193 protein-coding genes, 4 pseudogenes and 1 riboswitch (2 of these 198 running past the window's edge) are annotated in these 230,686 nt (G+C 64.7%); of the genes and pseudogenes, 116 read left to right on the top strand and 81 right to left on the bottom strand.

Translation table 11 applies throughout. The features are described from left to right. The 5 genes from HY019_RS05815 to HY019_RS05795 form a co-directional block, all read right to left on the bottom strand. Positions 1-667, bottom strand: the 5' portion of a protein-coding gene (locus HY019_RS05815; RefSeq protein WP_290689099.1) for an acetyl/propionyl/methylcrotonyl-CoA carboxylase subunit alpha. The gene continues 1,322 nt to the left of window position 1, outside the view; only the first 667 of its 1,989 coding nucleotides appear in the window; its start codon is at positions 665-667; the stop codon falls past the left edge of the window. A 21-nt stretch (positions 668-688) separates the two neighbouring features. After that, positions 689-1,525 (bottom strand): enoyl-CoA hydratase/isomerase family protein, encoded by an 837-nt coding sequence (locus HY019_RS05810; protein ID WP_290689097.1) that lies wholly within the window; start codon positions 1,523-1,525, stop codon positions 689-691. A gap of 10 nt (positions 1,526-1,535) precedes the next feature. Beyond that, entirely contained in the window at positions 1,536-3,143 is a 1,608-nt protein-coding gene (locus HY019_RS05805) for a carboxyl transferase domain-containing protein (protein ID WP_290689095.1), read from the bottom strand. An 8-nt stretch (positions 3,144-3,151) separates the two neighbouring features. Next, on the bottom strand, positions 3,152-3,844 hold the full coding sequence (locus HY019_RS05800; protein WP_290689093.1) for a TetR/AcrR family transcriptional regulator: 693 nt from the start codon (positions 3,842-3,844) through the stop codon (positions 3,152-3,154). A 132-nt stretch (positions 3,845-3,976) separates the two neighbouring features. Continuing rightward, positions 3,977-4,765 carry an SDR family NAD(P)-dependent oxidoreductase gene (locus HY019_RS05795; protein WP_290689091.1) on the bottom strand — a complete coding sequence of 263 codons (789 nt, stop codon included), beginning with the start codon at positions 4,763-4,765 and terminating at the stop codon, positions 3,977-3,979. A gap of 58 nt (positions 4,766-4,823) precedes the next feature. Between HY019_RS05795 and HY019_RS05790 the strand changes: the two genes are divergently transcribed. From HY019_RS05790 to HY019_RS05775, 4 genes are all read left to right on the top strand, one after another. Continuing rightward, a complete protein-coding gene (locus tag HY019_RS05790) occupies positions 4,824-5,270 on the top strand; it encodes a thioesterase family protein (protein WP_290689089.1) in 447 nt (148 codons plus the stop codon). Positions 5,271-5,406: 136 nt separating this feature from the next. Further along, positions 5,407-6,975 (top strand): methyl-accepting chemotaxis protein, encoded by a 1,569-nt coding sequence (locus HY019_RS05785; RefSeq protein WP_290689088.1) that lies wholly within the window; start codon positions 5,407-5,409, stop codon positions 6,973-6,975. Positions 6,976-7,138: 163 nt separating this feature from the next. After that, the gene (gene recQ / locus HY019_RS05780) at positions 7,139-9,028 is read left to right on the top strand and encodes a DNA helicase RecQ (RefSeq protein ID WP_290689087.1); all 1,890 of its coding nucleotides are present in this window, start codon (positions 7,139-7,141) and stop codon (positions 9,026-9,028) included. A gap of 349 nt (positions 9,029-9,377) precedes the next feature. Then, positions 9,378-10,460 carry a porin gene (locus HY019_RS05775; RefSeq protein ID WP_290689085.1) on the top strand — a complete coding sequence of 361 codons (1,083 nt, stop codon included), beginning with the start codon at positions 9,378-9,380 and terminating at the stop codon, positions 10,458-10,460. 114 nt (positions 10,461-10,574) lie between these two features. Here HY019_RS05775 and metW read toward each other — a convergent pair whose 3' ends face one another. Then, positions 10,575-11,162, bottom strand: coding sequence for a methionine biosynthesis protein MetW (gene metW / locus HY019_RS05770; protein ID WP_290689083.1), 588 nt, complete (start codon positions 11,160-11,162; stop codon positions 10,575-10,577). A gap of 11 nt (positions 11,163-11,173) precedes the next feature. After that, complete coding sequence (locus tag HY019_RS05765; protein WP_290689081.1) at positions 11,174-12,385, bottom strand: homoserine O-acetyltransferase; 1,212 nt, start codon at positions 12,383-12,385, stop codon at positions 11,174-11,176. A gap of 52 nt (positions 12,386-12,437) precedes the next feature. After that, positions 12,438-12,512, bottom strand: a riboswitch (SAM riboswitch). A gap of 189 nt (positions 12,513-12,701) precedes the next feature. Here HY019_RS05765 and HY019_RS05760 point away from each other — a divergent pair. Beyond that, entirely contained in the window at positions 12,702-14,366 is a 1,665-nt protein-coding gene (locus HY019_RS05760) for an FMN-binding glutamate synthase family protein (RefSeq protein ID WP_290689080.1), read from the top strand. Positions 14,367-14,375: 9 nt separating this feature from the next. Here the strand turns inward: HY019_RS05760 and HY019_RS05755 are convergent, their stop codons facing one another. After that, positions 14,376-14,996 (bottom strand): glutathione S-transferase, encoded by a 621-nt coding sequence (locus HY019_RS05755; RefSeq protein WP_290689079.1) that lies wholly within the window; start codon positions 14,994-14,996, stop codon positions 14,376-14,378. Between the two features lie 144 nt (positions 14,997-15,140). On the opposite strand from HY019_RS05755, the gene HY019_RS05750 reads away from it, so the two are divergent. The 7 genes and pseudogenes from HY019_RS05750 (at position 15,141) to HY019_RS05720 (ending at position 23,085) form a co-directional block, all read left to right on the top strand. Beyond that, positions 15,141-16,562, top strand: a complete 1,422-nt coding sequence (locus HY019_RS05750) for a DUF898 family protein (RefSeq protein WP_290689077.1) — start codon at positions 15,141-15,143, stop codon at positions 16,560-16,562. 38 nt (positions 16,563-16,600) lie between these two features. Continuing rightward, positions 16,601-17,967 (top strand): annotated as a pseudogene (gene purB, locus HY019_RS05745) (adenylosuccinate lyase). Between the two features lie 198 nt (positions 17,968-18,165). Next, positions 18,166-18,852, top strand: coding sequence for a PEP-CTERM sorting domain-containing protein (locus tag HY019_RS05740; RefSeq protein ID WP_290689076.1), 687 nt, complete (start codon positions 18,166-18,168; stop codon positions 18,850-18,852). 29 nt (positions 18,853-18,881) lie between these two features. After that, complete coding sequence (gene pyrF / locus HY019_RS05735) at positions 18,882-19,721, top strand: orotidine-5'-phosphate decarboxylase (RefSeq protein ID WP_290689075.1); 840 nt, start codon at positions 18,882-18,884, stop codon at positions 19,719-19,721. A 67-nt stretch (positions 19,722-19,788) separates the two neighbouring features. Continuing rightward, positions 19,789-20,952, top strand: a complete 1,164-nt coding sequence (locus tag HY019_RS05730; protein ID WP_290689073.1) for an FtsX-like permease family protein — start codon at positions 19,789-19,791, stop codon at positions 20,950-20,952. A 9-nt stretch (positions 20,953-20,961) separates the two neighbouring features. Then, on the top strand, positions 20,962-22,140 hold the full coding sequence (locus HY019_RS05725; protein ID WP_290689071.1) for an ABC transporter permease: 1,179 nt from the start codon (positions 20,962-20,964) through the stop codon (positions 22,138-22,140). Between the two features lie 24 nt (positions 22,141-22,164). Next, positions 22,165-23,085, top strand: a complete 921-nt coding sequence (locus HY019_RS05720) for a fumarylacetoacetate hydrolase family protein (protein WP_290689069.1) — start codon at positions 22,165-22,167, stop codon at positions 23,083-23,085. A 47-nt stretch (positions 23,086-23,132) separates the two neighbouring features. Here HY019_RS05720 and HY019_RS05715 read toward each other — a convergent pair whose 3' ends face one another. Further along, positions 23,133-23,804 (bottom strand): TetR/AcrR family transcriptional regulator, encoded by a 672-nt coding sequence (locus tag HY019_RS05715; RefSeq protein ID WP_290689067.1) that lies wholly within the window; start codon positions 23,802-23,804, stop codon positions 23,133-23,135. A 133-nt stretch (positions 23,805-23,937) separates the two neighbouring features. Between HY019_RS05715 and HY019_RS05710 the strand changes: the two genes are divergently transcribed. Beyond that, a complete protein-coding gene (locus HY019_RS05710; protein WP_290689065.1) occupies positions 23,938-24,966 on the top strand; it encodes an alpha/beta fold hydrolase in 1,029 nt (342 codons plus the stop codon). Positions 24,967-25,098: 132 nt separating this feature from the next. After that, positions 25,099-28,053 carry an excinuclease ABC subunit UvrA gene (uvrA, locus tag HY019_RS05705; RefSeq protein WP_290689063.1) on the top strand — a complete coding sequence of 985 codons (2,955 nt, stop codon included), beginning with the start codon at positions 25,099-25,101 and terminating at the stop codon, positions 28,051-28,053. An 18-nt stretch (positions 28,054-28,071) separates the two neighbouring features. On the opposite strand, the gene HY019_RS05700 is transcribed toward uvrA, so the two are convergent. From HY019_RS05700 to HY019_RS05680, 5 genes are all read right to left on the bottom strand, one after another. After that, positions 28,072-29,676 (bottom strand): DUF1501 domain-containing protein, encoded by a 1,605-nt coding sequence (locus HY019_RS05700; RefSeq protein ID WP_290689062.1) that lies wholly within the window; start codon positions 29,674-29,676, stop codon positions 28,072-28,074. 17 nt (positions 29,677-29,693) lie between these two features. Then, positions 29,694-31,490, bottom strand: a complete 1,797-nt coding sequence (locus HY019_RS05695) for a DUF1800 family protein (protein WP_290689060.1) — start codon at positions 31,488-31,490, stop codon at positions 29,694-29,696. 193 nt (positions 31,491-31,683) lie between these two features. After that, on the bottom strand, positions 31,684-34,428 hold the full coding sequence (gene metH, locus HY019_RS05690) for a methionine synthase (RefSeq protein WP_290689188.1): 2,745 nt from the start codon (positions 34,426-34,428) through the stop codon (positions 31,684-31,686). Between the two features lie 253 nt (positions 34,429-34,681). Further along, a complete protein-coding gene (locus HY019_RS05685; protein WP_290689058.1) occupies positions 34,682-34,918 on the bottom strand; it encodes a DUF465 domain-containing protein in 237 nt (78 codons plus the stop codon). Between the two features lie 87 nt (positions 34,919-35,005). After that, on the bottom strand, positions 35,006-36,367 hold the full coding sequence (locus HY019_RS05680) for a patatin-like phospholipase family protein (RefSeq protein ID WP_290689056.1): 1,362 nt from the start codon (positions 36,365-36,367) through the stop codon (positions 35,006-35,008). A gap of 177 nt (positions 36,368-36,544) precedes the next feature. Between HY019_RS05680 and recA the strand changes: the two genes are divergently transcribed. The 14 genes and pseudogenes from recA (at position 36,545) to HY019_RS05610 (ending at position 52,343) form a co-directional block, all read left to right on the top strand. Then, positions 36,545-37,603: a recombinase RecA gene (gene recA / locus HY019_RS05675; protein WP_290689054.1), complete on the top strand. Its 1,059-nt coding sequence runs from the start codon at positions 36,545-36,547 to the stop codon at positions 37,601-37,603. A 130-nt stretch (positions 37,604-37,733) separates the two neighbouring features. Beyond that, positions 37,734-38,180, top strand: a complete 447-nt coding sequence (recX, locus tag HY019_RS05670; protein WP_290689052.1) for a recombination regulator RecX — start codon at positions 37,734-37,736, stop codon at positions 38,178-38,180. A 175-nt stretch (positions 38,181-38,355) separates the two neighbouring features. After that, a complete protein-coding gene (gene sucC / locus HY019_RS05665) occupies positions 38,356-39,516 on the top strand; it encodes an ADP-forming succinate--CoA ligase subunit beta (RefSeq protein ID WP_290689050.1) in 1,161 nt (386 codons plus the stop codon). A 116-nt stretch (positions 39,517-39,632) separates the two neighbouring features. Beyond that, a complete protein-coding gene (gene sucD, locus HY019_RS05660) occupies positions 39,633-40,526 on the top strand; it encodes a succinate--CoA ligase subunit alpha (protein ID WP_290689049.1) in 894 nt (297 codons plus the stop codon). A 95-nt stretch (positions 40,527-40,621) separates the two neighbouring features. Then, complete coding sequence (locus HY019_RS05655; RefSeq protein ID WP_290689048.1) at positions 40,622-41,323, top strand: TerC family protein; 702 nt, start codon at positions 40,622-40,624, stop codon at positions 41,321-41,323. Between the two features lie 5 nt (positions 41,324-41,328). Then, positions 41,329-42,870 carry a serine/threonine-protein kinase gene (locus tag HY019_RS05650; protein WP_290689186.1) on the top strand — a complete coding sequence of 514 codons (1,542 nt, stop codon included), beginning with the start codon at positions 41,329-41,331 and terminating at the stop codon, positions 42,868-42,870. 68 nt (positions 42,871-42,938) lie between these two features. After that, entirely contained in the window at positions 42,939-43,739 is an 801-nt protein-coding gene (locus HY019_RS05645; protein ID WP_290689046.1) for a Stp1/IreP family PP2C-type Ser/Thr phosphatase, read from the top strand. Positions 43,740-43,774: 35 nt separating this feature from the next. Next, on the top strand, positions 43,775-44,503 hold the full coding sequence (locus tag HY019_RS05640; RefSeq protein WP_290689044.1) for an FHA domain-containing protein: 729 nt from the start codon (positions 43,775-43,777) through the stop codon (positions 44,501-44,503). Positions 44,504-44,533: 30 nt separating this feature from the next. Beyond that, positions 44,534-45,349, top strand: a complete 816-nt coding sequence (locus tag HY019_RS05635; protein ID WP_290689042.1) for a 3',5'-cyclic-nucleotide phosphodiesterase — start codon at positions 44,534-44,536, stop codon at positions 45,347-45,349. A gap of 234 nt (positions 45,350-45,583) precedes the next feature. Then, complete coding sequence (locus HY019_RS05630; protein ID WP_290689040.1) at positions 45,584-46,123, top strand: pilin; 540 nt, start codon at positions 45,584-45,586, stop codon at positions 46,121-46,123. An 89-nt stretch (positions 46,124-46,212) separates the two neighbouring features. Further along, entirely contained in the window at positions 46,213-46,965 is a 753-nt protein-coding gene (locus tag HY019_RS05625; RefSeq protein WP_290689038.1) for a pilus assembly protein, read from the top strand. Positions 46,966-47,069: 104 nt separating this feature from the next. Then, positions 47,070-49,116, top strand: a pseudogene (gene tkt, locus HY019_RS05620) (transketolase). Between the two features lie 68 nt (positions 49,117-49,184). Continuing rightward, on the top strand, positions 49,185-50,183 hold the full coding sequence (gene gap, locus HY019_RS05615; RefSeq protein ID WP_290689036.1) for a type I glyceraldehyde-3-phosphate dehydrogenase: 999 nt from the start codon (positions 49,185-49,187) through the stop codon (positions 50,181-50,183). A gap of 369 nt (positions 50,184-50,552) precedes the next feature. Next, positions 50,553-52,343 (top strand): S8 family serine peptidase, encoded by a 1,791-nt coding sequence (locus HY019_RS05610; protein ID WP_290689035.1) that lies wholly within the window; start codon positions 50,553-50,555, stop codon positions 52,341-52,343. On the opposite strand, the gene HY019_RS05605 is transcribed toward HY019_RS05610, so the two are convergent. The 3 genes from HY019_RS05605 to HY019_RS05595 are packed head-to-tail and all read right to left on the bottom strand — an operon-like array spanning position 52,324 to position 54,638. After that, positions 52,324-53,145: an SPOR domain-containing protein gene (locus tag HY019_RS05605; RefSeq protein ID WP_290689033.1), complete on the bottom strand. Its 822-nt coding sequence runs from the start codon at positions 53,143-53,145 to the stop codon at positions 52,324-52,326. The genes HY019_RS05610 and HY019_RS05605 overlap by 20 nt on opposite strands. Before the next feature lie 39 nt (positions 53,146-53,184). Continuing rightward, a complete protein-coding gene (locus HY019_RS05600; protein WP_290689032.1) occupies positions 53,185-54,069 on the bottom strand; it encodes a biotin--[acetyl-CoA-carboxylase] ligase in 885 nt (294 codons plus the stop codon). 50 nt (positions 54,070-54,119) lie between these two features. Next, a complete protein-coding gene (locus tag HY019_RS05595) occupies positions 54,120-54,638 on the bottom strand; it encodes an SET domain-containing protein-lysine N-methyltransferase (protein ID WP_290689030.1) in 519 nt (172 codons plus the stop codon). Positions 54,639-54,752: 114 nt separating this feature from the next. On the opposite strand from HY019_RS05595, the gene HY019_RS05590 reads away from it, so the two are divergent. From HY019_RS05590 to HY019_RS05565, 6 genes are all read left to right on the top strand, one after another. Continuing rightward, positions 54,753-57,392 (top strand): DNA topoisomerase III, encoded by a 2,640-nt coding sequence (locus HY019_RS05590; protein WP_290689028.1) that lies wholly within the window; start codon positions 54,753-54,755, stop codon positions 57,390-57,392. Between the two features lie 139 nt (positions 57,393-57,531). After that, positions 57,532-58,605, top strand: coding sequence for a phosphate ABC transporter substrate-binding protein PstS (pstS, locus tag HY019_RS05585; protein ID WP_290689026.1), 1,074 nt, complete (start codon positions 57,532-57,534; stop codon positions 58,603-58,605). 141 nt (positions 58,606-58,746) lie between these two features. Then, positions 58,747-59,748 carry a protein-methionine-sulfoxide reductase catalytic subunit MsrP gene (msrP, locus tag HY019_RS05580; RefSeq protein WP_290689184.1) on the top strand — a complete coding sequence of 334 codons (1,002 nt, stop codon included), beginning with the start codon at positions 58,747-58,749 and terminating at the stop codon, positions 59,746-59,748. Continuing rightward, the gene (locus tag HY019_RS05575; protein ID WP_290689024.1) at positions 59,748-60,380 is read left to right on the top strand and encodes a protein-methionine-sulfoxide reductase heme-binding subunit MsrQ; all 633 of its coding nucleotides are present in this window, start codon (positions 59,748-59,750) and stop codon (positions 60,378-60,380) included. Before msrP ends, HY019_RS05575 begins: the two co-directional genes overlap by 1 nt. Before the next feature lie 10 nt (positions 60,381-60,390). Then, complete coding sequence (locus tag HY019_RS05570) at positions 60,391-61,446, top strand: nitronate monooxygenase (RefSeq protein WP_290689022.1); 1,056 nt, start codon at positions 60,391-60,393, stop codon at positions 61,444-61,446. 44 nt (positions 61,447-61,490) lie between these two features. Further along, positions 61,491-62,489 (top strand): AEC family transporter, encoded by a 999-nt coding sequence (locus HY019_RS05565; RefSeq protein ID WP_290689020.1) that lies wholly within the window; start codon positions 61,491-61,493, stop codon positions 62,487-62,489. Here the strand turns inward: HY019_RS05565 and HY019_RS05560 are convergent. The 3 genes from HY019_RS05560 to HY019_RS05550 form a co-directional block, all read right to left on the bottom strand. Then, a complete protein-coding gene (locus HY019_RS05560; RefSeq protein WP_290689019.1) occupies positions 62,465-63,511 on the bottom strand; it encodes a GGDEF domain-containing protein in 1,047 nt (348 codons plus the stop codon). The genes HY019_RS05565 and HY019_RS05560 overlap by 25 nt on opposite strands. A gap of 65 nt (positions 63,512-63,576) precedes the next feature. After that, positions 63,577-64,515 (bottom strand): intradiol ring-cleavage dioxygenase, encoded by a 939-nt coding sequence (locus tag HY019_RS05555; protein WP_290689017.1) that lies wholly within the window; start codon positions 64,513-64,515, stop codon positions 63,577-63,579. 47 nt (positions 64,516-64,562) lie between these two features. Then, on the bottom strand, positions 64,563-70,616 hold the full coding sequence (locus HY019_RS05550; RefSeq protein WP_290689015.1) for an excinuclease ABC subunit UvrA: 6,054 nt from the start codon (positions 70,614-70,616) through the stop codon (positions 64,563-64,565). A gap of 328 nt (positions 70,617-70,944) precedes the next feature. On the opposite strand from HY019_RS05550, the gene HY019_RS05545 reads away from it, so the two are divergent. Together HY019_RS05545 and HY019_RS05540 are read left to right on the top strand one after the other, a co-directional pair. Continuing rightward, positions 70,945-72,873 carry a methyl-accepting chemotaxis protein gene (locus tag HY019_RS05545; RefSeq protein ID WP_290689013.1) on the top strand — a complete coding sequence of 643 codons (1,929 nt, stop codon included), beginning with the start codon at positions 70,945-70,947 and terminating at the stop codon, positions 72,871-72,873. 60 nt (positions 72,874-72,933) lie between these two features. After that, the gene (locus HY019_RS05540; protein ID WP_290689011.1) at positions 72,934-73,377 is read left to right on the top strand and encodes a hypothetical protein; all 444 of its coding nucleotides are present in this window, start codon (positions 72,934-72,936) and stop codon (positions 73,375-73,377) included. 91 nt (positions 73,378-73,468) lie between these two features. Here HY019_RS05540 and HY019_RS05535 read toward each other — a convergent pair whose 3' ends face one another. The 3 genes from HY019_RS05535 to HY019_RS05525 are packed head-to-tail and all read right to left on the bottom strand — an operon-like array spanning position 73,469 to position 75,522. Next, positions 73,469-73,891, bottom strand: a complete 423-nt coding sequence (locus HY019_RS05535; RefSeq protein WP_290689010.1) for a universal stress protein — start codon at positions 73,889-73,891, stop codon at positions 73,469-73,471. Then, the gene (locus HY019_RS05530) at positions 73,888-74,766 is read right to left on the bottom strand and encodes a metallophosphoesterase (protein ID WP_290689009.1); all 879 of its coding nucleotides are present in this window, start codon (positions 74,764-74,766) and stop codon (positions 73,888-73,890) included. The genes HY019_RS05535 and HY019_RS05530 overlap by 4 nt, the downstream gene beginning before the upstream one ends. Before the next feature lie 36 nt (positions 74,767-74,802). Next, entirely contained in the window at positions 74,803-75,522 is a 720-nt protein-coding gene (locus HY019_RS05525; RefSeq protein ID WP_290689008.1) for a UPF0149 family protein, read from the bottom strand. A gap of 97 nt (positions 75,523-75,619) precedes the next feature. Here HY019_RS05525 and HY019_RS05520 point away from each other — a divergent pair, with 97 nt between their 5' ends. Next, positions 75,620-76,054 carry a cupin domain-containing protein gene (locus HY019_RS05520; RefSeq protein ID WP_290689006.1) on the top strand — a complete coding sequence of 145 codons (435 nt, stop codon included), beginning with the start codon at positions 75,620-75,622 and terminating at the stop codon, positions 76,052-76,054. 12 nt (positions 76,055-76,066) lie between these two features. On the opposite strand, the gene HY019_RS05515 is transcribed toward HY019_RS05520, so the two are convergent. After that, positions 76,067-76,840, bottom strand: coding sequence for a glutathione S-transferase family protein (locus tag HY019_RS05515; protein WP_290689004.1), 774 nt, complete (start codon positions 76,838-76,840; stop codon positions 76,067-76,069). Positions 76,841-76,994: 154 nt separating this feature from the next. Here HY019_RS05515 and phaZ point away from each other — a divergent pair, with 154 nt between their 5' ends. Then, positions 76,995-78,245, top strand: coding sequence for a polyhydroxyalkanoate depolymerase (gene phaZ / locus HY019_RS05510; RefSeq protein ID WP_290689002.1), 1,251 nt, complete (start codon positions 76,995-76,997; stop codon positions 78,243-78,245). A gap of 11 nt (positions 78,246-78,256) precedes the next feature. Here the strand turns inward: phaZ and HY019_RS05505 are convergent, their stop codons facing one another. The 3 genes and pseudogenes from HY019_RS05505 to lpxC form a co-directional block, all read right to left on the bottom strand. Then, on the bottom strand, positions 78,257-80,152 hold the full coding sequence (locus HY019_RS05505; RefSeq protein WP_290689000.1) for a propionate--CoA ligase: 1,896 nt from the start codon (positions 80,150-80,152) through the stop codon (positions 78,257-78,259). A gap of 150 nt (positions 80,153-80,302) precedes the next feature. After that, complete coding sequence (locus HY019_RS05500; RefSeq protein ID WP_290688998.1) at positions 80,303-80,491, bottom strand: hypothetical protein; 189 nt, start codon at positions 80,489-80,491, stop codon at positions 80,303-80,305. Positions 80,492-80,503: 12 nt separating this feature from the next. Further along, a pseudogene (gene lpxC, locus HY019_RS05495) lies at positions 80,504-81,440 on the bottom strand (UDP-3-O-acyl-N-acetylglucosamine deacetylase). A 260-nt stretch (positions 81,441-81,700) separates the two neighbouring features. On the opposite strand from lpxC, the gene HY019_RS05490 reads away from it, so the two are divergent. Then, positions 81,701-82,687 carry a DUF535 family protein gene (locus HY019_RS05490; RefSeq protein ID WP_290688996.1) on the top strand — a complete coding sequence of 329 codons (987 nt, stop codon included), beginning with the start codon at positions 81,701-81,703 and terminating at the stop codon, positions 82,685-82,687. 35 nt (positions 82,688-82,722) lie between these two features. On the opposite strand, the gene HY019_RS05485 is transcribed toward HY019_RS05490, so the two are convergent. Then, positions 82,723-83,802, bottom strand: coding sequence for an SAM-dependent methyltransferase (locus HY019_RS05485; RefSeq protein ID WP_290689182.1), 1,080 nt, complete (start codon positions 83,800-83,802; stop codon positions 82,723-82,725). Between the two features lie 124 nt (positions 83,803-83,926). Between HY019_RS05485 and HY019_RS05480 the strand changes: the two genes are divergently transcribed. From HY019_RS05480 to HY019_RS05455, 6 genes are all read left to right on the top strand, one after another. Further along, a complete protein-coding gene (locus HY019_RS05480) occupies positions 83,927-84,742 on the top strand; it encodes an SDR family oxidoreductase (protein WP_290688995.1) in 816 nt (271 codons plus the stop codon). After that, positions 84,733-85,104 (top strand): dihydroneopterin aldolase, encoded by a 372-nt coding sequence (locus HY019_RS05475; RefSeq protein WP_290688993.1) that lies wholly within the window; start codon positions 84,733-84,735, stop codon positions 85,102-85,104. The genes HY019_RS05480 and HY019_RS05475 overlap by 10 nt, the downstream gene beginning before the upstream one ends. 68 nt (positions 85,105-85,172) lie before the next feature. Next, complete coding sequence (gene ttcA, locus HY019_RS05470; RefSeq protein WP_290688991.1) at positions 85,173-86,255, top strand: tRNA 2-thiocytidine(32) synthetase TtcA; 1,083 nt, start codon at positions 85,173-85,175, stop codon at positions 86,253-86,255. A 10-nt stretch (positions 86,256-86,265) separates the two neighbouring features. Beyond that, positions 86,266-86,895 carry a DUF4136 domain-containing protein gene (locus HY019_RS05465; RefSeq protein ID WP_290688989.1) on the top strand — a complete coding sequence of 210 codons (630 nt, stop codon included), beginning with the start codon at positions 86,266-86,268 and terminating at the stop codon, positions 86,893-86,895. Positions 86,896-86,915: 20 nt separating this feature from the next. Then, entirely contained in the window at positions 86,916-88,310 is a 1,395-nt protein-coding gene (gene glmU / locus HY019_RS05460; RefSeq protein ID WP_290688987.1) for a bifunctional UDP-N-acetylglucosamine diphosphorylase/glucosamine-1-phosphate N-acetyltransferase GlmU, read from the top strand. A gap of 77 nt (positions 88,311-88,387) precedes the next feature. Next, positions 88,388-89,302 (top strand): J domain-containing protein, encoded by a 915-nt coding sequence (locus HY019_RS05455; RefSeq protein ID WP_290688985.1) that lies wholly within the window; start codon positions 88,388-88,390, stop codon positions 89,300-89,302. Between the two features lie 43 nt (positions 89,303-89,345). Here the strand turns inward: HY019_RS05455 and HY019_RS05450 are convergent, their stop codons facing one another. After that, on the bottom strand, positions 89,346-89,861 hold the full coding sequence (locus HY019_RS05450; RefSeq protein WP_290688983.1) for an Lrp/AsnC family transcriptional regulator: 516 nt from the start codon (positions 89,859-89,861) through the stop codon (positions 89,346-89,348). A gap of 165 nt (positions 89,862-90,026) precedes the next feature. Here HY019_RS05450 and glmS point away from each other — a divergent pair, with 165 nt between their 5' ends. Together glmS and HY019_RS05440 are read left to right on the top strand one after the other, a co-directional pair. Then, a complete protein-coding gene (glmS, locus tag HY019_RS05445; RefSeq protein ID WP_290688981.1) occupies positions 90,027-91,910 on the top strand; it encodes a glutamine--fructose-6-phosphate transaminase (isomerizing) in 1,884 nt (627 codons plus the stop codon). Between the two features lie 110 nt (positions 91,911-92,020). After that, positions 92,021-92,722: a rhomboid family intramembrane serine protease gene (locus HY019_RS05440; protein WP_290688979.1), complete on the top strand. Its 702-nt coding sequence runs from the start codon at positions 92,021-92,023 to the stop codon at positions 92,720-92,722. A 159-nt stretch (positions 92,723-92,881) separates the two neighbouring features. Here HY019_RS05440 and HY019_RS05435 read toward each other — a convergent pair whose 3' ends face one another. Next, positions 92,882-93,916 (bottom strand): AraC family transcriptional regulator, encoded by a 1,035-nt coding sequence (locus HY019_RS05435; protein ID WP_290688977.1) that lies wholly within the window; start codon positions 93,914-93,916, stop codon positions 92,882-92,884. Positions 93,917-94,050: 134 nt separating this feature from the next. Between HY019_RS05435 and HY019_RS05430 the strand changes: the two genes are divergently transcribed. Continuing rightward, a complete protein-coding gene (locus HY019_RS05430; RefSeq protein WP_290688975.1) occupies positions 94,051-96,528 on the top strand; it encodes an alpha/beta hydrolase fold domain-containing protein in 2,478 nt (825 codons plus the stop codon). Between the two features lie 76 nt (positions 96,529-96,604). Further along, positions 96,605-97,522, top strand: a complete 918-nt coding sequence (locus HY019_RS05425; protein ID WP_290688973.1) for an alpha/beta hydrolase — start codon at positions 96,605-96,607, stop codon at positions 97,520-97,522. Between the two features lie 257 nt (positions 97,523-97,779). Here the strand turns inward: HY019_RS05425 and HY019_RS05420 are convergent, their stop codons facing one another. Both HY019_RS05420 and HY019_RS05415 read right to left on the bottom strand, forming a co-directional pair. After that, positions 97,780-98,148, bottom strand: a complete 369-nt coding sequence (locus HY019_RS05420) for a DUF1428 domain-containing protein (protein WP_290688972.1) — start codon at positions 98,146-98,148, stop codon at positions 97,780-97,782. 301 nt (positions 98,149-98,449) lie between these two features. Next, complete coding sequence (locus tag HY019_RS05415; RefSeq protein ID WP_290688971.1) at positions 98,450-99,253, bottom strand: TetR/AcrR family transcriptional regulator; 804 nt, start codon at positions 99,251-99,253, stop codon at positions 98,450-98,452. A gap of 133 nt (positions 99,254-99,386) precedes the next feature. Between HY019_RS05415 and HY019_RS05410 the strand changes: the two genes are divergently transcribed. Beyond that, entirely contained in the window at positions 99,387-100,394 is a 1,008-nt protein-coding gene (locus tag HY019_RS05410; protein ID WP_290688969.1) for a phytanoyl-CoA dioxygenase family protein, read from the top strand. A 15-nt stretch (positions 100,395-100,409) separates the two neighbouring features. Beyond that, positions 100,410-101,465: an SMP-30/gluconolactonase/LRE family protein gene (locus HY019_RS05405; RefSeq protein WP_290688967.1), complete on the top strand. Its 1,056-nt coding sequence runs from the start codon at positions 100,410-100,412 to the stop codon at positions 101,463-101,465. Positions 101,466-101,742: 277 nt separating this feature from the next. Here the strand turns inward: HY019_RS05405 and HY019_RS05400 are convergent, their stop codons facing one another. After that, positions 101,743-102,225, bottom strand: a complete 483-nt coding sequence (locus HY019_RS05400) for a GreA/GreB family elongation factor (RefSeq protein ID WP_290688965.1) — start codon at positions 102,223-102,225, stop codon at positions 101,743-101,745. Between the two features lie 205 nt (positions 102,226-102,430). On the opposite strand from HY019_RS05400, the gene HY019_RS05395 reads away from it, so the two are divergent. Beyond that, positions 102,431-103,483: an amidohydrolase family protein gene (locus tag HY019_RS05395; RefSeq protein ID WP_290688963.1), complete on the top strand. Its 1,053-nt coding sequence runs from the start codon at positions 102,431-102,433 to the stop codon at positions 103,481-103,483. Here HY019_RS05395 and HY019_RS05390 read toward each other — a convergent pair. Beyond that, positions 103,460-104,161 (bottom strand): TetR family transcriptional regulator, encoded by a 702-nt coding sequence (locus HY019_RS05390; protein WP_290688961.1) that lies wholly within the window; start codon positions 104,159-104,161, stop codon positions 103,460-103,462. The two genes, HY019_RS05395 and HY019_RS05390, sit on opposite strands and share 24 nt — an antisense overlap. Positions 104,162-104,225: 64 nt before the next feature. Continuing rightward, positions 104,226-105,131: a LysR family transcriptional regulator gene (locus HY019_RS05385; RefSeq protein WP_290688959.1), complete on the bottom strand. Its 906-nt coding sequence runs from the start codon at positions 105,129-105,131 to the stop codon at positions 104,226-104,228. A 118-nt stretch (positions 105,132-105,249) separates the two neighbouring features. Here HY019_RS05385 and HY019_RS05380 point away from each other — a divergent pair, with 118 nt between their 5' ends. From HY019_RS05380 to HY019_RS05365, 4 genes are all read left to right on the top strand, one after another. Beyond that, positions 105,250-106,068, top strand: coding sequence for an alpha/beta hydrolase (locus HY019_RS05380; protein WP_290688957.1), 819 nt, complete (start codon positions 105,250-105,252; stop codon positions 106,066-106,068). Positions 106,069-106,160: 92 nt separating this feature from the next. After that, positions 106,161-107,396, top strand: a complete 1,236-nt coding sequence (locus HY019_RS05375; RefSeq protein WP_290688956.1) for an efflux RND transporter periplasmic adaptor subunit — start codon at positions 106,161-106,163, stop codon at positions 107,394-107,396. 18 nt (positions 107,397-107,414) lie between these two features. After that, on the top strand, positions 107,415-110,600 hold the full coding sequence (locus tag HY019_RS05370; RefSeq protein ID WP_290688954.1) for an efflux RND transporter permease subunit: 3,186 nt from the start codon (positions 107,415-107,417) through the stop codon (positions 110,598-110,600). Between the two features lie 2 nt (positions 110,601-110,602). Further along, a complete protein-coding gene (locus HY019_RS05365; protein WP_290688953.1) occupies positions 110,603-112,108 on the top strand; it encodes an efflux transporter outer membrane subunit in 1,506 nt (501 codons plus the stop codon). A 97-nt stretch (positions 112,109-112,205) separates the two neighbouring features. Here HY019_RS05365 and HY019_RS05360 read toward each other — a convergent pair whose 3' ends face one another. From HY019_RS05360 to HY019_RS05345, 4 genes are all read right to left on the bottom strand, one after another. Further along, the gene (locus tag HY019_RS05360; protein ID WP_290688951.1) at positions 112,206-112,817 is read right to left on the bottom strand and encodes a YdeI/OmpD-associated family protein; all 612 of its coding nucleotides are present in this window, start codon (positions 112,815-112,817) and stop codon (positions 112,206-112,208) included. Between the two features lie 127 nt (positions 112,818-112,944). After that, positions 112,945-114,096 (bottom strand): alpha/beta hydrolase, encoded by a 1,152-nt coding sequence (locus tag HY019_RS05355; protein ID WP_290688949.1) that lies wholly within the window; start codon positions 114,094-114,096, stop codon positions 112,945-112,947. Between the two features lie 7 nt (positions 114,097-114,103). After that, entirely contained in the window at positions 114,104-114,670 is a 567-nt protein-coding gene (locus HY019_RS05350) for a YceI family protein (protein WP_290688947.1), read from the bottom strand. 61 nt (positions 114,671-114,731) lie between these two features. Next, a complete protein-coding gene (locus HY019_RS05345; RefSeq protein WP_290688945.1) occupies positions 114,732-115,661 on the bottom strand; it encodes a LysR family transcriptional regulator in 930 nt (309 codons plus the stop codon). A gap of 114 nt (positions 115,662-115,775) precedes the next feature. Between HY019_RS05345 and HY019_RS05340 the strand changes: the two genes are divergently transcribed. The 5 genes from HY019_RS05340 (at position 115,776) to HY019_RS05320 (ending at position 121,045) form a co-directional block, all read left to right on the top strand. Further along, positions 115,776-116,552, top strand: coding sequence for an SDR family oxidoreductase (locus HY019_RS05340; protein WP_290688944.1), 777 nt, complete (start codon positions 115,776-115,778; stop codon positions 116,550-116,552). 338 nt (positions 116,553-116,890) lie between these two features. Continuing rightward, positions 116,891-117,073, top strand: a complete 183-nt coding sequence (locus HY019_RS05335) for a hypothetical protein (RefSeq protein ID WP_290688942.1) — start codon at positions 116,891-116,893, stop codon at positions 117,071-117,073. Next, complete coding sequence (locus tag HY019_RS05330) at positions 117,066-118,961, top strand: AAA family ATPase (protein ID WP_290688940.1); 1,896 nt, start codon at positions 117,066-117,068, stop codon at positions 118,959-118,961. Before HY019_RS05335 ends, HY019_RS05330 begins: the two co-directional genes overlap by 8 nt. A gap of 46 nt (positions 118,962-119,007) precedes the next feature. Further along, on the top strand, positions 119,008-120,009 hold the full coding sequence (locus HY019_RS05325) for an MBL fold metallo-hydrolase (RefSeq protein WP_290688939.1): 1,002 nt from the start codon (positions 119,008-119,010) through the stop codon (positions 120,007-120,009). A 154-nt stretch (positions 120,010-120,163) separates the two neighbouring features. After that, complete coding sequence (locus tag HY019_RS05320; RefSeq protein ID WP_290688937.1) at positions 120,164-121,045, top strand: metal-dependent hydrolase; 882 nt, start codon at positions 120,164-120,166, stop codon at positions 121,043-121,045. Positions 121,046-121,109: 64 nt separating this feature from the next. On the opposite strand, the gene HY019_RS05315 is transcribed toward HY019_RS05320, so the two are convergent. Further along, on the bottom strand, positions 121,110-121,547 hold the full coding sequence (locus tag HY019_RS05315; RefSeq protein WP_290688936.1) for a hypothetical protein: 438 nt from the start codon (positions 121,545-121,547) through the stop codon (positions 121,110-121,112). A 171-nt stretch (positions 121,548-121,718) separates the two neighbouring features. After that, positions 121,719-122,663, bottom strand: coding sequence for an NAD(P)H-dependent oxidoreductase (locus HY019_RS21520; protein WP_363302311.1), 945 nt, complete (start codon positions 122,661-122,663; stop codon positions 121,719-121,721). Positions 122,664-122,984: 321 nt separating this feature from the next. On the opposite strand from HY019_RS21520, the gene HY019_RS05300 reads away from it, so the two are divergent. Next, positions 122,985-123,704 (top strand): hypothetical protein, encoded by a 720-nt coding sequence (locus tag HY019_RS05300; protein ID WP_290688934.1) that lies wholly within the window; start codon positions 122,985-122,987, stop codon positions 123,702-123,704. A gap of 212 nt (positions 123,705-123,916) precedes the next feature. On the opposite strand, the gene HY019_RS05295 is transcribed toward HY019_RS05300, so the two are convergent. Beyond that, the gene (locus HY019_RS05295; RefSeq protein ID WP_290688933.1) at positions 123,917-124,801 is read right to left on the bottom strand and encodes a hypothetical protein; all 885 of its coding nucleotides are present in this window, start codon (positions 124,799-124,801) and stop codon (positions 123,917-123,919) included. A gap of 261 nt (positions 124,802-125,062) precedes the next feature. Between HY019_RS05295 and HY019_RS05290 the strand changes: the two genes are divergently transcribed. Next, the gene (locus tag HY019_RS05290; protein ID WP_290688931.1) at positions 125,063-125,350 is read left to right on the top strand and encodes a hypothetical protein; all 288 of its coding nucleotides are present in this window, start codon (positions 125,063-125,065) and stop codon (positions 125,348-125,350) included. A gap of 248 nt (positions 125,351-125,598) precedes the next feature. Here HY019_RS05290 and HY019_RS05285 read toward each other — a convergent pair whose 3' ends face one another. From HY019_RS05285 to fusA, 7 genes are all read right to left on the bottom strand, one after another. Next, positions 125,599-126,411, bottom strand: coding sequence for an NYN domain-containing protein (locus tag HY019_RS05285; protein WP_290688929.1), 813 nt, complete (start codon positions 126,409-126,411; stop codon positions 125,599-125,601). 72 nt (positions 126,412-126,483) lie between these two features. Further along, on the bottom strand, positions 126,484-127,545 hold the full coding sequence (locus tag HY019_RS05280) for a hypothetical protein (protein WP_290688927.1): 1,062 nt from the start codon (positions 127,543-127,545) through the stop codon (positions 126,484-126,486). Positions 127,546-127,666: 121 nt separating this feature from the next. Beyond that, positions 127,667-128,479: a methyltransferase domain-containing protein gene (locus tag HY019_RS05275; protein WP_290688925.1), complete on the bottom strand. Its 813-nt coding sequence runs from the start codon at positions 128,477-128,479 to the stop codon at positions 127,667-127,669. Continuing rightward, a complete protein-coding gene (locus HY019_RS05270) occupies positions 128,472-129,176 on the bottom strand; it encodes a transporter substrate-binding domain-containing protein (protein WP_290688923.1) in 705 nt (234 codons plus the stop codon). Before HY019_RS05270 ends, HY019_RS05275 begins: the two co-directional genes overlap by 8 nt. Positions 129,177-129,291: 115 nt before the next feature. Then, entirely contained in the window at positions 129,292-130,368 is a 1,077-nt protein-coding gene (locus tag HY019_RS05265; protein WP_290689178.1) for an MBL fold metallo-hydrolase, read from the bottom strand. Between the two features lie 108 nt (positions 130,369-130,476). Then, entirely contained in the window at positions 130,477-130,899 is a 423-nt protein-coding gene (locus HY019_RS05260) for a hypothetical protein (protein WP_290688921.1), read from the bottom strand. A gap of 28 nt (positions 130,900-130,927) precedes the next feature. Beyond that, complete coding sequence (fusA, locus tag HY019_RS05255; RefSeq protein ID WP_290688919.1) at positions 130,928-132,964, bottom strand: elongation factor G; 2,037 nt, start codon at positions 132,962-132,964, stop codon at positions 130,928-130,930. A gap of 633 nt (positions 132,965-133,597) precedes the next feature. On the opposite strand from fusA, the gene HY019_RS05250 reads away from it, so the two are divergent. Genes HY019_RS05250 through HY019_RS05235 form a run of 4 tightly spaced genes read left to right on the top strand, consistent with a single transcriptional unit; the run spans position 133,598 to position 138,370 of the window. Beyond that, complete coding sequence (locus tag HY019_RS05250) at positions 133,598-136,087, top strand: PAS domain S-box protein (protein WP_290688917.1); 2,490 nt, start codon at positions 133,598-133,600, stop codon at positions 136,085-136,087. Positions 136,088-136,111: 24 nt separating this feature from the next. Next, positions 136,112-136,924, top strand: coding sequence for a protein-glutamate O-methyltransferase CheR (locus HY019_RS05245; protein ID WP_290688915.1), 813 nt, complete (start codon positions 136,112-136,114; stop codon positions 136,922-136,924). Then, a complete protein-coding gene (locus HY019_RS05240) occupies positions 136,921-137,388 on the top strand; it encodes a chemotaxis protein CheD (protein WP_290688913.1) in 468 nt (155 codons plus the stop codon). The genes HY019_RS05245 and HY019_RS05240 overlap by 4 nt, the downstream gene beginning before the upstream one ends. A 49-nt stretch (positions 137,389-137,437) precedes the next feature. Then, positions 137,438-138,370, top strand: a complete 933-nt coding sequence (locus tag HY019_RS05235) for a class I SAM-dependent methyltransferase (RefSeq protein WP_290688912.1) — start codon at positions 137,438-137,440, stop codon at positions 138,368-138,370. A 13-nt stretch (positions 138,371-138,383) separates the two neighbouring features. Here the strand turns inward: HY019_RS05235 and HY019_RS05230 are convergent, their stop codons facing one another. Then, positions 138,384-138,848, bottom strand: a complete 465-nt coding sequence (locus HY019_RS05230; RefSeq protein WP_290688910.1) for a hypothetical protein — start codon at positions 138,846-138,848, stop codon at positions 138,384-138,386. 326 nt (positions 138,849-139,174) lie between these two features. Here HY019_RS05230 and HY019_RS05225 point away from each other — a divergent pair, with 326 nt between their 5' ends. Both HY019_RS05225 and HY019_RS05220 read left to right on the top strand, forming a co-directional pair. Further along, a complete protein-coding gene (locus tag HY019_RS05225) occupies positions 139,175-140,755 on the top strand; it encodes a PAS domain-containing methyl-accepting chemotaxis protein (protein ID WP_290688908.1) in 1,581 nt (526 codons plus the stop codon). A gap of 81 nt (positions 140,756-140,836) precedes the next feature. Next, entirely contained in the window at positions 140,837-141,061 is a 225-nt protein-coding gene (locus tag HY019_RS05220; RefSeq protein WP_290688902.1) for a VF530 family protein, read from the top strand. A 1-nt stretch (position 141,062) separates the two neighbouring features. Here HY019_RS05220 and HY019_RS05215 read toward each other — a convergent pair whose 3' ends face one another. Further along, entirely contained in the window at positions 141,063-141,902 is an 840-nt protein-coding gene (locus tag HY019_RS05215; RefSeq protein ID WP_290688900.1) for an alpha/beta hydrolase, read from the bottom strand. Positions 141,903-141,987: 85 nt separating this feature from the next. Here HY019_RS05215 and HY019_RS05210 point away from each other — a divergent pair, with 85 nt between their 5' ends. Continuing rightward, a complete protein-coding gene (locus tag HY019_RS05210) occupies positions 141,988-142,488 on the top strand; it encodes a GNAT family N-acetyltransferase (protein WP_290688898.1) in 501 nt (166 codons plus the stop codon). Positions 142,489-142,522: 34 nt separating this feature from the next. Here HY019_RS05210 and HY019_RS05205 read toward each other — a convergent pair whose 3' ends face one another. Next, positions 142,523-143,452: a LysR family transcriptional regulator gene (locus HY019_RS05205; RefSeq protein WP_290688896.1), complete on the bottom strand. Its 930-nt coding sequence runs from the start codon at positions 143,450-143,452 to the stop codon at positions 142,523-142,525. A gap of 105 nt (positions 143,453-143,557) precedes the next feature. On the opposite strand from HY019_RS05205, the gene HY019_RS05200 reads away from it, so the two are divergent. Further along, entirely contained in the window at positions 143,558-144,571 is a 1,014-nt protein-coding gene (locus tag HY019_RS05200) for an isochorismatase family protein (RefSeq protein ID WP_290688894.1), read from the top strand. A gap of 90 nt (positions 144,572-144,661) precedes the next feature. Continuing rightward, on the top strand, positions 144,662-145,873 hold the full coding sequence (locus HY019_RS05195) for an MFS transporter (RefSeq protein ID WP_290688893.1): 1,212 nt from the start codon (positions 144,662-144,664) through the stop codon (positions 145,871-145,873). Positions 145,874-145,884: 11 nt separating this feature from the next. Here the strand turns inward: HY019_RS05195 and HY019_RS05190 are convergent, their stop codons facing one another. Continuing rightward, on the bottom strand, positions 145,885-147,528 hold the full coding sequence (locus HY019_RS05190) for an isovaleryl-CoA dehydrogenase (RefSeq protein ID WP_290688892.1): 1,644 nt from the start codon (positions 147,526-147,528) through the stop codon (positions 145,885-145,887). Positions 147,529-147,584: 56 nt separating this feature from the next. Here HY019_RS05190 and HY019_RS05185 point away from each other — a divergent pair, with 56 nt between their 5' ends. Beyond that, positions 147,585-148,214, top strand: coding sequence for a TetR/AcrR family transcriptional regulator (locus HY019_RS05185; protein WP_290688891.1), 630 nt, complete (start codon positions 147,585-147,587; stop codon positions 148,212-148,214). 26 nt (positions 148,215-148,240) lie between these two features. Here the strand turns inward: HY019_RS05185 and HY019_RS05180 are convergent, their stop codons facing one another. The 3 genes from HY019_RS05180 to HY019_RS05170 all read right to left on the bottom strand — a co-directional run bounded on the left by HY019_RS05180 (position 148,241) and on the right by HY019_RS05170 (position 150,585). Then, positions 148,241-148,915 carry a hypothetical protein gene (locus HY019_RS05180; RefSeq protein ID WP_290688890.1) on the bottom strand — a complete coding sequence of 225 codons (675 nt, stop codon included), beginning with the start codon at positions 148,913-148,915 and terminating at the stop codon, positions 148,241-148,243. Between the two features lie 141 nt (positions 148,916-149,056). Continuing rightward, positions 149,057-149,962, bottom strand: a complete 906-nt coding sequence (locus HY019_RS05175) for a hypothetical protein (RefSeq protein ID WP_290688889.1) — start codon at positions 149,960-149,962, stop codon at positions 149,057-149,059. A 35-nt stretch (positions 149,963-149,997) separates the two neighbouring features. Beyond that, positions 149,998-150,585, bottom strand: coding sequence for an NnrU family protein (locus HY019_RS05170; RefSeq protein WP_290688888.1), 588 nt, complete (start codon positions 150,583-150,585; stop codon positions 149,998-150,000). Positions 150,586-150,675: 90 nt separating this feature from the next. Between HY019_RS05170 and HY019_RS05165 the strand changes: the two genes are divergently transcribed. From HY019_RS05165 to HY019_RS05155, 3 genes are read left to right on the top strand one after another with little or no spacing between them, the layout of a single operon-like run. Beyond that, positions 150,676-152,094, top strand: a complete 1,419-nt coding sequence (locus HY019_RS05165) for a serine protease (protein WP_290688887.1) — start codon at positions 150,676-150,678, stop codon at positions 152,092-152,094. Next, positions 152,043-153,086 (top strand): FHA domain-containing protein, encoded by a 1,044-nt coding sequence (locus HY019_RS05160; protein WP_290688886.1) that lies wholly within the window; start codon positions 152,043-152,045, stop codon positions 153,084-153,086. The genes HY019_RS05165 and HY019_RS05160 overlap by 52 nt, the downstream gene beginning before the upstream one ends. A gap of 23 nt (positions 153,087-153,109) precedes the next feature. Next, on the top strand, positions 153,110-153,931 hold the full coding sequence (locus HY019_RS05155; protein ID WP_290688885.1) for a phytochelatin synthase family protein: 822 nt from the start codon (positions 153,110-153,112) through the stop codon (positions 153,929-153,931). Between the two features lie 16 nt (positions 153,932-153,947). On the opposite strand, the gene HY019_RS05150 is transcribed toward HY019_RS05155, so the two are convergent. The 5 genes from HY019_RS05150 to HY019_RS05130 are packed head-to-tail and all read right to left on the bottom strand — an operon-like array spanning position 153,948 to position 157,535. Beyond that, entirely contained in the window at positions 153,948-155,297 is a 1,350-nt protein-coding gene (locus tag HY019_RS05150) for an ATP-binding protein (protein ID WP_290688884.1), read from the bottom strand. After that, a complete protein-coding gene (locus tag HY019_RS05145) occupies positions 155,294-155,968 on the bottom strand; it encodes a winged helix-turn-helix domain-containing protein (protein WP_290688883.1) in 675 nt (224 codons plus the stop codon). Before HY019_RS05145 ends, HY019_RS05150 begins: the two co-directional genes overlap by 4 nt. A gap of 23 nt (positions 155,969-155,991) precedes the next feature. Further along, entirely contained in the window at positions 155,992-156,696 is a 705-nt protein-coding gene (locus HY019_RS05140; protein ID WP_290688882.1) for a cytochrome b/b6 domain-containing protein, read from the bottom strand. Next, complete coding sequence (locus tag HY019_RS05135; RefSeq protein ID WP_290689177.1) at positions 156,668-157,138, bottom strand: diheme cytochrome c; 471 nt, start codon at positions 157,136-157,138, stop codon at positions 156,668-156,670. The genes HY019_RS05140 and HY019_RS05135 overlap by 29 nt, the downstream gene beginning before the upstream one ends. A gap of 40 nt (positions 157,139-157,178) precedes the next feature. Then, entirely contained in the window at positions 157,179-157,535 is a 357-nt protein-coding gene (locus tag HY019_RS05130) for a DUF1924 domain-containing protein (RefSeq protein ID WP_290689175.1), read from the bottom strand. Positions 157,536-157,801: 266 nt separating this feature from the next. Here HY019_RS05130 and HY019_RS05125 point away from each other — a divergent pair, with 266 nt between their 5' ends. Then, entirely contained in the window at positions 157,802-158,872 is a 1,071-nt protein-coding gene (locus HY019_RS05125; protein ID WP_290688880.1) for a PEP-CTERM sorting domain-containing protein, read from the top strand. Between the two features lie 116 nt (positions 158,873-158,988). Then, positions 158,989-160,440 (top strand): catalase, encoded by a 1,452-nt coding sequence (locus HY019_RS05120; protein WP_290688878.1) that lies wholly within the window; start codon positions 158,989-158,991, stop codon positions 160,438-160,440. 7 nt (positions 160,441-160,447) lie between these two features. Here the strand turns inward: HY019_RS05120 and HY019_RS05115 are convergent, their stop codons facing one another. From HY019_RS05115 to HY019_RS05105, 3 genes are all read right to left on the bottom strand, one after another. Next, on the bottom strand, positions 160,448-161,674 hold the full coding sequence (locus HY019_RS05115; protein WP_290688876.1) for a voltage-gated chloride channel family protein: 1,227 nt from the start codon (positions 161,672-161,674) through the stop codon (positions 160,448-160,450). A gap of 116 nt (positions 161,675-161,790) precedes the next feature. Further along, positions 161,791-163,584, bottom strand: coding sequence for a hypothetical protein (locus HY019_RS05110; RefSeq protein ID WP_290688874.1), 1,794 nt, complete (start codon positions 163,582-163,584; stop codon positions 161,791-161,793). 134 nt (positions 163,585-163,718) lie between these two features. Then, positions 163,719-165,422 (bottom strand): CocE/NonD family hydrolase, encoded by a 1,704-nt coding sequence (locus HY019_RS05105; RefSeq protein WP_290688873.1) that lies wholly within the window; start codon positions 165,420-165,422, stop codon positions 163,719-163,721. 329 nt (positions 165,423-165,751) lie between these two features. Here HY019_RS05105 and HY019_RS05100 point away from each other — a divergent pair, with 329 nt between their 5' ends. The 8 genes from HY019_RS05100 (at position 165,752) to HY019_RS05065 (ending at position 172,568) form a co-directional block, all read left to right on the top strand. Further along, complete coding sequence (locus tag HY019_RS05100) at positions 165,752-166,948, top strand: acetyl-CoA C-acyltransferase (protein ID WP_290688871.1); 1,197 nt, start codon at positions 165,752-165,754, stop codon at positions 166,946-166,948. A 40-nt stretch (positions 166,949-166,988) separates the two neighbouring features. Then, positions 166,989-167,759, top strand: a complete 771-nt coding sequence (locus tag HY019_RS05095; RefSeq protein ID WP_290688869.1) for an enoyl-CoA hydratase — start codon at positions 166,989-166,991, stop codon at positions 167,757-167,759. Between the two features lie 114 nt (positions 167,760-167,873). After that, the gene (locus HY019_RS05090; RefSeq protein WP_290688867.1) at positions 167,874-168,275 is read left to right on the top strand and encodes a PA2779 family protein; all 402 of its coding nucleotides are present in this window, start codon (positions 167,874-167,876) and stop codon (positions 168,273-168,275) included. 4 nt (positions 168,276-168,279) lie between these two features. Next, the gene (locus HY019_RS05085) at positions 168,280-169,263 is read left to right on the top strand and encodes a PA2778 family cysteine peptidase (protein WP_290688865.1); all 984 of its coding nucleotides are present in this window, start codon (positions 168,280-168,282) and stop codon (positions 169,261-169,263) included. A gap of 156 nt (positions 169,264-169,419) precedes the next feature. Beyond that, positions 169,420-169,845 (top strand): hypothetical protein, encoded by a 426-nt coding sequence (locus HY019_RS05080; protein WP_290688863.1) that lies wholly within the window; start codon positions 169,420-169,422, stop codon positions 169,843-169,845. Positions 169,846-170,290: 445 nt separating this feature from the next. Continuing rightward, the gene (locus HY019_RS05075; RefSeq protein ID WP_290688861.1) at positions 170,291-171,100 is read left to right on the top strand and encodes a fumarylacetoacetate hydrolase family protein; all 810 of its coding nucleotides are present in this window, start codon (positions 170,291-170,293) and stop codon (positions 171,098-171,100) included. A 56-nt stretch (positions 171,101-171,156) separates the two neighbouring features. Further along, positions 171,157-171,741 carry a TetR/AcrR family transcriptional regulator gene (locus HY019_RS05070; RefSeq protein ID WP_290688859.1) on the top strand — a complete coding sequence of 195 codons (585 nt, stop codon included), beginning with the start codon at positions 171,157-171,159 and terminating at the stop codon, positions 171,739-171,741. Between the two features lie 74 nt (positions 171,742-171,815). Continuing rightward, positions 171,816-172,568: an SDR family oxidoreductase gene (locus tag HY019_RS05065; RefSeq protein ID WP_290688857.1), complete on the top strand. Its 753-nt coding sequence runs from the start codon at positions 171,816-171,818 to the stop codon at positions 172,566-172,568. 1 nt (position 172,569) lies between these two features. Here the strand turns inward: HY019_RS05065 and putA are convergent, their stop codons facing one another. The 5 genes from putA to HY019_RS05040 form a co-directional block, all read right to left on the bottom strand. Next, on the bottom strand, positions 172,570-176,334 hold the full coding sequence (putA, locus tag HY019_RS05060; protein WP_290688855.1) for a trifunctional transcriptional regulator/proline dehydrogenase/L-glutamate gamma-semialdehyde dehydrogenase: 3,765 nt from the start codon (positions 176,332-176,334) through the stop codon (positions 172,570-172,572). 30 nt (positions 176,335-176,364) lie between these two features. Further along, positions 176,365-178,800: a serine hydrolase gene (locus tag HY019_RS05055; RefSeq protein ID WP_290688853.1), complete on the bottom strand. Its 2,436-nt coding sequence runs from the start codon at positions 178,798-178,800 to the stop codon at positions 176,365-176,367. A gap of 4 nt (positions 178,801-178,804) precedes the next feature. Continuing rightward, positions 178,805-180,232: a putative glycoside hydrolase gene (locus tag HY019_RS05050; protein WP_290688851.1), complete on the bottom strand. Its 1,428-nt coding sequence runs from the start codon at positions 180,230-180,232 to the stop codon at positions 178,805-178,807. Then, positions 180,229-181,158 (bottom strand): polysaccharide deacetylase family protein, encoded by a 930-nt coding sequence (locus HY019_RS05045; RefSeq protein WP_290688849.1) that lies wholly within the window; start codon positions 181,156-181,158, stop codon positions 180,229-180,231. The genes HY019_RS05050 and HY019_RS05045 overlap by 4 nt, the downstream gene beginning before the upstream one ends. Before the next feature lie 133 nt (positions 181,159-181,291). Next, positions 181,292-181,861: a TetR/AcrR family transcriptional regulator gene (locus HY019_RS05040; RefSeq protein ID WP_290688847.1), complete on the bottom strand. Its 570-nt coding sequence runs from the start codon at positions 181,859-181,861 to the stop codon at positions 181,292-181,294. Positions 181,862-181,916: 55 nt separating this feature from the next. Here HY019_RS05040 and HY019_RS05035 point away from each other — a divergent pair, with 55 nt between their 5' ends. The 7 genes from HY019_RS05035 to HY019_RS05005 all read left to right on the top strand — a co-directional run bounded on the left by HY019_RS05035 (position 181,917) and on the right by HY019_RS05005 (position 196,461). After that, positions 181,917-182,396 (top strand): (2Fe-2S)-binding protein, encoded by a 480-nt coding sequence (locus HY019_RS05035; RefSeq protein WP_290688845.1) that lies wholly within the window; start codon positions 181,917-181,919, stop codon positions 182,394-182,396. After that, positions 182,393-184,648 (top strand): xanthine dehydrogenase family protein molybdopterin-binding subunit, encoded by a 2,256-nt coding sequence (locus tag HY019_RS05030; protein WP_290688843.1) that lies wholly within the window; start codon positions 182,393-182,395, stop codon positions 184,646-184,648. Before HY019_RS05035 ends, HY019_RS05030 begins: the two co-directional genes overlap by 4 nt. Then, complete coding sequence (locus HY019_RS05025; protein WP_290688841.1) at positions 184,641-185,729, top strand: XdhC family protein; 1,089 nt, start codon at positions 184,641-184,643, stop codon at positions 185,727-185,729. Before HY019_RS05030 ends, HY019_RS05025 begins: the two co-directional genes overlap by 8 nt. Further along, positions 185,726-186,322, top strand: a complete 597-nt coding sequence (locus HY019_RS05020; RefSeq protein WP_290688839.1) for a nucleotidyltransferase family protein — start codon at positions 185,726-185,728, stop codon at positions 186,320-186,322. Before HY019_RS05025 ends, HY019_RS05020 begins: the two co-directional genes overlap by 4 nt. Positions 186,323-186,475: 153 nt before the next feature. Continuing rightward, complete coding sequence (locus tag HY019_RS05015) at positions 186,476-190,195, top strand: DUF748 domain-containing protein (protein WP_290688837.1); 3,720 nt, start codon at positions 186,476-186,478, stop codon at positions 190,193-190,195. A 465-nt stretch (positions 190,196-190,660) separates the two neighbouring features. Next, the gene (locus HY019_RS05010) at positions 190,661-193,189 is read left to right on the top strand and encodes a winged helix-turn-helix domain-containing protein (protein WP_290688836.1); all 2,529 of its coding nucleotides are present in this window, start codon (positions 190,661-190,663) and stop codon (positions 193,187-193,189) included. 11 nt (positions 193,190-193,200) lie between these two features. Then, positions 193,201-196,461, top strand: a complete 3,261-nt coding sequence (locus HY019_RS05005) for an adenylate/guanylate cyclase domain-containing protein (protein WP_290688834.1) — start codon at positions 193,201-193,203, stop codon at positions 196,459-196,461. A 36-nt stretch (positions 196,462-196,497) separates the two neighbouring features. Here HY019_RS05005 and HY019_RS05000 read toward each other — a convergent pair whose 3' ends face one another. Continuing rightward, a complete protein-coding gene (locus HY019_RS05000) occupies positions 196,498-197,700 on the bottom strand; it encodes an NAD(P)/FAD-dependent oxidoreductase (RefSeq protein ID WP_290688832.1) in 1,203 nt (400 codons plus the stop codon). A 219-nt stretch (positions 197,701-197,919) separates the two neighbouring features. On the opposite strand from HY019_RS05000, the gene HY019_RS04995 reads away from it, so the two are divergent. From HY019_RS04995 to HY019_RS04985, 3 genes are all read left to right on the top strand, one after another. After that, the gene (locus HY019_RS04995; protein ID WP_290688831.1) at positions 197,920-198,219 is read left to right on the top strand and encodes a flagellar basal body protein; all 300 of its coding nucleotides are present in this window, start codon (positions 197,920-197,922) and stop codon (positions 198,217-198,219) included. A gap of 71 nt (positions 198,220-198,290) precedes the next feature. Then, positions 198,291-199,499 (top strand): DNA polymerase IV, encoded by a 1,209-nt coding sequence (gene dinB, locus HY019_RS04990; protein WP_290688829.1) that lies wholly within the window; start codon positions 198,291-198,293, stop codon positions 199,497-199,499. A gap of 5 nt (positions 199,500-199,504) precedes the next feature. Beyond that, positions 199,505-199,822 carry a 2Fe-2S iron-sulfur cluster-binding protein gene (locus HY019_RS04985; RefSeq protein ID WP_290688827.1) on the top strand — a complete coding sequence of 106 codons (318 nt, stop codon included), beginning with the start codon at positions 199,505-199,507 and terminating at the stop codon, positions 199,820-199,822. Here HY019_RS04985 and HY019_RS04980 read toward each other — a convergent pair. The 4 genes from HY019_RS04980 to HY019_RS04965 form a co-directional block, all read right to left on the bottom strand. After that, positions 199,787-200,704, bottom strand: a complete 918-nt coding sequence (locus HY019_RS04980; RefSeq protein WP_290688825.1) for a hypothetical protein — start codon at positions 200,702-200,704, stop codon at positions 199,787-199,789. The genes HY019_RS04985 and HY019_RS04980 overlap by 36 nt on opposite strands. Positions 200,705-200,722: 18 nt before the next feature. Beyond that, on the bottom strand, positions 200,723-201,652 hold the full coding sequence (locus HY019_RS04975) for a response regulator (protein ID WP_290688824.1): 930 nt from the start codon (positions 201,650-201,652) through the stop codon (positions 200,723-200,725). A 1-nt stretch (position 201,653) separates the two neighbouring features. After that, positions 201,654-202,154, bottom strand: a complete 501-nt coding sequence (locus HY019_RS04970) for a hypothetical protein (RefSeq protein ID WP_290688823.1) — start codon at positions 202,152-202,154, stop codon at positions 201,654-201,656. 64 nt (positions 202,155-202,218) lie between these two features. Continuing rightward, positions 202,219-202,458, bottom strand: a complete 240-nt coding sequence (locus HY019_RS04965) for a DUF1653 domain-containing protein (RefSeq protein WP_290688821.1) — start codon at positions 202,456-202,458, stop codon at positions 202,219-202,221. Between the two features lie 182 nt (positions 202,459-202,640). On the opposite strand from HY019_RS04965, the gene HY019_RS04960 reads away from it, so the two are divergent. The 6 genes from HY019_RS04960 to HY019_RS04935 all read left to right on the top strand — a co-directional run bounded on the left by HY019_RS04960 (position 202,641) and on the right by HY019_RS04935 (position 209,331). Next, positions 202,641-203,081 carry a hypothetical protein gene (locus HY019_RS04960; protein WP_290688819.1) on the top strand — a complete coding sequence of 147 codons (441 nt, stop codon included), beginning with the start codon at positions 202,641-202,643 and terminating at the stop codon, positions 203,079-203,081. Positions 203,082-203,211: 130 nt separating this feature from the next. Continuing rightward, a complete protein-coding gene (locus tag HY019_RS04955) occupies positions 203,212-204,216 on the top strand; it encodes a glycosyltransferase family 2 protein (protein ID WP_290688818.1) in 1,005 nt (334 codons plus the stop codon). Positions 204,217-204,241: 25 nt separating this feature from the next. After that, positions 204,242-205,144: a ChbG/HpnK family deacetylase gene (locus tag HY019_RS04950; RefSeq protein ID WP_290688817.1), complete on the top strand. Its 903-nt coding sequence runs from the start codon at positions 204,242-204,244 to the stop codon at positions 205,142-205,144. An 84-nt stretch (positions 205,145-205,228) separates the two neighbouring features. After that, positions 205,229-206,797: a glycosyltransferase family 39 protein gene (locus HY019_RS04945; protein WP_290688815.1), complete on the top strand. Its 1,569-nt coding sequence runs from the start codon at positions 205,229-205,231 to the stop codon at positions 206,795-206,797. A 264-nt stretch (positions 206,798-207,061) separates the two neighbouring features. Continuing rightward, positions 207,062-207,409, top strand: coding sequence for a chorismate mutase (locus HY019_RS04940; RefSeq protein ID WP_290688813.1), 348 nt, complete (start codon positions 207,062-207,064; stop codon positions 207,407-207,409). A 59-nt stretch (positions 207,410-207,468) separates the two neighbouring features. Then, positions 207,469-209,331 (top strand): nucleoside-diphosphate sugar epimerase/dehydratase, encoded by a 1,863-nt coding sequence (locus HY019_RS04935; RefSeq protein WP_290688811.1) that lies wholly within the window; start codon positions 207,469-207,471, stop codon positions 209,329-209,331. Between the two features lie 183 nt (positions 209,332-209,514). Here the strand turns inward: HY019_RS04935 and HY019_RS04930 are convergent, their stop codons facing one another. Further along, positions 209,515-212,289 (bottom strand): CHASE domain-containing protein, encoded by a 2,775-nt coding sequence (locus HY019_RS04930; RefSeq protein ID WP_290688809.1) that lies wholly within the window; start codon positions 212,287-212,289, stop codon positions 209,515-209,517. A gap of 174 nt (positions 212,290-212,463) precedes the next feature. Between HY019_RS04930 and HY019_RS04925 the strand changes: the two genes are divergently transcribed. The 12 genes and pseudogenes from HY019_RS04925 to HY019_RS04870 all read left to right on the top strand — a co-directional run bounded on the left by HY019_RS04925 (position 212,464) and on the right by HY019_RS04870 (position 224,579). Further along, positions 212,464-213,444: an MBL fold metallo-hydrolase gene (locus tag HY019_RS04925; protein ID WP_290688807.1), complete on the top strand. Its 981-nt coding sequence runs from the start codon at positions 212,464-212,466 to the stop codon at positions 213,442-213,444. A gap of 238 nt (positions 213,445-213,682) precedes the next feature. Then, positions 213,683-215,125: a S41 family peptidase gene (locus tag HY019_RS04920; RefSeq protein WP_290688805.1), complete on the top strand. Its 1,443-nt coding sequence runs from the start codon at positions 213,683-213,685 to the stop codon at positions 215,123-215,125. A 46-nt stretch (positions 215,126-215,171) separates the two neighbouring features. Then, positions 215,172-215,945 (top strand): HesA/MoeB/ThiF family protein, encoded by a 774-nt coding sequence (locus HY019_RS04915; RefSeq protein WP_290688804.1) that lies wholly within the window; start codon positions 215,172-215,174, stop codon positions 215,943-215,945. Between the two features lie 137 nt (positions 215,946-216,082). Continuing rightward, complete coding sequence (locus tag HY019_RS04910; protein ID WP_290688802.1) at positions 216,083-216,988, top strand: TIGR00730 family Rossman fold protein; 906 nt, start codon at positions 216,083-216,085, stop codon at positions 216,986-216,988. An 18-nt stretch (positions 216,989-217,006) separates the two neighbouring features. Then, positions 217,007-217,969: an arginase gene (gene rocF, locus HY019_RS04905; RefSeq protein WP_290688800.1), complete on the top strand. Its 963-nt coding sequence runs from the start codon at positions 217,007-217,009 to the stop codon at positions 217,967-217,969. Between the two features lie 67 nt (positions 217,970-218,036). Next, positions 218,037-219,446, top strand: a complete 1,410-nt coding sequence (locus tag HY019_RS04900; protein ID WP_290688798.1) for a patatin-like phospholipase family protein — start codon at positions 218,037-218,039, stop codon at positions 219,444-219,446. Positions 219,447-219,509: 63 nt separating this feature from the next. Then, positions 219,510-219,821, top strand: a complete 312-nt coding sequence (gene rplU / locus HY019_RS04895) for a 50S ribosomal protein L21 (RefSeq protein ID WP_035043084.1) — start codon at positions 219,510-219,512, stop codon at positions 219,819-219,821. Positions 219,822-219,878: 57 nt separating this feature from the next. Then, positions 219,879-220,136, top strand: a complete 258-nt coding sequence (gene rpmA, locus HY019_RS04890) for a 50S ribosomal protein L27 (protein ID WP_035038670.1) — start codon at positions 219,879-219,881, stop codon at positions 220,134-220,136. 200 nt (positions 220,137-220,336) lie between these two features. Then, a pseudogene (cgtA, locus tag HY019_RS04885) lies at positions 220,337-221,374 on the top strand (Obg family GTPase CgtA); the annotation flags it as partial. A gap of 3 nt (positions 221,375-221,377) precedes the next feature. Continuing rightward, positions 221,378-222,100: a histone H1-like repetitive region-containing protein gene (locus tag HY019_RS04880; protein ID WP_363302371.1), complete on the top strand. Its 723-nt coding sequence runs from the start codon at positions 221,378-221,380 to the stop codon at positions 222,098-222,100. Between the two features lie 41 nt (positions 222,101-222,141). Continuing rightward, a complete protein-coding gene (gene proB / locus HY019_RS04875) occupies positions 222,142-223,260 on the top strand; it encodes a glutamate 5-kinase (protein ID WP_290688795.1) in 1,119 nt (372 codons plus the stop codon). A 248-nt stretch (positions 223,261-223,508) separates the two neighbouring features. Beyond that, positions 223,509-224,579, top strand: coding sequence for a putative solute-binding protein (locus HY019_RS04870; protein ID WP_290688793.1), 1,071 nt, complete (start codon positions 223,509-223,511; stop codon positions 224,577-224,579). 94 nt (positions 224,580-224,673) lie between these two features. Here HY019_RS04870 and HY019_RS04865 read toward each other — a convergent pair whose 3' ends face one another. Continuing rightward, complete coding sequence (locus tag HY019_RS04865) at positions 224,674-225,285, bottom strand: RNA pyrophosphohydrolase (protein ID WP_290688792.1); 612 nt, start codon at positions 225,283-225,285, stop codon at positions 224,674-224,676. Positions 225,286-225,389: 104 nt separating this feature from the next. On the opposite strand from HY019_RS04865, the gene HY019_RS04860 reads away from it, so the two are divergent. Both HY019_RS04860 and HY019_RS04855 read left to right on the top strand, forming a co-directional pair. Then, on the top strand, positions 225,390-227,138 hold the full coding sequence (locus HY019_RS04860; RefSeq protein ID WP_290688791.1) for a proline--tRNA ligase: 1,749 nt from the start codon (positions 225,390-225,392) through the stop codon (positions 227,136-227,138). Positions 227,139-227,167: 29 nt separating this feature from the next. Continuing rightward, positions 227,168-227,848 carry a lytic transglycosylase domain-containing protein gene (locus tag HY019_RS04855; protein WP_290688790.1) on the top strand — a complete coding sequence of 227 codons (681 nt, stop codon included), beginning with the start codon at positions 227,168-227,170 and terminating at the stop codon, positions 227,846-227,848. On the opposite strand, the gene HY019_RS04850 is transcribed toward HY019_RS04855, so the two are convergent. The 5 genes from HY019_RS04850 to prmC all read right to left on the bottom strand — a co-directional run. Next, positions 227,849-228,235 carry a c-type cytochrome gene (locus HY019_RS04850; RefSeq protein WP_290688788.1) on the bottom strand — a complete coding sequence of 129 codons (387 nt, stop codon included), beginning with the start codon at positions 228,233-228,235 and terminating at the stop codon, positions 227,849-227,851. It lies immediately after the preceding gene. Between the two features lie 116 nt (positions 228,236-228,351). Continuing rightward, the gene (locus tag HY019_RS04845) at positions 228,352-228,930 is read right to left on the bottom strand and encodes a UbiX family flavin prenyltransferase (RefSeq protein WP_290688786.1); all 579 of its coding nucleotides are present in this window, start codon (positions 228,928-228,930) and stop codon (positions 228,352-228,354) included. A 7-nt stretch (positions 228,931-228,937) separates the two neighbouring features. Beyond that, positions 228,938-229,255, bottom strand: coding sequence for a Grx4 family monothiol glutaredoxin (grxD, locus tag HY019_RS04840; protein WP_035036140.1), 318 nt, complete (start codon positions 229,253-229,255; stop codon positions 228,938-228,940). A gap of 65 nt (positions 229,256-229,320) precedes the next feature. Next, positions 229,321-230,118, bottom strand: a complete 798-nt coding sequence (locus HY019_RS04835) for a hypothetical protein (RefSeq protein WP_290688784.1) — start codon at positions 230,116-230,118, stop codon at positions 229,321-229,323. Between the two features lie 136 nt (positions 230,119-230,254). After that, on the bottom strand, positions 230,255-230,686 hold the 3' portion of the coding sequence (gene prmC / locus HY019_RS04830; protein ID WP_290688782.1) for a peptide chain release factor N(5)-glutamine methyltransferase. 423 nt of this gene lie beyond the right edge of the window; only the last 432 of its 855 coding nucleotides appear in the window; its start codon lies beyond the right edge, outside the window; the stop codon is at positions 230,255-230,257.

Raw genomic sequence — 230,686 nt, 5'->3', positions numbered from 1 at the left:
AGACGTAGTGGCCCTGCTGGTCGCCAAAGACCTGGATCTCGATGTGGCGCGGCTGGCTCACATAGCGCTCGACCAGCACGTGCGCGCTGCCAAAGCTGGCCTGGGCTTCGCGCTGGCAGGATGCCAGGGCGGCTTCAAAGTCTGCGGCCTGCTGAACGGCGCGCATGCCCTTGCCGCCACCACCCGCGCTGGCCTTGATCAGCACGGGGTAGCCCATGATGTCGGCCTGCTCCTTGAGGAAGGCGGGGTCTTGCTGGTCGCCGTGGTAGCCGGGCACCAGGGGCACGCCTGCTTTGTCCATCAAGGCTTTGGCGGCGGACTTGCTGCCCATGGCCGCAATGGCCGAGGCGGGCGGGCCGATGAAGGCGATGCCCGCGGCCTCGCACGCTTGTGCAAAGTCTTCGTTCTCGCTCAGGAAGCCGTAGCCAGGGTGCACCGCCTGGGCGCCGGTGGCCTTGGCGGCTTCGAGGATGCGGTCGGCGCGCAGGTAGCTGTCGCGCGGGCTGGCCGGGCCGATGTGCACGGCCTCGTCGCAGGCCTGCACGTGCAGGGCGTGGGCGTCGGCATCCGAGTACACGGCCACGGTGCGGATGCCCATGCGGCGCGCGGTGGCGGCGATGCGGCAGGCGATTTCACCGCGGTTGGCGATGAGGATCTTGTTGAACATGGTGAAGGGATTCCGTCGTGTTCAGTCGTTGGGCTCGGCGCGGTCGCGCGGGCCCGCTTGGATGGCCGTGGGCTTGACGTCAAGCTGCCAGGCCGGTGTGCGTTTGTTCAGGAAGGCCTGCAGGCCTTCGCGGCCTTCGTCGCTGGCGCGGATGTCGGCAATGCGGCGCGCGGTCAGGTCACGCAGATCGGTGGTCAAGGGCATCTTGCCGATGTCCTTGACCAATTGCTTGCAGGCCCGCACGGCCACCGGGCCGTTGTGCACGATGCTGTGCACCACCTGCTGCGTGGTCTCGTGCAGCTCGTCTGCGGCGCACACCTCGTGCACCAGGCCGATCAGTTGGGCGCGCTCGGCAGTGAAGCGTTCGGCTGTCACGAAGTAGCGGCGGGCGGCGCGCTCACCAATCGCATCGATCACATAAGGGCTGATGGTGGCCGGGATCAGGCCCAGCTTGGCTTCGGACAGGCAAAAGCCCGCTTGCCTGGACGCCACCACCACATCGCAGCAGGCCACCAGGCCCACGCCGCCGCCATAACAGTCGCCTTGCACCTTGGCGATCACCGGCACCGGGCTGCTGGCAATCGTCCACAGCATGTTGGCCAGGCGGGCGCCATCGGTGTGGTTCTCGGCCCAAGAGAAATCGGCCATGGCGCGCATCCAGTTCAGGTCGGCGCCGGCGCAGAAGGCCTTGCCATGCGCACCCAGCACGATGGCGCGCAAGGCGGTGTCGGTGGCCAGTTCGGTGAAGGTGTGCGTCAGCTCGGCAATGGTGTCGGCATCAAAGGCGTTGCGCAGCTCGGGCCGGTTCAGGTAGACGTGGGCCACATGTCCCTCGTGCTGGATATCAAGCGTAGGCATGGTGGCCTCCTTACATGCGGAAGACGCCGTAGCGCGTCTCGGCAATGGGTGCGTTCAGGCTGGCGCTCATGGCCAGGGCCAGCACGCGGCGGGTGTCGGTGGGGCGGATCACGCCGTCGTCCCACAGGCGGGCAGAGGCGTAATACGGGTGCCCCTGGGCTTCGTACTGATCACGGATCGGGGCCTTGAACGCGGCCTCTTCATCGGCGCTCCAGGTGCCGCCCTTGCCCTCGATGCCATCGCGCTTGACGGTGGCCAGCACGCTGGCGGCCTGCTCGCCGCCCATCACGCTGATGCGCGCGTTGGGCCACATCCACAGGAAGCGCGGGTTGTAGGCCCGGCCGCACATGCCGTAGTTGCCGGCACCAAACGAGCCCCCGATGATCACGGTGAACTTGGGCACCTGCGCGCAGGACACGGCTGTGACCATCTTGGCGCCAGCGCGTGCAATGCCTTCGTTCTCGTACTTGCGGCCCACCATGAAGCCGGTGATGTTCTGCAAAAAGAGCAGGGGGATCTTGCGCTGGCAGCACAGCTCGATGAAGTGCGCGCCCTTGTTGGCGCTCTCCGAGAACAGGATGCCGTTGTTGGCCACGATGCCCACCGGCATGCCTTCAATGTGGGCAAAGCCGCAGACCAGGGTGCTGCCGTAGCGGGACTTGAATTCATCGAACTCGGATGCGTCCACCAGGCGGGCGATCACCTCGCGCACATCAAAGGGCTTGCGCGTGTCGGTGGGGATGACGCCTTTGAGCTCATCCTGGTCGTAGAGGGGCGCACGCGGCTCGATCAGGGCGATGTCGGGTGTCTTGCGCCAGTTCAGGCGGGCCACGCATTGGCGGGCCAGGGCCAGGGCATGGGCGTCGTCGCGGGCCAGGTGGTCGGCCACGCCGGACAGGCGGGTGTGCACGTCACCGCCGCCCAGGTCTTCTACGCTCACCACTTCACCAGTGGCAGCCTTCACCAAAGGCGGGCCGCCCAGGAAGATGGTGCCCTGGTTCTGCACGATGATGGTCTCGTCGCTCATGGCGGGTACATAGGCGCCACCGGCCGTGCACGAGCCCATGACCACGGCGATCTGCGGGATGCCGACCGCGCTCATATTGGCCTGGTTGTAGAAGATGCGGCCGAAGTGATCGCGGTCCGGGAAGACCTCGTCCTGATTGGGCAGGTTGGCGCCACCCGAGTCCACCAGGTAGATGCAGGGCAGGCGGTTCTGCGCGGCGATCTCCTGCGCACGCAGGTGTTTCTTGACCGACACCGGGTAGTAGGTGCCGCCTTTGACGGTCGCGTCATTGCACACGATCATGCATTCCACGCCCGCCACGCGGCCCACGCCCGCGATCACGCCGGCACTGGGCGCGGCGTTGTCATACATATTGAGCGCGGCCAGCGGGGCCACTTCGAGGAAGGGCGAGCCCGCATCCAGCAGTTGCTCCACACGGTCGCGCGGCAGCAGCTTGCCGCGGGCCAGGTGCTTGGCGCGAGGGGCTTCGCCACCACCCAGCGCAATGCGGCCGAGCTGGGCTTGCAGGTCGTCCACCAGCGCCTGCATGGCCTGGGCGTTGGCCTTGAAGGCGTCCGAGCGTGGGTTGAGTTGGGTCTCGATGACGGGCATGGCGGGGTTCAGTCTTGGGGGTGAATGTGGCGCAGGGCTTCGCTGACTTCGTCCTTGAAGCGGCTCAGCGCCGCCAGGGAGGCGTCACGTGGCATCAGCGCGCTCCAGATCAACTCGGTCAGCTGCTCGGCCGTGGTGTCGATGCGGGGGCGCTTCATCGTGGTGATGGCGTCCCACAGCACGTGCTCCATCGAGCCGTAAACCAGGTCGCGCAGCAGGCGCAAGGGCATGTCCTGGCGGACCTGGCCTTCGGCCTGGGCTTGGGCCAGGCAGTCCATCAGCGGCGCGGTGTAGCGGCGTTTGCAGTCGGCGATGACCTGGGCCAGTTCCGGCTCGGCAGCGCGGCCTTCGCCGAGCACCAGGGCGCACATGCCCGAGCCATCGGCCAGCAAGGTCACCAGGTGGGCGCGCACCACGTGGCTGAGCTTGGCGTGCACGCCATGCAGGCGGGGCACGTCGCGCTCGAGCTCGCTGCTGATCTCGTCATACCAGTCCTTGATGACCTGGATGCACAGCTCGCGCTTGCCGGGGAAGTAGGTGAACACCGTGGCCTCGGACACACCCGCCGCTTCGGCGATCTGGGCCGTGGTGGCGCGCTGGTAGCCGTGCTGCGAAAACACCTGCCGAGCCGCACTCAGCAAAGTCAGAATGCGCTCCAGTGATTTGGCGCGGCGGGGTGTGGTGCGTTGCAGACTGGGCACGGCGAAAGTTGAGTGGCACTCAAGAATGACGCGATCATGCCATGGGTGGCGCCACTCATGTCCGGCTCTTTATCAGGGTTGATACTGATGTGTGACGCAATGCCCGCGCAGCGAGCTGTGTTTGAGTGCCGCTCAGCCGGCCGCCAGGCGCAAGCCGCCATCCAGCCGGATCACCTCACCATTGAGGTATTCGTTTTCCACAATGTGGCGCACCAGGGCGGCGTATTCGGTGGCCTGGCCCAGGCGTGCGGGGCAGGGCACGCTGGCGGCCAGCGCCGCCCGGGCTTCTGGCGGCAAACCGGCTGTCAACGGCGTGTTGAAGGCACCGGGCGCAATGGTCATGACGCGGATGCGGTCGTGCGCCAAGTCGCGTGCGGCGGGCAAGGTCATGGCGGCCACACCGCCTTTGGAGGCGGCCAGCGCGACCTGGCCCATCTGCCCGTCAAAAGCCTCTACAGACGCCGTGTTGATGATCACGCCCCGACAGGCGCCCGCGGCTTCCCCGGGGCGAGGCGGCGACGCCATCATCACCGACACCGCCAACCGCATCATGTTGAAGCTGCCTAGCAGGTTGACCTCCATCACCTTCTGGAAGGTGGACAACTGGTGCGGGCCCTCGCGGCCATGCAGGCATTCAGCAAAGGCCACGCCCGCGGCATTGACCAGCACGTCCACGCGCCCGAAACGGTCCTGCGCCATGTAGACGGCGGCCGAGCCCTGGGTGTCGTCGCTGACATCGGTGTCCTGCCAGCACCAGCGTTCCTGATGCGGGTCAAGCTGGTGCAAAGGGTGGTTCGAGGGGGGCGCACAGCGGTCCGCCAGCAGCACACGGGCGCCGGCCTCCCAGGCCATCTGGCTGGTCGCGGCGCCAAGGCCCGAACAGCCGCCGGTGATGATGAACACGCACTTGGACAGGTTCATGGCAGTACTCCCAGGGCCGAAATGGCATCATTGCGCCAATCCGGACCAAACGCAAGCCATGACAGCCATCCAATGGGATCACCCCGATCCCCACCTCTTGAATGTGACCGTGCAGGCCCCGCACATCGACCTGATGCGCCACACGAACAACGTCGTGTACCTGCAGTGGCTGGAAGATGTGGCCTGGGCGCATTCCATCGCGCTGGGCCTGGGCCCTGCTCAATACGAGGCCCTGGGCCATGGCATGGTGGTGCGCCAGCATGAGCTGACCTACATCCAGGCCACGCGCCTGGGCGATGAACTGGTGCTGGCCACCTGGTTGACCCACGCCGACAAGCTCACCCTGCAGCGCCACTACCAGTTCGTCCGCCAAGCCGACGGTTTGACCGTTTTTCGGGGGCGCACACACTTTGTGTGCGTGGACATTGCCCAAGGCAAAGTCAGGCGCATGCCAGAGGCGTTTTTCTCCGCTTATTCGGCGGCCGTGGTCCCTCAAGTCAGCTGAGTTTCACCCGATAAAGCCGGTTACTTCAGCCGGAGAAGTATCACGCTGGGTCGCATTGCATCAGCGAGCGAACCTGCCCCGGCTATTCGCCATTGGGCTGGCGACCTCAAACAGCCCGGACGACCAGGGATGGGTGATGAACTTCGCGCAATTGAAGATCGGTACGCGTGTGGCCGTACTGGGTGGGGTCATGAGTGTGGCCTTGCTGGCGGTGGGGGGCACGGGTTTGTGGGCGCTCAGGGCCGACGAAGCCCAGTTCGAGGCCTGCGCGCAAAAAGCCCAGCACTTCGAGAACGCCATCGACCTGGCGCGTGGCGCGCAGGTGGCCTTCAAGATCCAGATCCAAGAGTGGAAAAACACCCTGCTGCGCGGCGGTGACGAGGCCTCGTTCGAGAAATACAGCAAGGCCTTTGCCAAAGAGGGCGACGCTTCGGTAGGCAAGCTCCAGGAGTTGAAGGCCGTGATGGCCAAGCTGGATCTGCCCACGTCCGACATCGACGAGGCGCAGGCGGCCCTCAACGAACTCAAGACCAAGTACCAGGACGCCCTGACGCACTACGACCGGGCCGATGTCGACAAGAGCGCGCACACGGTCGACAAGCTGGTCAAGGGCATGGACCGCCCACCCACCAAGAAGATCGATGACATCGTCGCCGGGGTGTTGAAGTCGGCCAAGACCATGCAGGCCCAGGCCGTGGATGTGGCCAAGGCCCGCATGCAGTCGGCCATCTGGGGCATGCTGGGCCTGATCGTGCTCGCGCTGGGGGCTGGTGCCGCCGCAGCCTGGATGATCTTGCGCAGCATCACCACCCCGCTGCATCAGGCCATGACGGCCGCCGCCGAGGTGGCCAGCGGCAACCTGCGTGTGGCCATCCACGCCGATGGCGCAGACGAAGTCAGCCAGTTGCGTGCCGCGATGGGCCAGATGAACGACAGCCTGGTGCGCGTTGTTGGCCAGGTGCGCGAAGCGGCCGACATGGTCTCGCATGCCTCCAGCGAAATCGCCTCGGGCAACATGGACCTCTCCGCCCGCACGGAAGCCCAGGCCTCCAACCTGCAAGAGACCGTGGCCACCATTGGCCAGCTGAGCACCGGCGTGCAGCACAGTGCCGACCACGCCGCCCAGGCGCAGGATCTGGCCACCCGTGCCAGCGAAGTGGCCGAACGCGGCGGTGCCGTCGTCAATGACGTGGTGCAGACCATGAACGACATCAATTCAAGCTCGCGCAAGATCTCCGAGATCATCGGTGTGATCGACGGCATCGCCTTCCAGACCAACATCCTGGCCTTGAACGCCGCGGTGGAAGCGGCCCGTGCCGGCGAGCAAGGCCGTGGTTTTGCCGTGGTGGCTTCTGAAGTGCGGGCCCTGGCGCAACGCAGTGCCAACGCCGCCCGCGAAATCAAGACGCTCATCAACGCCAGCGTCGAGTGCGTGGACCGCGGCAGCAACCTGGTAGGCGAGGCGGGTGACACCATCGCCTCGGCCGTGCAGGCGGTGCGCCAGGTGCGCGAGGTGATTTCCGAGATCACGGTGGCTGCGCGCGAGCAGGCGTCCGGCATCAGCCAGGTCAGCCAGGCCATCGGTGCCATCGACAACACCATGCAGCAAAACGCCGCGCTGGTGGAGCAGGCTGCCGCTGCAGCATCCTCGCTGCAGCAACAGGCGCAGGCGCTGCAGGGTTCTGTCAGCTTCTTCCGCACCTGAGGTCAAGCATCCAGAAGGGGTGGGGCCCACCGAAAGGGGAGTGGGCGCCACCACGCGGCCTGAACGGGGTTACTGCGGCGACAATACGCTTTGTGCGCCCCCGGTCTTTTCGCGTTGTGTTTCATGATGTGGGCGCTGACCAAGCCGTTAACCCACGCCACCTGTGTCTGCCCTGCCTGCCGCCGATGCCCTTGAGGCATTGCCCACCCAGCCCTTGACCATCCTGCAGGAGGTCTTTGGCTACACCGCTTTCAGAGGGCAGCAGCAGGCCATCGTCGACCACGTCACAGCTGGCCACGATGCCCTGGTGCTCATGCCCACGGGCGGCGGCAAAAGCCTGTGCTACCAGATTCCGGCCATTGCGCGCCACCGTGCCGGCAAGGGCGTGACCGTGGTGGTCTCGCCCCTGATTGCCCTGATGCACGACCAGGTGGGCGCGCTGGAAGAAGTGGGCGTGCACGCGGCCTTCCTCAACAGTACGCTCAGCCTGGAAGACACCCAGCGCATCGAGCGCGAGATGATGGCTGGCCGCATGGTGATGCTGTATGCCGCACCCGAGCGCGTCACCAACCTGCGTTTCCAGGCGCAACTGGCCAGCTTGCACGAACGTGGCTTGCTCAGCCTGTTTGCCATCGACGAGGCGCACTGCGTCAGCCAGTGGGGCCATGACTTCCGCGAAGACTATCTGCAGCTCAACCTGCTGCACGAACGCTTCCCCGATGTGCCCCGCCTGGCCCTGACCGCCACCGCCGACGACCAGACCCGCGCCGACATGATCGAGCGCCTGCAACTGCAGGACGCGCGCGTTTTCATCAGCAGCTTCGACCGGCCCAATATCCGCTACGCCCTGGTCGAAAAAGACGAGCCACGCAAACAGCTTTTGCGCTTCATCCAGGACGAGCACGACGGCGATGCCGGCATCGTCTACTGCCAAAGCCGCAAGAAAGTTGAAGAAACCGCCGCCTGGCTCAACGAGCAGGGCATCAGCGCCTTGCCCTACCACGCCGGGCTGGATGCGGCCGTGCGAAAGAAGCACCAGGACCGCTTCCTGCGCGAAGATGGCCTGGTCATGGTGGCCACCATTGCGTTCGGCATGGGCATCGACAAGCCCGATGTGCGCTTCGTGGCCCACCTGGACCTGCCTAAAAACATCGAGGCCTATTACCAGGAGACGGGCCGTGCCGGGCGCGATGGCGCCTCGGCGGACGCCTGGCTCACCTACGGCCTGGCCGACGTGGTCAACCAGCGCCGCATGATCGACGAGAGCCCTGCCAACGACGACTTCAAGCGCGTGCAGCGTGGCAAGCTCGACGCGCTCCTGGCCATGGCCGAAGCCCACGACTGCCGCCGCGTGCGCCTGCTGGCTTACTTCGGCGAGCCCAGCGAACCCTGCGGCAATTGCGACAACTGCCTGAACCCGCCCGCCACCTGGGATGGCACCGAGGCCGCACGCAAGATGCTCAGCTGCATCTACCGTTTCTGGCAGCACGGCCAGCAGCGTTTTGGCGCAGGGCACCTGATCGACGTGCTGCGTGGCAAACAGACCGACAAGGTGCAGCAATACGGCCATCAGTCCTTGAGCACCTTCGGTGTCGGGGCCGAGCTGTCAGAAAACCAGTGGCGTGCCGTCTTGCGCCAACTGGTGGCCCTGGGCCATGTGGTCGCCGAAGGGGAGTACAACACCCTGGCGCTCACCGACAGCGCCCGCGCGGTGCTCAAGGGCGAGGTCAACTTGACCCTGCGTGAGGCGGCCGAAACGCCCCGCCGCGGGCGCGCCAGCAAAACAGGCAAACCCGGCGCCGGCAAGGCGGCCTCGGCACCGGCCGACCTCACCGGAGACGCCTTGGCCCGCTTTGCCGAGTTGCGAACCTGGCGTGCGGGCGTGGCGCGTGAGCACAACCTGCCGGCCTACATCGTCTTCAATGACGCCACCCTGGCTGACATGGCCCGCATCGCGCCTCAAAGCCTGGGGGAACTGGCGGGCATCAGCGGCGTGGGGGCCAAGAAGCTGCAAGCCTACGGTGACCAGATCCTGGCGGTTCTGAACCCCTGAAACGGCGCGGTGCATGCCCCATCTCGGGGAAAAATGTCCGAATAGAAATGACGCGCAAAGACCGCGCGCACCACGGTTGTGCGTCCATTCAATTGATTGCCTGGGCAATTGTTTTTTGGTTTAAATCACGTGATTTGCCTGCAAAATGTCCCATAAACGCATGGGTAAATCACTTTTTGTGGTGGTGTGGCAACGAAAACAGGCAAAAACTGGGGGCCAAGGCTGTCACGATTCTTGCTTATCGAATCTCCGGCGGACTTTCCGTCCCACAATGAACCGCGTGGTTGGGAGCCTTGTTGGGCACCCTCCTTGTTCAAATTTCTGTTCATCTCATTGCTAGGAGAACTCAATGTTTGCAAAGAAGAACCTGGTGGCCGTGGCTGCCCTGCTGGCTGTCGCTGGCGCTGCCCAAGCCCAGTCGAGCGTCAAGCTGTACGGCTATCTTGAAATGGACGCTGGTTCCTACGAAGGCGCTCACGCCAAGGGCACTTCCTCCCGCGTGACCAAGGTTCAAAGCGGCGACATGATGACCAGCTTCATCGGCTTTGCCGGTGTGGAAGACCTGGGTGGCGGCCTGAAGGCTGAATTCACCCTGGAATCCTTCCTGGCTGCTGATACGGGTGAAGCCGGTGGTCCCAATACCCGCAACAAGGCTGGTGGCTTCTGGAGCCGTGGTTCCAATGTCGCTCTGAGCGGTGGTTTCGGTAAGGTGGCGCTGGGTCAGTATGACAACCCGCTGTTCACCTCAGCCTACACCTACAACCCGTTCGGTAGCTCGATGAGCTTCTCGCCCGCGATGCGTCACCTGAATTACGTGGGCCAAACTGGCGGCATCGCTGGTGCGGGTGTTGGTTTCGATACCGGCTGGGTCAATTCCGTGACCTATGAATCCCCTGTCCTGTCGGGCTTCCAGGGTATCGCGCAATACGGTGCCAAGGAAAGCACAGCTTCCGGTGCGAAGAACAGCTACGCTGTTGCCGCCAGCTACAACGCTGGCCCCTTCAGCGCGATGCTGACTTATGTGAAGGCAGGCAAGGTGCCTGCAGTCAGTGCAACCAACGACCCCTACACGGCTGAAGAGAAGGTCACAAACCTGGGTGCCAGCTACGACTTCGGTGTGTTGAAGGCTTTTGGTCAGTACACGTACATCAAAGACACCACCAACACCAACAAGGACAAGATCTGGCAACTCGGCGTGAGCGTGCCCGTGACGGAGAAGGCGTCCGTGATGGCCTCGTTCGGTCAATTGAAGGACACGGTTACAGGTGCAAGCGCTTCCCAGAAGGATGAAGTGTTCAGCCTGGGTTACAACTATGACCTGTCCAAGCGCACGGCCGTGTTTGCTGCCTTCATGAACAACCGCCAAAGCGCCAGCACAGGCAACGACTCTGCTGGTCAGTCTTACGCAGTCGGCATCAAGCACAACTTCTGATCGAACCCCTTCGATTTGAAGCACCCATGAAAAACGCCCCGCGAGGGGCGTTTTTCTTTTGGCGAGGCCAATCTGCTGTCGATACGTCGCGCCTTGAGCCGACGTGGGCGAGGCTCAACCCCGCTCGAACTTGAACACCGCCGTGCTGGCCAGCAAATTGGGCCAGCGGGTCACGACCTCGCCGCCATTGAGGCCGAAAGATTCCAGGATCCGCAGGCCGTTCTTGCGCGCCAGCACCTCGAAGTCGGCCAGGGTGGACACGCGGATATTGGGCGTGTCGTACCACTGGTAGGGCAGGGTCTTGGTGACCGGCATGCGCCCGCGCAGCACGCTCAGGCGGTGCGCCCAGTGCGCGAAGTTGGGGAAGCTCACCAGCCCGGTGCGGCCGATGCGGGCGGTCTCACGCAGCATGTCCTCGGTATTGCGCAGGTGTTGCAGCGTGTCCAGCTGCAGCACCACGTCAAAGCTGTTGTCTTCGAACAGGCTCAGGCCTTCTTCCAGGTTGCGCTGGATGACGTTGACGCCGCGGCGCACGCACGCGATGACCTTGGTGTCGTCCAGCTCGACCCCATAGCCCGTGCACTGGCGGTGGTCCCGCAGGTAGGCCAGCAGGGCGCCGTCGCCGCAACCCAGGTCCAGCACACGGGAGCCAGGCGGGATGAGGTCGGCGATGATCTGGTGGATGGGGCGATCGTTGCTCATGCTTGTTTCCATCACACGGCCATCCTCACCGCTTGCCCGTTGAGGGTGCTCAGCGGGGCCACCTGCTCATGGAGGCTCAGGGCGATGCGCTCGAAGTAGGCGCGCACCACCTCGTGGTAGCGCGGGTCGTCCAGCAGGAAGGCGTCGTGCCCGTGCGGCGCGTCGATTTCGGCATAGCTCACGTCATGGCGGTTGTCGACCAGGGCCTTGACGATCTCGCGCGAGCGGGCCGGCGAGAAGCGCCAGTCCGTCGTGAAGCTGATGACCAGGAACTTGGCCAGGGCTTTGGCCAGGGCGCTGGCCAGCTTGCCGCCATGGGCGCGGGCCGGGTCGAAGTAGTCCAGTGCGCGGGTGATCAGCAAGTAGGTGTTGGCGTCGAAGTAGTCGCTGAACTTGTCACCCTGATAGCGCAGGTAGCTCTCGACCTGGAACTCGATGTTCTGGGTGCTGTAGGACGGCTCTTCACCGGCTTCGCGGCCCACCATGGCACGGCCGAATTTTTCGTCCATCACGTCGTCGGACAGGTAGGTGATGTGGCCGATCATGCGCGCCACACGCAGGCCGCGGCGCGGGATCACGCCGTGCTCATAGAAGTGGCCGTGGTGGAAGTCGGGGTCGGTCACGATGGCGCGGCGGGCCACTTCGTTGAAGGCGATGTTCTGGGCCGACAGGTTCGGCGCGGTGGCCACGGCCACGCAATGGCGCACACGCTCGGGGTACTGCAGCGTCCAGCTCAAGGCCTGCATGCCACCCAGGCTGCCGCCCAGCACGGCGGCCAGTTTGTCGATGCCCAGGCGGTCCAGCACGCGGGCCTGGGCGTTGACCCAGTCTTCCACCGTCACCACGGGGAAGTCCGCGCCGTAGATCTTGCCGGTGTCCGGGTTGGTGTGCATGGGGCCCGTCGAGCCAAAGCACGAGCCCGGGTTGTTGATGCCGATGACGAAGAATTTGTCGGTGTCCAGCGGTTTGCCGGGGCCGATCATGTTGTCCCACCAGCCCTGGCTCTTGGGCAGCGGCTGGCCGTTTTCGTCGGCGTGCAGGCCGGCCACGTGGTGCGAGGCGTTCAGCGCGTGGCACACGAGCACGGCGTTGCTGCGGTCGGCGTTCAGGCGGCCGTAGGTCTCGTAGACCAGGGTGTAGTCGCGCAGCACCGCGCCGCTTTGCAGCGACAACGGCGTGCCGAAGTGCATGGAAGCAGGGGTGACGACCCCGAGTGTGGACATGACGCTAGCAGATCAGATGGACAACAAAAAACCGGCCTCGCATGAAAGCAGGGGCCGGTGTGCAGCGCCCTCTTTAGCGGAATTTCTTGAGCGCCCGCAATCCGGACAAATCGGCGCTATAGGTATCAGTGTAGCGCCATTTCCCAGCACTTGGCGATCGGCCATATTTCACAATCTGCGGCTGTTTTGCCTTGCTGTGCCACAGACCGCCGTCCGCCAGTGGGCCTTAGCATGGTGTCAGGGTGCCCGAAGTGCGCGCGCATTGCGCCAGCAGTGTGCGGCCGACAGGCACCCCGGCATCTATAAGGAGACATGCATGCCCAGGTGGTTACTCCGGCTCAATGAGTACGTGCCCGTTCGTTACGGCGCCTGGGCCTTGTCTGTGTTGCTGGCGCTGGTGGGGGGCGTGGTGTGGGGCGTCACGCGCCATGAGTCCGGTTTGTGGATGCTTGGCCTGGGGGTCGGGCTCACCGTGCTGGGCATCAACGACATGCGCCAGACCAGCCGCTCGGTGCTGCGCAACTATCCGGTCATGGGTCACCTGCGCTATCTGCTGGAGTTCATCCGCCCGGAGATGCGCCAGTATTTCATCGAGAGCGACAACGAGGCCGCACCGTTTTCGCGCCAGCAACGCTCCCTGGTCTACCAGCGCGCCAAGGGCGAATCCGACAAACGCCCCTTTGGCACGCAGCGGGACGTCGGGGCGACGGGCTATGAGTGGATCAGCCATTCGATCGCGCCCAGCGAGGTGCCATCCCAGGATTTCCGGGTGACGATCGGCGCGGGCGGCTCTTCCTGCACGCAGCCCTACAGCGCCAGCGTGTTCAACATCTCTGCCATGAGCTTCGGGGCCTTGAGCGCCAATGCCGTGCTGGCCCTCAACGCCGGGGCGAAGAAGGGCCGTTTTGCGCACGACACCGGCGAGGGGTCGATCAGCCAGTACCACCGCGAACCCGGTGGCGACCTGATCTGGGAGATCGGCTCGGGCTATTTCGGCTGCCGTACGGACGATGGCCAATTCGACGCCGACAAGTTCGCCGCCAATGCGCGCGAGCCCCAGGTCAAGATGATCGAGCTCAAGCTGAGCCAGGGCGCCAAGCCCGGGCATGGCGGCGTCCTGCCTGGCCCCAAGGTGACGATTGAAATCGCGGCCACGCGCGGTGTGCCGGTTGGCAAGGACTGCGTGTCGCCCGCCAAGCATTCGGCGTTTTCAACCCCGATCGAAATGATGCAGTTCATCGAGCGGCTGCGCCAGTTGTCGGGCGGCAAACCGGTGGGCTTCAAGTTCTGCGTGGGCCACGTGTGGGAGTGGTTTGCCATGGCCAAGGCCATGCGTGAAACCGGCATCTGGCCCGACTTCATCGTGGTGGACGGGGCCGAGGGCGGCACGGGCGCCGCGCCGCTGGAGTTCACGGACCACGTTGGCGCGCCTTTGCAGGAGGGACTGCTGCTGGTCCACAACACCCTGGTCGGCCTGGGGGAGCGCCACCGCGTCAAGATCGGCTGTGCCGGCAAGGTGATCAGCGCCTTCGACATCGCCCGCATGATGGCGCTGGGGGCCGACTGGTGCAATTCAGGGCGCGGCTTCATGTTCGCGCTGGGCTGCATCCAGGCGCAGAGCTGCCACACGGGTGAGTGCCCCACCGGCGTCACCTCGCAGGACCCCTGGCGCCAGCGGGCGCTGGTGGTGCCAGACAAGGCCGAGCGGGTGTACCGCTTCCATCACAACACCCTGTATGCGCTGAAGGAGTTGGTCCAGGCGGCCGGCTTGCAACACCCCAACGACATCACCGCCGATCACATCCTGCGGCGGGTGTCGGGCTTTGAAGTGGGGCGTCTGGCGAACCTGCTGACCTACCTGCGCCCGGGCGAGTTGCTGGCGGCAGAGCTGGGTGAGGTGGCCTGGCGTACACCAGGCTTCGAGCAGTACTGGCGCCGTGCGCGCGCCGACTCGTTCGAGCCGGCGGACGGCGTGCACTGATCGGGTTGATCAGGCGCTGGGCGGCGCCGTGTCGATGAAACTGGGGCGCTGCATGAGCTTTTCGTGCAGCTTGCCCAGGTTGGGGTAGTCGTCCCGCCAGTCGATCTGCGGGAAGCGGAAATCCAGGTAACCCAGGGCGCAACCCACGGCGATGTCGGCCAGGCTGTGGTGGTTGCCGTTGCACCAGGGGCGGTCGCCCAGGCCCTGGCTCATGGCCTTGAGGCTGCCTTTGACCTTGTCCAGCTGGCGGTCAACCCAGGCCTGGCTGCGCTGGGCCTCGGTGCGGCCCGCCCAGGTTTGTTCCATGCGCGCCAGGACGGCGGCGTCCAGCAGGCCGTCGGCCAGGGCTTCCCAGGTGCGCACTTCCACGCGCTCGCGGCCGCTCAGGGGGATGAGCTTGCCCACAGGGGAGAGCGTGTCCACATATTCCACGATCACGCGCGAGTCAAAAATGGCTTCGCCACCTTCCATCACCAGGCAAGGCACCTTGCCCAGCGGGTTGGACTCCGAGATGGTGGAATCGGCCGACCAGACGTCTTCGATGTCGAATTTGTAGTCGAGTTTTTTCTCGGCCAGCACGACGCGTACCTTGCGGACGAAAGGGCTGGTCAGGGAGCCGATCAGTTTCATTCTGTGTGGTGATGTGTGTTTGGGCTGATTTTAGCCACCGCAAGGCGTCTGGCGGGCAATGCAGGGTTATCTGTTTGGTACCCACCCAATCAGGGGGAGCAGGGGCGTGCATTTCTGTTCGATGTCGTTACATTTGAAGCTGAAATGAACAATTCCGGTGCCCGATCAGCAGTACGAGTCATCCGGCTGGACGAGTTCGCGCCCAGGCAGGCCCCCAGGCCCGCCGCCCCCGAGGCCGCCGAGCTTGAAACCGAATGGTCGAGCCTGCCCCCTGTTTCCTGGCCCGATCCGATCGGGTCGGTGCGTTCGCGCGCGCCTTTTTCTGAGTTGGATGGCGGCGTCCATGCGGCGGACGAAGAGGGCAACGAACAGGCTGAGGACGACGGGATCGACCTGGTGCCGGGCCCCGCGTTGTCCGTGCAGGCTCAGCCGGTGGTGGCTGGCGGCAAGATCCCGCGCCTGCCCAACGGCGCGGTCACGTCCTGGCCCTTGCGCTTCCAAGGTTTGGAAAACGAGTACGCGCGCTTGTGGGCGATCAATCTTTTGTGGACCTTGCTCACCTTGGGGCTGTACCTGCCCTGGGCCCGGGTGCGCAGCCAGCGCTACCTGATGCGTCATACCAAGGTGGCTGGCCACGTGCTGGACTACCACGAGCCACCCGCCAACTTGCTGCCGCGTTACCTGATGGGGCTGGGCCTGTTGCTGGGGGTGTCGGGGGCCTGGGCTGGTGGGTCCATGCTGGCGGGCATGCTGGCGTTGTCTCTGGCGCTGGCCGTGTGGCCCCTGTTTGTGTTCATGAGCCTGACGCACCGCATGGCGCACATCAGCTGGGCGCACCGGCGCCTGGCTTTTGATGCCAGTTGCCAGGCGGTTTACCGCGCCATGTGGCGCCCCCTGGTGGGTGGTGCCGCCGTGGCCTGGGTGTGCATGGCGGCGGCCATCTTGCGCCATCCCGGCAGCTGGCTGGCCTGGGGCGTGGCGGTCAGCCTGTGGCTGCTGGCCATGCCGGCCTTTGTCTGGACCTGGTACCTGTTTCGCCAGCGGCATCTGCGCCTGGGGCCCATGCACCTGTTGTGGAAGGCCTCCCGCGCGGCGGTGGCCATGATGTTCCTGCGCATCACCGTGTGGGCCATGCTGACCACCATCTTCAGCCTGGGCGTGACCGCGATGGTACTGGCCGGCGTGCTGGTGATGCGGGGCCGGTTGAACCTGAGCATCCAGTCCGAGTTGCTGCTGGTGGCCGCGCTGGCCGTGTGCGCGACGGTGCAGCCCTACGCCCAGGCGCGTCTGCAGAATCTGGTGTGGAACAAGTCCGGCAACCGCTACCTGCGCTTTCGCAGCAAGCTGTCCATTGCCGACTTCGTGATGCTGCAGGGCAAGCACGCCTTGTTGCTGTTGTTGACGCTGGGCCTGTACTGGCCCTGGGCCGTGATCGCCACGCGCCGCATGCGCACCCAGGCGCTCACGGTGTGGTCGCGGGTGGATGCCGACGTCCTGAAAGCGCATTGGCCCGCCCACGAGCTCGCTGCGCCCGGTAAAATGGCGGGTTCGCCTGTGCGTCTGTAGTCATCCGACCCGGACCAATTTGCCTTGGATCCATGCCCATGAACCTGTCTGCCCTTTCCGCTTTGTCGCCGCTTGACGGCCGTTACGCCGCCAAGGTCGCTGCACTGCGCCCGCTGCTGTCCGAGTTCGGCCTGATGCACCGCCGCGTGCAGGTCGAGGTTGAATGGTTCATCGCCTTGTCCGATGCTGGCCTGCCCGAGTTCCCCTCGCTGACCGAGGCTTCGCGCGGTTACCTGCGCGGCCTGGTGGCGCGTTTTTCCGAGGCTGACGCCCAGTCCATCAAGGACATCGAGAAGACCACCAACCACGATGTGAAAGCCGTGGAGTACTGGATCAAGCAGCGTTTTGCCAACCACCCCGAGCTGGAAAAGACCGGTGAGTTCGTGCACTTTGCCTGCACCAGCGAAGACATCAACAACACCAGCCACGGCCTGATGCTCAAGGCCGCACGCGAGCAGGTGCTGCTGCCCACCATTGACGGCCTGATCGGCACGCTCAGTGGCCTGGCCCACAACCTGGCTGATCTGCCCATGCTCAGCCGCACCCACGGCCAGACGGCATCCCCCACCACCGTGGGCAAGGAAATCGCCAACGTGGTGGCCCGCCTGGCCAACGCCCGCGCCCGCATCGCCGATGTCAAGCTGCTGGCCAAGATGAACGGCGCCGTGGGCAACTACAACGCCCACCTGTCGGCCTACCCGGACAAGGACTGGGAAGCCTTCAGCCAGTCGGTCATCGAAAACCAGCTGGGCCTCACCTTCAACCCCTACACCATCCAGATCGAGCCGCATGACTACATGGCCGAGCTGTTTGACGCCGTCACGCGCACCAACACCATCCTGATCGACTGGTCGCGCGATGTGTGGGGCTACATCAGCCTGGGTTACTTCAAGCAAAAGACCAAGGCTGGCGAAATCGGTTCGTCGACCATGCCGCACAAGGTCAACCCGATCGACTTCGAGAATGCCGAAGGCAACCTGGGCCTGGCCAATGCCGTGCTGACGCACCTGAGCCAGAAGCTGCCCATCAGCCGCTGGCAGCGTGACCTGACCGACTCCACCGTGCTGCGCAACATGGGCGTGGCCCTGGGTTACGCCCTGCTGGCTTACGACAGCCTGGCTCGTGGCCTGGGCAAGCTGGAAGTCAACCCGCAAGCCCTGGCCGATGACCTGGACAGCTCGTGGGAAGTGCTGGCCGAGCCCATCCAGACCGTGATGCGTCGTTATGCCTTGCCCAACCCGTACGAGCGCCTCAAGGAACTGACACGCGGCAAGGCCATCACCCGCGAATCGATCCAGGCTTTCATCGAGACTCTGGAGCTCCCGACGACGAAAAGGCCCGCCTGATGGCCATGACGCCGGGCAACTACATCGGCAAGGCGGTTGAGCTGGCCAAGCGCGTTTAAGAGTTTGAGCGTTTGAGCGTGCTGGCGGTGTGTGGTGGCGGCCTGGCCGCGCCACACACGTGATGAATGGGCTGATTCCGCCATGGGTCAGCCCCCTAGGGTGAAGACGGCCGTGCCCCTATCGCTAGGGATGCGCGATTTGCCGGGCCTTCCTACAGTGGTGACTCCCGTTTTACGCATTTGACCAGGAGTCCCAACATGCAATTCATCCCACGCTTCGCCCTGTCCGCCGTCACGCTGGGCATCGGCTTGCTCGCTCAGACCGCCGCCCAGGCCGTGTCCCTGACCGAGCCGGTCTCGCCCGCACCGTTTGCCGATACGGCATTGGGCGGCACCACCGTGGCAGCCCGCCCCGAGCTGGCCGGCACCGTGCTGGAAGACGTGATCACCCCCTTCAGCTTCAGCGGCGTGAGCGGCACGGTGCAGAACCGCGTGGTGCGTGAAACCGGCACCGGCACACTGGATTTCTACTGGAAGGTCAACGTCGACCCCTCCACCTCTGGCGTGGGCGTGAGCGCCTTCCGCCTGGCTGATTTCGGCTACACCCACCTCAAGGATGCCGACTGGCGCATTGATGGCCTGGGCACGCCCGCACCCGACACCGCCCGCCTGTTCAACCAGGCCAGCTACCCCACGGGTGACCTCAACTTCCTGTTCGCCAATGGCGTCAACCCGGGCAGCGAGTCGCGCTTTTTCTTCCTGCACACCAATGCGCTCAGCTATGACCGGATCGCCAAGTACGACCTGCTGACCACGGGCGCGCAGAACCTGTCGGGTACCTTCACCACCTTTGCACCCGCTGTGCCCGAGCCCGCCAGCTACGCCCTGATGGGCGCCGGGCTGCTGACGATGGGCGCCATGCTGCGCCGCCGCCGCCCGAGCTGAACTGGTGCGCAAGCCGGTAAAATTCAGGGATGAACTTCACCGACCAGCTTGCGCAAGCTCAGCGCCAGAACGATTCCCTGCTTTGCGTGGGGCTGGACCCTGAACCCTCGCGCTTCCCGGGCGCCTGGAAGGGCCAGAGCGACCGCATCTATGACTTCTGCGCGGCCATCGTGGACGCCACGAAAGACCTGGTCTGTGCCTTCAAGCCGCAGATCGCGTATTTCGCCGCCCACCGCGCAGAAGACCAGCTGGAGCGCCTGATGGTGCACATGCGCCGTGTGGCGCCGTACGTCCCCGTGATCCTGGACGCCAAGCGCGGAGACATCGGCAGCACGGCCGAGCAATATGCCCACGAGGCTTTTGACCGCTACCAGGCCGATGCGGTCACCCTGTCGCCCTTCATGGGTTTTGACACCATGCAACCCTTCCTGAAGTACCCGGGCAAGGGCGTCATCCTGCTGTGCCGCACCTCCAACCCGGGCGGCTCGGATCTGCAGAACCTGCGCTTGGCCGACATCCCCGGCCAGCCCCGCGTGTACGAACACATTGCTGCCCAGGCGCAAGGCCCCTGGAACACCAATGGCCACATGGGCCTGGTGGTGGGCGCCACCTTCCCTGAAGAAATCGCCCGCGTGCGCGAACTGGCCCCCACGCTGCCCTTGCTGATCCCCGGTGTGGGCGCGCAAGGCGGTGATGCCGTGGCCACCGTCAAGGCGGGCCTCAAGACCGATGCCTCGGGCGCCATCACCGGCACCATCATCGTCAACAGCTCGCGCGCGGTGCTGTACGCCAGCAGCGGCGAAGACTACGCCAGTGCGGCGCGCAAGGCTGCTCAAGAGACGCGCCTGGCGCTGAACGCGGCCCGCTGATCAAACTGGACTGCTCAAGTTGGCCTGATCGGGGCGAGGCGCACCGGCCCATGTAAGACTAGGGCCCATGTTCCTGCTCAGGCTCTTGCTCAAGAACGCGTTCAGGCACCGCCTGCGCGCCTTGCTGACCATGATCGGTCTGGTCGTGGCCATTGCGGCATTCGGCCTGCTGCGTACCATCGTGGATGCCTGGTATGCCGGGGTGGACGCCACCTCCAGCACGCGCCTGATCACGCGCAGCTCGATCTCGCTGACCTTTCCCTTGCCCTTGAACTACGCTGAGCGCATCAAGTCGGTGGACGGGGTGAGCGGTATCTCGTGGGCCAACTGGTTCGGTGGCATCTACATCACCGAGCGCAACTTCTTTGCGCAGTTCGCCATCGACCCGCCCACCTACCTGGCGCTGTACCCCGAGTTCATCCTCAGCGAGCAGGAGAAGCAGGACTTCTTCCATGACCGCCAGGGCTGTGTGGTGGGCCGCAAGCTGGCGGACAAGTTCGGCTGGAAGGTGGGCGACACGATTGCCTTGCGCGGCACCATCTACCCTGGCACCTGGAGCTTCACCATCCGCGGCATCTACCGCGGCAAGGACGCCAAGACTGACGCGCAGCAGATGTTCATCCACTGGAAGCTGCTGGCGGAGACCATCCGCGCGCGCATGGGCGGCGGGCCGCAGGCCGATCACGTGGGCGTGTACGTGGTGGGCATCAAGAACCCCGACGACGCGCCCTTGATCTCGCAGCGCATCGACGCGCAGTTCAAGAACTCGCTGGCCGAGACCCTCACCGAAACCGAGAAGGCCTTCCAGCTGGGCTTCGTGTCCATGAGCGAGGCCATCTTGCTGGCCGTGCAGGCCGTGAGCTTCATCATCATCCTGATCATCATGGCGGTGATGACCAACACGATGACGATGACCGCGCGCGAACGCCTGGCCGAGTACGCCACGCTCAAGGCGCTGGGCTTCGGGCCCAACTTCGTGGTCAAGCTGCTGTTTGGCGAGAGCCTGTTGATCGCCTTGATCGGCGGGCTCATCGGCATGGCCGTGACCTTTCCGCTGGCCCGTGCTTTTGTGAATGCAGCGGGCACGCTGTTCCCGATCTTCAATGTGTCCATGCTGACGATCAGCCTGCAACTGGGGGCCAGCGTCGTGGTGGGTGTGGTGGCGGCGGCCTGGCCGGCATGGAAGATGTCGCGCATCGACATTGTTCAGGGGTTGCGCCATGTGGCCTGAGTGCACGCCATGATGGGCCGACGCAGCCTGCCCTGGAGCTACATCGCCCGCAACCTGTGGGTGAGGCGCGTGACCACCTTGCTGACCGCCAGCGGCATGGGCCTGGTCGTGTATGTGTTTGCCACCGTGCTGATGATGAGCGAGGGCATCCGCGCCACGCTGGTGGCCACGGGCCAACCCGACAACGTGATGGTGTTGCGCAAAGGGGCCGGGGCCGAGATCAACTCGGGCATCACGCGTGACCAGGCCGGGGTGATCGAAAGCCTGCCGCAGATTGCCGTGGATGGCAGCGGCAACCGCCTGGTCAGCACCGAGCCGGTGGTGCTCAACACCTTGCCCAAGCGGTCCAATGGCAAGCCCAGCAACGTGACGGTACGCGGCACCTCGGCCATCGGCATGGCGCTGCGCCCGCAGGTGCAGTTGTTTGCCGGGCGCATGTTCCGGCCCGGTACCAGCGAGATCATCACGGGCAAGGCCGTGGCGCGGGGCTTTGCGGGTGCCGGCCTGGGCGAAACCATGCGCTTTGCCGGGCGGGACTGGCTGGTGGTGGGCGTGTTCGATGCCGGGCGCAGCGGTTTTGACTCCGAGGTCTGGGGCGACAGCGAGCAGATGATGCAGGCCTTCCGGCGCCGGGCGTTTTCGAGCGTGGTGTTCAAGCTGACCGACCCGGCCGCCTTCGAGCCTGTTCGCCAGAGCCTGGACGAAGACCCGCGCCTCACGCTGGAGGCCAAGCGCGAGGCCATCTTCTATGCCGAACAGTCCGAGGCCCTGGCCACCTTCATCCGCCTGCTGGGGCTGGCCCTGTCCATCATCTTTTCGATCGGGGCGGTGGTGGGCGCCATGATCACGATGTTCGCGGCCGTGGCCTCGCGCATCGGTGAGATCGGCACCTTGCGGGCACTGGGTTACCGGCGCTCGGCGGTGCTGTCGGCCTTTCTGGGTGAGTCATTGTTGCTGTCGCTGGTGGGCGGCATCATGGGCCTGGCGGCAGCCGCGCTGATGCAGACCGTCAACATCTCGACGGTCAACTTCCAGACCTTTTCCGAACTGGCATTCCAGTTCACACTCACACCGCGTATTGCCGCTCAGTCCATCGGCTTTGCGCTGGCCATGGGCCTGGTCGGCGGTTTTGTGCCGGCCTGGCGGGCCGCGCGCATGAAGATCATCGATTGCCTGCGTCAGGCCTGATCGCCCAGCTTTTGGAGACACCCCATGCATTTGTGCAGCTATGAGTTCGAAGGCCAGACCCAGGTGGGACTGGTGCACGGTTCGGGCATCGTCAACCTCAGCCGTGCATTGGCCGGCGAGTTGGCGGCTCACCAACCCATGATCGACCTGATCACCCGCTGGGCCGACTTGAAAGACCGTGTGGCCCCACTGGCCGAGGCCCCGGCCGACGTGACCGTGGACGAGGTGCACCTGCTGGCACCGGTGCCGCGCCCCGGCAAGACCCTGGCCATTGGCCTGAACTACGTCGAGCACGTCAACGAGGCCATCATCGGCGAGACGCGCACAGTGCCCGAGCACCCCATCTGGTTCACCAAGCTGGGCAATGCCATCAACGGGCCGTTCGACCCCATCGTGCTGCCGCGCATCTCGGCCATGACCGATTACGAGGCCGAGATGGTGGCCATCATCGGCCAGCGCTGCCGGCATGTATCGCCCGAGCAGGCACGCAAGGTGGTGTTCGGCTACTGCGTGGGCAACGATGTGTCCGTGCGCGACATCCAGAAACGCACCTCGCAGTGGATGTTGGGCAAATCGTTTGACACGCACGCCCCCTTCGGCCCCTGGATCACCACGGCCGACGAAGTGGGGGACCCGCATGGGCTGGAGATGCAGTGCCTGGTCAATGGCGAGGTGCGCCAGCACAGCAACACGCGCCTGATGATCCACAAGGTGTGGGACCAGATCGCCCAGCTCACCCAGGTGATGACGCTGGAGCCGGGCGACGTGATCTTCACGGGCACCTGCAGTGGTGTGGGCGCGGCCTTCAACCCGCCCAGGTTCCTCAAGGCGGGGGATACGGTGCGCGTCGAGATCGCCTCGCTGGGGGCGATCGTGGCGCGGTGTGTGGATGAGGCGCCGGACGATGTGCCGGACGAGCTCACAGACGACGGCGCCAAGGCCTGAAGCGGCAGGCCGGCTGCGTCAGGTGGTGCCGGTCAGGTGGCGCGCCCTCAGGGCTTGCCATTGCCCGCTTCGAGCGGCACTTCCAGTGACTGGATCACCGCCTGCACGAATTCGGTGACGGTGGGTGTGAGGCTGCTGAGCTGATGCGCCTCGCCGCGCTCGATGGCTTGCAGGATCAACTCGTTGATGCCCCCGATCACGGCGGTGGCCAGGGCGGGCGTCAACGGGCGTTTGCTGGGCTCGACCGCGCGGAAGGCCTCCACCTGCATGATCAGGAACTGGCCGAAACGCTCGCCCATGCGGCGCCGCAGCGCCAGGCCTTCAGGGCCGATGGTCATCATCTCGATGTACGCGGCCCGCATCACGGCGGTCTGGCTTTCCAGGCTGCTCAGGTAGGCGTGCGTCACCTTGCGCAACTGGGTCACCCAGTCTTCGTCGAACTGGTAGTTGGCCGCGATCAGCGCCAGGGTCTGGTCGCACAGCCGCTCGCCCAGGCCCAGAAGGCAGGCTTCCTTGCTGGCGAACTGCTCGTAGAAGGTGCGTTTGGACACCCGCGCCCGCGCCACGATGTCGGCAATCGTGATGTCGGCAAAGGCCTGGGCCCCCAATGCCTCTGCCAGCCCGTCCAGCAGGCGCTGGCGGTGCTCGGTTGCGGCGGCGCTCAGGGTCGTTTTGAGGGCGGCCTGCGGCGGGTGACTGGGGGCGTTGACCTTGTCCATGAATGGGGGGCATTAGGCCATATCTTGCGTTTGGTACTTGACGGTACCAATCAACTTGGGTATCTTGCGCGGTCTGGTACCAAACAGTACCAATTCTGATTTCACCTGTCCACCCTCCCGAGGAGAGTTTTTCATGCGTTTTGAGATGTCCAAGGCGGGCCGTGCCGCCGCTGCGCTGTTGATGACGGGGCTGAGCGCCCTGGCTGGACAGGCTCATGCCCAGGCCGATGCGGCCAAGCCCTACACCGTGGTCAACGCCAGCTTTGCCTGCCAGCAGACCACCTGTGATGCCGAGCTGTGGCTGCCCGTTCAGGCCGCCGGGGCCGCCAAGCCGCCGGTGATCGTCATGGCGCATGGTTTTGGCGGGCTCAAGGACTGGGGCCTGGGGCCGTTTGCCGAGCGTTTCGTGAAGGCGGGTTTTGCGGTGGTGCGTTTTGACTACCGCGGTTTTGGCAAGAGCGGTGGCCAGCCTCGCCGCGTGGTGGACGGCAAGGAGCACGTCAAGGACTGGCTGTCCGCCATTGACACCATCAGCCAGCGTGCCGATGTGGACGGCAAGCGCCTGGGCATCTGGGGCACCTCGTACAGCGGTGGCCAGGTATTGATGGCTGGGGCCGAGCGCCCGGCCGTCGTCAAGGCGGTGAGCGCCCAGGTGCCGTTTGTCAGCGGCTTGTCCAGCAGCCTGAACTACCCGATCAAGTACCAGGCGGTGGCGGGCTGGTATGCCCTGCGTGACCTGCTGCGCAGCGACAAGGACGAGCCGCTGTACGTGCCGGTGATCTCGCCCGACGGTTTTGCCGCCCTGATCTGCCCCGAGTGCGCCGACGGCTACAAAAAGCTGGTGCCGCCTGGCGTCGAGCAGACCGAAAACAAGGTGGCGGCCCGCGTGTTCATGAGCTTGCCCTTCTTCTCGCCCGGCAGCCATGCCAAGGACATCCAGGCCCCCACGCTGATCGTGGCCGCTGAAAACGATGGCCTGATCCCTGTGGCCAAGGTGCGTGAGGTGGCCAAGGAACTCAAGCATGGCGAGTACGTGGAGCTCAAGGGGGCTGATCACTTCTCACCCTACACCGGCCCCCTGTTCGAGCAGGTGGTGGCCCGGCAGACGGCGTTCTTCCAGAAGAACCTGATGGCCCCACAGAGCGTCGCCAGCAAGCCCTGAGCTTTCTGTCTGGTGTCAGCCGGGCGGCTGGCGCCAGTCACGCAAGCCGACGTATCATGATCGGTTGCTTTTTTGCCGAGGGAGCCGGCGCGTGTCGGGCCCTTTTGGCTTTCTTCTTGCTCCGATCCGCCGATGTCCCGCCCCGACTCCCCTGAAGCTGCCGCCCAGCCCCCCGCGCTCCGCCAACCCGGCGAGCCCGCCCGGCCATCGTCCCCCAAGCCACGGGGTGAGAACCCCCTGATCCAGATTCGCGGGGCGCGCACCCACAATCTGAAGAACATCGACCTGGACCTGCCTCGCCACCAACTGGTGGTGATCACGGGCTTGTCGGGGTCGGGCAAATCCAGCCTGGCGTTTGACACCTTGTACGCCGAGGGCCAGCGCCGTTATGTGGAGAGCCTGAGCGCCTACGCGCGCCAGTTCCTGCAGCTGATGGACAAGCCCGATGTGGACGTGATCGAGGGCCTGTCGCCGGCGATCTCCATCGAGCAGAAGGCCACCAGCCACAACCCGCGCTCCACCGTGGGCACGGTCACCGAGATCCATGACTACCTGCGCCTGCTCTACGCCCGCGCCGGCACGCCGTTCTGCCCCGATCACCACCTGCCGCTGCAAGCGCAAAGCGTCAGCCAGATGGTGGACATGGTGCTGGCCCTGCCCGAAGACACCAAGCTGATGATCCTGGCGCCCGTGGTGCGCGACCGCAAAGGCGAGCACGCCGAGCTGTTCGCCGACATGCAGGCGCAAGGTTATGTGCGCTTTCGCATCAATGGCCAGATCGTCGAGGCGGCGGACCTCAAGCCCCTGGTCAAGAACGAAAAGCACGACATCGACGTGGTGGTGGACCGCCTGAAGGTGCGCTCGGACATGACCCAGCGCCTGGCCGAGAGCTTTGAAGCCGCCCTGCGCCTGGCCGATGGCCGCGCGCTGGCTTACGAGATGGACGCCGGCGTCGAGCACCTGTGTTCGGCCAAGTTCGCCTGCCCCGTGTGCAGCTACTCGCTGGCCGAGCTGGAGCCGCGCCTGTTCTCGTTCAATTCGCCGGTGGGCGCCTGCCCGACCTGTGATGGCCTGGGCCATGTGATCGCCTTTGATCCCTTGCGCGTGGTGGGCTTCCCCTCGCTGAGCCTGGCCAGTGGCGCCATCAAGGGCTGGGACCGCCGCAACCCCTATACCTACAGCCTCATCGAGTGCCTGGGCAAGCACTATGGCGTGGACATGGAGCAGCCTTTTGAGGAACTGCCCCAGCACGTCCAGCAAGTGGTGCTGTACGGCTCTGGCGAGGACGAGATCGAGTTCGTCTACGAAGCCGAAGGCGCCAATGGCAAGAAGCGCAAGGTCAAGCGCTCGCATCCCTTTGAAGGCATCCTCCACAACTTCGAGCGCCGCTTCAAGGAAACCGACTCGGCCGCCGTGCGCGAAGAACTGGCCCGCTACCAGCAGCCCAAGGCCTGCCCCGATTGCCATGGCACCCGCCTGCGCACCGAGGCCCGCCACGTCAAGCTGCTGGACGCCAACACGGGTGACACCCGGGCCATCTACGAGATCGGCCATTCGACGCTGGCCGAGGCACACCACTATTTCGAGCACCTGCATCTGCAGGGTGCCAAGGCCGAGATCGCGGCCAAGGTGGTCAGCGAGATCCGATCGCGGCTGCGTTTCCTCAATGATGTGGGCCTGAACTACCTCAGCCTGGACCGCAGCGCCGACACGCTCTCGGGCGGCGAGGCCCAGCGCATCCGCCTGGCGTCGCAGATCGGCTCGGGGCTCACGGGCGTGATGTACGTGCTCGACGAACCCAGCATCGGCCTGCACCAGCGTGACAACGACCGCCTCATCGGCACACTGCAGCACCTGCGCGACCTGGGCAACAGCGTCATCGTGGTCGAGCATGATGAAGACATGATCCGCGCCGCCGACCACGTGGTCGACATGGGCCCGGGGGCCGGTGTGCATGGCGGCAAGGTGTTGGCCCAAGGCTGCCCCGCGGACATCATGTCCAATGCCAACAGCCTGACCGGCCAATACCTCGCACGTGCCTTGCGCATCGAGATCCCTGCCAAGCGCCACGCCTTCAAGGAGGACACGCCGCGCCTGCAGGTGGTCAACGCCCGCGGCCACAACCTCAAGGGCGTGACGGTGGAGGTGCCGGTGGGCCTGTTCACCTGCGTGACGGGCGTGTCTGGCTCGGGCAAGTCCACGCTGGTCAATGACACGCTGTACGCGGCCGTGGCCAAGAAGCTCTACCAAAGCCACACCGAGCCCGAACCGCACGACGAGATCGATGGCCTGGAGCTGTTCGACAAGGTCATCAACGTAGACCAGTCGCCCATTGGCCGCACACCGCGCAGCAACCCGGCCACCTACACTGGCCTGTTCACGCCGATCCGCGAGCTGATGGCCGACGTGCCCACCGCCCGCGAGCGCGGCTACAACGCCGGGCGCTTCTCCTTCAACGTGGCCGGTGGCCGCTGCGAGGCCTGCCAGGGCGATGGCGTGCTCAAGGTCGAGATGCACTTCCTGCCCGATGTCTACGTGCCTTGCGACGTCTGCCATGGCAAGCGCTACAACCGCGAGACGCTGGAGGTGCAATACAAGGGCAAGAACATCCACGAGATCCTGGACCTCACGGTCGAGGCTGCGCTGGAGTTCTTCAGTGCCGTGCCCTCCATCGCCCGCAAGTTGCAGACGCTGATGGACGTGGGCCTGGGCTATATCCGCCTGGGCCAGGCCGCGACGACGCTGTCAGGCGGTGAAGCCCAGCGTGTGAAGCTGGCGCTCGAGTTGTCCAAGCGGGACACGGGCCGCACGCTCTACATCCTCGACGAGCCGACCACGGGCCTGCACTTCCACGACATCGCCTTGCTGCTCAAGGTGCTGCACCAACTGCGCGATGCGGGCAACACCATCGTTGTAATCGAACACAACCTGGATGTCATCAAGACCGCCGACTGGCTGATCGACATGGGGCCCGAAGGGGGCTCTGGTGGTGGCACCTTGTTGATTGCGGGCACACCGGAGGACATCGCGGCGCACCCGGCCAGCCACACGGGGCGTTACCTCAAGCCACTGCTGGCCGAAGTCTGATGAAGGCGGGGGCCTCGATCAGGCCCGCATGAAGCCCAGGTCGTAAGTCGAGCTGTTGAACTGGCTCAGGTTGGGCAGGATGCTGCGCAGGTTGCTGTCCGACACACCCATCCATTTGCCCAGCGTGTAGGCGTACTGGTCCACCGAGGTGGTGGGGATCAGCACGCCGTTCTGGATCTGGTCCGGGCTGCTGAACACGCCGCTGGTATTGGCCGTGCTGTAGGTGGGGAAGGTGCCATACACCTCGGTGCCGACGACCGCACCGCCCATGATCAGGTGGTGTCCGCCCCAACCATGGTCGGTGCCGTCGCCGTTGCTCGTGAACGTGCGCCCGAACTCGGACGCCGTGAACGTCGTGACTTGCGAACGCATGTCGCCTGCCGGCATGGCGCCCAGTACGCGGTCAAAGTAGGCCATGGCGTGGTTGACCTGCGCGAGCTTCTCGGCGTGGTCGCCGATCTGGTTGCTGTGCGTGTCGAAGGTGCCCAGGCTGACCATGAAGAACTGGCGGTTGATGCCCAGGTTTGCACCGCGGTTGGTGTCGATGATGCGGGCCACCATCTGCAACTGCAGGGCCAGCTGGTTGAACTTGCTGGTGCCGTCAACCGGGCTGGTGTACATCAGCAAGGGGTCCACATAGGCGTTGGTGGTGCCGCTGGTGCTCCAAGGCGTCTGCCCCAGAGGCGACAACTGGCTGCCCATCAGCGCGCCAGCCTGCAAGGCGCGCTGCGTCACCGCTTGACGGTCGGCCGCAAACAAATTGCGTGGGGTTACCGTTGTTTGCCCACTGCCATTCAGTTTGCCCATGATGGCGGCGACACCGGCTTGCAAGCGCGCGTTGCCGTAAATGGTGCCACTGCTGCCGCCCAACTGGGCGATCTGCGTGCTGGCAGTTTGATACGGCGCCACGGCGCGCCCGGCCAGCCACACAGACATGGCCCCAGGCGTGATGCTGGTGAAGAGACGCTGGATCAACTGGGTGTCTGATGCGTTGTGGCCTGCGCCATTCATCGACATCAAGGTGTCACCCATCAGGCCCCCCCATCCTTGTCCGGCGCCTTCGGGTTTGAACGACAGCCACACGGATTGCTGGTCGTTGTGGGAGAACAGCTTGGGTGGCTTGCTCGCCGTGGCACTGCTCCAGTCGGCCTTGGTGGTCGGCCTGGTCAAGGGGCCGACGTTGGCCAGCACGGCCACGCGCCCGGCCTGGTGCATTTGCTGAACCTGCGTCAGGGCCGGGTGCATGGCAAAGGTGCGGCCTGCATGCACGGTGCGTCCGGCATGGTTGATGGGCAGCACACCACCCAGTCGCTCCGGCGTCGTGCCGCTGGCCGCGCTGTCGGGTGCGGTGCCCGCAGGCATCAGCGCAATGGAGGTGCCGCTGGCTGGTTTGCGTTGTGCAGTGTAGGCACCCCACGAAGGCGTGTCCGTGGCCAGTACCGTGTTGAAGGCATCATTGCCCCCGCTGAGATGGATGCACACCAGGGCCTTGTACCCGCTTGTGGACACGGACTGAGCCGCAGCCTGGGTAATGGTGCTGAAATGGAGGCCGAGGGCGCTGGCCGCGGGTGTCAGTGCCGCTGCCTGACGAAGAAATGTGCGACGGTCGTGATGGTGGCTCATGCCTTGAAACCTGTTGCTTACTGTTGAACGATGAAGCTGGGCGACACGGCTGTCATCAGGATCGCGGCTTTGATGCGGTTGGTCCTGTCTCGTGCTGTGGTGCTGGGCATGGCTGTGAGGGTCGCGATGGCTTCGTTGTTCACGTCATCAGGCAAGGGCTGGCCCAATATGGTCGAGGACACGGCGCTCATCAGTGCACTGGGGGAGGTCGCCAGGCTGTACATGGGGTTGACATCGAAGTGAACGTCAAAGCCGGCGCTGCCACCGATCCACTCGCCGCCACCCTGATCCAGGAACTGCGCCAAAGCATTGGCGTATTGAAGGACGGTGGTCTCACTGGTGATCTGCATTTCAGGTGCGACCAGCCCGGCGGCCTCGATCTGTGTCTGTGGGGGGCGATAGCCGGGCCGGAAAAAGTTGAACACCGACGGCGCACGCATGGGGTTCTGGCCTATGCCGGTAGAAGGGTCGCTGGTGTCGGCAATGCGGTAGAAGGCCGTCGTGCCATTGGCCTGGCCCGCGGCGTAGGTGGCGCTGCTCTGCGGCAGGGTGCGCAGCAAATGGCTCAGCAGCAGCACCGGCTCGCGCAACTTGCCATATGTCGACATGCTGGCCGATGCAGGGTGACGGGCTTCGTCATGCAACAAGATGGCCTTGACCACCGAGCGCAGGTTGCCGTTCGTGGCGCGGAACACCTGCGTGATGTCGCTGACATAGGTGTTGCTGGGGTTGCTGGTCACCAGGCGTTGAATCAGCTGGCGGCTGATGAAGGGAGCGGTGTTGTGGTGGCTGGCCAGGCGGTCAAGGGCGGCCTTCAGACTGGCCTGTGGGTCTGCCGTGCTCTGCGCCGGCACCGTCACCCCCAGGAACTGCTTGATCGAGGTCGAGTGTTCTTGCGCATAGGCCGTCATGCTGGTGGAGTCCTGTCTGGGGTCTGCGCAGTCGTTGCTGTGCCAGAAGCAGTACCACCAGGGCAGCGATGTCTTGCTCGGAGGCAGGTACCAGCTGAAGCCTGTGAACACCTTGGCCAGCCCCTTGATGTCGTCGGCGGTGTAGGTCTCGACCGGGTTGCCATTGACCAGCGCAGGGTTGCCGCTGTCGTCCAGCTCGTACAAACCAATCGAGAACAGCTGCATGACCTCGCGCGCAAAGTTCTCATCGGGTACACGCCCCGTGGTGGGGTCTTCCTTGCGGTTGGCCAGGTGCGACAGGTATTGCCCCATGGCCGGATGCAGCGCGACCGCTTCCAGCAGATCGCGGTAGTTGCCGTCGGCCTTGTCGGTGAGCATGTCCAGGTAGCTGGCGGCCATCTGGCCACGGTCCACCGACGAGGTCGAGATCACGAAGATCTCGGACAAGGCAAAGGCCACGCGCTGGCGCAACTGGGCCGGGTCTTTCAGGGCATGCGTCCACCAGCTGTAGTTGACATCCAGCGGGTTCGGCGATGTGGCCGCACGCGCAATCGCCGTGGCGGTCACCGTCTGCAGATGCGTGCTCTGCAGGTGCATGCGGAACTGCTCGTCGATCCAGTTGTCATAGCCGATGGTCTTGACGCGGGCCACGTCATCGGCGCTCGGGCCGAAGGAGGCTTGCGTCAGAAAGCGGAAGGCGTCGGCATCGCTGGTGGGCATCATGCCCGCGCTCAGTGTCATGCTTTGACGTGGTGCCGAGGTGCCGTCCGAAGCCGCCCCACCATCGCCACCGCCACCGCCACCGCATGCAGCGAGGCAGCAACTGAGCGTCAGCACCGTGGCGCGAAGCAACTGCTGCCAGGCCACAGCCGCGTTTGAACCCGAAGAAAAAGAAGAGAGCATGAGCACAGTACCGCAATGACAAACCATGGTCATTGCGCTGCGACGTGATCTCAATCAGGTCTGATCGAGCGAGAGCGTTGACCCACTGGCGATGAATTTGCCTGTGGGTTATCGGATGATGTGAAGCGATCTTGCGTCGTTTGTAAGTGAACGAAAGCCAGGCTTCAAGAAGTCGATGAAGCCGTGAATTCGATCACAGCAGTGGCGCCAGGGCCTTTGCCGCTTGCTCGTGCGACAGGCCCATGCGCAGCGCCCAGTCTTCCACCTGGTCGCCGGCGATCTTGCCCACATTGAAGTAGGCCGCTTCGGGGTGCGCCATGTAGAAGCCGCTCACGCTGGCGGCCGGCATCATGGCCAGGCTCTCGGTCAGGTGCATGTGGATGTCGTGGGCGTCCAGCACCTTGAACATCTCGCGCTTGACGGTGTGGTCCGGGCAGGCAGGGTAGCCAGGGGCCGGGCGGATGCCGCGGTACTGTTCCTTGATCAGCGCGACGTTGTCGAGTTGCTCGCCTGCGGCATAGCCCCAGAACTCCTTGCGCACACGCTCGTGCATGCGCTCGGCAAAGGCTTCGGCCAGGCGGTCGGCCAGGGCCTTGAGCATGATGGCCGAGTAGTCGTCTTCATGGCCCAGGAACTCCGCTTCCTTTTTCTCGATGTTCAGGCCGGCGGTGACCGCGAACATGCCGATGTAATCGGGCTTAGCTTCGCGCGGCGCGATGAAGTCGGCCAGCGAACGGTTGGGGCGTTTGACCCCATCGACCACGGGACGCTCGGTCTGCATGCGCAGCGGGCACCAGCTCATCAGCACCTCGCTGCGCGATTCGTCGCGGTAGATCTCGATGTGGTCGTCCTGCACCGTGTTGGCGGGGTACAGCGCGATCACGCCATTGGCCGTGAGCCAGCGGCCATCAACGATCTTCTTGAGCATGGCCTGCGCATCGGCGTAGACCTTCTTGGCTTCCTCGCCCACGATCTTGTCTTCCAGGATGGCGGGGAAGGGGCCAGCCAGGTCCCAGGTCTGGAAGAAGGGGCCCCAGTCGATATAAGGCGCGAGCTCGCCCAGGTCGTAGTTCTTGAACACGCGGCGGCCGATGAACTTGGGCGCGTCGGGCGTGTAGGTGGCAAAGTCCGCCTGGTGCTTGTTGGCGCGAGCTTCGGCCAGCGTCACCATGGGCGTAGCCTTCTTGTTGGCATGCTGCACGCGCACGCGCTCGTAGTCGGCATTCAGCTCGGTGATGTAGGCCTCCTGGCGCTCCGGGCTGAGCAGCTCCGAGCAAACACCCACGGCGCGCGAGGCATCGGGCACATACACCACGGGGCCGCTGTAGTTGGGTGCGATCTTCACGGCGGTGTGCACGCGCGAGCAGGTCGCGCCGCCGATCAGCAGCGGCGTCTTGCGATCGCGGAAATACGGGTCGCGCTCCATCTCGGCTGCCACGTACTGCATCTCTTCCAGCGAAGGCGTGATCAGGCCCGACAGGCCGATGATGTCCGCGCCCACTTCCTTGGCCTTGTCGAGGATGTCCTTGCACGGGACCATCACGCCCATGTTGACCACCTCGAAGTTGTTGCACTGCAGGACCACGGTCACGATGTTCTTGCCGATGTCGTGCACATCGCCCTTCACGGTCGCGATCACGATCTTGCCCTTGGCCTTGGCATCACCGCCGCCTTCGATCAGCAGCTTCTTTTCTTCTTCGATGTAGGGCAGCAGATGGGCCACGGCCTGCTTCATCACGCGGGCGGATTTCACCACCTGCGGCAGGAACATCTTGCCTGCACCGAACAGGTCACCCACCGTGTTCATGCCGGCCATCAGCGGGCCTTCGATCACGTGCAGCGGGCGCCCGCCACCGGCCTTGATCTGCTGATAACACTCTTCGGTGTCAACGGTGATGAAGTCGGTGATGCCATGCACCAGGGCGTGGCTCAGGCGCGCCTCCACGGTGGCAGGGTGTTCGGGGGTGCCACGCCAGGCCAGCTTGGCACTGTCGTCCTTGGCCGAGCCCTTGACCTGCTCGGCAATGGCCAGCAGGCGCTCGGTTGGCGTCAGGCTGGTGTCCTCACCTTCCTTGAACACGGGCTGGCGGTTGAGCACGATGTCTTCGACCAGCTCGCGCAGGTTCGCGTCCAGGTCGTCGTACACGCCCACCATGCCGGCGTTGACGATGCCCATGTCCATGCCCGCCTGGATGGCGTGGTACAGGAACACGGTGTGGATGGCTTCGCGCACGGGCTCATTGCCGCGGAAGCTGAAGGACACGTTGGACACACCACCCGACACCTTGGCGCCCGGCAGGTTCTGCTTGATCCAGCGCGTGGCGTTGATGAAGTCCACGGCGTAGTTGTCGTGCTCTTCAATGCCGGTGGCGATGGCAAAGATGTTGGGGTCGAAGACGATGTCCTCGGGCGGGAAACCCACCTCATCCACGAGGATGCGGTAGGCGCGCTCGCAGATCTCCTTCTTGCGCGCGAAGGTGTCGGCCTGCCCTTGTTCGTCAAAGGCCATGACCACGGCGGCCGCGCCATAACGCTTGACCAGCTTGGCCTGTTCCTTGAAGTTGGCTTCGCCTTCTTTCAGCGAGATCGAGTTGACGATGCCCTTGCCCTGCACGCACTTGAGGCCCGCCTCGATCACGTCCCACTTGGACGAGTCGATCATGATGGGCACGCGGGCGATCTCGGGCTCGCCGGCAATCAGGTTCAGGAAGCGCACCATGGCGGCCTTGCTGTCCAGCATGGCCTCGTCCATGTTGATGTCGATGACCTGGGCACCGTTCTCGACCTGCTGGCGTGCCACGGACAGTGCGTCCTCGAAGCGGCCTTCCAGGATCATCCGGGCAAACGCCTTCGAGCCCGTCACGTTGGTGCGTTCACCCACGTTCACGAACAGCGTGCCCTGGCCGATGTGCACGGGCTCCAGGCCGGACAGGCGCATGGGGGCCACGGCAGAGGCGGAGGGCAGGGCGCCGGTGGGCGCAGCGGAGGTGGGGCCGGATGGGGCGGAGGTGGGCTCGGTCATGCCCCGCATTTTACGAGGCACTGGCCCTGTTCCGGCGGTGCGGCACGCCCTGAATGCGTGGCCCGCAAAAAGGAAAGGGCGCGGTGCTTGTGGCACCGTGCCCCGAGGCGCTGTCGGCCTACCCGATCAGGTAGCGAGCAGCAATTGCCTTAAACGTTGCCGCCCGAGATCAGGCCTTCAGCAGGGTGTAGAGCTCGTCCTTGAGGGAAACGCGCTGCTGCTTCTTTTGTTCCAGTTCGGTGCTGGAGCCGTGCTCCACACCGGTTTCGAGCCGGACGATGGCCTTGTCCAGGTCTTCGTATTCACGTTCCAGCTTGGCGAAATGCGTATTCGAGGTCTTCAGCGCGTGGATCTTGTCCTTGAACTCAGGAAAGTCCTTGGCCAGCGGGTGGTGCTCTTGAATCATTCGTGTGTCCTCAGTTTGTCGGTCAGTCAGCGTTGATCGCGACAACCTCATCTTGGGGTTTGCACGGGGTTGGCGCCTTGCGGTAGATCAAGCCTTGTGCCCCGGTGCCAGGAAGATCGCGTCGATGTCGAAGGTGCTGTGGCGACCGACCTCCCCGCGGTGGGCGGTCAGCCAGTGGCTGGCGGCCTTGTGCCCCAGGTGATGCAGCTCCTGCAGGAAGGCCCAGTCGGTGTTGAATTTGCTCGATGCGTTGTAAGGCAGCATGCCCGGGTCGTCGGCCACCATGTGCATGTGCAGGTTCTTGTAGCGCTCGGGGTCGAGTTTTTCGTCCTTGAGCAGCTTCTTGACGAAGGAGATGGCCCGCATCTCGCTGATCAGGCTGGCATTGAAGGTGATCTCGCTGAGCCGGTCGATGATGTCGATGCTGCGCGTGGGGTTGTCGTCGCGGCGCAGCGGGTTGATGCGCACCAGCATGATGTCGCTCAGCTCCGTGTTGTAGATCAGCGGATAGAGCGCGGGGTTACCGGTGTAGCCGCCGTCCCAATAGGGCTCGCCATCGATTTCGACCGCCTGAAAGACAAAGGGCAGGCAGGCCGAAGCCATCAAGGCGTCCAGCGTCAGCTCTTCGGCCGTGAACACGCGGGCCTGGCCGGTGTGCACCGACGTGGCCGTCACGAACAGCGGGATGCCGCAGTGCTGGCAGCCGGTGTGAAGTGCGTTGACGTCCACATGCCTGTTCAGCACGTCCTTCAAAGGGTTGAGATTGAGGGGGTTGAACTCGTAGGGGCTGAACGAGCGCATGAACAGGTTCAGCCATTGGTAGGCCGGAAACTGGTCAAAGTTGAACTGGTTCTTGATCAGGCCGTTGGATTGGATGGTCAGGGGCGAGAACAGCGGGCCGTGCTGGCTGACATCGCGCCAGAAATCGTGCAGGGCCTTTTGCGCATGCTTGCGGGCCGCCGACTCGTTGCCATCCTTGAAGCCTTTCACATAGCCGCTGAGCAGCACTGCGCCATTGAGTGCGCCCGCGCTGGTGCCTGACAGGCCCGCGAAGTCCAGGCCGTCTTCATCCAGCAGGCGGTCGATCACGCCCCAGGTGAAGGCGCCGTGCGAGCCGCCGCCTTGCAGCGCCAGGTTGATGCGGGGTCGCCCCAGCGGCGCGGCGGGGGCCTTCTGGCGGGTGGGCTTGCCAACGGGCTTGGTGCTGGGCTTGGTAGTGGACTTGGTGGGGGCGGGCGGTGTCTTGGCCTTGATGAGGGCTTTGCCTGCTGGCTTGACGGGTGTTTTGACAGGTGCTTTGGCAAGCTTTTTGGCAGGGGCTTTGGCCGCCGTCTTCGCTGCTGCCTTCCCTCCAGCTTGGGTGGCGGGCTTGCTGGCCGGGCGCGCGAGAGGCTTGCTGGCGCTGGCCGAAGGCGCTTTTTTTCTGCTGGCGGGGGGGGAACGCTTCATGCAGGCAGTCTAGTCCTAATTGCTGCGCTGCAGCAAAACTGTATGAAATCCTGGTGCACATCCCCCGTAGGGGCGATCAAAAATTTTTCTACAGGTACTGTACAAACATCCAGGCTTTGCCATAATGGCGCTCACATTCAACAACCCGCATCCACGGAAACCAACGGAGTCACACGCATGGAAGCCACCACCAAGTCCGCCCTCAGCGCCGAAAAAGCCAAGGCCTTGCAAGCCGCACTGGCCCAGATCGAAAAGCAGTTCGGCAAGGGTTCCATCATGCGCCTGGGTGAAGGCGAAGTCGTGGAGGACATCCAGGTGGTGTCCACCGGCTCCCTGGGCCTGGACATCGCCCTGGGCGTGGGTGGCCTGCCCCGTGGTCGCGTGGTCGAGATCTACGGTCCGGAATCGTCCGGCAAGACCACGCTGACGCTGCAGGTCATCTCCGAAATGCAGAAACAGGCTGGTGTGTGCGCCTTCATCGACGCCGAGCACGCCCTGGATGCCCAATACGCGCAAAAGCTGGGCGTCAACCTGCAGGATCTGCTGATCTCCCAGCCCGACACCGGCGAGCAGGCCCTGGAAATCGTCGACGCGCTGGTGCGCTCCGGTTCGGTGGACCTGATCGTGGTCGACTCGGTCGCTGCCCTGACGCCCAAGGCCGAACTCGAAGGCGAAATGGGTGACGCCTTGCCCGGCCTGCAGGCCCGTCTGATGAGCCAGGCCCTGCGCAAGCTGACCGCCACCATCAAGAAGACCAACTGCATGGTCATCTTCATCAACCAGATCCGCATGAAGATCGGCGTGATGTTCGGCAGCCCCGAGACCACCACCGGCGGTAACGCCCTGAAGTTCTACGCCTCCGTGCGCCTGGACATCCGTCGCATCGGCTCCATCAAGAAGGGCGACGACATCATCGGCAACGAGACCAAGGTCAAAGTGGTCAAGAACAAGGTTGCACCGCCCTTCAAGACGGCCGAGTTCGACATCCTCTATGGCGAAGGCATCAGCCGCGAGGGCGAAATCATCGACTTGGGCGTGACCGCCAAGATCGTTGACAAGGCCGGCGCCTGGTACGCCTACAACGGCGAGAAAATTGGCCAGGGCAAGGACAATGCCCGTGAATTCCTGCGCGAGAACCCCGAGCTGGCCCGCGAGATCGAAAACAAGATCCGCGAGTCCCTGGACATCGCGCTGCTGCCGCCCGCCGCTGCCGCAGCCGATGCTGGCCAGGCGTAATCCCAGGCGAGGGGATGCTGAAGTGGCGTGCCGCCCTTCAGCCTCAACCGAGTCCGGCGTCGGCGCTGATTTCGCCGATGGCGCCGCCGCCGCCTCAGCGCCAGAGCCCGCACGTGCCACGAGGCGCGGCATGCAACTGTCCTTGAAGGGGCGGGCGCTCAAGTACCTGGCCGCACGCGAGCACTCCCGCGTGGAGTTGATGCGCAAACTGGCCGCGCACGCCGAATCGCCCGAGCAAATTGAGGCTGTGCTGGACGAACTGGAGGCCAAGGGCTTGCTGTCAGCCCAGCGCTTTGCGGAATCCATGCTCCATCGCAAGGCAGCCCGTTATGGCGCGGCCCGCATCCAGGCCGAGCTGGCCCAGCACCAACTGCCCCCCGACATCGCCCGAGAGGCCACCCAGGCCCTGCGCGACACCGAATTCGAGCGCGCCCACGCGCTTTGGGCGCGTCGCTACGGTGAAATCCCTGAAACGCCTGAAGAAAAAGCACGCCAGATGCGGTTTCTCGCAGGGCGGGGGTTCTCTGGCGAGGTGATCCGCCGCGTCGTTCGTGGCGAAGGTTTCACACAATCCTGATCTGCGCACCCGCCTTGCCGTCAGGCCTTTTTTGTTCTCAAGGCCTGCGGTGCTATGCTGGTTGCTGCACTGCAAACAAGTAACCCTGTGAGCAGCGCGTCCGCCCAAACCCGATCGGTTTGGGCGGCTTTTGTCATGTTCGGTAAGAACGCAACACCATCCTGCGAGTTCCCCCATGAAGATTCATGAGTACCAAGGCAAAGAGATCCTGAGCCGATTCGGTGTGCCGGTCCCAAGAGGTATCCCGGCATTTTCTGTAGACGAGGCAGTGGCTGCTGCGCAAAAGCTGGGCGGCCCGGTCTGGGTGGTCAAGGCCCAGATCCACGCAGGTGGTCGCGGCAAGGGCGGCGGCGTGAAGGTCGCCAAGTCACTGGATGACGTCAAGCGTCTGGCCAGCGAGATCCTGGGCATGCAGCTCAAGACCCACCAGACCGGCCCCGAGGGCCAGAAGGTCAACCGTCTGTACATCGAAGACGGCGCTGACATCCAAAAGGAATACTACGTTTCAGTCGTGACCGACCGTGGCACGCAGAAAGTCGCTTTCATCGCTTCGAGCGAAGGCGGCATGGACATCGAAGAAGTCGCGCACAGCACGCCTGAGAAGATCATCACGGTCTTCATCGACCCGCTGGCCGGCCTGACCGACGCGCAGGCTCAGCAGATCGCCGATGGCATCGGCATGCCAGTCGATTCGCAGGCCCAGGCCAAGGACATCTTCAAGAAGCTGTACCAGTGCTACATGGAGACCGACGCGTCGCTGGTGGAAATCAACCCGCTGAACCGTGATGGCAAGGGCAATGTGATCGCCCTGGACGCCAAGTTCAACTTTGACGCCAACGCGCTGTTCCGCCACCCCGAAATCGTGGCCCTGCGCGACCTGGACGAAGAAGACCCCGCCGAAATCGAAGCCTCCAAGTTCGACCTGGCCTACATCCAGCTCGACGGCAACATCGGCTGCCTGGTCAACGGCGCCGGTCTGGCCATGGCCACCATGGACACCATCAAGCTGTTCGGCGGCGAGCCTGCCAACTTCCTGGACGTCGGCGGTGGCGCCACGGCCGAGAAGGTCACCGAAGCCTTCAAGATCATGCTCAAGAACCCTGACGTCAAGGGCATCCTGGTCAACATCTTCGGCGGCATCATGAAGTGCGACACGATCGCTGACGGCGTCATCACGGCCTGTAAGGCTGTGAACTTGAATGTGCCTCTGGTTGTCCGCATGAAGGGCACCAACGAAGACCTGGGCAAGAAGATGCTGGCCGATTCCGGCCTGCCCATCATTGCCGCCGACTCCATGGCCGAAGCAGCGACCAAGATCGTTGCCGCCGTGGCCTGACGACCCACCCCCGAAGCGCCTGCGGCGCTCCCCCTCAAGGGGGCGTCGCCAGCAGCCCGGCAAAGCCGGTTCTGCGGCGCCCGCTGGGTTTCATATCTTCGAGCTAGGTACCAATCATGAGCATTTACATCAACAAAGACACCAAGGTCATCACCCAAGGCATCACGGGCAAGACCGGTCAGTTCCACACCCTCGGCTGTCAGGCCTACGCCAATGGCAAGAACGCCTTCGTCGCCGGTGTGAACCCCAAAAAAGCGGGCGAGAAGTTCGCTGACATCCCCATCTTCGCCAGCGTGAAAGACGCGGCCAAGGAAACCGGCGCCACCGTGTCGGTGATCTATGTGCCGCCCGCTGGTGCCGCCGACGCCATCTGGGAAGCCGTCGAGGCTGACCTGGATCTGGTCATCGCCATCACCGAAGGCATTCCTGTGCGCGACATGCTGATGGTGCGCAACAAGATGAAGGCCAAGGAAGCCGCCGGTGGCAAGAAGACCTTGCTGCTGGGCCCCAACTGCCCTGGCCTGATCACGCCCGACGAAATCAAGATCGGCATCATGCCCGGCCACATCCATCGCAAGGGCCGCATCGGCGTGGTGTCCCGCTCGGGCACCCTGACCTATGAAGCCGTGGCGCAGCTGACCGAACTCGGCCTGGGGCAATCCAGCGCCGTGGGCATCGGTGGCGACCCCATCAACGGTCTGAAGCACATCGACGTGATGCGCGCCTTCAATGACGACCCCGATACCGACGCCGTCATCATGATTGGCGAAATCGGCGGCCCGGACGAAGCCGAAGCGGCCCAGTGGTGCAAGGCCAATATGAAGAAGCCCATCGTCGGCTTCATCGCCGGTGTCACGGCCCCTCCGGGCAAACGCATGGGCCACGCCGGTGCGCTGATCTCGGGTGGTGCCGACACGGCCGACGCCAAGCTGGCCATCATGGAAGAGTGCGGCTTCAAGGTCACGCGCAACCCGTCCGAAATGGGCCGCATCCTGAAGTCGCTCATCTGACAATGTTGCAGAGTCTGTGTATTCCTGGGTGACACGTCCGGGAAACCAATCCAATCAGCCCCTACACTCAGGGGCTGATTCTTTTTTGTAGCGACATGGAAGCATTGATGACCCCGGAGTTCTGGCTCGCCGTTGGCCAGATCGTGATGATCGACATCCTGCTGGGGGGAGATAACGCGGTGGTCATTGCACTGGCCTGCCGCAATCTGCCGCCGGAGCTGCGCACCAAGGGCATCATCTGGGGCACCGCGGGCGCGATCGCGCTGCGCGTCGTGCTGATCTTCTTTGCCATGTCCCTGCTCAAGCTGCCCTACCTGAAGCTGGTGGGCGCCTTGCTGCTGCTGTGGATCGGCATCAAGCTGCTGGTGCCTGAAGACGATGACCACGGCAAGCTGCAAGCCAGTGACCGCCTGCTGGGCGCCATCAAGACCATCATCGTGGCCGACTTCGTGATGAGCGTGGACAACGTCATCGGCATCGCCGGTGCAGCGCAGGGCGCGGGCCACGAGGGCCATCAGATGCCCCTGGTGATCTTCGGCCTGCTGGTGAGCATCCCCATCATCGTGTGGGGCTCCACCATGGTGCTCAAGCTGATGGACCGTTTCCCCATCATCATCACGGCTGGCGGCATGCTGCTGGGCTGGATCGCCGGCACGCTGGCTGTCAGCGACCCCGTGGCCTTGCCCTATGTGCCGGATGCGGCCTCCACCCGTTATTTCGCGGGTGTGCTGGGGGCCTTGCTGGTGCTGGTGGTGGGTACCGTGCTGGCCAAACGATCTGACTCAACGGAGGCGTGACCCTGATGCAGTCGGCCCTGCTCGCGATCATTCTGGCGCTGCTGGTGCTGATCGGCGTCGGGCTGCTGCTGTGGCTCTTGCGCCAGCGTCGCCAGGCCCCCCTGGCCCACAACGGTTTCGTGCACACACGTCCGGTGTTCGCCGATACCGATCCCGTCACGGGGGCGAGCCCGCAGGCGAAAGCATCGCTGCACCAAGGCGCCGACCCCGATGAAGACGCCGGCCCCGAGACCGTGTTGTCCTACCTCGATACGCCCAGCAACTCGGCCTTCCAGTCTCAGTTCTCCAACAGCATGCCTTCGCTGTTCCACGAGGATTTTGCCTCCAGCACGATGCCGCAAGCCTTGATGAACCTCGGCCCCCACACGCCCACCGAGCAGATGGGTGTGCAGCGCATCCAGCGCGCCATGCAGGCGCTGGGCGACGGGCCGGTGGACCAGGCCTGGCAGACCATGCAGGGCTTCTTTCCGGATGCCAGCAACCGGCACGCCGCGCTGGAGACGCTCGAGCGCATTGCCATCGCCTTCGAAAGCGAGGCCCGCTACGACTGTGCGCGCGATGTCTACGAGCACATCGCCGACATCGACCCGCAATGGCACCAGGTCAAGGTGCGCCTGATGCGCGTCCGTGGCCTGGCCCAGGTGGCCACGGCCAATACCTGGGGCACCGTGCCGGCCCGTCCCATGCCGCAAGTGGCCCAGGGCCAGATGGGCAAATACCTGGTCGAAAAGCAGATTGGCAAGGGCGCCATGGGAGCGGTGTTTCTGGGTTACGACCCGGCCACGGACCGCAAGGTGGCGCTCAAGACCATGGCGCTGGCCCAGGAGTTCAGTGGCGCCGAGCTGGCCGATGCCCGTAACCGCTTCCTGCGTGAGGCCGAGATGGCGGGGCGCCTTCAGCACCCGGACATCGTCAGCATCCTCGATGCCGGCGAGCAGGACGGCGTGGCCTACATCGCCATGGAACTGGTCGATGGGGTGGACATGAGCCACTACGCCCATCCCGATCGCCTGCTGCCGCTCAACCAGTTGCTGCCCATCATGGCGCGGGTGGCGGATGCCCTGGCCTACGCCCACACCCGTGGCGTGACCCACCGCGATATCAAGCCGGCCAACATCATGGTCGACCTGGGCCGCGGCACCGTCAAGGTCATGGATTTTGGCGTGGCGCGCGTGGCCGATGCCACCCGGACCCGCACGGGCGTGGTGTTGGGCACGCCCACCTTCATGTCGCCCGAGCAGTTGTCCGGCCAGACCATCGATGGGCGCAGCGACCTGTACTCGCTGGGGGTGGCCCTGTTCCAGTTGCTCACCGGGCAGTTGCCTTACCGCAACGATTCCATGGCCGCCCTGATGCGGGCCATTGGCCGCGAAACAGCACCCAATGTGTGCAGCATCAGGCCCGATCTGCCGCCCGCCCTGGGTGATATCGTGGCCCTGGCCCTGGAGAAACACCCCAACACGCGCTATGCCACCGGCCAGCAGATGGCCGAAGACTTGCGTGCCGTGGCGCAATCACTGCAAGGTGTGGATCTGGACCTGGGTTGACACCCTCCATTCATGCCTAGCCGACATCCCTGATCCCCTCACCATGAAAACCCAGCGACAATCCCGCCATGGACTTTGAGTTCTTTAGCCAGACCGACACCGGGCGGGTGCGATCCAATAATGAAGACTCCATCGCCGTGGACGAAAGTTGCGGCGTGGCGGTGCTTGCCGACGGCATGGGCGGTTACGCGGCAGGTGAGGTCGCCAGCGGCATGGCCTGCGATTTCATCAAGAGCGAGCTGGGCCGCTGGCTGCACGAGGCCTCCAGCAATGCCAGCGATGGCGATGTCAAGCGCGCGATGGATATCTGCGTCGACAACGCCAACCGGGCGATTTTCGGGGCGGCCAATTCCAACCCGACCTATGCCGGCATGGGCACCACCCTGGTTCTGGCGGTTTTCCGGTCGGGTCGCCTGTTATTGGGACATATTGGTGATTCGCGCGCCTACCGCTGGCGAGATGGCCAGTTGCAGCAGATCACAAAAGACCATTCGTTACTGCAAGAGCAGATCGATGCTGGCATCCTTACGCCGGAGCAGGCTCAGTACGCCGCCAACAAGAACCTGGTGACGCGGGCCTTGGGGGTCGAGGATCTGGTCCTGATGGAAACGCATCTGCACGATATCCAGTCTGGCGACATCTATTTGATGTGCTCGGACGGGCTGTCCGATATGCTGCGAGATCAGCAGATCGCCGAGGTAATGGCCGCCCACACCAGCTTGTCCGATATGGGCGCCGCGCTCGTGGCCGCGGCCAACGACGCGGGTGGTCGGGATAATATTGCCGTCGTGCTGGTGCGTGCACAGGGAGTGGCCGATCCGGCGCCGAGGTCCTGGTGGCCTTTCAAGCGTCTGAGCGGTTCAAATTAAACGCCAAATAGAGATCAATACCCGAGAGGTTCCGAATGGGAAAACTGGTCGTCTCGCTAGACGGGGTCGTCATCAAAGAAGTCCAAATCACCAAGGACAAAACCTCGCTTGGGCGCCGCCCATATAACGACATCGTGATCGACAACCTGGCGGTCAGCGGCGAGCACGCCGTGCTGCAACTCGTTGGCAACGATGTCTTCATCGAAGACCTCAACAGCACCAACGGCACCTATATCAATGGGAAAGCCGTCAAGAAACAGCTGCTGCAGCACAACGACACGGTCGAGATCGGCAAGTACAAGATCAAGTACCTGGTCGAAGAGGGTTCTGATTACGAAAAGACCATGATCATGCGGCCGGGTACGCCCCTGCCCACGGCCATGTCATCCGCCCAGGGCGGTTTGAGCGTGGGCGGCGCATCGTCGTCCGTGCCCCAGGCGGCATTTGGCAGCACCATGGGTGCGGCCACGCTGGGCTCCGGCTTCGGCGGCCTGGCGGCGCAGTCGCCCGCGTCCATCAAGGTGCTCAATGGCGCGGCTGCTGGTCGCGAAGTGGCCTTGACCAAGGTCGTGACCACCGTGGGCAAGCCCGGTGTGCAGGTGGCCTCGATCACCAAGCGCCCAGGCGGTTATGTGTTTGCCCACGTGGAGGGCGGCGCGCGCCCCACCGTGAACGGCAACCCCGTGGCGGGCGACCCCGTGCACCTCAAGAATGGTGACGTGATCGAGTTGGCCGGCACGCAGATGCAATTCGTGCAGGCCTGATCAGGTGGGCTGCCAGCCAGGAGCCCCTTCATGATCCGCGTATTGGGTTGTTCCGGGTCGATCGCAGCGCGCTGCCACACCACGGCCTTCCTGCTGGATGACGACATCCTGCTGGATGCGGGCAGTGGCGTGGGCGAGTTGCGCCTGGATGAGCTGGCGCGCATCGACCACATCCTGCTGAGCCACAGCCACCTGGATCACATCCTCAGCATCCCCTTGCTGGCCGACAGCGTCATGAAGCTGCGCGCCGGCCCCCAGGGCAGCATGAGTGATTTGCGCCCGATCCATGTCTACGCCCTGCCGGAGACGCTGGAGGCCATGCGCCGCCACATCTTCAACGGCGTGATCTGGCCGGACTTCACGCGTTTGCCCAGCGCCGCACACCCCATCCTGGTCTTCCACGAATTCACCGTGGGCCAGGTGCTGACCTTCCCTGCGCGCGGTGGCATGGCCGACCGCCAGATCCACGTGCTGCCCGCGGCCCACACCGTGCCGGGCGTGGGGTTTGGGGTGGACACGCCTCAAGGCTGGTGGGTTTTCTCGGGTGATACCGGGCCCAACCCCGCTTTGTGGAAGGCCTTGAACGGCCAGCGCATCGCGCAGCTCGTCATCGAAACCGCTTTCGGCGATGAAGAGGCGCACCTGGCCAAGATCAGCGGGCACCTGTCGCCCCAGAGCCTGGCCCAGGAGCTGGCGCAACTCGATGGCGAGGTCAGCGTCTACATCACCCACCCCAAGCCGGGCGAGGTGCCCTCGGTGCTGGCGCAGATCCGCGCGCTGGACACCCGGCACCGCATCGAGCCGCTGCGCGAAGGCCAGCGCTTCAATGTGCCGGTTGAGGACTGACAAATTTTGTCAGTCCTTTGGGGGGGGTTGACAGTTTCTGGCGTTGCAGTTGACACAAGGTCGACCAAAGCTGTCTTGCCTGACTTTGGCACTAGGGGAAAGTGCCAACAAAATCACGATTTTTCGGCCACTGAAAGCTGGCACGCTGTCTGCGTTGTATTGAGCGTGGCCCCCGGCAGTGTGGGGTCGGTCTAAAGGCAAGTTCTTAGCGGGTCGCGGCCCAAGGAGTTAATCATGCAAGTGATGAAGCAAGTACAAAAGGGTTTCACCCTGATCGAACTGATGATCGTGGTGGCCATCATTGGTATTCTGGCTGCCGTGGCGCTGCCTGCTTATCAAGACTACACGATCCGTGCCAAGATCACAGAAGGTCTGAACCTGGCTTCGGCACTGAAGCAGGACATGGGTAGCATGTATGCGGCTGATGGCATGAACGGTGTGGCCGCTTTTGCGGTTCAAGTTAAGGCTAACCCCCCTCAGTCCAAATATGTCAAAAGCCTTGATGTTGACGGCACTTCCGGTCTGATCACGATTGCCTACGCACAAGCCAACGTGGGTAAGTCAATCAAGGACGGTGACACGCTGACCCTGACGCCTTATCTGAATGCCAACGGCTCAATCACTACGCTGCAAGGCGCTCCAGCCGGTGCAACGGGCGCTGTGGACTGGGCTTGTGCCTCGTTGACCGCTGTTACCGCCACCAACCGCAAGCTGCCTGACCCGGCCGTCAAGGGCACTCTGGATCCCCGCTTCGCTCCCGCCGAGTGCAAGTAATCGTCTGACTCGCTCAAGCGAACAACAAACAGGGCCTTCGGGCCCTGTTTGCATTGGCCGATCATTTTTTTGCAAAATCACCTTCCATCATGACCTTGTCCAGACGACTGAAAGCCAGCCTGATGCATCTGGGGGGCTGCGCCTTGGTGGCTGCGCTGGCAGTGGCCTTGGTTCTAGGGGTCTGGTACCCCATGCCCTATTGGTACGTGGCAGGCGGCCAGGACCTGCTGGTCCTGATGCTGTCCGTGGACCTGATCCTGGGGCCGGTGTTGACAGCCGTGGCCGCCAGCCCCGGCAAGACCAGTCGTCACCTGGCTGCGGACGTAGCCGTGATCGTGGTGCTGCAACTGGTCGGCTTGGTTTATGGCCTGTATAACGTGTGGCAGGTCCGCCCGGTGGCCATGGTGGCCGAATACAAGATGATGCGGGTGGTGATCGCCGCTGACATCCTGGATGAGGATTGGCCGAAGATGCCCGAAGGCATGGGGCGCTGGTCCATGCACCGACCGGTCTTGATGGGCATCAGGCCGCCCCGCGACCATGAAGAGCGTCAGCAGATGAGCATGCTGTTGCTGAGCGGCAAGATGCCGGGCTCTCGCCCTCAATACTGGCAGCCTTATGCCCAGTCTCGTGAGCAGGTGCTGGCCTGGGGGCGGCCTGTTGAGCAGTTGCAGTTGGGCACTGATGCCCAGCGGCAGAGCCTGCAAGCGGCGGTGGCCGCAACCGGGCAAGCCGCCGCGGCACTGAAAGTGCTGCCGCTTGTGGCTCGGGACAAGGGGTGGGTGGCCTTGCTGGACGCCGAGACGGCCGAGGTAAGGGGCTACGCGCGTTTGCCGGAATGAGGTGAGCCGGGGCGGCGCGGGGTGGATCTGACGCCGGGCGCCAAGAGAGTGCCCGGACCCCATTTAGAATGCTGGATTCGATTCAGCCCACACGCCCACCAACCATGCCCAACTCCACCAAGAACATCACTGCCATGGCCAACGCCATCCGTGCCCTTGCCATGGATGCCGTCCAGCAGGCTAACTCCGGTCACCCTGGCGCCCCGATGGGCATGGCCGATATGGCAGTGGCGTTGTGGAGCCGCCATCTGCGCCACCATCCGGCGCAGCCGCAATGGGCCGACCGTGACCGCTTCGTGCTGTCCAACGGCCACGCGTCGATGCTGATCTACTCGCTGCTGCACCTGACGGGCTACGAGCTGTCGATCGACGACATCAAGGCTTTCCGCCAGATGCACAGCAAGACGCCGGGTCACCCCGAAGTGGGCGTCACCCCCCGGTATCGAGACCACCACGGGCCCGCTGGGTCAGGGCATCACCAATGCCGTGGGCTTTGCGCTGGCTGAAAAAATGCTGGCCGCCGAGTTCAACCGCGAAGGCCACAGCATCGTCAACCACCACACCTATGTGTTCATGGGCGATGGTTGCCTGATGGAAGGCATCAGCCACGAAGCCGCCGCACTGGCCGGCGCCTGGAAGCTGGGCAAGCTGATCGCGCTGTACGACGACAACGGCATCTCCATTGACGGCCAGGTCGCCCCCTGGTTCGTGGACGACACCCCCAAGCGTTTCGAAGCTTATGGCTGGAACGTGATTGGTCCGGTGGACGGCCATGATGTGGACGCCGTTGACGGCGCCATCGAGAAGGCCAAGATGAGCACCGACAAGCCCACGCTGATCGTGTGCAAGACGGCCATCGGCCACGGCTCGCCCAACCGCGCCAACACCGCCAAGGCCCACGGCGAACCCCTGGGTGGCGACGAGATCAAGCTGACGCGCGAAGCCCTGGGCTGGCCGCACGACGCTTTCGTGATCCCCGAAGACGTCTATGGCGACTGGAACGCCAAGGCGGACGGTGAGCTGCTGGTGAACGACTGGAACCAGCGTTTTGACGCCTACAAGGCCGCCTTCCCCGAACTGGCTGCCGAGTTCACCCGCCGCATGGCCGGCGAGCTGCCCGCCAATTTCGCCGAGATCGCGGTGCAGGCCGTGGCCTCTGCCCATGACAAGGCCGAGACGGTGGCCAGCCGCAAGGCCAGCCAGATCGCGTTGGAGTTCTTCACCGCCGCCGTGCCGGAAATGCTGGGTGGCTCGGCCGACCTGACCGGCTCGAACCTGACCAACACCAAGAGCACGCCCGCCTTCCGCGTGGACGACGAGGGCGCCGTGGTCAAGACGGACGGCAAGCCTGGCCGCCACATCAACTACGGTGTGCGCGAGTTCGGCATGGCCGCCATCATGAACGGCATCGCGCTGCACGGTGGCTACATCCCTTACGCCGGCACCTTCCTGACCTTCAGCGACTACAGCCGCAACGCCATCCGCATGGCCGCGCTGATGAAGCAGCGCGTGATCCACGTGTTCACGCACGACTCCATCGGCCTGGGTGAAGACGGCCCGACCCACCAGTCGGTCGAGCACGCTGCCAGCCTGCGCCTGATCCCTGGTCTGGATGTGTGGCGTCCTGCCGATACGACCGAAACGGCCGTGGCCTGGACCATCGCCCTGGCCAACAAGAACCGCCCCTCGGCCCTGCTGCTGTCGCGTCAGAACCTGCCCTACGCCCCCAAGCAGGATGCGGATGTCATCACGCAAGGCGCGTATGTTTTGGCTGAACCCTCAGAAGTGGGGTTGAAGAAAAAGGCCGTCGCCGTGATCATCGCGACCGGCTCCGAAGTGCAACTGGCACTGCATGCACAGGCTGACCTGGCCAAGCTGGGTATCCCCGTGCGCGTGGTGTCCATGCCCTCGACCACCGTGTTCGACCGCCAGCCGGTCGAGTACAAAAAGGCCGTGCTGCCCGCCAACCTGCCGCGTATCGCGGTCGAGGCCGGCGTGACGGACGGCTGGTGGAAGTACGGCTGCGCAGCCGTGGTCGGGATCGACACCTATGGTGAATCGGCCCCGGCAGGCGTGCTGTTCAAGCACTTCGGCTTCACCACCGAGAACGTGGTGGCCACGGTCCGCAAGGTGTTGTCGCTCAAGAAGTAAGTCAAGGCACTTCTTCTCCCGCTCAGGCAAAGTTTCAGTTTCAGTTCAACTTTCAAGGTAAAGCAATCATGGCTATCAAGATTGGTATCAACGGCTTCGGTCGCATTGGCCGCATGGTTTTCCGCGCTGCCATCCAGAACTTCAACGACATCGAAGTCGTGGGCATCAACGATTTGCTGGAGCCCGACTACCTGGCCTACATGCTGAAGTACGACTCGGTGCATGGCCGCTTCAAGGGCGACGTGGCCGTGGACGGCAACACCCTGATCGTCAACGGCAAGCGCATCCGCCTGACCGCCGTGAAGAACCCGGCTGAACTGAAGTGGGACGAAGTTGGCGCCGACGTGGTGGTCGAGTCCACCGGCCTGTTCCTGACCAAGGAAACCGCTGAAGCCCACCTGAAGGCAGGCGCCAAGAAGGTGATCATGTCGGCCCCGTCCAAGGACGACACCCCGATGTTCGTCTACGGCGTGAACGACAAGACCTACGCCGGCCAGGCCATCATCTCCAACGCTTCGTGCACCACCAACTGCCTGGCCCCCGTGGCCAAGGTGCTGAACGACACCTTCGGCATCAAGCGCGGCCTGATGACCACCGTGCACGCTGCCACTGCCACGCAAAAGACCGTGGACGGCCCGTCCAACAAGGACTGGCGCGGCGGCCGCGGCATCCTGGAAAACATCATCCCCTCGTCGACTGGCGCTGCCAAGGCCGTGGGCGTGGTGATCCCCGAGCTGAACAAGAAGCTGACCGGCATGGCCTTCCGCGTGCCCACCTCTGACGTGTCGGTCGTTGACCTGACCGTCGAGTTGAACAAGGAAGCGTCGTACGAAGACATCTGCAAGGCCATGAAGGCCGCTTCGCAAGGCGCCATGAAGGGCGTGCTGGGCTACACCGAAGACAAGGTGGTGGCTACCGATTTCCGTGGCGAAGTCTGCACCTCGGTGTTCGACGCTGAAGCCGGCCTGGCGCTGGACAGCACCTTCGTGAAGGTCGTGTCCTGGTACGACAACGAGTGGGGCTACTCGAACAAGGTGCTGGAAATGGCACGCGTGATCGCCAAGTAAGGCCAAAGCAGAGGCGGTTGTTGCAGCCGCGATCCGCTGAACAAACAGGGCCCGTCGAGGCCCTGTTTTCATTTCTGGCGCTGGTGCGCAACCCGGGATTTCACGATGAGGCAGGCATCTGGCCTGCTCGGTGGTTTTTTGTGCGCAATTGTCACCATGGGCCATGTGGGCCATGGGAAGTCGACACGCAGCGACATAATCCGGGCTCTTTGGCCTTATTTGGCACCATGGCTGTGCATGGTGCGGATCAAAAAACTCTGTAGTTGGATTGCATCTTTGATGAGAGCGGCGTTGCGTGCGGCTTGGGCGGCCTGCCTTGGCCTGACTCTGGTTCTGGCTTGCGGTGCCGCGTTGGCGTCAGCCACGGCCTTGGCGTCGCCCAGAATGGCCAAGGGGCTGATTGTCAAACTCAAGCGCCAGGACCGGCGCGTTGATCCGGTCACCTCGGTGGTGCGCCTGCAGGCGGCTGCCGCATCGACCGAGTCCATGCAAAGCGCGCGCATGCGCATGGCGTCTTTGGCCAGGCGGCACGGGGTGAGCTACCTGGTGCAGCGTCCCACGGCCTTTGCGGCCCAGGTGATTCATTCGGGCAAGCTGGAGCCTTACGCGCAGGTGCAGGCCCAGGCCGAGCGCCTGCGTGCCGATCCCGATGTGGAATGGGTGGTCGTCAACGAGGTGGCGCATCCGGCGGGTGTGATTTCGCAGGCCTTCAATGACCCGGCCTACCCGCAGCAGACCTGGTTGCATGAGCGCGAGAGCACGCTGGGTGGGCGCCAGGGCGTGGCCCATATCGCGGCGGCCTGGGATGCCATGATCGGCAAGACCGTGTCCCCGGTGGTGGTGGCCGTGCTGGACACGGGCATCTTGTCTGCGCCTGATCTGGACGGGCGCATCGCGCAGGGCCATGACTTTGTCTCCGAGGTCGACTACGCGGGGGACGGTGATGGGGTGGACAGCGATCCGTCCGACCCGGGCATCTCACCGGACAAGATCCCCAACCCCTCCTTGCGCACGGGCTGCAGTCCGGCACCCTTGCAGTGGCATGGCTTGCGCATCGCGTCCATGCTGGGCGCCCAGGCTGGCAACGCGCTCAATGGCGTGGGCATGCTGGCGCCGGTTCCTGGTCTGGTGGTGCTGCCGGTTCGGGTGGCGGGCATGTGCGGCGCCGAGCTCAGCGACATTGTGGAAGGCATGCTGTGGGCGGCCGGGATCGATTACCAGGGCTCTCCCCCTCGCAACCTGCATCCGGCCCGCGTGATCAACCTCAGCTTTGGCGGGGATGGCTCGTGTGGCGACTCGGGCACGCACGATGCGGCCTGGTTGTACCGCGATACGATCAAGACGCTGGAGAGCAAGGGCGCATTGGTGGTGGCATCGGCAGGCAATGGCAACCCGGACAACTGGCTGGGCCTGGCGACACCAACCCGCCCCGCCAGTTGCCCAGGGGTACTGGCGGTGACGGCACTCAACCAGCAGGGCTACAAGGCCAACTACGCCAACCTGGTCGATGGCACGCAGCAAAGTGGGCTGGCCGTGGCGGGGGGCGACATGGTCATGACACGGGGCATCGACAACAGCCAGATCTTCACCCTGGTAGACGATGGCATCGTGGCCTTGGCCGACAAAGGGGTCGACGAAGGGATCAATACCAGGCCTCTTGGCGACTACGAGATGCAGGCCGCTGTCGGGACCAGTTTTGCCGCGCCCACCGCCGCTGGGGTGGCCGCCTTGATGCTGGCGCTGGACCCCCATCTCACGGTGGCGGAGCTGCGCAACGCTTTGCTGGCGCAGATCGAGCCTTTTCCGACGGTGTTTCCCACGGCCTTGCCCGTGTGTCAGCCTGGGGTGAATGGCCAGGGCAATTGTGTCTGCACCACGCAGACCTGTGGCACAGGCGTGCTGGATGCCTACCGCGCGGTGACCTGGGCCATGGGCCAGGCCAGTAGCGCAGCGCCAGGCGCTGCCACCGTGGCCTCATCTGACAGCAGCTGCTTCAAGCCCAACCGGCTGGGCGGTGGCAGTTCCTGTGACAGCGGGGATGGCGGTGGAGGCGGCGGCGGCAGCAGCGACGTGCCGAGCTTGCTGGCGCTGTTGGCGGCCTGTCTGGCCCGTTTCTGGATGGCCGGCGGCGCTGGGCTTGTCAGGGCCGGCAGGGGCTGAAACCCTTGCCCTGAGGCAGCTTCATGCCGGCCAGGGCGACCTGCATGTTGACCGTGGCGTGGGGCACCTTCAGAACCTGCACCTCCATGCTGGGGCGCAGGTTGACAATGCGTGCCGTGCGGATGCCCCGGTTGCGCAGGACATTGAGGCCGGCCTCGGCTTCTTCCAGCCGGGTGTAGCGGCCCAGCGAGATGCCCTGGGCCAGGTTGGCGGGTGTGCGCACTTCTTCAAAGTTCAGACCCTTGATGCGGCGCAGCTCGGCTTGCTTGCGCTCCAGCATGTCGGCATCGGCGTAGGGGCCCATGTAAACCAGCCACAGGCCCTGGATGGCCACGGTGCGGCTGTTCCAGCTGCCTGAAGGCAAGGCGGCGCGCACATTGGCTTCCACGCCGGCGTATTCCGCGGCACTGAAGGGCCCGGCTTCGACGCACTTCATGTCCTTGTTGCTGGCAGCCGTTGCCAAGGCCGGGCCCGCAGCCGAAGCAGCGGCGGTGGCTGAAGGCAGGGTGGCAGCCGAAGCGGCATCCACCGAAGCCGACGCGGCGCTGGCAGCGGCCATCGCACTGGCCGCGGCACTGGCGGCATCGGGCGCGCCAACCGGGCCGCCGTGACGGGCTTTGTCACCCGTTGACGAGGCCGCCGGCAGCACCACGATCTTGTCCGCGTGAATCTGCTGGCTCAGGCGCTGGGGTTCATGTTGTGCATCGGGCTGGACGCCCACCAACTGGTTGAGCCAACCCTGGCTCCACGCGAAGAACGCGGCGTTGACGATCAGCAGGATCAGCACCAGGGAGCGCAGCATGGGTGGATAGAGGCAGGCGTGATGGGGCGTTGAGGCTGGTCAGTGCGAGGCGCCTTGCAAGCGCACGCTGACCTCGCCGGTGGTCCAGGACTGGAGGCCGTTGTCAGTATGCACGAGCAAAGCGCCGGTTTCGCTGACGCCCTGCGCCATGCCGGTGTCAGAGGGGGGGTGGCCGCTGGCGGCACCCTGGCCTGGCGCGGCCCACAGCCCGATGACCTGGCCGGCCAGCACATCGCGCTGGCTGTAGGCCGCCTGCAACGGTGCGAAGCCTTGTTGCTCGAACAGGCGGACATGTGCCAGCAGCGAGGGTGCAATCCACGACCAGGCCAGGCCCGGTGTGAGGCCCGCGTTGGCGAAAGGGCCCGATTGCAGTGCCGCCGAGCCCTCAGGGGCCTGCCCCAGGCGGACATTGAGCCCGATGCCGATGACCACCCACCGCTGGCCATCGTCCAGGCCGGGGGCCGGGCTGGCCTCGATCAGGATGCCGCCCAGCTTGCGGCCATGCAGCCACAGGTCATTGGGCCATTTCAGGCCGATGGCAGGGGTGATGGGCGTGGTGCCGAGCTTCTGCAGGCCCGCCTCCAGTGCCTGGGCCACCGCCAGGCCCACCGCCAGCGACAGGGCGCTGCCGCCCCCAGGGACCTCGTCCAGCCGCATGGGCAGGCCCAGCGAGAAGGTCAGGCTGTCGCCCACCGAGGCCAGCCAGGAGCGGCCCTGGCGGCCTCGTCCGGCCGTCTGGCTGCAGGCGGCCAGCAGGGTCGGGCTGAGCTCGCCCCGGCGGCCACGGGCCATCAGCTCGGTGTTGGTCGAGCCGATCTCGGGCAGCACCTCCAGGCTGAGCGTCGGGCAGGCGGGTGAGGCCGCCTCCCAGATGCGCTCGGCAAAGGCGTTCAGGTCGGCCAGGGCGGCGTTCAGCTCGGGCATGGTGAGCGGCGGGGCTATCGCAATGGGTCAGCGAAGGAGGTTGCGAGGGCTCAGCGCCGGCGCGATGCCAGCATCGTGCCGCGGCACTTGGGCGAGCCGCACCAGCAGGCGTATTCCTTCTTGAGCTTGGCCGTCATGCGGGCGTCGATCACCAGGCCGTAGTCGAAGAACAACTCTTCGCCCACGTTGATGTCGCGCAGCGCCTTGAGGAAGACGCGGTCGCCGTCCTGCTCGGCTTCCAGATTGGGGTCGCAGGAGTGGTTGATCCACTTGGCCGAATTGCCCTTGTACTTGCCGTCGATGACGTGGCCGTCGTCGAGATGGAAGTAAAAGGTGTGGTTCGGTTGTGACGGATCGTGCGGGTGGCGGTCCAGCGCTTCCTGCCAGGTGATGATCTCGCCCTTGTACTCCAGCACGGTGTCGCCGGCCTTGATCGGGCGGATGGCATAGACGCCTTTGCCATGAATACCCGACTCGCGAACCTGGGTGCGGCGGCCTGAAGTGGGCTCGTCAAGAGGGGGGAGGGCCGGTTGGGCGGCGCTTTGAGGTTTTTTTGCGGCTTGCGTCATCGGCCAGATTGGGTACATTGAATTGGTGGGCGCGCGTGCCCGCGTGTGTGCACACGTATGTGTGCGTGCGCGTGCGCGAGAAGCCCGATTGTAAGAAGAGATATAAAGACGCCCATGAGCAAAGCCCTGGTCATTGCAGAAAAACCGTCGGTTGCCCAAGACATCGTGCGCGCATTGACGCCGGTGGACGGCAAATTCGACAAACACGATGAATACTTCGAGAGCGAACACTATGTGGTCAGCTCCGCCGTCGGCCATCTGGTCGAAATCAAGGCGCCCGACGAATTCGATGTCAAGCGGGGCAAGTGGAGCTTCGCCAACCTGCCGGTCATCCCGCCGCATTTCGATCTCAACCCGATCGACAAGAGCAAGGGGCGGCTCAATGCCCTGGTCAAGCTGATCAAGCGCAAGGACGTCACCACGCTGATCAACGCATGTGACGCGGGGCGCGAAGGTGAGTTGATCTTCCGCCTGATCGCGCAGTACGCGGCCGACAGCACGGCCACCACGCGCGCCAAGGGCCTGGGCAAGGACGTCAAGCGCCTGTGGCTGCAGAGCATGACGCCGGCGGCCATCCGCGATGGCTTCGATGCCTTGCGCTCTGACGAGCAGATGATGCCGCTGGCCAGCGCCGCGCGTTGCCGCTCCGAGGCCGACTGGCTGGTGGGCATCAATGGCACGCGTGCCATGACGGCTTTCAACTCGCGTGACGGTGGTTTCTTCCTGACCACCGTGGGCCGGGTGCAGACCCCGACGCTGTCCATCGTGGTGGAGCGCGAAGAAAAGATCCGCAAGCACGTCTTCCGTGATTACTGGGAGATCAAGGGCACCTTTGGTGCTGAGGCTGGTGCCTATGACGGCAAGTGGTTCGACCCCGCCTTCAAGAAGGACAAGGCCGCCGCGGAAGGTTCTGCCGAGGCCGAGTTCAAGGCCGACCGCGTCTGGTCTGCTGCCGAAGCGCAGGCCATTGCCGATGCGGTGCGTGGCAAGCAGGGCACGGTCACCGAAGAGGCCAAGCCCAGCAACCAGTCCAGCCCGCTGTTGTATGACCTGACCACGTTGCAGCGTGAGGCCAACTCGCGTTTCGGCTTCAGTGCCAAGACCACGCTGGGCCTGGCGCAGGCCCTGTATGAAAAGCACAAGGCCCTGACCTACCCACGTACCGATTCGCGCGCACTGCCCGAGGACTACGTCAACGTGGTCAAGGACACCATGGGCATGATTGCCAGCGAAGACCTGCCCGGGCCGCTGCGTGAGCTGGCCCAGCACGCCGGCAAGGCCATCAAGGAAGGCTACGTCAAGCCCAACAAGCGCGTGTTCGACAACGCAAAGGTGTCGGATCACTTTGCCATCATCCCCACGATGCAGGCGCCCAAGAGCCTGACCGAGGCCGAAGCCAAGCTGTACGACATGGTCGTCAAGCGCTTCATCGCCGTGTTCTACCCGGCGGCCGAGTTCATGGTCACCACCCGCATCACCAAGGTGCCCGCGGCCGGCAAGGAGCATTGCTTCCAGACCAACGGCAAGGTGCTGGTCAAGCCGGGCTGGATGGCCGTCTATGGCAAGGAAGCCTCGGAAGAGGGCGACGAGCGCACGCTGGTGGCCGTCAAGCCGGGCGAGGCCGTGCTCAATGAAGACGTGGCCGTCAACGCCTTGAAGACCAAGCCGCCCGCACGTTACTCTGAAGCGACGCTGCTGAGCGCCATGGAAGGCGCCGGCAAGCTGATCGACGACGAGGAGCTGAAGGCCGCGATGACCGAGAAGGGCCTGGGCACACCAGCCACCCGTGCGGCCATCATTGAAGGCCTGATCACTGAAAAGTACATGTACCGCGAAGGCCGTGAGCTGATCCCCACGGCCAAGGCCTTCCAGCTGATGACGCTGCTGCGTGGCCTGGGCGTGGAAGACCTGACCAAGCCCGAGCTGACCGGCAACTGGGAGTTCAAGCTCTCGGAGATGGAAAAGGGCCGCCTGAGCCGCGAGGCCTTCATGGCCGAGATCGCGGACATGACCCAGCGCGTGGTGCAAAAGGCCAAGGAATACGACCGCGACACCATCCCCGGTGACTACGCCACCCTGAGCGCGCCCTGCCCGAACTGCGGCGGCGTGGTCAAGGAAAACTACCGCCGCTTCACCTGCACGGGCAAGGGCGGTGGTGACGATGCCGCGGGTTGTGGCTTCAGCATGACCAAGATCCCGGCAGGCCGCAGCTTCGAGTTGCACGAGGTCGAGCAACTGATGCGCGAGCACAAGATCGGCCCGCTGGAAGGCTTCCGCTCCAAGGCGGGTTGGCCCTTCACGGCCGAGCTCAAGCTGGTGCGTGACGAAGAGTCCGCCAACTGGAAGATGGAGTTCGACTTTGGCGAAGACGCCAAGAAAGACGACGAATCCGGCGAGGCAGTGGACTTCAGTGACCAGACCAGCCTGGGGCTTTGCCCCAAGTGCGGGGGCCAGGTCTACGAGTACGGCAGCAACTACGTGTGCGAGAACACGCAGGGCGCCACCAAGGCCAAGTGCGACTTCAAGAGCGGCAAGGTCATCCTGCAGCAACCCATCATGCCCGACCAGGTCAGCAAGCTGCTGGAAACCGGCAAGACCGACCTGCTGGACGGCTTCGTGTCCAACAAGACGCGCCGCAAGTTCAAGGCCTTCCTGAGCTGGGACGCCAAGGCGGGCAAGGTGGGCTTCGAGTTCGAGCCGCGTGCGCCGCGTGTGCCGGCGGCCAAGAAGGCGGCAGCCAAGAAGGCCGCCTGATCTTGATCCTGTTGTAACGATGTTGTAAGGGGCCGGGCAACCGGCCCTTTTTCCGTTTTGACATGAGCCGACAGGACCAAGGGTTGCCCCGGTGGTGTATCTTCGCCACCTCGTTAACCGGACCTTGAAGTTGTTGGTGATGTTGTTGCGTTCTACCTGGGTGAAAAAGTGCGTGTCGGTGGCCATGGCAGTGAGCCTGGGCGCGATCAGTGTGCAGGCCTGGGCCCAGGTGCAGATCAAGGGCGCAGGGGCCAGCTTCCCCTCGCATGTCTACGAGCGCTGGACGCACCGGTTTGCCGAGCTGAACCCTGGTGTGGCGGTGCGCTATAGCCCCTCGGGCTCTGGTGACGGCGTCAAACAGATCAAGGCGCGTGCCGTGCACCTGGGTGGCACGGACAGCCCCTTGACGCCGCAGCAGCTCAGCGAGAACAAGCTGATCCAGATCCCCATGGTCGTGGGTGGCCTGGTGCCGGTGATCAATTTGCCGGGTGTCGGGGCCAACCAAATGGTGCTCAGCGGCGAGGTGCTGGCCGACATCATGCGGGGTGACATCCAGCGTTGGGACGACCCTCGCATTGCTGCCCTGAACCCCGGTTTGCGTCTGCCGGGCTTGCCCGTGAGCCGCATCGTTCGTGAAGATGCCTCCGGCTCGACCGAGGTCTGGACGCGCTACCTGGGCCTGTCCTCGGCGCGTTTTGCGTCCGCCGTGCCGGTGTCGCAGAAGCCCGCCTGGCCGGGCAGCACGATGGCCGCCAAGGGCAATGACGGCGTGGCCACCTTGCTCAAGGACACGCCAGGTGGCATCAGCTATGTGTCGTTTGACCGGGTGCTCAAGGACCGCCTGGTGGGCGTGAAACTGCGCAACCCGGCGGGCAATGTCGTGGTGGCCTCTGAAGAGGCCTTCCGTGCCGCGATCCTGGCGTCGGACGTCTACCGCAAGGGCGAAGACATGGCCAGCCTGGTGGGCGTGGCCCGCGCGGACGCCTGGCCGCTGACCGCCACCAGCTACGTGCTGCTGGATGCCGAGCCCAAGGACATGGCCTCGGCCGAATGGGTGGCCCGTTTTGTCTACTGGTGCTTCATGCATGGCGACGAGCTGACCCGTGGCACGGGCTTTGCCCCCTTGCCCGAGCGCGTGCAGGCCAAATTGTCCGGCCGCCTGCTTCAGATCCATGGCCCTGGTGGCCAGGTGCCCAAATTCATCAGCCCCTGATCCTGATGCGCCAGGCGGTGTAAGGTTTGGGGCTGCTGACACGACTGAATCGATGCGGCCCGTTTTGGGCCCCGATCCAGCAGGAGTTTGAGCATGGCCTTGATCCGAACCTCACGTCATTTTTCGCACCCTGACAGCGGGATGACCCATGGGGTGCCCAGCGAGATCACGCCGCGCGCGGTCTACGAGGGCCGTCGTGCCTGGCTGAAAGAGGCGGCGGCCCTGGGTGGCGCTGCGGTGGGTCTGCAAGCCGCCTCCGGCTTGTGGCTGAGCGGCGAGGCCGAGGCGGCCACGGCGGCGGCTCCGCTCGTGGCGCGACCGGGCGTGCTGGCACCCTTGCCGGGTGTGCGCAGCACGGTGGCAGGGGCCTACGCCATGGACAAAGTCACGCCCTACGAGAAGGTCACCCGCTACAACAACTTCTACGAGTTCGGCACCGACAAGGAAGCGCCCTGGCACAACGCCGGCACGCTCAAGCCTCGTCCCTGGACCTTGAGCATCGAAGGCGAGGTGGGCAAGCCCCTGAAGCTCGGCCTGGATGACTTGCTCAAGCTGGGCGCCATGGAAGAGCGCATCTACCGCCTGCGTTGTGTGGAGGGGTGGTCCATGGTGATCCCGTGGGTGGGTTATTCGCTGTCGACGCTGATACAGCGCGCGGCACCCACCAGTCGCGCCAAGTACGTCGAGTTCATCAGCCTGGCTGATGAAAAGCAGATGCCCGGCGTGCGGTCTGGCGTGCTGGACTGGCCTTATGTGGAAGGCCTGCGCATCGACGAGGCCATGCACCCGCTGACCATGATGGCCTTTGGCCTGTATGGCGAGGTGCTGCCCAACCAGAACGGTGCCCCGCTGCGCCTGGTTGTGCCCTGGAAATACGGTTTCAAGAGCGCCAAGTCGATCGTCAAGATCCGCCTGGTCGACAAGGAGCCCGTGTCATCGTGGACCAAGGCCAATGCCCGTGAATACGGCTTTTATTCGAACGTGAACCCGACGGTGGACCATCCGCGCTGGAGCCAGGCCACCGAGCGGCGCCTGGGTGAGGGCGGTTTCTTTGCGCCCCGCAAGACAACCCTGATGTTCAATGGCTACGAGGCCCAGGTGGGGCAACTCTATGCCGGCATGGATTTGAAGAAGTACTACTGATGCAACTGTCTCTTGTGAACCAGTGGCTGCTCAAGCCCTGGGTGAAGCCCCTGCTGTGGCTGCTGTGTGCCGTGCCCTTTGCCGGCCTGATGGTGGGCCTGGCCACCGACCAGTTGGGCGCCAACCCTGCCGAGAAACTGATCCGCGAAACCGGTGAGTGGACGCTGCGCTGGTTGTGGCTGACGCTGGCCGTCTCGCCCCTGCGTGAGGCGGCGTCCCTGCCGGCCTTGTTGCGCTACCGCCGCTCGCTGGGCGTGACGGTATTCGTGTACGCGGTGCTGCACTTCCTGGCCTATGCCTGGCTGGACAAGGGCCTGGTGCTCGACGACATCATCAAGGATGTCTACAAGCGCAACTTCATCCTGGTGGGGGTGGCGGCGCTGGTGCTGATGACCCCGCTGGCCTTGACCTCGTTCAACGCGGCCATCCGCAAGCTGGGCGGCAAGCGCTGGCAGGCGCTGCACAAGCTGGTCTACGCCGTGGCCTTGCTCGGCCTGCTGCACTTCTACTGGAAGAAGGCGGCCAAGAATGATGTGAGCGAGGTCATGGTCTATGCCGTGATCCTGGCGGTGCTGCTGGGCTGGCGCGCGATGCGCAAGGGCGGGGTGATGGGCATGCTGCGGACACGTTGAAAGGCCACCCATGAGCATCAGCCTGCGCGAACTGCTGTCCATCGACCTGCCCATCCTGCAGGCGCCCATGGCGGGCGTGCAGGGCAGCGCCTTGGCCATGGCGGTCAGTGGTGCGGGCGGGCTGGGTGCCTTGCCCTGTGCGATGTTGTCGCTGGACGCCATGCGTCACGAACTGGCCGCCATTCAGTCTGCATTGGCTGGGCGCCCCTTCAACGTCAATTTTTTCTGCCATGTGCCGCCGGCTTTCGATGCGGTTGCCGAGCAGCGTTGGCGTGAAGCCTTGGCGCCCTATTACGCAGAGTTCGGCATTGACCCGACGCAGATCCCGGCCGGGCCGGGGCGCCAGCCCTTCAGCCATGAAGTGGCCGATGTATTGGAGGCGTTCAGGCCAGCCGTGGTGAGCTTCCATTTTGGTTTGCCCGAGCCGGCTTTGCTCGAGCGCGTGCGGGGCTGGGGCGCCAAGGTGCTGTCTTCTGCCACCACGGTGGACGAGGCACGCTGGCTGGTGGCCAGAGGCGTGGATGCCGTCATCGCGCAAGGCGTGGAGGCGGGTGGGCACCGGGGCATGTTCCTGACGAACGACCTCAGCACCCAGATGGGCACGATGGCCCTGCTGCCGCAGATCGTTCACGCCGTGGACGTGCCGGTGATTGCGGCAGGTGGCATCGCCGATGCGCAGGGCGTGGCGGCCGCCATGCGTCTGGGTGCAGCCGGTGTCCAGGTCGGAACGGCCTACCTGCTGTGTCCGGAGGCGACCACCTCTGCCATTCACCGGGCTGCCTTGCAACGCGAATCGGCCCGGCACACGGCCTTGACCAATCTGTTCACTGGCCGCCCAGCCAGGGGCATCGTCAACCGCTTCTTGCGCGAACTGGGGCCAGTCAACCCCGTGGCGCCCGCGTTTCCGCTGGCGACGGGTGCCGTCGCCCCCTTGCGTGCTGCAGCAGAAAAACGGGGGCTAGGTGACTTCTCGCCTTTGTGGGCAGGGCAGAACGTCAGCGGTTGCCGCGAGGTGTCTGCAGCCGAGCTGACCCGCGATCTGGCGCGCCTTCTGGACAAGCCTTGATCCCCCTGGTCCCGTAACGTGGGCCCAGGGTGACAATGTCGCCCATGATCGATCTGCTGCTTCTTTTCATCCCCTTCTTCGCCCTGGTGCTGCTGGGCTGGGTCGCAGCACGCCGGGGCGTGGTGCCCATTGATGGCATCGGTTCGCTCAACAGCTTCGTGCTGTACTTCGGCCTGTCGGCCATGGTGTTCCGGCTCAGTGCCAGCGGCGCGTTGATGCAAGAGGGTTTGCTGGGCCTGCTGCTGGCTTATGGCTTGGCGGGTTCGGTGGTGACGGCGCTGGCCTTGATCTGGGCTGTGCGCGCTGGCCTGGTCCGTCGCGATGGCGGGCTGGTGGCCTTGGTCACGGCCTTTCCCAATACGGGCTTTCTGGGGTTGCCCTTGTTGACCGGTTTGCTGGGGCCGCAGGCCGCAGGGCCGGTGGCCGCAACCCTGATCGTGGACGTGCTGTTGCTCAGCTCACTCTGCCTGGCCTGGGCGCATTCGCATGCGGCGCAGGATGCGCCCGGTGACGATCCGCAGGAGGTGTGGCACGCGGTGCAGGCCTCGCTCAAAGGGGCGTTGCGCAACCCGCTGTTGTGGTCCATGGCCGTGGGCATGGCGTTCGCGGCGCTGCATTGGCATCTGCCCAAGCCGGTGGACGAGACCGTGCGCCTGTTGGGCCTGTCGGCCACGCCCACGGCCTTGTTCACACTGGGGGCCATCCTGGCGCGTGCGCAGATGCAGCCTTTGCATGTGGAGGTGGCCATGCCGGGCATCCAGGTGCCGGCTGTGCTCAAACTGGCGGTTCACCCGATGCTGGTCTGCGCACTGGGCTGGGGGCTGCATCGTGCGGGTGTGACCCTGACCGACGCAGGCCTGCTGACGGTGACCATGGCCGCGGCCTTGCCTTCGGCCAGCAATGTGTCGATGCTGGCCGAGCGTGAAGGGGCCAACACCACGCTGGTGGCACGCGTCATCTTGTGGACCACGGCTTGCGCGCTGGTCACGGTGGCCTTGTGGGCGCACCTGCTGGGTGTTCAGGCCGCGCTGGCCACCACCTGATTGCGGCCGGCCACCTTGCCCTGATAGAGGGCGGTGTCGGCGCGGTTGATGGGCGCATCCACGACTTCGTCGTTCTGGTGGGTGCTCACCCCAAAGGTCATGCTGACCTTGATCTGTTTGCCGTTGAAGGGCACCTCGATGGCTTCGACCTGCTGCCTCAGCCGTTCGGCCACGCTTTTGGCCAGATCCAGTGTGGCGTCAGGCATCAGGAAGAGGAACTCTTCACCGCCCCAACGCGCGACGCTGTCCTGCTCGCGCAGGGCTTGTCGCAAGGTCTGGCTCACGGCCTTGAGCACCTTGTCGCCTGCCGCATGGCCGTGCTGGTCATTGATGGACTTGAAGTGATCGATGTCGGCCAGGACAAAGGCCAGCGGGGCCTGGTGGCGCTTGCGTTGCACGAGCTCGTACTCGGCGATCTCCAGCAGGCTGCGCCGGTTGAGCAGTTGCGTCAGCGGGTCGGTCGTGGCCAGGATGCGCAGCTCTCTTTCGGCCTTGGTGACCAGCTTGAGGTAGATGCCCGACAGGTAGGTCAGCAGCAGGAAGGTGACGGCGATGTTGAAGTAGCGCAGGCCTGAAAGCGTTTGCGCACTGATCACGTCCAGCGGCGTGAGGTCACGCATGGCATGGTCCAGGCCGATGTACAGCAGCAGCATGGAGGTGATGAGCACGGGCTTGAAGGCCTTGATCTTCATCTGACTGATCACCACGACGGGCACGACCACCAGCAGGTAGTAGTGAAAGCCGCTGTCCCAGCCGATGGCACGTACGGCCAGGATGGCGTGGGCCAGGATCTCGAAGACGATCAGGGAGACGGCCAGCAGGTTGAGCCGCTTCTTGAGGCACAGGTAGCTGGCCGCAAACAGGAGCACGCTGCCCAGGTTGATCCACGCCAGCGTGTGGGCGCCCAGGCCGTAGAACAGGCCCATGAACATCACATGGGTCGCGCCGGCCACGACGGCGATCTTGTACATCAGCCCCCAGAAGGCGAAAGCCGTATTGCGGTTGCCGAAAGTCTTGTCCATGTAGGGCTGTGCACGCTCCATCGTCTACGGTTATCGGCGTGCACCGTCGGGACTTGAGCACTTCTCTACGCGGCGATCGACAAGGTGATGTGGCCGGTGTAGCCCGCGGCCACGCTGCCGCTGAGGGTGGTCATCTCCAGGGTGACGCCGTCGCTGAACACGTTGTCGGTGGCGAAGCTGATCTTGCCCAGGTTGGTGAGGCTGGCGCTGTAGCCGCTGGCGTTGGTGTAGACCTCGGTGCAGGTGCTGACCGGAAATGCCAGTTGCGTGGTCTTGAGCTTGTTGGAAAAGCTCGTGGCCGTGGTCAGGCTGCGGTAGATCTCCAGGTGCATGTGCGGCATGCGGCCGTCATAACAGCCAGGGAAGACCGTGGTGAAGGTGACGTTGCCGCTGGCATCGGTGGCCTGTACGCCGCGCAGGTAGTTCTGGTCGGTGACACCGCTGGAGTACAGCGAGTACTTGCCGTCGCGGTTGCAATGCCACAGGTAGATGGCATAGCCCTCCAGCGAGGCGCAGGCCGCATTGGTATTGGTGAGCTGGATGGTCAGAACCAGCGGCACACCGGCGGCCGTGCCGCTGGCGCCATCGATGCTGCTGCGGATGTCGCTGCGCACGATGCTGGCCAGGGCCAGGACGTTGCTGGTGGCGCCGTTGCTGGTGTTGGAGCCGTCGCCGGGGTAGGGCCCGGCGGTTTCCTCCGGGGCCACCGAGCAGGTGTTGACCGACGTGCCGCCGGTGCTGGTGCTGGACGTGGTGTCAGTGCTGGAGCCGCTGCTCGTGGTGGCGCCCGTCGTGGTGCCTGTGCTGCCCGCGTCACCGCCGCCGCCACAGCCAACCAGAGGCAGGGCTGCGGTGGCCGTCAAGGTGCCTACGCTGCCCAGCCAGCGCAGCATCTGGCGACGCTCCTGTTGCTGGGCCAGTGCGCGCAGATCGTGTTCAAGTCCGTGTGGGTGCATGGTCGGGCGGGGCATGGTGTGGTGGTGGTGCCATGCTGCCTGCCGCATGCTGCTGCTTCGTGTGCGCTTTTTGTCGGCGCTGACACATTGGTGTGTCAGCGGCGGTGCAGCACCCCCTTGAGCGCCACACCGGTGTGCGTCTTCTTCGCGACGATGTGATCGGGCGTGCCTTCGCCCGCGACCTTGCCACCACCGGTGCCGCCTTCAGGGCCCATGTCGATGATCCAGTCGGCTTCGGCGATCACGTCCAGATCGTGCTCGATCACGACCACGCTGTGGCCGCCATCCACCAGCCTGTGCAGCACGCGGATGAGTTTTTCCACGTCGGCCAGGTGCAGGCCCACCGTGGGTTCATCCAGCACATACAGGGTGTGCGGCGCCTTGTTGCCGCGGCGGGTGATGTCGTCGCGCACCTTGCTGAGCTCGGTCACCAGCTTGATGCGCTGGGCTTCACCGCCCGACAAGGTGGGTGAGGGCTGGCCCAGTGTCAGGTAGCCCAGGCCCACGTCCTGCAGCAGCTTGAGTGGGTGTGCGATGGAGGGCATGGTGGCGAAGAACTCGACGGCCTCGTCCACCTCCATCTTGAGCACGTCACCGATGTGCTTGCCGCGCCAGGTGGCGGCCAGCGTCTCGGGGTTGAAGCGCATGCCGTTGCAGGTGTCGCAGTGCACCTTCACATCGGGCAGGAAGGCCATCTCGATGGTGCGGATGCCCTGGCCTTCGCAAGCCGGGCAGCGGCCCTCACCGGTGTTGAAGCTGAAGCGGCCTGCGCCCCAGCCGCGCGCGCGGGCTTCGAGCGTGTCGGCAAACAGCTTGCGGATGGTGTCCCAGAAGCCGATGTAGGTGGCCGGGCAGGAGCGCGGTGTCTTGCCGATCGGGGTCTGGTCGACTTCGAGCACGCGGTCCACCACGCCCCAGCCTTCGACGCCATCGCAACCGACCCAATGTGGCGCGGTGTTGGCGCGCTCCTTCGGCGGGATGCTGACGGCCGCCTGCACATTGGCCAGCAGCACGTCACGCGCGATGGTGGACTTGCCCGAGCCGGATACGCCGGTCACGGCCACCAGGCGTTGCAGCGGCACCTTGACGTTGACCTTGTCCAGGTTGTGCAGGCGCGCCTTCTTGATGCTCAGTTGAGGTGTTTCTGCGGTGATGGCGCGGCGTTCACCAATGGGGTGGGCCATGGGCGTGCGCAGGCAGCGGCCGGTGACGGAGTGCTCGGCGGCCATGATGTCGGCCACCGTGCCTTCGGCCACCACGGTGCCGCCCCGCACACCGGCACCGGGGCCGATGTCGATGATGTGCTCGGCGCGCCGGATCGTGTCTTCATCGTGTTCGACCACCACGAGCGTGTTGCCCTCTTTGCCCAGCGTGTGCAGGGCTTCGAGCAGCAACTGGTTGTCGCGCGGGTGCAGGCCGATGGTGGGCTCGTCCAGCACGTAGCACACGCCCTGCAGGTTCGACCCCAGCTGGGCGGCCAGGCGGATGCGCTGGGCCTCGCCACCGGACAAGGTGGGCGCGGCGCGGTCCAGGCTGAGGTAGCCCAGGCCGACCTGTTCCATGAAGCTCAGGCGGCTCTTGATCTCGCTGACGATGTCGCGGGCGATGGTGGCTTCGCGGCCATCCAGCTTGAGCTTCTCGCCCCACTTGCGCGCGTCCTTGACGGACAGGGCCGACAGATCGGCGATGGACTGGCCTCGCAGTTGTACGGCGCGTGCCACCGGATTCAACCGGGCGCCATGGCAGCTTTCGCATTCGGCATCGGTCACGTCTTCCACATCGGGCTCGGCAAAGGTCTGCTCGCGGCCCTTGTTGTCATCGGTCTGCGAGTCGTCCATGACCTTGCGCTGCTCGCGGGTCAGGGCCAGGCCCGTGCCCACGCAATCGGGGCACCAGCCGTGCTTGCTGTTGTACGAGAACAGGCGCGGGTCCAGCTCGGGGTAGCTGGTGCCGCAGCTCGGGCAGGCGCGCTCGGTCGAGAAGACCTTGACGCGGCCCATGTGCAAGGTGGACTTGCCCGAGGCCAGCGCCTCTGACAGGCCCTCCAGCCCGGTGATCAGGTGGACCACGCCCTTGCCATGTTCCAGCGCGCTGGCCAGCAGTTCACGCAGGCGGGCTTCGTTCTCGGGCTTGACCACCACGTCGCCCACGGGCAGCTCGATGGTGTGCTCGCGGTAGCGGTCGATCTTGGGGCCGCCCGCGGTGCCCCAGCCCGCGCTGGGCAGGAACTCGCCGTCCACGCGCAGGTGCGTGAAGCCGCGTGAGGCTGCCCACTTGGCCAGCTCGGTGTAGATGCCCTTGCGGTTGACCACCAGCGGTGCCATCAGGCCGATGTGCTGGCCACGGTAGTCGCGCACCCATTGGGCCGCGATGGCCTCGGGGGTTTGCGGCAGCACGGCCATGGGGTGGCCGTCGGCATCACAGCAGGCGGGGTTGGTGCAGTGCTGCACGCCCAGCTTGACGAACAGCAGGCGCAGGAAGTGGTGCACTTCGGTGGTGGTGCCCACGGTGCTCTTGCGGCCGCCGCGTGACAGGCGCTGCTCGATGGCCACGGTGGGCGGGATGCCATACACCGCATCGACTTCAGGACGGCCTGCAGGCTGCACGAGCGAACGTGCATAGGCGTTGAGCGATTCCAGATAACGGCGCTGGCCTTCGTTGAAGAGGATGTCGAACGCGAGCGTGGATTTGCCCGACCCCGACACGCCCGTGATCACGTTGAACTTGCCGCGCGGGATGTGCACGCTCAGGCCCTTGAGGTTGTTCTCATGGGCATTGACCACTTCGATGCTGTCGTGGCCGGGGGCCTTGGCCGCGGCTTCACGGCGGCGTTCTCGGCGAGCCTTGATGATGGCTTGCAGGGATGTGCCGGCGTCTTCGCGCAGCTTGTCGCTCAAGCCCAGTTCATAGGCCGCTTCACGCTCCATCGCGACCACCGCTGCGCTGGACTCGGCCTCATCCAAGGCGGCCTTGCTGGCTTTGCCCTTGCCTTTGCCTGCTGTGCCTTTGGTGGCCTTGGCTGGCTGTTCTTCGCTGCCAGGCGCACTCAGGCCCAGCGCATCTTCGTATTCACGCAAGGCCACGCCGGTGGCCGTGTGCTTCAGGCGCACTTCTTCCGGCGGGCCATAGGCCACCAGTTGGCCACCGGCATCACCGCCTTCAGGGCCAAGCTCGATCAGCCAGTCGCAGGCACGGATCACATCGAGGTTGTGCTCGATGAGGATGATGGAGTTGCCTGCATCCAGCAGCTTGACAAAGGCCCGCATCAGCTTGGCGATGTCGTCGAAGTGCAGGCCGGTGGTGGGCTCGTCGAACATGAAGAGCGTGCCCTTGCGCGCCGTGCGCTGGCCCGACTTGCTGGCTTGCTGCGCGGTCTCGACCAGGTGGCCGGCGAGCTTGAGGCGTTGCGCCTCGCCGCCCGACAAGGTCGGCACAGGCTGGCCCAGCTTGACGTAGTCCAGGCCCACGTCGTGCAAGGGCTGCAGGGCGCGCACCACGTCCACATCCTGGCCGAACAGGCGCACGGCTTCGGCCACGGTCAGCTCCAGCACATCCGAGATGGACAGCTGCTTGCCCAGGCGCTCGATCTTGACCTCGCGCACCTCGGCGCGGAAGCGTGTGCCATCGCAATCCGGGCAGCGCAGGTAGACGTCGCTGAGGAACTGCATCTCCACGTGCTCGAAGCCCGAACCACCGCAGGTGGCACAACGGCCCGTGCCCGCATTGAAGCTGAAGGTGCCGGCGGTGTACTGGCGTTCGCGTGCCAGCGGCGTCACGGCAAAGATCGTGCGCACCGCATCGAAGGCGCCCACATAGCTGGCCGGGTTCGAGCGGGCCGTCTTGCCGATGGGGGACTGGTCGACAAAGTTGACAGCGCTCAGCCAGTCGGCACCGAGCAGCTCATCGTGCTCGCCGGGGGAGTCGGTGGCCTGGCCGAAGTGGCGCAGCAGCGCGGGGTGCAGGATGTCCTGGATCAGCGTGGACTTGCCCGAGCCACTGACACCCGTCACGCCCACCAGGCGCTGCAGCGGGAATTCAATGTTCAGGTTCTGCAGGTTGTGCTGGCGCGCGCCCTGCAGGATCAGCTTGGGCGTGTTCTCTTGCACGACGCGGCGCAGGCCCATGCCGATGGTGCGGCGTGCGCCCAGGTAGGCGCCGGTCAGCGTCTCGGCCTTCTTGAGGTCTTCGGGCGTGCCATCGAACACGATGCGGCCACCTTGGTGGCCCGGGCCTGGCCCTAAGTCGATCACGCGGTCGGCGGCCAGCATCACGGCGGGGTCATGCTCGACCACCACCAGCGTGTTGCCGGCATCGACCAGGCGCTGCATGGCCACGTTGATGCGGTCCATGTCGCGCGGGTGCAGGCCGATGCTGGGCTCGTCCAGCACGAACAGGGTGTTGACCAGCGAGGTGCCCAGGGCCGTGGTCAGGTTGATGCGTTGCACTTCACCGCCCGACAGGGTGCGGCTCTGGCGGTCCAGCGTCAGGTAGCCCAGGCCGACATCGACCAGGTACTTCAGCCGCGTGCGGATCTCATCAAGCAGCAGGGCCAGGGCGTCGTTGTCACCGCGGTTGGCCAGCGTCACGAAAGAGAAGAAGCGCTGCAGTTGCGAGATGGGCATGAGCATGACGTCATGCAGGCTCAGGCCGGGCAGGGCGTCGAACACCGCGCGGGACATGCCCGTGCCATGCGGCTTGAAGCGCTTGGCCGGGGCCAGCACGGCATCGGCGTCTTCGCGTGAGCCCAGGCGCCACAGCAGCGATTCAGGCTGCAGGCGTGCGCCATCGCAGGTGGGGCAGGTGGTGTAGCTGCGGTACTTGGACAAGAGCACGCGGATGTGCATCTTGTAGGCCTTGCTTTCGAGGTACTCGAAGAAGCGCTTGATGCCGTACCACTGCTTGTTCCAGTTGCCCTTCCAGGTGGGATCGCCGTCGAGCACCCAGGCCTTGTGCTCGGCTGTCATCTGCGCCCAGGTGGTGTCGCGCGGGATGCCGGCGTCACCGGCGTACTTGATCAGGTCGGCCTGGCAGTCGGCCCAGGCGGGGGTCTGCAGCGGCTTGATGGCGCCGCCACGCAGCGTCTTCTTGCCATCGGGGATGACCAGGCCCCAGTCCACGCCGATGACGCGGCCAAAGCCACGGCAGGCCGGGCAGGCGCCCGCGGCGGAGTTGAAGGAGAACATGCCCGGTGTGGGCGCGCTGTAGCGGCGATGGCTGTCCGGGCAGTGCAGGCCGGCGGAGAAGCGCCACAACTCAGGATCACCATCATCTTCAGGCAAGGCATACACGGTGATGTGGCCGCTGCCACGTTTGAAGGCCACTTCCAGGGCCTCCATGACGCGGGGGCGGTCCAGATCGGCGCCGGTGGGATCGGCACCGATGCGGAAGCGGTCGGCCACCACGTCCAGCACCAGGCGTTCGTCCGAGGCGATGTCGGCGCTGGCTTCATCCTTGGCTTTCTTGCCGGCTGCCTTGCTGGCTTTCTTGGCCGCGGCCTTCTTCTTGGCGGGCTGGGCATCGCCTTCGGCCTCGACCGCCGCCGCTGCCTGCGATGCCGTCAGCGCGGCGGAGGGCAGCAGGCTGGCCTTGACCACACGCTGCGCCTGGATGCGCGAAAAGCCGCTGGCCGACAGCCATTCCTGCATCTGCTCGGGCGTGGTGTTGGCGGGCAGTTCTGCACCAAAGGTGATCACCACGCGGCGCCCACCGGGTGTGGCCGCGCAACGTCCGAGCAGTTCTTCAAACACCGATTGCGGCGTGTCTTCGCGCACCAGCAGGCCGGTGTCCTGGTCGAACAACTGTGCGGCGCGGGCAAACAGCAGCTTGAGGTGGTCGTTGAGCTCCGTCATCGTGCCGACCGTCGAGCGCGAGGTGCGCACGGGGTTGGTCTGGTCGATGGCGATGGCCGGGGGCACGCCTTCCACTCGGTCCACGGCGGGGCGGTCCATGCGGTCGAGGAACTGGCGCGCGTAGGCGCTGAAGGTCTCGACGTAGCGACGCTGACCCTCTGCATACAAGGTATCGAATACCAGCGAGGATTTGCCCGAACCGCTGGGGCCGGTCACCACGGTCAGCTCACCCGTGCGGATGTCCAGATCGAGGTTTTTGAGGTTGTGCTGGCGGGCACCGCGTATGCGGATATCGGACATGGGACACCTTGCGCTGGAGAACCGCTGCAGAAGGATGCCCGCAGCAGACGGAGCGCAAACATTCTAGAGACGGATTCATGACGGCGCGGGCGAAAGGGCATCAATACCTTGTCCGAATGCCTGGGTTGAGCCGGGTTTGTTACGTCTTATCGCTCAAGTCTCCGTCTCAAGCGACGTAAAGCCCTTTGTAGCGGGGCATGACAAATGCCCGGGTGCCAGCAGGCACCCCGCCTTGCGTCAAGCGCGCTGCTGTCGACGCACCGCATGAGCCGGAGGTGTCGTCCAGCCGGCTTCTGCATTTTTTGAAGAGCAACCCGAGGAGCCTGACGTGATATCGACCTGGATCGCCAATCTGCCACTGCGCCACAAGTTCATCTTGTTGAGCATCGTGGCTTTGCTGATGGCGGGCGCGCCTTCGGCACTTGTGCTGAGCGAATCGGTCGCCAACCTTCAAGCACTGAAGGACGAGGACAAGGGGCTGGCGCCTTCCAAGGCCATGCTCAAGTTGATCAAGCTGACGCAAGAGCATCGGGGCCTGTCCGCCGCCGTGCTCAGCGGGGACAGCAGCAAGCAGGCTGTCCGCCAGGAGCGTCAGGCTCAGGTGGATCAGGCTTTCGAGCAGGTGGCCCAGACCCTGGGGCAGCTCTCCGATACCGGTTTGAAAGACAGCATCAAGGCGCTGCAGGGTGAATGGCAAACGCTGGCCCACGATGTGGGGGGCGCAGGCCTGACCATGCCCGTGAGCGTCAAGCGCCATACGCAGTTGGTCAAGAGTGAGCTCATGCTGCTGGAGGATGTGGTGGGCGTGTCTGGCCTGGCGCTGGATGCCGATGCCCAGTGCTACTACCTGATCACCGCCGCCTTCCGCGATCTGCCCCGCTTGAGCGAGAAGCTCGGGCTGTCGCGAGCCAAGGGTGCGACCATGCTGGTCAAGAAGGACCCCAATTCCACCGAGACCCAGGCGCTGGCCAGCCTGCTCGATGGCATCCAGATGCATGCGCTGGACGTGGCGCGCGATGTCGACAAATCCGGCGTTCTCAAGGAGGGCGATGCGGCCGACTTGCTGCACGCCGTGCAGGAGGCCAAAGCAGCCCTGGTGCGCGGCCAGGATCTGATCAACACCGTGGTGCAGACGGAAGACCTGTCGGGCATGGACTCGACGGCCTATTTCCGTGACCTGACCAGCGTGATCCAGGCCCAGTTTGCCGCCAGCGAGCAGATCGTTGGCCACCTGGATGGCCGCCTGCAGGCGCGCATCGACGGCGAGACCCGCCAGGTCGTCCTGACCGCGCTGGTGATGCTGATCATGTCGGCCCTGGGGGCTGCGGTGGCCATGGTCATCACCCGCATGACGACCCGCACCGTCCATGGCGCCGTGAAGGCCGCCCAGGCCATGGCCGATGGCGACCTGAGCCAGTCCATGCATTCCGAGCAGCGCGACGAGATCGGGCAACTGGTGCGCGCCATGGGGGCGGCCGTGGCCCAGTTCAAGCACGTGATCTCCGGCATCAAGGACGCGAGCGAGTCGGTTGCCACGGCGTCCACCCAGATCGCACAAGGCAATCTGGACCTGAGCGCCCGCACCGAGAACCAGGCTTCATCCCTGCAGCAGACGGCGTCCTCCATGGAGGAAATGTCGGCCACGGTCAGCCACAACGCCAGCACGGCGCAGCGTGCCAATGAACTGGCCTTGCAGGCGGCCTCCGAGGCCGCACGCAGCGGCGAGACCTTCTCGCAAGTGGTGCAGAAGATGTCGGCCATCCAGCAGTCCAGCCACCGCATCGCCGAGATCAACGCCGTGATCGATGGCATCGCCTTCCAGACCAATATCCTGGCCTTGAACGCTGCCGTGGAAGCGGCCCGTGCAGGCGAGCAGGGCAGGGGCTTTGCCGTGGTGGCCGCCGAAGTGCGCAGCCTGGCCCAACGTTCGACCCAGGCCGCGCGCGAGATCAAGAGCCTGATCAGCGCCAGCTCCGAAAGCGTGGACGAGGGTTGTGCCCTGGCCTCCGACACCGGCGATTCCATCGAACGCCTGGTGTCGCAGGTTCAGCAGGTCAGTCAGCTGATGACCGAGATCGCCTCGGGCAGCGAGCAGCAGCACCTGGGCATCGTGCAGGTCAACCAGGCGGTCAACCAGCTGGATCAGACCACGCAGCAGAATGCCGCGCTGGTCGAGGAGTCCAGCGCCGCCGCCGACAGCCTGCGTGACCAGGCCCAACAACTGCTGCATGCAGTGGGGCAGTTCCGGCTGGCCTGATGCGTCGAGGTTTCATGTCAACATAGCGCCTGATATTTCAATTCAGGCGCTGTGTCCCACATGACCCTCAAACGCATCCTCATCGCCCTCGTGATCCTGATCGGCTTGCCCACGCTGTACATGGTGGGTGTGCTCAAGTGGAGTTATTCCACTGGCGAGCGTGCCGGCTGGGTTCAAAAGCTTTCCAAAAAGGGTTGGGTCTGCAAGACTTGGGAAGGCGAGCAGGTGCTGGTGACGCAGCCCGGCGCCATCTCTGAAAAATTCTTGTTCACCGTCCATGACGATGCCGTGGCCGATGAGATCAACCGCATGATGGGCCAGCGTGTGGCCCTGCACTACGAAGAGAAGGTGGGGCTGCCCACCAGCTGCTTTGGCGACACACGCTACTTTGTGACCAAGGTGGTGTCGGTGGAAGACGCACCCATGTCGCCTGGTTCGGCGGTGCATGCCACGCCGGCACCTGCTGCTGCAGCCTCCGTGGCATCCGCGGCATCGGCACCCTGATCGTTCGCTGCGCCAGCAAAGCAAAGGCCCGCTTGATGCGGGCCTTGTTTTTGGATGGCGATCAAAGCGCCGGGCGCCGGACCAGCGGGTGTCAGCGCACCAGCAGCACGGGCACCTTGCTGCGCGCCAGCACCTGGGTGGTCACCGAGCCGGTCACCAGGTTCATCAGGTTGCTGTGGCCGTGCGAGCCCATGATGACCAGGTCGAACTTGCCCTTGTCGGCCATCTTGGCGATGACTTCAGGCGCGTGGCCGGTCTTGGACACATAGGCCGTGGCCAGGTTGTGCTTGGCCGTGAACTTGCGGATGGGCTTGAAGATGGCGTCGGCCGTGTCGTCGTAATAGGTCTTGAGCTGGTCGGCCGGGAACATCGAAGCGGCGTGCGGCGGGATCATGGGCACCACCGTCAGCACCGTGTACTCGTGCTGGCCGCTGAGCCACTCTTCGTGCGTCGTCAACCAGGCCAGCATGCGCTTGGTGTAGGGGCTGCCGTCCACGGGGAGCAAGATCTTCATGAGGGTCCTCTTTCTGTTGCGGTGTCAGGGCGTTGGCGTAAGTCTAGGTCAATCACGAACTGCTCGACGAAGGTGTCCTGCTCGCCTTTGCTGACATAACCACGCGGGTTGGCGGCCACGCGGCATTGCCAGGCCTGGCCTTCGTGCTGACCCCGCTTGAGGTAGTCGACAGGGCAGTGCAGGTGGCCGTGCACCCACAACTGGGCATGCCGCAGCAGCGCGTCCAGGCCGTTGCAGAAGCCGGCGGTGCCGGGTGTCAGGCCGTAGCGGGGGTCTGCGCTCAGCAGGCTGGGGGCGAAGTGGGTGACCACCACGGTGTGGCCGTCAAACGGTTCGGCCAGGGCTTGCCGCAGCCAGTCCTGGCAACGCAGGGCCAGCTCGCGCATGGCCTCGGCCAGCATGGGCTCGCCGTTGAGCAAGGTGGTGTTCTTGCGCAGGTAGAAGTTGGCCGCGCGGTAGGCTTTCTCGCGCTGCTGCAGCTGGCGCGTCAGGTTGGATTCCTCGGCCGCAAAGGCGTCGAAGTCGCTCCACAAGGTCGTGCCCACAAAGCGCACAGCGCCGATGGTGTACACGGCCTGCTCCAGCCAGATGATGCCCAGCTGTGCGCAGATCGCCTTCAGGCGCTCGCGCGTGGGCGCGAACTCCAGCCCGTCGTACTCGTGGTTGCCGGGCACATACAGCACCGTGCGCCAGGGCGAATCAGGGCGCAGGGGCGAGAACTGGCCCAGGCCGAAATCGTCGGTTTCCAGGCGGCTGCCGGGCTGGTAGGAGCCAATGTCGCCCGCCAGGATCAGCACATCGACGTCAGGCGCAGCCTGGGCCTTGAACTGCGGGTAGCGCTCGAGGTGGAGGTCGGAAAGCAGTTGAAGACGCATCGGCGCAGAGCCAGCCTGTCGGCCGGCTGCATCAGGTCAGTTGGCGCCGTGGCAGTTCTTGTACTTCTTGCCGCTGCCGCAATGGCAGGGGTCGTTGCGGCCGATCTTGGGGCCGTCACGCACCACGGTCTCGACCTTGACGCGCTCGGCGATGCCGATCTGGGCCAGGTCCACCACGTCGAACACCAGGGCCTCGATGGCGTCATCCATGCCCTGCAGCGGGTGCTCTTCGTCCAGGGCCTTGGTCATGGCCTGCTGGGTTTCGTCCTGCTCGGGCAGGTGGCGCCAGATGGAGTCCAGCAGATCGGGCACGCCGGGCAGGGCGGCTTCTTCCAGTTGCGGGAAGTTGGCCAGGGCCCACTCGAAGCCGGCGGCCCAGTAGCCGATGCCTTCCATGGCGTCCTTGCCTTCCAGCACCTTGCCGTCGTCGTCCTCGATCAGCGGGATGATGGGGTCGAACCAGCCGTCTTCCAGGATGCCGCGCAGGATCTCGTCCTTGCGGCGGGTGATCAGGCTGATCAGCTTGTCGTGCTGCTTTTCGGTCCAGCCTTCGATGCCGCCCTCGGGCATGCCTTCGGTGCCGAAGATCGGCGGCAGCCACTGCTCGGGCTCCAGCAGCACGGGCTGCACCAGCACGCCGGCGAGGTAGCCGTCCAGGATCACGGCGTCAACGGTTTCAAACGGGGCCGGCACGGCGGCCAGCAGCAGGTCGATTTCGTTGATGTCGGCGTCGGTCAGCGCGGGCGTGTTTTTCATATGGGGGGCAATTTCGGTGCGTTGAAGCCTGCATTGTGCCGGGAATGTTTTATGCGTGGCGTCCTGGCGTCAGGTTTGCACGGAAAGGAGCTGCACCATGCTGGATACCACGGCGACCAAGTTCTCTCATGTCCGACCCGAAGACACCGAGTGGCATGGCGAGGGATTGCGCGATTTTTTCCTCTACAAGGACCTCGGGATCAAGGATGCGACCAATGGCCGCGTCATCGCGCACCTCGTCAAGGCGAACAGTGCGCCAGAAACGGGCACGGGCTGGCACCGACATGAGGCTGATTTCCAGATCGTCATCATGACCAAGGGCTGGGCGCGCTTCATGTACGAGGATCAGGAGACCCTGGTGAAGGCCGGCGACTGCGTGCACCAGCGCCCGGGCGTGCGCCACTACCTGTTCGACTACTCGCCAGACATGGAGTACCTGGAGATCGTCAGCCCGGCTGATTTCCGGACCGTGGACGTGGCACCGGTGTGCGCCATCCCCGAGTCCACACCCTGGGATGGCCCGGAGGCCTGAGGTGTTGCCGGCTCAGAACTCCACGTCCAGCTCGTCGATGTCGGCGGGTTCGGCCTTGGCGCCCTTGAGCCATTCCTTCATCTCGGGCTGGCCCAGCATCAGCGCGCAATAGGCCTGGCAGACGGCGTCGAGCTGGACGTCGTAGGTGGCAAAGCGCGTGCACACCGGTGCGTACATCGCATCGGCGACCGTGCGTTGCGCACCAAACAGGTAGGGGCCGCCATAGGTGGTGAGGCAGTCACGCCAGATCGCGGTGATGCGGTCGATGTCCGCCTGGGCGCGTGACCAGATCTTGAACTTGGGAAAGTGGTTGCGCAGGTTCATCGGCAGCGATGAGCGCAGCGCAGAGAAGCCCGAGTGCATCTCGCCGCTGATGGCGCGGCAGTGCGCGCGGGCCTTGGCGTCTGCGGGCAGCAGGTGCGCTTCGGGGCAGACCTCGTTGAGGTACTCGGCAATGGCCAGGGTGTCCCACACGCGGATGCCCTGGTGCTCCAGGCAAGGCACGAGGATGGAGGACGACAGCAGCAGGATCTCGGCGCGCGTGGAGGGATCGTCGGGCGGCAGGGCGTGCTCCACGAAGGGCAGGCCGGCGAAGCGTGTCAGCAGCCAGCCGCGCAGTGACCACGAAGAGTAGTTCTTGCTCGTGATCGTCAGCGTGGTCGTGGTGTCGGGCAGGGCTTTGAGGGGTGGGGGGGAAGACGCTTTCACGGCCGCCGGAGCCACCGCCTGGGCGGTGGGTTTTTTCGCCGCTGCCTTCTTGGCAGGTGCTTTGGCAAGGGTGGCCATGGGGTCTCCTTCTCTGTGGGTGCCGAGGGTGTACCTGCAAGAGACAGCAAGCGGTGTGCCATGCGGGCGCCAGGTGTGTGCCGGTGTGCGTTCAACAAAGTGTGGCTCGCAACTTGCAGCAGGCCTTGCAACGCCCCAACTGCGAAAGACCCGCATGCTGTACTCGACCTATCAGGCACAACACACCATGCTGGAGCCCTGGCGCGTCATGGCGCAGGGGCTGGCCGACTGGCTGCATCAGACCTTGCCACCAGGCCCGGCCGAGTCATCCATGGAGGAGCTGCTGGCCGGCGGCGTGTTCGCGCGCAGCATGGCCGCCGCCCACGAGGTGTTCGCCCGCCTGAAGCTGACCCACAGCCGCCCCTCGTTCGACATCGCTTCCGTGGTCTGCCAGGGCCGCGAATACGCCATCACCGAAGAGAAGGTGATGAGCACCCCGTTTGGTACCTTGCTGCGCTTTCGCAAGGAGGGCGGCCCCGAGTTGCCGCGCGTGCTGCTGGTGGCGCCCATGTCGGGCCACTTCGCCACCTTGCTGCGCGACACCGTGCGCACCCTGCTGCAAGACCACGATGTCTACATCACCGATTGGCACAACGCCCGAGACGTGCCTTTGCGCCACGGCCCCTTCGGCCTGGACGACTACACCGAGCACCTGATCCGTTTCCTGGACCGCATGGGGCCGGGCTCGCACCTGATGGCCATCTGCCAGCCTTGTGTCGCTGCCTTGGCGGCTACCTCGTTGATGGCGCAGGATGCCCACCCCGCGCAGCCACGCAGCCTGACGCTGATGGCCGGGCCGATCGATTGCCGCGTCAACCCCACCGGGGTGAACGAGCTGGCCACCAGCAAACCCATGAGCTGGTTTGAAGAGAACATGATCCACAAGGTGCCCTGGACGCAGCGTGGCTCGGGCCGCAAGGTCTACCCAGGCTTCGTGCAGTTGTCGGCCTTCATGGCGATGAACCACGAGCGGCACAAGAAGGCCTTCGAGGACATGTACGCGCACATTGCGGCCGGCGAGCACGAGAAGGCCGCGCCCACCAAGGCCTTCTATGAAGAGTACTTCGCCGTGGCCGATCTGCCTGGCGAGTTCTACCTGGAAACCGTGGGCAAGGTCTTCCAGACCTACGACCTGCCGCGCGGCGTCTTGAGCTGGCGCGACAACATCGTGGACCCCAGGGCCATCCGCCGCACCGCCTTGTTCACGGTGGAAGGCGAGCGCGACGACATTTGCTCGGTGGGCCAGACCGTGGCCGCACAGGACCTGTGCACCTCGGTGCGGCCTTATTGGCGCACCCACCACGTGCAGACAGGGGTCGGCCACTACGGGGTGTTCAGCGGCCGCCGCTGGCAAAACGAGATCTACCCCCGCGTGCGGGATGTGATCCACCAGACGGCGGCTTGACGCAGGCCTGATCAGCGCTTCACGGCTTCCTGCAACTGCGCCAGCGCCGTCGGGTCTTCGATGGTGGTGAGGTCCCCCGTGTCGCGGCCTTCGCACACGGCCTGGATGGCACGGCGCAGCAGCTTGCCCGAGCGGGTCTTGGGCAGCACATTGACGAAGTGCACGCGGGCGGGGCGGCCCACGGCGCCGATCTGCTGGTCCACCGTGGCCATGATCTCGGCTTCCAGGGCCTTGCGGCCGGCCTCATCGGCCACACGGCTGGCATCGCGTGGCACCACGAAGGCGCGCGCCACCTGGCCCTTGAGCTCATCGGCCACGCCCACCACCGCCACTTCGGCCACGGCCGGGTGGCTGCTCACAGCCTCTTCGATCTCGCGTGTGCCCAGGCGGTGGCCGGCAACATTGATCACGTCGTCGGTGCGGCCCAGGATGAAGTAGTAGCCGTCCTCGTCGCGGATGCCCCAGTCGAAGGTGTTGTAGACCTGCTTGTTCTTGAAGGTACTCCAGTAGGTTTTGACGAAGCGTTCGTCGTCACCCCAGATGGTCTGCATGCAGCCCGGTGGCAGCGGGCCTTCGATGGTCAGCACGCCCTTCTGATTGGGCTGGGTCAACTCTTCGCCCGTGAGGTCGTCCAGCAGCTTGACCTGGTAGCCGGGCATGGGTACGCCCGGTGAGCCCAGGCGCGGCTTGGCATCCGGGTCCACGCCGCGCGCCAGGCTCAGGATGGGCCAGCCGGTTTCGGTCTGCCAGTAGTTGTCGATGATGGGTTTGCCAATGGCCTCGCCGATCCAGCGGGCGGTGGGCTCGTCCAGCGGCTCACCTGCCAGGAACAGGTGCTTGAGGCTGGACAGGTCGTGGCGCTTGAGGCAATCGGGGTCCTGCTTCTTGAGCACGCGGATGGCCGTGGGCGCCGAGAACATCACGCTGACCTGGTACTTCTCGACCAGGGACCACCAGATGGCGGCGTCAGGCCGAATCGGCAGGCCTTCGTAGATGATGGTGCTCATGCCGGCCAGCAGGGGGCCATAGACGATGTAGCTGTGGCCCACGACCCAGCCGATGTCGCTGGTGCAAAAAAAAGTCTCGCCCGGTTTGCCACAGTAGATCTGGTCCATCGAGGTGGCCAGGGCCACGGCGTAGCCGCCGGTGTCGCGCTGCACGCCCTTGGGTTTGCCGGTGGTGCCGCTGGTGTAGAGCGTGTAGCTGGGGTGGTTGGACTCGACCCATTCACAGGGCACTTTGGCGTCCATCACTTCCTTGCGGGCGCTGGCGTAGTCCACGTCGCGCGGGGACACCATGTCGGCCGGGGCCAGGCCGCGGTTGACCAGCAGCACGTGCTTGACCGGGTGCTGGCACAGGCTCAGGGCCTCGTCCAGCAGCGGCTTGTAGGCAATGACCTTGCCGCCGCGCGAGCCCGCATCGGCCGTGACGACCACGGTGGGCTTGGCGTCGTCAATGCGGGTGGCCAGGGAGTGGCTGGCAAAACCGCCGAACACCACGGAGTGGATGGCGCCCAGCCGCACCGTGGCCAGCATGGCGATCACGGCTTCGGGGATCATGGGCATGTAGATCAGGACACGGTCACCTTTGCCCACGCCCATGTTGACCAGCAGCGCCGCCATGCGCTGCACTTCCACGAACAGCTGGCCGTAGCTGATGGTGCGTTCTTGGCCGGTTTCGGTGGAGACGTGGATCAGCGCGGGCTGATCAGGGCGGTGGGGCACATGGCGGTCTACCGCGTTGTGGCACAAGTTGGTCTTGCCGCCCCCAAACCATCTGGCAAAGGGCGGTTGGCTGTGGTCGCACACCTGATCGAATGGGTGCGCCCATTCAATGCGTTCGGCTTGTTCTCGCCAGAAGGCATCGCGGTCGGTGACCGACCGCTTGTACACAGCTTCATATGTCATGTCGAATCCCTAGAGCGTGCGTGCTGCACGTCATTTGTTATTTCGACATACTAGATTTTCCACTCCCCCCTCAAATGAGTGGTATCCCCATGAAAATGGGAATGACGCGGATTTTCGTCCTGATATCCGAGGGGGATGGCTGAAAAATGCCTAAATGAAGACAGCCGCGCGGCGCAAGATGAAGAAGCCGAAAAAGACCAGCGCCAGCACCACGCCCCATTTGAGCAATTGCATGGCGCGTTGGCGCCAGATGGCATCACCCGTCAAGGTGTGCAGGACCATGCTCACCACGAAGCCGCCGACCAGCAGCAGGGTCATCAGCCGGAAGACGGCACCCATGTCTGGCCGCGCTTACCAGGCGGGGGCCAGTTCGGCCATGCCGCGTGGGGCCTTGGCCTCGTCCTCGAAGGTGACGATGTCCCAGGCGTCCTGCTGGGACAGCAGGGCATGCAGCAGCTTGTTGTTGAGCGCATGGCCGGACTTGTAGGCCGTGTAGGCGGCCAGCAGCGGGTGGCCCACCACGTACAGGTCGCCAATGGCGTCCAGGATCTTGTGTTTGACGAACTCGTCGTCGTAGCGCAGGCCATCGCTGTTGAGCACGCGGTAGTCGTCCACCACGATGGCGTTGTCCATGCTGGCACCCAGACCCAGGCCGCGGGCACGCATCATCTCCACGTCCTTGGTGAAGCCGAAGGTGCGGGCGCGGGCGATGTCGCGCTTGTACTGGCCGGAGGCGAAGTCGAACTCCACGCGCTGGCCGGTCTGGTCCACGGCGGGGGTGGTCGAAGTCGATCTCGAAAGCCAGCTTGTAGCTGTTGTAGGGCTCCAGGCGCGCCCATTTGAGCGTGCGGCCTTCGCCTTCGCGCACTTCCACCATCTTGTTGATGCGCAGGAACTTCTTGGGCGCCTTCTGCAGCTCGATGCCGGCGCTTTGCAGCAGGTACACGAAAGCCGCCGACGAGCCGTCCAGGATGGGGACTTCCTCGGCCGTGATGTCCACGTACACATTGTCCAGCCCCAGGCCGGCGCAGGCCGACATCAGGTGCTCGATCGTGTTGACCTTGGGGGCGCCCGGATCACCATTCGGCGAGATGGTGGTGGCCATGCGCGTATCGCACACCGACTTGGGTGTCACGGGGATGTCGACCGGCTGGGCCAGGTCCACACGCCGGAACACGATGCCGGTGTTGGGCGGCGCAGGGCGCAGTGTCAATTCGACACGCTGGCCGCTGTGCAGGCCCACGCCCACGGCTCGGGTCAGGGATTTGAGGGTGCGTTGTTGCAGCATGGGCGCCATTATCGCTGCGGCGCAGCATGCTTGCCAGCGCATGGGCTATCCCAGGAGGCGCGGCCTACGCGAGCGTGGCCTGCATGGGGGCTCAAGGGCGAATGCGTGGACTATTCACCATATTCGTCGGGAAAGGCACCCGATTCGGGGGGCGGCGCCCTGATCGGCCGATAACTGAGCGTGAACCCGAATCTTGTATCGCGGCCCCCTCACGTATGCTTCAGTTGTAAATTAATGTTTCGCAATTGTTTCAAGAACCCATGTCAGTTGTCTTGCCCGCTGCCCGTCAAGTCCCTGCCTCTTTGAAGGCAGTGGGTGCCGTCCGTCCGGCGGGTGGACTGGGCCATTTGCGGGACAAGCTGACTGAGCAGGGGTTGGCGGGGCTGGTGTCGGGTGCGATGCGCATGTGTGGCGTCTTGTTGACCTGGCGTCAGCATCAGAGCCTGGTGAGCGTCATTGACCAGCCTCGGACCAGGATGGTGCGTGCTGCCTTCCCACGTGTGCAGTACCGCTACACCTTGCCCTATCTGTCCACCAGCCTGGACTGGGAAGAACGCTGGGCCGCGTTGAAGTCGCATTACGACTTTGTCAACAAGGTGTTTGCCGCTGATTTTTCCAGGCGGGTGATGGACGACAGCCTGGAAATCTGGTGCAACGAAGCGGGTGGCGAGCCCATGTCGGTCAGCCTGCAGGGCCTGTGCCCGGTGACGCGCCACCGCGAGGGTGAACTGACGCTGTGCTTCAAGCTGGCCGGTGTGCCCATCTACAAAATGTCTTTTTCCATCGTGCGCCTCGCCGGATTGAATCTGGCCGGTGTGGGCACGGCCGGGCGTGCGGCTCACGCCTTGTACATCGGTCGCGTCCAGGGTGTGTCTGGGGCCATGGATGCCATACGGCAGGCCACCACGCTGCTGGGTGACATCGCACCACAGGACTTGCTCATGTCGGTGCTGACGGGGCTGGCGGGCGCACTGGGCATCGATACGGTGCTCGGCGTCAGCGATGGCACCTGCGTGTCGCGTGACACCATTGCCCAATCCGGCAGCAGCTTTTGCTACGGGCAGTTCTGGGCGCGTTATGCCGGGCAGGTGCTCGAAGGTGGGCACCACCTCATGAGCCTGCCGGTGGCCGAGAAGCCCTTGAGCGAGATCGCCGCCAAGCACCGCAAGCGCACGCAGCGCAAGCGCGATTTCAAGCGGCAGGTGGCCATGGCTTGCGAGCAGGCCTTCCGGGCCGTGATGGCCTGAATCCCAGCGCCCGCGGCCGGCTTGGCTGCGGTGGCCTACAGCGTGTGGGTGCGGTCGCCCTGGGCAAAGCCGATGGCATCAAACCACGGGCCTTTCACGAAACCGATCACCTTGAACAGCTCGCCCATTTCGTGCTCGGCCACCAGCATCTGCATGGCCGCGCGCGATTTGAGCTCGGCGGCCGTGCTGGCCTGGCCGGTGCTGGCCAGGGCTTCGGCCAGGCCGCAGTTGGTCAGGAAGCGGCCTTGCGAGGTGTAGCCCAACACTTCCCAGCCGGCCTCCTGGCCCGCCAGGGCAATGCCCGTGAAGTTCACGTGGGTGGTGATGTCCTTGTCTCCCACCATGGCCAGCGGGTCGGGGTCTGCCGTGTGGGCGTGGTGGCACATGAGGGTGCCGCCTGTGCGCTGGGGCAGGTAGTACTCGGCCTCCGGGAAGCCGTAGTCGATGAAGAAGGCCGCGCCGCGTGTCATGCGCTGGGCCAACGTGGCCACGAAGGCTTCGGCCTGGCCGTGCGTTTCGGTGACGGTGCCCGGCAGGTAGACATCGTCGATGTGCTCGGTGGGGGGGCGCACGCCCTCGGGGGCCGGGCGGTCGGCCCAGACAAAGCGTTGGGCGGTTTCCGGCTCGGGTGACAAGGCCACGCCGCGCTCCAGCCAGGCCTTGCCGTTCCAGGTCAGCAGGTGCACGGGGATGGCGTCGAGCACCTCGTTGCCGATGACCACGCCGGTGAGCTCGTCGGGCAGGCTGTCTGCCCAGATCACCTTGTGGGCCATCTGCGGGTGGGCCTTGACGATGGCCTGGTGCTGTCGGTCACGCAGGCTGCCGGACAGGTCCACGATGGTGTAGCGCTTGATGCGGTCGCCCAGCTCGCCCAGCAGTTGCACGGCCAGCGCACCGGTGCCGGCGCCAAACTCCCAGATCTCGTCGGTGCCGGTGGCCTCCAGGGCCTGGACCAGCTGGCGCGCCAGGGTTTCGCCAAACAGCGGCGTCAGCTCGGGGGCGGTGACAAAGTCGGAGCCATCCTGCGGGCGGTGGCCCAGCACGCGCCGGCCGCCACTGTAGTAACCCAGGCCGGGGGTGTACAGGGCCAGCTCCATGAAACGCTCGAAGCGCATCCAGCCGCCACGTTCGCGGATTTCATGGGCAATCAGGTCGCCCAGCGGGTGGCTGGACACGGGGGCGGCCACTACACTGTGGTCCGAGTTCGTCGGGCGTCGCATGCCCTATTGTAGAAAGCTCATGTCCGCTTCGCCTGATTCTTCTGCCTCTTTGCCTGAAAGCCCCGTTCGCCGGGTCGCCCTGGTGACCGGTGCGGCCAAGCGCCTGGGCCGCGAGATCGCGCTCAAGCTGGCCCGAGAGGGCTGGGATGTGGCCGTGCATTGCCGCGCCTCGCGCGACGAGGCCGACCTCACGGCCGATGCCATCCGTGCGCTGGGACGCGAGGCTTGTGTGCTCAGCGCCGACCTGTCCGACGAGGCGGCTGCGCGTGGCCTTGTGCCACAGGCTGTGGCCGTGCTGGGCCAGCTGGACGCCGTGGTCAACAGCGCCTCCACCTTCGAGTACGACAACGCCGCCTCCTTCAGCTACGCCATGTTGGAGCGCCACCTGCGCGCCAACACGGCGCCGGCCATCGTGCTGGCCCAGGCCCTGGCTGAGCACGTGTCGACGCGGCAAGCGCAGGGCGCCGTGGTCAACATGCTGGATCAGAAGTTGTGGAACCCGAACCCTGACTTCCTGAGCTACACCCTGTCCAAAGCCGCGCTCGAAGCGGCCACCACCTTGCTGGCCCTGACCCTGGCGCCGCGTGTGCGCGTGGTGGGCGTGGCCCCTGGACTGACGCTGACCAGCGAATGGCTGCAAGGGGAGCAGTTCGAGCAGGCGCACAAACTGTCCCCCTTGGGGCGGTCATCCACGCCGCAAGACGTGGCCGTAACCGTGGCCTTTGCCCTGGCCAATCAGTCCATGACGGGCACCACGCTGCTGGTTGATGGTGGCCAGCACCTCCAGCGCTTCGAGCGCGATTTTTCCATGATGCGAGACGCCCCATGTCCCTGACCAAAGGCAACCAGATCCTCAAGCTCACCGGCCTGCGCTTTGACGCCAACCTCGGTGTGCTGGACCACGAGATCGGCACCCCTCAGCCCATCCAGGTTGACGCCGAGCTCAATATGGGCAGCCAGCCCTTGCTGCCGCACGACGACGAGATCCTCAACGTGCTGGACTACCGCAAGGTGCGCGCCATCATCATCGAGGACTGCACCGCGGTGCACGTCAACCTGCTGGAGACCTTGATCGGCAAGCTGTGCAAGCGCCTGATGGAGCTGCCCGGCGTGCTGGGTGTGCGTGTGAAGATCGCCAAGCTGGAGATTTTCGAGGACTGCGAGGTCGCCATCCGCATGGAATCCGGCCAGTGGTGATGAGGCTCGGCCCCGTCTGAGGGGGTAAGGCTTTCCCAATCGGGCCAGATCGGCGAAAATGAAAGGTTATGACCCAAGCTGCAAACCTGGCCGCACCGGCCCTCCATGAATCCCATCTGAGTGCTGTGACCCCTGAAAAGGAAGTCCGCATGGTGGACGATGCCCTGTTGTTCGCCCAGGCTGCGCTGGTGGTCGAATCCGGCTCACCCACGGCCATTGCCGATGCGGCCGAAGAAGCGCGTGCCAAGAAGCACGCCTTCGAGATGAACAAGCTCAGCAAGCGCCTGCACCGCGAAGTGGGCCAGGCCATCACCGACTTCAACATGATCGAAGACGGTGACAAGGTCATGGTGTGCATGTCCGGTGGCAAGGACAGCTACGGCATGCTCGACATCCTGATGAACCTGCAAAAGCGGGCCCCCATCCAGTTCGAGATCATCGCCGTCAACCTCGACCAGAAGCAGCCCGGCTTCCCCGAGCACGTGCTGCCCGAGTACCTCACCAAGGTCGGTGTGCCCTTCCGTATTGAAGAGCAGGATACCTACAGCGTGGTCAAGAAGGTGATCCCTGAAGGCAAGACCACCTGCAGCCTGTGTTCCCGCCTGCGCCGCGGCATCCTCTACCGGGTGGCCACCGAAGTGGGCGCCACCAAGATCGCCCTGGGCCACCACCGCGACGACATCCTGCAGACCATGTTCATGAACATGTTCTTCGGCTCCACGCTCAAGGGCATGCCGCCCAAGCTGGTGACCGACAACGGCGAGCACGTGGTGATCCGCCCCATGGCCTATTGCCGCGAGAAGGACCTGGCCACCTACGCCGAGCACCGCGCCTTCCCCATCATCCCCTGCAACCTGTGTGGCAGCCAGGAAGGCCTGCAGCGCCAGCAGATGCGGGAGATGATCAACGAGTGGGACAAGAAATTCCCCGGCCGCGTGGACAACATGTTCACGGCCCTGTCCAACATCGTGCCCTCGCACCTGATGGACCGCAAGCTCTACCCCTTCGAGACCATCAAGGCCACCGGCACGCCCGTCAAGGGTGGCGACATCGCCTTTGACGAAGACGAAGGCTGTGGCGACCCGAGCGATGGCCTGCCGGCCGAGACCAAGGTCTCGCTGTCGACCATCAGCATCCGCAAGGCCACTTGAGGAGGCGCGCATGGCCAGGCTGACCACGCACCTCTGCAAGCCCCTGGCCTGTGTGATGCTGGCGAGCCTGGCGGCGTGTGCCGGGCCGCAGTCGCTCACCAGCCAGGTGTCCAGTTTTGGCAGCTGGCCCGAAGGCCGCAAGCCCGGGCGTTATGTGTTCGAGCGCCTGCCTTCGCAACAAGCCCAGCCCGAGGCGCAGGACAAGCTTGAAGCCGCGGCGCAACCTGCGTTGATGGCTGCCGGCTTCGAGCAGGTACCTGAGGCCGACAAGGCCGACGTCACCGTGCAGGTGGGCGCGCGGGTACGCATTGATCAACGCGCACATTACTACGACCCGTTCTGGGGCCCTTACGGCCCCTGGCACCCCGGGGTGGGTGGCTGGTGGGGCGGTGGTGGGCGTGGCGGCCTGTCGTTCAGCATGGCCATGGAGCCATCCTATGTGCAGATGACGGTGGACCTGCTCATCCGCGATCGCAAGGGCAACCAGGTGCTGTACGAAACCCACGCCCGGTACGACCGCCTCGGCGCGGCCGACGATCGCCTGCTGCCCTATATGTTCGAAGCCGCCATGAAAGACTTCCCGTATCAGGCCGTGAGCCCGCGTGAAGTCACGGTCCTCATCCCGGCGGACAATCGCTGATCCAACAAACAGGTTTTTGAATGTCGCTTTCCATTGTCATCATGGCCGCGGGCAAGGGTACCCGCATGAAGTCGGCGCGCCCCAAGGTGCTGCACAAGTTGGCCGGCCGCCCCATGCTGTCGCATGTGATCAGCACCACCTCGTCGCTCAAGGCGGCGCAGCAAGTGGTGATCACGGGCCATGGTGCTGAGCAGGTCGAGTCCGCCATGAAGGCGGCCTTCGCCGAGGCGCCCTTGAAGTTCGTGCGCCAGGAGCCGCAACTGGGCACGGGCCACGCCGTGCAGCAGGCCGTGCCCGTGCTGCCTGATGACGGCATCACCCTCATCCTCAATGGCGACACGCCCCTGATCGAAGCGGCCACCGCGCAAGCCCTGGTGGACGCGTGTGCCGGCGAGAAGCTGGCCCTGCTGACCATCAACCTGGACGACCCCACCGGCTACGGCCGCATCGTGCGCGATGGCTGGGGCGAGCAGGTGCTGGCCATCGTCGAGCACAAGGATGCGACCGAGACACAGCGCGCCCTCAAAGAGGTCTACACCGGCATGATGGCCGCGCCGACCCGCCTGCTCAAAGGCTGGCTGAGCCGCCTGAACAACAACAACGCCCAAGGCGAGTATTACCTGACCGACGTGGTGGCCATGGCCCGCGAAGATGGCGTGGGCGTGGTGGCCGCGCAGCCGCGTGACGAGGTCGAGGTGCTGGGCGTCAACAGCCCGGCGCAACTGGCTGATCTGGAGCGGCGTTACCAGGCCGTCCAGGCCGCCAAGCTGATGGAGCAGGGCGTGCGCCTGGCCGACCCGGCTCGCTTTGATCTGCGTGGCACGCTGCAATGCGGCAGCGACGTGGACATCGATGTCAACTGCGTCTTCGAAGGCCGCGTGATCCTGGACGACGAAGTCCAGATCGGCGCCAACTGCGTGATCCGCAATGCCGTGATTGGCAAGGGCGTGGTGATCCACCCCTTCACGCACATCGACGGCGACAAGGACGGGGTCAGCGTGGGCGAGGGCTCGCTCATCGGCCCCTTTGCCCGCCTGCGCCCCGGCGCCGTGTTGGGCAAAGAGGTGCACATCGGCAACTTCGTCGAGGTCAAGAACAGCACCATGGCCAACGGCGCCAAGGCCAACCACCTGGCCTACCTGGGCGACGCCGAAGTGGGGGAGCGCGTCAACTATGGCGCCGGCAGCATCACCGCCAATTACGACGGGGCCAACAAGCACCGCACGGTGATCGGCAACGACGTGCACGTGGGCTCCAACTGCGTGCTGATCGCGCCCATCAAACTGGGTGACGGCGCCACCATTGGCGGGGGCACCACCCTAAGCAAAGATGCGCCCGAAGGTCAACTGACAGTGGCGCGCGCCAAACAGGTTTCGCTGTCTGGGTGGCAGAGGCCGCAAAAAATCAAGCGCTGAGGTGATACCGGTGTAACGCAGCGTGTTGAGCCGCTAATATCGTGCCCACACGATCTAGATTGCAGGACCCTCACGCCGTGAACCACTACGAACGCCTGAAAGTCTCCCAGGATGCGCCGCCGGAAGTGATCCGTGCGGCCTACCGGGCCTTGGCGGCCAAGTTGCATCCGGATCGCCAGCAGCAGGGGGGCACCGACACCGGCCCGGACGACGCCATGCACACGCAGATGGCGGCCCTGAACCAGGCCTACGAGGTCTTGATCGACCCCAAGCTGCGCCTTGAATACGACGCCACATTGGCCCCCTCCCGCCCGACCGTGGCGGAGCCCTCCGGGCTGGATGCCGCGGGGCCGGACCTGTCCAGAGAGCCCGCCGCCACCCGTGTGGACATGGATTGGCTCACACCCAAGGCAGCCGCATCCCCCGTGTACTGGCCACCCACCCAGCGCACGATGATGCTGGGTGGCGTGCTGGTGGCGGCCGTGGCCTTGCTCGGCGGGAGCTGGCTCTACAAGATGGAAGGGCAGCACCGCATGGAGCGCGCCCTGTCTGATCAATATACCCAGCCCACCACGCCGGATGCCGGCACGCCTGAAGTGACGGCCGTGGCCGCATCGGCATCGCCTGCCGACATCAGCGCGGCAGAACGCATCATCGAGCAGGAAGTGGCGGCGGCTGAGAAACGCAGCAAGTCTGCGGGCGGCCGCCGGCCTTCGGTCGAAGAGTTGTCGCGCATGTCCGACGAGGAGTTGCTCAAGGTCTTGCCCACGCTGGATGGCAAGGGCACCGCCGGGGCCGAATCGGTGGCGGTGGCCACGGCAGGCAGCAAGCGCGCCACGGCTGCGGTACCGGCGCCAGCACCCACACCGACACCACGTTCGGCCTTACCCTCGGTGCACCACCCGCTGGATGGCAAGCCCCTGGGCCTGCGAGCAGACATGCAGTTGCCCGAGGTGGCGCCGGCCCAGTCTGGCGGCAAGGCTGGCCGCTGACCTTCTGTTGACCCCCTCGCTGCCCCTATCGCGGGCAGCCTGATCAATCCTGGCGCCGGGTGGCCGGCAGGGGTGGCAGTGGCCATTGCGTGCCGAACTTGGCCCGCTTGACGGCAAAGAAGGCGCGCACATTGCGCACCTGGCTGTCCTGCGTGAACAGCCGCCTGGCCAGGTCCTGGTAGGCCGGCATGTCCTTGACCTGCACCACCAGAATGAAGTCCGGCCCCGGTGACACCCGCCAGCATTGCTGCACTTCGTCCTCTGCCAGTGCGCGTTGCTCGAACGCGTCCAGCGCCTCTTGCGTCTGCATGTCCAGGCTGATCTCGACCAGCGCACTCAGGCCCCAGCCCAGCGCATCGGCCATCTTCTGCGGCGACAGGATGGCCACCTGGCCTTCGATGTAGCCCTCGTCCTTCAAGTGCTTGATGCGCCGGTGGCAGGTGGCCGGTGACAGGCCGAGCCGCTCCGCCAACGCCTGGTTGGACTGGCTGGCATCGTGCTGCAGCAGGTTCAGCAACTGGATGTCGGTGTCATCCAGTGGAGACGATGGGGTGTTCATGTGGAAATATTATTTCAAATAATCGCCAAAGTTGATTGAATTTGTATTCGCGTTAGGTGGCGTGAATGATGATTCCAAAAATCGCCATAAAAAAGAACAACATTTCACGCCAACGCCGATAGGATCACACCTCATTGCACTGCACAAGCAGGAGTTGAGACATCTATGTGTGGCATCGTCGGCGCCGTTGGTTCGCGCAACATCGTTCCCGTTCTGGTTGAGGGCCTCAAGCGCCTCGAATACCGGGGTTATGACTCCTGCGGCGTGGCCGTGCTGCAAGATGGCCAGTTGCGCCGCTCACGCAGCACCCAGCGCGTGGCCGAGCTGGACGCGCAAGCCACCTCGGAAGGCATCCACAGCACCCTGGGCATTGCCCACACCCGCTGGGCCACCCATGGTGTGCCCGCTGTGCGCAACGCCCACCCGCACTTCTCGCACGGCCCTGGCGCCGATGCGGCCACCACCAAACCGGGCCGCGTGGCCCTGGTGCACAACGGCATCATCGAGAACCACGAAGAACTGCGCCGCGAACTGCAGGCCAAGGGCTACGTCTTCTTGAGCCAGACGGACACCGAGGTCATCTGCCACCTGGTGGACCACCTGTACGACGGCGACCTGTTCACCGCCGTGAAGGCCGCCACGCTGCGCCTGACCGGTGCCTACGCCATTGCCGTGTTCCACCGCGACGAACCCCAGCGCGTGATCGGCGCGCGCTATGGCTCGCCCCTGATCATGGGCGTGGGTGGGGTGGATGCCACCGAGCGCTTCCTGGCCTCTGACGCCATGGCCCTGGCCGGCGTGACCGACCAGATCGTCTACCTCGAAGAAGGTGACGTGGTGGACCTGCAACCCGGCCGCCACTGGATCGAGCACCGCAAGGCCGGTGACACCCAGCACACCCGCGTCGAGCCCGAGCAGCGCCCCGTGCGCACCGTCACCGCGCACAGCGGCGCCGTCGAGCTGGGCCCCTATCGCCACTACATGCAAAAGGAAATCTTCGAGCAGCCGCGCGCCATTGCCGACACGCTTGAAGGTGTCGAGGCCATCGTGCCCACCTTGTTCGGCCAAGGTGCCGAAGCCGTGTTCAAACAGATCGACCGCGTGCTGATTCTGGCCTGCGGCACCAGCTACTACTCGGGCTCTGCGGCCAAGTACTGGCTGGAGTCCATCGCCAAGATCCCCACGCAGGTGGAGATCGCCAGCGAGTACCGCTACCGCGACAGCGTGCCTGACCCGCGCACCCTGGTTGTCACCATCAGCCAGTCTGGCGAAACGGCCGACACCATTGCCGCGCTCAAGCACGCGCGCAGCCTGGGCATGGAGCAAACGCTGACCATCTGCAACGTGAGCACCAGTGCCATGGTGCGCGAGTGCAAGCTGCACTATGTGACGCGTGCTGGTGCCGAGATCGGTGTGGCCTCGACCAAGGCCTTCACCACCCAGCTGGCCGCCTTGTTCCTGCTCACGCTGACCCTGGCCAAGCTGCGCGGCCACCTGAGCCCTGAAGAAGAAGCCAAGCACCTGGCCGCCATGCGCCACCTGCCCGCTGCGCTGCAAGCCGTGCTGGCGCTGGAGCCGCAAGTGGTGGCCTGGGCCGAAGCCTTTGCCCGCAAAGAGAACGCGCTGTTCCTGGGCCGTGGGCTGCATTACCCCATTGCCCTGGAAGGTGCCTTGAAGCTCAAGGAGATCAGCTACATCCACGCCGAGGCCTACCCGGCCGGTGAGCTCAAGCACGGCCCGCTGGCCCTGGTGACATCGGAGATGCCGGTGGTCACCGTGGCCCCCAACGACGCCCTGCTGGAAAAGCTCAAGAGCAATATGCAGGAAGTGCGTGCACGCGGCGGCGAGCTGTATGTGTGCGCCGACAGCGACACGCACATCCAGGCCGAGCCTGGCTTGCATGTGATCAGGTTGCCTGAGCACTATGGCGCGCTGTCAGCCATCTTGCATGTGGTGCCGCTGCAGCTGCTGGCGTATCACACGGCTTGTGCGAAGGGGACCGACGTTGATAAGCCGCGTAACCTGGCGAAGAGCGTGACGGTGGAGTGAGGTTCTGTGTTTTGACGCAAGCGTTTTGTGCGCCAATCTGACTTGCATCGACTACCTTTCCAGTGCGCCAGACAGCCCACGCGGTGTACCGCGAGCCTTAGGCCGAACCCATGCTCATTCTTCCCCTTGGTACCCACCGTGAGGCCAGATCAAGCCCGCCGCTCTTGACGCTGCTGGTGTGTCTGGTCTGCATCGTTCTGTACTTTGTCATGAGCCCTGCCACGAAAATGGCATTTGCCTATGATCCGCGCACGCTGCATGTGGGGCACATGATTTCGGCGGCCTTCCTGCATGCGGATCTGTCGCACCTGCTGGGCAATCTCTTTTTCTTTTACTGCTTCTCCAGCACGATCGAAAAAGAGATCACCGCCAAAGGCTACGTGGCCATCTTCCTGATGTTCGCGGTCATCACACACGTGGCCTATTCATTGATGACCAAGACCATCCTTCCCTCCCTGGGCCTGTCAGGCGTGGTGTGGGGCTTCATGGGGCTCTTCCTCGCTCGCTTCCCGTTTCAGAGGGTCGACTGCTTTATCTGGTTCCTGTGGATCTTCCGGACGATCGCCGTCCCCGCCATCGTTTTTGTCCTCGGCTTTCTGATGATGGACATTGTGGGCTTGCGGCGCAATGAGCCGGGCATCAACCATGTCGCCCATCTTTCGGGCTTCATGGGCGGCTTGATTCTGGTCGGGTTCTGGGGTGTGCTGGAGCGTGATGGAGGATCGCTTGCCGCGCAGGCGCGGGCGCGGGTGAGGCCTTCGCGAGTGACCACGACCTTGCGAGAGCCTCGGCGGGGGCATGATTGGAATTGATGCGCGGCAGGAATGATCACTGGGCACCCATGAATGCCTTGTCGACAATCGGAAACTGGACGGCATACCGCCAATTCCAGGTCAGCACCAATTTGCAGCCAGTGACGCCTTAGAAGTCGCAGAGCAGATTGGTATGTGCCAAGCAAGGGCGCATGTCGATCATGATGCGCTGTCAAGAGCGCTGTATCGCCCCATACTCGGCGCAACACCGAACCACCTTTTGTAAGCCTGAGAGAAGCTGGACAGGTCACTGAAGCCCATGCGCTCGGCGATCTGGGTCAGCGACAACGTTTCATCCGCCAGCAACTCATTGGCCTGGCGGCCGCGCACTTCGGCCAGCAGCATCCTGTACGAAACGCCTTCATCTTGTAGCCGCCGTTTCAGTGTCCTGTCGCTGAGGCCCAGCGTGCGCGCAGCCTGGGGCAGGTCCGGCGTCATGTTGAGGGGGGCGGCAGCCAGATACTGGCGGACGCATTCGCCCGTACCCAAGCGGGCACGGCGGCGTTCCATCAATTCCTCGCAGGCTCGCTCGCACATGGCCACCGTGACTGGATTGGCTTGAGGCAGCCGCAGATCCAAGAGCTTGCGGTCAAATGACAAGCTGTTGCTGGCCGCACCGAACTCGGGGCGGACGCCTCCCATGCGCGGAAGGTCGGCCAACAAGGCTGAACCGGGCTGGATGGTGTGCTTGAGGGTGAACCGAGACAAGGTGAAGTCTGGTCCCAGCGTCTCTTTCATCAGCCGTGAAGCCGCTGCCACATCCCGCTCGACCAAAAAGCGCTGGACCGCAGGCTCGACGTCCGGCGCCTCGAACGTCACCGTGCACATCTCACCATCCAGCCCGCCCGAGATGCGGCAGAAGGCGAAGGTCAAAGGAATGAACCGCAAGGCAAGCGCCAAGGCATCGCCCGCCGTGGCGCTGCTGATCAAGCCCAGGCCCCACAGCCCGTATGACGCGAAGTTGTAGCGCATGCCGACTTCCAACCCCAGCCCCGGCTGCCTGCACGCGCGGATGAGGTTGCCCACCACACACAGTTCCTGACTGGCATCGAGTTCCATGGCCGGATCGGTCAGATCGATTTCGTTCAGGCGGGAGCGAACCAGGATCTTGGAGATGTCCAGCCCCTGCTCTTGGCCGAACTCAACCAAAAGCCGAACGCTCGCCGAACTGCGCTTGAAATCCCAAAAGCTCATGAAGGGTGAATACCAATGTGCGTGGCCCAAATCATAAAGCCTTTGTCCTTAGTCAACATTCTCAATGGCGGTGGTTTTGCGCATGATTCGCCCTCACAGAGCAGACCTTTCGTCGCATTTTTGGGCTTCATAACATGCAAAGCATCGGCTCGGACGCCAGCGCCACCTTTCACACCATCATCATCGGATCCGGCTTTGCGGGAATCGGGATGGCGGTCGCATTGAAGAAGGCCGGCCTTGGCGACTTCCTCATTCTTGAAAAGCAAAACGATGTCGGCGGCGTCTGGCGAGACAACACCTATCCAGGTGCCGCGTGCGACGTGCCGTCGCACTTGTATTCGTTCTCGTTCGAACCCAATCCAAATTGGTCCAGGGTCTTTGCACCGCAGGCCGAGATCCACCAATACCTGAAACACTGTGCCGAGAAATACGGCCTGCTGCCATCCATCCGCTTTGGCTGCGAGGTGGCTCAAGCCCACTACCACGAGGAACTCGCGCTGTGGACCGTGATCCTGGCCAACGGCCAGGTCCTGCAAGCCCGTTTTGTTGTCACGGCCACGGGGCAACTCAGCCGCCCCGTCTATCCCAAGCTGGAAGGCATGGAAAGCTTCCAGGGGCATGTCTGCCACTCCGCCCACTGGGACCACGGCCATGACCTGAAGGGCAAGCGCGTCGCGGTGGTCGGCACAGGGGCGTCGGCCATCCAGTTCGTGCCCGCCATTGTTGGCCAGGTGAGCAAGCTGACCGTGTTCCAACGCTCGGCCGCCTACATCCTGCCTCGCCCAGATGGGCCGTATGCGGGATGGCGCAAGGCCTTGTTCAAGATGGCGCCTTGGACCATGAAACTGCACAGAGCCCGTATCTATTCCCAATACGAAGGTCGGGCGGTCGGATTCACGCGCGTCAAGGCCTTGATGGATCTGGCGGTGGGCCTGCCGTTCAAGGCACTGCTGCATCGACAAGTGAAGGACGCCAGCCTGCGCGCCAAGCTGACGCCGGACTACCCCATCGGTTGCAAGCGCATCCTGCTGTCCAACGACTATCTGGCCACCATGGCCAAGCCCAACGTGAACGTGGTCACGCAGGGCATACGCCGCATCACGTCCGATGGCATCGAGACGGCAGATGGACAGCATCACACCGTGGACGCGATTGTCTACGGCACCGGCTTCGCGGCCACCGAATTCCTGGCACCCATGACGATCACCGGCCGGGATGGCATGGAGCTCAATGATGCGTGGCGCAAGGGCGCTCAAGCCTATCTGGGCATGACGGTTCCAGGCTTCCCCAATTTCTTCATGCTCTATGGCCCCAACACGAACCTGGGCCACAGCTCGATCATCTACATGCTCGAAAGCCAGATCGCACATGTGCTGAGGTGCATGAAAGCTGCTCACAAGGCCTGCGCGAACGCGGTTGAAGTCGATGCGCAACGCTACGCCAGCTTCAATGGCAAGGTGCAGGAACGCCTGGCCGCCACAGTATGGCAAGGCTGCAAGAGCTGGTACGTTGATGCGAACGGGCATAACAGCACCAACTGGCCGGGCTTCACCTTTGGATACCGTTGGCTCACGCGGTACTCGTCGCTCAACGCCTACAACTTCATCGAGCCTCGCCGCGGCGCTGGCAATGTGGTGCGGCATGCTGAACCGCCTGGCTTGCTGGAGTCTTTCAGGGCCAGCATGCTGAGGTCGCTCCTGCGCATGACGTTCAAGGCCTTCATTCGACCGCCCGTTGGGGTCGGTGCACAACGTCTCATCGTGAGCACCTTGTCGTACCTCATGCCCAGCGATCGACGCGTGCATATCGCGCGCCATGAGGTTGATGGCATGACCACGGAAGTGATCACCCCAAGACAAGCCCAAAAGAAGGGGGCAACGATTCTCTATTTGCATGGCGGGGGCTTTTGCGTGGGCAGCGCCCGAACGCATCGCAGCTTGACGACGCGCCTTGCCGCCACCGGCATGACGGTCTGGGTTCCGCAATACCGCCTCGCACCGGAACATCCTCAGCCTGCCGCTGTCGAGGACGCGCTGGCCTGCTATCGCACCTTGCTCAAGCGCGGTGTTGCGCCCCATCAGATCGTGGTGTGTGGTGATTCCGCTGGCGGCGGCCTGGCCCTGACATTGGCGCTGAGGCTGCGTGACACGGGCGAGCCCTTGCCCGCAGGACTGATGCTGCTGTCGCCCTTCCTGGACCCGACCTTGTCAGGGGGGACGATTCAATCCGCATCGGCGCTTGACCCCATGCTCAATGTGGCCTGGCTCAAACAAGCCGTGCGCTGGTATGAACCGGTCAAAGGATCGCACTTGCTGGAAGCGGATCTGCACGGCCTTCCCCCCATGCTGATTCAGGTGGGTGACGAGGAGGTGCTTGAGTCCGATTCGACCAGGTTGAATGCACGCGCGGCGCATTGCGGGGTACCTTGCAGGCTGGAGGTGTATGCAGGCCGTTGGCATGTGTTCCAGCTGCAAGCCGCATACCTTGCCTCTGCCACAAATGCGGTGAGCCGCCTGGCCACTTTCGCCGCTCAAAGAACGCAGTCGCAAGCACCTCGATATGCCTGGCACGAGGTCGAGGGCTGTCCCATCTCCAAGGCCATGGCGCTTTAACCGCACGCTCGCTTGCGTCACACGATGTGTGTGATGCAAGCGCCCATCTCACATCGCATTAATTTCGGAATCCCAAGTGAAGTCTCGCCGTTACCCCGATACCTCGCATGTGCGCCTGCGCGCAATCAAGTCCACTTTCACGGCGGAGGGCGCACTGTGCGGCGCCACACTATATGTGCCGCAAGATGCCGACCCCGATCAAGAGCTGGCCACCATCCTCATGCTGGGTGGCTGGGGCAGCATTCAGCGGGCGCTGACCTCGTCGTTCACTCACAGCTTTGTTGAGGCGGGCTTCGCCGTGATGGAGTTTGATTACCCAGGATGGGGAGACAGCGGCGGCTTCCCCAGACAGGGCATCAATCCGTGGCGTCGCACTCGCGTCGCTGATACCGCGCTTGCTCACCTGAAGTCCCACCCCATGGTGGCGGCGCACCAGATCACGCTGTGGGGCACATCCTTTGGCGGCGGGCATGTGGTGGATCTGGCATCTCAGCATCCTGAACTGAAGGGCGCCATCATCCAGGTGCCAATGCTCGATGGCCTGGCCGCGACGCTCGCCACGCCGCCTGTCAGGCTCATGAAGCTGATCGCTCTTGGCATGTGGGACCAGATCAAGCCTGGCGCGCAGATCTACGTTCCGACCTTGGCTCGCGAAGGCGAGTTCGCCACCATGGACCGCGATGGCGCCTGGGATGCCATGGAGATCGCACTGGCCGCCTGGAAGGACCGCAGCTACGACAACCGCGTTGCCGCGCAGTCTGTGCTCACCATGCCTTTCTATCGCCCGTGGCTGCGCCTGAAGGACGTCAAGATCCCCATGCTGATGATTGGCGCCATGGGGGACACCGTCGCGCCTTTCGTGTCCGACAAAGTCCGCCGCGTCGGAAACCCCAATGTGCAGGTGATCGAGATCGATGCCAATCATTTCGACCCCTACTTCGATCCGCTGTTTCCTGAAGTGCTGGCGCACCAGTTGAAGTTTCTTCACCGCTGACGTTTCACGGTGACCAGGAGGGAAAACCGATTCCCTCGTGAAAAATCGCCTTGACTGCGCCTGGCCGGGAGTGTGAAGCCACGCAGGGATTCGAGCGCCGACATACGGGGATGGCACGGAAAGGTCAACGGCGCTTGCGGGTCCCGGGGTGAGCGCCTTGCACGATGTCCCAGAGCCACCGGCCTGCGGGCATACCGTTTGCGCCAGATGCCCACCGTGACGCATGAAGCGTCTAGAGGCGTCGTCGCCCCCGTCGCTCAGGCCTTCACTTCGACCACCTGTTCGAAGCCGCCGAAGATCATGCGTTTGCCGTCGAAGGGCATGGGCGGGTTGCCAGGTGTGGACGGATCCATGCGCGGGTCTTCCATCATCTGCTTCATGCCCGCGTCGCGCGTGGCCTTGTCAGGCCATTCGACCCACGAAAAAGCCACCGTCTCCTCGGCCGTGGCCTGGACTGCCCGGCGGAAATCGGTGACTTTGCCGTCGGGGACATCGTCGCCCCAACCTTCGATCACACGGATCGCGCCCAGCTCGATGAACATCGAGTCGAAATGGCGCGCGTGGTCGATGAACTTCTGCTTGTTGGCGGTGGGGACCGCGATCACAAAACCATCGATGTATGACATGTCTTCGCTCCTGTTAAGTTGAACGGTGGGCGCGCCCGCCTGAGGGCACCTCGTATCCCTTCGACGAACGACGGGAAGCCAAATCGACATAGCGTGCCTGGCAGGTGGACGTGTGCCCTGCAGCGCCGCTGCAGAATGCCCGCCGGGTTAGCCGCCGCCAGCTCCCGCAGCATAGACGCCTTGGCCTCATCGTTCGCGCTGGAGCAGACCATCAATGTCAGCGTCAGGCTGATCTGCGGCATTCTCACGCTGTGCCTGTATGGCTCCTACGGTCAACAGCGGACATTCACCGCCGCAGAGATCACGAGTCAGGCCGCATGCCGACTGAGAGTGGATTGGCCGGCAAATCGACCACAGGCAGTGGGCGACTGGCAATCGTCCAAGCTTCTGCCCAAGGCAGGCCTAGCGTCACCAACAAGGTGGCTGAAATCTTTTCAGGCAGATCGTCGGGCGAACCAAAAGGGTCGTCTGCATGCTCGGACACGGTGACCTCAGCCATGAGTCCACCCAGTATGGTGCTCCCCACAGCGACCACCAGGCTCGCAAGGTCGTGGCAGACAAAGCGCTTGGCCTCAATGCCTGTCATCACGTCTCTGAGCAGATAGCGCCCGAGGCCTGCATGCAGGCTATCGCGATTGAAATTGGTGGCCAGCACAAACTTGCCCCACACGGGATCGGCCCTTCCGTGCCGCATCGTGTAGCGCGCGGATGCCGCGATCTTCTCGGCCGGGTCCGCTACCTGTTCGCCCAGCTTGTCGAGCGCCGCGGCATAGTGCTCGATCAACTCCTCCTTCAAGTTCTGGAAGATCGCTTCTTTGGACGGGAAGTAGTTATAGAACGAGCCAAAACCGACATCCGCCGCATTGGTGATGTCTTGAATGGCCACCCCGTCCAGCCCCTTGGCCGACATGAGCTGCAAAGCGGCACGCATCAGTTTGAAGCGCGTCTCCTGTCGCCGCTTGTCCTGGCGCGTTGTTGCAGCGCCGACCGACTCACGACCGGCTTCGTCGGTCTGCTTCGCTTTCCCGACTTTCAGCGCGTCCCTCGTCCGTTTGGAAGGGGCGTTGGCAATTCCTGAAGGCATTGATTTCTTGAGAGGAGGCATGACCGGAGTGAGGTGAAAGCGGCGACTACTGCCCAAGACTAACAGCAGCCCACAACCTGGCGCAAACCCTATATTGCGATAAAACTGATGAATATATCATTAACGATGATGCAATCAACTTATCGAGGTTTTCATGGGTTTTCCTGCTTTTCCCTCACGTCAACTCACAGCCGAAGAACTCCGGTGCTACGACGAGGATGGGGTCATCATGCTCAAAGGTGCGCTGGACAAGAACTGGGTGGAGATGGTGGAGCGAGGTGTTGAAGAGGCCCGCAACGCCCAATCTGTGACAGGCAAGTTCATGTCCCGCAAGACAGAGGGCTACAAGATGGACATCTTCTTGTGGAAGCGTATCGACGTGCTGCGCGACCTGATCTACTACGGCCCCTTTGCCCGGTGGGCCAAGGACTTGATGAGGTCCGAAGAGGTCCGCTTCTTTTATGACCAGATGTTCATCAAGGAACCGGGCACGGATGCGCCTACCCCTTGGCACCAGGACTTGACCTTCTGGCCCATTCGCGGCGAACAGATCACCTCGTTCTGGATCCCCTTGAATCCGGTGACGACCGAAAACAGCGGGCTGTTGTATGTGAAGGGTTCACACAAGTGGCCGCAACGCTTCAAGGCCTTGTCACCCGACTATGTGGCCGCGCTGATCGATGAAAAGGCAGACGACATTCCCGACATCAACGCCAACCCGGACCAGTACGACCTGCTCCACTGGGACATGGAACCGGGCGACATCCTGATGTTTCACCCCCTCACGCTGCACGGCTCGTTTGGCAACAAGTCCCGCACGACACCGAGGCGCGCGCTGGCGCTGCGCTGGACTGGCGATGACGTGACCTACGAGCCTGGCGCCAAGCGCATGCCTATTCACTTCCGACATGACGCCCAGCCTGGTGGTCCATTGAAAGGCGCGGCATTCCCGATCATCCTGCCGCACCATGATCCCGCAGAGCGTGCAGCGCGCGTGCAGATCGAACATGAGCAACCGCACAAGATGATTGGCTCGGCGATCCACAACGCCGTCTCCGCCGTCAAGCTGGAACTGAGCGGCAACAAGTCGACCATTGCGCCGCGCCAGACCTGGGGCGATCCCTCGAAGATCGGGCCGGCAGCGAATCAACAGACGAAGTAACCAGGGGCCTCTCAGATGCGAAAGATCTTTGTCGCCGCAGCGGCAGGCACAGCGCTGCTGGCGTACTTCAGCCTTTGGCCCGTGGACATCGCGCCCGTTGGCTGGGAACCGCCTGCCCAGGCACCATCCACTGCCGTTACCAAAGGCAGTCTGGCCTCAATCGAACGCATGGCCGCGAATCAGGGCACAGGACCGGAGGGCATATCACTGGATGCCAGCGGTCGGGTCTATGCTGGCTACCTGGATGGGCGTGTGGTGCGCTTCTCAAGTGATGGCCAACATGTCGATGTTCTGGCCAACACAAGGGGCCGCCCATGGGGAACATACGCTTCTGCAGATGGTCAGAGCGTGCTGGTGGCAGACGCCATCAAAGGGCTTCTGAACATCGAGGGAGGCCGTGTCAGCACGCTGGCAACGCAAGCGGAAGGTATTCCCTTTCGCTTGACCGATGATGTTGTTCAAGGCCCCTCACGCAAGATCTACTTCTCCGATGCATCGTCCAAATTCGGCATCGACAAGATGATGTCGGACGTGTTCGAGCACGGCGCGAACGGGCGCTTGCTGCAATACGATCCTGTCAGCAGGAAAGTCACCGTTCTGATGAAGGGACTGCATGTCGCCAACGGTGTCGCGTTGGCGCCTGATGAGAGCTACATCCTCGTGTCGGAAACCTTGTCCTACCGCGTCTGGCGCTATTGGTTGAAGGGCGCCAAAGCCGGCCAGAAAGAGGTCTTCATCGACAACCTGCCCGGCTTTCCTGACAACATCAGCTTCAATGGTCGAGACGGATACTGGCTAGCTTTGTATGCGCCCAGAGATGCCTTGCTGGATGCGTTGCTCCCGTATCCTGCACTGCTCAAGGCGGCCTATCGCATCCCTCAGGCGCTTCAGCCGAAGGCGAAAAAAGTGGCGCATGTGCTGAGGCTCGACATGAATGGCAAGGTGCAGGTCGATCTGCAAGACGATCAACCCACCGCTTACGCGCCCATCACCAGCGTGCGGGAATTCGACGGCACGCTCTATTTCGGCAGCATCGAGTATCCGGCTGCAGGCCGCATGCGTTTGCCATAGAGCCGCATGTGCTAAACCGCGGGTGGTCGAGCAGTATGAATACCACCTGTGAAGTCGTACGGCTGCAGCACCAAGTACAGCGACCATTCTTGCGCTCCTGTGGCCAGGCTCCAGGTCAGCTTCATGGCTCTAAGCGGACATACGCAGCCGAGTGCCACTGACGACAATCGCTACAAAGTGGCCATCTGCAAGGTCGGCTTAGCTTCAGTTTGGGTGCCGCCCCAGGTGATTCGACACAAAATGTCGACCCCGCCTCAAAGCTGAACTTGCTGGCCGCTCAATCAACCCGCAGCACTTCGAACTGTTGTCGGACTGGCGCGACTTGTATCGACACGTCATCACCCTCGCATTTACCCAGCAGGGCCATGCCAAAAGGTGATGCGCAGCTGATGACCTGCACGATCTGTGCGCCACTGACCAGCTTCATGCTGCCCCCATCCGGGCCGAGAAAGAGCTGTTGCTGCTTGTCGTCGGCGTCTATCAGGCAGACCAGCGCGCCGATCTGTATGCCTTTGCTGGCGTCGTAGGGGCTCGGGCGGAACTGGCGCCAGGTGGCCATCGCCTGGCGGATGGCTTCGGCGCGACGAGCCTGGCCGGTGGCCAGGTAGGCGGCTTCGAGTCCCAAGGTGTCGTATTTGTTTTCGGCGATGTTCTCTTCGTGAGTCGCCGTTTCATGGGCCATCCGAGCTGCCTGTTCGATCTGCTGCAGGTCTTCGGCGAGCCGTTCCAGCACCTGCTGTTGCAGCAAGAGTTTATCCATGATGACAGGCGAGTATCTCGAACAAGCGGGAGGAGGCCTTGATTATGAAGGGCGTGTACGGCAGCCTGGGCTTGGACATGGTGAAAGCCCGAGGTGCCATTCTGGCCAAGATGTGTACATTTGGTCGCATCTTGTCAGCGCGCTAGTCAGCGTCACCACCATGGCCTCCGACCGACACATCAACGCAACAGATCGCCGCAGTCTCGTGAAATCCGCCCTGGGGCTGGGTGTCATGGCCGTCGGCGGTTTGACGCCCCTCATGGGCAGGGCTGCCGCGGCGCCATCGCGCATTGACGTGCATGCCCACCTCATTCCTGACTTCTACAGGCAGGCGATGACGGACTACAACGTGGCAGGTGATGGCGGCATCCCTGTCCCTTCCTGGTCGCCTGGTGCCGCCGTGAATTTCATGGACAAGTTCGGCATCCAGGCGCAGGTGGTGTCGCTGTCGGAGCCGGGCTTCGCATTCCTGCCCGATCTCGCTTCGCGCACGCAAATGGCGCGGCAAATCAACGACTACATCCGTGACGGTCTCATCAACGTGTCGTCCGCCTCGCAGCTCTATCGACGCTTTGGCGGCTTTGCGTCCTTGCCTCTGGGTGACCCCGACAACCCCAGTGAAGTGGCCGCAGCCTGTGCTGAAGCCGTACGGGCCATCACCACGCTGGGGCTGGACGGCATTGGCCTGTACTCCAGCTACAAAGGGATCTACCTGGGGGACCCGAGGCTGGACCCGTTGATGAGGACCTTGAACGAGCTGTGCGCCTATGTGTTCATTCATCCTGTGGCACCGCCTGTGCGCCCGGATTTGTCCATGCCGAACTTCGTCCTGGACTTCCCCTTCGAAACCACACGCGCGGTGACCAACCTGCTCTACAAGGGCATCTTCCTGAGGTATCCCTTCATTCGCTGGCAGGCTGCGCATGCGGGCGGCACCATCCCGTTCCTGTCGTACCGCAGTGCTTTGCTGGCCCTCAACTTGAACCCCAGGAACAGCGCCTATTCCCGGCTCTTCTATGACACGGCCTTGTCGGCTGCACCGCCTGCGATGGCAGCGGTCCGCAAAGTGACCGAGGTCAGCCACATCTTGCTGGGCACGGACTATCCCTACGCGGGCATGGTTTACGCGCTCAAATTGCCTGGCGATCCCAATTCGGAGTTGAACGATACGTTCACGCCATCGGAGCGCCAGCAGGTTGACCGAGCCAATGCGCTGGCGCAACTGCCGCGCCTGTCAAAGCGACTTGGCCTGGGCTAGCGGCAGCGTCGTCTTGTCGCCGGACAGCATCGCCGCTCCCGCCAGGCACCAGGCGAAGATCAATTCGGCCTCGGCCAGAAGGGCTTCTCGGCGTTCAGGGGCCTCGATGTATGACAGACACAACTCGAAGGTTTGCTGGACGATGATCCTCAGCGCCAGATCCAGTTTGTCTGGCGGCAACGGGGGCAGACGCCCTGCGGCGCCCAGATCGCTGCGCATATCTGCCAGGATCTGATGCGTCCCTTGTTCGATGGCGGCTCTGGCGGGGCCCAAGGGGCCATGTCGTTCACGCATGGCCACCACAAAACAATCTTTGTTGGCCAAGGCAAAGTCCAGCAGCCAGCTGACCACCGTGCGCGATGACAGTTCATCGGGGGGCACCTGGCTGCGTGCCTGGCGCAAGCCGTTGCGAAGCGCCAGGTTGAACTCCCCGATGAGCGTGGGCATCATGTCACCCACACTCGGGAAATGCCGGTAGATCGAGTTGTGGCTCATGCCCGCCTCTTTCGCCAGCTCGCGCAGCGTCAAGCGCGCGCTCCCCTCTCTGGCCACCAGGCGTGCGACTGCATCCAGCAGCTTGCGTCGACCTTGACCGTACTCCGTTTTGAAAGACGGATTGGCAGCGCCTGCCGGCGGTTTCGATGGTGGCTTGCTGATGGACTGCCCGTTCTTTGACATGCCAGGGATTCTAGGATTGTTCACAAAGGCGGCGTCTGCTGCAGGTTGACGGTCTGTTCTTCCGTCAAATGCGCCGCAGGCCCGGCGTGTTCTCGAACACTTCAGCGGCCCACTCCACGAAGACCTGCACCTTGGTAGACAGGTGGCGGTTCGAGGGATAGAGCACGTGCACAGGCAGGGCATCGGTGCCCCAGTCCGCCAGGACCTGCACGAGCTTGCCGTAGCGCTCGTAGAGCTGAAAGGCGTAGCTGGGAATCTGGCCGATGCCGACCCCGGCCACGCAGGCGTCGCGGTAGACATTGGAATCGTTGATGGCCAGACCGCCTACCAGTGCCAGCTCGAGCCGCTCCTCGCCCTTGACGAACTCCCAATGGTGGATGCGGCCCTGCACGAAGTAGTTGATCCAGCGGTGCTGGAAAAGATCGTTGGGATGCAGCGGCAAGCCGTGCTCGGCCAGATAGCGTGGCGACGCACAGGTCACGAAGTGCATCGAGCCGATACGGCGCGCCACCAGCGACGGGTCGCTGACCTCGCCGACGCGCACGACGCAGTCGACGCCTTCACTGATCATGTTGATGGGGCGGTCGGTGCAGCCCAGTTGCAGCGCGATGCCCGGGTAGCGCTTGAGGAAGTCGGGCAGGTGGTCCTGCATGAGCATGCTGGCCATGCTGGTGGTCATGTCGACCTTGAGCGTGCCTTCGGGCTCGCGGTGGCGTGAGGACAGCGATTCGTCGGCCTCGCGCAGGTCGTCGAGGATGCGCACGCAGCGCTCGTAATAGGCCGCGCCGTCGGCCGTGACCGTGACCCGCCGCGTCGTGCGGTGCAGCAGGCGCACGCCGAGCTGGCCCTCCAGGTCCTGGATCAGGGTCGAGACGGTGGCCTTGGGCGTCAGCAAGGACTCGGCCGCCTTGGAGAAGCCGCCCGTGTCGACCACCCGCACAAAGGCTTCCATGGCTTTGATTTTGTCCATTGTTCAAGAATCTGAACAGTCATTTCGATTTATCGGAGTTTATGAAGAAATGGCAAATCAATACAGTAGAGCTTCGTAAAGCCCTTTCCATGTGACGACATGACTGTCTGACCAGGCCATGAACCCGACCGACACCTCTCCCGGGCCCGACGACCTGCTTGAATGGCAGGGGCACAGCGGTCCGCTGCAACTGCGCCTCTACCGGGGAGGCGTGACGCAGGCTGAGGCATTGGTGGTGTTCTTTGCCCCAGGTGGTTTTGTGGTCGACGAGCTCGATGAAGCCGATGGCTGTCTGCGCGTGCTGGCCAATGCCTGTGCCGTGAACATCCTGGCGCCCCGCTATGCCCTGGCACCTGAACGTCCTTTCCCGGCCGCCGTGGAGGACGCACACAGCGTGCTGATGCAGGTGGGCAAGCAGCGTCGCCAGCTCGGATGGTCGGGGCGACGCCTCTATGTGGGCGGTGTGGAAGCGGGTGGCAATCTGGCGGCGGTATCGGCGCTGGTGAGCCGGGATCGGCGCGGGCCTGGACTGGCCGGGCAGATCCTGATCATGCCCATGCTGGACGCGAACTTGCGGTGTCCGTCGATGCAGTGTGCGATGGGCGATCCCAGCAAGCGGGATATGGTGGAGGCCGTGACCCAGGCCTACCGCCGTTACCTGCCGCACCCCGCCGACCGTCTGCATCCCTACGCCAGTCCATTGAATGCCAGTCGGCTGTCAGGTCTTCCGCCTTCGCTCATCATGCACACGGAGGGAGATCCGCTGTCCGACGAGGCTTTGGCCTATGCCGCGAAGTTGCGGCAGGCCGGTAATGAAGTCCATGAGGTGGCTTTGCCGCCACCGCCCGAGCTGCACGACAACAAAGACCGCTGCGAACTCACGTCCGACGACCCTTGTGTCCTGGCGATGAAACGCTTCCTGGTCCCCGCTGCTTGATCTTTTGCTCCCCAGGCTGATCGCGCCCCACCGTGTCCGGGGCGCGACGGTGCCGTTTCGTCTGCATTTTTTCCGCGTCCGAGGTAACTGTCATGAACCTGAACAACCTGTCATCCCTGTTACGCCCGCTTGCCGCGGGATTCCGTCTGTCGCATGCGTCCCGTTCGGCCTGGTTGCTGGGCTCCCTGGTGTCGCTGGCTGTGATCGGTTCATTGGCCGGTTGTGGGCAGGGACAAGATGCGCATGCCGCCCCGGCCCCCGGTGGTGCGCCGCCCGCCATGCCTGTGAGCGTGGCCGAGGTCATCGCGCGCCCCGTGGCCGAGCTGCGCGAGTTCTCCGGGCTCGTCGAGGCCATCGACAAGGCCCAGGTGCGCCCGCGTGTGGCGGGCACGCTCGACAGCGTGCGCTTTCAGCCAGGCAGCCTCGTCAAGAAGGGCGAGGTGCTCTTCGTGATCGACCCGCGTCCGTATCAGGCCGAGATGGCGCGGCTGGAGGCCGCGGTGGCGAGCTCCAAGGTCAAGCTGGCGCTGGCGCAGACCGAGCTGGCACGCTCCAAGCGCCTGCTCGATGACAACGCGATCGCCCAGCGCGACTACGACGAGCGCTCGGCCAATGCGCGCCAGCTCGAGACGGCCGTGCTGGCCGATCAGGCTGCGCTGCAGACCGCACGGCTCAATCTGGAATGGACCAGCGTGCGTGCGCCCTTTGACGGCCGCGTGGGCAAGGCCGAGGTCACCGCGGGCAACCTGGTGGACGGCAACACCGTGCTGACCACGGTCGTGTCGGCCAACCCCATGTATGTGAGCTTCAATGGCGACGAGTCCATGTACCTGCAGGTGGGCAAGCTCGTGCGCAGCACGCCGGGTGCGCTCAAGCTGCATGTGGGCCTGGCCAATGAGCAGGGCTTCCCGCATGAGGGGCGCCTTGAGTTCGTCGACAACCAGATTGACCCGCAGGCCGGTAGCGTGCGCATGCGCGCCGTGGTCGACAACAAGGATGGCTTGCTGACGCCGGGCCTGTTCGCCAAGGTCCAGCTGGGTGCGGATACGCACAACGGTGCGGCGTCGCCGCTGGTGCTGGAGCGGGCCGTCGGCACGGACCAGAACCGCAAGTTCGTCTATGTGGTGTCGGCTGCCAACCAGACCGAGTACCGCCCGGTGCAGCTGGGGACGAGCGTGGGCGAGTTGCGCGTGGTGCTGTCGGGCCTGAAGCCGGGTGAGCGCGTGGTCGTCGATGGCCTGCAGCGCGTGCGCCCGGGGGTGCCGGTGGCGCCGCAGGTGGTGCCCATGGATGCGCCCGCAGCGTCGGCTTCGGCCGCCAAGCCCTAATCCCCACGGAGTGAGGACATGAACATATCCAGAACCTTTGTGGACAGGCCGATCTTCGCGGCCGTGCTGTCCATCTTCATCTTCATCGCGGGGTTGATCGCGATCTTTCGTCTGCCGGTCTCCGAGTATCCGGAGGTGGTGCCACCCTCGGTCGTGGTGCGCGCGCAGTTTCCGGGCGCGAACCCCAAGGTGATCGCCGAGACCGTGGCCGCGCCACTGGAGGAGCAGATCAACGGCGTCGAGAACATGCTCTACATGTCCTCGCAAGCGACCACCGATGGTTCGCTGACGCTGACGGTCACCTTCAAGATCGGCACGAACGTCGAGCAGGCCGAGACGCAGGTGCAGAACCGTGTGCAGCGCGCTTTGCCGCGACTGCCCGAAGAAGTGCGCCAGATCGGCGTGACGACGGTCAAAAGCTCGCCCAATCTGACGCTGGTCGTGCACTTGCTCTCGCCCAAGGGCACGTATGACGATGTCTATCTGCGCAACTACGCGACGCTCAATGTGAAGGACCGCCTGGCGCGTCTGCCCGGCATGGGCGACGTGCAGATCTTCGGTGCCGGCGACTACGCCATGCGCGTGTGGCTGGACCCCCAGAAGGTGGCGCAGCGCGGGTTGACAGCCGGCGATGTGGTGGCGGCGATCCGCGAGCAGAACGTGCAGGTGGCCGCCGGCGTGGTGGGGGCACCGCCCGACACCAAGGCTCCGTTCCAGCTGTCCGTGAATGCATCCGGTCGCCTGAGCACGGAAGAGGAGTTCGGCAACATCATCGTCAAGACGAGTGCCGACGGTGGCGTGACGCACCTGCGTGACGTGGCCCGCATCGAGCTGGGTTCGAACCAGTACGCACTGCGCTCGCTGCTCAACAACAAGCCGGCCATCGGCATGGGCATCTTCGAGGCGCCCAATTCGAACGCGCTGCAGTTGTCCGCCGATGTGCGCAAGGCCATGGACGAACTCAAGAAGGACTTCCCGGCCGACGTCGACTACACGATCGTGTACGACCCGACGCAGTTCGTGGGCGACTCCATCAAGGCCGTGATCAAGACGCTGACCGAGGCCGTGGCCCTGGTCGTGCTGGTCGTGATCGTGTTCCTGCAGACCTGGCGCGCTTCGCTGATCCCGCTGCTGGCCGTGCCTGTGTCCATCGTGGGGACGTTTGCCGTGCTGCTGGGCTTTGGCTTCTCGATCAACACGCTGTCGCTGTTCGGCCTCGTGCTGGCCATCGGCATCGTGGTGGACGATGCCATCGTGGTGGTCGAGAACGTCGAGCGCAACATCGCCAATGGCTTGAGTCCGCGCGACGCGACCATCCAGGCGATGAAGGAAGTGTCCGGGCCCATCATCGCGATCGCGCTGGTGCTGTGCGCGGTGTTCGTGCCCATCGCCTACGTGTCGGGCCTCACAGGCCAGTTCTATCGCCAGTTCGCGCTGACGATCGCGATCTCGACCGTGATCTCGGCCTTCAACTCGCTGACGCTGTCGCCGGCTTTGGCCGCCACGCTGCTCAAGCCGCATGACGCGCCCAAGGACGCCTTGTCGCGCCTGATGGACAAGGTGCTCGGCGGTTTCTTCAAGCGCTTCAACCGCGTGTTCGACCGGGCTTCGCACAACTACCAGGGCGGTGTCCGTGGCACGCTGAGCCACAAGGCCGCGACCATGGGCGTCTACCTGCTGCTGTGCGTGGCGGCGTTCTTCGTGTTCAGGCAGGTGCCTTCGGGCTTCGTGCCGGCACAGGACAAGCAGTACCTGGTGGGCTTCGCGCAGCTGCCTGATGCCGCCTCGCTGGAGCGCACGGACGCCGTGATCCGTCGCATGTCGGACATCGTGAAGTCGGTGCCGGGCGTGAAGGAATCGGTGGCCTTCCCGGGTCTGTCGATCAACGGCTTCACGAATGCGCCCAACGCCGGCATCGTGTTCTACACGCTCGATGACTTCAAGAACCGCAAGGACCCGTCGCTGTCGGGCGGTGCCATTGCGGCCGAGGTCAACAAGCGCCTGGGCGCGATCCAGGACGCCTTCATCATGGTCTTCCCGCCGCCTTCCGTGAATGGCCTGGGCACCATCGGCGGCTTCAAGCTTTTCGTCGAGGACCGCGGCAACGTGGGCTACGACGAGCTCTACAAGGGCGTGCAGGCCTTGCAGATGAAGGCCTGGCAGACCCCGCAGCTCGCTGGTGTGTTCAGCAGCTACCAGATCAATGTGCCGCAACTCTTTGCCGACGTGGACCGCACGAAGGCCAAGCAGATGGGCGTGCCGCTGGGCAGCATCTTCGACACGCTGCAGATCAACCTGGGCTCGCTCTATACGAACGACTTCAACAAGTTCGGTCGGACCTTCCAGGTCGTCGTGCAGGCCGATGCGCCTTTCCGCAGCAACGCGGAAGCCATCTCGCAACTCAAGGTGCGCAGCAACTCGGGTGAGATGGTGCCGCTGGGCAGCCTGATGAAGGTGTCGGATTCGTATGGCCCGGACCGCGTGCAGCGTTACAACGCCTATGTGGCGGCTGACATCAACGGTGGTCCTGCGCCGGGGGTCTCCTCGGGCCAGGCCCAGGCCATCATGGAGAAGATCGCCGCGGAGACCTTGCCCAAGGGCGTGAACTTCGAGTGGACCGACCTGACTTATCAGGAGATCCTGGCCGGCAACACGATGATCTATGTGTTCCCGCTGTGCGTGCTGCTGGTCTTCCTCGTGCTGGCCGCGCAGTATGAAAGCTGGACACTGCCGCTGGCCGTGATCCTGATCGTGCCGATGTCCATCCTGTGTGCCCTGATCGGTGTGTGGCTCACGCATGGTGACAACAACATCTTCACGCAGATCGCGCTGTTCGTGCTGGTGGGCCTGTCGGCGAAAAATGCAATCCTGATCGTGGAGTTCGCCCGCGAGCTGGAGCTCCATGGCCGCTCGACCGTCGATGCCGCACTGGAGGCCTGCAAGTTGCGTCTGCGTCCGATCCTGATGACCTCGATCGCCTTCATCATGGGGGTGGTGCCGCTTGTCTTCTCGACGGGTGCGGGCGCTGAGATGCGCCATGCCATGGGCGTGGCCGTGTTCTCGGGAATGCTGGGCGTGACACTGTTCGGCCTCTTCCTGACGCCTGTGTTCTATGTGCTGCTGCGCAAACTGGCCATTCGCCTCGAAGGTGATCGCCACAAGGCGCCCGCAACGATCGCAACCGAACTCACTGGTGAGGTGTGAACATGTCGACACCCCGTATCAAACGAACAAGCCTGATCCTCGCGCCATTGATGGCTGCGCTGGTGATGGCCGGCTGCTCGACGGCGCCTGCCACGCCCGAGGCGCACATCACGGTGCCTGAGCAGTTCAAGGAAGCCGCTGTGGCGCAAGGCAGCTGGAAGTCGGCACAGCCCGCCGAGAGCCAGCCGCGCGGTCAATGGTGGCTGGCTTTCAATGACCCGACGCTCAATCAGCTGCAGCAGCAAGCGCAAGAAGCCAGCCCCACGCTGGCAGCCGCCGCAGCCCGGCTGAAGGCCGCACGCGCTTCGCTGGATGTGAGCCGCGCCGACCGCTGGCCGCAGCTCAACCTCCAGGCCGGCGCGACCCGGGCCAAGTACAGCCCGGCACAACAAGGCCAGGCGTCGGGGACCAATCTGCCGCCAGCCACCGTCTGGAACGCCGGCCTGGGTGCCAGCTATGAGGTCGACCTGTTCCAGCGCGTGGCCAACAGCGTCAACGCTGCCCAGGCCGATGCGCAGGCCAGCGAAGCCACCTATCGCTCGGTGCTGCTGGCCTTGCAGGGCGATGTCGCACAGGCCTATTACCAGCTGCGCATGCGAGATGCCGAAGTGGCCTTGTTGCAAAACACGCTGGCCTCGCGTGAGCAGACCTTGCACCTGATCGAGCGTCGGCAGGCCGCAGGTGATGTCTCCGAGCTGGACGTGACGCGCGCCCGCACCGATACGTCGACCACGCGTGCCGAGCTGCAAGGCCTGCAGGGCCAGCGTGCCGCGGCCGAGCATGCGCTGGCCTTGCTGCTGGGCCGGGTACCCTCGACCTTCCACTTCGCGTCATCACCCTTGATGCCCGATGTGCAGATGCCGCAGGTGCCTGCCGGCCTGCCATCGGCCTTGTTGGAGCGCCGCCCCGACGTGGCTGCCGCACAGGCCAGCATGATGGCTTCGACGGCTCGCGTAGGACAGGCCCGTTCCGCGCGCTTCCCGGCGCTGACGCTCACGGCGCAAGGCGGTTATGCCTCGTATGAACTCAAGGACCTGTTCGACTGGAGTGCACGTTCGTGGCTGAGCAGCCTGGTGATGTCATTGCCCTTGTTCGACGGTGGCCGCAACGCCGCCCATGTCGCCCGCGCTGAAAGCCTGCTGGACGAGTCGGTCGCCGACTACCGGATGGCTGTACTGAACGCATTTGGCGATGTCGAAGACAAGCTCTCCAGCCTGGGGGCTGTGCGTGCGCAGTCGGAGTCGCTGGATGTGGCTTTGGTGGCGGCGCGACGTTCGGCCGACCTTGCAGACAAGCGCTACAAGGCTGGCGAGGACAGCTTCCTCACCTTGCTCGACACCCAGCGCAGTCTGCTGGCCATCGAGCGCCAGGCCGTGCAACTGCGCGGCGCATGGGCGGCCTCGACCGTTGGCCTGATCCGGGCGCTCGGTGGCGGCTGGTCCGATTCGCCACGCGACAAGGACGAGCCCAAGGTGGCGGCATCGGCGCAGGTGGCCGCCGCTCACTGATCGCTGGATGGCACCATGTCCAACGAGCCGATCGAGCCCCTCCATGAAGGGGCTCTCTGGAGCCCGCCGTGCTGGATACAACCAACATCCGGGCGGTTCACGCCTTGGCCTTCACCTTGGGCTTGAACAGATGTACGGTCTCGCCGCGTGCGAGCATCTCCACGAGTTGGGCTATCCGCTTCGCTCGTGTCTCGGCTTTCACGGCCGTTTGAATGCGCCACAAAACCGCATAGCGATTTGATGCGTTGAGCGTGGCGAAGAAAGACTTCGCCGTCGGTGCTGCATCGAGTGCCGCAATCAGGTCATCGGGCACCACGGATGTACGCGCGCCGTCGTACGCCCGCGCCCAGCGGCCATCGGACTGGGCGGCCTCGACCTGCGCGAGGCCTGGTGCCTGCATGCGGCCCTCCTGAGTGAGCGCCGCGACCTTGTCGACATTGACCTTCGACCAGACGCTGCGTGCACGCCTGGGCGTGAACCGCTGGAGGAAATATTGCTCGTCCAGGCCCTTCTTCTGGCCGTCGATCCAGCCCCAGCAGAGTGCGATCTCCACCGATTCAGGGTAGGTGACGCTGGCTTCGTTGGCACCGCGCTTGGCGATCTTGAGCCACAAGCCAGCGGACGTGGCATGGTGCCGTTTCAACCAGCTCTCGAACGCCTTGGCGTTCTTGAACAAGGTCGGGGTGTCGGCAGACTGGTCAACGGGCATGCGCGAAGTGTATGTGGCAAGGGCGGCGAGTTTGGCCCATGACCGCCATGTTGCCGATATCGCGAGTTGGGCGTGTGGCCGCCATCGCCGGCGTCCGCTGCCAACACCCCCGCAACAAGTGCCGAACTCAGCGACTGACCAAGGCCGCTCGTCGCGGTGATGGCGTGTCCGATGTGGCCGGCGTGTGCGGCGAAATCAGATGCCTTTGGAAGAATGCGACGATTTTTTGATTCACCTCGGGAACCACGCGGGCCCGATCGAAACCGGGTGGGTCGTCGATGAGGTCGGCAATGAGCCCAGATCGATTGGGGGGCAAGGGAGACAGCAGTGCCCCATGCCCGCCGCTGTCGATATCCTCCAACCGTTCGCAGCTAGCGCACGCCTGAAGAACCCGATCGCTATGAAATTTCGGGATCAACCACTTGTCCTGTCTGGCCGTCACGAAGCCCAACGGAACGAGAGGCGTGGTGAGCGATGCCATCTCAAAATCAGCTGCCAGTGGAACGCCGGCAACGATGGCGGCAATCCTGGGGTCAGTGTGGCTTTGCCATTCCGTGTCGGTGAATTTGGCCGCGATGATCCATAGCGCAATGCGCTTCTTCAAGCCGTCAAGAATGCCGCCGGTGAGCCGGGTCGCTAACCCGACGCAGGTCTGGAAGTCCTCCGCAATATGCGCTTCGCAGTGCTGCCTGAATTGCACCGGGGACCAACGGCCTCCGGCCAGTGTGAGCGCCGTATGCCCACCTGCCGACATGCCATACATCCCCACCTTTTCCAGATTCAACAAGGGCGCAAAGCGAGCGTCCTGTCCCACTGCGTCGATGGCTTTCGACACTTCGGTCGGGCGTCGCTTCCAGCTGTCGGGCCCAGGAGCATGGCCATCTTTGTCGTTGTCGCCAACATGTTCGGGCATGGCGACAATGAATCCGGCCTCGACCAAGGCGCGGGCCAGATCGGCATAAATCCAGGGCGATCCGCCAGACCCGGGCGAGATCACAACCAATCTGCCGTTGCCAGGCACGGGGTCGCCCTGCCAGGCCACATCAAGCAGGAACGGCCCGCGCTCGACTTGGCGGCTTGTCGCGCTGGAGGCATAGAAGACCGTCACGATGCCGTGGTCCGCGGTATGGGCGATCTCCACCAAACCCGTGGAGGCTTGACCAGACACCGCAGTCAGCGCCAGAACGGCAAGCGTCGCAAGGCGCCCAATAGTCGGATGGGCTGCGCTCAACCAGTTTCGGCCCTGCACAAACCAGCCCCGTGCGCGCTGTCCTTTCATGGCGACTTCACTCCTTCGCGACCGCTTCCACCTGGATGCGCAGGTTCACATCCATCTTGAAGCCCCATTCCTTGCCTGCCCCCAGGCCGAACTCGTCGCGGTTGAAGCTGCCCGAGGCGTCTGCACCGCAGAAGTCGCGCTTGTACATCGGGTGCGGCATGCACTTGAGTTGGTGGATGGCCAGGGTCATGGGCCTGGTCTTGCCGTTCAGCGTCAGCTCGCCCACCACCTGAGTCGGCACGCCGGCCTTGGCGCCCTCGAAGTGGCCCTTGAACGTGGCGCTCGGGTTCTGCGCGACGTTGAAGAACTCTTTGCCGGTGGCCCAGCTGTTCATCGCGTCCAGGCCAAAGTCGATGCTGGCCAGATCCATCTTCACGTCGACGCTGCCGGCGCCGGTGGCCTTGTCGTAGACGATGGTGCCGGCGTTCTTGTTCAGCTTGCCGCGCCAGTAGGACATGCCCATGTGGTCGGCCTCGAAGCTGGGGTAGGTGTGTGCGGGATCGATCTCATAGGTCACGGGCGCGGCCTGAGCGGCGAAGGCGAGCAGGGCAGTAATGAGCAGCAGTGACTTCATGGGCGATCCTTGCGGCGAGCGGGATGGTGAAAGGGGTTGCGTTGCATTATCCCCGGCCGCGCTACTTCTGTCCGAATCGGGCCGCCTGCCCGCTGGCGGGGAATGCCTGGAGGATGTAGTCCACGAACACCCGTACCTTGGCCGGCACGAGCTTGCGGCTGGTGTAGTAGATGGACAGTGGCCGTGACTCGGCATGCCAATCACGCAGCACGCGCACCAGCTCGCCGCTTTCCAGCAGCGGCAGCGCATGCGGCAATGGCAGCATGGCAATGCCCATGCCGGTGGCCGCCGCGCGTGCCATGGCCTCAGGGTCGTCCAGCACCATCACCGGGCGCACGCTGGCAACCAGTTCCTGGCCCTCGCTGTTCTTCAAGGCCCAGGGCACCAGCCGACCGGTGGCCAGCGAGCGACGCAGCAAGCCCTGGTGGCGTGTGAGGTCTTGGGGGTGCTTGGGCGTGCGGTTGGCCTTCAGGTAAGCGGGCGAGGCCACCAGCACGATGCGCACTCGCGCGAGTTCGCGCGCGATCAGCGCATCGGTCAGCTCGATGCCGCCGCCGATGGCGACGTCGAAGCCTTCAGCCACGAGGTCGACCTGGCGGTTGTCGAAATGCAGGTCGGGCACGACGTCCGGGTAGCGGCGCACGAACTCGCCCAACAGCGGCAGCACATACTCGCGGCCCACCGTGTGCGCGAGCGCCACCTTCAAGGTGCCTGCTGGCTTGCCCGCGCCCTGGCGCAGATCGGTCAGCGCATCGCTGATCTCGCGCCAGGGCAGCCGCACCTGGCCATACAGCCGCTCGCCATCGGTGGTGAGCGCGAGCTTGCGGGTGCTGCGCTGGAAAAGCCGCACGCCCAGCCGCGCCTCCAGTTGCCCCACGCTCTTGCTGATGGCTGCCGGTGTGAGCCCCAGGTGGCGCGCGGCGGCAGAGAAGCTGCCTTCGTCTGCAGAGGCGACGAAGGCGTCGAGGTAGCTGCGCAGCTCGGTCAACATGGTTTTATCTTATACCAATGGTTGAAGCTGAATGATCAATTTAACGACTACCGGAAACAAGCAGAGGTACTCAAACTGATGCTCATCAACCCCGCCACACCGAAAGGAAACGCCATGAGCACCACCATCAACACCACCCCCGCCATCACCGGCAAGCCCCTCGCCGGCAAGGTCGCCTTCATCCATGGCGGCTCGCGCGGCATTGGCGCCGCCACCGCACGCCGCCTGGCCCGCGATGGCGCCACCGTCGCGATCGGCTATGCCGCTTCGGCCATCGCGGCCGAAGCGCTGGTCGAGGACATCAAGGCCAGCGGCGGCAACGCCATCGCTCTCAAGGCCGATGCCACCGACGCTGCGGCGCTGACCCGCGCCATCGACGGCGTGGCCGACCGCTTCGGCCGCCTGGACATCCTGGTCAACAGCGCCGGCGTGCTGGCCTTGGCCCCGCTGGACCAGTTCACGCTGGAAGACTTCGACCGCACCGTGGCCGTCAACATCCGTTCCGTGTTCGTTGCCACGCAAGCCGCCGCCAGGCACATGAAGGAAGGCGGCCGGATCATCAACATTGGCAGCACCAACGCGCAGCGCATGCCGTTTGCCGGTGGTGCCCCCTATGCGATGAGCAAGTCCGCGCTCGTGGGCCTGGTCAAGGGCCTGGCGCGTGATCTTGGCCCGCGGGGCATCACCGTCAACAACGTGGCGCCTGGCCCGGTGGACACCGACATGAACCCCGAGGCTGGAGACTTTGCCGCCGTGATGCACGGCCTGATGGCCATCCCACGTCACGGCAAGGCCGATGAGATTGCGGGTATGGTGGCCTACCTGGCTGGCCCGGACGCGGCGTTCGTCACCGGCGCCGACCTGTTGATCGACGGCGGTTTCGCAGCCTGACCAACCATCGGTGCGGCAGCCGTCGCGCGCCCGCTTGCGATTTTGCGGCGATGGCGATATCATCGCGCCCACCTTGCCGAAGGCGCCTACGACAGCGCCCGCAAAACCTCCTACCTGACGGAGATCCTCATATGTCCTCCTTGTTCATTTCGACCAACGACTGACACGGTTCCCGAGCCCCGGCTGATCCGCGTCTGTTCACAGATACGGCCTCAGACCGCGCGGCAGCCAAAGCCCCGCAGCCATTGAGCCGGGGCTTTTGCTTTTCGGAAACCGCAATGAGTGCACAACTCCGTTCCCGCTCCCTTCAAGAGGGGCGGCTCAAGGCCCTGCGCCGCATGAAACAGCCGATGACACTGGTGCTCGAGACGAGCCCAGGTGCGCGCGACCCCGTGGCGCGTGCGCTCGGCCAGCGTGGCATGCGTGGCGCAGGTCAGCATATTCAAAGCCGCGGCGCCCAGCGCCGGGCCGACCGCATGGCGCTGCAAGCGCTGGTGCGACGAAAGGATTGGGATGAATGACACCCCAACGTTGCGCGTGCAGCTCGCGCAGAGAAATCAACAGCTGCAGGAGATCGCTGCCTTGCTCAAGGCCGAGCTGTTCGGCATCGACGCCGTCATCGATCGCGTTGTCGATGCCGTGCGCGCCTGGTATGTGCTGCCCGATCTCGTCACGCGCCCCGTGATCGTCTGCCTTTGGGGCCTCACCGGCACCGGCAAGACCCAACTGGTGCGCCGTCTGGCGCAATTGCTCGGCTTCTACGACCGCTTTGTCGAAGTACAGATGGACGGCTTCTCCAACGGCGCGAGCTGGCGCGGTGCACAAAGCATCTCGGGCATGCTGGCGCAATCCGGCGTGCGCGAGGGCGAGCCTGGCATCCTGGCGCTCGATGAGTTTCAGCGCTTTCGCACCATCGACAACAAGCGTGGCGAGCTGCGTGTGGAGCGCTATCAGGACGTCTGGGCTTTGCTCTCTGACGGGCGCATGCCACCTGCGCTCTCGCTCCTGGGCGACATCGAATCGTCTATCGCAGAGGCTGCCTACGACGCCGAACGCGCCGATGCGGACGATGCCAAGCGACGCTTCAAGCTGAGCAGCTGGGAGGCGCAGGAGCTGAGGCGCAACCTCAAGCTCGACGAGCCGCTGATGGAGATCATGGGTTGGACGCCCGAGCAGATTCAGGAGCGCCTGCGCGCCTTCCGGGAAAGCGGCCAGAAACAGTGGGAGACCGACTACAGCCGCCTGCTCATCTTTGTCTGCGGCAATCTCGACGAGATGTACGAGGACATCGCCACCAGCGTGGACGACTGTGACAGCGATGCCAACATCTTCCACGCGTTGACCAGCAAGCTCAGCGTCATCGACGTCAAGCAGGCGCTCAACAAGCGCTTCAAGCCTGAGCAGGTGGCGCGCCTGGGCAACGAGCATGTGATCTACCCCTCGCTCAGCCGACATGCCTATGAGCAGTTGATTGAACAAGGCTGTGTCCGCTATGCCCGTGAGACGACGACGGGCTGCGGCCTGCACTTTGAGGTGGACGCCAGCGTGCGCGAGCAGATCTACGCCAACGCCGTCTTCCCAGCCCAGGGGACCCGGCCACTGTTTTCATCGTTGCATGCCATCCTCGGCACTGGCCTGGCGAAGGCGGCGCTGTGGGCGCTGGAGCGCGGCGCAGCGGCGGGCGAAACCGTGGGCCTGACGGCCGATGGTCGCAGCTTGATCGTGCATTGGCGAGGCCAGTCTCAGGCCATTGCAGCTCCCTTCGAGATCAACCACCTGCGTCAGCGCAGCAACCCGGACTTTCGTGCCTTGCTGGCCGTTCATGAGGCGGGTCATGGTCTGGTTCACGCCTTGCTCTTTGGCCGTGCGCCACAGGAGATCAAGATCCACGTGGCCAGCTTCGAAGGCGGCTACAACGCCTATGCAGCTCGCAAGGTCTGGTCGCGTCGCAACCTGCTTGATTCGATCTGTACCAGCCTGGCCGGCCGCGCCGCCGAGTTGCTCGTCTTCGGGCCCGAGTTGAGTTCCAGCGGCGCCGAGAGCGATCTGCGCAAGGCCACAGAAGCGGCAGCCCGCATGCTGCGCCACCTTGGACACGGCGCTCGCATCGGGCGCAGCGACGTGTCCGTCAACAGCGAAGACAACCTTTGCACGGACGTGGACGCCAGCAACGCGCCGATGGAAGCGCTGCTGCAGGCCGAACACGCACGCGCGACGAAGATGTTGGAGACGCATCGAGGCGCCTTGCTGGCGTTGGTCGATGAGTTGATGGAGCAGGGGCAGGTCACGCCAGCGCGGTTCGCCGCGGTGACAGGGCTGCCCTTGGAGGCGCCTGAGGACGCGTTGGACCCCTATGCGGAAAGGTTGGCGGCGTTTCGAGGCGATAGACTGACACGGTTGAGGGCGTAGGTGGTCAGGCGATCCTTCCGAACGCACATACATCTTGCAGGTCAGCATGAAGAAAATCTACGCCTTTGTTCCCCTTGCTTTGGCCGCGGTCGCCCTGATGGGATGCTCGGGCCTTCTCAGGCCGGCGGTGGACCTATCTGCGCCGGGCCTGGCATACCGACAGGAGGAGGTCAGGACGCCGGGCTTGTCCCTGACCTTTTTCGGAACAAGCACGGTGCTCCTGTCCGATGGGGGCAACGCCATCATGACCGATGGCTTCTTCTCTCGCCCCTCCTGGTTGCCACTGCTCCTCACCAGGTTCGAGTCCAACGAGGAAGAGATAGGCTTTGCGCTCCGCCAGGCCAAGGTCAGGAAGGTGGATGCGATCCTGGTTGCGCACGCCCACCACGACCACGCGATGGATTCGGGGCTTGTCGCACAGAAGACAGGCGCAACGGTGTATGGCTCGGCGTCGACGCTCAACATTGCGAGGGGTCAGAACACGCCAGAAAGCCAATTGCATCTGCTGAGGGCAGGGCAGCCGCTGGTGGCAGGCCAGTTCAAGGTCACCGCTTACGAAACGCCGCATTCGCCGGAGCCCATCAACGTCGGGTTCATCGACCACCCCCTGCATGTTCCTGCGAAACTGGGGGATTACAAGCTGGGAGAAAACTATTCCTTCCTGGTCGAGCATCGACTCGGCAATGTGCTGATTGTGCCCAGCGCCAACTACAAACCCAATGCCTTCGACGGCGTCCATGCACCGGTCGTTGTGCTGGGCATTGGCGTGCTGGGGAAGCAGTCCGAGGCTTTCACGGAACGCTACTGGGACGAAGTGGTTCGCAAAACGGGCGCCAGGCTGGTGTTGCCGGTTCATTGGGATGACTTCGCGCGCTCACTGCGGGAGCCGCTTGTGCCCTTGCCGCGCTTTGCGGACAACATGGCCGTGACGCTGGAGAGGCTTCAGGCATTGGCGAAACGGGATGGCGTGGCGATCCGGTTCTTGCCTGCTTTGCGGGAAGTCAGCTTGCCCGTGCTGGACGATCCGAAGGCGGATGAGCGCCACTGACCACTCAAATCGTGTTCAATGCCGATGCAGCGGCGGCTTATGACGCGCAGCCTGCCTTCTTGTCGCCACCGCTGCCTTGCAGTCGCGGGTCATGCTCCTAAGATTGATTCAAATCAATTCACGTGCCCCAAGAGGCAAACGAACGGAGACAGACATGAGCCAACAAGCCCTGCACAACGCCAAGGAACTGGTCGCCCGCGAAAAGCTGGACTTCGGCCTGGACGGTGACCTGCCCCGCTGGTGGTACGAGAACAACCCGTACAAGTCACGCTTGATCGACGCCTTGCAAGCCGCCTTTCCAGACGGCGAGCGCTACTTCATCTCGTGCGTGCGCGCCTACCGCGAGCAGACCACGGACCCCAAGTTGCTGGCAGAGATCAAGACTTTCATCCGTCAGGAAGGGCAGCACGGCATCGTTCACTCCAAGTACAACCAGCGGCTGCGTGAGCAGGGTCTGGATGTGGACGCCATCGTTGACTTCATCAACTGGAACAATGAGGCCCACACCAAGCACTTCTCCAAGGAGTACAACCTGGCTTTGACCGCTGCCTTCGAGCACTTCACGGCGATGCTGGCCGAGATCTTCTTCGTCGAAAAGAAGACCATGTCCGATGCCGACCCCAAGCTGCGCGCCATGATGGCCTGGCATGCCGTCGAAGAAATGGAGCACAAGGCCGTTGCTTATGACGTGATGCAGAAGGTGGCCAAGGTCGGCTACCTCAAGCGCTGCCTGGCCATGGCCCATGTCACCTTGTTCCTGAGCTACCTGACGCTTCGCTTCACCAACCGCCTGCTCAAGAACGACGGGTTCTCTTTCGGCCAGCGCATGTGGATGATGGCCAAGTGCCGCTGGTGGCTGTTCGGCTACAAGGGCATCATCTCCAGCCACCTGGGCAACTTGCTGGCCTACTTCAAGCCCGGCTTCCACCCCTGGCAACAAGAGGCCATCCACAACTACGAAGCCTGGGTGGAGGCCTACGAGCGCACGGGTGACCCGATGCTGGCTGGTGCGGCGCTCTACCAGGCCGCTCACTGAGCGCGAGGCTATGGGGAAGGCATGCATTGATGCACACCTTCCCGTGGTTATCAGCCTTGGTGCCTCAACCCCGCATCAACACCACCGCTTGCGTGCCCACAGGTAGCACACGCCCGCCATGCGACAGGGCGTAGGTCTGCGCTTGTTCTCGGTTTGAGAACCACAGATTGGGGTACCCCGCGGTGGCCTGCAGCACGTCCAGATGGGGCAACTGCTCAACCGTCATGCCTGACAAGGCTCGGCTGTAGTGTTCCCAACTGGGTTGGCCTGCCTCAATGGCCAAGGTGCGCAAGAGGTGCTTGCGCCGGACCATGGCCCGTTGCTGGTGCAATTGAGGCAGCGAGAGATCGCGCAGTGTGTGGGTGGCCAGGATGCGCCGCAACACAGGCAGCGACACCCTCAGGGAGTCGGAAGTCGCTGCGCGGTGAAGCTGCCTGGCCAAGGCGCGAACAAGGTCTGCCGCCTGGGTGCTTGAGGGCTGAGAGGAAAGGGATGGTTGCATACCAACTCCTGGATCGCGGCCTGCTCGCTGTCGGCCTGTGGAGGGTATGCAAGCGCGTGGCTTGCGGATGAGCGGTGCGTCAGCTTTCGCGAGGTGGGCGCCCGGTGAGCCCGCCGTGATTGTACGGCGGCGCGCCCGGCCGTGCTCAGCTGAGCGCCATGCCGCTGTCAATCACTTGCTGGGCACCTGCCGCAGCCCCTCGAGGATCTTGGCCGCAGCATGGATGACCAGCTTGTGGCGAGGCATCTCATCGACGGGGATGTTGGCGCCCAGCAGCGGGACGGTGATGGACGCGGCCTCAACCAGTTGGGCATTCATCGTGACCAAGGTTTCGCGAAGCGCATCGTCGGCATGGTGCGCCCGGTCGGAGGTGTTGATGACCGCGACGGCCTTGTTGACGAAGGGTTCATGACTCACCAGCCAATCGAGGGCGTTTTTCATGGCGCCTGTGACGCCATGGGCGTACTCCGGGCTGGCGATCAGCAGCGCGTCGGCTTCGGCAACAAGGGCGCGCCACTGCGCGGCTCGCTCGGGGGGCGCATCATCGAGGTCAGGGTTGAAGATGGGCAGCGCATCCAGGCCCTGGTACAGCGTGACCTGGACGTCGTCGGGTATCACCTGCGCCACGGCGCGCAAGAACGCCGCATTGATGGACGATGCGCGCACGCTGCCGGAGACCGCCAGGATGCGTAAGACAGGGGCAGGCTGGCGTGCCGTGGATGGTGGGGGCGCCTGGTGGCAGGCGATGCAGATCTTGTTGCCATCCGGGTCTCGGAAGTAGGCGCCGTAGTAATGCGGGTGGTAATGGGGCCGCAAGCCGGGCGGGCCTTCACAGCGTCCACCGAGGGCCAGGGCAGTCTGATAGGCAGCTTCGACGCCTTCGCGGTTGGTGGCACTGAACGCCACCATCTGGCCATTGCCGGGATCGTGGGCCTCACCATTGAAGGGTTTGCAGATCACAAAGTAGGGGCGGGTGCCGCCTGCGCTGTGCCAGCCAGCCCACGGCTTGTCTGGCTCGACAAAGCGCTGTTCGATGTTGAGCTTGCCCAGGACCTGGGTGTAGAAATTCAGGGCGCGATCGAAATCGCTGACGGCCACAAAGACGTGCGAGAACACTGACAGACCTCCTGGATTGATGGGTATGAACAAGAATCATGCCCTTGTCAGGTGAGGCTTTCCCGCTCTTCATTCAACTAGCCAGCAGGTTTGCCACAGTGTTGCTCGATCTGCCTGAGAGCGTAAGTAAACGGTGCCATGGCCATGTGGATGTCCGCTTCGTGCATTTGTTCCAATGCCACCAGGGACGGCTCGTGTCTCATGGTTCATTTCGGCCGGGAGCGGGCGGTCACGGGGGGCGGATTTCTGTGATTACCAGATGAGCTCAAGGTGACACGGTACTATCAAAAATCAACGTCTTGAATTGCTCTGGGAGGCATCATGAAAGCGCGCGGACGCACAACGTCATTGCTGATCAGTCTGTCCATTTTCGGCGTCGCGAACGGGGCGGAGCCAGTGCGTGATCCATTGACTGTCCTGAGTTCCCTTGCCGATCGCATGTATACATTTGGTGAAACTACCGGCAAGGCTGCCGACATGATTGATGCCGAAGTGAAGGCCGCTGATGAAATTCGCCGATACGTGGCAAGTGGGGCGACTGATGGACTTCTTGCGAAGGAAACCGGCGGTCAATCCCCTCTGGCTGCGGCAGCGTACATGGGTTACCCGAATGTCGTTGAGGCCTTGCTGGCATCAAAGCTTGTCAAAAGCCATATCAATGACTCGGATCGGATGGGCATGACACCTTGGATTGCCGCGAATTTCTCGATGAAGCAGAGTCTGTGGACCTGCAATCCAGCGGTGTTTGATGACCCCTACAAGTTTTTGCCGATGATTGTCACTCAGCCATATTACCTATCGAACCCGACGTCACCCTATAGGAAGGCACGTGAATTGCTCGAAGCGGCGGGCGCAGTCTCAGACCTTGCTGCGGCAAAGGAATTGTGGCTTTCGAACTGTACGAATGGATCGGAGGACGCCAAGGCCAAGGTGAGAGCCAGCTCTGACCTGCAGATGACTTTGCAGGGGTTAGGAGCCGCCGACCTGGTTGGTCAGGCGATAAAGATGCGGAAGAAGGCTGCGGAGGCACAACGGAAGTGATTCAGGTTCGGCGAGTACACCCGTTTCGGCGGGGGCGTAGAGCGGCCGGGAGCGGCTATAGCTGAAAGACTGCCACATGAGCATCCGATCAATACGTGTCAATTTCTGGTTCAGCGCACATGTGATAGTTTTGCAATGAAACGATCCAAGAGGCGATGATCGATCGGTATTCCCCCCGCGATTTGCTGCGACGTCGTTCGGCCCCTGTCCGCTCAGGCGCCGACCGGCACGGAAGGCGTACCCCCTCCAAACTCGCCGTCGCGCTTCGTACGCTTGGTTGATGGCGGGCCAGGGTCATCCTCATCGTCGGAGTCGTCGTCCTCGGGGAAGAGATCGTTCACCCGTCCAACCTGATCGTGAAACGCGATGTAGATGGGCAGGTGGTCGCTGCGGCACTCGCTCCACTTCGGGTCGACGACGTCCTTGACCCGATCCGAGCCCTTGGGCGACGCAGATACCCGCGTTTTGCCGGGCACGATGCGACCGGCCTGGAAGGAGGGGCCGACGCTGTCGGACACGAAAACCTTGTCGAGCGGGGAACCGCGGCCGCGGGCGCTGGTAGCACCAAGGGAGGGCGCCTGAAATCCGCCGCCGCGCGACCGTGTCGCTCCAGGCACAGCGGTGCCGTACGTATTCATGTCGCCCAGCAAGCAGTCGGCTTTGCGCTTCTTGCAGTTTTCCACGGCCTTTCCCGCAAAACTGGCTCGAGCGGATTCATCGAATGGCGCGTGGCATGTCCCGATCTTCATGCGCTCGCCCCCCTCTTGAGCATCGAACAGCACAAGCGGGTTGGTGGCTGTGATCTGACGTGTACCCTGACCCACGCCGAGGTCCACTGAACTCACATTGCTGATCTTCACTCCATCTCGGGCCACAATCACAATTGACCCTTGCGAGCCGCCCTTTTGCAGCGTACCGCGCCAGGTCGATTTGCACCCGCGCGGTTGCGATTCATTGCGACGCGAGCCGAAGTCGAGAAGTGAGCCTGTGGGCTCTTGAATGACGAGAACGCTTGCACCCCAGCGCTCGCACATCGCAAGGACATGTTCAATCGGGATGCCTTTTGACTTGGCCATGTTCCAACTCACGACGACCATGGATGGTTCTCCTAGAAGGCTGCTCGCCTTTGGACTCCTTGGAGTCGCCTTGGTTACACCTAGCGTTTGGTCTCGTCAGCGCCGTACAGTATTCCCACCTGAGTTTGATAGCGCTGGAGCAAACAACGAAGCCGGGGGCCGAATCCATCCCATCATGGTCCATGACCATTTGGACGTTTCAGTTCAAGTCCGCACTTGAATTTGATAGATCTTATGCTGCTGGGAGAGATATCGAAATCCTATGTATTAGGGAGCGACTGCATGGCCTTGAACGAAGAACACCGCTATGAGCTAGCTCGTTTTCGTTTCGGGCTTTGCCCACAAGTCTTGACCAGATCCCACATGCTCTTTATACCGTCATGGATTTTGCGTACGCAGCAATATGCGTCTGTCGTGTCGTGCGGCAAGCTGGGCAACAAGTTGCCGTCTTTCTTGAAGGAGATCCCCATGGATACCACGGCCAAAAACACGCGTAGTCAACCCTGGAACAAAGGAAAGCTGATTGGCCAGAAAGCACCGTTGAAGCCGAAGGATATGTGGGCCATTTGAATTTGGCTGCAGACGCAGCAACGCATAAAGAGACTTGCCCTATTAAATCTGGCTCAATCCGGCGTTTGACGTTGCCAACTGTGGCACAGGGGCGGGTTCCTGGATAAACAGCAACAATGAACACGCAGTGGACGAACTAGAACGAACGCATGTCTCCCGCCTAACCTTGCTGTGCTACGTCGGAAATGGGTGGCTACTCGTCGCCAGGGCCGAGTTGCCCCAACCGATCAGCAAGGACCGATTCCAAATCAAGCCGCCCCCTTGACACGCAGTTGGTGATCCACCTCACCCTTGCGTACCTCCACCACCTCAGGCAAGGCCTTGATCATGTCACTGAAGCTGCCATACCCGTGGTCCTTGAAGTCAAACGTGGGATCAAGCCGCTTGATCATCGGCAGCACGCTCGCCTTGTTCACCCAGGCATCACCTGTTGACTCTGCCAGCAGCCGCACCGCGCGGCGCAGCAATTCTGCGGCCGGGTGCACGGTGTGCGAGGGTGCCACGGGGATTGCGTTCGGCTCGGCGTTCGCACTCTCGGCCTCCACCAGGCTTTCATAAAACCGAAACTCGTGGCAGCTGTTCGCCCAGTGCCTGTTCGTGTTCCTGCGCGTTCCGATGCCGATCAAGGTGCGGCCTGCCGCCTTGATCTTCTGCGCCACGGGCATGAAGTCGCTGTCGCCACCGACGATGATCACCGTGCCGATGTGCCCGAAGCGGCCAATGTCTTCAGTGGCATCCAGGCACAGCTTGATGTCTGCCCCGTTCTTCGCCGAGGCGCCCGGTGGGAACAGCTGGATCAGCTCGACAGAGGTCTGGAGCAAGGCATCGCGGTAGCGCGAGAAGAACTGCCAGTTGCCGTAGGCCCGGTTGATGGCAATGGGGCCGTACGATGCGCCCAGCTCGACGAGCGCCTGGATGTCCACCAGCGGCTCTTGCGGCTTGAAGCGGATCTCCTGCTTGGTGTAGGCGCCTTCGCCATATTTGGCTTCCAGCAGGCCGGCGTGCAGGTTTTCAAAGTCCCAGTAAATCGCCACCGAACGGGTGTTGTTAACGTTGTCCAAGCCATGCCCTCACGCAGCAAAATCGTGAGGGCAATATACATGGGCGAATCACCGTCGCGACAGTCGCTGCGTTCAGTCTCCAGTCACGATGGCCACCCCGTTGGTGGTCTTGCTGTCGAGTGTCGCCATGCCGCGCAGCGTGAAGTTGCCGTCCTGATCGACGTTGAACACAGAGACGCGCGATTGCGCACCTGCTGCGTCGATGACCGCTGCCAAGGTGCCTCGCACGGCGATGTCGGTCGGGCCCCCGGTGAACTGCGCCACGACGGCGGCGTCCTGCACGATGTGCTGACCGTAGACGGCATAGCGTGACACGCTCTTGCTGGGCGAGTTGGCCGAGTAGAGGAAGGGCCCTTGCAGCGCCAGCCAGCACGGCGCGTGCTGGGTGCCCGAGCCGGTTGTCGTCAGCACGGTGTTGTGGCGCACCAGGCTGGTCTCGTCGGCATGGGCGATGGTGACGTAGGCCTCGTTGCCGCGCGTGGCCAGGCCCAGCGGTGTGTCGATGTTGGCCGGGAGGTTGGTGACCGAGCTGGCGGCACCGGAGACGGCGCCACGGGCATCAAGTTTCACGGTCTCGATGGCATTGCTCTTCTCGGTGATGATGAGCTCACCTTGGATCACGCCCACCTGCGCTGCGGTGCCATCGGCATGCAGCAAGGGCGCCGAGCCATCAGCCGTGGTGGCGATGCCACCGTGGTTCATGGCATGCGACTCGACCTGCGTGGTGGTGAGCACGTACAAATGGTCTTCTCCGAAGGCGACGCTGACCGGGCTGCCGAGCGTGGGGATGACCTTCTCAAGCCGGAAGCCACCAGGCCATCCGTTGCGCACGAACACGGAGACGTTGTTGGAGCCAAAGTTGACGACCGCCACACGGCCATGGCTGGCCACCACACCCCCTGCATTGCCGCCAACGCCGCCCTGGCCTTGTGTGGGCAGGGCCTGCAGCAGTGTGCCCGCGGGGCTGTAGACAAGCAACTGGTTGGTGGCCAGGTTGGAGGCGGTGACGATCACCGTCTCACTGGCTTGAGAGGCGCTGGCCAGGGCCGGCGTGCCCAGCAGCAAGCTGGCCGCCGCTGCGATGGCGCCAAGGGTGCCACCCACTAGGCGGGTGGGGATGGATATGGTGTGCATGAGTCTCTCCTGTGGAAGCGGATGGCAGGCCAGCACAAGCTGGCCCGATCGCGGCGCAAGATGCGCTCACGACTTCTACTTGGTCGGACTCGTCCCGGGAACCTTACACCCTTGCCTGCCCCTATCGCACCGCCACGATCACATGCGCCTGAATCTTGCCAGCCACCGGGCCTTGGCCATGATGGCGGGCGATCGCCTCGGTGGCGCGGTCTGTCGCGAGCTGCAGCAAGCTGGCGTCGCGCGCCTCGATTTCGTTGCGCAGTGGTGTCCCCTGGCAATAAGCGGTGGCCGCATCGCGTGCCGAGGGCGCACGGCTCACCGCTTCGCGTGTCTCGATCTGGATGTCGGTGAACCCCGCCTGGCGCACGTCCTCGCGGATCAGGGCCACATCGTGATAGCCGTGGGGCGTGCGGGCGAGGAAGCGCGGCGGGTCGTGCGGGAACACCGTGGCGACGGCGTGGGTGACCTCATCGGCAAAGGCGTTCTCTTCGATGCGGTCCCAGACGCTGAAGACAAAGCGCCCGCCTGGCTTGAGCACGCGGCGCGCCTCGGCGTATCCGGCCACCCGGCTGGGGAAGAACATGGCGCCGAACTGGCAGCACACGGTGTCGAACGAGGCATCCTCGAACGGCAGCTTGAGCGCATCCGCCTGTTGCCATGCGATGCGGGCATCGGGGCCCTGCCGGGCGGCGGCGTAGTCGAGCATGGGCTGGTTGAGGTCGGTCACCACGTAGCGTGCGTTGGTGCCGAGTTGGGGTGCGAGTGCCCGCGTGACCACACCGCTACCCGCCGCCGTTTCCAGCACCGAGCCGGGTGAGGAGGCCGCGACCAGCTGGGCCATGTGGCTGGCATAGGCCTCGAAGATCAGCGGGACCATCAGCGTGTCGTAGAACTGCGGGATCGAGCCCGAGAAAACCTGGTCGCTTTCAGCCATGAGGTCTCCTTGCCACCTTGATGGCATTCCAGATTTGCTCGACCAGGTCAGGGTGGGCCGCCTGGAAGGGCTTGGACAGCATGAGGTAGATGTCGAGCTCGGCATACTGCAGTGGCAGTTGCTCGATCATGCCCGCCAGCTTGGGCTCCTGCAAGGCCAGATCACCGTATGCTTTTTGCACGATGACCAGGTCGTTGCGGCCATGCGCGAGCTTGTCCAGGAGCTGCGATGCCGAGGTGGAGTGAGCGTCGATCGGCACACCGTTGGCTTTCAAGGTCTCGCCAAATGAAAACCCACGTTGAACACCCACGGTGGCGCCAGCGGGGAGGCGAAACTGTTTGCCATCCCAGTCCGCCATGCTGCCCTTGCGCCGGTAAACGGCAAAGCGTATGGCGCCCACATAACGCTGGGGGTCGATGACACCGTTCTTCATCGGGAAGACCGCAAAGGCGGTTCTCTCGGCCGTCCATCCGCCAATGGCGCCATCAAACTGGCCGTCTTGCAGCCGGCGAAGGCACCGTGGCCAGGGGACCTCGGCGATGCTCAACTGGACGGGCAATTGAGCAACAGCCTGAGTCGTCAGACGTTGAAAGCTGCCTTTCCCTCCGGGCAGGATGTAGGGGTAGAAGGGTTGATCCTGAACGCACAGCTTCAACGGAGTAGCAGACGCGTCTGCAGCGTGCGCCGGCCATGCCATGGCGGCCATCCAGATAAGGGCCAGCAACCATGAGATCCGGGGGCCTTCGCGCATGCTTGATCTTTCTCTTCAATGAGGTGGTTATGCAGCGCATGGTGCGCTGTGAGGGATCAGCTCAAGGGGTGGCTGGGTGCTCAACGGGCAAGCCGAGTTGATGCCACATCAGCATGCCGCCGCGCATATTGGCCAGGCGTGTGAAGCCGCCCTGACGCAGGATCACCGTGGCCTGGCCCGAGCGCATGCCGGCGTGGCACACCGTGATCACAGGGCGGTCCTGGGGGATCTCGCTCAGGTGGGCCTTCAACTCGCTCAAGGGCAGGATCCTGGCACCCTTGATGCGGCCCAGGCGCTCGTCCATTTCTTCGTGCTGGCGCACGTCAAGCAGCAGCACCTCGTCCAGGTGCTCAGACACCCACTCGGGCTCAATCTCCAGCAGGCCGGCGTAGGTCTGGCGCACCGGCCCCCAGTCGGCCAGGCGCGGCATCTTGCCGTCGGCGGGTTGCCCCGAACGAAGGTTGGCAGGCAGCGCCACCGCGAGCTGTTTCGGGTGAGGCAGGTTCAGGTTCTCCATGAAACCGACGAAGTCGCGCTCGTCCGCGTGGCCGCCGATGCGCGGGTTGTGCGCGCGCTCCTCGCCCACGGACGACATGGTCCGGCCGCTGTAGTCGTGCCCCGGGAAGATCAGGCAGTCATCAGGCAAGCTGAAGATCTGCTCGGTGATCGAGTGGTAGAGCGTGCCGGCGTGCCCTTGCTGGAAATCACAACGGCCAGCACCGCGTATCAGCAGGCAATCGCCGGTGAAGGCCATGTGGTGGTCGTCGCTCACATAGGTGATGCAGCCATCGGTGTGGCCCGGCGTGGCGCGCACTTCCAGGTGGTGTTGGCCGAAGGTGACGCGGTCGCCATGGTCGAGCAGCAGGTCGGCTCCCTGCAAGGCGGCGCCATAGCGCCTGGAGACGCCGATGCGGCAAGCGGTGGCCTGCTGCATCAGCCACGCGCCGGTGACATGGTCCGCGTGGCAATGGGTGTCGAGCGAGGTGGTGAGCCGGAGCCCGAGTTCTTCGATCAGGGCGTGATCGCGCAGGTGCTGCTCGAACACCGGGTCAATGATCACGGCCTGCCGCGTGGCCGGGCAACCCAGCAGATAGGTGTAGGTGGACGACGCGGCATCGAACAACTGGCGGAAGATCAGGTTGCCGAACATGGGCCCCTCCGTTTGCATCTCGTCATTATGCGGACGAAGCGGGCTTGTTCGGGCGCAGCCCCTGCGACCCAGGGCGTGATCGCAGGGGCTGGCTGATCAGTAGGTGGAGGCCGGTGCCTTGCCTGCAGGTGAGGTGCCGCTGGCGGCGGCCATCGGTTGAACGATGTGCCACACGCCGTTGCGGCCATCGCCGTTGCGGTCACCGGGCTTGGTGTCGCCGCCGAAGTAGTACAGCGGCTTGCCCATCCAGGCCCATTGTTGCGCGCCTTCACGTTCGAAACGGCTCGCTTCCGGGGCAGGCTTTGCACCGGCAGCGGGCTCGGCTGTGTAGGCGGGCCAGTTTTGAGCGCAGGGCCCCTGGCAGCTGCTCTTGCCGGGCTGGTCCTTGTCAAAGACGTAGAGCGTGCGGCCAGCGGCATCGGTCAGGATGCCGCCTTGCATCACGGGTTGAGCCTGGACGGTTGCGGCAGCGATCAGGCCACACAGGGCCAGCAGGGTGCGGGAGCGGATGGTCATCATGATGTTCTCCTAGGGTTGAGGTGTTGTGTCAGCCATGGGCATGCATGGCGGCTTGCAGCTGCGGAGGCAGCGCATCGTAGTGATCGAACTGCATCGAATACTGTGCGCGCCCTGATGTCAAGGCCCGCAGGTGACCGATGTAACCGAACATCTCTTTCAGAGGCACCTCCGCACTGATGACCGTGGCGTTGCCGCGCACGTCCTGCGCACGGATGTGCCCACGCCGCCGCATCAGGTCGCCGATGCAGTCACCCACGTGGTCGGCCGGGGTGATCACCTCGACCGCCATCACGGGCTCCAGCACGAGCGGCCCCGCCTTGAGCGCCGCTTCACGGAAGGCGGCACCCGCGGCGATCTCGAAGGCCATGGCCGACGAGTCCCGTTCATGGAAGCTGCCGTCCAGCAAGGTCGCCTTGAAGTCCACGCAGGCATGGCCCGCGAACACCCCCACCAGCGCCGCGCGGCGCACGCCGGCCTCGATGGCCGGGATGAACTCGCGCGGGATGGCGCCGCCCGATATCTGGCTCTCGAACTGCAGGCCTTCACCCCTTGGCAAGGGGGTCAGCTTCAGCGTGAGTTCGGCAAACTGCCCAGGGCCGCCGGTCTGCTTCTTGTGTACATGGTGCACCGTCACTTCCTGTGAAAGGGTTTCGCGGTAAGCGACCTGAGGCCGCCCCACCGCCACCTCCACACCAAAACGGGTGCGGAGCTTTTCAAGCGAGACCTCCAGTTGCAACTCGCCCATGCCGGACAGGATGACCTGGCCGGACTCTTCGTCCATGTGCACGCGCAGGCTCGGGTCCTCTCTGGACAGCAGGTGCAAGGCCTTGCTCAGGTTCTGCTGGTCGACATGGGCCTTGGGCTCGATCGCCACGTCCATCACGGCCTCGGGCACCACGATGTGTTCCAGCACCACGGGGTGGGCAGGGTCACTCAGGGTGTGGCCGGTCAGGGTGTCTTTCAAGCCCACGACCGCGGCAATGTCGCCTGCAGCGATGTCGGTGCGTTCGCGCCGCTGGTCCGCGTGGACTTCATAGATGCGGGCAATGCGTTCCTTCTTGCCGGTGTTGGCATTGAGGACCACATCGCCTGCACGCAGACGCCCTTCATAGACGCGCAGGAACACCATCGAGCCATGCTCGTCGGCCACCAGCTTGAAGGCCAGCGCAGACAAGGGGCGGTCGGCGATGTCCTTGCCGTCTTCGGCGGGCAGGGCCCTGTCTTCCGGTGAAGGCAGGTAGGCCACGACCGCGTCCAGCAAAGGCTCCACACCCTTGTTCTTGAAGGCCGCACCAGCCAGAACCGGCACCAGGGCCCCACTCAAGGTGCCCTTGCGGATGCAGGCACGCAGCGTGTCCACGTCAATGGGCTCGCCTTGCACATAGGCATCCAGTGCACGTTCGTCCTGCTCGACCACGGTTTCGATCAGGCGGGCACGCTGGGCCTGGGCTTGCGCCAGCATGTCCGCCGGAATCGGCATGGTCTCGTACAGGCTGCCGGCACGCTCATCCAGCCAGATCAGGGCCTTCATGGTCAACAAGTCCACGACACCCTTGAAGTCGCCTTCGATGCCGATGGGCAACTGCAACACGGCCGTCTTCACACCCAGGCGTTCTTCGATCATGTCGTTGACACGTGCGAAGTCCGCCCCGATGCGATCGAGCTTGTTGATGAAGCCGATCCTGGGGACGTGGTATTTGTCGGCCAGACGCCAGTTGGTCTCGGTCTGGGGCTCCACGCCCGCGACACCGTCGAACACGACCACGGCACCATCAAGCACACGCAGCGAGCGGTTGACCTCGATGTTGAAGTCGATGTGGCCGGGGGTGTCGATCAGGTTGATCTGCACGCCTTGCCAGAACACCGTGGTGGCCGCGCTGTTGATGGTGATGCCACGTTGGCGCTCTTGCGGGTCGAAGTCCATGGTCGTGGTGCCATCGTGCACTTCGCCCATGCGGTGGCTCTCGCCCGTGTAGAAGAGAACGCGTTCGGTCGTGGTGGTCTTGCCTGCGTCGACGTGGGCAATGATGCCGATGTTGCGACGGGTGATGTGTTTGTGAGTCATACGGATCTTTCAATGCGGGAAGACTGGGCCAGCCTTCGAGCGGGATCCGCATCGCAAGGCTAGCGCGGCACTTGCATGAAGGGACCAAAGCACGCGCGCAAGCCTCTGCATGCTTTGGCAGACCAAATCGTGGCGATGAGCTTGTCGTAGGTACGCATGATGAAAATCTCAGGCAAGAAAAAACCCCGGGGGGTGTGAACCAACCGGGGTTGTTGCCGGAAGGCCCACAGCCTTCCGAACCAGCTTCGAAAGGCTAATGCAGCAAGGTGGTGATCAAGAGATCACGCATGTCGGTGGCAGAAAACACTTTGAAAGTCATGGTCTGGTTTGAATGAATACAGCGCGCTTTGCGTGCGTCGAACGACATTGTGATCCCAAGGCGCATCAATGGGCAATAACCACGTTGGGCTCAGGTATTACTGGGGATTGGCCCAACCCGGCTTATTTGTTTGCCACACCTCACTTGCGTGAAAAGTGCGCCCCTTTCAGAGAAATTAAAGTCAATAGGCAGTGGGTTTTGACGAAACTCACCCCAGAGGTGGAGCGGGCTTGCCTGGATTTGCCTCACGCCATTTATTGGCGATCAGGTGTCATCAATCACACGTCCAGTATCTCAAAGGGATCGGAACCACCATGAGCCCATCCAAGCCTTCCATGCTCGCCCGCCTTTTTGCAGGCACCCCATTGCAACAGGCCGCCGAGGCCTTGCAGCAGCAGGCGCAGGCACGGGCCGAGGCCGAGGCCATGCTACAGGCCGTGAACAAATCTCAGGCGGTGATCGAGTTCAAGCTGGATGGCACCGTCCTGCACGCCAACGAGAACTTCCTGCAGACGCTGGGTTACAAGCTGGACGACATCAAGGGCCGGCACCACAGCATGTTTGTCGATCCGGCCTATGCGGCGTCCAGTGAGTACCGTGCTTTCTGGGACCGGCTCAACCGAGGCGAGTTCGACGCAGGCGAGTACAAGCGCCTGGGCAAGGATGGCAAGGAGGTCTGGATACAGGCCTCGTACAACCCCGTCTTGGACGCGCAAGGCAAACCCTTCAAGGTGGTCAAGTACGCCACCGATGTCACGCAGGCCAAGTTGCGCGCGGCCGATTTCGAAGGGCAGCTCAACGCGGTCAGCAAGGCGCAGGCCGTGATCGAGTTCAGCCTGGACGGCAAGATCCTGCACGCCAACGACAACTTCCTGAACACGCTGGGCTACTCGCTCAGCGAGATCAAGGGCCAGCACCATTCGATGTTCGTTGATCCGGACTTTCGCAACAGCGTGGACTACCGCCTGTTCTGGGAAAAGCTCGGGCGCGGCGAGTATGACAGCGGGCAATACCGACGCGTGGGCCGAGGTGGCAAGGAGATCTGGATCCAGGCCTCGTACAACCCCATCCTGGACATGAGCGGCAAGCCCTTCAAGGTGGTCAAGTACGCCACCGACATCACGCAAGCCAAGATGCAGGCGGCTGATTTCGAAGGCCAGCTCAATGCCATCAGCAAGGCGCAGGCGGTGATCGAGTTCGGCCTGGATGGCAAGATCCTGAACGCCAATGACAACTTCCTGAGCACGCTGGGTTATTCGCTCAGCGAGATCAAGGGCCAGCACCATTCGATGTTCGTCGACCCGGATTTTCGCAACAGCGTGGACTACCGCCTGTTCTGGGAAAAGCTGGGGCGTGGCGAGTACGACGCGGGCCAGTACAAGCGCCTGGGCAAGGGCGGCCGGGAGATCTGGATCCAGGCTTCGTACAACCCCATCATGGACATGAACGGCAAGCCCTTCAAGGTGGTCAAGTACGCCACCGATGTGACGGCCGAGGTCCACGCCAACAAGATGCTGCGCCAGGCTGTGGAGCAGGCCCAGCACGTGACGAGCGCCGCCAAGGACGGCGACTTGAGCCAGCGCATCCCGCTGGAGGGCAAGAGTGGCCCGATCGAAGTGCTGTGCTCGGGCGTGAACGTGTTGATGGAAACCACGGCCGTGATCTTTGACGACGTGGGTCGTGTGTTTGGGGCCCTGGCAGAGGGCGACCTGACTCAGCGCATCACGCGTGACTACAACGGCACGTTTGACCAGGTCAAGCGCGACGCCAATGCCACCAGCGAAAAGCTGGCCGCCATCATCGCCGACGTGGGGCGCGTGTTCTCGGGCATTGCCGCCGGTGACCTGACGCAGCGCATCACCCGCGAAGCACAAGGCACCTTCGAGCAGGTGAAGAACGACGCCAACACCAGTTGCGACACGCTGGCCGGCATCATCCAGGAAGTGCGCGCGGCAGCCGATGCGCTGACGGGCGCGGCCACCCAGGTCAGCAGCACCGCGCAGGCGCTGTCGCAATCGGCCACGGAGCAAGCCTCGTCGGTGGAGGAGACCACCGCGTCCATCGACCAGATGTCGGCCTCGATCACGCAGAACAGCGAAAACGCCAAGGTGACCGACAGCATGGCCTCCAAGGCCAGCACGGAAGCCGGCGAGGGCGGGCAGGCGGTGACCCAGACCGTGGACGCCATGAAGCAGATCGCGCAGAAGATATCGATCGTCGATGACATTGCCTACCAGACCAACTTGCTGGCGCTGAACGCGGCCATTGAAGCGGCCCGTGCCGGCGAGCATGGCAAGGGCTTTGCCGTGGTGGCCGACGAGGTGCGCAAGCTGGCCGAGCGCAGCCAGGAGGCCGCACAGGAGATCGGTGACCTCGCCGGCAACAGCGTGTCGACCGCCGAGCGCGCCGGCAAGTTGCTGGGCGAGATCGTGCCCTCGATCCAGAAGACCAGTGACCTGGTGCAGGAGATCGCCGCGGCCTCGCAAGAGCAGAGCCAGTCGGTCGCCCAGATCGGTGGGGCGATGGGGCAATTGAGCAAGGCCACGCAGCAGAACGCATCGGCCTCGGAAGAGCTGGCCGCGACATCGGAAGAGTTGTCCGGCCAGGCCGAGCAACTGCAGCAGGCGGTGGCCTTCTTCAACCTGGGCAACGGCAACGCGTCAGGCACGAAGGGCAGGGGCGATCACGTTGCTGGCGTGGAGCGCCGCGCCCCCAACTCGCCGATGCGCGGCACGGCCAGGCCCGAGGCCGCCTCACCCAAGATGGCGGCCACCGGCACGCACGGCAACTTCCGCCCCTATTGAGCGGATGGCCAGGAGGGCAGGCGTATGCAGGCGCTGCGTGACGACACCTTTCACCGCATCACGGGCCTGATGCACACAGAGATCGGGCTGTCTTTTGCCGACAGCAAGAAGCCGCTGGTGACGTCCAGGTTGTCGGCCCGCATCCAGCGGCTGGGCCTGGGCGGCTTCGATGAGTATTTCGAGCTGATATCGGGGCATGACGACGGTGGCGAGTTTCAGATGGCCGTGGACCTTCTGACGACCAACGAGACCTACTTCTTTCGCGAACCCGCGCATTTCGACCTGCTGGCGCGCGAGCTCACGCGCACCAAGCCCCGTAATCTGTCTGTCTGGAGTGCGGCTTCCTCCTTTGGCGACGAGGCCTACAGCATCGCGATGCTGCTGGCGGACTTGCAACTGCAAGGGCGCATCGGCGCGGACTGGTCGGTGCTGGGCACCGACATCAGCGACCGCGTGCTGCGCAGCGCCAGCACGGGGATCTTCCCGGCAGAGCGCCTGCGCCATGTGTCCACCGAGCGGCTCAAGCGCTACTGCCTGCGTGGCGAGGACGAATCCGAGGGCCTGGTGCAGATTCAGGATCGGCTGCGTGAGCACGTGCGCTTCGGGCAGCTCAACCTGTGTCAGGACGCCAGCTGTGTCGGGCCTTTCGATGTGGTCTTCCTGCGCAATGTGCTGATCTACTTTGACGCGGCCACCAAACGGGATGTGGTCGACCGCGTGCTGGGCCGCTTGCGGCCGGGTGGCCTGTTCTTCATCGGCACGGCTGAAGGGCGCGCGCCCTGCACCACGCCTTTGCAGGCACTGGCACCCGGTGTCTTTCGCAAGGTGGCCAAGTGAAACGCTGTGGGTCGGCCTGCACGCTGCATCCGGGCGATGTGGTGTTTGGCCAGCGCGGTGACTGCCTGGACACCTTGCTGGGCTCGTGCATTGCCGTCGTGCTGACCGATCCGCGCCGCACGGTGGGGGTGATGTGCCACATCGTGCACACGGGCCAGGCGAGTCGCGGTGCGTGTGCGTCCGGGACTTATGGCGAGGTCGCCCTGGACATGATGTTCGAGCGGCTGCGCGCACGCTGCATCGATCCACGGCAATGTGATGCCTATGTGTATGGCGGTGGGAACATGTTCCCGAACCAGCCCTGCGAGTGCCATGTTGGCGAACGCAATGCCAACTGGGTGCTGGACGAGTTGGCTCACCAAGGCATCAAGGTGGTGCTTCAGGACCTGGGTGGTAGTGCCTATCGGCGTCTGTCGTGGACGGTTGGGCCCGATGTGCCGAAGGTGGTGGCCGTGCGTGTCTGAGGGCAAGGCATGATGTGCACGGTTCACATCCCTTCAGATCCCTTACCCCATGCAAGCCCTGCTGCAAGCCATCGCGACGATGGACATGCCCCTCGACGCCCAGCGCATCTTCCACGGACGGGGAGGGCTGCACCCCGGCTGCGAGCAATGGGCGCTGGACGCCTTCCCGCCCGTCCTGCTGCTGACCAGTTTCGAGCCAGTGACGGACGATACCCTGTCTCTCGTCCACGAGGCACTGAATGCGCGCTGGCAGCAACTGGCCCCCGATCAACCCTTGAACTGGGTCTTCCAGTGCCGGCATGAAGGCCGCGCCGAGACCCGCCTGATGGTCGGCAGCGTGCCCGAGCCGCATGTGGTGACCGAACAAGGGGCCCGCTTTCGGGTTCATGTGCTCAAGGGCCAGAACCACGGCCTGTTCCTGGACATGGCCGAGGGCCGGCGCTGGGTGCGCGAGCATGTGGCGGCCCACCCAGGGGGCAAGGTGCTCAACCTGTTTGCCTACACCTGCGCCTTTTCAGTGGTGGCGCTCCAGGCGGGCGCACGCCATGTGCTCAATCTGGACATGAGTGATGGTGCTTTGGCCATCGGCAAACAGAACCACCCGCTCAACGGGCTCTTGGCCGGGGCCAGCTTCATGCCCCATGACATCTTCAAGACCTGGGGCAAGATCACGCGCATGGGCCCTTATCACCTGGTCATCGTGGACCCGCCCAGCTACCAAAAGGGCAGCTTCGTGGCCACCAAGGACTACGCGCGCCTCATGCGTCGCCTGCCTGATCTGCTGATGCCGGGTGGCTACGCCCTGCTGTGCTTGAACGCACCCGAGCTGGACCTGGCCTTCTTGCAGGACCAGATGCAGGAGCTGGCCCCGCAGCTGACGTTTGAGCAACGGGTGGCGAACCCCGCCGTGTTCGCCGATGTGTCACCGGAGCGTGCGCTCAAGGTGCTGGTCTACAAGGCGTCGGACTGGACACCGGACTGAGGCGTGCGGTGCCTCATGGCGTGGCGTGAGCCTCTTTCTCTTTTTCCAGCAGGCGGTCCACCCGCGCTTCCGCACGGTTCTTGACGATGAAGCGCTCCAGCCCGCTCACGTCTTCCATGAGCTGCTCGGCCTGGGTGGTGCATGACGTCAGGCGCTTGGCTTGATCGTGCTTGCTCATCTGGCTCCAGCGCTTTTCAGCCGCCTTGAGCATCTCGTCGGCCTCGGGGTTGCGCAGGCCACGCCTGTAGGCCACACCGATGTAGACGAAGCCCAGTTCGGTGTCGTGCAGGATGGCCTGGTTGCGGGCATCCGACCTCGGTTGGGTCTTGCGCTCGATCACGCGGGCCTCGAAGGCCGCCGTGCAGTCCGCCGCCTCCAGGAAGAAGGGGTTGGGTGGGGCCGAGGCTGCATCGCTCTGCGCCAAGGCCGTGCGAGCCAGCAGGGCCATGCAGGCCGCGATGACGAAGTATCTGGACATGGTTTGACTATGTCACAAGCCTGAATACAGGCGCCAGAGGGCGGGGATTTTGCCCCGACATTTACAACATTTTGCGATCATAAATAATTCTCCAAATCATTTATCCATATTCATGACTGGATTCATATCCGGGATGAATGGGTAAATCGGGCTGATGCGGTAAATAGTGGCTATTTCAGTCAGTAATCGCGGCAGATGCGGGCAGTCACCCCACCTAGACTTTGCCTGGATCAAGATCCCCGTCATCCCATCCATCCATCCATTCCATCTGGGCACCACCTCAGGCTTCATGCCGCTTGCCCGTCAGGCAGTCCATGCGCAGTAATTTGCCTATCCTTGATGAAGCGTTTCCGTTCCCGGCAGGTGCGTCGCTCGTTTCCACCACCGATCTCAAGGGCCGGATCACCTATTGCAACCCCGCCTTCATCCAGGTCAGTGGGTATGCGCGCGAGGAGTTGCTGGGGCAACCCCACAACCTGATCCGCCACCCCGATATGCCTGCCGAGGCTTTCCGGGATATGTGGGCCACGATCGCGTCCGGGCAACCATGGACGGCCTTGGTCAAGAACCGCCGCAAGGATGGCCGTTACTACTGGGTGCGGGCCAATGTGACGCCCCTGGTCGTGGATGGCAAGCCGGTGGGCTACATGTCGGTCCGCACGGCACCGTCGGCAGAAGAGGTGGCGCAGGCCGGGCAGCTGTATGCCTGTTTGAACGCGGATGCGCACAGCGCCAGCCAGCGGCTTGGGCTGCGCAGCGGGCAAGTCGTCCGCTTCAATTGGATGGGGCGCCTGCGATCGGCCGTCAACCTGGACCTGGCGGGGCAGCTGACGCTGGCGGCCGTGATCCTGGCCTCCTTGTCCTTCCTGATGGGGGCGGTGGCGGCAGGTGGGGTGTCGCTCTTGCAAGGCTGGGCCACCCTGCTTGCCAGCGTGATGCTGATCGGGCTGGTGTCGCTGGGCCGTGGTGTCTTTGTGCACCTGGCGGTCCGTCCGATCAAGGAGCTGCTGAACTACGCCAATGTGCTGGCGGCCGGGGACCTGTCCGTGGCCTGCCATTCCGATCGCACGGACGTCATCGGGCAGTTCACCCGCTCGCTCAACCAGTTGCAGGTCAATCTGCGCGCCATCGTGCGTGACGCGCGCACCGAGGTCGACCACATGCTGGTGTCGACCCAGGAGATCGCACAGGGCAACCAGGACCTGTCGGCCCGCACCGAGTCGCAGGCCAGCAGCCTGGAGCAAACCACCGCGTCCATGGCGCAGATCACCGGCACGGTTCGCCTGAGTGCCGACACCGCCGAGCAGGCCGCCAGCCTGGCCGTGCAGACCACCTCGATGACGCAGCAGTGCGACGAGGCCGTGGGTGACCTGACGCAAACCGTGGTGGACATGGAGGCGTCGTCCAGGCGCATCAACGACATCATCCAGGTGATCGACAGCATTGCCTTCCAGACCAACATCCTGGCCTTGAACGCGGCTGTGGAAGCCGCACGCGCCGGTGAGCAGGGCCGCGGTTTTGCGGTGGTGGCGGCCGAGGTGCGCGCCTTGTCGCAGCGCACTGGCAGCGCGGCCAAGGAGGTGCGCCAGCTCATCACCGCGTCTGGCGAAAAGGTGCTGGCGTGCAGCGAGCTCAGTGGCTCGGCGCGGGGCGCCATGCAGCATGCACTGCAATCGGTGGACAGCGTCGGCACCCTGGTGGCAGAGATCAGCCATGGTGCAAGAGAGCAGCTCACCGCGATCTCTCAGGTGAACACGGCCGTGACCCAGCTGGAAGGCATCACGCAGCAGAACGCGGCAGCGGTCAATCAGATCGCGTCGTCGTCATCGACGCTGGCCGAGCGGGCACGCGTGCTGGCCGATGCGGTCAAGGTGTTCCGCCTGGATGCGCAGGGCAGCGCGCATTGAGACCGCCGGTGAAGTGGCGGTGTTTTGTGGCATGGTGTGGGCCTGCCCAGCCCCTTCACTTCAAACAGGCCCTTGCCCAGCATGACCGACCAGCCCCACAACCCCCTGCACGGCATCACCCTGGCGCGCATGGTTGAAGACCTGTCCGACTATTACGGCTGGGAGGAGCTGGGCCGGCTGATCCCGGTGCGCTGCTTCACGTTCGAGCCCAGTGTGTCGTCCAGCCTCAAGTTCCTGCGCAAGACGCCGTGGGCGCGTGAGAAGGTCGAGGCGCTTTACGTGCACACCTTGAGGTTGACGCGCTAGATCACAGGCCTTGAAGCTGGGCCATCAGCGCATCGGTGTAGGCCGGCAGCTGATGGATGTCCCCATGGCCCGCCTGCGGGATGCGAATCAGCAGGGCTTGCGGCTTGAGTGCCTGCAGCCGCTCGGCGTTGTCGATGGGGATCAAGGTGTCGCGCTCACCGTGGAAGATCACGACCTTGGCCTTCACATTGGGCAGCCAGCGATCGGTGTGCAGGGGGTAGCGCAGCACGGCGCCGGGCACCCAGGGGTAATGCGCCTGGGCCATGGCCTCGATGCTTGTGTAGGGCGAGACCAGCAGCAGGAGATCGGTCGGCACCTGGGTGGCCAGGTAGGTGGCCAGGCCCGTGCCCAGCGAGCGCCCGAAGATCACGTGCTTGAGGCCTTCGTACTCGGGCGCCACCTGTTGCCAGGCACGCAGCACGTCGTCATGCATCTGGGCTTCATCCTCCATGTGGCCTGAGCTCTTGCCATAGCCGCGGTAGTCCAGCATGAACAGGTCGTAGCCGCTGCGCCGCCAGAAGTCGGCGTTGGTGAACCAGGTGGCCACATTGCCGGCGTTGCCGTGCAGGTAGAACACGATGCCGCGTGTGTGCCGCTGGCCATTGACCATTGGCTGGCGCAGGTGCAGGGCATGCAGCCTGGCGCCGGGCACGTTCACCCATTCCTCTTGCGTGTCGGCTTCCTGGAAGGCGTGGTTCTGCGCCAGGGGCTCAGGAAAGAACAAGATCTTGTCCTGCCTGGTCCAGATGTAGGCCACGGCGGCAGCCCAGCACAGCAGGGGCAATAGCACGAGGACCAGGGCCAGGCGCCGAAACCGGCGAGAAGAAAAAATGGAGGTCACGTGTGAGGTCTCTGATCGATTGAGGGCTCTTTATGCCACAGTGCTTCCAGGGCGCGAGGCCCCATGATCAAACACACGGGATGGTATGAACCTTCGGATTCGGGATTTTCAGGCGGGTGACAAGGAGGCCGTGGACGCGCTGGTGCGCGAGGCCTGGCTGGAGCTGGCGCCCGTCATGCCGGGCTGGCATGAGCTGGCACCGCGCCTGACGGCCTTGACCCAGCATGCGGCCGACAGCGAGGTGCTGGTAGCCGAGCGGGGTGGCCGCCTGATCGGGGCGGTGGGCTATGTGGGCGCGCATCAACCACGCCCTGATTTTTTCGCGCCGGTGTGGCCCATCGTGCGCCTGTTGTCGGTGACACCCTTTGGCCGTGGTGCCGGTGTGGGCCAGCGCCTGCTCGACGAGTGCATCGCCCGTGCGCAACGCGACCATGCGCCTGCGCTGGCCTTGCACACCACACCGCTCATGGCCAGCGCGCAGCGGCTGTATGCGCGGGCCGGGTTCGAGCTGGAACGCACATTGCCCGATATGTATGGCGTGCCCTATGTGTTGCTGCTCAAGAAGCTGAACGAGCCGGCTGCGTGAGGGTGGAATCGGGTGGGGCCTGGCTCAACCTGGTTCAACCAGGCTCGGCCAATGCTTGCGCCAGGTAGTCGATCATCACCCTGATCTTGGGCGGCATGTGGCGCTGGCCTTGCCACAGCGCCCAGGCCGTCGGCCCAAAGGCACCTTCTGGCTGCCAGCCGGGCAGGAGGGGGCGCAGGGTGCCTGCATCCAGGTCGGCCTGCACCGCGAAGCGGGGCAAGAGGCCAATGCCCATGCCCGCCAAGACCAGCTCGCGGACCACATCGCTGCTGTTGACGGCCACGGGGCCACGCACGGCCACGCTGTTGGTGTGCCCTTGCGCATCCTTGAAATGCCAAGGGTGCGAGGCCGTGTGCATGCCCACTGAAAAGGACAAGCATGGCTGGGTGCCCAGATCCTGAGGGTGGCGGATGCGTTTGCCACGCAGGAAGGTGGGGCTGGCGCAGACGACAAAGTCACAGCGGTGCAGGGGGCGGCCGGTGAGGCCATCGGGCGGCTGTGCCGTCAGGCGAATGGCCAGGTCAAAGCCTTCTTCGGTCAGGTCGACAAAGCGGTCCACCAGGGTGAGGGCCACGCGCACATCGGGGTAGCGCTGGCAGAAGGCCGGCAGCAAAGGGGCCAGCACATGTTTGCCATAGGTCACCGAGCTCGTCATGCGCAGCACACCGGCTGGCTGGCTGCTCAACTGGGCCAGCGCATCCTGTGCGGCCGAGCCCAGTCGGGCCACCTGCTCTGCGTGCTCGTACAGCACGCGGCCGGCTTCGGTCAGCGACAGCTTGCGCGTGGTGCGGTTCAAGAGCCTGGTGGCGTAGCTGCTTTCCAGGCGCTGGATCTGTTTGCTGACCGCTGACTTGGTCAAGCCCAGGGCGCGTGCCGCCGCCGAGAAGCTGCCTTCGTCGACAACCTTGGTCAGCATCACCATGTCGGCCAGCTGCTGGGTTTGCTGTGCAAATGTCGAATCCATTGTTTCCTCCTTGGAAACAGTCATGTGCCTTGATGATGGATTGTCTTATCGAATGGCTTTGGCCACCATGGGCTCGTGTTCAACATGCTTTTCAGGAGCGCGACCATGCCCTTGCTTCAACTTGACATCGCCAGCCTGGCCTTCACGCCCGGGCAAGGCCAAGCCTTGAGGCAGGGCCTCACCCGCCTGATGGCGGACCTGCTGCACAAGCGCGCAGAGCTGACTGTGGTGAATGTGGCGCAACGCCGGCCGGATACATGGGCCGTGGGTGGGCAGGCCTTGCCCGATGCAGGCTGGAGTGCCAGCCTGCAGGTGTTCATCACGGCGGGCACCAATGAGGCAGGCGAGCGCGCACGCTTCATCTCGGCGGCCCATGCGCTCATCCAGGAGGTGATGCAGGGCCCGGCTGCCACGCCGCTGTACATCGTCCTGCATGAAGTGCCGGCCGACAGCTGGGGCTACGATGGTTTGACGCAGGCCGCACGCAAGCTGGGGCGGCCTGTGTCACCCGTGAAGACGCTCAGGCAGATGGCGGGCATGCCGGCCGCGCAGGTGCCGCCCCCGTTGCACACGGCCTTGTTGCTGATCGATTTCCAGCGCGAGTACGTGGAGGGGGGGCTGCCCTTGCCCGATGTGGCACACGCTGCCCGTCAGGCCAGCCAGTTGGTGGCGGCAGCTGAACGCGTGGGTGTGCCCGTGATCCATGTGCACCACGAGGCGGCATCGGCGCTGGCCCCGGCATTCGCACCAGGTTCCCCCGGCGCGCAGCCCATGCAGGAGTTGCCAGTGGCCAGCGGACATCACCGCATCGTCAAGCAGTGGCCTTCGTCGTTCAAGGGCACACCCTTGCAGGCGCACTTGCAGGAGCTGAAGGTGCAGCACCTGGTGGTGGCCGGCTTGATGACCCACAACTGCGTGGACAGCACCGTCCGCGAGGCCCTGCACCTGGGTTACGCCGTGACCGTGATCGGGGACGCCTGTGCCACGCGTGATCTGCCCGATGGCCAAGGCGGGGTGATCCCGGCCAGCCAGGTGCACCAGGTGAGCCTGGCTGCACTGGCCGATCGGCATGCCGATGTGCTGAGCGCGTCCGAAGTTGTGGGTGCCTGGCGCGCTTGAACACGGCCGGCCAACAGGGTTGATCCGAAGCACGTATGCTGGCCGGCTTGGTTGGCCATTCGTCGATGGCTGCAAGCACGTTGGTGAACCATGTTGATGTCTCATTTGCGCGAGCTGTTCGCGCAAACGCAGTTCGTGCGTTTCTGGGTGTCTCGTCTGGCCGGGATCATGGCCAACCAGATGTTGATGGTGGCGGTGGGTTGGCACATGTACGACCTCACCGCCAGCGCCTGGGACCTGGGCATGGTGGGCCTGTTCCAGTTCGTGCCGGCGCTGGTGATGACCTTGCCCGCCGGGCAGGTGGCCGATCGCTTCAACCGGGCGCGCATCTTTGCCGCGTGCATGCTGACGCAGGCCGGGGTGGCTTCGCTGCTCTTGTGGGCGACCCTGTCAGGCCATGCTTCGCGTGAGTTGATCTTGGGGCTGTCGGTGGCGCTGGGCCTGGCACGGGCCTTCCAGATGCCAGCGCAGCAGGCGCTCACGCCCTTGCTGGTGCCCCGCGCGCTGCTGCAAAGGGCCATTGCCGTGAGCTCCAGCGGCATGGAGGTGGCGGTGATCTCGGGGCCGGCCCTGGGTGGCTTGCTCTACACCACAGGGGCCAGCACGGTGTACATCACCTGCACGGCCTTGTTGCTGGTGGCCTTCATGCTGGCCATCGTGATCCGCTACGACTTCGTGCCTGCACGCAAAGCCAGTTCATGGGGCGATGTGTTTGCCGGCTTGCACTTCGTGTGGCAGCGCAAGGTGCTGCTGGGGGCCACCTCGCTCGACCTGTTTGCCGTCTTGCTGGGCGGTGCCACGGCCTTGTTGCCCATCTATGCCAAGGACATCCTGCACACGGGCCCGGTGGGGTTGGGGCTCTTGCGGGCAGCGCCCGCGGTGGGCGCCTTGACCATGTCCCTGGTGCTGACGCGCTGGCCGCTGGACCGCAAGGTGGGCCCCAGGCTGTTGATGGCGGTGGGCGTTTTTGGCCTGGCCACGCTGGTGTTTGGCCTGTCGTCGAGCTTCTGGTTGTCCATGTTCGCGCTGGCCGTGACCGGCGCGGCCGACAACGTGAGCGTGGTCACGCGCTTGACGCTCACGCAGCTGGAAACGCCGGACGAGATGCGCGGCCGCGTGGCTGCCGTCAACTCGATCTTCATCGGGGCGTCCAACCAACTGGGTGAATTCGAGTCGGGTGTGACGGCGGCGGCCTTTGGGGCGGTGGGCTCCGTGGTGTTGGGTGGCGTCGGCTCCATGCTGATCGCGGCAGCCTGGACCCGGTTGTTCCCGGATCTGGCCAAGCGCGATCGCATGAGCTGACCCAAGGTGCTTCAGCCCGGGTAGGCGCGTTGCAGGATGGCGTCCACCGCCAGTGAGCGCGTGTCGATGCTGCCCACCACGCGGCCCCATTGCGGATCCAGGCGGGTCTGGATGAAGGCATCGGCCACGGGCGTGGGGGCGTGGCGTTGCAGCAGGCAGGCCTGGGCCAGCAGCACCAGGCGCTCGGCAAAGCGGCGGCCCAGGGCTTCGAGCTGCTCGGGCGGCTCCTGGAGCATGGCCAGCAGGCCTTGTTGTGCGGCCTTCAGGCGTGCATCCTTGCCGATGTCCTGGGCCAGGTCATCCAGCAAAGCCATGGCCGCAGCCGGCGCCTTGCCGATGGCGCGCATCACATCCAGGCACATCACATTGCCCGAGCCTTCCCAGATCGAGTTGACGGGTGCTTCGCGGAACAGGCGCCCCATCACGCCTTCGTCCACATAACCATTGCCACCAAAGATCTCCATGGTTTCGCCGGTGAGTTCCACCGCGCGCTTGCAGATCCAGAACTTGGCGGCCGGTGTCATCACGCGCTTCCAGGCCTTTTCAAGGGTGCTGTCATCGCGTTCGTAGGCCTGGGCCAGTCGCATCATCAGGACCACATTGGCTTCGTTTTCCAGGGCCAGGTCGGTGAGCACGGCACGCATCAGGGGCTGGTCCACCAGCAGGCGGCCAAAGGCCTTGCGCTGGCGTGCATAGGCCAGGCCCTGCACCAGCCCTTGCCGGATCATGCCCGCGCTGCCCACGACGCAGTTGAGCCGGGTGTAGGTGGCCATCTCGATGATGGTGGGGATGCCGCGCCCGGGTTCGCCCATCAGGATGCCGTGGGCGTCCTTGAACTCGACCTCGCTGCTTGAGTTGCTGCGGTTGCCGACCTTGCCCTTGAGGCGCTGCACCTCGACCGGGTTCTTGCTGCCATCGGGGCGCCAGCGCGGCACGAAGAAGCAACTGGGGCCGCCATCCGCGGTGCGGGCCACCACCAGGTGGGCATCGCACATGGGGGCAGAGAAGAACCACTTGTGGCCGCGCAGGGTGAACTCGCGCTCGCCCTGGCCTGTGGGCGTGGCCATCGTGGTGTTGGCGCGGACATCGGATCCACCTTGTTTTTCCGTCATGCCCATGCCGATCCAGATGGACCGCTTGCTGGCCAGGGGCAGGTCGCGCTCATCGTAGGCGGGGCTGAGCAACTGGTCCTTCATGGCGGACCACAGGGCCGGTTCGCGCTGGATCAGGGGGATGGCGGCTTGCGTCATCGTGGCGGGGCACAGCGTGCCGGCTTCGACCTGGCTGTGCAGGTAAAAGCCTGCCGCCCAGGCCGACCAGCGTCCGGGGCGTTCGTCGGCAAAGGGCCGAGAGATGAGCCCTTGCCCGCGGTACAGCGCCATCAGGCTGTGCCAGCTGGGGTGGAAGTTCACCTGGTCCACGCGGCGCCCACGTGCGTCGAACGATTTGAGCTCAGGCGTATAGCGGTTGGCCTGGTCGGCCAAGGCATAGGTCTCGGCCTGGCCCAGGGTGGCACCGTAGGTGTCGAGCTGTGGCACAAAATCTGCCGCGCCCGCACGCCCCAGCGCTTCACGCAAGGGCGCATCGGTGGCGAACAGGTTGTAGTCTTGCAGTTCGTCGAACTGGTTCGTGATCTCGTGGGTTTGCCAGGTCATGGGTCGTCTCCATCCAGCCCTCGGGCTTGTCTTGCTTGCCTGCTAGTCTAGGAAAAATGCCAGCTCAAGGTGTTCGGGTTTCATCGGCCACACGGCGCAAGCCGCGGCAGTCGCGTGCGCGCGTGAGTTCCGAGGCCTTGCAGGAGGCCTTTGTTCGGGTTTTGATGGAGCGTGGTTACGCCGGCGTGACCATCCGCGAGGTGGCGGCGGTGGCCGGGGTGGGGGTGGGCACGTTCTACGAATACGTGGCCAACAAACAGGCGCTGGCGGCCTTGACCATCCACATGCGTGTCAAACGGCTGGCGCAGGCCATGAGCGACCACGTGTCAGCGCACCGGGGCGAGCCCATGCTGGTGCTGGTCCAGGGCCTGATCGACGAGCAGCTTGACCGCGTGATGGACGAGGCCGCGGTGTGGGCGGCGCTGTTCATGCTGGAGCGCCAGGTGTCCAGCCCCGATGCCTACCGCAAGCACTATGACCAGTTTGTGGCCTTGTGGTGTGAGGCCTTGTTGGCGTCGGGCCAGACGCTGGAGCCCGCACGCGTGCCCGTGGTGGCGCGCATGGTGCACACCCTGGTGTATGGCTGGGTCACCCAGTGCTTGCTGACGCAAGGGCCCGAGCTGGACCGGACGGCCTTGCATGCCGAAGTGAAGCGGGCCGCCCAGGCCTACCTGGCCGCCCTGTGATCAGGGTGACCCAGTACTGAGCCCGATCAGGCGCGGGCTGCGCGCAGCTTGCGGGTTGCCAACAGGCCGCCCATGGCCAGGCTGCCTTGCAGCAACAGGGCCAGGGAGGTGGGCTCGGGCACAACGGACACATTGGTCATGGTCGCGTTGAACTCGTAGGCATCCTGGGTCGAGCCCAGTTCGCTGCTGGTGCCTTTGGTCAGGTAGACGTGGCCGTTGCCGCCCGTGGCCGCTTGTTGTGCCGCGAACAGCGCAAAGGCGCTGGGCGAGTCCAGCAGTGGGGTGGCGTCGGTGGTGGCGTCAAACGAGAAGGTGAAGGCATCGGTGTGGCTGACACCCTCTTGCGACCAGGTGTTGGTCAGGTCCAGCGAGAGGCCGTACAGGCCGCCAAACTGGTAGAACGAGCCGATCTGCTGTGCCTCTGTGTCACTGGGGTGGGCGCCGTCCAGGTGCAGCTCGGCTGTGTAGGTGGGGGCGATGGTGGTGGTGGCGCCGTCGGTCAGCAGCGGTGTGGTGTCGTCGAAGCTCAGCAGCAGGTAGCCGGTTTCGGCCAGGCTGGGCGAGAGGGCCGGGCCAGACGCTTGCTGCATCGTGAAGTCGATGCGCAGGGCGTTTTGTGCCTGGGCCTGGCCAGCGGCACACAGCAGGGACAGGGCGGCGATGCAGCCCGATTTGACGACGTGTTGGGTGAGGGCGTGCATGCTTGTCTCTTGGTGTGTTGTTTAGCGTTCGCCGTTGGATTGTGGCATCGGGCACCCTGAAGCAGCTTCCCCTCAAGTCGGTGTAGATGGGGGTGATTTCCTGAGTGCCACTTCAGCACGAAGGGCTGGACGTGAGGCGCATCAAGCCTTGGGCTGATCGGGTTGGCTCGGCGCGTCGGTTTGTGGGCCTGGGCCGGTGGCGCCGGGCTCACCCAGGTGAGCTTGCGCTTCGGCCAGCTCATCCGGCCGCCAGGGCGTGGACTTGGCCAGCGCCATCCAGACCGGGAAGGGCAAGGGGCGGCTCACGTGCCGGGCGGGGCGAACCTGCTCCAGCTGGCCACTGTCGATGTCACCATGCACGAGCCAGATGCCGAACTCTTCGGGGATCTCGTTGGGTTTGGCGATGCCAGCCGGGAACACGTAATAGCAGGCGCTGCACAGCCATTGGTAGGACTCGCGCTTGACGGCATGGCGCAGGTCGGACAAGAGATCAGCACGGCTGACCTTGATCTCGTGCACGACGGGCTGCAGATAGGCTTCGACCGAGGTGTGGCGGACCGAGAACACATCGGGGCGGGCCATGCGCCAGGCGCCTTTGGGTTCGGGTGATGGCGCGCTGGCTGAAGCCTCGGCAGGCCACAAGCCCAGATCGGGCAGGGGCTCGGCGGCCGTCAAGGCGGGATCAGCGGTGGCTTGCACAGGGGCGCTTGCATGCGCGCTGACATGGGCACGCAAAGCCAGTTCCAGCCAGACCAGCCGGCCGGCGTCGGCCAGTTGCCGGGCCACGCGCTGCGCCAGCCGTTCATGCCGGCTCATGGCGCGCAGATTGCGCTGGCGGCTGGCGATCAAGGCCGCCAAGCCCGAGGTGCTCAGGCGCAGGGTGTCGCGGCCATCCGGGTCGGTGTGCGCCGCGATCAGGCCGGCGGCCAGCAGGTCCAGCTCGATCGGGTCACGACAAGGCCAGCCCGCCGAGCGCCAGATCTTCATCAGGCGCGAGAGGTGCGCGCGGCTTGGCGCCCAGGATGAGGCGTGGGAGGCGGGATCCATAACTGTATAAGTATACAGTTATGTGCCCGGTGGCATCAGCCCCCGCGGGTCATCGGCGCCACGCCGATCAGGGCCTGGTGCCCCCAGAAGGCAAAGGCCGCCCAGGCCGCCACGCCCACCACGACCGTGAGCACGGTGCCCACCGTGTTGCCGGCCGGGTAGGTGGTGCCCTCGGCACGGTCACGCTGGCGCGAGCTGCGGAAATCCAGAATGGCCCAGACCAGGAAGGCGGCGAACAACACCACATCGGCCAGCTTGCCATTGGCCAGCAAGTGGGCCAGCGCCCAGACCTTGACGGCCAGGATCATGGGGTGATGCAGGCGGGCCTTGATGGCGTTGCCCGGCACATAGGCGGCGGCCAGCAACACAAACGAGATCAGCACCAGCAAGGCCGCGATGTGACGCATGGCCACCGGCGGTGTCCACAGCACCTCAGGCTGGAGACGGGCCTGTCCGAAACCCCAGACCATCAGCACGAAGCCGGCAATCGACACCAGCGAGTACAGCCCCTTCCAGGGCATCTCGCCGATGCGCGCGCGGGTTTGCGTGCGCCAGTCGTCGGCCACGATGCGCACCGAATGCACGCCCAGAAACAGCACCAGTCCCAGAATCATCCACGTCATCGTCAGGCCTCGAGCAAAGATCAGTGAAGGGGCCCATTATGGTTGTTTCGTGTCCACCATGAGCGGCAGCGGGCTGGCTAGAATGGGCCAATGACCATCCGCTTCATGCCTGCAGGGAGGCTGCGTGCGGTGTTGTGTGGGGTAGCCGGCGCCTGGTGCGTGGCCACCCATGCGGCATCGCCCCTGCCGTCGGTTCCATCAGACTCGTCGGATGCCGTTGCAGCGCCGGCGCCGGTCGCGGCTTCCGCGCCGGAGGTCGTGTCCTCATCGGCCCACAAGCTCTACGAACAGGCCCGCCACCAGCTGGTGCAGGTGCGCACCTTGCTGAGCGGGCAGGGCAGCCAGTCGTCGGTGGGATCGGGCTTTTTTGTGGGTGACGGTGGCCTCATCATCACCAACTACCACGTGGTCAGCCAGGTGGCCTTGCAGCCCCAGCGCTATCGCCTGACGTATGCGGGTGTGGATGGCCGCCAGGGCGCACTGGAGCTGCTGGCCTTCGATGTGGCGCATGACCTGGCCGTGGTGCGGCCCAGCGAAGCGGGCGCTGCCGCGATCAAGGGCCTGGCGTTTCGGCCGCGCACCACGCCGCTGGACAAGGGCGAGCGTATCTACTCATTGGGCAACCCGCTGGACGTGGGCTTTGCCGTGGTGGAGGGCACCTACAACGGCCTGGTTGACCGGGGCTTTTACCCCACGGTGTTCTTCAGCGGCTCGCTCAACCCCGGCATGAGCGGTGGGCCCACATTGGATGAGCAGGGGCGTGTCATGGGCGTGAACGTGGCCACGCGCCTGGACGGGCAGCAGGTGAGCTTCCTGGTGCCCTCTGATTTTGCCGAAGACCTGTTGCTGCGCGCGCGCAAGGCCACGCCCATCAAGCAGGCCGTCTACCCCGAGTTGACCCGCCAGTTGGTGGTGCACCAGGACTTGCTGACCAAGCGCTTCATGGCCCAGCCCTGGCGCTCGGCGGGGCACGAGCACTACCGCATCCCCGTGCCGCCAGAGACCTTCATGCGCTGCTGGGGCAACAGCACGCAGCCCGACAACAAGGGCCTGGAGTTCGAGCGCTCGGACTGCTCCATGAACCAGTCGGTGTTCATCAACAGCAGCCTGTACACGGGCAACCTGGCCACGCGCCACGAGATCTACGACGGCAGCAAGCTGGGCGCCTGGCGCTTTGCGCGGCAGTATTCAAAGAGCTTTCGCAACGAGTATTTCGGCGGCGCCGGCGCGCGCACCGCGGCGCAATGCAGCGAGCGTTTCGTCACCAACGATGGCCTGCCCATGCGCGCCGTCATCTGCCTCAATGCCTACAAGAAGCTGCCCGGCCTGTATGACATGGGCGTACTGGTGGCCACGCTCAACGATGACACCGCCGGCGCGCAAGGCCGGTTCGACGCCAAGGGCGTGAGCTTTGACAACGCCATGAAGCTGGCTGATTTCTACCTCAAGGGTTACGGATGGATCCCAACGAAGAAGGCCGAAGCCGAATCGAAGCGCCCCTCGCGCTGATCGAGCGCCTGGACCGCGATGGCCACGTGCTGCAAAGCACGCTGGTCTACCGCTGGCCCATGAAGATCGGCCGCTCTTTCGAGGCCGACCTGGTGCTGGACGACCCCCACCTGGCACCGCTGCACGCCGAGCTGGACGAGGTCAACGGGCAGGTGCACCTGCGTGTGGGCGAGACCATCAACGGTGCGGTGGTGGGCAACAAGCACCTGCAGGCCGGCGAGGCCATGGCGCTGGATGTGGCGCGTGCGCTGAGGCTGGGCAATACGCGGCTGCGCGTGCGCCTGGCCAGCGAGCCCATGGCACCCGAGCGCCCGCTGGACCGCCATCTGGTGCAGGCCGCGCTGGCCCCGGTGGGGGCGCCTTTGTGGCGCGTGGTGCTGCCCTTGCTGCTGGTGTCCCTGCTGGCCATGCTGTTTGACGAATGGCTGGACAACGACCCCGGCACACCGCTCAACAACTACCTCAGCTCCAGCCTGATCTTGCTGGGCGTGACGATGGGCTGGGCGCTCTTCTGGTCCTTGGGCAGCAAGCTGTTCCAGGGCAAGCTGGACTACCTGGCGCACCTGCGGCTGACCTTGATTTACGGCCTGGTGTGGACGGTGCTGGACGCGGTGCTGCCCCTGCTGGCCTTTGCGACGGACTGGTCCTTCCTGTCTCATGTCTCAGGTGTGGTGGGGGCTGGCGTCTTGTGCGCGCTGATCTGGGCCCACCTGGGCTTGATCCTGCCGGGGCACCGGGCCGGGGTGACGGTGGGTGTGGCCACCATGTACCTGGTGGGCCTGGGGCTGCACATCTGGCTCAACGAGCAGCGCACCGGCCAGGCTTTCACCGAGCGCTATGTGGCGGCCTTGCCGCCGCCCGCCTGGCGGTTGGCACCGGCCAAGCCCACGTCGGTGCTGATCCAGGATGCGCGCGAGCTGAAAGACAAGCTGGACCGCCAGGCCAAGGAAGACCGGGCTGATGACGCGGCCGACCCCAGCAGCGAAGAGTGAGCCTTTGCCATGGTGGCCCTGATATGAAGCAGCTGGATCACGGTGAGGGGCGTGCATGGCTGCGGCGCGCTGCGCTGAGCGGGGCGCTCGTTGGGGCCTTGCTTGCTGCGGTGGGTGGCGCATGGCCCTCATTGGGCTGGGCCGAGGTGCCGTTGGCCAGGGCGCCGGAGCCTGTATTGGCGGCATCGGCATCGGCGTCGGTACTAACAGCTGCATCTGCCCCTGCATCCGCTCCGGCGCCTGCCTCGACACCCGCATCGACACCCGCGCAAGGGTCGATCAAGGCCCTGCCGGTTTATCAGGATGCCGCCTTGCTCGCCCGTGCCTGGGCTTTGCCCGCCGCGTCGCGCTATAAGCCGCACATTGAGTACCAGCGCAACTTCACGTTTTGCGGCCCCACCAGCCTGGCCAATGTGCTGCACTCCTGGGGGCAGGCTGCCGATCAGGGCAGCATCCTGGATGGCACCGATGTCAGCACGGTGCTGGGCTACCTGCCCAAGGGCTTGACGCTGGATGAACTCGCCAATGTTGCCCGGCAGAAACTGGGCAAGCAGGTCACGGTGATGCGGGGGCTGGACCTGGTGGCGTTTCGCCAGCATATGAAGCTGAGTAACGACCCCACGCGGCGCTATGTGATCAACTTCTCGCGGCGTCCGCTGTTCGGATCAGGTGGTGGGCACCATTCACCCATCGCAGGTTATCTGGCCGATGAGGACCTGGTGCTGGTGCTCGATGTCAACAGCGACTTCGGCCCGTGGTTGGTCAAGGTGGACCGGCTGTGGGCGGCGATGAACACGGTGGACAGCAGCTCGAACAAGCTGCGTGGGCTCTTGCTGATCGAGTAGCGCTCCGGCCCCGTGCTCACGGCTTGGTCGGCCAGCGCACCCGCACCGCCAGGCCACCGAGTTGCGCCGAGCGTTGGGTGTCGATCTCGGCATGGTGCACGGCCGCGATCCGGCGCACGATGGACCACCCCAGGCCGCTGCCGCTTTGCCCGCTGCCCAGCACCCTGAAGAAGCGCTCACCCAGCCTGGGTAGATCGGCGTCGCTCAGGCCCGGGCCACTGTCTTCCACGCTCAGTTGCGGCGCTTGCCGGCCCTCACCCAAGGTGACCAGGATGCGCGCGCCATCGGGGCTGTAGCGGGCCGCGTTGTCGATGAGGTTGCGCACCAGCACGGCCAGCAAGGCGGCGTCACCTTGAACAGGGCTGTGCTCGGCGCCTTGCAATTCAATCGTTTGCCCACGCGCCAGGGCCTGGGGCGTGATGTCGGCCATGATCTGGCGCGTCAGCGGGGCCAGGTCCACGGTGCCCATGGGCAGGGGCTGGCCGGCCTCCAGCCTGGACAAGGTCAGCAACTGCTCGACCAGCCTGGTGGCGCGGTCACAGCCCGCCAGCGTGGCCTGCAGGGCATGCCGGCGCGGAGCCTCGTCGGTTTCGGCCAGCGCCACTTGGGCCTGTGTGCGGATGGCCGCAATCGGGGTGCGCAGTTCATGGGCCGCGTCGGCCGTGAAGCGCCGCTCGGCACTCAGCAGGGTCGAGATGCGGCCGAACAAGGCATTGAGCGCGTCCAGCATCGGCGCCAGGTCGGCAGGCAGCGCGGGCAGATGCACGGGGTCCAGTGCATCGGCCTGGCGACTTTGCAGCACACCCTGGATCTGGCGCAAAGGCAGCAGGCCGCGCCGGATGGCCAGCCACACGGCCAGCATCAACACCGGCAGGGCGAAGGCGATGGGCCACAACACACTGCGCAAGATGGCCTTGAGGATGTCGCCGCGCGAGTCGATCTGCTCGCCCACATAGACTTGCACATCACGCTCGGCGCCATGCGTGGCAAAGATGCGCCAGCGCACGCCCTCGATTTCGACGGTGCGAAAGCCTTCGCGCCAATGCTCGGCCATGTCCACCATGGGTCTGGCGGGTGCGTTGGCCGTGCGCATGGACAGCCGCCCCTCATGGAAGACCTGAAAGGCCACCTTGGGCGCATAGCGGTGCAGCACCGGGGCATCCAGCCCGTGTTCATCATCGTCGTGCTCGAAGCCCTGCTGGGCCACCAGCAGGGCGGCGGCCTGGGTCAGGTGGCTGTCCAGCAGTTCATCGAGTTCGTGGCGGGCATCGCCCCAGGTCAGGCCGGCGGCCACCAGCCACACGGTGAGCACACTGCCGATCACCAGCAGCAGCAAGCGGGTCTGGATGGATGTTGTGGCGGTCATGCTTGCGACGCTGCGGTCTTGGGCAGGATGTAGCCCACGCCGCGCACGGTCTGGATCAGGCCATTGCCCAGCTTGCGACGCAGGTGATGCACATGCACCTCGACGGCGTTGCTCTCGACCTCCTGGCCCCAGCTGTAGAGGTGCTGCTCCAGCTGCTCGCGCGACAGCACGCGGCCTGCATTGAGCATGAGCGCGTGCAGCAGGTCGAACTCGCGGCCGGACAGGTTGACCACTTCGCCGGCCTGCAGCACGGTGCGTGAGGCCGGGTCCAGCGCCACATCCTGCGCCCGCAGGTGTTCTACCGGTTGGCCATGCGAGCGCCGGATCAGGGCACGCAAGCGGGCCGCCAGTTCATCCAGGTCCACGGGCTTGATGACGTAATCATCGGCGCCCTGGTTCAGGCCCTTGATGCGGTCGGGCACGGCGTCGCGGGCGGTCAGCACCAGGATGGGCAAGGTCAGGCCGGCACGGCGCGCCATGGCCAATACGTCCATGCCATCGCGCTTGGGCAGGCCCAGGTCCAGCACGGCTGCGCCGTAGTCTTGCGCACGCAGCTCGCGCTCGGCCGCCTCGCCATCTTGCACCCAGTCCACCTGGAAGCCATGCAGGCGCAAGCCGGCTTGCAGGCCGTCGCCCAGCAGGGGGTCGTCTTCAGCAAGCAGGATGCGCATGGTGTCGTGTGGATGGGCTTGGCTCAGTCGTCATCGTCGTCATCGGTGGCGCCACCGGTGTGGACCTGGCCCATGCTGTGCTGGGCGGTTTGTTGTGGTGCAGTTTGCCACTGCTGCCACCAGAAACCCAGCACGGCCACCAGCATGAGCGCCGCCACGCTGAGCCATGCACGGCGGATGCCGTCCTGCGCTTGCCCCGGCTTGCGGCCCGTGACCATGGCGCGCACCAGGTTCTCTTTGTGCAGCCAGCTGCTGAGCACGACGCCGGCCACGTGCACGCCCACGATGAGCAGCATCAGGTTGGCCAGCACCTCGTGGGTCTCTTCCAGCCATTCGCCGCCCAACTCGTTGTAGTTGGCCCAGCCGGTGCTGGTGACCATGGCGGTCAGGCCCAGGATGAGCACGATGGCCAGCGCACCGGCGGGGTTGTGCCCCACATGGTGCTCAGGCCGGCCGCCAGGCAGAGAGCGCAGGTAGCGCCACACCGCGCCGGGCCCGCGCACAAAGCTGCTGAAGCGGGCGTAGCGTGTGCCCATCAGGCCCCAGATCAGGCGGAAGGCCACCAGGCCAGCCATGGTGTAGCCCAGGGTCACGTGGACCAGGCGAAAGCGTTCGGTCTCGGCCGTGAGGTAGGCGCCGGCAAAGCACAGCACCATCAGCCAGTGGAACAGCCGCACGGGCATGTCCCAGACCAGGACCTTAGCGGGGGATGCGGATGAATCGTTCATTGAAATCTCCTTGATCAGCACGCGTGTGGCAGGCCGCGCAATTGGCGGGGCTCTTGATGCTGACGCGTTGCCATGTGCGGGTGGGCACCTCGTCGTGTTCATGCAGGAACCACGAGGACTGGGTGATGCGGTCTTGCGGCGGTGCACTGCGTGAGCCTGCATTGGCGGTGAGCCAGGTGCTCAAGGCCTTGGTGGTGGCCGCATCCAGTGAGGCATCGGTGCCGAAGTGTTTGGGCAGGCCGTTCATCAGGCGCTGCCAGGAGGCGGCGGGCAGCATGCCGGGCGGGTAGGCCACGTGGCAGGCCGAGCACTCTTGCTGGTACTTGGGCAGCAAGGGGATGCGGGCACGGCCTTCGTGCTCGTCATCGTCGGCATGGACCGTGAAGCTCGTGAAAGCCAGCAGGAGGCTGGCAGTGAGCAGACTCGGCATTCGTCGCTTGATCATCATGGTGTGGCTCCTTGTGTGGGCGCTGGGTGCGGGCTCAAGGCTTGAGCGTCAGCAGCCAGGCCAGCACGTCGGCCTTCTCGGCTGCGGTGCACTCACGCCCGGCCACGTCATTGCAATTGCGGCGAAACCATTTCTCGGTCTTGGCTGCATCGGTGAAACGCTCGGGGTTGAAGCCCGGCGCCAAGGGGCGGATGGGCCGGCCGGTGGCCGCGTGTTGGCCCGTTCCCGTCGGGGTTGCCCCGTGGCAGCTGGCACAGGCCCATTCACGGCCATGTTTGCTGGTGAAAAACTGCTGGCCCTTGCTGGCGTCCGGGCGGGTGCCGGCTTGCTGGCTGTATTGCGACAGCAGTTGCGCGGGTGTGCTGGTCTGGGCCTGGGCAGACAGGGCCATGAGCAGGCCAGTCACGAGCCCGGCGACGCGTCCGGTGCGGAGCGCCGGTTGGCGCCAGCTACGGTGGAAGTTGTTCATCATGTGGCTCCTTGCTTGTTGCCCATGATGGTTGGCCTGTCTTACGGTTGCCTTAAGGCCGATGCCGCCCAAGCCCGCATCGTTTGATCCTGATCAGACTTCGATGGCAGAAAGGCGCGCAACCCCTCTTGGCATGGCCCGCACTTGTTGATCAAATGTGAAAAATTCACATTATTGGAGTCCAGGCCATGGATCGTTTTGCCCTTCGTGCCACGGCGGCGGCTTGTCTGCTGGCCGCCCTGTCTTCTTCCGCCTCGGCCGGTGTCTTCGGCACCCTGGGCAATTTCGACGTGGTCAATGACACGGGTTCTACCGCTTATGGCTTCGAGATCGACCTGGAAGGCCTGCACAGCTCCGACATCACGGACACCTTCGGCGGGGCCGGGCGCGGCTTTCCCACCTCGGTGGAGCGCTATGGCGCGCCCAGCATCACCGAGTACAGCAATGGCAGCCTCTTTGGCGTCAAGGTCACCTACCAGGCCATCTACAGCGGCGGGGCCTGGAGCGTGGGCACGCCCAGCGGCGTGTTCAACACCCCGGGTGAGAGTTGCTGGACCGGCGGCAACATCGGCTATGGCCCGTCCACCCCTTGTGACCACTTTGGCGTGGGCACCATCGGCAACCCCACCAACACCACCTATGCCTGGCTGCTGGAGTCCTCACCGGGTGTGTTGAGCAACGCCAAGGTCAACCTGCCCGCACCGGTCTGGGCGGTGACACCTTCGCCCAACCCCGCCGTGGCGCAACCCGTGGTGGTGGCGCAGATCCAGGCGCCCAAGCCCGAAGTGGAGTCGCAGTTCGGCACGGCCATCTGGGTCAAGGTCTACACCACCGAGCTGGACAACAAGGTCGAGCTGGAAGAGCTGATGGGCGGCAACCCCAAGGTCAAGGAAGCCGAGAACCACACCGAGATCGAATGGCAGCTGTTGCAGACCGACCCGGGTAACCCGCTGGCCGGGCAACTGGAAAACGGGGGCGCTGCGGCTGTGGGTGAGAAGGCCGAGTCCGTGCTGCGTCGCTACGAGTTCTACAACTACAGCGGCATGTACGACGGAGAGACCCATGAGGCCTTGCCCGTGCTGGGTGACAGCCACCCAGGCGAGGGCGAGTTGGGCTCCTTCATTGGCGCGCAGAACGTGGCGGTGAACCTCAATGGCAACCCCGTGGCGGTGCCCGAGCCCGAGTCGTATGCGCTGGCCCTCAGTGGTCTGGCCATGGTGATGCTGGCGGTGAAGCGGCGCCGGGCCAAGGGTGCCTGAACCCGCGTTGGCGGTGGGGAAATCTCCTCAATGAGGCTCTTAGGCAAAATCGACTGGCCGTTTTGCCCGGCCAGATTCAACATGGCAGCCCCAACTCCAAAAAGAGGACTGCTGCCATGGCCAAGCTCACCACCGCCTCCGGTATCCCCGTCGTCGACAACCAGAACGCCCTGACGGCAGGCCCGCGCGGCCCCATCCTGCTGCAGGATTTCCACCTCATCGAGAAGCTCCAGCACTTCAACCGTGAGCGCATTCCCGAGCGGGTGGTGCACGCCAAGGGCTCTGGCGCTTACGGCACCTTCACTGTCACGCACGACATCTCGCGCTACACCAAGGCCAAATTGTTCGAGGCCGTGGGCAAGCAGACCGAGGTCTTCGTGCGTTTCTCGACCGTGGGCGGTGAGCGCGGCAGCGCCGACACCGAGCGCGACCCACGCGGTTTTGCCATGCGCTTCTACACAGAAGAGGGCAACTGGGACCTGACGGGCAACAACACGCCCATGTTCTTCATCAAGGACCCGATCAAGTTCCCCGATTTCGTGCACACCCAGAAGCGCGACCCGCAGACCAACCTCAAGTCACCCACGATGATGTGGGACTTCTGGTCCAGGGCACCCGAGTCCCTGCACCAGGTGACGATGCTGTTCTCCGATCGCGGCACACCGGATGGCTACCGCCACATGGACGGCTTTGGCAGCCACACCTTCAGCCTGATCAACGCGGCCGGTGAACGCGTGTGGGTGAAGTGGCACCTCAAGACCAGGCAGGGCATCAAGAACCTGAGTGCCGCCGAAGCCGGGCGCCTGGCCGGGGCCGACCCCGACTACGCGCAGCGTGACCTGTACAACGCGATCGACCGGGGCGACTTCCCGCGCTGGCAGGTCTACCTCCAGGTGATGACCGAGAGCGAGCGCCTGAGCTGGGAGAAGAAGACCGGCTGGAACGCGTTCGACCTCACCAAGGTCTGGCCCCATGGCGACTTCCCACGCATTCCCGTGGGCGTGATGGAGCTCAACCGCAACCCCGTGAACTACCACGCCGAGGTGGAGCAGGCCGCGTTCAGCCCCGCCAATGTGGTGCCCGGCCTGGGCTACAGCCCCGACAAGATGCTGCAAGGCCGCTTGTTCGCCTACCACGACGCCCAGCTCTACCGCGTGGGCACCAACCACCAGCACCTGCCGGTCAACCGGCCACGTTGCCCCTTCCACAACCAGCAGCGCGACGGCGCCATGGCCATCGACAACGGCGGTGTGGAGGCCAACTACATGCCGGTGGAGGCGCAAGGCACGGCGCCTCAGGGCATGGGCCACGGTGATCCGGGCTGGCCGCTCGAAGGCGTGGCGGGGCGTTACGACGCACGGGGCCAGGAAGACGACTACACCCAGGCCGGCAACTTGTTCCGCCTGATGAGCGTGCAAGAGCGCCACAACCTGTTCAACAACATCGCGGGCCCGCTCTCGCAAGTGAGCAACGAGATCCAGGCGCGGCAACTCGCGCATTTCGACAAGGCCGATCCGGCCTATGGCGCGGGCGTCAGGGCCGCCTTGGCCGCAAGGAGCACATCATGAGCCAAGGTCAGCCCATGGACTGATGCTTGGCCTGTTCGCTGCGCTGCGATTTGTAGATGCCGGTGTGGCCTGAGAACAGGTAACTCACCACACAGGCCACGGCCGCGAAGATGCCGATGGGCGCGCCGAACAACTCCATGGCCATCAAGGTGCAGGCCAGGGGGGTGTTGGCCGCGCCGGCAAACACCGCCACAAAACCCAGCGCGGCCATGAAGCCGATGGGCTGGTGCAAGAGCGGCGCCAGGGCATTGCCCAGCGTCGAGCCAATGAAGAACAGCGGTGTGACCTCACCCCCCTTGAATCCACAACCCAGCGCCCAGACGGTGCTGAGCAGCTTGCCGGCAAAGTCCCAGGCCGGCACCGCCTGCTGAAAGGACTCGACCATGGGCGGCAGGCCCAGCCCGACATAACGCCAGCCATCGCCAAACCACACCGCCGCCGCGAACACCACGCCACCGAACAGCGGGCGCAGCGGGGCGTAGCTGATCCAGGCCTTCATGCGGGCAGACAAGGCGTGCGCCGCTTCAGCGAACAGCATGCCGATCAAGCCGAAGATCATGCCGGCCAGCACGACCGAGATCAAGGTCCACACGGACAGGGCGGGGACCAGGCCGGCCGCGTAATGCGTGTGCTGCACACCCCACAGGCGGGTCACCTGATCGGCCACGATGGCCGACACAAAGCAGGGCCACAAGGCGTCATAGCGCATGCGCCCGACCATCAGCACCTCCAGGCCGAAGACCGCACCGGCCAGCGGCGTGCCGAACACCGAGGCAAAGCCCGCGCTGATGCCCGCCATCAGCAGCAGGCGACGATCGTGTGGCGAGAGCTTGAACAGCTGGGTGAGCTGATCGGCCAGCGCCCCGCCCATCTGCACGGCCGTGCCTTCGCGGCCCACCGAGGCACCGAACAGATGCGAGATGACCGTGCTCACCAGGATCAGCGGCGCCATCCGCAAGGGGATGGTCTTCTTCGGGTCATGGATCTCGTCGAGCAGCAGGTTGTTGCCGCCCTCCACGCTCTGCCCGAACTTCAGGTAGACCCAGCCCACCACCAACCCGGCTACCGGCAGCAGCCAGATCAGCCAGCGATGGGCCTCACGCGTGGCCGTGGCCCAATCCAGCGAGACCAGGAACAGGGCGGATGCCGAGCCGGCCAGGATGGCCACCAGGGTGGCCAGGATCAGCCACTTGCCCACCTGGGGCAGCAAGTCGATGGGCTCGGTCAGTTTCATGCGGCGGGAACACTTCCATGGCTGAGATGCACACCTCATGCAAATCACAGGCCATGTGGATGGCTTGAAGCAGCAATTCTAAGTGTCGCGCCTGATGCGTCTGGGTCGGGGCTGGATCAGGGTTTGCGGCGCACGCTGTTCCACATGGCCTTCTTCATGTCCATGGCGGGCAGGTACAACGTGTGGCCGATGGCCGGCAGGGTCAGCGGCGCGTAGCCCGTTTCCTGCCAGACGTAGAAGGTCCAGGTGCGGTCATGCAGCGGCTGATCGAAGCGAAAACGCGCGCTCAGGGGCGCACCTTGCTCGTTGATGGTCTCGACCACCACCTGCACCTGCCCCATGCGCACGGTGTCGCCCGGTTTGAAGGGCAGGGTGATGAGGTCGCGCATCAAGGGCTCCTGGAAGGCCTTGCCACTGCGCAACCTGATCGTGTGCGCGTCCAGCACGGTCAGGCTCAGGTCCTGGTTCAGCCCTGTGGCCAGTGCCTGGATGGACGCCGGGTTGTGCATGCCGGCATAGCTTCTGATCGTCGGGTAGTAGTACAGCAGGCCGGGCAAGGGTGGGTTCACCACGATCATGTGGATGTCGGGCGTGGCGGCGGCATCGGGCAGGGACAAGGGTTGCCTGTAGCTGACGGGTGTCAGTGCCTTGGTGACCCAGGCCCCGGTGGTGCAGGCAATCGGGAACAGCAAAGCATGGATGCCGACGATGAGCAGGGCACCGGCCCGAACCAGGCGTGGTCTGAAGCCCGATGCCTGACGGCCTTTTGTCGCCAGGTGGTAGACCAGCAGGGCCAGCATGCCGTTCATGCCGATCTCGGCGTTGATCAGCACGCGGTCGTTGGACTCGATGGCGCAGATGGGCACCAGGGCCAGCAAGGTGCCCATGCCATAAAAACGCATCAAGGCGTGCCGCCACAAGCCCATGCCGTGCAGCACCCAGGCCACCAGCAAGGTGGCGGCGGTGGCACCCATGGCATAGGCCACCTTGCCACTGAGCGAGAAGAACTGCGGGATGGCGGCCGAGGCGCCGGTCAACTCGGCCAGCAGCAAGGCCGGCAGCCGCAGGATCACGGCCAGCCCGAAGCGGCCCGGGCTGCTGCCTGGGTCGATGTAGCTGCCCGAGCCCATGGCGCCATAGCCCGCATGGTTGTAGAACAGGCGCCAGGCCACGACGATCAGCACATAAGGCAGCAAGGCCAGCGCGCGGTTGCGCCAGGGCCGGTCGGCCCGCAGGGCCCATTCATAAGCAGCCAGGTAGGCCAGGGTGGCCACGGCGGCTTCGGCCGAGGCCAGGCCCAGCATTGTCAGGACCAGGGCCAGGGCGGCAAAGCGCCGCCCCTTGCCGGTGCGCCACAGGTGGTGGCAACTCAGCGCCGCCACGGTGAAGCAGGTCGAGATCAGCTGGTTGCGCGCAGCCAGCCAGGCAATCGCATAAAAGTGCAGGCCGCTGATGGCATACAGCCCCACGGCCACGCTGCTTCGGGTGCGGTTGTGGTCCAGCAGCCGGTAGAAGTTGCCCAGCATCAGCACCAGCGCGGCATACCAGAGCAGGCTGTGCGCGTGCATGAGGGCTGGGGAGTCAGGCCAGAGTTGGTAGTCCAGCCAGTGCGAGAACTCCGAGACGGGCCGCCAGAAGCTCATGTGCAGGGTGTCGGCGGCCGTCCACAGCAGGCGGCCCGAGTCCTTCATGCTTTGCACGTAGTCGGCGCCGCCACTCACCAGATCGAACAGGCCGAAGAGCGACCCCCGAGGCGGGGACACGGGGCTGTTGGCCTTGAGCAGCGACCATTGGAGAAAGTCGTCCCCCATCAGCCGGGTGCCCAGGTCAGGCATGTTCAGGGCCACGCCCAGCAAAGCGATCAGAGGGACGCTCCATCGTCCCTGCAGCCATCTCTGGAGTGTCAACATGGTCGTTGTCTTGTCAGGTTCAAAGCATCAGCCCCCGATGTGTGCGGCACGATCGGGGGCTGGCGTTCAATGCGCAGAGGCAGTTTGGGCTCAGTGCCGCATCACCTTGTAAGCAGGTGAACAGGCGACAGGCATCAGTTGATGTAGGGAATGGTCAAGGAGGCCGGCGTGGTCGCACCGAACACCAGATCGAACTTGAAGTCGGTCTTGTTGGCCGGCGCGTAGTGCAGGTCCTTGGTGTCGATGATCAGGCTCAGGTGGTGCCCCTTGGCCACGTTGTACGACATCATGTGGAAGTCCAGCGGGAAGCTGATGGTCTTGCCGGGCGTGGCCCAGTGCACCGAACGGGCGCTGTGCGTGATCAGCTTGCCGATGCCGAACTCGTCGACGTCATACAGGTAGGCCAGCACCTGCGCTTGCGATTGCGCCGGGCGCATGTTGAGCTGCACCTTGGGGATGCCGCGCAGCTTGAGCGTGCTGCCCAGCTTGGGGCCGTTGTAGACGACGCCATTGGCGCGGTTGACCAGGGCCGGAGCGGTCATCGGGAAGATCTCGATGCCACTGAGCAGCTCGCTCACCAGCGGGATGCCGGTGGTGGCCACCGTGTCAGCCGAGCTGCTGAGCGTGTCGGTGCCGCTTTGCGTGCTGGTCGCCGTCTGCAGGCCGCCGTTGATGCCCTTGGTGCACAGGCAGCTCAGGTCGAAGCGCACATTGCCACGCGGTGTGATCGTGTACTTGAGGCTCTGCACCGTGCTGTCAGGCCAGGTGGCCAGGCGCTCGCGGCCGATGCCGTTGCCGATCTCCATGTCGACCTGGGTTTCGGCCATGATGCCGTTGTCCTTGCCCTTGAGCCAGTAGTCGAACCAGCGGTGCGCCTGGTCATACACATAGTTGTCCGTGCCCAGCAGGGCACCCAGTGCCTCGGCCGTGGCGTGCCAGCCGCGGTTGAGCAGGATCTTCTTGGGGCCTTGCAGCTGGCTGAACAAATCCAGCGTCGAGTTGGGCGTGAACATCTCGTCCGAGTAGTTCTTGCTCAGGAAGACGGGTGCGCGGCGCGCATTGAGCTTGTCGATCTCGTACAGCGGCGAGCGGGGGCGGGCCCAGGCGCGGATCTCGTCGGCGCGTTGCTGCGTGGTGTCGGGGTTGAGCAGGTCGGCCTGCAGCACCTTGACCTCCGGGTCCAGCTTGCCGGCCACCGGGGCCACGCCCACCAGCAGGTTCAGGTTGGACTTGTTGGTCGTCTCCTGGAAGTAGAGCTGCTCTTCCAGGCTGGACCAGCCCGACAACGCAGCGGCCGTCTTGATGCGGGACTCGCGGGCCAGGCCCAGCAGTGAGATGCCAGCGCCATAAGAGATGCCGCTGATGGCGATGTTGTCGGGGTCCACGGGCGTGTTGGCGCCCAGCCAGTCAACGATGTCGCTCACGTCCTTGATGTCGTCGGGCGAGGCCACGCTGGTGATGCCTTCGGACTTCCACCAGCCGCGCGAGGCGTACTCGATGACCATGTAGCCATCCTTGGCGAGGCGGTAGGCCTGGCCGATGTACTCCCAGTCAGGGCAGACCCAGCTGTTGACCATGATGATGGTCGGCACCTTCTGGTCCGGGCTGCTGATCTTGGGCAGGAAGACATTGGCGGTGAGCTTGACCCCGTCGTGCGTGGTGATCGACAGCTTGTTGACCCAGCACGTGCCGTTGTCGGGGTTGATCTTGCCTGGGCTGGCCAGGTAGCCCTTGTAGGTTTCGCCGGCCGCCAAAGGCTCGCAGGTGATGGCCGCAGACGCGCTGACGGCGCACAAAGACAGTCCCGCACCCAGCAGGGCGCTCAATCGCTTGCTCATGTCTTCTCCTAGGTCTCGTTCGCGGGGGGTGTGAGGCCCCGCTGGCCGGATGGCTCGTTGTGGGAATAACCTGCTCGGGTGGTGTGCCCGGGCGGCCAGGAAAGTCTAGGAGTGCGGCCTTTTATAAGTGATGCGGATATCACCTGTTAGGGGATACCCGTTGAATGTCAAGCGCCCGTCAGTCTTCGTGGCGCGAAGCGCTGCTTTTTGCTCTAACCATTTCGTTGTAGTTTGTTTTTAGGACGACAAGCCTGTCCGCTGCGGCTTTGGTCAGGCCCTGGTTCATGGCATCCTCGTGCCCTGAGCAAGCCATCGCCGAGAGAGACAACATGAGCGAACACCAAACAGACTCCATCGTCATCGTGGGTGCCAAGCGCACGCCGATCGGTGCCTTCCAGGGCCAGTTCCAGGCCATGAGCGCCACCGCGCTGGGCGGCGCGGCCGTGGCCGGTGCGCTGGCGCAAGCCGGCCTGTCGGGCAGCGCCGAGATCGGCGAGGTGCTGATGGGCTGCTGCCTCATGGCTGGCCTGGGGCAGGCGCCCGCGCGGCAGGCCGCCATTGCCGCTGGGCTGCCCGCCTCGGTGGGGGCGACCACGCTGAGCAAGATGTGCGGCTCGGGCATGAAGACCGCCATGCTTGCCCACGACCAGTTGCGCGCGGGCGTGGCCGACTTCTTCGTCGCTGGTGGCATGGAGTCCATGAGCAATGCGCCTTACCTGTTGCCGGCCGAGCGCGCCGGCCAGCGCCTGGGCCATGGCCGCACCATCGACCACATGTTCTTTGATGGCCTGCAAGACGCCTATGGTGGCGAGCTGATGGGCCATTACGCCGACCTCGTGGCCGAGCAGCAGGGCTATACCCGCGTCCAGCAGGACGCCTATGCCACCGACTCGGTGCTGCGCGCCCGCGCCGCCGTGGAGGCCGGCCTGTTTGCCGACGAGATCGTGCCCGTCACGCTCAAAGGGCGCGGTGAGCCGGTGCTGATCAGCCAGGACGAGACCCCCTCCAAGTGCCAGCCTGACAAGATCACGCGGCTCAAGCCCGCCTTCCGCTCCGATGGCACCGTGACACCGGCCAGCTCGGCCTCCATCTCGGATGGCGCGGCGGCCTTGGTGCTCACGCGCGGCAGCGTGGCCCAGCAACGCGGCATGACCGTGCTGGCCCGCATCGTGGCGCACAGCACCTATGCCGGCGAGCCCGGCCTGTTTGCCACTGCACCGGTGCCCGCCATCCAGCGCGTGCTGGACAAGGCCGGCTGGCGTGCTGACGAGGTGGACCTGTTCGAAATCAACGAAGCCTTTGCCGTCGTGGCCCTGCACGCCATGCGCGAACTCGGCCTGCGGCACGACCGCATCAATGTGGCCGGTGGCGCCTGTGCAATGGGTCACCCCATCGGCGCCACGGGCGCGCGCATCATCGTCACCCTGATCCACGCCTTGCGCCGCACCGGTGGCCGCCGCGGCGTGGCTTCACTGTGCATTGGCGGTGGTGAGGCCACGGCCATCGCCATCGAGCTCCCTGCCTGATCCCTTCCATCCCTTTTACCCACCTCACTTCATCGTCACCATGATCGAACTCGACATCGACGCCAGCGGCAGCATCGCCACCATCACCCTCAACCGCCCACCCGCCAATGCCTGGTCGCTCGACGGCCTGCGCCAGCTCAAGGCCACGGTTGAAAAGCTCAATGCCGACCAGCGCGTGCGCGCCATCATCGTCACCGGGCAGGGCCCCAAGTTCTTCAGCGCCGGGGCCGACCTCAATGTGATGGCCGGTGGCGACAAAGCCGTGGCCCGTGATGTGGCCCAGCGCTTCGGCGAAGCCTTTGCCACGCTGCAGGAAGCCCGCGCCGTGGTGATCGCCGCGATCAACGGTTTCGCCATGGGTGGCGGCCTGGAGTGCGCCTTGTCTTGCGACATCCGCATTGCCGAAAAGCACGCCCAGATGGCCCTGCCCGAAGCCTCGGTGGGCTTGTTGCCTGCTGGTTGCGGCACCCAGACCTTGCCCTGGCTGGTGGGTGAGGGCTGGGCCAAGCGCATGATCCTGACCAACGAGCGCGTGGACGCCGACACGGCCTTGCGCATCGGCCTGGTGGAAGAGGTGGTGGACACCGGCGCATCGCTGGCCAAGGCACAGGAGATGGCCCAACGCGTGACCACGCTCAGCCCCGAAGGCGTGGCCTACAGCAAGCAGCTGATCCACGCCGCTCGCCAGGGTGTGCCCCGTCATGCGGCCTTGTCGCAGGAGCGCGAAAAGTTCGTGGACCTGTTCGACGGCCCCAACCAGCGCGAAGGTGTCAACGCCTTCCTGGAAAAGCGCAAGCCGCAATGGACTTGATCGGACCTGAATGGGTCTGAATGGACGATGCACGGGCGGTGAGCGGTTCTTTACCGTTTTTCACATGCCCCGTGTATCCTTGATTGGTTTCATCACAACTCGCAGGACAACACCATGAAACTCAACCGCAAAGCCATTGCCCTGACCGTGGCCATCGCCCTGAGCCACACCGCCGGCCTGCAGGCTGCGCAAGCCGCCATGATCGCCACCGACGCCGTGGCCGTGACCGCCGCCGATGCCCAAATGGCTGCCCGCCGCGCCCAGGTGCTCGAAACCCTGAACCGTGCTGATGTGGCCCAGGCCCTGATCGAAAAGGGTGTGGACATGGACGCCGCGCGTGCCCGTGTGGCCTCGCTGTCCGACGCTGAAGTCACGCAACTGGCTGACCAGCTGGACAAAGCCCCTGCCGGCGCGTCCGACATCCTGGGCGTCATCGTGTTCATCTTCGTGCTGCTGCTGATCACCGACATCCTGGGCTTCACGAAGGTCTTCCCGTTCACACGCTCACTGCGCTGATCGCGTGCGTCGTGCACCGCGCCTGATTGGCGCGCTGACGCTGTCGTGCGGCCTCCTCGTGATGACGGGGCTGCAGGGCTGCGCCTCGCTGCAGGCGCACCAGACTCGGGCCTTGCTGGCCCAACCACCTGCCGACATCCCCGCGCAGGTGGCCTTGTCTGCGACCCCCTTCTTCCCTCAATCCGAACTGCAATGCGGGCCGGCGGCTTTGGCCACGGTCATGAGCGCTGCCGGGGTGCCTACCACGCCGGATGCCCTGACCTCGTCGGTCTTTGTGCCGGGCCGAGGTGGCAGCTTGCAGATCGAGATGCTGGCCGCGCCCCGCAGCCATGGCCTGGTCAGCACCCGCATCCAGCCTGACATGCAGGCCTTGCTGCATGAGGTGGCGGCGGGCCACCCCGTGGTCGTGCTGCTCAACCTGGGCTTGAGCCTGTACCCGGTGTGGCATTACGCCGTGGTGATCGGTTATGACCTGCCTGCCGGTGATGTGCTCATGCGCTCGGGCACGACCGAGTTGCAGCGCCTGCCGTTGACCACCCTCGAACACACCTGGGTGCGATCGGGGCAATGGGCTTTTGTGGTCTTGCCGCCTGATCAGTTGCCCGTGTCGGCCAATGAGGCCGATGTCACCGATGGCCGCGTCACCTTCGAGCGTCTGGCCAAGCCCGCCCAGGCGGCCCAGGCCTACCGCGTGGCGCTGCAGCGCTGGCCTGACAGCCTGGTGTTGGGGCTGGGCCTGGGCAACGCCTTGTTTGCATCTGGGGATGTGCGCGGGGCCGCCGAGGTGCTGGTGCGTGTGGCCCGTCAACATGACAGCGCTGCTGCCTGGAACAACCTGGCGATGGCGCGGTTGAAACTGGGTGAGCATGAAGCGGCATTGCAGGCCGCGCAAGCCGCGCTGAAGAGGGCCCAGGCCAGTGAGCCGCGTTGGGTGAGCGCCGCGCAGGCGACGCTGGACGAAGTGCGGCAAACCCTCTCAGGGAAATGACGCGGAGGTGAGGGCGTTTGGCGTCACCCTAGGGATAGCCTCCCCCTAAATCTGGAGGGTGGCCCCCCTTAGGCGGGTTTTGTGTGGTCGCCCCTTTGTCTACGATGTATTCAATGACGAACGTGGTGTCAACCGCGTAAACAAAGGGGGCGCGTCATGGGCATCGATACACAAACTGTCGCCTGGGTGGCCATTGCAGTCGGCTTTGTCGGCATCGCCTGGGCCATCTTCTGGCCGGTTGAGCCGCATCCCGGCGTCAACCCCATCTCCACGCACTGGGATCTGGTTTACGTGGATGACGAGGGCGTCATGCAGTTCACCATGGTGCGTGTGCTCAAGATCAACCCGACCACGCGCCGCATGACGGCCTGGTGTGCCAGCAGTGGTTGCGAGCGGGTGTTCAAGCTCAGCAAGGTGGTCAAGGCCACGGATGTGCGCAGTGGTGCGCGCATTAACATTGCGCGTTTGATCGACAAGCCGCGTGTGTTGAGCGACAAGCTGGAGTCGGGTGCGGCGCCTGACAGCACGCAAGGGGATTCGGCGGGGAGCTGGTGGAGTACCTCTCGGCTGGGTTTGCATTGAGCTTTCTGGTCTCTTTGTCGGTGGAGCGCGGGGCGCGGCCGAGGTAGCATGCGTCCGGGCTTCAATGTTGACGGTCCCACTGCGTGGGACTGCTCTCCAGTGCTCGCTCAACTCAGGTGGCTGCGCAACTCGCGCTGCGCGCTCAAACATGCTCGCCATCCCCTTGCCCCGGCAAGGGGCAAACCTGAGCCTCGCTGCGCGCCTCCGACGCCAACAAGGCGCCCAGCCGCACGCTACCTCAGCCTCTGATCGCCCCGCTTGAGTACTGCCACGGTTGTGAACATCGCGGAGTGCAAAGCAAAAGGACAGAGACGGTCGCGGCAGCAGCAAAAATATTGCTGCGCGAAGCCTGCATTGTGTCTTTCACAAAGCCTTGTGCCTTTGCATGTAGCGAGCGATGTGGAAAAGGGCTGAGCCCCCACCTCGCGCTCTACCGATCAAGCGCATGCGTGAGGCGACAATGCAGCACATGACCGCCACCACACCTCAAGCACAAGCCGCTGCCGCCATCCTGGCCCAGCGGCGTCTTCATGGTCAGCAAGGGCCTTGTCTGCCTGACCCGCTTCGCCCGCAAACCCTGGATGAGGCCATGCGCATCCAGCTGGCCACCATGCCCCTGATGGGCGACACCGTGGCGGGCTGGAAGTGCGGCACGCCCGGGCCGGACAAGCTGGTGGTGGCGCCCATCTACACCCGCACCGTGCACCGTGCCAGTGAGCGGCCTTGCCCCGTCTGGGCCCATGGCGGTGCGGTGCGCGTCGAACCTGAACTGGCCTTCGTGCTGGGCCGGGACCTGCCCGCACGCGTGCAGCCCTATGCCCCCGACGAGGTGGACGACGCCATCGCCGCCACCCACCTGGCGCTGGAGCTGATCGACAGCCGCTACAGCGACGCAAGCGCCCTCAGCTTTGCCGACAAGCTCGCCGATGGCCTGGTGAACCAGGGCCTGTTCATCGGCCCGGCCGTGGATGGCGAGCAAGCCAGCCTCACCAATGTCATGCCCATCGCGATCAAGGTCGAGGGCTCGCCCGAGCAGGTGCGCGCCGGCCAGCATCCTGACCCGCTGCCTCGTCTGCCGCTGTACTGGCTGGTTGAATACCTGCGCGAGCAAGGCATCGGGCTCCAGGCCGGGCAGGCCGTGATCACAGGCTCTTACGCCGGCACGTTTCCTTTGCCCGTGGGCCAGGACATCACGCTGCGTTACGGCGAGCTGGGCGAGTTGCGTGTGCGGTTTGACGCCAAGGCGCGCCGTTGAGGTCTTTGAAATCTCATTGTTGACTGGTCATTCAAAAATGGCCTATGATGGCCTGCATGAGCGGCAGACCACGCAGTTTCGATCCCGAAGAAGTCCTGAGCAAAGCCATGCTGACCTTCTGGCGGCATGGCTATGACGCCACAGGCTTGAGCCAGCTGGAGGCCGAAACGGGGCTGGGGCGCCAGAGCCTGTATGCCGCCTTTGGGGACAAGCGCGCCTTGTTCCTGGCGGCGGTGGACCATTACTTCAAGACGGTGATCGAGCCGGGCTTCGTGGCGGTGCTGGACGCGCCCGGTTCGGGCTTGCACAACGTGCTGAGCGTCTTGCAAGGCTGGGAGACGGTGGCCCTGGCGCCTGACTTCTCCGGCTGCCTGATCGGCAACAGCGTGGCGGAGATGGGCCGTCGTGACGAGCTCATGGCGCAAGTGCTGCAGCGCAAGTTCGAGTTGATGGAGGCCGCGCTGGAGCGGGCGCTCAAGCGGGCCCGGCAGGCGGGTGAAGTCCCCCGTGGCCTGAACCCCAAGGTGACGGCGCAGTCTCTGTTGGCCATGGCCCAAGGCCTGGCCGTGCTGGCCCGTGTGCGGTCTGACCCTGCCGTGGTCCGCAATGTGGTGACGTCGGCCAAAGCGCTGTTGAAGTGAGGTAGCGAGGTGATCGCCAGCAGGCGGTCTTTTTTTACTTTAATTTTGACTGATCAGTCAATAAAGGATGAATCATGAGTGGGAAACTGTCTGGCAAGGTCGCATTGGTCACGGGTGGCACCAGCGGCATCGGCCTGGCCACCGCGCGGCTGTTCATGGAAGAGGGCGCGCGCGTGGTGGTGACGGGCAGCAGCGAAGCGTCGGTGGCGCAGGCACGGGCGGCCTTGCCCGGCCTGGTGTGGGCCAGGGTGTCTGATGCCCGATCCGATGCCGATATCAAGGCCTTGGTGCAGGTTATGCGGTCAGAGCTGGGCCCGATCGATGTCGCGTTCCTCAATGCCGGTGTGTTGCGTGGTGGCAGCCTGGCGCAGGCCAGCGAGGCAGATTTCGACGAGGTGCTGGACGTGGACCTCAAAGGGCCCTGGCTGGCGATGCGGGCCTTGATCCCGCATCTGGCGCCGGGAGCGTCCATCGTGCTCAACACCTCGGTGGCCAATGAACGGGGCTGGCCCGGCCTGGGGGCGTACTCGGCTGCCAAGGCCGGTTTGCGGGCGCTGGTGCGCACGGCCACGGCCGAGCTGGCGCCACAGGGCATCCGCGTCAATGCCGTGAGCCCCGGCCCCACGCTCACGCCCATCTTCGGGCGCAATGGGGTGCCGGCCGAGCAGGCCGAGGCAGCGGCCAACAGCTTGATCCCGCGCATCCCGCTGGGCCGCCTGGGGCAGCCCGAGGACATCGCCAAGGCCGTGCTCTTTCTGGCATCCGGTGACGCGGCCTTCGTGGTGGGGGCCGAGCTGGTGGTGGACGGTGGCCTGAGCCAGGTCTGATTCAGCCCAGTGTCATCAAGCTGGCGTTGCCGCCCGCCGCCGCCGTGTTGATGGACACGCTCTGCTCGCGCAGCAAGCGCCAGAGGCTCAGGCCACCGGCTTGATGCCAGCCCGGTGGCAAGGCCAGCAAAGGCAGGATGGCGCCGGGCCGTTCGCTGAGGTACTCGGCCATCTCGATGATGTCGGTGCGCTCGGCGTGCATCAGCACAGCATCCCAATCGGCATCGCCCATGTCGCGGACCAGGGTGATGCGCTCGCGCACCTCGGGGGGCAGTTGCAGCAGCAGCGGCCGCCTGGAGGGGTGGTCCATCCACACGGCCTGCGCACCCGCAGCCAGCACGGTGCACAGTTGGTAGAGCAGGTCCGACGCGGCGTTGGCCAGGCACAGCACGGGGCCCTTGGGCAGCAGGCGGTAGCGGTTGCGCTCGCCGGTGGGGCCGGGCAGCTCGCCGTCGAACCCGAGCGGGCTGACCTGCATCAGGTGCGCCGCTTCCAGCTGGAGCGCGTGGGCATGGGGCACGGTTTGGGTGCCAAGCCAGTCGCTCAGGCTTTGCAAGGGGATCAGGGCCTCGTCTGAGGGGCGCTGGCAGGCCATGCTCAGCAGGCTGTGGGCGCGCAAGCTGGTGTCGGCTTGCGTGTGCAGCAGCCTGTGCAGGTAGAGCGGCCCGCCCGCTTTGGGTCCGGTGCCCGACAGGCCCTCGCCACCAAAGGGCTGTACCCCCACTGTGGCGCCGATCATGTTGCGGTTCACATAGATGTTGCCGATGCGTGCCCGCTCGGTGATGAAGTCGATGGTTTCGTCGATGCGGCTGTGCACGCCCATGGTCAGGCCGTAGCCCGTGGCATGCAGTTGGTCGAGCAAGGTGCCGAGTGCATCGCGCTGGTAGCGCAGCACATGCAGCACCGGGCCGAACACCTCCTGGACCAGCTCCTGGAGGCTCGTGATCTCGATCAGGGTGGGGGCCGCGAAGCAACCCGATCCGTTGTCACGTACCGCAGCCAGGGCCGTGTCCGGCTGGAAGACGTCGCGGTCGCAGGCCCGCATGGCCGCCACATGCAGCTCGAGCGACTCCAGTGCGTCCTGGTCGATCACCGGCCCCACGTCGGTATGCAGGCGATCAGTCAGGCCCAGTTGCAACTCGCTCATCGCGCCGCGCAGCATGTGCAGCACGCGGTCGGCGATGTCTTCTTGCAGGCACAGCACGCGCAAGGCCGAGCAGCGCTGGCCGGCGCTGTCAAAGGCCGAGGCAAGCACGTCACTCACCACCTGCTCGGGCAAGGCCGATGAATCCACGATCATCGCGTTCTGGCCACCGGTCTCGGCGACCAGGGGCAAGGGCTGCCCTCGCTCGTTGACGCGCGTGGCCAGTTGCGCTTGCAGCCACCTGGCCACCTTGGTGGAGCCGGTGAACATCACGCCACGGATCGCTGCATGGGTCACGAGGGCGGCGCCGATGGTTTCACCGGCACCGGGCAGCATCTGCAGCGCGGCAGGCGGGATGCCGGCTTCATGCAGGATGCGCACGGCCTGTGCGGCAATCAGCGGTGTCTGCTCGGCGGGCTTGGCCAGCACGGTGTTGCCAGCTGCCAGGGCGGCCGCGATCTGGCCGGTGAAGATGGCCAGCGGGAAGTTCCAGGGGCTGATGCACACCACCGGGCCCAGGGGCTGGTGATGGCCATCGTGCAGGTCCTGGCGAGCCTGGGCCGCGTTGTAGCGCAGGAAGTCCAGGGCCTCGCGGACCTCGCTCACGGCATTGGGCAAGGTCTTGCCTGCTTCACGCACCAGCAGGTTGAGCAGCATGGGCACACGCTGGGCCATCAGGTCGGCGGCCTGATCAAGCACGTCGGCGCGTTCGGCCACCGGGCGGCGCTGCCAGGCCGGCGCACAGGCTGCGCTGGCCATCACGGCCTGGTCCACATCGTTCAGGTTGGCCCAGCGCACACGGCCCATGGTGTCGCGGCGCTCTGCCGGGTTGCGCACCGTGTGCCACACGGCATCGTGCGTCGACAAGGGGTGGGCTACGATGGGCTGCACCTCGATGTGCGGCAAGGCCTCACGCGTCACGTCCGCATGCAGCTGGATCAAGGTGGCTTCATGGTTCAGGTCCAGCCCCAGGCTGTTGGGGCGCGCCTGCCCATACAGGTCTTCGGGGAGAGGGATGGCGGGGTGTGGTGCGCCGATCACCCCTTCGGCTTCTGCGTTGCGCAGCACGCTGGTGGCAGGGGCTTCAAGCAGCGCCTCCAGATCGATGCGCTCGTCGGCCACGCGGTTGACGAAGGAGCTGTTCGCGCCGTTCTCAAGCAGGCGCCGCACGAGGTAGGCCAGCAGCGTTTCATGGGTGCCCACGGGGGCGTAGATGCGGCAAGGGCGTCCCAACCCGCCCTGACCAGGCGGGTTCACCACCATCTCGTACAAAGGCTCGCCCATGCCATGCAGGCACTGGAACTCGTACTGGCCTGGTTGAAACGCCGGGCCCGCCAGCTCGTGCACGGCAGCGAGTGTGTGGGCGTTGTGGGTGGCGAACTGCGGATAGACCTCGGCCGGTGCGGCCAGCAGCTTGCGTGCGCAGGCCAGGTAGGCCAGATCGGTGTGGGCCTTGCGCGTGTAGACAGGGTAGTCCACCTGCCCTTCGACCTGGGCCCGTTTGATCTCGCTGTCCCAGTAGGCGCCCTTGACCAGCCTGACCATCAGGCGATGGCCGCTGCGGTGCGCCAGGTCGATGAGGAAGTCGACGACGAAGGGCGCGCGCTTCTGGTAGGCCTGCACCACGAAGCCGATGCCATCCCAGCCTTGCAGGGCCGGCTCGTGGCACAGGCGCTCGATCAGGTCCAGGGACAAGGACAGGCGCTCGGACTCTTCGGCGTCGATGTTGAGGCCGATGTGGTAGTGGCAGGCCAGGGTGCTCAACTGCAGCAGGCGCGGGTAGAGCTCGTCCATCACCCGTGCATATTGCGAACGGCTGTAGCGTGGGTGCAGGGCGGACAACTTGATCGAGATGCCCGGGTTCTCATAGAGGTGGCGGCCTTGGGTGTCTTGCGCCATGGCATGGATGGCCGCCTCGTAGGCTTGCATGTAGCGTTGGGCGTCCTCCTCGGTGAGGGCCGCTTCGCCCAGCATGTCGTAGGAGTGGCGAAAGCCTTTGGCCTCTTGCTTGCGGACGTTGCGCAGGGCTTGCTCGATGGTCTCGCCGATCACGAACTGCTCGCCCATCAGGCGCATGGCCACGTCCACGCTTTTGCGGATCAGGGGCTCGCCGCCCTTGATGGCCACGCGCTTGAGTGCGGCACGCAAGCCGGTCTCGCCATGGGTGCTCACCAGCTTGCCGGTCAGCATCAGCCCCCAGGTGGTGGCGTTGACGAACAGGGACGGGCTGTTCCCCAGGTGGGCTGCCCAGTTGGTGCCCTGCACCTTGTCGCGGATGAGGGCGTCGCGTGTGGCCTGATCCGGGATGCGCAGCAGGGCTTCGGCCAGGCACATCAGGGCCACGCCTTCATGCGAGGACAGCGAGAACTCCTGCATGAGCGCCTGCACCAGGCCTTCCCGGCCTGCGCCTGCCTGGCGTTGCCGCAGGCGCGTGGCCAGGTCCAGGGCGAGGGTGCGGGCGGCGCTGGCCTGTTCAGGTGTCAGCGAGGCGTCTGCCAGCAAGGCTTGCACACAGACGGACTCATCGCTGCGTGTGGCGCGGTCAATGGCGTCACGCAGCGGGCTGTGTGGGGCGCGCAAGGCTTGCCCGAGCATCTGGAAGGGGCGAGGGTCTGGCGTCATCTCCTCCTCACCTTAAGCGAAGCGGCGGGATCAGTAAAGCAGGTAGCCCGCGCGGCGCGTCATGAAATCACGCAATCGGTCTTGCCAGCTCTGTTCGATCGCTTCGGCAGGCTGCCCTTGGCGCAAACGGGCCAGGGTATCGCGAGACCCGATCATGCCCAGGGTCTTGTCCAGCTGAAAGCCGGGTGACAGCTGGGTGAAGGCGCGGGTGAGGCTCAGGCCCAGCTTTTGCGCGTCAAAGGCCTCACGCTGGGTGATCTTGAATTGCACGCCATGGCAAAGCTGGCCCTGGTAGGGGCCGCTCGTGGGCGTGAATTCGGCGGGGCTGATGGCCAGGCCGGGCAGGGCATCGGCTTGCAAGACCTGGGTGAGCTTGTCAGCGTCCAGCCAGGGCGCGCCGACCCACTCGAAAGGCCGGTCGGTGCCGCGGCCTACGCTGATGTTGGCGCCTTCCACCCAGGCGACGCCGGGGTAGAGCAGGGCGGTGGTCGGGGTGCGCAGATTGGGGGAGGGCGGTATCCAGTCCAGGCCGGTTTGATCGAAGCGCATGTCGCGCTTGTAGCCTTGCATGGTGATGACCCGGAGCTTGACCTCCAGCCCGGTGCGGCTGCGGATGTCATCGCGCAGCCAGCCGGCCAGCTCGCCCAGGGTCATGCCGTGTTGCACAGGCCATTCAGCAAAGGCCGTGAACGAGCGCAGGTTGGCGTCCAGCACGGGGCCGGCCACGCGTTGGGCACCCAGCGGGTTGGGGCGGTCCAGCACCACGAAGTTCAGGCCCGCTTGCGCTGCGGCCTGCATGGCCTCGCCCATGGTGGAGACATAGGTGTAGAAGCGCACACCGGCATCCTGCATGTCGAACACCAGGGTGTCGAGGTCCTTGAGCATGTCGGGTGTGGGGCGCAGCTGCTTGCCATACAGGCTGATCAGCGGCAGGCCGGTGGCGGTGTCCGTGCTGGTGGCGATCTGGCCTTCCTGATCGCGGTTCAGGCCGTGTTCGGGCGTGAACACCTTGCGCAACTGCAGGCCCGGTGCGGTGTGCAGGCGGTCCAGGGTGCGCCAGCCTTTGGCGTCCATGGCCGAGAGGTTGGTGATCAGGCCCAGGCGCTGGCCCATCAGGGGCTGGTAGGCCTGCTGCCGCAACACGTCGATGCCAGTCTGCACGGCGGGGCCAGGGTTGCTCAGGGCTTGTGTGGCCCAGCTTTGAAGGGGCTCGCTCAGTTGAGGCCACCGATCGCCGAGTTGCGCGCTGGTGATGGCGGGGCGCTGGCTGGCCAGCAAGGCCTGGATCTCGCGGCGCAAGGGGCGGGCATCACCCAGGCCACGCGGGTGCACGCGGTTGCTGAGGATGATGAGGTACTGCCGGTTGTACAGATCGATCCACAGGCCCGTGCCGGTGTAGCCGGTGTGGTCGATCATGCCCAGTGGCGCCAGGGCCTCGCGTTGGGCGTTCAAGGGGGCGTCCAGCGCCCAACCCAGGCCGCGCCAATCGGGCTGCGTCGTCGGGGCCTGGGGCTGCATCATGCGCCGCACTGTGTCGGCCCGCAGCAGGGGGTAGGCGCGCGCCGGCTGTTTGCGCTGGGTGTCGGCCTGTGCGTCACCGGCGGCCACATGCAGCATGGCGTGGGCAAAGCGGGCCAGGTCGTCTGCGGTGCCAAACAGGCCCGCGTGGCCGGCCCAGCCACCCATGCGGCGCGCAAAGGGGTCGTGCACGGTGCCGCGCAGCATGCGGCCATCACCCAGCATCTCGGTGGGGGCGATGCGGGGGCGCCAGTCGGTGGGGGGCTCGAAGGTCGTGTCCTTCATGCTCAGGGGCTGGAAGATGTGGCGCTGTGCGTAGTCCGGCAGGCTGTGGCCGCTGACGCGCTGCACCAGCTCACCCAGCACGATGAAGTTGATGTCGCTGTAGACCATGCGCGTGCCGGGCGGGGCCTTGGGCTTTTCGGCGATGACCTTTTGCAGGCCGGCCTGGTAGCCCGACCACGGCGGTGTCTCATCCAGGTCCGGGCGCAGGCCGGAGCTGTGCGCCAGCAGGTCCGCCACGGTGATCTTGTCCTTGCCGTTGGCGGCAAACGCCGGCCAGTAGCGGGCCACCGGGGCATCGAGCTTGAGCTTGCCGCGCTCGACCAGTTGCATCACGGCGGTGGTGGTGGCCACGGCCTTGGTCAGTGAGGCGAGGTCGAACACGGTGTCGGTGCTCATGGCTTCGCGCTCGGGCTGCAGGGCACGCCAGCCATAGGCCTGCCTGAACTGCACGCCGTCTTCGTTGCCGATGATCACCACGGCGCCGGGCAGCTTGCCCGCGTCCATCTGGGCCCGCACGGCGGCGCCAATGGCCGGGCCCAGTCGCGCAGCCAGGGGCTGCTTGAGTGGCGCGGCGAGGGCGGCGGGTGTGGGCTCGGGCCCTTGGGCCCAAGCAGGTGCGGTCACACAGGCCGCACTCAGCAACAGGGCAAGGCGAACGTGCATGAGGTCAGGGTACGCTGGCCACCGCCGTGGCTGGTTTGGCAGCCGGGCTCATGGGCAGCTTCTTCACGTTCAGGCCGGCCGTGCTGTAGTGGTTGCTGGCGTTCCACAGCAACCAGCCTTGGGCGTGCACGTCTTCAGCGGCCTGGATCTGGGCGCGGATTTCCTTTTCGCCAAACACGCGGCGGTCAAAGGCGTAGTCCTTGAACGATTGCAGCCAGGGGCGGAAACGCACACCGCTCATGCCCGAGCGCTCGATGGCCGCTTGCAGCGAGTGGTGCACGATCTCGTAAGGCGAGCCCACGGCCATCACGTGGCCCGGGATGCCCCAGGTGAAGCCCGAGGGGTAGAGCATGGGCGAGAGGTAGTCCAGCCGGTCAGACAGCATCTCCAGCTGTTGGCCGATCAGGGTGTCGTTGAGGTTCCAGCATACATAGCCAAAGATGTCGGCCGACATGTAGACGTTGTACTTGGCCAGGCGTTGCCGCGCCTTGTCCAGGAAGGCCGAGATCATGAAGGGGCGCACCTCCCAGGTGTTGGGCTGCGAGAACTGCAGGCCGGGCGTGTCGGGGAAGCGGACGTAATCGAACTGGATCTCGTCAAAGCCCAGCTTGGCGGCTTCTTCGGCCATGGCCACGGCGGGCTCCCAGGTGGCGGGGATGGAAGGGTCCAGCCAGGACAGGCCTTCGCGGTCCTTCCAGATGGCGCCGCCGCTGGTCTTGATGGCCCACTGCGGCTTGGCGTTGGCCATCTTGTCATCCTTGAAGGTGACCACGCGGGCGATCAGGTAGATGCCCTTGTCGTGCAGGTCCTTGATCAGGGCGGGCATGTCGTGCACGGTGACCACGGTCTGCTTGGGGTAGCCCAGGGCCTCCCAGACTTCACTGCGGTAGGGCACGATGCCGGCATCGCCCTTGACGTCGATGACCAGGGTGTTGAGGTCGGTCTGGGCCATCAGGGCGAGGGCGTCGCCGCGCAGCTTGCTGCTGCCAATGCCCCAGGCCGACAGGTACAGGCCGCGTGATTCGAACTTGCGCAGCGTCAGCGTGGTGGGGCCGGCGGCAGCTGCCTGCAGCTTGCCTTGTTGCTGGCGGTAGCCTGGCATACGGGCGCCCACGGCCTGGCCAGCCATGGATGCGGGCAGGGTGAAGCGGCCGTCATGGTCGGTGCGCACGGTGGTGTCGCCGCTGACCACATAGGCCAGGGGAATGCCCTGTTTGGTGTCGGCGTCGATGACCATGCCGCGCAAGGGTGTCACCGCCACCGGTGGTGTGGCGGGCATCGAGGCCACCGAGGCCGCCGATGCCACGGATGCCACCGACGCTGGCGTGTTGGCCGCACTGGGTTGGGCGCGTAGCGAGACGCTGAGTGTCAGGCTGGCCAGCAGCATGGCCCCGATGGCCAATGCGATGCCTTGATGGCGTGAGACGTTCATGTCGAAGCTCCTGCGGGGAAGGCCGAGGTGATGAGCTGGTGCAGGCGTTTGCCGCTGACCTCGTCCACCATGAGGTAACGAGGCAAGGCCTGCAGGGGGTCGCTGGCGGTACAAGGTTTGTTGCCCAGGGCAAGTGAAGCCTGGTAGCCCACGGCCGTGGCCATGTCCATCAGGCCCTCGTCGAACATGCCGAAGGGCCAGGCCAGGAAGTTCACCGGTTGCCCGAAACGATCTTGCAGCACCGCTTTGGACCGTTGCAGCTGGTTGCGGGCAAAGCGCTCGAAGTCTTCAGGGGATTGCTGCTTGCGTTCCCTGACCAGATTGGGGTGCCAGTAGGTGTGCGACTGGATGCTGTAGTGCCCTGTGGCCTGCAACTGCTTGAGGTGCTCCCAGCGCATGGCATAGCTGGCGTTGGAGATGGCCGAGGGGTAGATGAACAGGGTGATGGGCCAGTTGGTGTGGGCCACCATGGGCGCAAAGACTTCAGAGACTGTGCGGTGGCCGTCGTCCACCGTGATGACGACCGCACGTGGTGGCAGCTTGGCCAGCTTGCCTTGGCGGAAGGCCACCAGATCGGCCAGCGGGATGACGTGCGCGCCCGTGTCCTGGATGGCTTGCAGGTGGTCCGTGAAGGTGCTCTTGCGCACCGTCATGCTGTCGGCCACGGTGTCGGCAAAGCGGTGGTAGCACAGGATCAGGGCCTGGCTGGGCGGTGTGGCCGAGGCCGGGGCCGATGTGGTGTTGGAGGCGCTGCTTGGTGCAGCAGATGCCGCATGCAGCAGCGGGCTGCCCAGGCCCAGGGCCATGGTGCTGGCGGCGCGTCGCAACCAGGTTCGGCGGCTCAGGCGGCTCAGATCAGGGGTGTCCAGATCGGGGCCATCCGTCAGGCCCTCTGTCGGGGCGATGGTGTCAGGCGCAAGCAGCATCAGCGGTGTGTTTGACGCCCCTTGATGAAGGCTGTCAACTTGAGTATTACTTGCTTATCGGCTGCTGCGCCCATCTTTATCACCCTGTTGCACAAGTGTTGTGGTGACGCAATTCACACTCGATACAGTCGTTTCACGTTGAAGACCTCATCGTGGCCATCAAGCCCGCCAGCATCACATCCAGCCCGACCTCGATGGCCGCTTCGGGTTGCTGGCCTTCCAGCAAGTTGGCGCGGTCCAGCTCCACCATGCCATGCAGGAAGGCCCACAGGGACATGGCCAGGTCCTTGGGGTCCCACGGCGTGGGCAGGCTGCTGGCCAACTGGATGACAAAGCCCCATATATCGTCGTGGCTACCGGACTTGGCCTGGTCGCCCGAGTTGTATTTCATCTTGATGGCATAGAGCTGCGGGTAGCTGCGCGCAAAGCGGATGTAGGCGCGCGCCACGGCCCGCATCGCGTCCGGTGGCGCAAGCCCCTTGGCGGCGTCTTCCAGTGCAGCCAGCAGCAGCTTGCAGCCCTCGTCGGCCATGGCGAATTCCAGCTCGGCCTTGCTGGGGAAATAGCGATACAGTGCGTTGGGCGTGACCCCCAGGCTGCTGGCCAGCGTCCGCATCGACAACTCGGCCAGCCCCTGGCTTTCGATGAAGGCCAGAGCCGTCTCCAGAACGGTCTCTCGGCTGATCTTCTTGGGGTAAGACATGCGCCCACTGTACCCTGCTTGACGGCACCGGTCAGAAAGATGTACGCTGTACACCATGCACACATTCAAGCTCAACGGTCAGTCCGTTTCCGTGGATGTCGAAGACGACATGCCTTTGCTGTGGGTCCTGCGTGACGAGCTGGGCCACACGGGAACGAAATTCGGCTGCGGCGTCGCCGCTTGCGGCGCCTGCACGGTGCACATCGATGGCACGGCCATGCGTTCGTGTTCGATCCCGGTGTCGTTTGCCGGTGGCAAGGCGGTGCAGACCATCGAGGCCAAGGACGACCCTGTCCTTAAGCGCCTGCAGGCCGCGTGGATCACGCACCAGGTGCCGCAGTGCGGCTACTGCCAGTCCGGCATGCTGATGGCAGCGTCCGCCTTGTTGCGTGACAAACCTCAGCCCACCGATGCCGACATCGACGCGGCCATGACCAACATCTGCCGTTGCGGCACCTACCAGCGCGTGCGTGCGGCCATCCACACGGCGGCCTCTGCCACATCTGCAGCATCGGCACAGGAGAAGCAGGCATGAAGACGACTGTTTCTCGCCGCCAGTTCCTGATCACCGGTGCGGCCTTGTCAGGTGGCTTGCTGGTGGGCTGTGGCAAGCCTTCTGCATCCGACCGCCTGGGCTCGGGCTCGATCCTGTCGGTCGAAGGGGGCGAGGTGGCCCTCAATGGCTGGGTCAAGATCGCGCCGGACGGCAAGGTGACCGTGGCCGTGCCGCGCTCCGAGATGGGGCAGGGCGTGCTGACCTCGCTGCCCATGCTGCTGGTGGAAGAGCTGGATGCGCGTTGGGAAGACGTGCAGGTCGAGCAGGCACCTGTGGCGCAGATCTACGCCAACGCCACCATGATGCTCAACGTCGTGCCTTTCACGTCGGACGACGATGGCGCCTTGGCCCGCATGGTGCGCGCCAGCGTGCAGCGCCTGGGTTATGCCTTGTCGCTGCAGGTCACCGGCGGCTCGGCCAGCATCCGCGATGCCTGGGAGCCCTTGCGCCTGGCCGGTGCCACGGCCCGCGCCATGCTGGTGGAGTCGGCGGCCAAGCGGTGGTCGATTGCGGCAGACCAATGCCGTGTCGAGGCCGGCCAGGTCATCAACACGAAGAGCGGTGCCAAGCTGGGCTTTGGCGAGCTGGCCAAGGAGGCTTCGGCCCTGACGCCACCCCAGAACGTGCGCTTCAAGGACCCCAGCCAGTACAAGCTGATCGGCAAGCCCGTCGCCCGCAACGACATCCCCGCCAAGACCGATGGCTCGGCCGTGTTCGGCATCGACGTCAAGGTGGATGGCATGGTCTATGCCGCCATTGCCCAGCCGCCGGTGTTTGGCGCCAAGGTGGCCAGCGTGGACGACAAGGCCGTGCTGCAACGCAAGGGTGTGCTCAAGGTGCTGCGCCTTCCGCAAGGCGTGGTGGTGGTGGCCAACAACTGGTGGCGCGCCAAGCAGGCGCTGGCCGAGCTCAAGATCACGTACGAGCCATCGCCCAACGACACGTACTCGTCGGCCGACATGCTCAAGCACTACCAGGCCGAGCTCGCCGCCAACAAGGGCTTTGCCTACGGCACCAAGGGCAACACGGACGAGGCCGTCAAGCAGGCCGCCAAGGTGATCGAGTCCAGCTACTGGGCGCCCCTGTTGGCCCATGCCGCCATGGAGCCCATCAACTGCGTGGCCCAGGTCAAGGACGGCCATGCCGAGGTCTGGTGCTCGACCCAGGCGCCCTCACTGGCCAAGTGGAAGGCCGGGCAGGTGGCCGGTATCGACTCGGACAAGGTCAAGCTGCACGTGCCTTATCTGGGTGGGGGCTTTGGCCGCCGGCTGGAGGTGGACATGGTCGAGCAGGCCGTGGCCATTGCCAAGGCGCTGGACGGCAAGCCCGTCAAGCTGCTGTGGACCCGTGAAGAAGACATGCAGCATGACGTGTACCGGCCGGCCGCCCTGTCCGAGTTCCGTGCCGCGGTGGACGCCAAGGGCCGTGTGACCGCCTGGTCCAACCGCGTGGCCGCTCAGTCGGTGAGCTATGACACGGTGCGCCGCCTGATGCCGGCCATGGCCTCCAACACGCCCGACAAGAACCAGATCGAAGGCGCCTTCGACATCCCTTACGACTTCGACAGCATCGCGGTTCGCCAGATCCGGCCTGAGACGCCCGTGCCCGTGGGCTCCTGGCGCAGCGTGGGCCACTCGTACAACGCCTTCTTCACTGAAAGCTTCGTGGACGAACTGGCCTGGGCCGTGGGGCAAGACCCGGTGGCCTACCGCCGCAGCCTGCTGGGCAAGCACCCGCGCCACCAGGCTGTGCTGGACCTGGCGGCATCCAAGGCCGGCTGGGGCTCGCCTTTGCCGGCAGGCCGTGCGCGTGGCGTGGCCCTGCATGAATCCTTTGGTTCGATCTGCGCCGAAGTGGCCGAGGTGTCGGTGGAGGGCGGGCAGGTCAGGGTGCACCGCGTGGTCTGCGCGATCGACTGCGGTGTGGTGGTCAACCCCGACACCGTCGAGGCGCAGATGCAAAGCTCGATCGTCTATGGCTTGAGTGCCGCCTTGTATGGCGAGATCACCCTGGCCAACGGCCGCGTCGAGCAAGGCAACTTCCCCAGTTACGACGCGCTGCACATGGCGCAGATGCCTGTGGTCGAGACCCATATCGTGCCCAGCACGGCCGCGCCTGGTGGCGTGGGCGAGCCCGGCACACCGCCGATTGCCCCGGCCGTGACAAACGCCGTGTACGCGCTCACGAAAAAGCGCGTGCGTGCCCTGCCCATCAGGCTGGACCATGCATAGCAACGACCACGAGGTGCTGGCGCAGGCCCTGCGCTGGCAGGCGGCCGGGCAACGCTGCGTGCTGGTCACCGTGCTGGGCACCTTTGGCGCCAGCCCGCGTCCGCCCGGTGCCATGGCCGTCATCAGCGAGCAGGGCCTGATCACCGGCTCGGTCTCCGGTGGTTGTGTGGAAGACGACCTGGTGCATGAGGTCATGGGCGGCGCATTGTGGCAAGCGCCCGAACCCGGCCAGCCCCGCGTGCTGACGCGTGTCTATGGGCGTGATGCGGCCGAGCGTGAGCGCTACCGCCTGCCCTGCGGCAACGCCCTGCGCCTGGCGGTCGAGCCCTTCTGGCCTCTTGCGCCAACCCAGCAAGCCTTGCGCGCGATCCAGGCTCGGCAATTGATCGTCAAGCGCCTGGATTACCTCAGCGGCCGCGTGACCCTGTCGCCTGCCGGGCAGGCCCTTGATTTCCATGATGACGAGGCCGGCTTCACCACCGTGCTGGGGCCGCTTTACCGATTGCTGCTCATTGGCGCCACCGAGGTCAGCCGCTACCTGCTGCCCATCGCGCAGTCGCTGGGTTATGCCGTCAGCCTGTGCGACCCGCGCACCGAGTACACCGGCACCTGGCAAGAGCCCGGTGCCACGCTGGTGGCCGGCATGCCCGATGACGTCGTGCTGGCCTTTGCCTGCGATGAACGCACCGCCGTGGTCACCGTGACCCATGACCCCAAGCTGGATGACCTGGCCCTCATGGAGGCCTTGAAGACCCCGGCCTTCTACGTGGGGGCCTTGGGCTCCAGCATGACCACGGCGCGCCGCAAGGACCGCCTGCAGCAGTTTGACTTGACGGCCACCCAGGTGGCCCGTTTGCGGGGGCCGGTGGGCCTGCCCATTGGCTCGCGCTCGCCCGCCGAGATCGCGGTGTCGATCGCTGCCGAGCTGATCCAGGTGCGCCGCCTGCTGGAGACGGGCGGAGACCCCTGGGCACCCAGGCTGTCCCGCCCCGCATGGATGTCGGATCTGGTTGATGTGGCGGGCGGTGTTTGCGCCTTGGCGGCGGCATCAAGCGCGTCGCCGCACAGACCGGCGCCATGAGCATCGCCGGCCTCATCCTCGCCGCCGGGCGGGGCACACGTTTTGGTGCCGACAAGCGCCTGGCACGCCTGCCCGACGGGCGCACCTTGCTGGAGGCCACGCTGGCACGCCACGCCGGCATGAGCCAGCCCTTGCTGATCGTGCTGCGTCCGGATGACGAGGCCGCATCGGCGCTGGCCAGGCAGCATGGTGCCCAGGTCCTGATCTGCGATCCGGTCGATCAGGCCGACCCTGGCATGGGCCATTCGCTGGCCTGCGGGGCCCGTGCCCTGCTGGCCATGCCACAGGTCGAGGGTGTGGTCGTTGATCTGGTGGACATGCCATCCGTGTCTGCCGAAACCCTGCGCCGGGTCCACCAGGCCTTGCGTGACCAAGGGCGGGCCGTGGTGCCGCGCTACCAGGGCCAGATGGGGCAACCCCGTGGCCTGCCACGCGCCTGCTTTGAGGCGCTGAGCCAGTTGCGCGGCGACCAGGGTGCGCGCCACCTGCTGGACTGGCAGCAGGCCGTGCACATCGAGGTCGACGACGCCGGCATCTTGCTGGACATCGACCGGCCGGCCGACCTGGCCAGGCTAGGGGCATCGACCACCTGAAATCGGCCCGCCCGGATCGGCCCCGTGAGGCTTGATCCAGGGCGCGCGACCGGCGCATGATGTCAGCGTCATGGACCTGCTGCCTGTAACATCGTCCAATGGGCTTTGCCGCCCGCCCAGGCCGGCGTGTGCATGGCCTTTTGGACACCTTTGATGACTGCTGCTCCTTCTTCTGATTCTGTCGCCGGCCCCCTGATGCGCTGGCGCCGCCCCCTGGCCGTGGTGGCAGGCCTGGCTGTGTTGTGGACCGTGGTGCCCGGCATGTGGTTGCCAGGCTGGATCCGGCCCCACATTGAAAAGGCCGCGACCGAAGCACTGGGCACACCGGTGGCCGTGCAGGGCGTGCAGATCCATCCCTGGACGGGCGTAGTGGCACTCGACGGCCTGGCCATCGGCCCGGCATCGGCGCCCATGCTGCGAATTCAGCATGTGGAAGCCCAGCTGTCGCTGGAGTCGGTCTGGCGCCTGGCGCCGGTGCTGCGCCGCGTCAGCGTGGTCAAACCCGATGTGTGGGTTGAGCGCCAGTCGGCTGACCGGTTCAACTTCTCGGCCGTGCTCGACAAACTCACCGCCGAGCCCAAGACCCCCAAGCCCGAATCCGAGCCCGCGCACTTCGCGGTGTTCAACATCGAGTTGCACGACGGCGTCATCCGCTACACCGACCGGGTGTTGAGCCAGGAGCACCGCATCGACCAGTTGCACATCGGCGTGCCCTTTGTGTCCAACCTGCCCAGCTTCGTCAATGTGGATGTGCAGCCGCAGTTGAGCGCCCGCGTGGACGGCAGCCCCTTGTCCGTCAAGGGCGATACCTTGCCTTTCACCGAGGGCCTGCGCTCTGCCGTGCATGTGAAATGGGACAGCGTGGATGTGCCGCACTGGCTGGCCGCCGCGCGGCCTTTTGTGCCCAAGCCCTGGCAGATGCAGGCCAGTGATGGCCGCCTGGATGCCGACCTGACGGTGAAGTTCGAAGAGCGCAAGCCGCCCGCCGTGCCCAGGCTGAGCATCGAAGGCGGCATCAAGCTCAACAAGCTGGCTTTGAACCTGCCCCACGCACCGGCCCTGGGCCTGGTGGACGCAGGCTGGCAGAGCCTGGAGGTGCAAGGCCTGGATGCCCAGCCACTGGAGCGCCAGGTCAAAGTCGGTGCCGTGCTGCTGGATGGGGTGAACTGGCGCAGCCGGCCCGTGGCCTCCGCCTCTCGTGCGGCATCTGGCGCGGCATCGACTCCCGCATCCTCGTCAACCAAGCCCGCGCCCAGCGACAAGGCCGCGCCCTGGGCCTGGCAAGTGGGCCAGGTCCGTGTGGGGGTGGCCCGCCTGGATATCCAGACCGAGGCCAAGCAAGCCTGGCCCGCCATCGAGCAGGTGCGCCTACAGCTTGATGGCCTGAGCAGCCAGGCCTCGGCCAAGCCTGCCAACTGGCAACTGGAACTGCGCGACGAGCACGACGCCAGCTTGCTGGCTCAAGGCCATGTGCAAGCCGCCAAGCAGCTGCTGGATGCCCAGGTGAACCTGAGCAAGGTACAGATCGCCCCCTGGCTGGCCCCCGTGGCCGATGCGCTTTCCTTGCCGCTGCACATCGAGCAGGGGCAACTGGGTGTGCAGGCGCAACTCAATGCGCGGCTGTTGGCCGGCTCCGCCCTGGAGCCCGCTGAGGTGCGCCTTTTGTCTGGGCATGTCTCGCTCAGCCAGCTCGATGCCCGCGCCGCGAAAAAGACCGACAAGGGCCAGGGTGACCACGTGAAGCTGGACGACCTGGCACTGGACGGCATCCAGGCCCAACTGGACCTGTCCGCTGCGCCCACCCTGCGCACGCTGTCCATGGACAAGCTGAGCATCAACAAGCTCGACGCCGCCGTCACCCGCGGCCCGCGCGGTGAGTGGATGGGCATGGCCGTGCCGGCTGGCGACAAGCCGAGCCCCGCAAACCAGAGCCGTTCGTCCGCCAAGTCGCCCACCGCACCCGATCCGCAACTCGTGCTCAAGGAACTGCATTGCAGCGCCTGCCAGGTCCAGTTCAAGGACCAGACGGTCACCCCCGCGGCCCAGTTTGAAGTCCACCAGACCGATCTGCAGCTGGCCGAGCTGGGCAATGACCTGAGCCATCCCATCCGCCTGGAGCTCGACACCCTGGCGCAAGGCAAGGGGCGCGTGCAGCTCAAGGGCAGCGTCAAGCCGCAGCCTCTGGTGGTAGATGCCAAGCTCAAGGTGGCAGGGCTGGACCTGCGTGCAGTGCAGCCTTACATCGACCCGCTGGTCAACATCACGCTGGCGGGCGCCAAGGCCCAGGCCGATGGCCAGCTGAACCTGCAGATGCCGTCCAAAGGCAGCATGCAGGCCCGCTACAAAGGCCGTGTGGGCCTGTCCGATGTGCGGGTGCTGGACCGTGTCAACGATGCCGACTTCCTGAGTTGGCAGAGCCTGTCGCTGGACGGTACCGACCTGGCCATCAATGGCGATGCGGTCGATGCCAACCTGGGCCGCATTGCGCTCAAGGACTTCTATGGCCGCTTGATCATCAACCCCAGCGGCCAACTCAATGTGGCCGGCATCATGCGCCACGAGGCCGGTGCCCAGGCTCGTTCGCTGACCACACCTGAAACGGCGGCGTCCGCATCTGCGGCCAAATCGGTCCCCACATCAGCCCCCGCACCAGCCCCGGCCGCATCCCAGGCACCGCCTGTTGCCACGGCCAGTGCCAAGCCCGTGCCCAAGCTGCGCTGGCAGCAGATCCTGCTCAGCAAGGGCCGTGTCGACTTCACTGACAACTTCATCAAGCCCAATTACTCTGCCCGCCTGACGCAGATCGAAGGCGATGTCTCGGCCGTGTCGTCGACCAAGCCTGAGCCCGCCACCGTGAAGATCTCGGGCGCCGTGGACGATGCCGCGCCCTTGTCGATCACCGGCCAGCTGCACCCGTTGGGCCCCAAGCTCTACACCGACATCCAGGGCTCGGCCAAGGGCATCGAGCTGACCCGTTTGACGCCTTACGCGTCTCGCTACGCGGGTTATGCGATCGAGAAGGGCACGCTCTCGGTGACCGTGCACTACAAGATCGACGGCGGCAAGCTGGAGGCCAGCAACCAGGTCTTCCTGGATCAACTCACCTTTGGCGAGAAGACCGACAGCCCCGAAGCCACCAAGTTGCCGGTGCTGTTTGCCGTGTCCCTGCTCAAGAACAGTCGGGGTGAGATCGACGTCAACCTGCCGATTTCCGGCTCGCTGGACGACCCGGAGTTTTCGGTGGGCGGCATCATCTGGCGCGTCATCGTCAACCTGATCACCAAGGCCGTGACGGCGCCGTTTGCCCTGCTGTCTGGCGGTGGCTCGGATGAGCTGGGTTATGTCGCGTTCGACGCGGGCCAGGCCGAGCTCACTGCCAAGGCGCAGCAGGCCCTGGACACGCTGGCCACCAAACTGGCCGACCGCCCCGCGCTCAAGCTGCAGGCCACGGGGCGTGCCGACCCGGCCCTGGACGTCGAGGGCTTGCGCAAGCTGCATGTGGAGACCTTGATGCGAGCCGCCAAGGCCAAGGCCAACGGGCAGGCGATGGCGGAGGTGCAGATCGCCCCCGAGGAGCGCGGCACCTGGCTGGCAGCCGCCTACAAAGCGGCGGACATCAAGAAGCCGCGCAACCTCATCGGCCTGGCCAAGACCCTGCCGGACGCCGAGATGGAGGCTTTGCTCAAGAACGCGGCCCCGGTGGGGCCGGAGGTCCTGCGCGCACTGGCCAACCAGCGGGGCGACCAGGTCAAGGCCTATCTGTCACGCAAGTTGCCGCCCGAGCGGGTGCTGCTGACGGCTTCCAAAGTTGGTAACGAGGGCCTGGCTGACGACAAGGGCCCGTCGACGCGCGTGCAGTTCGAGATCAAGTGACGCCAGGTTAACGGGCGGCGTTGCTTGCGCGCGCTGCGGCGTAGATACAACATCGGGTCGCCTGTCGCTATCGGTTCCCTATCGGGTATGCCAGGGGTGTGCTGCGTCAGGCGCCTTATCGGAGGCCCCAAAAGGCCGAGGGCCCAGCACCAGTTCGGTGAAGGGCCCTCGAACCTGCTGAGAAGCAGGTTGAAAGATGACAGCGTTGCTTTCGCAACCATCCGTGGTTTCTCATTTCCCCACCTTCAAGCGTCAAATGCCGCACTTGAGGGGCTCTCGGGGTTCAGATCCGCCAATGATTTTGGTTGGATTTCTTTAGAATTGAAACTATTGTCCAAGTCAGGCCGGTCTTTGTGCTGAATTGCGCCTTAAATAGTCCTGAAATTCGTTGGGCCTGGACGAAGATGCAGCGTTCGTGGGCGACGATGCAGCCCAACACACTCTGATTGATCGGCTGGGGAACACTTGTCGCGCAACTGTTACCGTTTTGATCGATTCGAGCTTCGCCCTACCGAGCGGGTCCTGTACCTGGAGGGCGAACCGACGAATCTGGGGGCACGTGCTGTCGAAGTGTTGACGGTGCTGGTGTCCGAGTACGGCCGGGTGGTTGGCAAATCCGAATTGCTGGACCGGGTGTGGCCCAACGTCGTCGTCGAGGAAAACAACCTGCAGGTGCAGATTTCTTCCTTGCGCAAATTGCTGGGCGCCAAGTCGATCGCGACCGTCCCGGGCCGGGGCTACCGCTTCTGTCTGCCGGTTGACAGCGATGCCGAGCGGCCCGCTGGCACCACGCAGCCGCTGCTGCAGGCGCCCAAAGCCGTGGACGACGTGCTCTCTGTGCTGCCGGCCATGCCGGGGCCCATCTGGGGGCGGGAGGCAGATCAAGCCGCGCTGGACGCCTTGTTGCCGGCCCCCTTGATCACGCTGGTCGGCCAGGCTGGTATCGGCAAGACCGCGTTTGCGCTCAGCGTGGCGCATGCCTGGCGCCCCCATCGCCGTGATGGCGCGGCCTGGGTCGAGCTGGCCGCCATTGCCGACCCGGATCTGGTCGTGTCCATGGTGGCGCAAGGCCTGGGTCTGTCTTCAGGCGGGCAAGATCCCCTGCAGGCCCTGGTGGCCGCGCTCAAGCCCTTGCAGGTGCTGCTGGTCATCGACAACGCCGAACATGTGCTGGACGCGGTCACGCGCCTGGTGCAGGCCGTGATGGCCGGGGCGCCCGAGGTGCGCATCCTGGTGACCAGCCAGTTGCCGCTGCGCCTGCCCAATGAGCGGGTGTTCAGGTTGGGGCCCTTGTCGGTGCCGCCCTTGGGGGCCACGGTCGACGAGGCCATGAAGCATGGCGCCGTGGCCTTGTTCGTTGACCAGGTCAAGGCCGTCAACCGCCATTTCGAGCTCAACCCGTCGTACCTGGCGCGCGTCGTTGGCCTGTGCAACAAGCTCGATGGGGTCGCCCTGGCCATCAAGCTGGCCGCGGCCCGCGTGCCCTTGCTGGGCCTGCAGGGCGTGGAAGAGCGCCTGAGCGAGCGCTTCAAGCTGCTGCACCACGGGCATGGCGCGGCGTCCGCGCCCACGCGTCAGCAGACCTTGCTGGCCGCCCTGGACTGGAGCCACGAGATGCTCTCGCCACCCGAGCGCGCCGTGTTCCGGCGTCTGGCGGTGCTGGCCGGTGGCTTCACGCTGGACCTGGCCAAGTCGCTGGCGCACGACCAGGACCTGGACGAGTGGGCTGTGATCGACGTGCTGGGCTCGCTGGTGGACCGCTCGTTGGTCATGGCCGATGCCGGTGAAACGCCGCGCTACCGCCTGCTCGACAGCATGCGTGACTACGCAGGCCTCAAGCTGGTCGAATCGGGCGAGCTGCCGGACATCCGCCAGCGCCATGCGCAGGCCATGGTCGCCATGATGGACGCGGCCTACGAAGACTACTGGGCGCAGTCCGACACCATGTGGTTGTCGCATTACGGGCCGGAAATCGACAACGTGCGCATGGCCCTGGACTGGGCCGTGCAACACGACCAGAACCTGGCGGTGCGCCTGCTGGGCGCATCCAGCCCCTTGTTCATGCTGCTGGGCCTGGCACCGGAGTGCCGTCAACGCGGGCTCGGGCTGGAGCAGCGGGCCACCAGTCCGCAACCAGGTGCCGATGTGGCCCGCTTCTGGCTCGAACGCAGCCGCCTGTACTGGGGCGTGGGCAACACGCTCATGCACGACTTTGCCTTGCGGGCTTCGGCGCTCTACCGCGCCGCGGCGGACCGGCGCGGGCTCTACCTGGCCTTGCGATGCCTGGCGGGCAGCGGCGTGCTGCCTTCCGTGCAGGCCCTGTCCGTGCTGGATGAAATGGCCGCACTGGAGCAACCCGACTGGCCTATCCGCCTGTGCACCCAGCGTTTGCTGGCCGAGGTCACGGTGCTCAAGTCCATCGAGCACATGGCTGAGGCGCGCCGCGTGTGCCAGAACCTGCTGGTGCGCGCGCAAAGCGCGGGGCTGGAGGGCGTCGTGTCCGCGGCGCTCAATGACCTGGCCTCGATCAGCATGGCCTTGGGCGACACCGATGCGGCCTTGCAGACCTGCGCCCAGATCCTGGCGCGCGGGCGCCATCGTCGTGACAACTTCGTGCTGCATGCCCTGGCCGTGATGGCCTGTGTGGCCTTCGTCAAGAGTGACCTGGCCACGGCCCGCAGCGCCCTGACGGACTTTGTCAGCGCCTCGCGTTCGCGTGACTGGGAGTGGCTGGGCCTGTATGCCGGCCTGCTGGCCTTGATGGCCGCGCTGGAAGGCCGTCACGAGGCGGCCGCACGCCTGCTGGGCTACACCGCCAAGGCCTATGAGCAAATGGGCTCGCGTGATGTGGTCACGGTGTATGCCTGGTCCCGCACCAATGGCCTGGTGCAGGACGCCCTGGACCCCACGGTGTTCGAGCGCCTCAAGGGCATGGGCGCGGGGCTGGACCCCGAATCCGTCGCCACCTGGGCGCTGTCGCCCCCTCCCGGCTGAGGCAGCCCGCCATGTCGCAGCAGTCCGGGCAGATGGCGTCCATGACCGATTGGCTGGCTGCCATCGGCCTGAGCCGGCTGGAGCCTGTGCTGCGCGACAACGGCATCGCCGAAGACATCCTCACCAGCCTGACCGAGGATGACCTCGAAAAGCTGGGTGTCAGCATGGGCGACCGCAAGCGCTTCATGCGGGCCGTCGGCGAGTTGCAGGCCCAGCCGGCACCGTCAGGTGCATCGGGCCCGTCAAGCCTATCAAGCTCGCCGAGTGCACCGTTGCCGCACACCGAGTTGCGCCAGCTCACCATCATGTTCTGCGACCTGGTGGACGCCACCGCGTTGTGCGCCCGGCTCACGCCAGAACAATGGCGCCAGGTCGTGCTGGGTTACCAGCAGGCGGCGGTCGAGGTCATCAGCCGCTGTGGTGGCTCGGTGGCGCAGTACCTGGGTGATGGCCTGCTGGTCTACTTCGGTTATCCGCAGGCCCAGGAAGACGCGGCCTCGCGTGCCGTGCATGCCGGGCTGGATCTGGTGCACAAGATCGCCTCGCTGGAGCTGGTGATCGATGGGCACGAGCAGGTCCGCCTGCAGGTGCGCATCGGCATCGACACCGGCCGCGTGGTGATCGGTGACATCGGGGCCGGGCCCCGGCGCGAGCAACTGGCCTTGGGTGACACACCCAATATCGCCGCCCGCCTGCAGGCCCTGGCACGCGCCAACACCGTGCTCATCAGCGACCAGACGCGGCGCCTGACTGCCGGCAGCTTCACGTATGAAGACCAGGGTGTGCATGCGCTCAAGGGCGTGACCGAGCCCCGCCAGGTCTGGCGCGTGACGGGCTTGAGTGACTCGGCCAGCCGCTTCGATGCCAGCAGCGGCGAGCACCTCAGCCCGCTGGTGGGCCGTGTCCAGGAGCTGAGCCTGCTGAACGACCGCTGGCAGACCGTGTTGCAAGGCCAGGGGCAGGTGGTGGTGCTGTCGGGGGAGCCGGGCATCGGCAAGTCGCGCATGCTCAAGGAGCTGGGTGACCGGCTGGGCAATGCCGGCCTCAATGCCTTGCAGTTGCAGTGCGCCCCCCACAAGACAGACAGCGCCTTTCACCCCTTTGTCGACGCGCTGGAGCGCATGCTGCGCTTCAAGCCCGATACCCCGGCGTCGGTCAAGCTCGATCGCATCGATGCCTTGATACGGCCTGAGCTTGAGCCAGAACAGGCTCGGCGCCAGGCCGCGCTGCTGGCCGCGATGCTGTCGGTGCCCTCGGACGGCCGGCACGATCTGCCCATCACCAGTGCGCATCAGCGCGAGCAGGACATCATCGATGTGTTGCTGGACTGGCTGGAGGGCCGGGCCGCGGCCGAGCCGGCCTTGCTCTTGTTCGAGGACGCTCACTGGGCGGACCCGGCCTCGGTGGCCGCGCTCAACAAGCTGGTGGAGCGTGCACGCCATCTGCCCGTGCTGCTGGTGGTGACGCACCGCCCCGAATTCACGCCGGCATTCGATCGACAGGCCCATGTGACCGCCCTGAAGGTGCCCGGCCTGCGCCGCGCCGAGGTGGCCACGCTGGTGTCGCGCCTCATGGGCGACAGGCCCTTGCCCCAGGCCCTGGCCGACCAGATCGAGAACCGCACCGATGGCGTGCCGCTCTTCGTGGAGGAGCTGACCAAGTCCGTGCTGGAGCAGGCCAGCCATGCCTCTGCCGTGCAGGCGGATGGTGCCTTGCCCGCGACCTTGCGAGACTCCTTGATGGCGCGCCTGGACCGCCATGCGCAGGCCAAGGAAGTGGCGCAGATTGGTGCCGTGATCGGTCGGGCGTTTTCTCGCGACCTGTTGAGCGCCTTGTACTCGCAAGACGAGCAGCAGATGGAGGAGGGGGTGCAGGCCTTGCTGCGTTCGGGCCTGGCCACGCGCCAGGAGTCCGAGCAAGGCGAGGTCTACGTGTTCAAGCACGCGCTGGTGCAAGACACCGCGTATGACTCGCTGCTCAAGGCGCGGCGCGAGGCCTTGCACAGCACCGTCCTGCAGGTGCTGGAGTCCCGCTACCCCGAGACCGTGCAGCATCAGCCCGCCCTGCTGGCCCGCCACGCCGTGGCCGCCGGGCATCCTCGCGCTGCCATTCCCTACTGGAAGAAAGCCAGCGAGCAGGCGTTGCACCGGCTGGCGCTGCACGAGGCCGCAGCCCACCTGCAGGCTGGCCTGCACACCACGCAGACTTTGCCGGTCAATGCCGAGCGCGATCAGATCGAGTTGCAGCTGCACGCCTCATTGGGCACGGTGCACATGCTGGGCAAGGGCTGGGCCGCACCGGAGGTCGAGCAGGCCTACAAGCGGGCCAATGAACTGGCCAGCGCGGCCGACAAGGTGGACGAGGCCATCTGGCCCTTGTGGGGCGTGTGCGTCTACCACCAGGTTCACGGCGAGATCCGGCAGGCGCAGGCCATCGGCCGGCGCATGGCGACCGTGGCCAGGCAGTCCAACAGCCGTCTGGCCTGGCTGGTCAACAACATGATGCAGGCGCAACTGGCGTTCTACAGCGGGCAACTGCCGCAGGTGGGGGCGCTGTGCGAGCAGGTCGAGCATGGTTTTCATGACCCGCATGACCGCAGCCTCATTGCCCTGTACTCGACCGATCTCAAACTGGTGGGCATGGTGCATGGCCTGCATGCGAGCTGGATCATGGGCCAGGTGGACGATGTGGACCAGGTCTATGGGCTCATCGAGCAACGGGCCATCGAGCTGGAGCACCCGTATTCACTGGCCTGGGCACGCACCTGGGGTGTCATGGTCTACTTGCATGCGGGTGAGCTGGACAGGCTCTTGCCGCGCCTGCAAGCGGGCTGGCACATGGCCGATGAGCATGGTTTTGCTTATGTGTCGGCCATGGCCAGGTTCGCCATGGGCTGGTGCCGCACGCAATTGGGCCAGATGGACGATGGCATCGCGCTGATGGAGCAGGGCTTGAGTGCCTTCCAGGCCACCGGGGCGGGCATCGTGCTGCCGTTTTTCCTGGCGCAGATGGCCGAGGTGCTGGGCCGCGTCGGGCGCCATGCCGAAGCGCTGGCCTGCCTGGATCAGGCCTGGGTACAGACCGAGCGCGGCGGCGAGCGCTGGCATGAGGCCGAGCTGCACCGCATCCGCGGGCACCTCTTGCAACACGCACCGCAGGCGGACCTGTTGCAGGCCAGGGCCTGTTATCAAAAGGCCATCGAGGTGGCGCAGCAGCAGCAGGCCGCAGTCTGGTTGCAGCGTGCCCAGCAGGCCTTGAGCAGCCTGCCTTGATGGCAGGCCCCTAAGCAAGCCCGACGGCCCGGCCGATCAGGCGGCCGCGAAGATCTCGGCCATATTGGCCGGGTCGAAGGACTCGGCCGGCGTCACGGTCTGGCCGAACAGCCCGTAATAGCGGTCGATCTGCTTCTGGTTGCCGGCCAGGGCCATGAACAGCTTGATGATGTCTTCGGTAGGGGGCGCCAGCTTGGCCATCTCCTGCGCGAAGCCCAGCAAGGGAACCGACACCGCATCACGACGCGCCTGGTAGGCCTCCAGCGCGGCGTCCACACCTTGTGGCGTGCTCAAGCCCTCGTGGATCAGGCCTGCGGCCAGTTCGGCGTCCCGCAAGGCATTGGTGATGCCCGCCGCCGTGATCGGGTCCATGGTGACGCCGGCATCGCCGACCAGACACCAGCCCGCGCCGGCTGCCTGACGGCAGAAGGTGCCGATCGCCCCGCTGAGCCAGTCATCGTCACGCTGGCCGGCCTTGACGCGGGCCGCCAAGCCGGGGGTCAGGGTGTCGAGCGTCTGGAAGAAGTAGTCCTGTGTTTCCTGACGGGCAGGACGGGGTGCGTTGCCGGGCTGGATCACGCCGATCACGGCGCGGCCATCGTTGGTCTCCCAGGCGTAGATCATGCGTTCGGGGCGCGAGTAGAACTCCACGCCATCCAGCTTGACCCCGGTGAAGTAGGAGTACAGGTTGAACGAGCCGGCCTCTTTGGTCGATTCGTTGTAGGCCTGGGCGCCCACCGCGCGGGCCAGACGTGAGTGCGTGCCATCGGCGCCTACCACCACCTTGGCGTGGGCGGTGAAGACGCTGCCATCCTGCAGCCGCCCTCGGATGCCGGTCACGCGCTCGCCTTCCCGGATCACGTCCTCGAAGGTCACGCCCTGGCGCAACTCGGCGCCGGCCGCCAGCGCGGCGTCCAGCAGCACCTTGTCCAGCGCCATCCGGCGCGGCGCCAGAGCCGCTCCGGCCTGCGTGCCGGGGGGCTGGCCACGCAGCACCAACTCGCCCATGTCGAGCGAAAAACCGGTCAGCAAGGGGCAGTTGGTGGCCACGACGGCGTCCAGCACGCCCCACTTTTGCAGCAGGTCGACCCCTGCATGCCAGATCAGGTGGGTGGACAGGCGGACATCACTGGGCAATTGCGCCTGATCCACGATCAGGACCTTGTGGCCCTGGCGGGCCAGCAACATGGCGGTGGCGGCACCCGCGCAGCGGCCGCCTACGACGATGACGTCATACATGTTTTTTGGCTTTCAGCTTTTTTTAGTGTTTGTCAAAGGTCGATTTTGGGCAATTGCACGGCATGCGGTGCCTTTGTGTCAAGCGGTGGGGTCTTCTTTTTGACGACATGCGTGGGTCGATGGCCTGGATCGGGGGTTTTCGGCAACTTTGCACAGGCCGGCGCCTGAACGGCGTCAAGTTCCCTGCTTTTCCACCGATCACCGTCCCATGGAGGGTTTATGAACACCATCTCATCCATTGCGTTATCGGGTGTGCATGCGGCTTCAACCCGCATGGATGTGGCCGCCCACAACATCGCCAACGCGCAGACGCCGGGCTTTCAGCGCCAGGTCGTGCACCAGCAAAGCCAGGAGACGGCCGGGGTCATGACCACGGTTGGCAAGACCGACGAAGTCGGCCCCGACCTGGCTGCCGATCTGGTGGCGCAGATGGAGGCCAGCTACAACTACAAGGCCAATCTGCGCACCATCCAGACCCAGGAGCAGATGGTCGGCAGCCTGCTGGACATCAAGGCCTGAGCTTCACCAGCTGAAGACCTGGGTGGCGGCATCGCCCGCAAGTCGGTCCAGAATCGCGTCTGGACTGATTTGTGACCTTTGCCGTGCCCCCTCGCCGACTCATTGCCCACCTCGACATGGACGCCTTCTACGCGTCCGTCGAGTTGTTGCGCTATCCGTCATTGAAAGGGCAGCCCGTGGTCATCGGGGGCGGGCGGCGCCATCAACCCGAGGTGCAGGCCGATGGCAGCTGGCAGTTTGCCCGCCTGCGTGACTACGCCGGCCGAGGCGTGATCACCACCGCCACCTACCCGGCGCGCGCCCTGGGCGTGCATTCCGGCATGGGCCTGATGAAGGCCGCCGCGCTGGCGCCCGACGCCGTGCTGCTGCCCGTGGATTTCGACCAGTACCGGGCTTATTCGCGGCGCTTCAAGGCGGCAGTGGCCCAGGTGGCGCCGGTCATCGAGGACCGCGGCATCGACGAAATCTACATCGACCTCAGCGAGGTGCCCGGCGCGCAGGATGCCCACGGCGACGACGCGCTGGGCGGTGTGCGTGAACTGGGGCGCCAGCTCAAGCAGGCGGTGTTCGAGGCCACGGGCCTGAGCTGCTCGGTGGGCGTGACCCCCAACAAGCTCTTGTCCAAGCTGTGCTCCGATCTGGAAAAGCCCGACGGGCTCACCGTGCTGACCATGGCCGACATCCCCGCGCGCATCTGGCCCTTGCCGGCCAGCCGCATCAATGGCATCGGCCCCAAGGCCAGCGCACGGTTGACATCGCATGGCATCGACACCATCGGGCAGTTGGCGGCCACCGACCCGAACTGGTTGATGCAGGAGTTCGGCAGCCACTATGGCGCCTGGTTGCATCAGGCGGCTCACGGCCTGGACGAGCGCCCCGTGGTGACCTGGCGCGAGCCCAAGTCGCTCAGCCGCGAGACCACCTTCGAGCGCGACCTGCACCCCCGTGATGACCGCGACGCCCTGAGCCCCATCTTCACGCGCCTGTGTGAGCAGGTGGCGCAGGATCTGGCGCGCAAGGACTATGTGGGCCGCACGGTGGGCGTCAAGCTGCGCTATGACGACTTCAAGATTGTGACTCGCAGCCTGACCATGCCGGCGCCCACGCGCGATGCGGGCACCATCCGCCAGTGGGCCGGACGTTGCCTGAAGACGGTCCCCCTGGACCGGCGCTTGCGCTTGCTGGGCGTGAAGATGGAGTCCCTGAGCAAGGGTGGCGAGGTCGCTGCCGTGCAGGAGCCCGCCGCACCTTATTCCTTGCCCCTGTTCGAGGAGCTGTGAGCCCCATGTCGTCCGAGCCTTTGCCCTGCATGGCCCAGCTTCAACCTTCCGGCTTGAGCTTCACGGTGCAGCCCGGCCAGTCTGTGCTGGAGGCGGCGCTGGCAGCGGGCATCCACATGGCCCGCTCCTGCCGCAATGGCACCTGCCGTGCCTGCCTGTGCCAGCTCGCATCGGGGCAGGTGCACTACCGCGTCGAGTGGCCCGGGCTCAGCCCGGATGAAAAGGACGAAGGCTGGATCCTGCCGTGTGTGGCCTTGCCGCAGGGCGATGTGGTGCTGGTGGCGCCTTCAGCTCGAAGGCTCGGCGGCGACGGGGGCGCCTGACCCGCCAACGTTGCCGCGGTGGGCCTCGTCCAGGTCCAGCAACTTGTCTTCGATGAAGTCCTTTTCCAGCAAGGTGCGCCTCATCGTGCTCTTGAGCTCTTCCAGCTGGCTGAACAGCGTGGCGCGCTCCTGCGTGATGGCCTTCATCTGCTCGCGCAGGTCTTCCAGATCCTTGGCGGCTGCGTTGCGTGCCTGCTCGACTTCGTTGTTGAGCTTGTCCACTTCCTGCGTGAGCGTGTTGGCCGTGGCTTCGGCCTTCTGCGCACGCTCCTTGGCGCGGTTGAGCAACTGCTGCTGTTGGTCCATGTTCTGGCGCAGCGCCTCGGCCGATTGCGTGGAGGCCTCGGCCAGCCGGTTGGCCCGGCGCAGCTCATTGATGACGATGTTGGCTTCGTCCAGCCGGATCTTGACCTGCTCCAGCTCGGTGGACAGGTGGCTGCGCTGCAGCAGGGTCTGGTCCAGCTTGCCCTGGTGCTCCTGACGCCAGGCCGGGTAGCCCTCGGGCTGGATGGCCTGGATGGACTCCAGCAGCTTGCGCATCTCGGCCACGATCTGCTCGTGCTCCTCGATGCCTTCTCTGGTCAGCGAGTCCGTCAGGGCGGCGATTTTTTCCAGGCTCTCGTGCGAGAGGTCGATCGGCCGGTTGGCCGACTGGTTGACGGACTTGTTGGCATCAATGAGCCGGTCGCTGAGCCGGTCCACCGCTTGCAGCATGTCGCGCAGGCGTTTGGCCGCGTCGATCAGGTCGCCGCTGCCTTTGCGCATCATGTCGTGCGTGGCCTCGGTCTGGCTCAGGATGCGAAACAGCATGAAGGCCAGCAGGATGATGGCCGCCGCATTGCCGATGAAGACAAAGAGGACGGCGACGCTTTCAAGCTGCATGGGCTGGCCTCTTGTGTGTCAGACGGCCAGGAAGCTGAAGCGGCCGTCGCCGTAGCCTGGCACCGAGATGCGGAAGTCCGCCCGGCCGCCGTTCTTGACCAGCAGCTCGTTGAGCTTTTGAAAGCTCTGCGGCACGATGCTGGTGCGCGACAGGGGGATGGGCTCTTTCTCCGCCTCGATCCGCAACAGCGCGCCCGCGCTTTGCATGAACTGGCTGGCGTGCTTGACCATGCTCTCCGTGGCCTGCCCTTGCTGCATGGCCTGGCGCACGGCAGCAGGGGGCTGGCGCGAGCTGCCACCACCCAGGATGCACACGGCGTTCGTGTCCAGCACGGCAATGGCGGTGACGGGCTTGCTGCGCCCGCCATACAGGCCGATGAGGTTCTGGGATGTCAGCGCATGGGCAACCAGCGGCTCTTCTTCAAGCAGGCGAAACGGGATGCCGTTCATCACGGATTGAATCAGGTCCTTGCATTGCTGCGTGATCACCAGGCTGGCAGCGGCGGCGGCCTCTTCAGGCGTCTGCTCCGGGGCAGGGGCCTGACCGTCGACGGGCACCACATGGCGCACATGCGCGATCAGGTCGGTGTCCTTGAAGGGCTTGTTGATCACGAACACGGCGCCGTTGCGGCGGGCTTCTTCCAGCATGGTGGGGCTGGTCTCGGTGGTCACCAGGCCCACCTTGAGGTGGCCTTGACCCAACTGGCGCAGGGCCTGAAGCAGCTCCAGGCCGGACATCTTGGGCATGTGCCAGTCGGTGATCACCAGGTCGGGCTTGAAGTCCGCCAGCGCGTCCATGGCGGCTTCGCCATTGATGGCCACGCGGATGTCCAGGGCAGGGTAGCCGCAGGCTTCCACCACCCGTCGGATGATGGCCTGGATCGCGCGGCTGTCATCCACGATCAGAAAGCGGAAGACCTTGGGTGTCGTCTCGGTTGCGACATTCATGTCAGGACTCCAGGATACGTTGGTCAATCGCGTCAAACACCGTGATCACGATGCGCCGTCCGGCATCGCTCTCGCTCGAAAAGGTCACGCTCACATGCGCGTGCCGCTGCAGTTCTGCAAACCGCTCCAGGGGCAAGGCCTGCGGCAGGCCGATCTCGACGGTATGGGCTGCATCGTCGCTTTTGACCAGGCAGCCGCCCAGCACATTGCAGGCCTCCATGCAGGCGTCGCGCACATCGTCCGCACTGATCTCGTTTTGCGGCAAGCCAAACATGAAGCAGGCCACATCGGTGGCCTCCCGGTCATCGATCAACAGGCCCACGGCCATCAGGCGCTGGGGCCGGCCGTCCGGCAAGTGCACAGGCAGCACGATGGCGTGCTCCCGCTCGCCCGGCCGGGTCGGCTGCGAGGTGCCTTCCTCGAACAGGCGGTCCTCGCCACTGAGAAAGGACCATGCAGGGGCCAGCTTGCTGGCCATGGTGTCCTTGGGGATCAGGTACATGGGTTTGATCGGCTGTGATGCCCCTAACGGTATCGGCAGTGTTTCAAACAAATTGACGCGTGTTTCACCTAAGGCGTTCAAACCGAGTCATATGCACGCCATTGACCTCGACCTGACCACAGAACATGTCCCAGGGGCGCACCCACACGGTGCCATCGCCGACCTGCGGGCGGTACAACACCAGGGCTTCCAGCGTTTCGCTGTGCCGCACCACGCCGAGCACGTCATAGAGCGGGCCTTTGTAGTGGCGGTAGGTGCCCAGCTCGATGGTGGGCAAAGGGGGGAGGGGGCGTGAATTTTCCATGGGCGCATTGTCTTTCAGGCCGTTTTCTCTTTACAAACCCTTTGCAAAGGCCCAGTCAACAGTGCTGAAAGAGGCCGCGTTGTAGATGTCAAGGCGCTGCGAAACGTCGATCAACACGACACAAATCGACAGGCATCGCAGGCCGAACTTCACAACGAGACCCTCGCTGAAAGGACATTTCCATGAAGACCAAACTGATCGCAACCGCCCTGGTGACCGCCTTTGCCCTGCCCGTGTTCGCCCAGACCGGCGCCCCGGCTGCCGTCGCTGCACCCGTGGCCAGTGCTGCCCAACAGGTCAAGAAGGACACAAAGGAAATCCGCCAGGAAACCAAGGACATCCGCGCCGACAAGGTTGATCTGGCCAAGGACCGCAAGGAACTGGCTGTGGACCGCAAGGAGCGCGCCATCGACCAGCATCGTGAAGACGCGGCCGTCAAGCGCGGCGACATGGCCGCGGCCCAGAAGCAGGAAGCCAAGCGCGAAGCCGAGCAAAAGGAAGTGAAGGCCGACAAGCGCGACATCGCCCACGACAAGGCCGATCTGCACCATGACCGCATGGAGCGCCGTCACGAGCGCCGTGAGCGCCATGAGCACCGTCACGAGGCAGCCGAACAGAAGTAATCCAACCGTGTGTGCAGACCGGGGCCTTTCTGGTTGGGCCCCCGGTCAGGCAAGGCCGACGACAACTCATCCAAAAAAGGTCGGCCCCTGCCGGCGCCGCAACGGTGCCTGAAGCCGCGATAATCATGGGATGACCGTGATTGCCCAACCGACTCCCTCCAGTGCCCGTGCACAGCTGCCTCGCCTGAGCTGCGTCATTCCCTGTTACAACGAAGCGGCCAACCTGCGTCTGCTCCTGCCCATCCTGGCCGAGCAATTGCGTGGGTGCACCTCCGAGTGGGAGGTGATCCTGGTCAATGACGGCAGCCGCGATGACACCTCGGCCGTGTTCGACGAATGGACGCATCAGCCCGGCTTCAGGGCCATCGAGTTTTCGCGCAATTTCGGCAAGGAAGCCGCCCTGACGGCCGGCCTGCAGGCCGCCAATGGCGATGTCGTGGTCCTGATGGATTCGGACATGCAGCACCCGCCGCGCTTCATCCCCGAGATGATCAAGCAATGGCAATCCGGCTCGGATGTGGTCTACGCCTTGCGTGAAAACCGTGATGACGAAAGCCTGTTCAAGCAGGTCGGTACACGGGCCTTTTACCGGCTGATCAATGCCAAGTCGCGCTTCCAGGTGCCGCCGGACGCGGGTGATTTCCGTTTGATGGACCGCGCCGTGGTCGAGGCGCTGATGGCCTTGCCCGAGCGCAACCGCTTCATGAAGGGCCTGTACGCCTGGGTGGGCTTCAAGTCCGTGGCCATACCCTATGAGCCCGCCGAGCGCGCCATGGGCAAGACCCACTACAACGCGCTCAAGCTGATTGCGTTCTCGATTGACGGCTTGACGGCGTTCACGACCTGGCCACTGCGTGTGGCCAGCATCGCGGGCATGGTGATGGCCTTGATGGCCTTCATCTATGGCGCCGTGGTGATCGTGGACTTCCTGATTTACGGCAACCATGTCTCGGGCTGGACGACCATCATCGTGTTGCTGTCCTTCTTCGTGGGCATCCAGTTGATCGGCCTGGGCATCCTGGGTGAATACATCGCCCGCATCTTCGAGGAAGTCAAGAACCGCCCGCTGTACGTGGTGCGCCGCTCCTTGGGGCGTGGGCTGGACGTGTCCGTGCCTGGCCACACGGGCGATTGACGGCGTGAGTGCGTCGACTCCAGCCATGAATGCGGCGGGCGCGCAGCGGCAACTGGCCGTTTGTGTGGACGACTTCGGGCTGCACGATGGTGTGAACCAGGCTGTGTTCGACTTGCTGGCGCTGCGCCGCATTTCGGCGGTCAGTTGCCTGGTGGATGGGCCCAGTTGGGTTGCCGGTGCCACCGCGCTGCGCGAGGCGGTTGGCCAGCCCGATGCCCCCGTGGCCGATGTCGGCCTGCACCTGAACTTCACCGAAACACTGGACGTGGCCGCGCAATCGGCCTGCCCGAGCCAGCCGCTGGGCGCGCTGATCCAGGCCTGTTACCTGCGTCGTCTCGATGTGGCCGTGCTGGCCCGTGAGATCGAGCGCCAGTGGGACCGCTTCGAGGCCTGCTGGGGTCGCGCCCCCGACTTCATCGACGGGCACCAGCACGCACACCAGTTGCCCCAGATCCGCGATGCCTTGCTGCAGGTGCTGCGCAGGCGTTGTCCATCGGGCTCGGCCGGCCCCCGGCCCTGGGTGCGGCAATGCCGCTCGCCGGGCTGGCGCGCCGTGCTGGCGGGCATCAGCGTGTCCGACACGGTCAAGGCCGCCATCATCGGCGCGCTGGGCGCCACCGTGCTGGGCCGTGCCGTGGGCCGACTCGGCCTGCGCCACAGCGAGCGCCTGCTGGGTGTCTACCCGTTTGATGCCGATGCGGCGGCCTACCTGCGCCGCTGGCAAGCCTGGCTCAGCCTGGTCCGTCCGCAGGGTGACTTGTTGATGTGCCACCCTTCCGTGCCGATGCAAAAATCGCCACCCTGGCCGGATGTCATTGCGCCATCCCGTTATATGGAGCACGCGGTGTTGACGGGCGAGGCCTTTGGCGCCTTGCTCAAGGCGGGCGGTGTGCGCATCGTGCGCCTGGGCGAGCCCGGCCGCCTTTGAAAGGCCTTCGTTACACTGTGCCCCTTTTGACGTGACGGCCCTGGGGGCGGTCGCCCTGTTCTTTCCACAAGGATGGTCCCTGTTGTGACGCAAGCTTCCAAGACAAACTGGCCGATCTGGGGCGTGGGCCTGGCACTGCTGGCCTGGCTGGTGTGCACGGCCTGGTGGCGTCCGCTGGCTGTGCCCGATGAAGGCCGATACGCTGGCGTGGCCTGGGAAATGATCCGCAGCGGCGACTGGCTGACGCCCACGCTCAATGGCTTGCCCTTTTTCCACAAGCCGCCCCTCTTTTATTGGCTCACGGCCTTGTCGCTCAAGGCCTTCGGCCTGACCTTGTGGGCCGCGCGGCTGGCATCGGTCTTGGGCGCCTGGCTGGGTGCCATGGGCCTGTACCTGCTGGTGCGCCGTTGGGCGGGGCCCAGGCTGGCGGGCTGGTCTGCGCTGGTGCTGGTCACACAACCCTTCTACTTCGGTGGTGCGCAGTACGCCAACCTGGACATGCTGGTGGCCGGCTGCATCTCGGCCACGGTGGCCCTGGGCGCGCATGCGGTGCTGGCGCGCGAAGCCGGCCAGGCTCATCGCCTGGCGCTGTGGGGCACTTATGGCCTGGCGGCCCTGGGGCTGCTGGCCAAGGGCCTGATCGGGCTGGTGCTGCCCGGTGCCGTGCTCGTGCTGTGGCTGTTGTTGACCGGGCGTTGGCGCGCCATCCTTGCCATGTTGTCCCTGCCGGGCCTGCTGGTGTTCGGCCTGGTGGCCGCGCCCTGGTTCGTGGCCATGCAGCGCCTGTACCCGGACTTCTTCCACTACTTCTTCGTGTACCAGCACTTCCAACGCTTCACGCAGACTGGCTTCAACAACATGCACGCCTGGTGGTACTACCTGCCGATGATGGTGGGCCTGACCTTGCCCTGGGTGCCAGCCTGGCTGTTGGCCAAGTGGTGGCCGCAGCGCAAGGCGTCCGCCTTGCATGCCGGTGAGGCCACCGAGCCAGTCAGCCTGCGCGCGTCCCTGCGTTACCTGGCCTGGATCTGGATGGCGGTGATCCTGGTCTTTTTCTCCATCCCCGCGTCCAAGCTGCCTGGCTACATCCTGCCGGCCTTGCCGCCCCTGGCCTATCTGGTGGCTGATGCGCTGGCGGGCCGCTGGCCGGCGTTGGCCTCGTTGGTGCCCAAGTTGTTTGGCGGTGTGGCGGCAGTCCTGTGCGTGGCGCTCATCGGGGTCGCCGTCCAGTACGACAAGCAGTCCTCCAGGTCGGTGCTGCCCGTGCTGCAGCCGCTGCTCAAGCAGGGTGTGCCCCTGGTCTACGTCAACGAGTTTGTCTACGACCTGCCTTTCTATTTGGCGCAACCGGGCCCCATCCCCGTCATCAGCAACTGGGATGACCCGGATCTGCCCCATCACGACAACGACCGCAAGGAGTTGTTCGACGCGGGTGAGTTCAACCCCAAGCTGGCGCCTCATGTGCTGATTCCCAAGGCGCAATGGCCTTTGTGGCTGTGCACCCATCCGCGTCTGGCCGTGATGGCGCCGCATGATGTCGTCAAGTCCTACCCTGAACTGGCCTGGCAACCGCCGGTCATGAAGCTCAAGCTGTGGTCGCTGTGGGTGCTCGACCGGGATGACCTGCTGGTCAAGGGTCTGCGTTGCCACTGAACGCCAAGGGCGTCACGAGCGCGGCAGGCGCGTGAGGCAAAGGGGCTGGACAAACCTGATCCGGTCGGGTTAGCATGTAACGCATGAACACACACCAACGCCTCATTTCGCTGACCACCTCGTGGTGGCGCTGCCCTCATCAGGCGGCGTGACGTTGAGCTTTTGTTGAAACGGATGCCGCCCCTCAGGCGGCATTTTTGTTGGTGCAGGCAATGGCACCGTCTCCTGAGGGGTAGCAAACCCCAGCCAGACCAGGAGAGCACCATGACTTCTTTCATCACCCCTTGCGACAGCCTCGCTGACGTGCGTTCGGCCATCGACCAGATCGACGCCATGCTGGTTGACCTGCTGGCCGAGCGCGGTCGCTACGTGCGCGAAGCCGCCCGCTTCAAGCGCAACCAGGCCGAGGTCGCTGCCCCGGACCGCGTCAAACAGGTCATCGACAAGGCCCTGGCGCATGCGCTGGAGACCGGTGCCGAGCCCGAAGTGGTGGAGGCCGTCTACCGCAGCATGGTGGCCGCCTTCATCCAGATCGAGTCGCGCCAGCATCAGGCGCTGCACACAGGCCCGGTCGCTGACACAGGCACAATGTCGGGCTGCATTTGTGCCTGATCCCGCCTGATATCGCTTGATACCGGGCGGGCGCCTTCCGAGCCCCTCCTGCCTTTGCCATGCTCTGGACCCCATTGAACCGTTTGCTGGATCAGCTTCGTCCTCGCCGCCAATCCGTGGTGCTCCTGGCCGACGCCGTGCTCATCGCCGTGGCCTGGCATGCCACCTACCTGTTCCGCATGGGGGTGGAGCGCTGGTTGCATGAGCGGCCTGTTTATGACTGGGCCGTGTTGTTGGGCGTGATCCTGGTCTACAGCACCGTGTCCTGGGCCTTGGGCGTGCCGCGTGCCACCTGGCGCTACACCAGCTTCCACGAGATCACCCGCTTGAGCTGGGTGTGCGTCGGGGCCGGGCTGGCCAGTGCCGTCGTCGTGTTGATGGCCCACCTGGTCGAGGTGCCACGCGCCGTGCTGGCCCTGCACCCCGTGTTCAGCCTGATCGTGCTGTCGCTGGCGCGCATGACGGTGCGCATGCTCAGCGAGTCCTCGCGGGCCCGCCGTGCGGGGCGTCAGTCCACAGGGCAGCGCGCGCTCGTGCTGGGCGCTGGCGCCGCGGCCAAGCTGTTGATTGCCGGCATCCAGCACCGCGGCTGGACGGTGGTTGGCCTGCTGGACGACGACGTGCGCAAACAGGGCTCCAGCATCGCGGGCATCACCGTCTGGGGTGGGCTGGACTTGCTGGCCGATGGCAGCGTGCTCGATGACGTCACCCACCTGATCCTGGCCATGCCCTCGGCATCCAATGCGCAGCGCAAACGCGCGCTGGACCTGGCCGCCTCCACCGGCTTGCCCGTGGTGACCGTGCCCTCGGCGGACGAGTTGCGCGAAGGCCGCTCCCGCATTGACCGCGTGCGCGACATCGAGCCTGAAGATGTGCTGGGGCGCGAGCCTGTCAAGCTCGATGAGTCGGCTGTGTCGAAGCTGATCAGCGGCCAGACCGTGCTGATCACCGGCGCGGGCGGTTCGATCGGCTCGGAGCTGTGCCGCCAGATCGCGCGCTTTGGCCCCAGCCGCCTGGTGCTGTTCGAGCTGAGCGAATTTGCGCTCTACCAGATCGAGCAGGACCTGGGTGAACGCTTCCCGCATCTGCCCCTGGTGCGCCTGGTGGGTGATGTGAAGGACCTGGGTGCATTGCGCCGCGCCATGCAGGCCCACCAGCCCGACCTGGTCTTCCATGCTGCCGCCTACAAGCACGTGCCCCTGATGGAAGACGACAACGCCTGGATGGCCTTGCGCAACAACACACTGGGCACTTACAACGTGGCCCAGGCCGCAGCCGAGCACGGCATCAAGCGCTTCGTGCTGATCTCGACCGACAAGGCCGTGAACCCCACCAATGTGATGGGCGCCACCAAGCGCGCCGCCGAGATGGTGGTGTCGCACTGGGCGGCCCAGGGCACGGGCACCCGCTTCATGGCCGTGCGCTTTGGCAATGTGCTGGGCTCCAGCGGCAGCGTGATCCCCAAGTTCAAGGAGCAGATCGCCAAGGGCGGGCCGGTGACCGTCACCCACCCCGAGATCACCCGCTACTTCATGACCATCCCGGAGGCGGCCCAACTGGTGCTGCAAGCCGCGGCCCTGGCCGAGACGGGCCAGGTCTTCGTGATGGACATGGGCAAGTCCGTGAAGATCGCCGATCTGGCACGCGAGCTGATCCGCCTGAGCGGCCAGACCGAGGCCGAGATCCCCATCGTGTTCAGCGGCCTGCGCCCCGGCGAGAAGCTGTATGAAGAGCTGCTGGCCGATGCCGACACCACGCTGCCCACGCCGCACCCGCGTCTGCGTCTGGCGCAGTTGCGCGGTGAATTGCCTGCGGACTGGCTGGCGCGCCTGATGGCCCTCGCCGCAGACGAAGCGGCCAGCACGCCGGCCGTCTTGCGCGCCCGCCTGCACGAGCTGGTACCCGAGTACGCCCCACGCTGATCAAGCGCTGATCTGATCAAGTGGCCGCCGCGGATCCGGCTCTGCCGGTCCTCTGGCGGGCCTTGCAGGCCGCGCCGTGGCTGAAGCCCCGGCCCTTCGCCAGGCAAGAAAGGTCCACTGGACCTTTCTTGTCCGGGCTCAGCCCCCTTGAGGGGGAGCGCCAAGGGCGCTCGGGGGTGGGCCTTAACTCGGCAGAAGCTCATCCACCTGGCGCAGCAGCTCTGACAGCTGCACAGGCTTGGTCAGGTAGCAGGCCGCGCCGGCGTTCAAGGCCGCATCGATCTGCTCGGGCATGGCGTCTGCCGAGATCATGATCACCGGGATGTCCACCGTGTCCGGATTGGCCTTGATCAGCTTGAGCAACTCCTGCCCCGATGCATCGGGCAGGTGCACGTCCAGCAGGATCAGATCAGGCTTGCTGCCGCGCAGGCGGTTGTGCAGCACGGCCAGGCCTTCTTCGGTGGTCGGGGCCACGGTCACCGTGATCCAGGGGCGCGCACTCAGCGCCGCACGGATCACCTCGCTGTTGGCCTGGTTGTCTTCCACATACAGCACGTGGCGGGCGGTGGGCTCCCCATCTGTCCTGGGCGCCTTGACCCGCTTGTGGCTGACGCTGGCAACCTTGGGCGGCATGCTCACCCCGGGCAAGGACAGCGTGAAGGTCGAGCCCTTGCCTTCTTCACTCTGCACATCCAGTTGCCCGCCCATCAACAGCGCCAGATGCCGGCTGATGACCAGGCCAATGCCGGTGCCGCCCGTGCCACCTTGTTCCCGGCCCAGCCGGTTGAAAGGCTGGAAGAGCTGTGACATCTGCTGCGCGTTCATGCCCAGGCCGGTGTCGTGCACGGTGATCTGCATGACCTGACCTTTGTCGGTCGCCGCACCCGTCACGCCCTCTTGCACCGAAACCGACACCTTGCCGCCCCGCTGGTTGAACTTGATGCCATTGCTCAGCAGGTGCGAGAGGATCTGGCGCAGGCGCGACGCATCGGCCATCACACCCCATTCCGAAGGGATGTCCTGCGGCATGCCCAGGGTCACGCCATGCCGGTCGGCCTCCTCTTGAAGCAGCTTGCCGGCAATGCCCAGCTCGTCCTTGAGGCGCAAGGGCACGGCCTGCAACTGCAAGGTGCCCATGTCGATGCGCGAGATGTCCAGCACGTCGTCGATCATGTCCAGCAGGTGCCAGCCCGCTTGCTGGATCTGCTCGACGCGTTCGCGCTGTGTGGGGGGCAAAGGCTCGCGCTGGTCCAGCGACATCACCTGCGCGAAGCCCAGCACCGCGTTGAGCGGCGTGCGCAGTTCATGGCTCATGCGCGAGAGGAAGTCGCTCTTGGCCTGGTTGGCCGCTTCGGCCGCACTGCGTTGCTGGCGGGCTTCTTCCATGGCGTCCTCGATGCGGCGCGCGTGGCCGGTCATGACGAGCAGCAGGGCGCCCAGCGCCGCAGCCAGTGCCACGCCCCCCACGGCCAGCAGCCATGAGGTGGCACCCAGGCCGACAATCGGTGCCGCCTTGGCGCTCCACACCGCCAGCTGCCATTGCCGGTCACCCAGATCGATGGGGATGTCGATACGGTGCCGATGGGCTTGCTGCCATTGCGCGCTTCTGCACGCGGCCGTGCCGCCCAGCACCGGGCTTTGGGGGGCGCCGACATCGATCAGGCAGGCCTCCAGGTAAACCGCGCGGCCCTGCAGCATGGCGGACATGGCGTCGTCCATGCGCAAGGCCAGGAACACGGCACCCTGGCTGGCTTGCACACGGGTCTGTGGCGTGAAGGGCTCGCCCTTGAAGACAGGGTGGTACACGACCACGCCGGTCTGCTGGCCGGTTTCCTGCATCAGGCGCAAGCCGCGCGTGGCGATCACACGGTCTTCTCGGCGGGCCTGCTCATAGGCATCGCGCGTGGCCGGTGCAGACAGCACGTTGTAGCCCAGGGCCATCTCGTTGCCCGCGCGTGGTTCGACGTAACGCACCACGGCCAGCTCCTCCCCGGACGAGGGCGGCTGGTGGTTGACATTGAAAACCTTGTAATCGGGCAGCCCCTCTTGCCTTTGTTGGGCCTCAAAGGCCGCGATGTCCGAGGCTTGCAGGCGCTGGTCCCAGCCGATGGCCTGAATGCCCTTGAGCGAGCTCAGCCAGTAGCGTGAGGCCTTGGTGAACTCGTCGCGGGTCACGGTTTCGGAGGCCTCGAACACGCCGGCCAGCGCGGCCAGGGCATCACGGTAGCCGTTGAACTTGTGCTGGACGGTGTCAGCGGTGGCGCTGGCGTCCCGCTGGAAGGCGGCGTTCTCGCGCTCCACGCCCCAGATCTGGACCTGCCGCACACCCAGCCCCAGCAGCACGGTCGCCACCAGCAAGGGGATGCCGACCAGTTGACGGCGCGCACGCCACAGTTCGGCCGGTTGCCCCAGCAGGGTCAGCATCATGGGGGTGCCGACCAGCACGCCCAGGGTGTCACCCGTCCACCAGCTGAGGAAGGCTTGCGGCAAGGCTTCCATGGGGGTGAGGCCCAAGGCGCCACGCGCGCCCACCGAAATCGTGGCACTGACCAGGCAGGCCAATGGCCCGGCGATCATCAGAAAACGCCCGATCTGGGCGGGGCGCTCGAGGGTCAGGGGGCGCCGGTCGGGTGCCAAGGTCAGCCGCCAGGCCACCCAGGCCTGCAGGCTGGCGCCAATGCCGCCCATCAAGGCCACGCCCGCGAGGGTGGCCCCGCTGCCCGTCAAAGGCCAGGTGGTCACCAGGATGACGGCGACCGCACCCAGCGCGATGGGCAGCAGCATCGCCGGCCCCCAGCCCATCACGAACGCCAGAGCCAGGCCAGCCGGCAGGTACAGCGGCGATACGTGTTCGTTGGGCGCAGACAGTGACACCGCCAACAAGCCCGCGACGGTGTAGCTCAACCAGGTGATGAGGCCCCTGTTTGACAGCGAGGTCAGGGGGGAGCGCAGGCTCATGAGGACGATCCTTACGGACGAAGGGCAGTTATTTTTTCCCGCACCTTAGCATCTGCGCGTCACCAGGTGGCGTGGGTATTTGTGGTGGCCCCTGCATGCAGGTGGCGATCCCCCCTAGACTTTGGCTCCCGCAGTACCCAATCGTTGCACCCAGACCACCCAGGAGAAAAACACATGGTCCGTACGCCCCGCTGGTTCGCCCCGCTCGCATTGAGTCTCATGGCCTTGGGCACCTTGCCCGCCGCACGCGCCGAAGCGCCGCAAGCCCTCACCCAGGTGCCCGGCTACTACCGCCAGATGATCGGCGCGTTTGAAGTCACCGCCCTGTATGACGGCCAGATCAACCTCGACGGCAAGCTGCTCAAGAACACCACCCCCGAGCAGACCCAGAAGCTGCTGGCCCGGATGTTCCGCACCAACCCGACGCCCACCGCCGTGATCGCCTTCCTGGTGAACACCGGCAACAAGCTGGTCCTGGTCGACACCGGTGCAGCCAAGGTGTTCGGCCCCACGCTGGGCCAGGTCCTGAGCAACCTGAAGGCAGCCGGTTATGACCCCGCACAGGTCGACACTGTCTTGCTGACCCACCTGCACGGCGACCACGTGGGCGGCCTGCTGACACCCGAAGGCCAGCCCGCCTTCCCGAATGCCCAGGTTTATGCCGCCAAGGCCGATGCCGATTTCTGGTTGAGCCCGGCCAGCCTGGCCAAGGCGCCCGATGACAAGAAGATGTTCTTCAAGGCCCCCCAGGACGCCACCGCGCCCTATGTCAAGGCCGGGCACTTCAAGACTTTCGAGGGCACCGACGAGATCCAGCCCGGCATCAAGCCCGTGGACGAGCATGGCCATACGCCTGGTCACACTGGTTACCTGTTTGAATCCAAGGGTCAGAAGCTGCTGATCTGGGGCGACCTGGTGCACAACGCCGCGGTGCAGTTTCCGCAGCCAAAGGTCACCATCGAGTTCGACAACGACCAGGCCAAGGCCCTGGCCACCCGCATGAAAGTCTTTGGCTGGACGGCCAAGGACGCCCTGCTGGTAGCGGGTGCCCACCTGCCGTTCCCTGGCATCGGCCATGTGCGCGCCGATGGCAAGAACAGCTACACCTGGGTGCCCATCGACTTCGCGCCCGTGGCACCTGCGTCGGCACCCTGAGCCTGGATTGCTGCCGGATTTCTCCCCGCCTTGCCTGCCTGGTCGTCAGGTTTGTGCGACAGGGCGGGGACAAATGCCCATTTCGACACCGGAAATTGGCGTCAATCCGGTCAACAGCGCCAGAACTGCACCCTTATTCCCTGCGAGGAGGGGCTGTGCGGTCCTATACTGATCAGTCATCAAGCAGGTTGAGTTTAGAAACCTGCGTCGCTGTGGTTCGAAAAGGCAAATACACGCCATGACTTCCAAATTGAAGATCGCAGGCTGGGTCGCGCTGGGTGCGCTGGCCGGCGGCTTGACCACCATGCAATTCGGTGCCACGGCCCGTAATTCGGTGACGCCTTTGCCGCTCGAAGAAATGCAGCAACTGGCGGCGGTATTCGGGATGATCAAAACCGATTACGTCGAACCCGTTGATGAAAAGAAACTCATCGGTGACGCCATTGGCGGCATGGTTTCCGGGCTGGACCCGCACTCGGTTTATTTCGACAAGACCACCTTCAAGGAATTCCGTGAAGGCACCACCGGCAAGTTTGTGGGGGTGGGCATCGAAATCGGCATGGAAGACGGCCTGGTCAAGGTGGTCTCGCCTATCGAAGGCTCCCCAGCCTTCCGCGCCGGCCTCAAGACGGGCGACCTGATCACCAAGATCGACGACACCTACGTCAAGGGCCTGACCATGGACCAGGCCGTCAAGCGCATGCGCGGCGAGCCCAATACCAAGGTCGTGCTCAACATTTTCCGCAAGTCCGAGAACCGCAGCTTCCCGGTCACGATCACCCGCGAGGAGATCCGTGTCCAGAGCGTGCGCGCCAAGATGATCGAGCCGGGCTACGGCTGGGTGCGCATCACCCAGTTCCAGGACCGCACGGTGGAAGACTTCGTGGCCAAGGTCGAGAAGCTCTACAAGGACGACCCCAAGCTCAAGGGCCTGGTGCTGGACCTGCGTAACGACCCGGGCGGCCTGCTGGAGGGCGCGATCGCCGTGTCCGCCGCTTTCCTGCCCAAGGACGTGCCGGTGGTGTCCACCAACGGCCAGTTGCCAGAGTCCAAGGCCGTGTTCAAGGCCCGCTCTGAAGACTACTCGCGCCGCTTTGGCTCGGACCCGCTTGCCAAGCTGCCCGCCGCGCTCAAGACCGTGCCCCTGGTGGTGCTGGTGAACGAAGGCTCGGCATCCGCCAGCGAAATCGTCTCGGGCGCTTTGCAGGACCACAAGCGCGCCGTCATCATGGGTGGCCAGACCTTCGGCAAGGGCTCGGTGCAGACCGTGCGCCAGCTGACGGCCGACACCGCCTTGAAGATCACCACCGCCCGCTACTACACGCCAAGCGGTCGCTCCATCCAGGCCAAGGGCATCGTGCCTGACGTGATGGTGGACGAAAGCGCCGACGGCAACCTGTACTCGGCCCTGCGTGTGCGCGAAGCCGATCTGGAAAAGCACATTGGCAGTGGCCAAGGCGCCGAGGTGAAGGACGCCGCCCGTGAAAAGGCGCGCGAAGAGGCCATCAAGAAGCTGGAAGAGGCCAACGCCAAGAAGAACGAGGCGCCCAAGCCTCTGCCTGAATTCGGCAGTGCCGAAGACTTCCCGCTGCAGCAAGCCCTCAACAAGCTGCAAGGCAAGACGGTGCTGGTCTCCAAGACCATGACCGAGCGCAAGCCCGAGGACAGCAAGGCTCAGTGATCTGGGCCTGAACGCCACGCAGAACGCGACGACAAGGGGCTCAGCCTTGGACGACGACCAGCGCCTGCGCTACAGCCGCCACCTCCTGCTGGACGAGTGGTCGGAGGAGGCGCAGGACCAGTTGCTGGCCTCGCATGCCCTGGTGATCGGTGCCGGGGGGCTGGGTGCCCCCGCTCTCATGTACCTGGCCTCGGCCGGGGTAGGGCGCATCACCGTGGTCGACCCCGACACGGTCGACATCACCAACCTGCAGCGCCAGATTGCGCACACCACCGAGCGGGTGGGCCAACCCAAGGTGCTGTCGGCCGAGTTGGCGCTGGCCCAACTCAACCCGGGCGTGCAGGTGCATGCCATCGCCCAGGCGGCCGACGAAGCCCTGTTGCGCGAGTGGGTGCCCCAGGCCCAGGTGGTGCTCGACTGCACCGACCGCTTCGCCATCCGTCAGTTGATCAACCGCGTCTGCCGCGAAGCCGGTGTGCCGCTGGTGTCGGCATCGGCGGTGCGCTTTGATGGCCAGATCAGCGTGTTCGACCCACGTGTGCCGACCGGGCCTTGTTATGCTTGCCTGTTCCCGCCCGATGCGCCGCCCGAGGAAACACGTTGCGCCATGCTGGGGGTGTTTGCGCCCGTGGTGGGCATGATGGGTGTCATGCAGGCGGGCGAGGCCCTCAAGCTCCTGCTGCAATCGTCACCCATGTCCCCCTGGGCCGGGCACGACAGCCTGGCGGGCCGCTTGCTGCTGCTGGACGGGCGCAGCTGGACCTGGACGGAGCTGCGCGCCAAGCGCCAACCCAACTGCACGGTGTGTGGCCAAGGTTAGCGGCGAGTGCGGTGAAATCGCAACTCCCTTTGCTTGACGGTCTTATTTGACGGCACCCAGGCGGCCCCCGGCGGCATACTGACAAACAAGCGCCGCTCGTTTGCAGGCGGTGCAGCCATTGAGCAGGACCGTTTGCCATGAACAACCCCAAAGAGCTTCTGGAGCGCAACTTCCCCACTGCGGGTCAGGATGCCCGAAGCGCCAGCAAACCCTCGCTCTACGCCGGCCCGGACAGCAGCTACGACCTGGCTTTCACCGATCAGGAGTTCCTGCTTCACCCCGATCTGCGGCCCGTGCGCATGCAGCTGGAGTTGCTCAAGCCCGAGATGATCCAGCGCGAAGAGGCGATCGAGTCCACCATCGTCGTTTTCGGCAGCGCGCGCATCCTGCCGGCCGAGGTCTCGCAGGCCAAGCTGCGCGAAGCCATGGAGCAGCCCGACAGCCCCGCACGCGAGCAGGCCGTGCGCGCCGCGCAGCGCCACGTCGAGATGTCGCGCTACTACGAAGAGGCGCGGGCCTTTGCCAGCATCGTCACCGAGCACTCGACCCAACTGCACACCCCGATCTACGTGGTCACCGGCGGCGGCCCGGGTGTGATGGAGGCGGGCAACCGTGGTGCTTTCGAGGTGGGCGGCAAAAGCCTGGGCCTGAACATCGTGCTGCCACACGAGCAGGAGCCCAACCCCTACATCACGCCACGCCTGTGCTTCCAGTTCCACTACTTTGCGCTGCGCAAGATGCACTTCCTGATGCGCTCGGTGGCGCTGGTGTGCTTCCCCGGCGGCTTCGGCACGCTCGATGAACTGTTCGAGACACTCACGCTGATCCAGACGGGCAAGTGCCGCAAGCGCCCCATCCTGCTGTTCGGGCGCGACTTCTGGACCAAGCTGATCAATTTCGATCACCTGGTCGACACGGGCATGATCAGCCCGGAAGACCTGAACCTCTTCCACTACGTCGAGACGGCCGATGAGGCCTGGGCCACCTTGCAAAAGGTCTACGGCCTGGGCAAGCTGGACGACGACACCGCCTGCGGCTGGTAAGGTCACAAGGAGCCCGACATGAACACCGATGTCACCGAGCCCGTCACCCGCTTGCGGCTGATTGGTGCGCCGACCGACATCGGGGCCAGCATGCGCGGGGCCTCGCTGGGGCCGGAAGCCCTGCGTGTGGCCGGCCTGCCCGAGGCCATGGCCCGCTTGGGGCTGCAGGTGCTGGATGCCGGCAACCTGCAGGGCCCACCCAATCCCTGCTTGCCGCCACAAGACGGCCACCGCCACCTGCCCGAAAGCCTGGCCTGGAACCAGGCCGTGTTCGATGCCGTGTCGCAAGCCTTGCAAGCCGGTGAAGTGCCCATGATGCTGGGCGGCGACCACAGCCTGGCCATTGGCTCCATTGGCGCCGTGGCCGCGCACTGCCGCGCCACCGGGCAGCGCCTGCGCGTGATCTGGCTGGATGCCCACGCCGACTTCAACACCAGTGACATCACCCCCAGCGGCAACATCCATGGCATGCCCGTGGCGGTGCTGTGTGGCCACGGCCCGGCCAGCCTCTTGCGTCTGGCTGGCAACTGGGGCGAGGTCGAAGCAGGCCCGCCGGCTTTGCTGCCCGACGACATCCGCCTGATCGGTGTGCGCAGCGTCGACCCGCTGGAGCGCCGCTTCGTGCACGCGCAAGGCCTGGAGGTGTTCGACATGCGCCACCTGGACGAGCACGGCATGCGCGCCGTCATGCAGCAGGCGCTGCTGGGTGTGGACGAGCGCACCCACCTGCACCTGAGCTTCGACGTGGATTTCCTGGACCCGGACATCGCGCCCGGCGTGGGCACCGCCGTGCGGGGTGGCCCGTCCTACCGCGAAGCCCAGTTGTGCATGGAGATGATCGCCGACACCGGCCGCCTGGCTTCGCTGGACGTGGTCGAACTCAATCCCGCGCGCGATGTGCAGAACCGCACGGCCGAACTGGTCGTGGATCTGGTGGAAAGCCTGTTTGGCAAGTCCACCCTGATGCGCTGGCGGCCGTGACCCCGATCAGGGGCGATAAAGCGGCACACAGCCTCAACTTTTGCCAACTATTGACCGATAAAGGCCCATGAGCCTGCCTGGAAAGACTGCCCTGATCCTGACTGGTGGTGGCGCCCGCGCCGCCTACCAGGTCGGCGTGCTCCAAGCACTGCAGCTGATTCGCCGAGAAAGCGGCGAAGGTCGGCGGGGTAACCCTTTTCAAATCATCAGCGGCACCTCGGCAGGCGCCATCAATGGCCTGGCCCTGGCCTGTCAGGCTGACCACTACGATCTGGCGGTGCGCGCCATGGTCGAGGTCTGGCGTGATTTCCGCTCCGAGCAGGTCTACCGCTCTGACTCTCTGGGTGTGATCCGCTCGGGGGCCCAGTGGCTGACGCTGTTTTCGCTGGGTTGGGCCGTGGCCCGCTGGCGCAAGGCCCGCCCGCGCTCCTTGCTGGACAACGAGCCGCTGCGCGAGTTCCTGCCCTCGCTGTTCCAGGTGGACCGCCTGCCCCAACTCATGGCCGATGGCCATCTGGATGCGGTGGCCATTTCAGCGTCCAGCTACACAACAGGCGAGCACGTCACCTTCTACGACAGCGTCCACCACATCACGCCCTGGGCCCGCTCACAACGCATCAGCGTGAAGGACCAACTGGGCCTGGATCACCTCATGGCCTCGTCGGCCATCCCCTTCGTGTTCCCGGCCGTCAAGCTGCACGTCGATGGCCGCCCGCATTACCTGGGTGACGGCTCCATGCGCCAGGCGGCGCCCATCTCGCCGGCCATCCACCTGGGTGCTGACCGCATCCTGGTGATCGGGGCAGGGCGCCTGCACGAACCCCCCGCGCCCCGCGACGCCGTGGTCGAGTACCCCAATCTGGCGCAAATCGCCGGTCACGCCATGTCCAGCATCTTCCTGGATGCGCTGGCCGTGGACATCGAGCGCATGCAGCGCATCAACAAAACCTTGAGCCTGCTGCCTTCGGAGGCGCGCGCCCAATCTGCATTGCGCCCGGTGGACATCCTGGTGATCGCACCCAGCCAGCGCATCGATGACATCGCTGCCCGCCATCTCTGGGCCTTGCCGCCCGCCGTGCGTGCCATGCTGCGCGCCGTGGGCGTGTACGGGCGAGGCAAGACGGCGCGTGGTTCTGCCCTGGCCAGCTACCTGCTGTTCGAGTCCTCCTTCACCCGCGAGCTGATCCACCTGGGTTTCACCGACGCCCTGGCCAAGCGCCAGGAAGTGCAGAGCTTTTTCGGCTGGGGGCATCAGGGTGAGGGTAGTGGTGAGGGGCCAGCCGGCCCGCATGCTGGCCGGGCCGGTGCGACCTTCGCTCCTCCCGACTCCCTCGCCGCTACCGCCAGCAGCTACGACGCCACTTTCCATGTGCCGGCGTTCATCCCCCCTGTGATGCCCTCGGTGGAGCTCGTCGGCCCGCAGCGCCCCTTTACATCTCCAAGAGACCGTGCTAAAGTGGAGAGCTTCGCTTTGTGAGCCTGTGGCTATTGCCGTGGGTTCAGGACGCGAGGCAAGTTCTTTTCTTTGAAAGGTCTCAACATGTACGCGGTCATAAAAACCGGCGGCAAACAATACAAAGTTGCTGCAGGCGAAAAAATTAAAGTAGAACAGATTGCTGCGGACGTTGGCCAAGAGATCGTGATCGACCAGGTTCTGGCAGTCGGCTCCGGCGCAGAACTGAAGGTTGGCACGCCCCTGGTGGCTGGCGCAACTGTCAAAGCAACTGTTGTTTCTCATGGTCGTCACGACAAGGTCCGCATCTTCAAGATGCGCCGTCGTAAGCACTATCAGAAGCGCCAAGGTCACCGTCAGAACTTCACTGAGCTGCAAATCAGCGCTGTGAACGCCTGATCTCGCGCCTTGATGTTCAAACGTCACGTCTAACCTCAGTCACCAAGGAGCAGATCCATGGCACAGAAAAAAGGCGGCGGTTCCACACGGAACGGCCGTGATTCCCAACCAAAGATGCTGGGTGTGAAGGCTTACGGCGGTCAAGTGATCCCCGCTGGCTCGATCATCGTTCGCCAACGCGGCACCCGTTTCCACGCTGGCACCAACGTCGGCATGGGCCGCGACCACACCCTGTTTGCGCTGGTCGATGGCACCGTGTCCTTCGCCACCAAGGGTTCGCTGAACCGCAAGACGGTCATCGTCACGCCGGTTTGATCGATCTCTGATCGGTCTACAACGCTTGCCCGGCTCCGGCTGGGCAGCGTGCTGAACCAAAGCCCCGGTCTGCCGGGGCTTTTGTCATTTCTTGTCGTTTCTTTCCCGGTCTTGATCTCGCCCCGTGACAAGGTGGTGAAGATCGGCCTCGCCAGACGGGATAATCACCGTCTTGCCTCCATTCCAAGGACACCCGTCTCATGAAATTCGTTGATGAAGCCACCATCGATGTGGCCGCCGGTAATGGCGGCAGCGGTTGCATCAGCTTCCGTCGCGAGAAGTTCATTCCCTTCGGCGGCCCCAACGGGGGTGACGGCGGGCGAGGCGGGCATGTCTATGTGGTCGCTGACCGCAACATCAACACGCTGATCGACTACCGCTACGCCCGCCGCCACGAGGCGCGCAATGGCGAGGCCGGTCGCGGCTCCGACCAGTTCGGCCATGCCGGCGAGGACATCATCCTGCGCATGCCCGTGGGCACCATCATCCGCAACTTCGAAACCGGTGAGGTGATGATGGAGTTGCTGGAGCACGGCGAGCAGCGCCTGCTGGCCAAGGGGGGCGACGGCGGCTTCGGCAACATGCACTACAAGAGCAGCACCAACCGCGCGCCCAAGAAGAAGACGCCCGGCTGGCCTGGCGAAATCTTCAAGATCAATCTGGAGCTGCGCGTGCTGGCCGACGTGGGCCTGCTGGGCATGCCCAATGCCGGCAAATCCACCCTGATTGCCGCGATCTCGAACGCCCGCCCCAAGATCGCCGATTACCCCTTCACCACCTTGCACCCCAACCTGGGTGTGGTGCGCGTGGGCCCCGAAAAGAGCTTCGTCGTGGCCGACATCCCCGGCCTGATCGAGGGGGCCTCCGAAGGCGCTGGCCTGGGCCACTACTTCTTGCGCCACCTGCAGCGCACCCGCGTGCTCTTGCACGTGGTGGACCTGGCTCCGTTCGACGACACCGATCCGGTGGCGCAGGCGCGTGCCATCGTCAACGAGCTCAAGATCTACGACCAGGCGCTCTATGACAAGCCACGCTGGCTGGTGCTCAACAAGCTGGACATGATCCAGCCCGAAGACCGTGCCAAGAAGGTGCTGGAATTCGTGCGCCGCTACGGCTGGAAGGGCCCGGTCTTCCAGATCTCGGCGCTGACGCGTCAGGGTTGCGAGCAGCTCGTGCAGACCATTTACCAGCACGTGGCCTCGATGCAAGAGCACCATGTCGAGGCGGACATCCGTTTTGAAATGGACCCTCACCTCATGGCCAGTGAGCTGATGGCTCAAGCGGGTATGAGCTACGACGACGACATCGAAGCCTTGGTCAAGCCCAAGAAGGATGAGGCCGACAAGGGTGCGGTGAAGGGCGCCGTGAAGAAGGCACCGGCCGCCAAAAAGCCTGCGGCCAAGAAAGTGGCAGCCAAGAAGGCCGCCACCAAGCAGCCGGCCGCAGAGAAGGTTGTGGCCGACAAGCCTGCAGCCAAGCCGGTCGTGAAGAAGGCCGCTGCGAAGAAGGTGGCCGCAAAGACGGTGGTGGCCGAGAAGGCCGTTGCCAAGAAAGCAGCCGCGAAGAAGGCACCTGCTGCCAAGAAGGTTGCCGTCAAGGTCGCAGTCAAGAAAGTAGCGGCGAAAAAGGTTGTAGCCAAAAAGGTCGTGGCTAAAAAAGCCGTTGCCAAGCAGGTGCTCGCCAAGGCGCCCGCCAAGAAGGCTGCTGTGAAGGTCGCGGCGAAAAAAGCGGTTGCCAAAAAGGCGACTGCCAAAAAGGTCGTTGCCAAGAAAGTGGTTGCCAAGAAGGTGGTTGCCAAGAAGGTGGTGAGCAAGACCGCCGCCCGCAAGGCGCCGGTGCCAGCCAAGAAAGTCGCTGTGAAGGTGGCGGCCAAGAAGGCCGCGGCGAAAAAAGCCGTCGCCAAGAAGGTGGTTGCCAAGAAGGCCGTGGCCAAAAAGGCACCCGCCCGCAAAGCCGCCCGTTGATCTTCTCCAACTGATGCCCGATTGAACGCCCGAGCCCGCCCATGAACGATGTGTTGAAAAACGCCCGCCGCATTGTCGTCAAGGTGGGTTCGAGCCTGGTCACCAACGAAGGCAAGGGCGTTGACGCCGAGGCCATTGGCACCTGGTGCCGTCAGATGGCGGCTTTGGCTGCCGATGGGCGCGAGGTCATCATGGTGTCCAGCGGCGCCATCGCCGAAGGCATGAAGCGCCTGGGCTGGGCTGCGCGCCCCAAAGAGCTGCATGAGTTGCAGGCGGCCGCCGCCGTGGGCCAGATGGGCCTGGCGCAGATGTACGAGACCAAGCTGAGCGAGCACGGCATGGGCAGTGCCCAGGTGCTGCTCACGCACGCCGACCTGGCCGACCGCGAGCGTTACCTCAACGCCCGCTCGACCCTGTTGACCCTGCTCTCGCACAAGGTGGTGCCGGTCATCAACGAGAACGACACCGTGGTCACCGACGAGATCAAGTTCGGTGACAACGACACCCTGGGCGCCCTGGTGGCCAACCTGGTCGAGGCCGATGCCCTGGTCATCCTGACTGACCAGAAGGGCCTGTACAGCGCCGACCCGCGAAAGGACCCCAACGCCCGCTTCATCGACGTCTGTACGGCGGGGGACCCCGATCTGGAGCAGATGGCAGGCGGCGCCGGCTCGCGCGTGGGCACGGGCGGCATGATCACCAAGGTGCTGGCAGCCAAACGTGCGGCCGGCAGCGGGGCGTCCACCGTGATCGCCTGGGGCCGCGAGCCTGATGTGCTGGTGCGCCTGACACAAGGCGAGGCCATTGGCTCGCTGTTCGTGGCCGCCACGGCCAAACTCACCGCCCGCAAGCAGTGGATGGCCGACCATCTGCAGCTGCGCGGTGCCGTGGTGATCGACGACGGCGCGGTCACCAAATTGCGTGATGAAGGCAAGAGCCTGCTGCCCATCGGTATGGTCGAGGTGGTGGGCGAGTTCCACCGTGGCGACGTGATCGCCGTGCGCAACCGTGCGGGCCAGGATGTGGCCCGCGGGCTGGCCAACTACGCCAGCAGCGAGGCGCGCCTGATTGCGCGCAAGGCCTCGTCCGAAATCGAGGCGGTGCTGGGCTTTACCAGCGAGCCCGAAATGATCCATCGGGACAACCTGGTTCTGGCTTGAGCGTGGCGCGAGGCGTGTTGCATGAGGCGTGTGAAGCACGCTCGTGGGGCGCTTTCAAGGCGCGCAAGCGCGTTAACCTCAGGTAACTTTTGTCAGGGAAATTTCACCCATCGCAAGCGGCGGCACGCTTTGGACCCCCTCTTTGCTCGTGACCAAGGGTTCGTACTGTCCTTGGGGTGGTGGCGTTGTACGTTAAAAACGTGACCCTTGTTTCCTTTTCTTTCTGAATCCTCCAAGGAGGTCTCCTGATGGCTCTGATCCAACGCACCCTCGCTCGCCTTTCCCCTCTTTCTCTGGCTGCTGCCGCCGTGCTGGGCGGCACCATGGGTGTCACCATGTCCGCACAAGCCAAGACCCTGATCTGCGTCTGGGACGTGGCAGGCAAGACGGGCGACGTGTACGCATCCGCAACCGACTACGCGCTGGCCATGCAGAAAAATGGCGCGGACATCGAGCTCAAGAGCTATGTCGACGAGCGCGTCGCCATCGAAGACTTCCGTGCCGGCCAGTGTGATGGCGTGATCGCCACGGCCTTCCGCACCCGCCAGTTCAACATGGTGGCCGGTTCGCTGGACAGCATCGGCTCGACCACCGTGATCAAGAACGGCAAGGTCGACATCGACGCCAGCTACGAAGTCGTGCGCAAGGTGGTGCAGGTGTTCGCCTCGCCCCAGGCCGCCAAGCTGATGGTGGAAGGCAATTACGAAGTCGGCGGCATCTTCCCGCTGGGCGCCGCTTACCCCATCGTGCGTGACCGCAAGATCAACTCCGTCGAAGCCCTGTCAGGCAAGAAGATCGCCGCCTTCGACTACGACAAGGCCCAGGGCGTGATGATCCAGCGCATCGGTGCGCAGCCTGTGTCGGTGGACGTGACCAACATCGGCCCGAAGTTCAACAACGGCTTCGTGGACATGGTGACCCTGCCGGCCGTGGCCTTCAAGCCTTTCGAGCTGTACAAGGGCATCGGCACGACCGGTGGCATTGGCCGCTTCCCGATCATGATCCCGACGGTGCAGGTCATCCTCAACAAGACCAAATACCCCGAAGGCTTTGGCGAGAAGTCGCGCCAGTACTGGCTGTCGCAGTTCGATCGCGCCCTGGGCATCATCCAGACGGCTGAGAAGGGCATCCCCGCCAAGATGTGGGACGAGCTGCCTGCCGACAGCATCCCCAAGTACGTGCTGATGTTCCGCGAGTCGCGCATCGAGATCGCCAAGCAAGGCCTGTACAACAAGCAGGGCCTGAACATCATCAAGCGCGCACGCTGCAGCATCAACCCGACTGATGCCGAGTGCGCCACCAAGACCGAAATCGAGTGACGCCGGGCGCCTCCTGCGGGAGGTGCTGGTTTGCCGAGGCATCAAGCAAAAGGGGCTCCATCAAGGAGCCCCTTTTTTCATGGCCTGGCCAGGTTCATTTCAACTCGATCTGGACCAGCCTGACGCCGCTGTCGTCAGTGTCATGGTCGTCCATGCCCAAGTCGCCGCCATCCTGGCGCCGGCCATTGCTGCCACGCATGTTGCCGCGCAGGTAGCGGTTCTGGTGGCCTTGTGGTTTGGGCAGGAAGCGCGCCAGCTCGGACAGCGCCATTTCGTACACGCCGCGCTTGAACTCGATCACGGCCTCCAGGGGTACCCAGTACTCGTGCCAACGCCAGGCATCGAACTCGGGGTGGCTGGTGGCGCGCAGGTTCATGTCGCAATCGCGACCGGTCAGCTGCAGCAGGAACCAGATCTGTTTCTGGCCCTTGTAATGACCCCGGGCGTCCTTGCGGATGAAGTGCTGGGGGACCTCGTAGCGCAGCCAATCGCGGGTTCGGGCGATGATGCGGACGTGGTCGGGCAGCAAGCCCACTTCTTCGTGGAGCTCGCGGAACATCGCCTGCTCTGGCGACTCACCATGTTTGATGCCGCCTTGCGGGAACTGCCAGGAATGGGTGCGGATGCGTTTGCCCCAAAATACCTGGTTCCGGTGATTGAGCAGGATGATGCCGACGTTGGGACGAAAGCCTTCCCGGTCGAGCATAATCAACTCCGAATTTTTCAACTAGTTTCATTATTGCATCGCGCAGGCGTTAAGCCTAGTGGGGTTTGTCAATGCCTCATTCATGCGGTGTATTTTTTGCGCATATGAAAGCCTCCCAGTTCTTCATCTCGACCCTCAAGGAAGCCCCTGCCGACGCCGAGATCGTCAGCCACAAGCTGATGACGCGCGCGGGCTTCATCAAGAAGCTGGGCGCAGGTCTGTACAACTACATGCCCATGGGGCTGCGTACCATCCGCAAGGTGGAAGGCATCATCCGCGAGGAGCTGAACAAGGCCGGTGCGGTCGAGCTGATCATGCCCGTGGTGCAGCCAGCCGAGCTGTGGCAGGAGACGGGTCGCTTCGACAAGATGGGTGACGAGCTGCTGCGCTTCAAGGACCGCCATCAGCGCGACTTCGTGATCCAGCCCACCGCTGAAGAAGTGGTGACCGACATCGCCCGCCAGGAGCTGCGCAGCTACCGCCAGCTGCCCAAGAACTTCTACCAGATCCAGACCAAGTTCCGCGACGAGCGCCGCCCCCGTTTCGGCATCATGCGTGGCCGCGAGTTCACCATGAAGGACGCCTACTCCTTCGACCGCGACGTGGAAGGCGCCGGCAAGACCTATGACGCGATGTTCGCGGCCTACACCCGCATCTTCGAGCGCCTGGGTCTGCAGTTCCGTGCCGTGGCCGCTGATACCGGTGCCATCGGCGGTGACCGCTCACACGAGTTCCAGGTGATCGCCGACACGGGTGAAGACGCCATCGTCTACTGCCCCACGAGTGATTACGCCGCCAACATCGAGCTGGCCGAGGCCGTGGCGCTGATCGCGCAGCGCGGTGCGGCCAGCGTGGCTTTCGAGAAGGTGGCGACACCCGGCAAGAGCACCTGCCCTGATGTGGCCGAGTTGCTGGGCCTGCCCCTGTCGCAAACGGTGAAGTCCCTGGTGCTGGCCACCGACGAGCTCAACGAGCATGGCGAGATCGCCAAGTCCACCGTCTGGTTGCTGCTGGTGCGTGGCGACCACGACCTCAATGAAGTCAAGGCAGGCAAGGTGGAAGGCCTGAAGGCGGGCTTCCGCTTCGCCACCGAAAAGGAAATCGTCGAGCACTTCGGCTGCAAGCCCGGTTACCTGGGCCCGGTCAAGCTGCTCAAGCCCGTGAAGGTCATCGCCGACCGCACCGTGGCCAACATGGCTGACTTTGTGTGTGGTGCCAATGAAGAGGGCTTCCACATCCAGGGCGTGAACTGGGGCCGTGACCTGCCCGAGCCCGATCTGGTGGCCGACATCCGCAATGTGGTCGAGGGGGACCCTTCGCCAGACGGCAAGGGCGTGCTGGCCATCCAGCGCGGCATCGAGGTGGGCCACGTGTTCTACCTGGGCACCAAGTACTCCAAGGCCATGAACGCGACCTTCCTGGACGTGGACGGCAAGCCCAAGCATTTCGAGATGGGTTGCTATGGCATCGGCGTGACCCGCATCCTGGGCGCCGCCATCGAGCAAAAGCACGATGAGCGCGGCATCATCTGGCCGGAGTCGATTGCGCCTTTCGCGGTGGTGATCTGCCCGGTGGGCTATGACCGCTCGGAAGACGTCAAGGCCGCCGCAGACAAGCTGCACAGCGAACTGCTGGCCAAGGGTGTGGACGTGATCCTGGACGACCGTGGCGAGCGCCCCGGTGCCATGTTTGCCGACTGGGAGCTCATTGGTGTGCCGCACCGCGTGGTACTGGGTGACAAGGGCCTGAAAGAGGGGCTGGCCGAGTACCAGGGCCGCCAGGATGCCGCCGCCAGCAAGATTGCCGTGACGGAAGTCCTGAATCACGTGCTGTCGCGCCTGCAAATCGGCTGACCGCACTGGGGCAAGCTGGTTTATTGTTGATGTTCATGTCGCACCGCTGGACCACTTCCCTGACTGGCGCGCTGGCAAGCCTTGCGCTGCTGGCGGGTTTGATGGCGCCTGCCTCTTCCCTGGCCGGCGGTCAGATCGAAGAGCCGCTGGCCGATGCGGTGCGCACGGCCCTGTCTGCCGCGGTGGGCAGTGGCACGGCGCCGGCGCTGGTGTTTGCCGATGCGGGGCAGCGCCAGCAGTGCGAATCCTGGGCTTTCGGGCTGGAGGCCAAACTGGCCAAACGCAAGCCCGAAGACCTGGTTCGCCGCGAGTTCCTGCAGACGGTCTGCTATGAATCCAAGCGCGCGGGGCTGGACCCCAGCCTGGTCATGGGCCTGATCCAGGTGGAAAGCGGTTTCCGCAAGTACGCCATCTCGCCCGTCGGGGCGCGCGGCTACATGCAGGTCATGCCTTTCTGGTCACGCACCATCGGCAATGGCGAGGCCAGCAGCCTGTTTCACATGCAGACCAATCTGCGTTTTGGCTGCGTGATCCTGCGCCACTACCTGGACGTGGAAAAGGGCAACCTCTTCATGGCCCTGGGGCGCTACAACGGCAGCCGCGGGCGCCCTGAGTACCCTAACATGGTCACGGCCGCGCGTCGTGCGTGGCAGTTGCCTGATGGCGCGGGCACGCAGGTCGCCGATGCGGGTGCCTCGCCCCGCCGCTGATCAGCGCAGGGTCTTCAGGTAGGCAATCAGGTGGGCCCGCTCTTGCGGGTCAGGCACCTGGAAGTCCATTTGCTGCCAGGGCACCATCGCAGAGGGGTCCTTCAGCCACAGGTCGAGTGTGCGGGCGTTCCACACGAAGTCGGCATAGGTCAGGCCGGTGGAGTAGTCGTAGTGGGGGGCGCTGCCTGCCAGCCGCCCGTAGACGCCCCGGTGCGCGGGGCCGATCTTGTTCTCGTCCACCGCATGGCAGCGCGTGCAATAGGCTTGATACAGCCGCTGGCCTGCGATGGCATCGCCCGTTCTGGGCTTGTCCTGGGCCGATGCCAGGTCGTGGCACAGCAAGCCCAGTACGCTGAACAAACTGGCAGAACAGGTGTGTGTCGGCATGGCTGTCGGGGACCGTTCAGATGCGCCTTGTTACGGGCTCTGAGGGGCCGCAGATGCAGTATCCGGCCGCCGCGGGGCCGGCCTGACACATCAATCTGCCGGGCGCGTGAACAAGCTCACAGGCCGCGCCATTGCCGCGGCTGTGCCTGGTCGATGTGCAGCATGGCCAGCACGCGCTCGACCGTTTCGTTGACCAGCTCGTCAATGCTTTGCGGCCGGTGGTAGAAGGCGGGCAAGGGCGGGAAGACGATGCCGCCCATCTCGGTCACCGCCGTCATGTTGCGCAGGTGAGCGAGGTTGAAGGGGGTTTCGCGCACCATCAGCACGAGCCGGCGCCGCTCCTTGAGCGTGACGTCAGCAGCGCGGGTGAGCAGGTTGTCGCCCATGCCGTGTGCCACGGCGGCGAGCGTCTTCATGGAGCAGGGGGCAATGACCATCGCATCGGTCATGAAGCTGCCACTGGCAATGCAGGCGCCCACATCACCCGGGGCATGGGCCTGGCTGGCCAGGGCTTCCAGCTCGGAGCGGTCCATGCCCAGTTCGTGGTGGACGTTGAGGATGCCCGCTGGGGTGGCGACCAGGTGCGTCTGCACACCCAGGGCACGGGCGCGCTCCAGCAGCCGGACACCGTACACCGCGCCGCTGGCACCGGTGATGCCGATGACCAGACGGGCAGGGTGCGTGAGCTCGGTCACGCCAGGCTCACTGACCAGCGGTCAGCGTCTGTTGCAACTCGCCTGCCTGGTACATCTCCATCATGATGTCCGAGCCGCCGATGAATTCACCGTTGATGTAGAGCTGCGGGATCGTGGGCCAGTTGGCGTAGTCCTTGATGCCTTGACGGATTTCTTCGTCTTCGAGCACGTTGACCGTCTTGAGTTCGGTCACGCCGCAGGCCTTGAGGATCTGGATCGCGCGACCCGAGAAACCGCATTGCGGGAATTGGGCATTGCCCTTCATGAACAGCACGACGCGGTTGCCCTTAACCAGGTCGTCAATGCGTTGTTGAACGTCGCTCATATGCAAACCATGTCAGAAATGAAAACAGCCCGGTTATATCAGGCCTGTGACGGGTCTGCAGTCGTTCAGAAGGAATAGCCGACAGATACCTTGACCACCGGGCGCAAACGCATCTCGCGCACCATCTCGTCAAGGCTGCGGTCGCCTTGCAGGACCTGGCCGATCCGGTTGATGTTGCTGGAGCTGGCGCTGATGACGCCCAGGTCGGCGTTGAAGCGCCAGGCGCTGGGGGTGCCGTTGACGGTCAGGCTGTTGCTGTAGCCGGCGCCCACATAGGGCGTGGTCTGGGTGTCCTGGGTGCTGCTCAGGCTGCCCAGGTTGCTCATGAGGCCCAGGCTGTCCAGGCGCTGCATGCTGAGGTTCAGGCCGCCGCCATTGCCGCCGCTGCCCCACCAGGCCTGGCCGGTGTCACCGCGCAGCACGCCGGCGGTGGCACGGAAGCCCCCGTCAAGGTAGTAGTCGGACAGGATGTGCATGCTGCGCACGCGCAGGCCGGCACTCTGGTTGGGCTGGGCCAGGACGAAGGAGTCCTTGAGTGGGTTGATCGGGCGGTCGATGACCACGCCGATGCGGCCTTCCCAGTGGGGCCAGAAACCCTGGCCACGCAGGGCCAGGCCGCGGCCACGGACTTCGTCGTCTGTTTCGCCGGCGTTGATGTTGATGCGCACGGCGGTGTAGTTGCCGCTGCCGGTGTTCTGGTGCAAGGCGTGCTCGGCGCGGGGCACCATCTGGGCCTGTGCGGAGGTGAGGGTCAGCAGGCTGCCGATCAGGGCGCCCATCAAGGCAATCAGGGCCCATCCACCGGCGGCCGGGCTGCACATGCGTACGGACTTGTGCGAGTCGCTCTGGGTTGAATGGAACATGGCAATCTCCTTGACGAACGATTTCATGCTACGCCGGCGGTAGGGGCTTGTGCGGCGGATGTGTGAGCGTTCGTCAAACCATTTTCGCCGGGCGCAATCGCCGCGGGAGCGGGTTTGCCCGGGTTCCGGGATCGCTTTACGTAGGGCGCTGGCCGCCCGTGCAGCGGGGCTGGCCCCCGAGATCGAAGCGGGTACTTACATTTGAAAACCCGCGCTCGGTCAGCAGTTGCGCGACCGCGACAGGCTGGTCGTAGCCGTGTTCCAGCAGCAGCCAGCCGCCGGGGCTCAGGTGCTCGGGGGCGGCAGCAATGATCTGGCGCAGGTCATCCAGGCCATCGGCGCCGGCGGTCAGGGCCTGTTTGGGCTCGAAGCCCAGGGCGGCCATGTGCGGGTCGCCTTCGGCGATGTAGGGCGGGTTGCTGACGATGAGGTCAAAGCGTTCGCCGGCCACCGGGGCGAGCCAGTTGCCGTGGCGGAAGGTGACGGGCAACTGGAGCTGTTGCGCGTTGGCTTGCGCCACGCGCAGTGCGGCTTCGCTGGCGTCCACGGCGGTGACTTGGGCGCGGGG

This window comes from Aquabacterium sp. (genome assembly GCF_016195855.1).
Classification (GTDB): domain Bacteria; phylum Pseudomonadota; class Gammaproteobacteria; order Burkholderiales; family Burkholderiaceae_C; genus Aquabacterium.
This window is presented reverse-complemented; position numbering and strand designations above follow the sequence as displayed.

Excerpts from the sequence above, each read along its gene's own strand:
- HY019_RS05750 (WP_290689077.1), top strand. The coding sequence starts at position 15,141 with ATGAACAATTCCGGTGCCCGATCAGCAGTACGAGTCATCCGGCTGGAC.
- HY019_RS04995 (WP_290688831.1), top strand. The coding sequence starts at position 197,920 with ATGAACACCATCTCATCCATTGCGTTATCGGGTGTGCATGCGGCTTCA.
- HY019_RS05200 (WP_290688894.1), top strand. The coding sequence starts at position 143,558 with ATGCCCTTGCTTCAACTTGACATCGCCAGCCTGGCCTTCACGCCCGGG.
- recX (WP_290689052.1), top strand. The coding sequence starts at position 37,734 with ATGCAACTGTCCTTGAAGGGGCGGGCGCTCAAGTACCTGGCCGCACGC.
- HY019_RS05390 (WP_290688961.1), bottom strand. The coding sequence starts at position 104,161 with ATGTCAAAGAACGGGCAGTCCATCAGCAAGCCACCATCGAAACCGCCG.
- HY019_RS05330 (WP_290688940.1), top strand. The coding sequence starts at position 117,066 with ATGAATGACACCCCAACGTTGCGCGTGCAGCTCGCGCAGAGAAATCAA.
- HY019_RS05500 (WP_290688998.1), bottom strand. The coding sequence starts at position 80,491 with ATGGGTGCCGTCTTCCGGCTGATGACCCTGCTGCTGGTCGGCGGCTTC.
- HY019_RS05125 (WP_290688880.1), top strand. The coding sequence starts at position 157,802 with ATGGATCGTTTTGCCCTTCGTGCCACGGCGGCGGCTTGTCTGCTGGCC.
- HY019_RS05430 (WP_290688975.1), top strand. The coding sequence starts at position 94,051 with ATGCAAAGCATCGGCTCGGACGCCAGCGCCACCTTTCACACCATCATC.
- fusA (WP_290688919.1), bottom strand. The coding sequence starts at position 132,964 with ATGACTCACAAACACATCACCCGTCGCAACATCGGCATCATTGCCCAC.
- HY019_RS04865 (WP_290688792.1), bottom strand. The coding sequence starts at position 225,285 with ATGCTCGACCGGGAAGGCTTTCGTCCCAACGTCGGCATCATCCTGCTC.
- HY019_RS05515 (WP_290689004.1), bottom strand. The coding sequence starts at position 76,840 with ATGGCCACCCTTGCCAAAGCACCTGCCAAGAAGGCAGCGGCGAAAAAA.
- HY019_RS05550 (WP_290689015.1), bottom strand. The coding sequence starts at position 70,616 with ATGTCCGATATCCGCATACGCGGTGCCCGCCAGCACAACCTCAAAAAC.
- HY019_RS05795 (WP_290689091.1), bottom strand. The coding sequence starts at position 4,765 with ATGAACCTGTCCAAGTGCGTGTTCATCATCACCGGCGGCTGTTCGGGC.
- HY019_RS05385 (WP_290688959.1), bottom strand. The coding sequence starts at position 105,131 with ATGGACAAAATCAAAGCCATGGAAGCCTTTGTGCGGGTGGTCGACACG.
- HY019_RS05565 (WP_290689020.1), top strand. The coding sequence starts at position 61,491 with ATGATCGATCTGCTGCTTCTTTTCATCCCCTTCTTCGCCCTGGTGCTG.
- HY019_RS05720 (WP_290689069.1), top strand. The coding sequence starts at position 22,165 with ATGCATTTGTGCAGCTATGAGTTCGAAGGCCAGACCCAGGTGGGACTG.
- HY019_RS05155 (WP_290688885.1), top strand. The coding sequence starts at position 153,110 with ATGAAGCAGCTGGATCACGGTGAGGGGCGTGCATGGCTGCGGCGCGCT.
- HY019_RS04955 (WP_290688818.1), top strand. The coding sequence starts at position 203,212 with ATGACCGTGATTGCCCAACCGACTCCCTCCAGTGCCCGTGCACAGCTG.
- HY019_RS05295 (WP_290688933.1), bottom strand. The coding sequence starts at position 124,801 with ATGGTCGTCGTGAGTTGGAACATGGCCAAGTCAAAAGGCATCCCGATT.
- HY019_RS05375 (WP_290688956.1), top strand. The coding sequence starts at position 106,161 with ATGAACCTGAACAACCTGTCATCCCTGTTACGCCCGCTTGCCGCGGGA.
- HY019_RS05005 (WP_290688834.1), top strand. The coding sequence starts at position 193,201 with ATGTCGCAGCAGTCCGGGCAGATGGCGTCCATGACCGATTGGCTGGCT.
- HY019_RS05635 (WP_290689042.1), top strand. The coding sequence starts at position 44,534 with ATGATCCGCGTATTGGGTTGTTCCGGGTCGATCGCAGCGCGCTGCCAC.
- HY019_RS05370 (WP_290688954.1), top strand. The coding sequence starts at position 107,415 with ATGAACATATCCAGAACCTTTGTGGACAGGCCGATCTTCGCGGCCGTG.
- pstS (WP_290689026.1), top strand. The coding sequence starts at position 57,532 with ATGTTGTTGCGTTCTACCTGGGTGAAAAAGTGCGTGTCGGTGGCCATG.
- HY019_RS05170 (WP_290688888.1), bottom strand. The coding sequence starts at position 150,585 with ATGACGTGGATGATTCTGGGACTGGTGCTGTTTCTGGGCGTGCATTCG.
- HY019_RS05730 (WP_290689073.1), top strand. The coding sequence starts at position 19,789 with ATGTTCCTGCTCAGGCTCTTGCTCAAGAACGCGTTCAGGCACCGCCTG.
- HY019_RS05185 (WP_290688891.1), top strand. The coding sequence starts at position 147,585 with ATGCCAGCTCAAGGTGTTCGGGTTTCATCGGCCACACGGCGCAAGCCG.
- HY019_RS05480 (WP_290688995.1), top strand. The coding sequence starts at position 83,927 with ATGTCCGCTTCGCCTGATTCTTCTGCCTCTTTGCCTGAAAGCCCCGTT.
- msrP (WP_290689184.1), top strand. The coding sequence starts at position 58,747 with ATGACCCATGGGGTGCCCAGCGAGATCACGCCGCGCGCGGTCTACGAG.
- gap (WP_290689036.1), top strand. The coding sequence starts at position 49,185 with ATGGCTATCAAGATTGGTATCAACGGCTTCGGTCGCATTGGCCGCATG.
- HY019_RS05290 (WP_290688931.1), top strand. The coding sequence starts at position 125,063 with ATGGCCTTGAACGAAGAACACCGCTATGAGCTAGCTCGTTTTCGTTTC.
- HY019_RS05260 (WP_290688921.1), bottom strand. The coding sequence starts at position 130,899 with ATGATGACCATCCGCTCCCGCACCCTGCTGGCCCTGTGTGGCCTGATC.
- metH (WP_290689188.1), bottom strand. The coding sequence starts at position 34,428 with ATGCGCCTGTCCGGCCTGGAGCCCGTGCACATCGGCCAGGGCACGCTG.
- HY019_RS05340 (WP_290688944.1), top strand. The coding sequence starts at position 115,776 with ATGAGCACCACCATCAACACCACCCCCGCCATCACCGGCAAGCCCCTC.
- HY019_RS05555 (WP_290689017.1), bottom strand. The coding sequence starts at position 64,515 with ATGCGGCAGGCAGCATGGCACCACCACCACACCATGCCCCGCCCGACC.
- HY019_RS05020 (WP_290688839.1), top strand. The coding sequence starts at position 185,726 with ATGAGCATCGCCGGCCTCATCCTCGCCGCCGGGCGGGGCACACGTTTT.
- HY019_RS04850 (WP_290688788.1), bottom strand. The coding sequence starts at position 228,235 with ATGCCGACACACACCTGTTCTGCCAGTTTGTTCAGCGTACTGGGCTTG.
- HY019_RS05575 (WP_290689024.1), top strand. The coding sequence starts at position 59,748 with ATGCAACTGTCTCTTGTGAACCAGTGGCTGCTCAAGCCCTGGGTGAAG.
- HY019_RS05160 (WP_290688886.1), top strand. The coding sequence starts at position 152,043 with ATGGATCCCAACGAAGAAGGCCGAAGCCGAATCGAAGCGCCCCTCGCG.
- HY019_RS04980 (WP_290688825.1), bottom strand. The coding sequence starts at position 200,704 with ATGCAGCTTGAAAGCGTCGCCGTCCTCTTTGTCTTCATCGGCAATGCG.
- HY019_RS05490 (WP_290688996.1), top strand. The coding sequence starts at position 81,701 with ATGTCAGTTGTCTTGCCCGCTGCCCGTCAAGTCCCTGCCTCTTTGAAG.
- rplU (WP_035043084.1), top strand. The coding sequence starts at position 219,510 with ATGTACGCGGTCATAAAAACCGGCGGCAAACAATACAAAGTTGCTGCA.
- HY019_RS05205 (WP_290688896.1), bottom strand. The coding sequence starts at position 143,452 with ATGGATTCGACATTTGCACAGCAAACCCAGCAGCTGGCCGACATGGTG.
- HY019_RS05275 (WP_290688925.1), bottom strand. The coding sequence starts at position 128,479 with ATGGCTGAAAGCGACCAGGTTTTCTCGGGCTCGATCCCGCAGTTCTAC.
- HY019_RS05100 (WP_290688871.1), top strand. The coding sequence starts at position 165,752 with ATGAGCGAACACCAAACAGACTCCATCGTCATCGTGGGTGCCAAGCGC.
- HY019_RS05315 (WP_290688936.1), bottom strand. The coding sequence starts at position 121,547 with ATGCAACCATCCCTTTCCTCTCAGCCCTCAAGCACCCAGGCGGCAGAC.
- HY019_RS05435 (WP_290688977.1), bottom strand. The coding sequence starts at position 93,916 with ATGAGCTTTTGGGATTTCAAGCGCAGTTCGGCGAGCGTTCGGCTTTTG.
- HY019_RS05450 (WP_290688983.1), bottom strand. The coding sequence starts at position 89,861 with ATGAACACCCCATCGTCTCCACTGGATGACACCGACATCCAGTTGCTG.
- HY019_RS05000 (WP_290688832.1), bottom strand. The coding sequence starts at position 197,700 with ATGTATGACGTCATCGTCGTAGGCGGCCGCTGCGCGGGTGCCGCCACC.
- HY019_RS05650 (WP_290689186.1), top strand. The coding sequence starts at position 41,329 with ATGCAGTCGGCCCTGCTCGCGATCATTCTGGCGCTGCTGGTGCTGATC.
- HY019_RS05350 (WP_290688947.1), bottom strand. The coding sequence starts at position 114,670 with ATGAAGTCACTGCTGCTCATTACTGCCCTGCTCGCCTTCGCCGCTCAG.
- HY019_RS05145 (WP_290688883.1), bottom strand. The coding sequence starts at position 155,968 with ATGCGCATCCTGCTTGCTGAAGACGACCCCCTGCTGGGCGACGGCCTG.
- HY019_RS05270 (WP_290688923.1), bottom strand. The coding sequence starts at position 129,176 with ATGGCATGGCCGGCGCACGCTGCAGACGCGTCTGCTACTCCGTTGAAG.
- HY019_RS05105 (WP_290688873.1), bottom strand. The coding sequence starts at position 165,422 with ATGAGCAAGCGATTGAGCGCCCTGCTGGGTGCGGGACTGTCTTTGTGC.
- HY019_RS05030 (WP_290688843.1), top strand. The coding sequence starts at position 182,393 with ATGAAGACGACTGTTTCTCGCCGCCAGTTCCTGATCACCGGTGCGGCC.
- HY019_RS05070 (WP_290688859.1), top strand. The coding sequence starts at position 171,157 with ATGAGCGGCAGACCACGCAGTTTCGATCCCGAAGAAGTCCTGAGCAAA.
- HY019_RS05045 (WP_290688849.1), bottom strand. The coding sequence starts at position 181,158 with ATGCTGCTTGCGCCTGACACCATCGCCCCGACAGAGGGCCTGACGGAT.
- HY019_RS05755 (WP_290689079.1), bottom strand. The coding sequence starts at position 14,996 with ATGAAACTGATCGGCTCCCTGACCAGCCCTTTCGTCCGCAAGGTACGC.
- HY019_RS05520 (WP_290689006.1), top strand. The coding sequence starts at position 75,620 with ATGCTGGATACCACGGCGACCAAGTTCTCTCATGTCCGACCCGAAGAC.
- HY019_RS05625 (WP_290689038.1), top strand. The coding sequence starts at position 46,213 with ATGACCTTGTCCAGACGACTGAAAGCCAGCCTGATGCATCTGGGGGGC.
- HY019_RS05465 (WP_290688989.1), top strand. The coding sequence starts at position 86,266 with ATGGCCAGGCTGACCACGCACCTCTGCAAGCCCCTGGCCTGTGTGATG.
- HY019_RS05075 (WP_290688861.1), top strand. The coding sequence starts at position 170,291 with ATGCGTGAGGCGACAATGCAGCACATGACCGCCACCACACCTCAAGCA.
- HY019_RS04920 (WP_290688805.1), top strand. The coding sequence starts at position 213,683 with ATGACTTCCAAATTGAAGATCGCAGGCTGGGTCGCGCTGGGTGCGCTG.
- HY019_RS04900 (WP_290688798.1), top strand. The coding sequence starts at position 218,037 with ATGAGCCTGCCTGGAAAGACTGCCCTGATCCTGACTGGTGGTGGCGCC.
- HY019_RS05230 (WP_290688910.1), bottom strand. The coding sequence starts at position 138,848 with ATGTCCAGATACTTCGTCATCGCGGCCTGCATGGCCCTGCTGGCTCGC.
- HY019_RS05630 (WP_290689040.1), top strand. The coding sequence starts at position 45,584 with ATGCAAGTGATGAAGCAAGTACAAAAGGGTTTCACCCTGATCGAACTG.
- HY019_RS05025 (WP_290688841.1), top strand. The coding sequence starts at position 184,641 with ATGCATAGCAACGACCACGAGGTGCTGGCGCAGGCCCTGCGCTGGCAG.
- HY019_RS05360 (WP_290688951.1), bottom strand. The coding sequence starts at position 112,817 with ATGCCCGTTGACCAGTCTGCCGACACCCCGACCTTGTTCAAGAACGCC.
- HY019_RS05540 (WP_290689011.1), top strand. The coding sequence starts at position 72,934 with ATGACCCTCAAACGCATCCTCATCGCCCTCGTGATCCTGATCGGCTTG.
- HY019_RS05120 (WP_290688878.1), top strand. The coding sequence starts at position 158,989 with ATGGCCAAGCTCACCACCGCCTCCGGTATCCCCGTCGTCGACAACCAG.
- HY019_RS04935 (WP_290688811.1), top strand. The coding sequence starts at position 207,469 with ATGCTCTGGACCCCATTGAACCGTTTGCTGGATCAGCTTCGTCCTCGC.
- HY019_RS05035 (WP_290688845.1), top strand. The coding sequence starts at position 181,917 with ATGCACACATTCAAGCTCAACGGTCAGTCCGTTTCCGTGGATGTCGAA.
- sucD (WP_290689049.1), top strand. The coding sequence starts at position 39,633 with ATGAGCATTTACATCAACAAAGACACCAAGGTCATCACCCAAGGCATC.
- HY019_RS05655 (WP_290689048.1), top strand. The coding sequence starts at position 40,622 with ATGGAAGCATTGATGACCCCGGAGTTCTGGCTCGCCGTTGGCCAGATC.
- HY019_RS05715 (WP_290689067.1), bottom strand. The coding sequence starts at position 23,804 with ATGGACAAGGTCAACGCCCCCAGTCACCCGCCGCAGGCCGCCCTCAAA.
- HY019_RS05235 (WP_290688912.1), top strand. The coding sequence starts at position 137,438 with ATGCAAGCCCTGCTGCAAGCCATCGCGACGATGGACATGCCCCTCGAC.
- HY019_RS04970 (WP_290688823.1), bottom strand. The coding sequence starts at position 202,154 with ATGTACCTGATCCCCAAGGACACCATGGCCAGCAAGCTGGCCCCTGCA.
- HY019_RS05165 (WP_290688887.1), top strand. The coding sequence starts at position 150,676 with ATGACCATCCGCTTCATGCCTGCAGGGAGGCTGCGTGCGGTGTTGTGT.
- HY019_RS05400 (WP_290688965.1), bottom strand. The coding sequence starts at position 102,225 with ATGGATAAACTCTTGCTGCAACAGCAGGTGCTGGAACGGCTCGCCGAA.
- HY019_RS04925 (WP_290688807.1), top strand. The coding sequence starts at position 212,464 with ATGGTCCGTACGCCCCGCTGGTTCGCCCCGCTCGCATTGAGTCTCATG.
- HY019_RS05685 (WP_290689058.1), bottom strand. The coding sequence starts at position 34,918 with ATGATTCAAGAGCACCACCCGCTGGCCAAGGACTTTCCTGAGTTCAAG.
- glmU (WP_290688987.1), top strand. The coding sequence starts at position 86,916 with ATGTCGCTTTCCATTGTCATCATGGCCGCGGGCAAGGGTACCCGCATG.
- rpmA (WP_035038670.1), top strand. The coding sequence starts at position 219,879 with ATGGCACAGAAAAAAGGCGGCGGTTCCACACGGAACGGCCGTGATTCC.
- HY019_RS05090 (WP_290688867.1), top strand. The coding sequence starts at position 167,874 with ATGAAACTCAACCGCAAAGCCATTGCCCTGACCGTGGCCATCGCCCTG.
- HY019_RS05530 (WP_290689009.1), bottom strand. The coding sequence starts at position 74,766 with ATGCGTCTTCAACTGCTTTCCGACCTCCACCTCGAGCGCTACCCGCAG.
- HY019_RS05130 (WP_290689175.1), bottom strand. The coding sequence starts at position 157,535 with ATGGCCCTGTCTGCCCAGGCCCAGACCAGCACACCCGCGCAACTGCTG.
- HY019_RS05380 (WP_290688957.1), top strand. The coding sequence starts at position 105,250 with ATGAACCCGACCGACACCTCTCCCGGGCCCGACGACCTGCTTGAATGG.
- pyrF (WP_290689075.1), top strand. The coding sequence starts at position 18,882 with ATGAACTTCACCGACCAGCTTGCGCAAGCTCAGCGCCAGAACGATTCC.
- HY019_RS04985 (WP_290688827.1), top strand. The coding sequence starts at position 199,505 with ATGTCGTCCGAGCCTTTGCCCTGCATGGCCCAGCTTCAACCTTCCGGC.
- HY019_RS04960 (WP_290688819.1), top strand. The coding sequence starts at position 202,641 with ATGAAGACCAAACTGATCGCAACCGCCCTGGTGACCGCCTTTGCCCTG.
- HY019_RS05110 (WP_290688874.1), bottom strand. The coding sequence starts at position 163,584 with ATGTTGACACTCCAGAGATGGCTGCAGGGACGATGGAGCGTCCCTCTG.
- HY019_RS05440 (WP_290688979.1), top strand. The coding sequence starts at position 92,021 with ATGCTCATTCTTCCCCTTGGTACCCACCGTGAGGCCAGATCAAGCCCG.
- HY019_RS05600 (WP_290689032.1), bottom strand. The coding sequence starts at position 54,069 with ATGCCCGAGCTGAACGCCGCCCTGGCCGACCTGAACGCCTTTGCCGAG.
- rocF (WP_290688800.1), top strand. The coding sequence starts at position 217,007 with ATGAACACCGATGTCACCGAGCCCGTCACCCGCTTGCGGCTGATTGGT.
- HY019_RS04860 (WP_290688791.1), top strand. The coding sequence starts at position 225,390 with ATGAAAGCCTCCCAGTTCTTCATCTCGACCCTCAAGGAAGCCCCTGCC.
- HY019_RS05175 (WP_290688889.1), bottom strand. The coding sequence starts at position 149,962 with ATGGATCCCGCCTCCCACGCCTCATCCTGGGCGCCAAGCCGCGCGCAC.
- HY019_RS04965 (WP_290688821.1), bottom strand. The coding sequence starts at position 202,458 with ATGGAAAATTCACGCCCCCTCCCCCCTTTGCCCACCATCGAGCTGGGC.
- HY019_RS05245 (WP_290688915.1), top strand. The coding sequence starts at position 136,112 with ATGCAGGCGCTGCGTGACGACACCTTTCACCGCATCACGGGCCTGATG.
- HY019_RS05220 (WP_290688902.1), top strand. The coding sequence starts at position 140,837 with ATGACCGACCAGCCCCACAACCCCCTGCACGGCATCACCCTGGCGCGC.
- HY019_RS04975 (WP_290688824.1), bottom strand. The coding sequence starts at position 201,652 with ATGAATGTCGCAACCGAGACGACACCCAAGGTCTTCCGCTTTCTGATC.
- HY019_RS05055 (WP_290688853.1), bottom strand. The coding sequence starts at position 178,800 with ATGCACGTTCGCCTTGCCCTGTTGCTGAGTGCGGCCTGTGTGACCGCA.
- HY019_RS05710 (WP_290689065.1), top strand. The coding sequence starts at position 23,938 with ATGCGTTTTGAGATGTCCAAGGCGGGCCGTGCCGCCGCTGCGCTGTTG.
- HY019_RS05695 (WP_290689060.1), bottom strand. The coding sequence starts at position 31,490 with ATGCTCTCTTCTTTTTCTTCGGGTTCAAACGCGGCTGTGGCCTGGCAG.
- HY019_RS05355 (WP_290688949.1), bottom strand. The coding sequence starts at position 114,096 with ATGAAAGGACAGCGCGCACGGGGCTGGTTTGTGCAGGGCCGAAACTGG.
- uvrA (WP_290689063.1), top strand. The coding sequence starts at position 25,099 with ATGTCCCGCCCCGACTCCCCTGAAGCTGCCGCCCAGCCCCCCGCGCTC.
- HY019_RS05015 (WP_290688837.1), top strand. The coding sequence starts at position 186,476 with ATGACTGCTGCTCCTTCTTCTGATTCTGTCGCCGGCCCCCTGATGCGC.
- HY019_RS05280 (WP_290688927.1), bottom strand. The coding sequence starts at position 127,545 with ATGCACACCATATCCATCCCCACCCGCCTAGTGGGTGGCACCCTTGGC.
- HY019_RS05115 (WP_290688876.1), bottom strand. The coding sequence starts at position 161,674 with ATGAAACTGACCGAGCCCATCGACTTGCTGCCCCAGGTGGGCAAGTGG.
- HY019_RS05080 (WP_290688863.1), top strand. The coding sequence starts at position 169,420 with ATGGGCATCGATACACAAACTGTCGCCTGGGTGGCCATTGCAGTCGGC.
- proB (WP_290688795.1), top strand. The coding sequence starts at position 222,142 with ATGAACGATGTGTTGAAAAACGCCCGCCGCATTGTCGTCAAGGTGGGT.
- HY019_RS04855 (WP_290688790.1), top strand. The coding sequence starts at position 227,168 with ATGTTCATGTCGCACCGCTGGACCACTTCCCTGACTGGCGCGCTGGCA.
- grxD (WP_035036140.1), bottom strand. The coding sequence starts at position 229,255 with ATGAGCGACGTTCAACAACGCATTGACGACCTGGTTAAGGGCAACCGC.
- HY019_RS05250 (WP_290688917.1), top strand. The coding sequence starts at position 133,598 with ATGAGCCCATCCAAGCCTTCCATGCTCGCCCGCCTTTTTGCAGGCACC.
- HY019_RS05785 (WP_290689088.1), top strand. The coding sequence starts at position 5,407 with ATGAACTTCGCGCAATTGAAGATCGGTACGCGTGTGGCCGTACTGGGT.
- HY019_RS05475 (WP_290688993.1), top strand. The coding sequence starts at position 84,733 with ATGTCCCTGACCAAAGGCAACCAGATCCTCAAGCTCACCGGCCTGCGC.
- HY019_RS05140 (WP_290688882.1), bottom strand. The coding sequence starts at position 156,696 with ATGAACGATTCATCCGCATCCCCCGCTAAGGTCCTGGTCTGGGACATG.
- ttcA (WP_290688991.1), top strand. The coding sequence starts at position 85,173 with ATGACCCAAGCTGCAAACCTGGCCGCACCGGCCCTCCATGAATCCCAT.
- HY019_RS05590 (WP_290689028.1), top strand. The coding sequence starts at position 54,753 with ATGAGCAAAGCCCTGGTCATTGCAGAAAAACCGTCGGTTGCCCAAGAC.
- HY019_RS05485 (WP_290689182.1), bottom strand. The coding sequence starts at position 83,802 with ATGCGCTTCGAGCGTTTCATGGAGCTGGCCCTGTACACCCCCGGCCTG.
- HY019_RS05210 (WP_290688898.1), top strand. The coding sequence starts at position 141,988 with ATGAACCTTCGGATTCGGGATTTTCAGGCGGGTGACAAGGAGGCCGTG.
- sucC (WP_290689050.1), top strand. The coding sequence starts at position 38,356 with ATGAAGATTCATGAGTACCAAGGCAAAGAGATCCTGAGCCGATTCGGT.
- recA (WP_290689054.1), top strand. The coding sequence starts at position 36,545 with ATGGAAGCCACCACCAAGTCCGCCCTCAGCGCCGAAAAAGCCAAGGCC.
- HY019_RS05325 (WP_290688939.1), top strand. The coding sequence starts at position 119,008 with ATGAAGAAAATCTACGCCTTTGTTCCCCTTGCTTTGGCCGCGGTCGCC.
- HY019_RS05405 (WP_290688967.1), top strand. The coding sequence starts at position 100,410 with ATGCGAAAGATCTTTGTCGCCGCAGCGGCAGGCACAGCGCTGCTGGCG.
- HY019_RS05810 (WP_290689097.1), bottom strand. The coding sequence starts at position 1,525 with ATGCCTACGCTTGATATCCAGCACGAGGGACATGTGGCCCACGTCTAC.
- HY019_RS05195 (WP_290688893.1), top strand. The coding sequence starts at position 144,662 with ATGTTGATGTCTCATTTGCGCGAGCTGTTCGCGCAAACGCAGTTCGTG.
- HY019_RS05505 (WP_290689000.1), bottom strand. The coding sequence starts at position 80,152 with ATGACATATGAAGCTGTGTACAAGCGGTCGGTCACCGACCGCGATGCC.
- metW (WP_290689083.1), bottom strand. The coding sequence starts at position 11,162 with ATGAGCAACGATCGCCCCATCCACCAGATCATCGCCGACCTCATCCCG.
- HY019_RS05740 (WP_290689076.1), top strand. The coding sequence starts at position 18,166 with ATGCAATTCATCCCACGCTTCGCCCTGTCCGCCGTCACGCTGGGCATC.
- HY019_RS05765 (WP_290689081.1), bottom strand. The coding sequence starts at position 12,385 with ATGTCCACACTCGGGGTCGTCACCCCTGCTTCCATGCACTTCGGCACG.
- phaZ (WP_290689002.1), top strand. The coding sequence starts at position 76,995 with ATGCTGTACTCGACCTATCAGGCACAACACACCATGCTGGAGCCCTGG.
- HY019_RS04930 (WP_290688809.1), bottom strand. The coding sequence starts at position 212,289 with ATGAGCCTGCGCTCCCCCCTGACCTCGCTGTCAAACAGGGGCCTCATC.
- HY019_RS05790 (WP_290689089.1), top strand. The coding sequence starts at position 4,824 with ATGACAGCCATCCAATGGGATCACCCCGATCCCCACCTCTTGAATGTG.
- HY019_RS04950 (WP_290688817.1), top strand. The coding sequence starts at position 204,242 with ATGAATGCGGCGGGCGCGCAGCGGCAACTGGCCGTTTGTGTGGACGAC.
- HY019_RS04880 (WP_363302371.1), top strand. The coding sequence starts at position 221,378 with ATGGACCCTCACCTCATGGCCAGTGAGCTGATGGCTCAAGCGGGTATG.
- HY019_RS04835 (WP_290688784.1), bottom strand. The coding sequence starts at position 230,118 with ATGTTCCATTCAACCCAGAGCGACTCGCACAAGTCCGTACGCATGTGC.
- HY019_RS04940 (WP_290688813.1), top strand. The coding sequence starts at position 207,062 with ATGACTTCTTTCATCACCCCTTGCGACAGCCTCGCTGACGTGCGTTCG.
- HY019_RS05605 (WP_290689033.1), bottom strand. The coding sequence starts at position 53,145 with ATGCTGCGCTCCCTGGTGCTGATCCTGCTGATCGTCAACGCCGCGTTC.
- HY019_RS05180 (WP_290688890.1), bottom strand. The coding sequence starts at position 148,915 with ATGCACGCCCTCACCCAACACGTCGTCAAATCGGGCTGCATCGCCGCC.
- HY019_RS05775 (WP_290689085.1), top strand. The coding sequence starts at position 9,378 with ATGTTTGCAAAGAAGAACCTGGTGGCCGTGGCTGCCCTGCTGGCTGTC.
- HY019_RS05040 (WP_290688847.1), bottom strand. The coding sequence starts at position 181,861 with ATGTCTTACCCCAAGAAGATCAGCCGAGAGACCGTTCTGGAGACGGCT.
- HY019_RS05095 (WP_290688869.1), top strand. The coding sequence starts at position 166,989 with ATGATCGAACTCGACATCGACGCCAGCGGCAGCATCGCCACCATCACC.
- HY019_RS05700 (WP_290689062.1), bottom strand. The coding sequence starts at position 29,676 with ATGAGCCACCATCACGACCGTCGCACATTTCTTCGTCAGGCAGCGGCA.
- HY019_RS05150 (WP_290688884.1), bottom strand. The coding sequence starts at position 155,297 with ATGACCGCCACAACATCCATCCAGACCCGCTTGCTGCTGCTGGTGATC.
- glmS (WP_290688981.1), top strand. The coding sequence starts at position 90,027 with ATGTGTGGCATCGTCGGCGCCGTTGGTTCGCGCAACATCGTTCCCGTT.
- HY019_RS05760 (WP_290689080.1), top strand. The coding sequence starts at position 12,702 with ATGCCCAGGTGGTTACTCCGGCTCAATGAGTACGTGCCCGTTCGTTAC.
- HY019_RS05415 (WP_290688971.1), bottom strand. The coding sequence starts at position 99,253 with ATGCCTCCTCTCAAGAAATCAATGCCTTCAGGAATTGCCAACGCCCCT.
- HY019_RS05410 (WP_290688969.1), top strand. The coding sequence starts at position 99,387 with ATGGGTTTTCCTGCTTTTCCCTCACGTCAACTCACAGCCGAAGAACTC.
- HY019_RS05640 (WP_290689044.1), top strand. The coding sequence starts at position 43,775 with ATGGGAAAACTGGTCGTCTCGCTAGACGGGGTCGTCATCAAAGAAGTC.
- HY019_RS05560 (WP_290689019.1), bottom strand. The coding sequence starts at position 63,511 with ATGGACAAGACTTTCGGCAACCGCAATACGGCTTTCGCCTTCTGGGGG.
- HY019_RS05535 (WP_290689010.1), bottom strand. The coding sequence starts at position 73,891 with ATGAAGATCTTGCTCCCCGTGGACGGCAGCCCCTACACCAAGCGCATG.
- HY019_RS05300 (WP_290688934.1), top strand. The coding sequence starts at position 122,985 with ATGAAAGCGCGCGGACGCACAACGTCATTGCTGATCAGTCTGTCCATT.
- HY019_RS05345 (WP_290688945.1), bottom strand. The coding sequence starts at position 115,661 with ATGTTGACCGAGCTGCGCAGCTACCTCGACGCCTTCGTCGCCTCTGCA.
- HY019_RS04910 (WP_290688802.1), top strand. The coding sequence starts at position 216,083 with ATGAACAACCCCAAAGAGCTTCTGGAGCGCAACTTCCCCACTGCGGGT.
- HY019_RS05725 (WP_290689071.1), top strand. The coding sequence starts at position 20,962 with ATGATGGGCCGACGCAGCCTGCCCTGGAGCTACATCGCCCGCAACCTG.
- HY019_RS05595 (WP_290689030.1), bottom strand. The coding sequence starts at position 54,638 with ATGACGCAAGCCGCAAAAAAACCTCAAAGCGCCGCCCAACCGGCCCTC.
- HY019_RS05365 (WP_290688953.1), top strand. The coding sequence starts at position 110,603 with ATGTCGACACCCCGTATCAAACGAACAAGCCTGATCCTCGCGCCATTG.
- HY019_RS05335 (WP_290688942.1), top strand. The coding sequence starts at position 116,891 with ATGAAACAGCCGATGACACTGGTGCTCGAGACGAGCCCAGGTGCGCGC.
- HY019_RS05190 (WP_290688892.1), bottom strand. The coding sequence starts at position 147,528 with ATGACCTGGCAAACCCACGAGATCACGAACCAGTTCGACGAACTGCAA.
- HY019_RS05320 (WP_290688937.1), top strand. The coding sequence starts at position 120,164 with ATGAGCCAACAAGCCCTGCACAACGCCAAGGAACTGGTCGCCCGCGAA.
- HY019_RS04870 (WP_290688793.1), top strand. The coding sequence starts at position 223,509 with ATGGCTCTGATCCAACGCACCCTCGCTCGCCTTTCCCCTCTTTCTCTG.
- putA (WP_290688855.1), bottom strand. The coding sequence starts at position 176,334 with ATGACGCCAGACCCTCGCCCCTTCCAGATGCTCGGGCAAGCCTTGCGC.
- HY019_RS05805 (WP_290689095.1), bottom strand. The coding sequence starts at position 3,143 with ATGCCCGTCATCGAGACCCAACTCAACCCACGCTCGGACGCCTTCAAG.
- HY019_RS05050 (WP_290688851.1), bottom strand. The coding sequence starts at position 180,232 with ATGAACGTCTCACGCCATCAAGGCATCGCATTGGCCATCGGGGCCATG.
- HY019_RS05645 (WP_290689046.1), top strand. The coding sequence starts at position 42,939 with ATGGACTTTGAGTTCTTTAGCCAGACCGACACCGGGCGGGTGCGATCC.
- HY019_RS05680 (WP_290689056.1), bottom strand. The coding sequence starts at position 36,367 with ATGAAGCGTTCCCCCCCCGCCAGCAGAAAAAAAGCGCCTTCGGCCAGC.
- HY019_RS05065 (WP_290688857.1), top strand. The coding sequence starts at position 171,816 with ATGAGTGGGAAACTGTCTGGCAAGGTCGCATTGGTCACGGGTGGCACC.
- HY019_RS05420 (WP_290688972.1), bottom strand. The coding sequence starts at position 98,148 with ATGTCATACATCGATGGTTTTGTGATCGCGGTCCCCACCGCCAACAAG.
- HY019_RS05570 (WP_290689022.1), top strand. The coding sequence starts at position 60,391 with ATGAGCATCAGCCTGCGCGAACTGCTGTCCATCGACCTGCCCATCCTG.
- HY019_RS05525 (WP_290689008.1), bottom strand. The coding sequence starts at position 75,522 with ATGAAAAACACGCCCGCGCTGACCGACGCCGACATCAACGAAATCGAC.